This window comes from Dongia sp. (genome assembly GCF_041905885.1).
Classification (GTDB): Bacteria; Pseudomonadota; Alphaproteobacteria; order Dongiales; family Dongiaceae; genus Dongia.
The window spans coordinates 1-225719 of record NZ_JAYRKD010000008.1 but is presented as its reverse complement, the minus strand read 5'-3'; the positions used below and the strand labels follow the sequence as shown (position 1 = coordinate 225719).

The 225719-nt window shown below is 66.1% G+C and carries 217 protein-coding genes, 1 tRNA gene and 2 pseudogenes (1 of these 220 running past the window's edge); 116 read left to right on the top strand and 104 right to left on the bottom strand.

The genetic code is table 11. From position 1 onward, the window contains the following. The 4 genes from ACH2CY_RS11210 to ACH2CY_RS11195 all read right to left on the bottom strand — a co-directional run. Positions 1–114, bottom strand: the start of a protein-coding gene (locus ACH2CY_RS11210; protein ID WP_395019024.1) for a caspase family protein. The gene continues 1176 nt to the left of window position 1, outside the view; 114 of the gene's 1290 nt are visible here — the first part of the coding sequence; it begins with the start codon at positions 112–114; the stop codon falls past the left edge of the window. 229 nt (positions 115–343) lie between these two features. Continuing rightward, positions 344–640 carry an antibiotic biosynthesis monooxygenase family protein gene (locus ACH2CY_RS11205; RefSeq protein WP_395019022.1) on the bottom strand — a complete coding sequence of 99 codons (297 nt, stop codon included), beginning with the start codon at positions 638–640 and terminating at the stop codon, positions 344–346. Between the two features lie 8 nt (positions 641–648). Next, entirely contained in the window at positions 649–1521 is an 873-nt protein-coding gene (locus ACH2CY_RS11200) for a hypothetical protein (RefSeq protein ID WP_395019020.1), read from the bottom strand. After that, the gene (locus tag ACH2CY_RS11195) at positions 1521–2009 is read right to left on the bottom strand and encodes a PAS domain-containing protein (RefSeq protein WP_395019018.1); all 489 of its coding nucleotides are present in this window, start codon (positions 2007–2009) and stop codon (positions 1521–1523) included. The genes ACH2CY_RS11200 and ACH2CY_RS11195 overlap by 1 nt, the downstream gene beginning before the upstream one ends. 277 nt (positions 2010–2286) lie before the next feature. Between ACH2CY_RS11195 and ACH2CY_RS11190 the strand changes: the two genes are divergently transcribed. Genes ACH2CY_RS11190 through ACH2CY_RS11175 form a run of 4 tightly spaced genes read left to right on the top strand, consistent with a single transcriptional unit; the run spans position 2287 to position 5008 of the window. Continuing rightward, positions 2287–3474: an acetyl-CoA C-acetyltransferase gene (locus ACH2CY_RS11190; protein WP_395019016.1), complete on the top strand. Its 1188-nt coding sequence runs from the start codon at positions 2287–2289 to the stop codon at positions 3472–3474. A gap of 34 nt (positions 3475–3508) precedes the next feature. Continuing rightward, the gene (phbB, locus tag ACH2CY_RS11185; RefSeq protein WP_395019015.1) at positions 3509–4231 is read left to right on the top strand and encodes an acetoacetyl-CoA reductase; all 723 of its coding nucleotides are present in this window, start codon (positions 3509–3511) and stop codon (positions 4229–4231) included. Positions 4232–4244: 13 nt separating this feature from the next. Then, positions 4245–4559 carry a hypothetical protein gene (locus tag ACH2CY_RS11180; protein ID WP_395019013.1) on the top strand — a complete coding sequence of 105 codons (315 nt, stop codon included), beginning with the start codon at positions 4245–4247 and terminating at the stop codon, positions 4557–4559. 38 nt (positions 4560–4597) lie between these two features. Further along, positions 4598–5008, top strand: coding sequence for a carboxymuconolactone decarboxylase family protein (locus ACH2CY_RS11175; protein ID WP_395019036.1), 411 nt, complete (start codon positions 4598–4600; stop codon positions 5006–5008). A 16-nt stretch (positions 5009–5024) separates the two neighbouring features. On the opposite strand, the gene ACH2CY_RS11170 is transcribed toward ACH2CY_RS11175, so the two are convergent. Genes ACH2CY_RS11170 through ACH2CY_RS11160 form a run of 3 tightly spaced genes read right to left on the bottom strand, consistent with a single transcriptional unit; the run spans position 5025 to position 8143 of the window. Continuing rightward, positions 5025–6695 carry a methyl-accepting chemotaxis protein gene (locus tag ACH2CY_RS11170; RefSeq protein WP_395019012.1) on the bottom strand — a complete coding sequence of 557 codons (1671 nt, stop codon included), beginning with the start codon at positions 6693–6695 and terminating at the stop codon, positions 5025–5027. Between the two features lie 39 nt (positions 6696–6734). After that, positions 6735–7052, bottom strand: a complete 318-nt coding sequence (locus ACH2CY_RS11165) for a plastocyanin/azurin family copper-binding protein (RefSeq protein ID WP_395019010.1) — start codon at positions 7050–7052, stop codon at positions 6735–6737. Positions 7053–7078: 26 nt separating this feature from the next. Further along, positions 7079–8143: a cytochrome-c peroxidase gene (locus ACH2CY_RS11160; RefSeq protein ID WP_395019008.1), complete on the bottom strand. Its 1065-nt coding sequence runs from the start codon at positions 8141–8143 to the stop codon at positions 7079–7081. A 295-nt stretch (positions 8144–8438) separates the two neighbouring features. Here ACH2CY_RS11160 and ACH2CY_RS11155 point away from each other — a divergent pair, with 295 nt between their 5' ends. Continuing rightward, on the top strand, positions 8439–8939 hold the full coding sequence (locus ACH2CY_RS11155) for a hypothetical protein (protein WP_395019006.1): 501 nt from the start codon (positions 8439–8441) through the stop codon (positions 8937–8939). A 6-nt stretch (positions 8940–8945) separates the two neighbouring features. On the opposite strand, the gene ACH2CY_RS11150 is transcribed toward ACH2CY_RS11155, so the two are convergent. The 18 genes and pseudogenes from ACH2CY_RS11150 to ACH2CY_RS11065 form a co-directional block, all read right to left on the bottom strand. Next, entirely contained in the window at positions 8946–9764 is an 819-nt protein-coding gene (locus ACH2CY_RS11150; protein ID WP_395019004.1) for an ABC transporter permease, read from the bottom strand. Next, positions 9754–10695 carry an ABC transporter permease gene (locus ACH2CY_RS11145; RefSeq protein ID WP_395019002.1) on the bottom strand — a complete coding sequence of 314 codons (942 nt, stop codon included), beginning with the start codon at positions 10693–10695 and terminating at the stop codon, positions 9754–9756. The genes ACH2CY_RS11150 and ACH2CY_RS11145 overlap by 11 nt, the downstream gene beginning before the upstream one ends. A 71-nt stretch (positions 10696–10766) precedes the next feature. Continuing rightward, the gene (locus ACH2CY_RS11140; protein WP_395019000.1) at positions 10767–11675 is read right to left on the bottom strand and encodes a sulfotransferase domain-containing protein; all 909 of its coding nucleotides are present in this window, start codon (positions 11673–11675) and stop codon (positions 10767–10769) included. A gap of 148 nt (positions 11676–11823) precedes the next feature. Next, on the bottom strand, positions 11824–14247 hold the full coding sequence (locus ACH2CY_RS11135) for an EAL domain-containing protein (protein ID WP_395018998.1): 2424 nt from the start codon (positions 14245–14247) through the stop codon (positions 11824–11826). 215 nt (positions 14248–14462) lie between these two features. Continuing rightward, positions 14463–15491 carry an ABC transporter ATP-binding protein gene (locus ACH2CY_RS11130; RefSeq protein ID WP_395018996.1) on the bottom strand — a complete coding sequence of 343 codons (1029 nt, stop codon included), beginning with the start codon at positions 15489–15491 and terminating at the stop codon, positions 14463–14465. Between the two features lie 79 nt (positions 15492–15570). After that, positions 15571–16737 (bottom strand): ABC transporter substrate-binding protein, encoded by a 1167-nt coding sequence (locus tag ACH2CY_RS11125; protein ID WP_395018994.1) that lies wholly within the window; start codon positions 16735–16737, stop codon positions 15571–15573. A gap of 145 nt (positions 16738–16882) precedes the next feature. Further along, the gene (locus ACH2CY_RS11120) at positions 16883–17968 is read right to left on the bottom strand and encodes a CobW family GTP-binding protein (RefSeq protein WP_395018992.1); all 1086 of its coding nucleotides are present in this window, start codon (positions 17966–17968) and stop codon (positions 16883–16885) included. After that, positions 17965–19053 carry a COX15/CtaA family protein gene (locus ACH2CY_RS11115; protein ID WP_395018990.1) on the bottom strand — a complete coding sequence of 363 codons (1089 nt, stop codon included), beginning with the start codon at positions 19051–19053 and terminating at the stop codon, positions 17965–17967. The genes ACH2CY_RS11120 and ACH2CY_RS11115 overlap by 4 nt, the downstream gene beginning before the upstream one ends. 190 nt (positions 19054–19243) lie before the next feature. Next, entirely contained in the window at positions 19244–20014 is a 771-nt protein-coding gene (locus ACH2CY_RS11110) for a class II aldolase/adducin family protein (RefSeq protein ID WP_395018988.1), read from the bottom strand. An 80-nt stretch (positions 20015–20094) separates the two neighbouring features. Continuing rightward, complete coding sequence (locus ACH2CY_RS11105) at positions 20095–20520, bottom strand: cytidine deaminase (RefSeq protein WP_395018986.1); 426 nt, start codon at positions 20518–20520, stop codon at positions 20095–20097. Beyond that, on the bottom strand, positions 20517–21308 hold the full coding sequence (locus ACH2CY_RS11100; RefSeq protein ID WP_395018984.1) for a Crp/Fnr family transcriptional regulator: 792 nt from the start codon (positions 21306–21308) through the stop codon (positions 20517–20519). The genes ACH2CY_RS11105 and ACH2CY_RS11100 overlap by 4 nt, the downstream gene beginning before the upstream one ends. A gap of 104 nt (positions 21309–21412) precedes the next feature. After that, positions 21413–21769 carry a DMT family protein gene (locus tag ACH2CY_RS11095; protein WP_395018982.1) on the bottom strand — a complete coding sequence of 119 codons (357 nt, stop codon included), beginning with the start codon at positions 21767–21769 and terminating at the stop codon, positions 21413–21415. A gap of 185 nt (positions 21770–21954) precedes the next feature. Continuing rightward, a complete protein-coding gene (locus ACH2CY_RS11090; RefSeq protein WP_395018980.1) occupies positions 21955–22593 on the bottom strand; it encodes a methyltransferase family protein in 639 nt (212 codons plus the stop codon). Positions 22594–22611: 18 nt separating this feature from the next. Beyond that, a pseudogene (locus ACH2CY_RS11085) lies at positions 22612–22746 on the bottom strand (DUF2933 domain-containing protein); the annotation flags it as partial. A gap of 33 nt (positions 22747–22779) precedes the next feature. Then, positions 22780–23436 carry a Spy/CpxP family protein refolding chaperone gene (locus tag ACH2CY_RS11080; protein ID WP_395018978.1) on the bottom strand — a complete coding sequence of 219 codons (657 nt, stop codon included), beginning with the start codon at positions 23434–23436 and terminating at the stop codon, positions 22780–22782. Positions 23437–23455: 19 nt separating this feature from the next. Next, positions 23456–24898, bottom strand: coding sequence for a multicopper oxidase family protein (locus tag ACH2CY_RS11075; RefSeq protein WP_395018976.1), 1443 nt, complete (start codon positions 24896–24898; stop codon positions 23456–23458). Positions 24899–24977: 79 nt separating this feature from the next. Next, entirely contained in the window at positions 24978–25337 is a 360-nt protein-coding gene (locus ACH2CY_RS11070; RefSeq protein WP_395018974.1) for a hypothetical protein, read from the bottom strand. Between the two features lie 101 nt (positions 25338–25438). Then, positions 25439–26380, bottom strand: a complete 942-nt coding sequence (locus ACH2CY_RS11065; RefSeq protein ID WP_395019034.1) for a diguanylate cyclase domain-containing protein — start codon at positions 26378–26380, stop codon at positions 25439–25441. A gap of 500 nt (positions 26381–26880) precedes the next feature. On the opposite strand from ACH2CY_RS11065, the gene ACH2CY_RS11060 reads away from it, so the two are divergent. Beyond that, a complete protein-coding gene (locus ACH2CY_RS11060; protein ID WP_395018972.1) occupies positions 26881–27054 on the top strand; it encodes a Flp family type IVb pilin in 174 nt (57 codons plus the stop codon). A gap of 118 nt (positions 27055–27172) precedes the next feature. Here the strand turns inward: ACH2CY_RS11060 and ACH2CY_RS11055 are convergent, their stop codons facing one another. After that, complete coding sequence (locus tag ACH2CY_RS11055) at positions 27173–28102, bottom strand: diguanylate cyclase domain-containing protein (protein ID WP_395018970.1); 930 nt, start codon at positions 28100–28102, stop codon at positions 27173–27175. 169 nt (positions 28103–28271) lie between these two features. Between ACH2CY_RS11055 and ACH2CY_RS11050 the strand changes: the two genes are divergently transcribed. The 11 genes from ACH2CY_RS11050 (at position 28272) to ACH2CY_RS11000 (ending at position 38770) form a co-directional block, all read left to right on the top strand. Further along, positions 28272–29447 carry a phosphatase PAP2 family protein gene (locus tag ACH2CY_RS11050; RefSeq protein WP_395018969.1) on the top strand — a complete coding sequence of 392 codons (1176 nt, stop codon included), beginning with the start codon at positions 28272–28274 and terminating at the stop codon, positions 29445–29447. A 150-nt stretch (positions 29448–29597) separates the two neighbouring features. Continuing rightward, the gene (locus ACH2CY_RS11045) at positions 29598–29771 is read left to right on the top strand and encodes a Flp family type IVb pilin (RefSeq protein WP_395018967.1); all 174 of its coding nucleotides are present in this window, start codon (positions 29598–29600) and stop codon (positions 29769–29771) included. A 7-nt stretch (positions 29772–29778) separates the two neighbouring features. Beyond that, the gene (locus ACH2CY_RS11040; RefSeq protein WP_395018965.1) at positions 29779–29982 is read left to right on the top strand and encodes a Flp family type IVb pilin; all 204 of its coding nucleotides are present in this window, start codon (positions 29779–29781) and stop codon (positions 29980–29982) included. 102 nt (positions 29983–30084) lie between these two features. Then, a complete protein-coding gene (locus ACH2CY_RS11035) occupies positions 30085–30636 on the top strand; it encodes a prepilin peptidase (RefSeq protein ID WP_395018964.1) in 552 nt (183 codons plus the stop codon). Between the two features lie 288 nt (positions 30637–30924). Further along, positions 30925–31881, top strand: a complete 957-nt coding sequence (gene cpaB / locus ACH2CY_RS11030; protein WP_395018962.1) for a Flp pilus assembly protein CpaB — start codon at positions 30925–30927, stop codon at positions 31879–31881. A gap of 1 nt (position 31882) precedes the next feature. Beyond that, positions 31883–33334 (top strand): type II and III secretion system protein family protein, encoded by a 1452-nt coding sequence (locus ACH2CY_RS11025; RefSeq protein ID WP_395018960.1) that lies wholly within the window; start codon positions 31883–31885, stop codon positions 33332–33334. An 11-nt stretch (positions 33335–33345) separates the two neighbouring features. After that, positions 33346–34020 carry a CpaD family pilus assembly lipoprotein gene (locus ACH2CY_RS11020; RefSeq protein WP_395018958.1) on the top strand — a complete coding sequence of 225 codons (675 nt, stop codon included), beginning with the start codon at positions 33346–33348 and terminating at the stop codon, positions 34018–34020. Positions 34021–34038: 18 nt separating this feature from the next. After that, complete coding sequence (locus ACH2CY_RS11015) at positions 34039–35259, top strand: CpaE family protein (protein WP_395018957.1); 1221 nt, start codon at positions 34039–34041, stop codon at positions 35257–35259. A 66-nt stretch (positions 35260–35325) separates the two neighbouring features. Next, on the top strand, positions 35326–36735 hold the full coding sequence (locus ACH2CY_RS11010; protein WP_395018955.1) for a CpaF family protein: 1410 nt from the start codon (positions 35326–35328) through the stop codon (positions 36733–36735). After that, positions 36728–37744, top strand: coding sequence for a type II secretion system F family protein (locus ACH2CY_RS11005; RefSeq protein WP_395018953.1), 1017 nt, complete (start codon positions 36728–36730; stop codon positions 37742–37744). The genes ACH2CY_RS11010 and ACH2CY_RS11005 overlap by 8 nt, the downstream gene beginning before the upstream one ends. Positions 37745–37795: 51 nt before the next feature. Then, the gene (locus ACH2CY_RS11000; RefSeq protein WP_395018952.1) at positions 37796–38770 is read left to right on the top strand and encodes a type II secretion system F family protein; all 975 of its coding nucleotides are present in this window, start codon (positions 37796–37798) and stop codon (positions 38768–38770) included. A 19-nt stretch (positions 38771–38789) separates the two neighbouring features. Here ACH2CY_RS11000 and ACH2CY_RS10995 read toward each other — a convergent pair whose 3' ends face one another. Then, complete coding sequence (locus tag ACH2CY_RS10995; RefSeq protein ID WP_395018950.1) at positions 38790–39611, bottom strand: tetratricopeptide repeat protein; 822 nt, start codon at positions 39609–39611, stop codon at positions 38790–38792. 248 nt (positions 39612–39859) lie between these two features. Here ACH2CY_RS10995 and ACH2CY_RS10990 point away from each other — a divergent pair, with 248 nt between their 5' ends. Both ACH2CY_RS10990 and ACH2CY_RS10985 read left to right on the top strand, forming a co-directional pair. Then, entirely contained in the window at positions 39860–40393 is a 534-nt protein-coding gene (locus tag ACH2CY_RS10990; RefSeq protein WP_395018948.1) for a pilus assembly protein N-terminal domain-containing protein, read from the top strand. A 177-nt stretch (positions 40394–40570) separates the two neighbouring features. After that, positions 40571–42307: a pilus assembly protein TadG-related protein gene (locus ACH2CY_RS10985; protein WP_395018947.1), complete on the top strand. Its 1737-nt coding sequence runs from the start codon at positions 40571–40573 to the stop codon at positions 42305–42307. A gap of 86 nt (positions 42308–42393) precedes the next feature. Here the strand turns inward: ACH2CY_RS10985 and ACH2CY_RS10980 are convergent, their stop codons facing one another. The 4 genes from ACH2CY_RS10980 to ACH2CY_RS10965 form a co-directional block, all read right to left on the bottom strand. After that, on the bottom strand, positions 42394–43020 hold the full coding sequence (locus ACH2CY_RS10980; RefSeq protein WP_395018946.1) for a TadE/TadG family type IV pilus assembly protein: 627 nt from the start codon (positions 43018–43020) through the stop codon (positions 42394–42396). A 2-nt stretch (positions 43021–43022) separates the two neighbouring features. After that, a complete protein-coding gene (locus ACH2CY_RS10975; protein WP_395018944.1) occupies positions 43023–43631 on the bottom strand; it encodes a TadE/TadG family type IV pilus assembly protein in 609 nt (202 codons plus the stop codon). Between the two features lie 239 nt (positions 43632–43870). After that, a complete protein-coding gene (locus tag ACH2CY_RS10970; RefSeq protein ID WP_395018942.1) occupies positions 43871–44335 on the bottom strand; it encodes a DNA polymerase III subunit chi in 465 nt (154 codons plus the stop codon). Further along, positions 44332–45831, bottom strand: coding sequence for a leucyl aminopeptidase (locus ACH2CY_RS10965; protein WP_395018940.1), 1500 nt, complete (start codon positions 45829–45831; stop codon positions 44332–44334). The genes ACH2CY_RS10970 and ACH2CY_RS10965 overlap by 4 nt, the downstream gene beginning before the upstream one ends. Positions 45832–46126: 295 nt before the next feature. Here ACH2CY_RS10965 and ACH2CY_RS10960 point away from each other — a divergent pair, with 295 nt between their 5' ends. From ACH2CY_RS10960 to rsmA, 3 genes are all read left to right on the top strand, one after another. After that, positions 46127–48385, top strand: coding sequence for an LPS-assembly protein LptD (locus ACH2CY_RS10960; RefSeq protein ID WP_395018938.1), 2259 nt, complete (start codon positions 46127–46129; stop codon positions 48383–48385). Positions 48386–48554: 169 nt separating this feature from the next. Continuing rightward, entirely contained in the window at positions 48555–49871 is a 1317-nt protein-coding gene (locus tag ACH2CY_RS10955) for a peptidylprolyl isomerase (RefSeq protein WP_395018936.1), read from the top strand. Then, positions 49868–50743 carry a 16S rRNA (adenine(1518)-N(6)/adenine(1519)-N(6))-dimethyltransferase RsmA gene (rsmA, locus tag ACH2CY_RS10950; RefSeq protein WP_395018935.1) on the top strand — a complete coding sequence of 292 codons (876 nt, stop codon included), beginning with the start codon at positions 49868–49870 and terminating at the stop codon, positions 50741–50743. The genes ACH2CY_RS10955 and rsmA overlap by 4 nt, the downstream gene beginning before the upstream one ends. A gap of 678 nt (positions 50744–51421) precedes the next feature. Here the strand turns inward: rsmA and ettA are convergent. The 4 genes from ettA to ACH2CY_RS10930 all read right to left on the bottom strand — a co-directional run bounded on the left by ettA (position 51422) and on the right by ACH2CY_RS10930 (position 56065). After that, on the bottom strand, positions 51422–53098 hold the full coding sequence (ettA, locus tag ACH2CY_RS10945; RefSeq protein ID WP_395018933.1) for an energy-dependent translational throttle protein EttA: 1677 nt from the start codon (positions 53096–53098) through the stop codon (positions 51422–51424). A 91-nt stretch (positions 53099–53189) separates the two neighbouring features. Next, the gene (locus ACH2CY_RS10940; protein ID WP_395018932.1) at positions 53190–53942 is read right to left on the bottom strand and encodes an alpha/beta fold hydrolase; all 753 of its coding nucleotides are present in this window, start codon (positions 53940–53942) and stop codon (positions 53190–53192) included. 45 nt (positions 53943–53987) lie between these two features. Next, positions 53988–54197 carry a DUF3606 domain-containing protein gene (locus tag ACH2CY_RS10935; RefSeq protein ID WP_395018930.1) on the bottom strand — a complete coding sequence of 70 codons (210 nt, stop codon included), beginning with the start codon at positions 54195–54197 and terminating at the stop codon, positions 53988–53990. A gap of 203 nt (positions 54198–54400) precedes the next feature. Next, positions 54401–56065 carry an MFS transporter gene (locus tag ACH2CY_RS10930; RefSeq protein ID WP_395018928.1) on the bottom strand — a complete coding sequence of 555 codons (1665 nt, stop codon included), beginning with the start codon at positions 56063–56065 and terminating at the stop codon, positions 54401–54403. A 195-nt stretch (positions 56066–56260) separates the two neighbouring features. Here ACH2CY_RS10930 and ACH2CY_RS10925 point away from each other — a divergent pair, with 195 nt between their 5' ends. After that, the gene (locus ACH2CY_RS10925) at positions 56261–60016 is read left to right on the top strand and encodes a PAS domain-containing protein (protein WP_395018927.1); all 3756 of its coding nucleotides are present in this window, start codon (positions 56261–56263) and stop codon (positions 60014–60016) included. A gap of 3 nt (positions 60017–60019) precedes the next feature. Here the strand turns inward: ACH2CY_RS10925 and ACH2CY_RS10920 are convergent, their stop codons facing one another. Then, entirely contained in the window at positions 60020–60706 is a 687-nt protein-coding gene (locus ACH2CY_RS10920; protein WP_395018925.1) for a response regulator, read from the bottom strand. A gap of 176 nt (positions 60707–60882) precedes the next feature. On the opposite strand from ACH2CY_RS10920, the gene ACH2CY_RS10915 reads away from it, so the two are divergent. Genes ACH2CY_RS10915 through ACH2CY_RS10890 form a run of 6 tightly spaced genes read left to right on the top strand, consistent with a single transcriptional unit; the run spans position 60883 to position 66323 of the window. After that, positions 60883–62601: a SpoIIE family protein phosphatase gene (locus ACH2CY_RS10915; RefSeq protein WP_395018923.1), complete on the top strand. Its 1719-nt coding sequence runs from the start codon at positions 60883–60885 to the stop codon at positions 62599–62601. Between the two features lies 1 nt (position 62602). Then, a complete protein-coding gene (locus ACH2CY_RS10910) occupies positions 62603–62953 on the top strand; it encodes an STAS domain-containing protein (protein ID WP_395018921.1) in 351 nt (116 codons plus the stop codon). Positions 62954–62965: 12 nt separating this feature from the next. Next, the gene (locus ACH2CY_RS10905) at positions 62966–63763 is read left to right on the top strand and encodes an MlaE family ABC transporter permease (protein WP_395018920.1); all 798 of its coding nucleotides are present in this window, start codon (positions 62966–62968) and stop codon (positions 63761–63763) included. Between the two features lie 4 nt (positions 63764–63767). Then, positions 63768–64667: an ABC transporter ATP-binding protein gene (locus tag ACH2CY_RS10900; RefSeq protein ID WP_395018918.1), complete on the top strand. Its 900-nt coding sequence runs from the start codon at positions 63768–63770 to the stop codon at positions 64665–64667. A 41-nt stretch (positions 64668–64708) separates the two neighbouring features. Continuing rightward, positions 64709–65728, top strand: a complete 1020-nt coding sequence (locus ACH2CY_RS10895) for an MlaD family protein (protein WP_395018916.1) — start codon at positions 64709–64711, stop codon at positions 65726–65728. A 1-nt stretch (position 65729) separates the two neighbouring features. Then, positions 65730–66323, top strand: coding sequence for an ABC-type transport auxiliary lipoprotein family protein (locus ACH2CY_RS10890; protein ID WP_395018914.1), 594 nt, complete (start codon positions 65730–65732; stop codon positions 66321–66323). Here the strand turns inward: ACH2CY_RS10890 and ACH2CY_RS10885 are convergent. Continuing rightward, positions 66320–67153 (bottom strand): 2-keto-4-pentenoate hydratase, encoded by an 834-nt coding sequence (locus ACH2CY_RS10885; RefSeq protein ID WP_395018913.1) that lies wholly within the window; start codon positions 67151–67153, stop codon positions 66320–66322. The two genes, ACH2CY_RS10890 and ACH2CY_RS10885, sit on opposite strands and share 4 nt — an antisense overlap. Positions 67154–67303: 150 nt before the next feature. Here ACH2CY_RS10885 and pheA point away from each other — a divergent pair, with 150 nt between their 5' ends. From pheA to ACH2CY_RS10860, 5 genes are all read left to right on the top strand, one after another. After that, on the top strand, positions 67304–68272 hold the full coding sequence (gene pheA / locus ACH2CY_RS10880; RefSeq protein WP_395018911.1) for a chorismate mutase: 969 nt from the start codon (positions 67304–67306) through the stop codon (positions 68270–68272). Continuing rightward, positions 68269–69369 carry a histidinol-phosphate transaminase gene (gene hisC / locus ACH2CY_RS10875; RefSeq protein WP_395018909.1) on the top strand — a complete coding sequence of 367 codons (1101 nt, stop codon included), beginning with the start codon at positions 68269–68271 and terminating at the stop codon, positions 69367–69369. Before pheA ends, hisC begins: the two co-directional genes overlap by 4 nt. Next, on the top strand, positions 69366–70247 hold the full coding sequence (locus tag ACH2CY_RS10870) for a prephenate/arogenate dehydrogenase family protein (protein WP_395018907.1): 882 nt from the start codon (positions 69366–69368) through the stop codon (positions 70245–70247). Before hisC ends, ACH2CY_RS10870 begins: the two co-directional genes overlap by 4 nt. Positions 70248–70328: 81 nt before the next feature. Beyond that, positions 70329–70655, top strand: a complete 327-nt coding sequence (locus tag ACH2CY_RS10865) for a chorismate mutase (protein WP_395018905.1) — start codon at positions 70329–70331, stop codon at positions 70653–70655. Between the two features lie 82 nt (positions 70656–70737). Further along, positions 70738–72162, top strand: coding sequence for a homospermidine synthase (locus tag ACH2CY_RS10860; RefSeq protein WP_395018903.1), 1425 nt, complete (start codon positions 70738–70740; stop codon positions 72160–72162). A gap of 6 nt (positions 72163–72168) precedes the next feature. Here the strand turns inward: ACH2CY_RS10860 and ACH2CY_RS10855 are convergent, their stop codons facing one another. Then, complete coding sequence (locus ACH2CY_RS10855; protein WP_395018902.1) at positions 72169–74256, bottom strand: mechanosensitive ion channel family protein; 2088 nt, start codon at positions 74254–74256, stop codon at positions 72169–72171. 272 nt (positions 74257–74528) lie between these two features. Here ACH2CY_RS10855 and ACH2CY_RS10850 point away from each other — a divergent pair. After that, positions 74529–74602: transfer RNA gene (locus tag ACH2CY_RS10850), tRNA-Gln, on the top strand. Positions 74603–75386: 784 nt separating this feature from the next. Here ACH2CY_RS10850 and ACH2CY_RS10845 read toward each other — a convergent pair. Further along, on the bottom strand, positions 75387–75857 hold the full coding sequence (locus ACH2CY_RS10845; RefSeq protein WP_395018900.1) for a hypothetical protein: 471 nt from the start codon (positions 75855–75857) through the stop codon (positions 75387–75389). A 293-nt stretch (positions 75858–76150) separates the two neighbouring features. Between ACH2CY_RS10845 and ACH2CY_RS10840 the strand changes: the two genes are divergently transcribed. Next, entirely contained in the window at positions 76151–77176 is a 1026-nt protein-coding gene (locus ACH2CY_RS10840) for an Ldh family oxidoreductase (protein ID WP_395018898.1), read from the top strand. On the opposite strand, the gene ACH2CY_RS10835 is transcribed toward ACH2CY_RS10840, so the two are convergent. Further along, complete coding sequence (locus ACH2CY_RS10835; protein ID WP_395018896.1) at positions 77173–78696, bottom strand: trimethylamine methyltransferase family protein; 1524 nt, start codon at positions 78694–78696, stop codon at positions 77173–77175. The genes ACH2CY_RS10840 and ACH2CY_RS10835 overlap by 4 nt on opposite strands. Beyond that, positions 78693–79853 carry an aromatic ring-hydroxylating dioxygenase subunit alpha gene (locus tag ACH2CY_RS10830; RefSeq protein WP_395018895.1) on the bottom strand — a complete coding sequence of 387 codons (1161 nt, stop codon included), beginning with the start codon at positions 79851–79853 and terminating at the stop codon, positions 78693–78695. Before ACH2CY_RS10830 ends, ACH2CY_RS10835 begins: the two co-directional genes overlap by 4 nt. A 125-nt stretch (positions 79854–79978) precedes the next feature. On the opposite strand from ACH2CY_RS10830, the gene ACH2CY_RS10825 reads away from it, so the two are divergent. The 18 genes from ACH2CY_RS10825 (at position 79979) to ACH2CY_RS10740 (ending at position 100362) form a co-directional block, all read left to right on the top strand. Beyond that, positions 79979–80881, top strand: coding sequence for a LysR substrate-binding domain-containing protein (locus ACH2CY_RS10825; RefSeq protein ID WP_395018893.1), 903 nt, complete (start codon positions 79979–79981; stop codon positions 80879–80881). A 72-nt stretch (positions 80882–80953) separates the two neighbouring features. Then, positions 80954–81772 carry a hypothetical protein gene (locus tag ACH2CY_RS10820; protein ID WP_395018891.1) on the top strand — a complete coding sequence of 273 codons (819 nt, stop codon included), beginning with the start codon at positions 80954–80956 and terminating at the stop codon, positions 81770–81772. 33 nt (positions 81773–81805) lie between these two features. Beyond that, a complete protein-coding gene (locus ACH2CY_RS10815; RefSeq protein WP_395018890.1) occupies positions 81806–83059 on the top strand; it encodes a M24 family metallopeptidase in 1254 nt (417 codons plus the stop codon). A gap of 69 nt (positions 83060–83128) precedes the next feature. Beyond that, a complete protein-coding gene (locus ACH2CY_RS10810) occupies positions 83129–84790 on the top strand; it encodes an ABC transporter substrate-binding protein (RefSeq protein WP_395018888.1) in 1662 nt (553 codons plus the stop codon). A 69-nt stretch (positions 84791–84859) separates the two neighbouring features. Beyond that, complete coding sequence (locus ACH2CY_RS10805; protein WP_395018886.1) at positions 84860–85816, top strand: ABC transporter permease; 957 nt, start codon at positions 84860–84862, stop codon at positions 85814–85816. Next, positions 85813–86694, top strand: a complete 882-nt coding sequence (locus tag ACH2CY_RS10800; RefSeq protein ID WP_395018884.1) for an ABC transporter permease — start codon at positions 85813–85815, stop codon at positions 86692–86694. The genes ACH2CY_RS10805 and ACH2CY_RS10800 overlap by 4 nt, the downstream gene beginning before the upstream one ends. After that, positions 86687–88723 carry a dipeptide ABC transporter ATP-binding protein gene (locus ACH2CY_RS10795; RefSeq protein WP_395018882.1) on the top strand — a complete coding sequence of 679 codons (2037 nt, stop codon included), beginning with the start codon at positions 86687–86689 and terminating at the stop codon, positions 88721–88723. The genes ACH2CY_RS10800 and ACH2CY_RS10795 overlap by 8 nt, the downstream gene beginning before the upstream one ends. Before the next feature lie 454 nt (positions 88724–89177). Then, a complete protein-coding gene (locus ACH2CY_RS10790) occupies positions 89178–89378 on the top strand; it encodes a hypothetical protein (RefSeq protein WP_395018880.1) in 201 nt (66 codons plus the stop codon). Between the two features lie 242 nt (positions 89379–89620). Beyond that, positions 89621–90577 (top strand): D-ribose ABC transporter substrate-binding protein, encoded by a 957-nt coding sequence (locus tag ACH2CY_RS10785; RefSeq protein WP_395018878.1) that lies wholly within the window; start codon positions 89621–89623, stop codon positions 90575–90577. 62 nt (positions 90578–90639) lie between these two features. After that, positions 90640–91281 carry a DUF2291 family protein gene (locus ACH2CY_RS10780; protein WP_395018877.1) on the top strand — a complete coding sequence of 214 codons (642 nt, stop codon included), beginning with the start codon at positions 90640–90642 and terminating at the stop codon, positions 91279–91281. After that, positions 91281–92810, top strand: a complete 1530-nt coding sequence (locus tag ACH2CY_RS10775; protein WP_395018875.1) for a sugar ABC transporter ATP-binding protein — start codon at positions 91281–91283, stop codon at positions 92808–92810. The genes ACH2CY_RS10780 and ACH2CY_RS10775 overlap by 1 nt, the downstream gene beginning before the upstream one ends. Before the next feature lie 14 nt (positions 92811–92824). Continuing rightward, positions 92825–93874 (top strand): ABC transporter permease, encoded by a 1050-nt coding sequence (locus ACH2CY_RS10770; RefSeq protein WP_395018873.1) that lies wholly within the window; start codon positions 92825–92827, stop codon positions 93872–93874. Between the two features lie 4 nt (positions 93875–93878). Beyond that, entirely contained in the window at positions 93879–94919 is a 1041-nt protein-coding gene (locus tag ACH2CY_RS10765; RefSeq protein WP_395018871.1) for a Gfo/Idh/MocA family protein, read from the top strand. A 51-nt stretch (positions 94920–94970) separates the two neighbouring features. Beyond that, positions 94971–95693, top strand: a complete 723-nt coding sequence (locus ACH2CY_RS10760; protein ID WP_395018869.1) for a transcriptional regulator NanR — start codon at positions 94971–94973, stop codon at positions 95691–95693. A gap of 63 nt (positions 95694–95756) precedes the next feature. Beyond that, entirely contained in the window at positions 95757–97103 is a 1347-nt protein-coding gene (locus ACH2CY_RS10755) for a four-carbon acid sugar kinase family protein (protein ID WP_395018867.1), read from the top strand. A gap of 16 nt (positions 97104–97119) precedes the next feature. Further along, the gene (locus ACH2CY_RS10750; protein ID WP_395018866.1) at positions 97120–97950 is read left to right on the top strand and encodes a phosphogluconate dehydrogenase C-terminal domain-containing protein; all 831 of its coding nucleotides are present in this window, start codon (positions 97120–97122) and stop codon (positions 97948–97950) included. A 9-nt stretch (positions 97951–97959) separates the two neighbouring features. Continuing rightward, positions 97960–99210 (top strand): 3-oxo-isoapionate-4-phosphate decarboxylase OiaX, encoded by a 1251-nt coding sequence (oiaX, locus tag ACH2CY_RS10745; protein WP_395018864.1) that lies wholly within the window; start codon positions 97960–97962, stop codon positions 99208–99210. Positions 99211–99243: 33 nt separating this feature from the next. After that, positions 99244–100362: a class I SAM-dependent RNA methyltransferase gene (locus ACH2CY_RS10740; RefSeq protein ID WP_395018862.1), complete on the top strand. Its 1119-nt coding sequence runs from the start codon at positions 99244–99246 to the stop codon at positions 100360–100362. On the opposite strand, the gene ACH2CY_RS10735 is transcribed toward ACH2CY_RS10740, so the two are convergent. Together ACH2CY_RS10735 and ACH2CY_RS10730 are read right to left on the bottom strand one after the other, a co-directional pair. After that, positions 100247–101137, bottom strand: coding sequence for an HpcH/HpaI aldolase/citrate lyase family protein (locus ACH2CY_RS10735; protein WP_395018860.1), 891 nt, complete (start codon positions 101135–101137; stop codon positions 100247–100249). The two genes, ACH2CY_RS10740 and ACH2CY_RS10735, sit on opposite strands and share 116 nt — an antisense overlap. A gap of 62 nt (positions 101138–101199) precedes the next feature. Further along, on the bottom strand, positions 101200–101427 hold the full coding sequence (locus ACH2CY_RS10730) for a hypothetical protein (RefSeq protein WP_395018859.1): 228 nt from the start codon (positions 101425–101427) through the stop codon (positions 101200–101202). A gap of 158 nt (positions 101428–101585) precedes the next feature. Here ACH2CY_RS10730 and ACH2CY_RS10725 point away from each other — a divergent pair, with 158 nt between their 5' ends. Next, on the top strand, positions 101586–104021 hold the full coding sequence (locus ACH2CY_RS10725) for an FAD-dependent oxidoreductase (RefSeq protein WP_395018857.1): 2436 nt from the start codon (positions 101586–101588) through the stop codon (positions 104019–104021). 58 nt (positions 104022–104079) lie between these two features. Beyond that, positions 104080–104454 carry a lipocalin-like domain-containing protein gene (locus ACH2CY_RS10720; protein WP_395018856.1) on the top strand — a complete coding sequence of 125 codons (375 nt, stop codon included), beginning with the start codon at positions 104080–104082 and terminating at the stop codon, positions 104452–104454. Between the two features lie 240 nt (positions 104455–104694). Here the strand turns inward: ACH2CY_RS10720 and ACH2CY_RS10715 are convergent, their stop codons facing one another. Genes ACH2CY_RS10715 through ACH2CY_RS10700 form a run of 4 tightly spaced genes read right to left on the bottom strand, consistent with a single transcriptional unit; the run spans position 104695 to position 109637 of the window. Beyond that, complete coding sequence (locus ACH2CY_RS10715; RefSeq protein WP_395018855.1) at positions 104695–105222, bottom strand: sarcosine oxidase subunit gamma; 528 nt, start codon at positions 105220–105222, stop codon at positions 104695–104697. After that, entirely contained in the window at positions 105215–108145 is a 2931-nt protein-coding gene (locus ACH2CY_RS10710) for a sarcosine oxidase subunit alpha family protein (protein ID WP_395018853.1), read from the bottom strand. The genes ACH2CY_RS10715 and ACH2CY_RS10710 overlap by 8 nt, the downstream gene beginning before the upstream one ends. Next, positions 108142–108384, bottom strand: coding sequence for a sarcosine oxidase subunit delta (locus tag ACH2CY_RS10705; RefSeq protein WP_395018851.1), 243 nt, complete (start codon positions 108382–108384; stop codon positions 108142–108144). Before ACH2CY_RS10705 ends, ACH2CY_RS10710 begins: the two co-directional genes overlap by 4 nt. Further along, positions 108381–109637: a sarcosine oxidase subunit beta family protein gene (locus ACH2CY_RS10700; protein ID WP_395018849.1), complete on the bottom strand. Its 1257-nt coding sequence runs from the start codon at positions 109635–109637 to the stop codon at positions 108381–108383. Before ACH2CY_RS10700 ends, ACH2CY_RS10705 begins: the two co-directional genes overlap by 4 nt. Positions 109638–109758: 121 nt before the next feature. Between ACH2CY_RS10700 and ACH2CY_RS10695 the strand changes: the two genes are divergently transcribed. From ACH2CY_RS10695 to ACH2CY_RS10680, 4 genes are all read left to right on the top strand, one after another. Then, positions 109759–110892 carry an extracellular solute-binding protein gene (locus ACH2CY_RS10695; protein ID WP_395018847.1) on the top strand — a complete coding sequence of 378 codons (1134 nt, stop codon included), beginning with the start codon at positions 109759–109761 and terminating at the stop codon, positions 110890–110892. Between the two features lie 91 nt (positions 110893–110983). Next, positions 110984–112888 carry an ATP-binding protein gene (locus ACH2CY_RS10690; protein ID WP_395018845.1) on the top strand — a complete coding sequence of 635 codons (1905 nt, stop codon included), beginning with the start codon at positions 110984–110986 and terminating at the stop codon, positions 112886–112888. A 181-nt stretch (positions 112889–113069) separates the two neighbouring features. Then, positions 113070–113714 (top strand): response regulator, encoded by a 645-nt coding sequence (locus ACH2CY_RS10685; protein WP_395018844.1) that lies wholly within the window; start codon positions 113070–113072, stop codon positions 113712–113714. A gap of 126 nt (positions 113715–113840) precedes the next feature. Then, entirely contained in the window at positions 113841–114485 is a 645-nt protein-coding gene (locus ACH2CY_RS10680; protein WP_395018842.1) for a response regulator, read from the top strand. Here the strand turns inward: ACH2CY_RS10680 and ACH2CY_RS10675 are convergent. Genes ACH2CY_RS10675 through ACH2CY_RS10660 form a run of 4 tightly spaced genes read right to left on the bottom strand, consistent with a single transcriptional unit; the run spans position 114482 to position 119512 of the window. After that, a complete protein-coding gene (locus ACH2CY_RS10675; protein ID WP_395018840.1) occupies positions 114482–116686 on the bottom strand; it encodes a molybdopterin cofactor-binding domain-containing protein in 2205 nt (734 codons plus the stop codon). The genes ACH2CY_RS10680 and ACH2CY_RS10675 overlap by 4 nt on opposite strands. Next, positions 116686–117180 carry a (2Fe-2S)-binding protein gene (locus ACH2CY_RS10670; protein ID WP_395018838.1) on the bottom strand — a complete coding sequence of 165 codons (495 nt, stop codon included), beginning with the start codon at positions 117178–117180 and terminating at the stop codon, positions 116686–116688. Before ACH2CY_RS10670 ends, ACH2CY_RS10675 begins: the two co-directional genes overlap by 1 nt. A 19-nt stretch (positions 117181–117199) precedes the next feature. Then, positions 117200–118585, bottom strand: a complete 1386-nt coding sequence (locus ACH2CY_RS10665; RefSeq protein WP_395018836.1) for a c-type cytochrome — start codon at positions 118583–118585, stop codon at positions 117200–117202. 60 nt (positions 118586–118645) lie between these two features. Then, a complete protein-coding gene (locus tag ACH2CY_RS10660) occupies positions 118646–119512 on the bottom strand; it encodes a nitrilase-related carbon-nitrogen hydrolase (protein WP_395018834.1) in 867 nt (288 codons plus the stop codon). Between the two features lie 122 nt (positions 119513–119634). On the opposite strand from ACH2CY_RS10660, the gene ACH2CY_RS10655 reads away from it, so the two are divergent. Continuing rightward, the gene (locus ACH2CY_RS10655; RefSeq protein ID WP_395018832.1) at positions 119635–120597 is read left to right on the top strand and encodes a S1C family serine protease; all 963 of its coding nucleotides are present in this window, start codon (positions 119635–119637) and stop codon (positions 120595–120597) included. On the opposite strand, the gene ACH2CY_RS10650 is transcribed toward ACH2CY_RS10655, so the two are convergent. After that, positions 120560–121498, bottom strand: a complete 939-nt coding sequence (locus tag ACH2CY_RS10650; RefSeq protein WP_395018831.1) for a DUF6328 family protein — start codon at positions 121496–121498, stop codon at positions 120560–120562. The two genes, ACH2CY_RS10655 and ACH2CY_RS10650, sit on opposite strands and share 38 nt — an antisense overlap. Positions 121499–121683: 185 nt before the next feature. Between ACH2CY_RS10650 and ACH2CY_RS10645 the strand changes: the two genes are divergently transcribed. Continuing rightward, positions 121684–121899 (top strand): general stress protein, encoded by a 216-nt coding sequence (locus tag ACH2CY_RS10645; protein ID WP_395018829.1) that lies wholly within the window; start codon positions 121684–121686, stop codon positions 121897–121899. A gap of 118 nt (positions 121900–122017) precedes the next feature. On the opposite strand, the gene ACH2CY_RS10640 is transcribed toward ACH2CY_RS10645, so the two are convergent. The 4 genes from ACH2CY_RS10640 to ACH2CY_RS10625 all read right to left on the bottom strand — a co-directional run bounded on the left by ACH2CY_RS10640 (position 122018) and on the right by ACH2CY_RS10625 (position 126539). Continuing rightward, entirely contained in the window at positions 122018–122707 is a 690-nt protein-coding gene (locus ACH2CY_RS10640; RefSeq protein WP_395018827.1) for a methyltransferase family protein, read from the bottom strand. 41 nt (positions 122708–122748) lie between these two features. Beyond that, positions 122749–123672: a carbohydrate ABC transporter permease gene (locus ACH2CY_RS10635; protein WP_395018825.1), complete on the bottom strand. Its 924-nt coding sequence runs from the start codon at positions 123670–123672 to the stop codon at positions 122749–122751. Beyond that, positions 123672–124778 (bottom strand): carbohydrate ABC transporter permease, encoded by a 1107-nt coding sequence (locus ACH2CY_RS10630; protein WP_395018823.1) that lies wholly within the window; start codon positions 124776–124778, stop codon positions 123672–123674. Before ACH2CY_RS10630 ends, ACH2CY_RS10635 begins: the two co-directional genes overlap by 1 nt. 111 nt (positions 124779–124889) lie before the next feature. Further along, positions 124890–126539, bottom strand: a complete 1650-nt coding sequence (locus ACH2CY_RS10625) for an extracellular solute-binding protein (protein WP_395018822.1) — start codon at positions 126537–126539, stop codon at positions 124890–124892. Positions 126540–126919: 380 nt separating this feature from the next. Between ACH2CY_RS10625 and ACH2CY_RS10620 the strand changes: the two genes are divergently transcribed. The 3 genes from ACH2CY_RS10620 to rbsK are packed head-to-tail and all read left to right on the top strand — an operon-like array spanning position 126920 to position 129390. Further along, on the top strand, positions 126920–127972 hold the full coding sequence (locus ACH2CY_RS10620) for an ABC transporter ATP-binding protein (protein ID WP_395018820.1): 1053 nt from the start codon (positions 126920–126922) through the stop codon (positions 127970–127972). 26 nt (positions 127973–127998) lie between these two features. After that, entirely contained in the window at positions 127999–128457 is a 459-nt protein-coding gene (locus tag ACH2CY_RS10615) for an RbsD/FucU family protein (RefSeq protein WP_395018818.1), read from the top strand. 6 nt (positions 128458–128463) lie between these two features. Further along, positions 128464–129390 carry a ribokinase gene (gene rbsK, locus ACH2CY_RS10610; RefSeq protein ID WP_395018816.1) on the top strand — a complete coding sequence of 309 codons (927 nt, stop codon included), beginning with the start codon at positions 128464–128466 and terminating at the stop codon, positions 129388–129390. A 19-nt stretch (positions 129391–129409) separates the two neighbouring features. Here rbsK and ACH2CY_RS10605 read toward each other — a convergent pair whose 3' ends face one another. Genes ACH2CY_RS10605 through gnd form a run of 3 tightly spaced genes read right to left on the bottom strand, consistent with a single transcriptional unit; the run spans position 129410 to position 132721 of the window. Beyond that, positions 129410–130129, bottom strand: coding sequence for a dienelactone hydrolase family protein (locus ACH2CY_RS10605; protein WP_395018814.1), 720 nt, complete (start codon positions 130127–130129; stop codon positions 129410–129412). A 22-nt stretch (positions 130130–130151) separates the two neighbouring features. Next, the gene (gene zwf / locus ACH2CY_RS10600; RefSeq protein WP_395018813.1) at positions 130152–131729 is read right to left on the bottom strand and encodes a glucose-6-phosphate dehydrogenase; all 1578 of its coding nucleotides are present in this window, start codon (positions 131727–131729) and stop codon (positions 130152–130154) included. Between the two features lie 8 nt (positions 131730–131737). Beyond that, positions 131738–132721, bottom strand: a complete 984-nt coding sequence (gene gnd, locus ACH2CY_RS10595; RefSeq protein WP_395018812.1) for a phosphogluconate dehydrogenase (NAD(+)-dependent, decarboxylating) — start codon at positions 132719–132721, stop codon at positions 131738–131740. Positions 132722–132838: 117 nt separating this feature from the next. On the opposite strand from gnd, the gene ACH2CY_RS10590 reads away from it, so the two are divergent. After that, positions 132839–133726 carry an SMP-30/gluconolactonase/LRE family protein gene (locus ACH2CY_RS10590; RefSeq protein ID WP_395018810.1) on the top strand — a complete coding sequence of 296 codons (888 nt, stop codon included), beginning with the start codon at positions 132839–132841 and terminating at the stop codon, positions 133724–133726. A gap of 7 nt (positions 133727–133733) precedes the next feature. Here the strand turns inward: ACH2CY_RS10590 and ACH2CY_RS10585 are convergent, their stop codons facing one another. The 6 genes from ACH2CY_RS10585 to ACH2CY_RS10560 all read right to left on the bottom strand — a co-directional run bounded on the left by ACH2CY_RS10585 (position 133734) and on the right by ACH2CY_RS10560 (position 138060). After that, complete coding sequence (locus ACH2CY_RS10585; protein ID WP_395018809.1) at positions 133734–133907, bottom strand: hypothetical protein; 174 nt, start codon at positions 133905–133907, stop codon at positions 133734–133736. Positions 133908–134029: 122 nt separating this feature from the next. Beyond that, the gene (locus ACH2CY_RS10580; protein ID WP_395018808.1) at positions 134030–135574 is read right to left on the bottom strand and encodes a tripartite tricarboxylate transporter permease; all 1545 of its coding nucleotides are present in this window, start codon (positions 135572–135574) and stop codon (positions 134030–134032) included. A 1-nt stretch (position 135575) separates the two neighbouring features. Further along, positions 135576–136061 carry a tripartite tricarboxylate transporter TctB family protein gene (locus ACH2CY_RS10575; RefSeq protein WP_395018806.1) on the bottom strand — a complete coding sequence of 162 codons (486 nt, stop codon included), beginning with the start codon at positions 136059–136061 and terminating at the stop codon, positions 135576–135578. Continuing rightward, positions 136058–136735 carry a Bug family tripartite tricarboxylate transporter substrate binding protein gene (locus ACH2CY_RS10570; protein WP_395018805.1) on the bottom strand — a complete coding sequence of 226 codons (678 nt, stop codon included), beginning with the start codon at positions 136733–136735 and terminating at the stop codon, positions 136058–136060. The genes ACH2CY_RS10575 and ACH2CY_RS10570 overlap by 4 nt, the downstream gene beginning before the upstream one ends. Before the next feature lie 21 nt (positions 136736–136756). Then, positions 136757–137005, bottom strand: a complete 249-nt coding sequence (locus ACH2CY_RS10565; RefSeq protein ID WP_395018804.1) for a hypothetical protein — start codon at positions 137003–137005, stop codon at positions 136757–136759. A gap of 158 nt (positions 137006–137163) precedes the next feature. After that, complete coding sequence (locus tag ACH2CY_RS10560) at positions 137164–138060, bottom strand: DMT family transporter (RefSeq protein WP_395018803.1); 897 nt, start codon at positions 138058–138060, stop codon at positions 137164–137166. A 216-nt stretch (positions 138061–138276) separates the two neighbouring features. Between ACH2CY_RS10560 and gcvA the strand changes: the two genes are divergently transcribed. After that, positions 138277–139230: a transcriptional regulator GcvA gene (gene gcvA, locus ACH2CY_RS10555; RefSeq protein ID WP_395018801.1), complete on the top strand. Its 954-nt coding sequence runs from the start codon at positions 138277–138279 to the stop codon at positions 139228–139230. A gap of 128 nt (positions 139231–139358) precedes the next feature. Then, complete coding sequence (locus ACH2CY_RS10550) at positions 139359–139784, top strand: CreA family protein (RefSeq protein ID WP_395019032.1); 426 nt, start codon at positions 139359–139361, stop codon at positions 139782–139784. Here the strand turns inward: ACH2CY_RS10550 and ACH2CY_RS10545 are convergent. The 6 genes from ACH2CY_RS10545 to msrB (ACH2CY_RS10520) all read right to left on the bottom strand — a co-directional run bounded on the left by ACH2CY_RS10545 (position 139774) and on the right by msrB (ACH2CY_RS10520) (position 143693). Then, complete coding sequence (locus tag ACH2CY_RS10545) at positions 139774–140151, bottom strand: response regulator (RefSeq protein WP_395018799.1); 378 nt, start codon at positions 140149–140151, stop codon at positions 139774–139776. The genes ACH2CY_RS10550 and ACH2CY_RS10545 overlap by 11 nt on opposite strands. Positions 140152–140257: 106 nt before the next feature. Next, positions 140258–140800, bottom strand: a complete 543-nt coding sequence (gene msrA / locus ACH2CY_RS10540) for a peptide-methionine (S)-S-oxide reductase MsrA (protein ID WP_395018798.1) — start codon at positions 140798–140800, stop codon at positions 140258–140260. Then, positions 140797–141246, bottom strand: a complete 450-nt coding sequence (gene msrB / locus ACH2CY_RS10535) for a peptide-methionine (R)-S-oxide reductase MsrB (RefSeq protein ID WP_395018796.1) — start codon at positions 141244–141246, stop codon at positions 140797–140799. Before msrB (ACH2CY_RS10535) ends, msrA (ACH2CY_RS10540) begins: the two co-directional genes overlap by 4 nt. A 110-nt stretch (positions 141247–141356) precedes the next feature. Further along, the gene (locus tag ACH2CY_RS10530) at positions 141357–142331 is read right to left on the bottom strand and encodes a S1C family serine protease (RefSeq protein WP_395018795.1); all 975 of its coding nucleotides are present in this window, start codon (positions 142329–142331) and stop codon (positions 141357–141359) included. 123 nt (positions 142332–142454) lie between these two features. Continuing rightward, the gene (gene msrA, locus ACH2CY_RS10525) at positions 142455–143186 is read right to left on the bottom strand and encodes a peptide-methionine (S)-S-oxide reductase MsrA (protein WP_395018794.1); all 732 of its coding nucleotides are present in this window, start codon (positions 143184–143186) and stop codon (positions 142455–142457) included. 12 nt (positions 143187–143198) lie between these two features. Beyond that, positions 143199–143693, bottom strand: a complete 495-nt coding sequence (gene msrB / locus ACH2CY_RS10520; RefSeq protein WP_395018792.1) for a peptide-methionine (R)-S-oxide reductase MsrB — start codon at positions 143691–143693, stop codon at positions 143199–143201. A gap of 268 nt (positions 143694–143961) precedes the next feature. On the opposite strand from msrB (ACH2CY_RS10520), the gene ACH2CY_RS10515 reads away from it, so the two are divergent. Beyond that, positions 143962–144807, top strand: coding sequence for a dienelactone hydrolase family protein (locus tag ACH2CY_RS10515; protein WP_395018791.1), 846 nt, complete (start codon positions 143962–143964; stop codon positions 144805–144807). A gap of 75 nt (positions 144808–144882) precedes the next feature. Here the strand turns inward: ACH2CY_RS10515 and ACH2CY_RS10510 are convergent, their stop codons facing one another. Beyond that, complete coding sequence (locus ACH2CY_RS10510) at positions 144883–145740, bottom strand: Ku protein (protein WP_395018790.1); 858 nt, start codon at positions 145738–145740, stop codon at positions 144883–144885. A 3-nt stretch (positions 145741–145743) separates the two neighbouring features. Continuing rightward, positions 145744–148383: a DNA ligase D gene (ligD, locus tag ACH2CY_RS10505; protein ID WP_395018788.1), complete on the bottom strand. Its 2640-nt coding sequence runs from the start codon at positions 148381–148383 to the stop codon at positions 145744–145746. A 194-nt stretch (positions 148384–148577) separates the two neighbouring features. Here ligD and ACH2CY_RS10500 point away from each other — a divergent pair, with 194 nt between their 5' ends. The 4 genes from ACH2CY_RS10500 to ACH2CY_RS10485 are packed head-to-tail and all read left to right on the top strand — an operon-like array spanning position 148578 to position 152470. Beyond that, positions 148578–149438: an FAD binding domain-containing protein gene (locus ACH2CY_RS10500; protein ID WP_395018786.1), complete on the top strand. Its 861-nt coding sequence runs from the start codon at positions 148578–148580 to the stop codon at positions 149436–149438. A gap of 2 nt (positions 149439–149440) precedes the next feature. Then, positions 149441–149917 carry a (2Fe-2S)-binding protein gene (locus ACH2CY_RS10495; RefSeq protein WP_395018784.1) on the top strand — a complete coding sequence of 159 codons (477 nt, stop codon included), beginning with the start codon at positions 149441–149443 and terminating at the stop codon, positions 149915–149917. 2 nt (positions 149918–149919) lie between these two features. Next, the gene (locus ACH2CY_RS10490; RefSeq protein ID WP_395018782.1) at positions 149920–152202 is read left to right on the top strand and encodes a xanthine dehydrogenase family protein molybdopterin-binding subunit; all 2283 of its coding nucleotides are present in this window, start codon (positions 149920–149922) and stop codon (positions 152200–152202) included. Between the two features lie 22 nt (positions 152203–152224). Then, complete coding sequence (locus tag ACH2CY_RS10485) at positions 152225–152470, top strand: MoaD/ThiS family protein (RefSeq protein ID WP_395018781.1); 246 nt, start codon at positions 152225–152227, stop codon at positions 152468–152470. Between the two features lie 2 nt (positions 152471–152472). On the opposite strand, the gene ACH2CY_RS10480 is transcribed toward ACH2CY_RS10485, so the two are convergent. The 6 genes from ACH2CY_RS10480 to ACH2CY_RS10455 all read right to left on the bottom strand — a co-directional run bounded on the left by ACH2CY_RS10480 (position 152473) and on the right by ACH2CY_RS10455 (position 158614). Next, a complete protein-coding gene (locus tag ACH2CY_RS10480; protein ID WP_395018779.1) occupies positions 152473–153591 on the bottom strand; it encodes an ABC transporter ATP-binding protein in 1119 nt (372 codons plus the stop codon). After that, a complete protein-coding gene (locus tag ACH2CY_RS10475) occupies positions 153584–154261 on the bottom strand; it encodes a GNAT family N-acetyltransferase (protein ID WP_395018778.1) in 678 nt (225 codons plus the stop codon). The genes ACH2CY_RS10480 and ACH2CY_RS10475 overlap by 8 nt, the downstream gene beginning before the upstream one ends. Further along, entirely contained in the window at positions 154251–155612 is a 1362-nt protein-coding gene (locus tag ACH2CY_RS10470; RefSeq protein WP_395018777.1) for a beta-N-acetylglucosaminidase domain-containing protein, read from the bottom strand. The genes ACH2CY_RS10475 and ACH2CY_RS10470 overlap by 11 nt, the downstream gene beginning before the upstream one ends. Beyond that, on the bottom strand, positions 155609–156439 hold the full coding sequence (locus ACH2CY_RS10465; RefSeq protein ID WP_395018775.1) for a carbohydrate ABC transporter permease: 831 nt from the start codon (positions 156437–156439) through the stop codon (positions 155609–155611). Before ACH2CY_RS10465 ends, ACH2CY_RS10470 begins: the two co-directional genes overlap by 4 nt. Further along, a complete protein-coding gene (locus tag ACH2CY_RS10460; protein ID WP_395018773.1) occupies positions 156423–157265 on the bottom strand; it encodes a carbohydrate ABC transporter permease in 843 nt (280 codons plus the stop codon). The genes ACH2CY_RS10465 and ACH2CY_RS10460 overlap by 17 nt, the downstream gene beginning before the upstream one ends. A gap of 83 nt (positions 157266–157348) precedes the next feature. Next, a complete protein-coding gene (locus ACH2CY_RS10455) occupies positions 157349–158614 on the bottom strand; it encodes an ABC transporter substrate-binding protein (protein WP_395018771.1) in 1266 nt (421 codons plus the stop codon). A 183-nt stretch (positions 158615–158797) separates the two neighbouring features. Here ACH2CY_RS10455 and ACH2CY_RS10450 point away from each other — a divergent pair, with 183 nt between their 5' ends. From ACH2CY_RS10450 to ACH2CY_RS10420, 7 genes are all read left to right on the top strand, one after another. Continuing rightward, positions 158798–159532 (top strand): GntR family transcriptional regulator, encoded by a 735-nt coding sequence (locus ACH2CY_RS10450; RefSeq protein WP_395018769.1) that lies wholly within the window; start codon positions 158798–158800, stop codon positions 159530–159532. Further along, the gene (locus tag ACH2CY_RS10445) at positions 159532–160269 is read left to right on the top strand and encodes an SIS domain-containing protein (RefSeq protein ID WP_395018767.1); all 738 of its coding nucleotides are present in this window, start codon (positions 159532–159534) and stop codon (positions 160267–160269) included. The genes ACH2CY_RS10450 and ACH2CY_RS10445 overlap by 1 nt, the downstream gene beginning before the upstream one ends. A gap of 113 nt (positions 160270–160382) precedes the next feature. Then, complete coding sequence (locus ACH2CY_RS10440) at positions 160383–160517, top strand: hypothetical protein (protein WP_395018766.1); 135 nt, start codon at positions 160383–160385, stop codon at positions 160515–160517. A gap of 475 nt (positions 160518–160992) precedes the next feature. Continuing rightward, positions 160993–162192 carry an RtcB family protein gene (locus ACH2CY_RS10435; protein WP_395018764.1) on the top strand — a complete coding sequence of 400 codons (1200 nt, stop codon included), beginning with the start codon at positions 160993–160995 and terminating at the stop codon, positions 162190–162192. 299 nt (positions 162193–162491) lie between these two features. Continuing rightward, positions 162492–163055, top strand: a complete 564-nt coding sequence (gene ahpC / locus ACH2CY_RS10430) for an alkyl hydroperoxide reductase subunit C (protein WP_395018763.1) — start codon at positions 162492–162494, stop codon at positions 163053–163055. Between the two features lie 96 nt (positions 163056–163151). After that, complete coding sequence (gene ahpF, locus ACH2CY_RS10425; protein ID WP_395018761.1) at positions 163152–164735, top strand: alkyl hydroperoxide reductase subunit F; 1584 nt, start codon at positions 163152–163154, stop codon at positions 164733–164735. A gap of 105 nt (positions 164736–164840) precedes the next feature. Further along, complete coding sequence (locus ACH2CY_RS10420) at positions 164841–165965, top strand: enoyl-CoA hydratase/isomerase family protein (RefSeq protein WP_395018759.1); 1125 nt, start codon at positions 164841–164843, stop codon at positions 165963–165965. Here ACH2CY_RS10420 and ACH2CY_RS10415 read toward each other — a convergent pair. From ACH2CY_RS10415 to ACH2CY_RS10405, 3 genes are read right to left on the bottom strand one after another with little or no spacing between them, the layout of a single operon-like run. Continuing rightward, complete coding sequence (locus ACH2CY_RS10415; RefSeq protein ID WP_395018757.1) at positions 165910–166548, bottom strand: isochorismatase family cysteine hydrolase; 639 nt, start codon at positions 166546–166548, stop codon at positions 165910–165912. The genes ACH2CY_RS10420 and ACH2CY_RS10415 overlap by 56 nt on opposite strands. An 8-nt stretch (positions 166549–166556) precedes the next feature. Next, positions 166557–167711, bottom strand: a complete 1155-nt coding sequence (locus ACH2CY_RS10410; RefSeq protein WP_395018756.1) for an amidohydrolase family protein — start codon at positions 167709–167711, stop codon at positions 166557–166559. After that, a complete protein-coding gene (locus ACH2CY_RS10405; RefSeq protein ID WP_395018754.1) occupies positions 167698–169011 on the bottom strand; it encodes a glutamine synthetase in 1314 nt (437 codons plus the stop codon). The genes ACH2CY_RS10410 and ACH2CY_RS10405 overlap by 14 nt, the downstream gene beginning before the upstream one ends. Before the next feature lie 124 nt (positions 169012–169135). On the opposite strand from ACH2CY_RS10405, the gene ACH2CY_RS10400 reads away from it, so the two are divergent. After that, on the top strand, positions 169136–169897 hold the full coding sequence (locus ACH2CY_RS10400) for an N-formylglutamate amidohydrolase (RefSeq protein ID WP_395018752.1): 762 nt from the start codon (positions 169136–169138) through the stop codon (positions 169895–169897). A gap of 109 nt (positions 169898–170006) precedes the next feature. Here ACH2CY_RS10400 and ACH2CY_RS10395 read toward each other — a convergent pair whose 3' ends face one another. Beyond that, positions 170007–170960 carry a dimethylarginine dimethylaminohydrolase family protein gene (locus ACH2CY_RS10395; RefSeq protein ID WP_395018751.1) on the bottom strand — a complete coding sequence of 318 codons (954 nt, stop codon included), beginning with the start codon at positions 170958–170960 and terminating at the stop codon, positions 170007–170009. A gap of 121 nt (positions 170961–171081) precedes the next feature. Here ACH2CY_RS10395 and ACH2CY_RS10390 point away from each other — a divergent pair, with 121 nt between their 5' ends. The 5 genes from ACH2CY_RS10390 to ACH2CY_RS10370 all read left to right on the top strand — a co-directional run bounded on the left by ACH2CY_RS10390 (position 171082) and on the right by ACH2CY_RS10370 (position 176026). Beyond that, positions 171082–172014, top strand: a complete 933-nt coding sequence (locus ACH2CY_RS10390; protein ID WP_395018750.1) for a LysR substrate-binding domain-containing protein — start codon at positions 171082–171084, stop codon at positions 172012–172014. A gap of 126 nt (positions 172015–172140) precedes the next feature. After that, positions 172141–173199 carry an ABC transporter ATP-binding protein gene (locus tag ACH2CY_RS10385; protein ID WP_395018749.1) on the top strand — a complete coding sequence of 353 codons (1059 nt, stop codon included), beginning with the start codon at positions 172141–172143 and terminating at the stop codon, positions 173197–173199. Between the two features lie 29 nt (positions 173200–173228). After that, on the top strand, positions 173229–174356 hold the full coding sequence (locus ACH2CY_RS10380; protein WP_395018748.1) for an ABC transporter substrate-binding protein: 1128 nt from the start codon (positions 173229–173231) through the stop codon (positions 174354–174356). 33 nt (positions 174357–174389) lie between these two features. Next, positions 174390–175223, top strand: a complete 834-nt coding sequence (locus tag ACH2CY_RS10375; protein ID WP_395018746.1) for an ABC transporter permease — start codon at positions 174390–174392, stop codon at positions 175221–175223. Further along, positions 175220–176026, top strand: a complete 807-nt coding sequence (locus ACH2CY_RS10370; RefSeq protein ID WP_395018744.1) for an ABC transporter permease — start codon at positions 175220–175222, stop codon at positions 176024–176026. The genes ACH2CY_RS10375 and ACH2CY_RS10370 overlap by 4 nt, the downstream gene beginning before the upstream one ends. 4 nt (positions 176027–176030) lie before the next feature. Here the strand turns inward: ACH2CY_RS10370 and ACH2CY_RS10365 are convergent, their stop codons facing one another. After that, positions 176031–176426, bottom strand: coding sequence for a hypothetical protein (locus ACH2CY_RS10365; protein WP_395018742.1), 396 nt, complete (start codon positions 176424–176426; stop codon positions 176031–176033). A 580-nt stretch (positions 176427–177006) separates the two neighbouring features. On the opposite strand from ACH2CY_RS10365, the gene ACH2CY_RS10360 reads away from it, so the two are divergent. Then, the gene (locus ACH2CY_RS10360) at positions 177007–177624 is read left to right on the top strand and encodes a PRC-barrel domain-containing protein (RefSeq protein WP_395018740.1); all 618 of its coding nucleotides are present in this window, start codon (positions 177007–177009) and stop codon (positions 177622–177624) included. Between the two features lie 69 nt (positions 177625–177693). On the opposite strand, the gene ACH2CY_RS10355 is transcribed toward ACH2CY_RS10360, so the two are convergent. Then, positions 177694–178221, bottom strand: coding sequence for a hypothetical protein (locus tag ACH2CY_RS10355; RefSeq protein ID WP_395018739.1), 528 nt, complete (start codon positions 178219–178221; stop codon positions 177694–177696). Continuing rightward, positions 178218–178907, bottom strand: coding sequence for a HAMP domain-containing protein (locus ACH2CY_RS10350; RefSeq protein WP_395018737.1), 690 nt, complete (start codon positions 178905–178907; stop codon positions 178218–178220). The genes ACH2CY_RS10355 and ACH2CY_RS10350 overlap by 4 nt, the downstream gene beginning before the upstream one ends. Before the next feature lie 580 nt (positions 178908–179487). Between ACH2CY_RS10350 and ACH2CY_RS10345 the strand changes: the two genes are divergently transcribed. The 5 genes from ACH2CY_RS10345 to ACH2CY_RS10325 all read left to right on the top strand — a co-directional run bounded on the left by ACH2CY_RS10345 (position 179488) and on the right by ACH2CY_RS10325 (position 185669). Further along, the gene (locus tag ACH2CY_RS10345; protein WP_395018735.1) at positions 179488–180015 is read left to right on the top strand and encodes a formate dehydrogenase subunit gamma; all 528 of its coding nucleotides are present in this window, start codon (positions 179488–179490) and stop codon (positions 180013–180015) included. Continuing rightward, entirely contained in the window at positions 180012–181568 is a 1557-nt protein-coding gene (locus ACH2CY_RS10340; RefSeq protein ID WP_395018733.1) for a formate dehydrogenase beta subunit, read from the top strand. The genes ACH2CY_RS10345 and ACH2CY_RS10340 overlap by 4 nt, the downstream gene beginning before the upstream one ends. 81 nt (positions 181569–181649) lie before the next feature. After that, positions 181650–184493 (top strand): formate dehydrogenase subunit alpha, encoded by a 2844-nt coding sequence (gene fdhF / locus ACH2CY_RS10335; RefSeq protein ID WP_395019031.1) that lies wholly within the window; start codon positions 181650–181652, stop codon positions 184491–184493. Further along, positions 184490–185383 (top strand): formate dehydrogenase accessory sulfurtransferase FdhD, encoded by an 894-nt coding sequence (gene fdhD / locus ACH2CY_RS10330; protein ID WP_395018731.1) that lies wholly within the window; start codon positions 184490–184492, stop codon positions 185381–185383. Before fdhF ends, fdhD begins: the two co-directional genes overlap by 4 nt. Before the next feature lie 31 nt (positions 185384–185414). Further along, complete coding sequence (locus ACH2CY_RS10325) at positions 185415–185669, top strand: formate dehydrogenase subunit delta (RefSeq protein ID WP_395018729.1); 255 nt, start codon at positions 185415–185417, stop codon at positions 185667–185669. Between the two features lie 16 nt (positions 185670–185685). Here the strand turns inward: ACH2CY_RS10325 and ACH2CY_RS10320 are convergent, their stop codons facing one another. From ACH2CY_RS10320 to ACH2CY_RS10300, 5 genes are all read right to left on the bottom strand, one after another. Next, the gene (locus ACH2CY_RS10320) at positions 185686–186051 is read right to left on the bottom strand and encodes a cytochrome b5 domain-containing protein (RefSeq protein ID WP_395018727.1); all 366 of its coding nucleotides are present in this window, start codon (positions 186049–186051) and stop codon (positions 185686–185688) included. Further along, a complete protein-coding gene (locus tag ACH2CY_RS10315; protein WP_395018725.1) occupies positions 186048–187361 on the bottom strand; it encodes a ferric reductase-like transmembrane domain-containing protein in 1314 nt (437 codons plus the stop codon). The genes ACH2CY_RS10320 and ACH2CY_RS10315 overlap by 4 nt, the downstream gene beginning before the upstream one ends. 86 nt (positions 187362–187447) lie before the next feature. Beyond that, positions 187448–187807, bottom strand: a complete 360-nt coding sequence (locus ACH2CY_RS10310; RefSeq protein ID WP_395018723.1) for a carboxymuconolactone decarboxylase family protein — start codon at positions 187805–187807, stop codon at positions 187448–187450. Between the two features lie 26 nt (positions 187808–187833). After that, on the bottom strand, positions 187834–188037 hold the full coding sequence (locus ACH2CY_RS10305; protein WP_395018721.1) for a DUF2892 domain-containing protein: 204 nt from the start codon (positions 188035–188037) through the stop codon (positions 187834–187836). 15 nt (positions 188038–188052) lie between these two features. Then, positions 188053–189333: an NAD(P)/FAD-dependent oxidoreductase gene (locus ACH2CY_RS10300; protein WP_395018719.1), complete on the bottom strand. Its 1281-nt coding sequence runs from the start codon at positions 189331–189333 to the stop codon at positions 188053–188055. A gap of 179 nt (positions 189334–189512) precedes the next feature. Here ACH2CY_RS10300 and ACH2CY_RS10295 point away from each other — a divergent pair, with 179 nt between their 5' ends. The 4 genes from ACH2CY_RS10295 to ACH2CY_RS10280 are packed head-to-tail and all read left to right on the top strand — an operon-like array spanning position 189513 to position 194464. After that, positions 189513–189875 (top strand): ArsR/SmtB family transcription factor, encoded by a 363-nt coding sequence (locus tag ACH2CY_RS10295; protein ID WP_395018717.1) that lies wholly within the window; start codon positions 189513–189515, stop codon positions 189873–189875. Further along, the gene (locus tag ACH2CY_RS10290; RefSeq protein WP_395018715.1) at positions 189872–190216 is read left to right on the top strand and encodes a rhodanese-like domain-containing protein; all 345 of its coding nucleotides are present in this window, start codon (positions 189872–189874) and stop codon (positions 190214–190216) included. The genes ACH2CY_RS10295 and ACH2CY_RS10290 overlap by 4 nt, the downstream gene beginning before the upstream one ends. A 10-nt stretch (positions 190217–190226) precedes the next feature. After that, the gene (locus tag ACH2CY_RS10285; RefSeq protein ID WP_395018713.1) at positions 190227–191228 is read left to right on the top strand and encodes an efflux RND transporter periplasmic adaptor subunit; all 1002 of its coding nucleotides are present in this window, start codon (positions 190227–190229) and stop codon (positions 191226–191228) included. Then, entirely contained in the window at positions 191225–194464 is a 3240-nt protein-coding gene (locus ACH2CY_RS10280) for an efflux RND transporter permease subunit (RefSeq protein WP_395018712.1), read from the top strand. Before ACH2CY_RS10285 ends, ACH2CY_RS10280 begins: the two co-directional genes overlap by 4 nt. Here ACH2CY_RS10280 and ACH2CY_RS10275 read toward each other — a convergent pair. From ACH2CY_RS10275 to speB, 3 genes are all read right to left on the bottom strand, one after another. Further along, positions 194461–194937: a hypothetical protein gene (locus tag ACH2CY_RS10275; protein ID WP_395018710.1), complete on the bottom strand. Its 477-nt coding sequence runs from the start codon at positions 194935–194937 to the stop codon at positions 194461–194463. The genes ACH2CY_RS10280 and ACH2CY_RS10275 overlap by 4 nt on opposite strands. 83 nt (positions 194938–195020) lie before the next feature. After that, entirely contained in the window at positions 195021–195881 is an 861-nt protein-coding gene (locus ACH2CY_RS10270; RefSeq protein WP_395018708.1) for a protein phosphatase 2C domain-containing protein, read from the bottom strand. 4 nt (positions 195882–195885) lie between these two features. Continuing rightward, the gene (gene speB, locus ACH2CY_RS10265; RefSeq protein WP_395018707.1) at positions 195886–196857 is read right to left on the bottom strand and encodes an agmatinase; all 972 of its coding nucleotides are present in this window, start codon (positions 196855–196857) and stop codon (positions 195886–195888) included. Positions 196858–196982: 125 nt separating this feature from the next. Between speB and ACH2CY_RS10260 the strand changes: the two genes are divergently transcribed. Together ACH2CY_RS10260 and ACH2CY_RS10255 are read left to right on the top strand one after the other, a co-directional pair. Then, entirely contained in the window at positions 196983–197471 is a 489-nt protein-coding gene (locus ACH2CY_RS10260) for a hypothetical protein (RefSeq protein ID WP_395018705.1), read from the top strand. A 145-nt stretch (positions 197472–197616) separates the two neighbouring features. Then, entirely contained in the window at positions 197617–198141 is a 525-nt protein-coding gene (locus ACH2CY_RS10255) for a PAS domain-containing protein (RefSeq protein ID WP_395018703.1), read from the top strand. Between the two features lie 3 nt (positions 198142–198144). Here the strand turns inward: ACH2CY_RS10255 and ACH2CY_RS10250 are convergent, their stop codons facing one another. Continuing rightward, the gene (locus ACH2CY_RS10250; protein ID WP_395018702.1) at positions 198145–199059 is read right to left on the bottom strand and encodes an oxaloacetate decarboxylase; all 915 of its coding nucleotides are present in this window, start codon (positions 199057–199059) and stop codon (positions 198145–198147) included. Positions 199060–199303: 244 nt separating this feature from the next. Here ACH2CY_RS10250 and ACH2CY_RS10245 point away from each other — a divergent pair, with 244 nt between their 5' ends. Both ACH2CY_RS10245 and ACH2CY_RS10240 read left to right on the top strand, forming a co-directional pair. Next, on the top strand, positions 199304–199663 hold the full coding sequence (locus tag ACH2CY_RS10245) for a hypothetical protein (protein ID WP_395018700.1): 360 nt from the start codon (positions 199304–199306) through the stop codon (positions 199661–199663). 80 nt (positions 199664–199743) lie between these two features. Beyond that, a complete protein-coding gene (locus ACH2CY_RS10240; RefSeq protein WP_395018698.1) occupies positions 199744–200094 on the top strand; it encodes a hypothetical protein in 351 nt (116 codons plus the stop codon). A 6-nt stretch (positions 200095–200100) separates the two neighbouring features. Here the strand turns inward: ACH2CY_RS10240 and ACH2CY_RS10235 are convergent, their stop codons facing one another. The 5 genes from ACH2CY_RS10235 to ACH2CY_RS10215 are packed head-to-tail and all read right to left on the bottom strand — an operon-like array spanning position 200101 to position 207670. Beyond that, positions 200101–200760 carry a hypothetical protein gene (locus tag ACH2CY_RS10235; RefSeq protein WP_395018696.1) on the bottom strand — a complete coding sequence of 220 codons (660 nt, stop codon included), beginning with the start codon at positions 200758–200760 and terminating at the stop codon, positions 200101–200103. A gap of 37 nt (positions 200761–200797) precedes the next feature. Beyond that, a complete protein-coding gene (locus tag ACH2CY_RS10230; RefSeq protein ID WP_395018695.1) occupies positions 200798–202915 on the bottom strand; it encodes a hypothetical protein in 2118 nt (705 codons plus the stop codon). After that, entirely contained in the window at positions 202912–205647 is a 2736-nt protein-coding gene (locus tag ACH2CY_RS10225) for a DUF4159 domain-containing protein (protein WP_395018694.1), read from the bottom strand. Before ACH2CY_RS10225 ends, ACH2CY_RS10230 begins: the two co-directional genes overlap by 4 nt. A 30-nt stretch (positions 205648–205677) precedes the next feature. Then, positions 205678–206601 (bottom strand): DUF58 domain-containing protein, encoded by a 924-nt coding sequence (locus ACH2CY_RS10220; RefSeq protein ID WP_395018693.1) that lies wholly within the window; start codon positions 206599–206601, stop codon positions 205678–205680. A gap of 19 nt (positions 206602–206620) precedes the next feature. Next, entirely contained in the window at positions 206621–207670 is a 1050-nt protein-coding gene (locus ACH2CY_RS10215; protein ID WP_395018692.1) for an AAA family ATPase, read from the bottom strand. 161 nt (positions 207671–207831) lie between these two features. Between ACH2CY_RS10215 and ACH2CY_RS10210 the strand changes: the two genes are divergently transcribed. From ACH2CY_RS10210 to ACH2CY_RS10175, 8 genes and pseudogenes are all read left to right on the top strand, one after another. Beyond that, complete coding sequence (locus tag ACH2CY_RS10210) at positions 207832–208290, top strand: DUF1285 domain-containing protein (protein ID WP_395018690.1); 459 nt, start codon at positions 207832–207834, stop codon at positions 208288–208290. 8 nt (positions 208291–208298) lie between these two features. Further along, entirely contained in the window at positions 208299–208952 is a 654-nt protein-coding gene (locus ACH2CY_RS10205; RefSeq protein ID WP_395018688.1) for a CoA pyrophosphatase, read from the top strand. After that, positions 208949–210169, top strand: a complete 1221-nt coding sequence (locus ACH2CY_RS10200; protein ID WP_395018687.1) for a CCA tRNA nucleotidyltransferase — start codon at positions 208949–208951, stop codon at positions 210167–210169. Before ACH2CY_RS10205 ends, ACH2CY_RS10200 begins: the two co-directional genes overlap by 4 nt. After that, entirely contained in the window at positions 210166–210915 is a 750-nt protein-coding gene (locus ACH2CY_RS10195; RefSeq protein ID WP_395018685.1) for a hypothetical protein, read from the top strand. The genes ACH2CY_RS10200 and ACH2CY_RS10195 overlap by 4 nt, the downstream gene beginning before the upstream one ends. A 22-nt stretch (positions 210916–210937) precedes the next feature. After that, a pseudogene (locus tag ACH2CY_RS10190) lies at positions 210938–213307 on the top strand (transketolase). 236 nt (positions 213308–213543) lie between these two features. Then, positions 213544–215931, top strand: a complete 2388-nt coding sequence (locus ACH2CY_RS10185) for a cadherin-like domain-containing protein (RefSeq protein WP_395018683.1) — start codon at positions 213544–213546, stop codon at positions 215929–215931. A 179-nt stretch (positions 215932–216110) separates the two neighbouring features. Further along, a complete protein-coding gene (locus ACH2CY_RS10180; protein WP_395018681.1) occupies positions 216111–216578 on the top strand; it encodes a hypothetical protein in 468 nt (155 codons plus the stop codon). Positions 216579–216587: 9 nt separating this feature from the next. After that, positions 216588–216920 (top strand): hypothetical protein, encoded by a 333-nt coding sequence (locus tag ACH2CY_RS10175; RefSeq protein WP_395018679.1) that lies wholly within the window; start codon positions 216588–216590, stop codon positions 216918–216920. 9 nt (positions 216921–216929) lie between these two features. On the opposite strand, the gene hemF is transcribed toward ACH2CY_RS10175, so the two are convergent. Together hemF and ACH2CY_RS10165 are read right to left on the bottom strand one after the other, a co-directional pair. Continuing rightward, on the bottom strand, positions 216930–217802 hold the full coding sequence (gene hemF, locus ACH2CY_RS10170) for an oxygen-dependent coproporphyrinogen oxidase (protein WP_395018677.1): 873 nt from the start codon (positions 217800–217802) through the stop codon (positions 216930–216932). Then, a complete protein-coding gene (locus ACH2CY_RS10165) occupies positions 217799–218272 on the bottom strand; it encodes a tRNA (cytidine(34)-2'-O)-methyltransferase (protein ID WP_395018675.1) in 474 nt (157 codons plus the stop codon). Before ACH2CY_RS10165 ends, hemF begins: the two co-directional genes overlap by 4 nt. Positions 218273–218574: 302 nt before the next feature. Between ACH2CY_RS10165 and petA the strand changes: the two genes are divergently transcribed. The 5 genes from petA (at position 218575) to ACH2CY_RS10140 (ending at position 223003) form a co-directional block, all read left to right on the top strand. Beyond that, positions 218575–219162 (top strand): ubiquinol-cytochrome c reductase iron-sulfur subunit, encoded by a 588-nt coding sequence (gene petA, locus ACH2CY_RS10160; RefSeq protein WP_395018673.1) that lies wholly within the window; start codon positions 218575–218577, stop codon positions 219160–219162. A 13-nt stretch (positions 219163–219175) separates the two neighbouring features. Next, positions 219176–220543, top strand: a complete 1368-nt coding sequence (locus ACH2CY_RS10155; protein ID WP_395018672.1) for a cytochrome bc complex cytochrome b subunit — start codon at positions 219176–219178, stop codon at positions 220541–220543. Between the two features lie 4 nt (positions 220544–220547). After that, complete coding sequence (locus ACH2CY_RS10150) at positions 220548–221312, top strand: cytochrome c1 (protein ID WP_395018670.1); 765 nt, start codon at positions 220548–220550, stop codon at positions 221310–221312. A gap of 81 nt (positions 221313–221393) precedes the next feature. After that, a complete protein-coding gene (locus ACH2CY_RS10145) occupies positions 221394–222257 on the top strand; it encodes a VOC family protein (protein ID WP_395018668.1) in 864 nt (287 codons plus the stop codon). Next, positions 222254–223003 (top strand): class I SAM-dependent methyltransferase, encoded by a 750-nt coding sequence (locus ACH2CY_RS10140; protein WP_395018666.1) that lies wholly within the window; start codon positions 222254–222256, stop codon positions 223001–223003. The genes ACH2CY_RS10145 and ACH2CY_RS10140 overlap by 4 nt, the downstream gene beginning before the upstream one ends. Here the strand turns inward: ACH2CY_RS10140 and ACH2CY_RS10135 are convergent. Then, on the bottom strand, positions 223000–223431 hold the full coding sequence (locus tag ACH2CY_RS10135; protein WP_395018665.1) for a hypothetical protein: 432 nt from the start codon (positions 223429–223431) through the stop codon (positions 223000–223002). The genes ACH2CY_RS10140 and ACH2CY_RS10135 overlap by 4 nt on opposite strands. Before the next feature lie 66 nt (positions 223432–223497). Here ACH2CY_RS10135 and ACH2CY_RS10130 point away from each other — a divergent pair, with 66 nt between their 5' ends. Further along, a complete protein-coding gene (locus ACH2CY_RS10130) occupies positions 223498–223938 on the top strand; it encodes a GFA family protein (protein ID WP_395018663.1) in 441 nt (146 codons plus the stop codon). Here ACH2CY_RS10130 and ACH2CY_RS10125 read toward each other — a convergent pair. Then, positions 223935–224528: a LysE family translocator gene (locus tag ACH2CY_RS10125; protein WP_395018662.1), complete on the bottom strand. Its 594-nt coding sequence runs from the start codon at positions 224526–224528 to the stop codon at positions 223935–223937. The genes ACH2CY_RS10130 and ACH2CY_RS10125 overlap by 4 nt on opposite strands. Positions 224529–224621: 93 nt before the next feature. On the opposite strand from ACH2CY_RS10125, the gene ACH2CY_RS10120 reads away from it, so the two are divergent. Beyond that, on the top strand, positions 224622–225488 hold the full coding sequence (locus ACH2CY_RS10120; protein ID WP_395018660.1) for a LysR family transcriptional regulator: 867 nt from the start codon (positions 224622–224624) through the stop codon (positions 225486–225488). A gap of 86 nt (positions 225489–225574) precedes the next feature. Then, on the top strand, positions 225575–225719 hold a 145-nt coding region (locus tag ACH2CY_RS10115; protein WP_395019029.1), incomplete at its 3' end, for a transposase.

Sequence of the window (225719 nt, the reverse complement as noted above, 5' to 3'; positions counted from 1 at the left end):
CTCGCGCGGGACGTAAGGCGGCGGCGCGGCCGGCCTTGCGGCGGCCGGCCCGGCGGCGGCGCAGAGCAGCAGCCAAGCGAAAAGAACGGAAGCGAAGCGCGCGATGGTGTGCATGACCGACCCCAAAATCTGTTGGGATCAAGATTGCGAAATGCATTCTCCTTGACCACTTCGGGTATTCGAGGAGAACTCGACTATAATTTTATCGATCGCGGACGGCGGCTTTCGGCTGGCCGCTATTCAATTGAAATCGCTGACGGATTTCATTCCGCTCCGAGCCGTCTTTCGCCTTTCGGATGCGCTCCAACTCACGATTCAACCAGCCGCTGCACGGGCGTGTGAGTCAGCGAAAGATGCTTTGATCGAAGTGCTCGACCCGCGGGAAGGGGTCATAGAAGTGGTGCAACAGCGCGCGCCACTTCTCATAACGCGCCGATTGCCGGAAGCCGATCGTATGGTCTTCGAGCTTCTCCCATTCGACCAGCAGCAGATAGCGGCTCGGGGTCTCGATCGAGCGCCGCACGGCGATCGAGCGGAAGCCGGGTGTCGCCGCGATCAGCGGCCGCGCTTCCTGCATCGCGGCTTCGAAGGCGGCCTCCTCGCCGGGCCTCACGTCGAGCAGCGCGGATTCCAGGATCATCAGAAGCCTCAGTCGAATGCGGTGGGATCGATCTCGGTCGGGCTGGCGAGCTGCCGCGCGATGAGCGCCGGGAAGCCCAGGATCCAGGCGCCCAGCAGCGTCGCGGCGACGGTCTGGCCGATCAAATACGCATACTTGATCGTGGCGACGTAGATCTGGAGGTCTTCGGTCAGTTCCACGACGGCCATGATGACGCGAAAGAAGATGAAGGACGTAGCGCCGAACAAGAAGAAACCAATGACCACGAAGCAAGCAAAGCCGAGAACCAGTCCGAAATCCCGGCCGCGGCCGAGTTGCCAGGTGCGTTCCGCCGCACCGCGCCAACCTTGCGTGGCCACGATCGCCGGCAGAAAACAGAGCCTGGCGAACAACCATATTCCCGGCAGGGCCAGCACCAGGCTGCCGATCCAGAACCACCACCCGTTGGTCAATGCGGTCAGATTGCCGCCCGCGATGATCAGATAGGCCATGGTGAAAGTCAGCATCCAGACCAGCGTCGGCCCGAGCAGGGCGGCGACCGCCGCAACGGCATAATCCGGGCTGCGCCTGAAACTCCGCACCAGCCAAGGCCAGATCGGCTCATCGGCGCGCTGCCCGACGCAGCGTTGCCAGGCACAGCCCCAGAAGGCCAGGAATGGGATGGCGAGGAGGCCGATTGCCCAGAAGTGGTCCGGGTGCGCGGTCACGCCGAACAGCGGCATGCCGTAGATCGCCTGGCTGGTGGACATTGCGCTGAGCGCGGCCGCCACCGGACCGACCAGCAAGAGGCGGAGCGGGTATTCGACCGGCAGCACGAGCGCGCGGGCGAAAGCTGGCAGCGTAGCCAGGCGCGGCGATGCGGCGAGCTGTGGTCCCGCCGGGAGCGCGGCTTCCTCCGCCATCAGATCACCACCTTGCCCGGTTCCGGGGCGAGGTCGCCGGGGATGACGGCGACCATCAGGTGTTCGACCCGGCCGTCGCGTCCCAGCGGCAGGATCAGGGTCTCCTCGTCGAAGCTCTTGGTGTCGAACGCGCCGTGCTTGCGATAGGCGTAGGGCTGTAGGCGGTCGACCACGCGGTCGTAGCTGGCGGCGACGAAGTCGATGTAGTCGGGCAGGCCGAGCTGATCCAGATAGCGGCCAGTATAATCCATGCCTGAGAGCATGGCGAGGATCGAGCCGTCGAGCTTGAATCGGTAGCGCCGCGGCGTGAGCTCGACCTCGACCAGGGTCACATAACCGAGGATGTAGCGGAAATCGAGCGGATCGACCCCGGTGCGCGCCGGCATCGCGGCATCCGCGCAGCGGCCGCGCCAATAGTCCAGCAGCCGCTTCAGGCGCGGATCGTGCAGGTCGTCCAGGCAGTCGGCAGGCAGGATCGCATCGTTCACCGGCCGCATTCTCCACGCTCGTCGGTGCTTACGCCTCTCATCACTCCGCGCCGGATCGGCGATGTCAAGTCGGGCCGCTGCCGGGGTGCAGGGCGCTCGTTCATAAGATTGAAATTGGCGCCTGATGTAATGCCCCCACCCTTGCGTGACGCCGAATGGCGCGTTCGCGACGGTTTGCCGCTTGCGGCTGGGCCGGATTCTTTTTAGGGTCGATTCCAAGGCCCAGAAACTTCAAATATAGGCCGTTTTCCACCAGCCCCCCGAGGAGTAAAGCGCCATGGCCCAGAATGGACAGGACGTCGTCATCACTTCCGCCGCGCGGACCGCGGTCGGCGCTTTCGGCGGGGCTTTGTCCAAGCTGCCGGCCCATGAGCTCGGCAAGGCGGCGATCGTCGAGGTGCTGAAGCGCGCGAAGATCGCGCCGGGCGAGGTCTCGGAAGTGATCCTCGGCCAGATCCTCGCCGCGGGCGAGGGCCAGAACCCGGCCCGCCAGGCCGCGATCGGCGCCGGCATTCCCTTCGAGAAGACCGCCTATGGTATCAACCAGCTCTGCGGCTCCGGCTTGCGGGCGGTGGCGCTCGGCTTCCAGGCGATCCGCAACGGCGATTCCGAGATCGTGGTCGCCGGCGGTCAGGAGAGCATGAGCATGGCGCCGCATTGCATGCATCTCAGGAACGGCACCAAGATGGGCAATGCCCAGATGATCGACACCATGATCACCGACGGGCTCTGGGATGCCTTCAACGGCTATCACATGGGCAACACCGCCGAGAACGTGGCGAAGGCGTTCCAGATCACCCGCGAGCAGCAGGACCAGTTCGCGGCCGCCTCGCAGCAGAAGGCGGAAGCCGCGCAGAAGGCCGGCAGGTTCAAGGACGAGATCGTCCCGATCGTGGTCAAGGACCGCAAGGGCGACGTCACCATCGACAGCGATGAGTATCCGAAGCACGGCACCACGGTCGACACGCTGGCCAAGCTGCGCCCGGCCTTCCTCAAGGAAGGCGGCACGGTGACCGCCGGCAACGCATCGGGCATCAACGACGGCGCCGCGGCGGTGACCCTGATGTCGGCGGAAATGGCGGCCAAGCGCGGCCTGACACCGCTCGCACGGATCGCATCCTGGGCGACCGCCGGCGTCGATCCGGCGATCATGGGCACCGGCCCGATCCCGTCCTCGCGCCTCGCCTTGCAGAAGGCCGGCTGGAAGATCGACGACCTCGATCTCATCGAGGCGAACGAGGCCTTCGCGGCGCAGGCTTGCGCGGTCAACAAGGACTTGGCCTGGGATCCGGCGAAAGTGAACGTCAACGGCGGCGCCATCGCCATCGGCCATCCGATCGGCGCTTCGGGCGCGCGCGTGCTGGTAACCCTCTTGCACGAGATGCAGAAGCGCAACGCGAAGAAGGGCCTCGCCACGCTCTGCATCGGCGGCGGCATGGGCATTGCGCTGACGGTCGAACGCTAAAACAACAACGAAGACGTCGAACAGGGGAGGAAACATGGCACGGGTGGCAGTGGTGACTGGGGGAACCCGCGGCATCGGCGAGGCGATCTCGGTCGCCTTGAAGAATGCCGGCTACAAGGTCGCGGCGAACTACGCCGGCAACGACGCGGCAGCCAAGGCCTTCCAGGAGAAGACCGGGATCGACGTCTTCAAGTTCGACGTCGCCGACTTCAAGTCCTGCGAAAAGGGCGTCGCCGAGATCACCGCCAAGCTCGGCCCGGTCGAGGTGCTGGTCAACAACGCCGGCATCACCCGCGACACCACCATCGTGAAGATGACGCCCGAGCAGTGGGAGCATGTCATCCACACCAACCTGACCTCCTGCTTCAACATGTGCCGGCTGGTGATCGACGGCATGCGCTCGCGCGGCTTCGGCCGGATCGTCAACATCGGCTCGATCAACGGCCAGGCCGGGCAGTACGGCCAGGTGAACTACGCCGCCGCCAAGTCCGGCATCCACGGCTTCACCAAGGCGCTGGCCCAGGAAGGCGCCTCCAAGGGCATCACCGTCAACGCGATCGCGCCGGGCTATATCAACACCGACATGGTGCGCGCCGTGCCGCAACCGGTGCTCGAGAAGATTGTTGCCAAGATACCGGTCGGCCGTCTCGGCGAAGCCTCGGAGATCGCCCGCGGCGTGCTGTTCCTGGTGGCCGACGAGGGCGGCTTCGTCACCGGCTCGACGCTCTCGATCAACGGCGGCCAGCATATGTATTGAGCAGGAGTGCGCGATGGCCGATACCGTGATGGCGACCTTCCAGGTCAAGGCCGGCATGGTCGATCGGCTCTCTCTCCTGCTCGACAAGCATTTCGCCACAATTTCGCGGCTCGGTTTCGGCGGCGGGCCGAAGCCGGTCCGCGTGGTGCTGGAACAGCCGACCGGTCCGATCCTCTACGACATCTTCGACTGGAACGAGGGCGCGATCGGCAAGGCCCATGACAATATCGAGGTGCAGGCACTCTGGCGCGAGATCGACGCCTGCTGCGAGTCCCGCGGCGGCAAGCCCGGGCTCGATTTTCCGCATGTGAAACGCCTCAGCAGCTGAGGCCTCTCTTCCAATAAGGAGTATTTCCCGTGGCCCTGATGCCGTTCATCGAGGAAGCCGACGCCTCGCCCGAAGTGAAGGCCGTCTACGAGGATATCAAGGCGACCCGCAAGGTCGACTGGATCAACAATTTCTGGAAGGTGCTGGCCAACGATCCCGTTACCTTGAAGCGGACCTGGGAGGATCTGAAGCAGATCATGGGCCCGGGCACGCTCGACCCGGTCACCAAGGAGATGCTCTATCTCGCGGTCAGCATGACCAATTCCTGCGACTACTGCATTGTCAGCCACACCGCGGCCGCGCGCAAAGCCGGGATGAACGACGCGATGTTGGCCGAGCTGGTCTCGATCGTCGGCATGGCCAATGCCACCAACCGCATGGTCGCCGCCTACCGCACCGAGCCTGACGAGCGGCTCATCAAAGCGGCGGCCGGCGGGAAGAAGAACTAACGCTTCCCGCTCACCCTTACAGCGCCCGCATCTGCTTGATGTAGCCGTCCACTTCCTGCTCGATCAGGGTCGCCTGCTTGGCGACTTCGCGGGTGGCGCCGATCACGTGGCCGGAGGCTTCGCCGGTGCGCTCGGAGGCGCCGCCCAGGGTATTGATCTGCCCGGAGAGCTCGACCGCGCCGTTCGCCGTCGCCGAGGCATTGGACGAGATTTCTCGGGTCGCCTGGTTTTGCGCGGCAATCGCGGTCGCGACCTCCTGCGACAGCGTGTTGATGCGCTGGACGATGCCGACGAAGCTTTCGATCGAGGTCGAGGTGCCGTTGGCAGCCGACTGCATGGTGGTGACCTGCGCCTCGATCTCCTCGGTGGCGCGGGCGGTCTGGGTGGCGAGCGCCTTTACTTCCTGGGCGACCACGGCGAAGCCGCGACCCGCCTCGCCGGCGCGCGCTGCCTCGATCGTGGCGTTCAGGGCCAGGAGGTTGGTCTGCTCGGCGATCCCGCGAATGAGGTTCACGATCTCGCCGACCTTGGCGGCGACGTCGTTCAGGGTGCGGACGGTGGTGGACGTCTCGTCCATCTGGCCGACCGCCTGGGTGCTGATCTTCGAGGATTCGTCAACCAGCTGCGAGATCTGCTCGATCGAGCCGGCGAGCTGCTCCGTCGCCGAAGAAATGCGCTCGACATTGCCGGAAGCCGAGTGGGCGTTATCCTTGGCGCCGGCGGCGAGGCTGTTGGTCTGCTTGGCAAGACCTTCCATCTCTTCCGCGGTGTTGCTCAAGGTCGAGCAGGCGCCGTTGACACCCTTCATCAAGTCCTCGATCCGCTGCGAGAAGGCGGCGCTCAGGCGCTCGATCTCCTGCTCGCGCGCGGCGCGGGCCGCGGCCTCCGTGGCCTTGTCGGCGTTGATGCGCTCTTCCTGCTCGCGCTGCTCCTTGAGGGCCGACTGCATGCGGTCGAGGGCGCCCAGCAGCTGGCCCACCTCGTCGCGGCGTTTCGATTTCAACTCGTTGGTGAGGTCGCCCTTGGAGATGCGCTCCGCCGTGCCGACCGCGACCCGCAGCGGCTTCGAGATGTTGCGGGCGAGCAGCAGCGCCGCCATCAGGCCGATCACGAAGATGGCGCCGGTGATGATCAGGTCCTTCTTGTGCTCCTCGGCGACGCGTTCCGCGGCGTTGTCGCGGGACTGGAAGCCGTCGGCGAGGATGGTCTCGGTCAGCCCGTCGAGGGTGGTGCCGACCTTGTCGCGCAGCGCATCGGTCTGGTTGCTGTCGATCACGGTGAGGGCGCCGCCCTCGGTGCCACCGAGCTGGATCAAGGCGGCCTTGCGCCATTCCTCGATCAGCGCGGTCGCGCTCTCGACCGACTGCTTGGAATCCTCGGACGCGGCACGTTCCTTCACGATGGCGAGGTTCTCCAGCAGCGTGTCGATCTGCTTGTCGAACTCGGGAACCGCCTTCTTCCAATCCACCCGGTTGTCGAATTGCAGCGTCCGCGCGAGGAAGGCATTGGCATCGGCGAAGTTCCGCGCCGAGATCTGCACGTAGTTCACCGACATCACCGGACCGTCATACATGTCGGTCGCCAGCGCACCCAGTGCATCGAGGCTCTTCGAGGTGTAGAAGCTCTTCGCGCCGAACACGATCAGCAGCGCGAGGAAGATGGTGATCAGCTTGGTGCGCAACGACATGGCGATACCCGTTTCTCTTTCCCCCAAAGATCCCCGTGACTACTGCACGGTGACCGTCATCTTCATGCCCGGATGAATGGCGCAACGCACGTCGTACACACCGGGCGTGGTGAATGTGGTCTTCCTGTCGTCACCCGGCTTGATGGTGCCGAGGCTGAAGTCCTCCGGCGCGCCCTTGGTGAAGACGTTATGCGCAATCTTGTCGTCGTTAACGAAATCGATGGTGTCGCCGGACTTGATGGTGACGGCGGCTGGGCCGAAGGACTTGTTGGCCTGGCTGACCTTGATCTCGTCGCCGATCGAGAGACCGGCCTTGGCGATGACCATAAGCGCAGCAAGAGCGAGAATCCGGATCACGTGAAATCTCCCCGTCTGTCGATGATTCAAGGCAGGACCGGCATCGTCATCGGCCGGTCCTCGCTGGTGAGGGTCTTCAAGAAGGCAACGACGTCGCCGACATCCTGGTCGGACAGCGGCACCGGCTTGATCGCGGACGAAAGGCTCGGCCGGGAGACGATGCCGTTGACATAGTGCTTCAGGACGTCTTCCAGGGTCGCGACCGAGCCGTCGTGCATGTAGGGCGCGCGCTGGTCGATGTTCCTGAGGCCGGGCGTCTTGAATGAACGCTCGAGCTCGGCGACGCCGGTCACGATCTCGGCGCGGCCGAGATCGGTGGTGGCGGGCAGGCCGATGTCATGGAAGCTGTCGTCGGTGAAGGTCCAGCCGGAATGGCAGGCGGTGCACTGGCCGGTGGTGTTGAACACCACGAAGCCATGCTTGGCCTGGTCGGAGATCGCGGCCTCGTCGCCGGCGATCCAGCGGTCGAAGGGCGCCACGCCGGAAACGATGGTGCGCTCGAAGGTGGCGATCGCCTTGGCGATGTTCTCGGCGGTGATGCCCTGGCCAGGGAAAACGACATCGAAGCGCTGCTGATAGCCGGGGATCGCCTTCAGCCGGTCGAGCAGCACCTCCATCGGCATGTTCATCTCGGCGGTCGAGGTGATCGGGCCGGTGGCCTGCGCTTCCAGGCTGTCGGCGCGGCCGTCCCAGAAGAAGGCCTGGCCCCAGGCGCGGTTGAGGATGCTCGGCGAGTTGCGGCGCAGTGCCACCATGTTGTCGCCGACCGCGGTCTTGCGCCCGTCTTCCCAGCCGAAACTCGGGTTGTGGCAGGAGACGCAGGCCTCGACGGCGACGCGGGAGAGGCGCGGGTCGAAGAACAAGGTCTTGCCGAGCTCCGCCTTCTCCGGCGTATAGGGGTTGGTTTTCGGAAAGGGGATCTCGGTCGGTCGGGCATAGAGCGCCTTCAGCGCCGCGACGTCGGCCGGCGGCTGTGCCGTGCTGGCGGTCTGCGTCGGCGCCGCGGCAGTGCCGTCGGCGCCAGCGGAGAGAGCCGGGCCGACGAGCGACAAGACTGTCGTCACAGCCAGCAGCAGTCGATTGCAATTCATTCCGAAGCCCCCGAGAGAAATCCCAAGACTGTGGGGATTTAAACCCGCGACTTTGAATAAACTGTTAAGTGGAGTTGCCTCTGTGCGAAGTCACGCATACAGGAATACACCTAGTCCCGCTTGCGCGATGGTTGCATACAGTACGATGCATCGCGCCCTATCGCTGCGGTGGTTCTCTTGAAACGCTTGGAAGATCTGTCATCCGGCGCCGATCCGCGGCTTTTTAGGCAAATGCGTGGTCTTCGCACCTTGTTAACCGTTCCGGGGCAAGATTTTTTTGTGGAGGAACGCAACGATGGCGAAACCGGAAACCGAGAAGACCGAGCCTGAGGCCGAAGGCGAAGCCGAAGAGCCTTTGGTGGCGAGCGAGCTCGACGAGCGCACCCATGCCGAGATGCTGATGTTCTACCACGAGGCAGTGAAGACCAGCCGCTTCGGCAAGTTGCAGCAATGGCGCTCGATGGCGATCGGCCTGGTGGCGATTTTCGGATTGGGCGTGCTCGGCGCGCATGTCTCCGAAGATGACTTTCTTTTTCGTCTGGCGCAGTTCCTGGCGGTGGTGATCGCCCTTGCCGCAATCTACCTGATCGTCTTCTATCAGTTCTGGCAGAACACCGAGCGCGAGAAGCTGGTGCGCATCATGGCGCGGTTCTCCAATCTTTCGCGCTCGATCCGCGGCATGTCGTCCGGGCGCGAGGCGAGCCTGCGCCGCTTCGTGGTGCTGGGCTTCATGATCCTGGTGATCGTCGGCGCCGCTGCCCTCACGATCATCTACCTGCAGCAGCTGCCGCGCTGACGCCGGCTACTTGCCGCTGCCGGCCACGTCCTGGGTGTCGCGGGTCAGGTAATAGGCGAGCAGGATCGGGCCGAAGGTGATCACCATGACCATGACCGCCGCGACATTGGTCACCGGGCGGTCATGCGGGCGGGACAATTCCTTCAGGATGAAGATCGGCAGGGTGTTCTGGTTGCCGGCCGTGAACGTGGTCACGATGATCTCGTCGAAGGAGAGGGCGAAGGCCAGCATGCCGCCGGCCAGCAGGGCGGTCGCCAGGTTCGGCAGGATCACGTAGCGGAAGGTCTGGAAGCTGTTGGCGCCCAGGTCCATCGAGGCCTCGACCAGCGCCGGCGAGGAGCGCCGCAGCCGGGCGATCACGTTGTTGTAGACCACCACCACGCAGAAGGTCGCGTGACCGAGCACCAGGGTCCAGAAGCTGAACGGCATTCCGGCGATGTCGAAGGCGGCGCGCAGCGACATGCCGGTCACGATGCCGGGCAGCGCGATCGGCAGCAGGATCAGCAGGGTCACCGTCTCCTTGCCGAAGAACCGGAACCGGTACATCGCCGCCGCCGCCAGCGTGCCGAGGACGAGCGCGATCGTCATCGAGATGAAGGCGACGCGCAGCGACAGGCCGAGCGCCGCCCAGAGGTCCTGGCGGGCAAAGGCCTTGCCGAACCATTCGGTGGTCAGGCCCGGCGGTGGAAAGCCGTAGGACCGGTCGTCGGTGGTGAAGCAGTAGAGGATGATGAACAGGATCGGCACGTTCAGGAACAGGACGCCGAACCAAGCCGCCGCGGTCAGGCCCCAGCCTGCTCCTGCCTTGCCCGTATCAGAGCGCATCGAAGGCACCGAGGCGTTTGGCGGCGGAAAGATAGAGCGCCATGATCACGATCGGTACCACGGCAAACGCCGCCGCGAGCGGCAGGTTCGAGGCGGTGCCTTGATACTGATAGACCAGCTGGCCGATGAAGGGCCGCGACGAGCCGACCATGTTCGGGATGATGTAATCGCCGAGGGTCAGCGAGAAGGTGAAGATCGAGCCGGCGGCGACGCCGGGGATCGAGAGCGGCAGGATCACCCGGCGGAAGGTGTCGCGGGGATGGGCGCCGAGGTCGCTCGAAGCCTCGATCAGCGACCTGGGCACCCGTTCCAGCGCCGCCTGGACCGGCAGCACCATGTAGGGCAGCCAGATATAGACGAAGACGATGGTGGTGCCGATCATCGAGGTGCCGAGCGAGGCGCCGCCGACATCCGGCGTCGCCAGCACCCAGTCGAGCGATCCCTGCAGGCCAAGATGCGCCAGCAGCCAGGTGACCGCGCCTTCCTTGGCCAGGATCAGCTTCCAGGCATAGACCCTGACCAGGTAGTTCGACCAGAGCGGCAGCATGACCGCGATATAGAACACCGCCTTGGCGCGCGGCCCGGCATAGCGCGCCATGTAGTAGGCGAGCGGGAAGGCGATCGCGGCGCAGAACACCGTCACCACCGCCGCGGTCAGCAAGGTCCGGCGGATCACCGAGATGCTGGTGTCGTTGAACAGGCCGGCATAGGTCGCCAGGGTCGGCGTGTAGACCACCTTGCCCGTGAAATCGTCGACCGAGAAGAAGCTCTGCGCCAGCAGCGAGAACAGCGACCCCAGGTAGATGATGCCGAGCCAGAGCAGCGGCGGCAACAGCAGCAGGAGCAGCAGCAGCCGCGGCCGCACGTAAAGCGCGGTGGAAAGGCGGTGCAGCAGCGAAGGCGCGGTGTCGGTGGCCGTGGCGGCGGGCAAGATCAGGTCCCCGGAGTCGAATCCCGTGCTATTGAGCGCGGGCTCGCTCCAGGGGTCAAGCTGTTATCGGCTCAGCGGCCGTCGCCCATGGCCAGCCACCAGGCGCAGTCGGCGCCGAGCTCGGCCAGCGCCTTGGCCTCGTAGGCCTCGACCTCCTCGGCCGAGAGCGTGTCGCGCCAGCGGCCGTTGGTGCCCTTGTTGACGAAGGTCTGGGCGCCGCCCTGCCATAGCACGCCGCCCAGCGGCGCCACCTTCTCGGCATGGGCCTTCATGTAGTCGAAGCTGCAGTGGTGAACGATCTGCGGCATGATCGCCTCGTCGATCCCGATGTCCAGGAAATCGGCGATCCGGCGGATCGCGCCCGGCAGGTCGCGCTTCATGTCGTTGAAATGCAGCATGAGCACGTTGGGCAGGTGGCGGATCTCCCACCAGGAGCGGATGTTCTCCCAGAACGGCCAATACGGCTCGCCGTTCTGCTCGAACCAGCGGGTGAAGAAGGCGTGCGGGTCGTTGGCGCCGCGCTCCAGCCGCGGCCCCTGGCGGCCCGGGCAGTCGTTGAAGGCGGCGAAGAAGGCGTCGGTCGCGTTGACGTGGTGATTGAACAGGCTCCAGATCGCATCGCGCCCGTCGCGGCCGATGTAGATGTATTTGGCCTTCGGCGAGAATACCAGCGCATCGACCGGCAGATGGGTCTTCAGCACCCGGCGATGCTCCTGCAACTCGAGCCCGTCGATCGCCGCCTTCGGCATGATGCGGAGATCGACCCAGGGCGAGAGCGCCGGCACATCGATCCCCTCGGCGCCGTTGAAGATCAGCTGCGACACGATCTGCTGGGTCCAGGTGGTCCCCGACTTGCCGTAAGTCGCGACGATCACGTCGTCGTTGCGGAACTTGAAATTGTTCCAGACCGTGGAGTCCATGTGGTGGTTGTGCATCTCCCGGCGCTTCACCGGCCAGGTGATCGGCGTCATCAAATTCATAGCTGCCCTCGAACTGAGATTTCCGCGTCCCACAACGGCTGGGCGCCTCAATCTCTCTTCTTCGCAGCTCGGGCAAGCCTGGATGCAGCCGGGTGAGATGGGCGTCACACGGTTGGGCGCGGAGTCCTCGCGTTATCGATAGCGGCGGTCAGGCGACCGGCGCGCCGTGGGTCGCCGACGCCACAGTCAGCAAGGTGCCGAGGTCTTCCTTGGCCATCGGCTTGCCGAGCAGGTAGCCCTGCACCAGGTCGCAATTCTCCTGCTGCAGCAGGTTGAGCTGGGCGGCGGATTCCACGCCCTCGGCGGTCACCTTGATCCTGAGCGACTTGCCGAGCGCGATGACGGCGCGGATGATCGACATCGAATCCGCGTTCTTCTCCATCTGCGCGACGAAGGAGCGGTCGATCTTGATCTTGTCGAACGGAAAGCGCTGCAGGTAGCTCAAGCTCGAATAGCCGGTGCCGAAATCGTCGAGCGAGATCCGCACGCCGGCATCCTTCAGGACCATCAGTGTCGCCAGCACCCGGTCCGGGTCGTCGATCAGCAGGCTCTCGGTTACTTCCAGCTCAAGCCGCTCGGCCGGCAGCCCGGTCTCCTTGAGGACCTTCAGGATCTCGTTGGCGAGATCGGCATGGCGGAACTGGGCCGGCGAGAGGTTGACCGCCACCAGCTTGTCCTTGGGCCAGGTCGCGGCGTCGGAGCAGGCGCGGCGCATCACCCAGGCGCCCAGCGGCATGATCAGGCCGCATTCCTCGGCCAGCGGAATGAACTGCGCCGGCGAGATCGGGCCGCGCTCCGGATGGGTCCAGCGCAGCAGCGCCTCGAAGCCGACGATCTTGCCGCCGCCGCAATCGGCCAGCGGCTGGTAGTGGACGCGCAGCTGTTCCTCCGCCAAGGCCTGGCGCAGGTCGCGCTCCAGCAGCCGGCGCTCCTGCAAGCGGACATCCATCTCCGCCTCGAAGAAGCGGAAGGTGCCGCGGCCGGCTTCCTTGGCGCGGTAGAGCGCGGTGTCGGCGGCGCGCACCAGGTCCTCGCCTTCCTCGCCGTCGCCGGGATGGAGCGCGATGCCGATCGAGGTGCCGATCATGGTCTGCTGGCCGCCGAGGTCGAACGACCGCCCGATCGCCTTCACCATGCGCTCGGCCATGATGCCGGGGCCGTCGGGATGGGCGACGCCGACCTGGATCACGGCGAACTCGTCCCCGCCCAGGCGGGCCGCGGTGTCCTCGGTGCGGATGCTGTCGCCGAGGCGCTTGGCCACCTGGCGCAGCAGCTCGTCGCCGGCAGCGTGGCCGCCGAGGTCGTTCACATGCTTGAAGCGGTCGAGGTCGAGGCAGAGCACCGCGACCGTGGTGCCGTCGCGCTTGCTGCGCGCCAGCACCTGGGTCAGGCGGTCCATGAACATGCGCCGGTTGGGCAGGCCGGTCAGCGCGTCGTGATGCGCCATGTGGCGGATCCGCTCTTCCGCCTCCTTGCGCTCGCGGATGTCGCGGACCGCCAGCACCCTGGTGTCGTGCCCGTTGCCGTGCTCGGTGCGGATGGTGCGGGCCAGCACCTCGGCCGGAATCAGCGTCCCGTCGGCATGCTTGAGCTCGATCTCGCAGGCCGCGTCGATGTCGTCGCTGATATATTTCCGGAGCATCGGCCGGCTGGTATCGGCGACGCAGTCCATGATATCGCGGCCGACCAGCGCCTCCTGCGGCACACCCATCAGCTCCGCCATCGATCGGTTGGTATCGACGATGCGGCCGCCCTGATGCATCAGGATGCCTTCGAAGGTCGCCTCGGTGAGCGCGCGGAACCGGGTCTCGCTGGCGGCCAGGCGCTCCGCCTCCTTGGCCGAGCGGCTGACCAGATGCTCGTCGAGGATCGAACCCGCGAGGCTGAAGCAGAGCACCATCAAGGTGACGGCAGTGACCGCGATCGCCAGCGCGATCGGCGAGACTGCCTGCTCCGGCACCGGAACGGTGGGGTCGGGGGTGATCGAGGCGCCGGCCATGCCGGTAAAATGCAGGCCGCAGATCGCCAGGGTCAGCAGGATTGCGGCGCTCAAGCGATGGGTGGTGTCGAACTTGCGCAGGCCGACCACCGCGGCGATGCCGCCGCCGAGGATGCCGATCAGCAGCGAGGCGACGACATAGCTCTTGTCGTAGTCGACGATACCCGGCACCGCCAACGCCGTCATGCCGACGTAGTGCATCGCGCCGATGCCGGCGCCGATGATGGCGCCGCCCAGCAGCGGCATGCCGATCTTGCGCATCATCGAGACCGCCAGGCCCAACCCGGAGACCAGCATCGCGACCAGGATCGAGAGCAGCGTCGGGCCGAGCGTGTAGCCGACCGACATGTTCGGCTGGAACGCGATCATGGCGATGAAATGGGTGGCCCAGACGCCGCTGCCGGTGGCGACCGCGCCGGCGCCGATCCACCAGACCCGCGCCTTCGGCCCGGATTCGATGGCGCGGCCGATCAGGCTGAACGCGGTATACGCCGCCAGGAAACAGATGAACCCCGCGACGATCACCAACCGGAGGTCGTGCTGCTGGGTGATGCTGTTATAGATTTGGAGCATTCCGGACGGTTCCTCCGCCGACTCCGCTCGGCCCCTGGGCGCGGGCGGTCCTCAGGTCCACCCGAGTCCGAAGGGCGCAAAGTCGTTGCCCTTCAACCCGATAGCTGTAATCGCCCCCGTTCTAGGCTTGGAGCCATTATAGGATGGTTAAACCCGGCGGCCTAGCGGCATCGCTCACACGCGAAGTTGGGTTTTCGAGAAAGACTGGTGCCGTGTCAGGACTGAAAGCGCATCAGGTGCCGGGCTTCCCACCACAGCCGGACCGCATCGCCCTGGGCCGGGGCGAAATGCGCATCGCGATTCTGCAGCAGCACGGTCAGTTCGCCGCCGCCCTCCAGCACCACCAGGTAGCGCGTGCTCGCACCGAGATAGAGAATGCCGGAAACCACCCCGGTGACGGTCTGCGCTTCGGCCGGCGCCGCGGCTTGCGCGGATTCCAGGTGGATCTTCTCCGGCCGGACCGAAACCGGCGTCGCGGCGCCGGTCAGCCGCTCGGCCAGCGCGCCGCCGACCAGGTTGGAGATGCCGACGAAGCCGGCGACGAAGGCGGTCCGCGGCTGCTCGTAGAGCTCGGTCGGCGCGGCCATCTGCTCGATCTTGCCGTGGTTGAACACGGCGACCCGATCGCTCATCGAGAGCGCCTCGCCCTGGTCGTGCGTCACGTAGATGAAGGTGATCCCGACCCGGCGCTGGATGGCTTTCAATTCGACCTGCATCTGCTCGCGCAGCTTCAGGTCGAGTGCGCCCAGCGGCTCGTCCAGCAGCAGCACGCTCGGCCGGTTCACCAGCGCGCGCGCCAGGGCGACGCGCTGGCGCTGGCCACCGGAGAGCTGCGAAGGCTTGCGGCCGCCGAAGCCGCTGAGCGCCACCATGCTGAGCATCTCCTCGGCGCGCTGCACCCGCTCCGCCTTCGGCACCTTGCGGATCATCAGGCCGTAGCCGACATTCTCCAGCACGGTCATGTGCGGGAACAGCGCGTAATCCTGGAACACGGTGTTGACATCGCGATCATAGGGCGGGATGCCGGTGACGTCCTGGCCGTGGATCGCGACCGTGCCGCTGGTCGGTTGCTCGAAACCGGCGATCAGCCTGAGGCAGGTGGTCTTGCCGGAGCCGCTCGGGCCCAGCATGGCGAAGAACTCGCCGTCCTTGATCTCGAAGCCGACGTCGTCAACCGCCTTCACCGCGCCGTAGTGGCGCGATACGTTGCGGAACGAGACCGCGACGCTTTGTCCATTCGCCATGATGTCTTTCAGAACCCCCAAAACAGAACGGGCGGGCCCAGCCGAATGATGGGCCCGCCCGCGCTCAGATCATATCAGATTATTGGCCGCTCTGGATGCCGTTGAAGGCCTCGGTCCAGGTCTTGTAGTCGACGCAGGTCCGGCCGCCGCCGCAATCCTTGATCGGCGTCTTCCAGAAGTGGAGCTTGTCGAAGAGATCGGCGCCGTTGGCCGCGCAGCCCCCGTCGCCCAGCAGCTCCTGGCCCTTGCAGGCCGCCGGGACCGCCGGGACGCTGCCGAACCAGGCCGCGACGTCGGCCTGCGTCTTCGGCTGCAACGAATGCTCCAGCCAGAGATAGGAACAATTGGGATGCGGCGCATTGGCCGCCATCATGGTCGTATCCGACCAGCCGGTGGCGCCTTCCTCCGGGACCGTGCCGGCGACCTTGATCTTGGCGTCCTTGTCGCCCGAGAGCAGGTTCACCTGCAGCGGCCAGGAGGTCGCGGCGACGATGCCCTCGTTCTTGAAGTCGTCCATCTGCGCCGTGTAGTCGGTCCAATACTTGGCGACCAGCTGGCGCTGTCCCTTCAGCAGATCGACCGCGGCGGCGAACTGCTTCTCATCGAGATAGTAGGGATCGGTGATGCCGAGATCGGGATTGTGCTTCATGAGATAGAGCGCCGCATCGGCGATGTAGATCGGGCCGCCATAGGCCTCGACCCGGCCCTTGTTGGACTTGCCGTCGGCCAGGGTCATCTCCTTGAAGACGACGTCCCAGGACTTCGGCGCTTCCTTGAAGGCCGCGGTGTTGTACATCAGCACATTCGGCCCCCATTGCCAGGAGGTGCCGTAATGCTTGCCGTCGACCGTGTGCCAGGGCGCGTTCTGCAGCCGCGGGTCGATGGTGGAATAGCCGGGCAGGAGCGCGGTGTTGATCTCCTGGACCGTGCCGCCGCGAATGAGCCGCATGGTGGCGTCGCCCGACGCCGTCAGCAGGTCGTAGCCGCCGCCGTTCATCAGCGTGACCATCTCATCCGAGCTGGCGGCGATCTTCACCGTCACCTTGCAGCCGGTTTCCTTCTCGAAGCCGGTCACCCAGTCATAGGCCTTGTCGCTTTCGCCGCGCTCGATATAGCCCGGCCAGGCCACGATCGCGACCTCGCCTTCGCCGGCGCCGACCTTCTGCAGCATATCAGCCTGTGCGAAAGTCGCGCCGACGGCGATGCCCGCGGCGGTCATCAGTGCAAGTTTGCTGAAACGAGACATTTCCCTCTCCCCGTTCATTGGGTTCGATTATTCGGCTGCCGCCGCGACGTTCTCACTGCGTTCGCGTGCAGCAACCTGACGAAACGGTAGCCCGGCGCCTACGGTCTTGAATAGGGGGCTTTTGTACCCCTTTGCCGGCGCGAAATCAGCCCGCTTTCGGCGCGAAGAAGCTCTTGAACGAGGTCTCGATGGTCCCGCGGGCGATGTCGCGCGTGATGAACACGATGCGCGAATGCCGGTCGGAATCCGGCCAGGCGGGCAGCGCGATCGGCGGGTGGAAAAGATGCTGCACGCCGTGGATCGCAATCGGCGAATCCTCGCCGGCGACGTTCAGGATGCCTTTCAACCGCAGCAGGTTCTCGCCATGGCCGGTGATCAGCATCTCGATCCATTCCACGAAAACCGACCAGTCCAGCGGCTGGTCCCAGTCCAGCGCGAAAGCCGCGATCCGCGAATCGTGGCGGTTGACGTCATGCGGGTCCTGGCCATGGTCGTGCCCGTGACCGTGGGCATGCCCATGGTGATCGTGTCCGTGATGATCTTCCGAATAGGCCTCGGCTTTCAGCCAGCGCCGCACGTCGAGACTCTTGGTCTCCGGGTTATAGAGCCCGGCATTCAGCAGTTCCGCGGCATCGATCCGGCCATCCTGGATCGGGCGGATCGGCGCGGCCGGGTTGAGCTTCCGCAAGCGTTCCTGCAGCGCCTCGACCTTGGCGCCCGGCGCGAGATCGCTCTTGGTGAGCAGCAGCCGGTCGGCGACCGCGGCCTGCTTCACCGATTCCATCTGCTTGTCCAGCTGGTCCATGCCGTTGACCGCATCGACCGTGGTGATCACGCCGTCCAGCCGGTAGCATTCCGAGACCAGCGGGTCCTGCATAAGCGTGTGGAGCACCGGCGCCGGATCGGCGAGACCGGTGGTCTCGATGACCACGCGCTTGAACTGCGGGATCGCCCCCTTGCGCCGGCGCAGGAACAGGCTGCGCAAGGTGTCCACCAGGTCGCCGCGGATGGTGCAACAGAGGCAGCCGCTGGAAAGCACCACTGTGTCGTCGCTGGAGTTCTCGACCAGCAGGTGGTCGAGCCCGATCTCGCCGAACTCGTTGATGACGACGGCGGTGTCGGCCATGGCGGGCTGGGGCAACAGGTGCTTCAGCAGCGTGGTCTTGCCGGAGCCGAGAAAGCCGGTGATCACCGAAACCGGAATCCGCTCCGTCGAGGGCGCGTCGCTCATGCTTCGGCTTCCATCCGCTTCAACCCATGCAGGGCAAAGAGTGTCGCACTCAACAGGATCACGGCGCCACCCTGATGCGCGACCGCGAGCGGCAGCGGCACGACTAGGACCAAGGTGCTGATGCCGAGCCCGACCTGCAGGATCAGCGCCAGCAGCAGCAACAGCATGCGGGTGCGGACGGGGTCCGGCACCGCGATGCGCCAGGCGCGCCAGACCAGGGTCAGCAGCGCGATCGTCACCAGCAGCGCGCCGATCCGGTGCAGGAATTGCGCTCCGCCGGGATTCTCGGTGACATTCGCCCACCAGGGCGAGAGTGCGAAGACATCGGGCGCCACCAGGTCGCCGTTCATCAGCGGGAAGTCGGTGTAGATGAGGCCGCCATGCAGGCCGGCGACCAGGCCGCCCAGCGTGAGCTCGACCGCGACCAGCACCAGCACCAGGATCGCGTGGCGCTTGAGCGGCCGCGCGGTCGCGGCGCTGCCGCCGATCGCCCGCGGCTGCAGGAGATCGAGCGCCGCCCAGAGGATCAGCGCATAGATGACCAGCGCCAGGCCGAGATGCAGCACCAGGCGATACTGGCTGACGGCATCCCGATCCTCGAAGCCGCTCGCCACCATGTACCAGCCGATCCCGCCCTGCAGCGCGCCGAGGAGGAAGATCGCGCCGAGCTTCGGCGCCCAGGCTTTGCGCAGATAACCTTTCGCAAGGAACCAGAGAAAAGGCAGGAAGAAGACCACGCCGATCAAGCGGCCCCAGAGCCGGTGGCTCCATTCCCACCAGAAGATGCCCTGGAACTCGGCGAGGCTCATGCCGTGGTTGACGTTCTTGTATTGCGATATCCCGCGGTAGAGCGCGAAGACCCGCTCCCACTCGGCATGGCTCATCGGCGGCAGGGCGCCCATGATCGGCTTCCATTCCATGATGGAAAGCCCGCTGCCCGAGAGCCGCGTGATGCCGCCCAGCAGCACCATCGCGAAGATCATGGCGGCGCAGGCGAGCAGCCAGAGGCCGACGGCGCGGTCATGGCCTTCGCGCGGCGCCGCGCCGGAGTCAGCCAGTCGGGGCGAGGTGAAAACTTCAGTCATGGCGGCGGAACATAGCCGGATTTGGCTGGATTGCCACCGCTGGCGACGCGGCAAATGGCCCCGCAACGAATTTGTGGCACCCCCACCCCAGCCCTCCCCCGAAGACGGGGGAGGGAGAAGCAAGCGCGGCGCAAAGCCCTCCCCCGTCTTCGGGGGAGGGTTGGGAGGGGGTGCCCCAGAAAGGTTCTATCTAGCCCTCGAAGCTGGGATCGATGCGATGCACCTTGCGCAGCAGGGCGCGGAAGATGTTCTCGCTGACGCTGTTCGGTCCGAAATTGTCGGCGTCTTTCTGGCAGCGCTTCCGCACCTCATCGGAAATGAGGTTGTCCGGACCGGCCATGGATTCGGCCGCCAGCTGCACCTCGGCCGCGCGCTGGAAGCGCCACATGTTCCAGAACGCCTCGCCGATCGAGCGCCCGACGGTCAGGACGCCGTGGTTGCGCATGATCAGCACCGTGTTCTTCGCGCCGAGATTGGCGAGGATGCGCTCCTTCTCGCCTTCGTAAAGCGAGAGCCCCTCGAAATCGTGATAGCCGATGCGGCCGACGAACTGCGAGGCATAGATCGAATTGAGGTTGAGGCCGTTGGCCTTCATCGAGACCGCCTGGGCCGCGGTGGTGTGGGTATGGGCGATGCAGATCGCGTCCTCGCGTCCGGCATGGACCGCGCTGTGGATCACGAAGCCCGCCGGGTTCACCGGCCAGTCGGAATGGCCGACGATCTTGCCCTGGAGATCGATCTTCACCAGGTTCGAGGCGGTGACCTCGTCATAGGTGAGGCCGTAGGGATTGATCAGGAAATGATGCTCCGGCCCGGGCACCCGGACCGTGATGTGATTCATGATCGTCTCGCTCCAGCCGAGATGCTCGAAGATCCGGTAGCAGCCGGCGAGATCGACTCGCAGCCGCCATTCCTCGGCGCTGCATCCGGGATTCTGGGGGGCGGGGGTCTGGACGTTCATGGGCCTGTCCTCGAACTGAAAATTCGAGGGATTCCCGCATATCCAATGCCGGGATGCAACTCCCGGCACGGCGAGGAAATCTAGGGCTTGCGGCGATACTTGTCGGGCAGCAGCGCCTCGACCGGGCGGCGGTGGAGGCCTTCGCCGCCGTCGAGCAGAACGGCGGCGCCGGGCGCGAAGTCGTTCAGCATTTCGCGGCAGATGCCGCAGGGCGAGACCAGCTGCGGCTCGCGGTGCTGCTCGCGCGGCCGCGGATGCCGGACCGAGACGATGGCATCGATCTCGGTCTCGCCGGCGCTCATCGCCTGGCCGAGGGCGACGGCTTCGGCGCAGACCGAGGCACGGCCGACATAGGTGTCGAGATGGATGCCGGTATAGATCCTGCCGCTCTTGCCGCGCACCGCGGCGGCGATGTGGTGCCGGTTCTCGCGATAGCGGGCCGTGATGAGCTCGACCGCGGCGTCGATCAGGGCATGATCGTCGGCGGAGACGCCGGGCTTGCTCATTGAACTCCCTGGGTCGACCGCTGGGTCGGCCGCTCGGCCATTCCCTCGGCGATCTCGATCAATCCGTCGAGGTTGCGGATCGTGATCGCGTTGTTGTGCTCGATCCGGATATGGCCGGAGGATTTCAGCTTGGTGAACTGGCGCGACACCGTCTCCAGCGAGAGCCCGAGATAGTCGGCGATCTCGCTGCGGTTCATCGGCAGGTCGATCGCCCCCCCTCCGATTCCGTTGGCGTCGATGCCCCGCGCCTTTGCCTTCTGGGCCAGCAGCAGCAGGAAGGTCGCGAGCCGCTCCTGGGCGGTCTTGCGGCCGAGCAGCAGCATCCATTCCCGGGCGAGATCGAGATCTTCATTGGCGAGCGTCAGCAGCCGGCGCTCGAGATTGGGCATCTCGTGGATCAGCCGCTGGATCGCCGGAAAAGGGAACAGGCAGAGCTCAACCTTGGTCAGCGCCTCGGCGAAGCCGTGCGTGGTTTCCTGGGTCGGCGAGCCGATGAAGTCGCCGGGAAACAGGAAACCGATGATCTGCTGCCGGCCGTCGGCCAGCAGCTTGAAGCATTTGATGGTGCCCTGGACCACGGTGCCGACCAGGGTCGCGGCCTCGTCCGCCGCGAACAAGGTGCTGCCCGGCTCGAAGAGCTTGGTGACGGCGATTGAGCGCAGCCGCTCCAGCTCCGGCGCGGAGAGCGCCGTGCAAACCGCGATCTCGCGGACCGCGCATTGCGCGCAGTCCTCCGGCACCGCAGCGATCTCATGGCGGGCGCAGCTATTGCCGACGACCAGCTTCATCCATGGCTCCCGGGAGGCTTGCCCCGCATCTTCAGGCCTTTCATCGTCCCTTGATAAGGGTCAAGTCAAGGCAATGGACCTGCGGCAAATCTACCGGGTGGGTCCTACCATCTCTTAAAGATGAAGTAGGCGGCGGCACAAAGGAAAGCAAAACCGACTAAGTGATTCCACCTAATGGTCTCGCCTAGGTACAGCCAGGAGAAGATCGCGAACACCACCAAGGTCACGATCTCCTGGATGGTCTTCAGCTGCGCCGGCGAGTAGATCGCGCTGCCATAGCGGTTGGCGGGAACCGCGAAACAGTATTCGACGAAGGCGATGCCCCAGCTGACCAGGATCACGGTCCAGAGCGGCACTTCCTTGAACTTCAGGTGGCCGTACCAGGCGAAGGTCATGAACACGTTGGAGCAGAGCAGCAGCGCGATCGGCGTCAGCGGCGCGGTCAGGGCATTGGCGAACATGGGGGATCCGGGGCGGTTGGTGCGGCGGGACGGGCGAGTTACCACGTTCCCGCCCTGCCCGGCAGGGGCCGCGGCATCGGGGCACCCATGCTGAAACGCGCGGCTGCCCGCGAACCGTCGGCCGGATCGGCGGGGCGTGGGGTCGCACGGCGTAGTGCGACCCCCGGTCGGCATCCCGGTCCGGGCTACAATCCCTGCATGCCGGGCCACCGGCCAGTGAGCCGCGGGAACCAGGCGGGGACGGCGGCCAGATAGGCGAAGAACGCCGAGCCGAAAGTCCGCGCCGCGTCTTCATCCTCGCGGTGGGCCAGCCGGACATACATCGCGGCCAGCAGGGGGAACATCACCAGGATCAGGACGGTCGGCCACTGGATCAGGAAGCCCAGCATGATCAGGATGAAGCCGGCGTATTGCGGATGCCGGATTCGGCCATAGACCCCGGTGGTCGCCAGTGCATGCTGCTGCTGGGCCCGGTAGAGCACCTTCCAGGCGGCGGAAAGCAGGATGAACCCGCCGGCAATGACCAAGCCCGAGACGATGTGCAGCGGCCCGAAATGCGGGTCGCCCTTGATCCCGAACAGCGTCAGCCAGAGATGCCCGGCGTCGTGCGACAGCAGATCGATGCCGGGATATCGGCTCTGCAGCCGGCCGGAAAGCAGATAGATGGTCAGCGGCACGCCGTATATCTCGGTGAACAGCGCGACGAGGAAGGCGCTGAAGGCGCCGAAAGCACGCCAGTCGCGCGGCGTGCTGGGCCGGGAGAAGCTGAACGCGAAGATGATGAACACCGCCGCGTTCAGCACGACCAGCAGCCAGAGATTCATAGGCCGGTGCTTGCTCAGTCATGGCTCTCCTCCCTGACTGGGTCCGGGCTGGTGCCGGTGCTTGCCATGGCCGTGATGCATGAAGAGATGCATCAACGGACAGGCGAGCAGCAGCAGCCAAGGGAGAGCGCCCACCACATGCGCCCTGTGCTCGCCGCGCGGCCTTCGTGTTGCGATGTCATGGCGTCACATCCTTGCGAGATGATCGGCCATCAGCCGGTCCGCCAGCCGCTTCTGCGCATCGGTGAGGACGGCGTAGAGCGCCGCCGCCACCTCCTGCGCTCCGGCGATCGCCTTGCTCTCCGCAGCCAGCAGTGCCGCCTTGCTCTTCAACTGCTCGGGAGCGGTGGGAAGGCCGGTCATGGCACCGGCCGGCGCGGCATCGCGCATCAGCTTCGCGCCGGCCCGCAGGCTCTCGGCAAAGGCCTGCCATTGCGGCATCTGCGCCTCGGTGATGCCGAGCGCCTGCTTGTAGCCGGCGATCAGCACCTCGACATCCTGGCGCGGCTGCATCGGAGTCGCCTCCGCCAAGCCCGGCCCTGATTGCATCATCTGCATCATCTGCATCATCTGCATCATCTGGGTCATCTGCATCATCTGCGACGACTGCATCATCTGCATCATTTGCATCATCTGCATCATGCCGCCCATGCCTGGGCCCCGTGCGCCGGTGGTTCCGGGGTCCATCATCATCGGCCCGGGGATTCCGGGGGTCGGTGCCGGCAGGGTCTGCGGCGCGGCATCGTCATGATGCTCGTCGGTGCTTTGCGCCGATGCCGGCATGGCGGCGAGCGCGACAAAGGCGATGAGCGGCAACGCCTTCAAGAAAGCAAATCTGGTCATGTTTGTGCTCCTTTCAGGGTTAAGCGTTGGCATAGGCGACTTCGGTCATCATGCCGGTCGCCATGTGGTAGAGGTTGTGGCAGTGGAACAGCCAGCGGCCCGGATTGTCCGCGTCGAAGGCGAGCGTCACGCTTCCCTGCACCGGCACCAGGACCGTGTCCCGGACCGCGCCCGAGAGCGGCTTCCCGTTCAGCGCCGTGACCTGGAAGTGATGGCCGTGCAGATGCATCGGATGCGCCATCATGCTCTGGTTCACCAGCTCGACGGCGACGCGCTGGCCGGGCTTCACCGCGAGCGGCAGGTGATCCTTCCAGGTCCTGCCGTCGAACGACCACTGATAGGGCATCATGCCGCCGGTGAGGTTGAGGCGATGCGTGACATCGACCGGCTTTGCGGCGAGCGGTGACGCCGCGACCAGCCGCGCCTCCAGCAAGTTGTCGATCGGCGCCGCGGCCTGCTCGGCCTGGTCGGCGAGCTTGGCGATCGCCGCGCCCGGCGTCGCCAGGATGAAGCCGGTGCGCGCCGCGTCGCCCTCGCGCTGCGCCAGGATCGGGAAGGCGCCGGCCTCCTTCAGCTCGATCAGCAGGTCCAGGCGCTGGCCTTGCGCCATCGGGAAGCGGCGACCTTCGACCGGCTTGACCGGATTGCCGTCGGTGGCAATCACCGTGCCGCTGAGCGCGCCGAGATCGATCCAAAAAGCGGTCGATGTGGCGCCGTTGATCAGCCGCAGATGCACTCGGCCGGCGCGCTCGACCTGGAAGATTTCCGGATCGGCGAGCGTGCGGTCATTGGCGAGGAAGGCGTCGTAGGCGACGTCATTGAGATCCATGCCCGTCATGCCGCCGCCGCCCATGTCCATGCCCGGCATGCTGGACATGCTGCCGTGATCCATCGTTCCGTGGTCCATCGCCATGCCGGAGCCGCCGGTGAGGCCGGCCAGGATCTCGGCCGGGTCGCGGAAGCTGAAATCGTGCAGCAGCACGACCACCTCCTGCGCGTCGCGCCGGCGGTCGTCCTCGGTTCGGACGATCAGCGGCGCCGCCATCAGGTTCTGCTCCTGCAGCCCGTGGTGCGAATGCATCCAGTGGGTGCCGCTGCGCGGCGCGAAGTCGTAAGCCTGCCGCGCACCCGCGGCGATCGGCTGCACATAGCCGGTGTCGGTGACTCCGTCCTGGTCCGGGCTCGGCGTCTGGCCGTGCCAATGCACGATCAGGGCCTCGTCGATCTCGTTGGCGAGGGCGAGCTTGAAGCGCTGACTGGGATCGAGCGCGAGGCCCGGCCGGCCGTCCGGCCCGACCAGGCCGAAGACCGAAGCCGCCTTGCCGTTGACCTCGATGCTCCGGCGCACGGCGCGCAGCGCTTGTCCCGTCTCGGCGCGCGCGGGGAGTCCCGCCAGGCCGAGGCCGGCAGCCAGCGTCGCGGTCGACGCCAGGAAACGGCGTCGCGAAAAGTTCTGATTCATGAGTTTCATCCAACCGAATGCCTAGGGGTCCGCGTGCGCTCTGCCGCGGATCGAATCGTGCGATGTGTTCGCTATGGATTCAGGCGAAAGGCTTGGGGGGATGAGGCAGCGGGGCGGCGGTGATGCTGGCCGGCTGCAGCAGCGTATGGAGATCGTAGCCCCGCGTTTCCGACGCCGCCTGGGCATTCACGCCGGAGGGCGCCGCGGGCAGTGCCAGTGTCATGGCACAGACATTGACCATGCAGCAGGCGTCGATACCGGGAAGATGCCGGGCCGGCGCTGGACCATGGCGCTCCTGGTTGCAGTCCATGGCGGCATGTTTCGACGCCGGATCGGCGGGCGTCATTGCGAACGAGCCCGGCGCCGCAGCGCCGATCAGGCCGGCCAGCAGGGCCAGGAGCGCGAGACAGCGCGCCAGTTTTCCACGCAGACGTGACACCAAGGAGCGTCCAGGCAGCCGAAGTCCGCCTAGATATGGGCGCTCATCGACGGAAAGGCAAATGACGATCGCGGGGTGCGGTGCTCGATCGCAGTCCGCTCTCAGGCCGCCGGTTCCTCGGGCGTCTCTAGGTTGGCGGTGACGACGCGGTTCCGGCCGCTGTTCTTGGCCTGGTAGAGCATGCGGTCGGCGAGATCCAGCAGCTCGTTGGCGCCGACGTTGCGGCTGGGGCGCGCCGAGGCCAGGCCGACGCTCAGGCTGAGGAACTGCCAGCCGCGCGAATGCTCATGCGGAATGGCGAGGCGCCTGACCGCGAGCAGCAGGCGGTCGGCCACCAGCGCCGCTTCGTTGGCGCCGGTATCGGGCAGCAGGATCACGAATTCCTCGCCGCCGTAGCGCGCGACCAGGTCGTTCGGGCGCAAAGCGGCGCTGGTCAGCGCCTTGGCGACCCGGCGCAAAGCCTCGTCGCCGGCCAGATGGCCGTAGGCGTCGTTGAACTGCTTGAAGTCGTCGACATCGGTCATCAGCAGCGACATCGGCGTGTTACGCCGGATGGCGCTGCGCCATTCCTTCTCCAGCGCCTCGCCGAAGGCCCGGCGGTTGGCGAGCCCGGTCAGGCCGTCCACCGCGGAAAGCCGCCGCAGCTGGTCGCGCTGGCGCTTCAGGTCGATGTGGTTGCGGACCCGGGCTTTCAGGATCGGCGTGCTCAGCGGCTTGGTGATGTAGTCGATCGCGCCCAGCTCCAGGCCCTTGGCCTCCTCGCGCTCCTCGTCCATCGCCGTCACGAAGACGACAGGGATCTCGCGGGTGACCGGATCGGCCTTCAGCTGCTTGCAGAACTCATAGCCATCGACGCCGGGCATGCGGATGTCGAGCAGGATCAGGTCCGGCTCCTCGGCGAGCGCGATCTTCATGCCCGTGGCGGCCTCGGAGGCCGTCAGCACGCGGTGCTCGCCGCCCAGCATGGTCTTGATCAACTCGAGCGTATTGGCGGTGTCGTCCACCACCAGGACCGTGCTCGACTGTTGCGCAACAATATTCATCAACGGCGTCGACTCGACTGCCCCCGCTAGCGTTGTCGGGCGAGGCTACCGGATCGGCCCCCCCGGAACAACGACCAAGGACGGGCCGCCGGGAGCCCGCAACCGCCTCGATTGTCGTCAGCCCGGAAAATCGGACTTTCGAGGGGTCCTTTAGGAAAAATACCCGCGTATTCAGAACGAAGTTCGCCAGTATTCTCGGTGCGATTACTGGTGCGTTTCGCTTCGGAATCTCCGATACGAAACAGCATCTTAACAGGTTTACCCGATATTTACCCGCATTCGATATAAACTTGGCAATTGTTCTTTACTAATTATTCAGCAATGCTCATGCATATCAATACATAAGCATGTGGGCGCTGCCGTCGGATTTACTTGTGGACGCAGGAAGGACGCTTATCCTTTGTGACGTGGGCCGGAGGCGATCTGAAGACGGGAACGTCGCCCGCGACCGACAAAGCGAGACCGCATGGTGCGGGTCGCTGCTTTACGAGGAGAGACCGATGAAGCGCATGAAGAAGTTCTTCAAGTCGGATCTTGGCGCGACCGCCATCGAATATGGTCTGATCGCCGCCCTGATCTCCGTTGTCATCATCGCTGCGCTGCAGCTGACCGGCAACAGCCTGAAGACCGTGTTCAACAACGTCGGTGGCACGCTGAGCTCGGCGGCCAACTAACGGCGTCACGCCGCGGCCTCGCCTGCGGCGCATGAACAGGGCGGCCCTCCTCGCGGAGGGCCGCCTTTTCATTTGCCTGAATTCTTTCCTGAAGAACCGCCGCTCAGGGATTCGCCGCTTAGGCGTTCACTTTTTCCGACTTGAACTCGAGCGACTTGGCCTGGTTGCGGCCCGCGGTCTTGGCCGCGTAGAGCGCGTCGCCGGCCAGCTTGAACAGGCCGGCCCGGTCGTTGTCGCGATGCGGGAAGCAGGAGGCGACGCCGATGCTGATGGTCACGATCGGCGCGGCGTCGGAATGCGCATGCGGCAGCGCCAGCGCGCGGGTCGCGGCCAGCAGCCGGTCGGTCACCACGGTCGAGCCCTTGGCATCGGTGTCCGGCATCAGCCCGACGAACTCCTCGCCGCCGTAGCGCGCGATCACGTCGCCCGGGCGCATCATCGATTTCGCCAGCGCCTGGGCCACCATCTTCAGGCAGTCGTCACCGGCGAGATAGCCGTAGGCGTCGTTATAGGCCCGCAGATGATCGATATCGGCCAGCAGCAAGGTCAGCGGCGCCTGGTGGCGCGCGGCGCGGCGCCATTCCTTGTCGAAATCCTCTTCGAAGCTGCGGCGGTTGGCGACGCCGGTCAGCCCGTCCACTGAGGACAGGCGGCGCAGGAAGTCGCGCTGCTTCTTCAATTCCAATTGATTGCGCACCCGCGCCAGCACGATCGGCGGGGAGACCGGCTTGGCGAGGTAATCGACCGCGCCCATGGCGAGGCCCTTGGCCTCCTGGCGCTCCTGGTCCATCGCGGTCACGAACATGACCGGGATGTCCTTGGTGAACGGGTTCGCCTTGAGGCGGTCGCAGATTTCATACCCGTCCATGCCCGGCATCATGATGTCGAGAATGATCAGGTCGGGTTCTTCCGAGGCGGCGAGGTTGAGGGCGTCCGGTCCATTGGTGGCCGTGACGACGTTATAGACCTCGCGCAGGACGACGTTGAGGATCGCAAGGTTGGTGGGCGAATCGTCGACCACCAAGATCAGTTCCTTTTCCCTGGTCATGCCGAGTGATGCTCTCCCGAACCCCGTTCCGCCCGCGACTTGTATCATCTTCCGGACCGATGCGAAACCGCCGAGCCGCGAAAACAACAGCGCCCCGGCGCCGCCGAATATCGGCTAATCTTCCCGCGATCTGGTGGATTCGCCAAGGCCCGGCAGCAGCAATCTGACGATGTCGCAATCGGTCGACCTGAAATTGGTCTCAAGGTTCGCCGGGACCTTGCCCGCTGCGCTGCTGCGCAGCTTTCTGCCCTCGCTGCGCGAGCATGCCCTGTTGATCGCGATCGTCGCCGTGCATCTGCTGGCCGGTTTGGCCATGCCGAGCCTGCTCGGGCGGCCGCTCGCCTTCCAGCTCGATCTCGGCAAGGTGGCGGGCGTGATCTGGCTGATCGGTTTCTGGAGCGTGCTGGTCGCCGCCCTGGTCGGCTTCGCCGCCGCGGCGATCCGCAGCCGCGGGGTCCGGCCGCTGGCGGCCGCGTTCGCCTGGCTGCGCGACGACTTGCTGCGCGCTGACCGGATCTGGGGCGGCCTCATCGTCTTCGCGCTGCTGCCGGTGTTCGGCTGGAACTTCGCCTACCTGCAGGCGCTGATGCCCTTCCTCCACGATCTCGACTGGGACCCGACCTTCGCCGCCTGGGATGCAACGCTGCATTTCGGTCGGCAACCGTGGGACTGGCTGCAGCCGCTGCTCGGTTATCCGGCGCTCACCTCGCTGCTGAGCCTCATCTACGCGCTCTGGTTCTTCGTGCTCTACGCGGTCAATGCCTGGCAGGCCTTCGCGCGCCAGGATCCCGTGCGGCGCATGCAGTATCTGCTGTGCACAACATTGATCTGGGCGGTGCTGGGCAACGTCTTCTGCACGCTGCTCGCGTCCGGCGGCCCGGTCTATTACGGCCGGCTCACCGGCCTGCCGGATCCCTTCGCGCCGCTGTTCCAGTATCTCGATTCCGCGCATGGCCAGTGGCTGAACTTCTCGCGCGAGATCCAGGAGAAGATGTGGGCGCTTTTTCTGGTGAACGGCGAAGGCGGCCGGATCGCCGGCGCCGTGGCCGCGATGCCGAGCCTGCATGTCGCCTCCGCCTGCGGCTTCTACCTGGGGGCCCGGGCCACCCACCGCTGGCTCGGCTGGGCGTTCCTAGGATTTCTGGCATTGATGCTGCTGGGCTCGGTCCATCTTGGCTGGCATTACGCCATAGATGGCTATGCAGGAATCGGCGGGACCCTGCTGCTCTGGTGGGGCTGCGGGCGCTTGCTGCGCTGGCCGTGGATGCGCCGTCTGCTCTGGGGGGCGCATCCGCTTTCTAAGACCGGTGCCGGTGTCACGCGGCGGAATCAATCCATGCCATGAAACCGGAGGGTTAACCTGCTGACTTGCGGCGGACGGTTAAAACCGGTATCTATTGTACGGATAATCTTCCGCAGGTGGGGCCAGAATCGCCGGGTTCCCGCCAAGCGGCTTTTTGCGTGATTCTGGCGGCGAGCAGAGGAAGAAACATCGATGTCGAAGATTCGCAAATTCTTCAAATCTGATCTCGGCGCCACCGCGATCGAATATGGCCTGATCGCCGCCCTGATCTCGGTCGTGATCATCGCCGCGCTGCAGTTGACCGGTAACAGCCTGAAGACCGTGTTCAACAACGTCGGCGGCACGCTGAGCTCCGCGGCCAACTGATTCTCACGTGTCTAAGCCGCTCGACGGCGCGGCCAAGCCCGTGCGCAATGGGTTCGGCCGCGCCGAGACGGGCGCCACGGCGATCGAATATGCGCTGATCGCCGCCCTCGTCAGCGTTTTCATCGTGACCTCGGTCGCCCTGACGGGAAACGGGCTTACGGCGGTCTACAACGTCCTCAATTCCGCCATGGTCGGGGTTTTCGGCAACTGATGCCGGCGGGCACCCGCGCAGCCTCCATCCTTCCCCCCTGTTGGTCCCCAATCTTTCGATGGGCAGTCCGTCGATGAGCAGTCCGCCGATGAGCGCCTGGCCATGACGCTCGATCTCGCGCTCATCCTGGAACTGGGATTCCTGCTCGCCATGCTGGTCGCGGCCTGCCGCGACCTGGCGGCCTGGTCCCTCCCGAACTGGCTGACCATCTCGGTCGCGCTCGGCTATTTCGCCTGGGCCTGGGCCAGCGGGGCAAGCTGGAGCGCGGTGGGGTTGGCGGTCGCGGCGGGCGCGCTGGTGCTGGCCGCGGGCTACCTGCTGTTCGCGATCCATCTCTGGGGCGCCGGCGACGGCAAGATGGCCGCCGCGGTGGCGCTCTGGATCGGCCTCGGCTTCAACTTCGACCTGTTCCGCTTCTTCCTGGTGGTGTCGCTGGCGGGCGGGGTCCTGGCGATCGCCGCCCTGGCGATCCACTTCGCCACCGGCCAGCCGCAGCTGCCGCCCGGCGACGATGCCGGCCGCGCGGCGGCGCACCGCAACCCGCTGAAGGCCAAGGCGCGCTATGGCGCGGCGATCGCGATCGGCGGCCTCGACTTCTGGCTCTGGCACAGCCAGGCCGGCCTGTTGCTGCGCGGCCTGGTCGGGCTCGGCTAAGCCCGCGGTCCTATCTGAAATGCCCGCCTGCCCAAAGGGTTAACATTTCGACCCCGCGATCGGGCCGCGCGCCCAGGAAACCCAGGGCAACCGCCAATCTGCTTGTTAACCATGCCCGGATATGGTTAAGGCGCGCGAACAACGAGAGCTAGGCCGTTGATTTGGGATACTGAATTGCAATCAAGCCCCTAGCTTATTTGCTAACAATCCGCGATACTGACGTTAGCGTGGCTCGGATCGGGGGTGATTCGGGGCGTCGCCTTGGGCCATGCATGGAGGGGATTGACTATGCGGCCAATTGTTATCGTCTTGATCGTCCTTGCTCTGGGGACAGCGGCTATTGCCGCCTTTCTGGTGAGCCAGTTCCTGGCCTCACAGACCACGACGGCGCCGACCACGCAGACGATGCAGGCCGGCACGCAGAACGTGCTGGTGGCCGCGCGGGACATCGTGCCGGGCACGGTCCTGTCGGCGGACGACATCCGCTGGGAGCCCTGGCCCGAGACCCTGATCGACGATCGTTTTGTCGTGCAACCGGCCCAGGTGGAGAACCAGGCCCCGAGCGCCGACCCGCAACAGGAATTCATTGACCGGATTGCCCGCCGCTCGATCATGGCCGGCGAGCCGATGAGCCGCGAGATGGTGATCAAGCAGGGCGACAGCGGCGTCACCGCCGCCAACATCGCCCCCGGCATGCGCGGCATCACCATCAACGTGACGCCGAACCAGGGCGTCGCCGGCCTGATCCTGCCCAACGACCATGTCGATCTCTTGATGGACGTCTCCGTGCGCGAGCTGGTCGGCCTCAACGGCTGGAAGGACGTGGTGCTGAAGTACGGCGCCGAGACCTTCCTGCGCGACATCCGCGTCGTCGCCATCAACCAGAAGCTTTCGCACGACCCCAAGGAAGGCGTGGCCGAGCCCGGCAACCTGGTGACCCTGGAGGTCACGCCGGACCAGGCTGAGCGCATCCTGATCGCACAGCAGGTCGGCACCGTCAGCCTGACCTTGCGCAGCCTGGTGCCCGGCCTCAACGACAAGGACAAGAGCCAGACCTTCACCATGGACGTGCGCGCCTCGCGGGCGCTCTCGTCGCTGGTCGCCCTCGACCTCGAGCAGGACGAGGCCGATATGCCGAAGACCGCGGCCGACGCGGTCAAGATGGCGAAGGAGCGGGCCAAGCGTAGATCCGATGTCAAAATCAATCGGGGTGGCTCGATCGCCGTCCAGAAGTTCGGTCAATAAGATGCACAAGCATAAACTCGCTGCCATCGTCCTCGCGGTTGCTCCCGCGATGTTGGGCGTGATCCCGGGCGGCTCGGGGGCCTTCGCGCAAACTGTGGTGACGACGCCTTCGGGCGAGGCGGCGGCCGGCCCGTTCCAGGACCTGGTGAAGTCGCTGACCGGCACGCCGAACGAGGTGGTGCCGCTGACCTTGAACAAGACCCTGGAATTGAAGCTGCCGAGCGCGGTGCGCGACGTGATCGTCGGCAGCCCGGCGATCGCCGACGTCGTGGTCCGCTCGCCGACCCAGCTATTCCTGGTCGGCAAGGCAGTCGGCGACACCAACGTCTTCCTGCTCGACGCCGGCGGCAAGATCATCGAGCGGTTCGAAGTGACCGTTCATGCGGACACCGATTCCGTGAAGAGCACCCTGTCCACCCTGTTGCCGGGCGAGCCCATTGAGGTGACCGGCGCCGGCAATTCGATCGTGCTGTCCGGCACGGTGAGCTCCGACGGCGTCGTGACCCGCGCCCAGGAAGTGGCGCGGCGCTTCGTCGATGAGGATCAGAAGATCGTCAACATGCTGCGGGTCGCCAACGAGCAGCAGGTGATGCTGCGGGTCCGCGTCTCGGAAGTCAGCAAGACCGCGATCAAGCAGCTCGGCATCGACTGGAACCTCAGCAACATCGCGCTCGGCGACGGCGTCATCAACGCGGTGCTGCCCGGCGCCACCGCGCTCACCACGCCGGCCACGATTGCGGGTGCCGCCACGGATCTCGGTCCGATCGGCTCGCTCGACGTGACGTTGAGCATGCTTGAGCAACAGAACCTCGCCAAGAACCTGGCCGAGCCGAACCTGGTCACCGTTTCCGGCGAAGTCGCCAACATCCTGGTCGGCGGCGAGACGCCGATCCCGACCGCGCAGGACGGCATCAGCTCGGTCACCGTCGAGTTCAAGCCGTTCGGTGTCGCGCTTTCCTTCCTGCCGGTTGTGCTGGATTCCGGCCGCATCAGCCTGAAGGTCGGCACCGAGGTCAGCGCCCTCGACACCACCAACCAGGTGACGCTCTGCGCCGGCTGCTCGCCGGTGAGCGGCCTCAAGGTGCGGCGCGCCAACAGCGTGGTCGAGCTGCCGAGCGGCGGCAGCCTGATGCTGGGCGGCCTGCTCTCGAACGACATCACCAGCGGCATCGCCGGCATCCCGGGCGCCATGAACCTGCCGATCCTCGGCCAGCTGTTCCGCTCGAACGCCTTCCAGCACAACGAGACCGAGCTGGTCATCACCGTGACCGCCTTGCTGGTGAAGCCGGTTCAGCCCAAGCTGCTCGCCGTGCCGACCGACGGCTTCGCGCCGGCCAGCGACCTCGACAGCTACTTCCTCGGCCATCTGCAGAACATCTACGTCAAGCAGCCTGTGCCGACCGGCCACAACGCCCCGGCGTTGCAGGGGCCGATTGGCTATATCATTCAGTGAGGAACGCGAAGATGGCAGCTTCACGATTGCTGATCCCGTCTGCGCTGCTGCTGGCGGCGCTGCTCGGCGCCTGCAACTCGCCGGATCTCGCGTCCTATGACCCGCACGTCAAGTTCGGCGCGGACGTGGTGCAGAAGACCGCGGTCCTGTTCCTCGAACCGGCGGCGAACGGCGCGGTGCAGAGCGAGGATCGCGCTCGGCTGGCCGAGTTCGGCAAGGACTTCCGCGACCGCAACGCGGGCCCGATCGGCATCGCCATCGGCGCCACCTCGGCGGTCGATCCGGCCGCCGTCGCCTTCGCCGGCCATATCCGCGACGCCTTCGCGGCCCAGGGCATTCCGGCCGCCGCCGTCAACGTGACCTTGCATCCGGAATGGAGCTCGGGCGCCGCGCATCGCGCCACCGTCATGTTCCCGATCTATGTTGCCGAGGTCCCGGATTGCGGCATGACCAACGAGTATCCGGAGATCAACTTCTACAATCAGAATATGGGCAACTTCGGCTGCGCGACCGAGCGCAACGTGGCGCTGATGGCGGTCAACCCGCTCGACCTGGAGCAGATGCAGCCGCCGTCTGGGCGGTGGGGCCAGCGCGGCTATGATGTTATCACCAAGTACTCGACCGGAGAGGTCATCGCCAGCCCGATCGAAGCCGAGCCGAGCTCGACGACGGCCGGCACCCAGTAAAGGAATAGGAGCGCCCGCGTGATTCATCGCTTCAACATCGAAGCGTTTCCGCTGAGCCGGGAGACCGAGGCGGCGCTTGAAGGCCTGCGCGCGGAACGCGAGTTCTCTAAGGTCAAGCTCGCCATCCTGTTCGGCGGCCTGCCGCGGGCGGTGAAGCATTACGCCGACAACCCGAGCCCGCGGGTCATCATCGTCGAGGACCCGAGCGGCATCGACCAGCTCATGAAGAACCTCGAGCAGATGGCCGAGGTGGTGGAGCCGGGCCGCAAGGTCATCGTGATCGGTTCGATCAACGACGTGCAGGTCTACCGGCGGCTGGTCAGCCAGGGAATCTCCGAATATCTGGTCGGCCCGGTCTCGACCCAGGAGATCGTCGAAGCGGTCGTGGAATCGATCCGCGACCCATCGCAGAAGGAACAGGGCCGGCTGATCTCTTTCATCGGCGCCCGCGGCGGCGTCGGCAGCACGACGGTCGCCTGCAACGCGGCCTGGGCGCTGGCCGACACCGCCAAGGACGAGACCATCCTCGTCGATCTCGATCTCAACTTCGGCACCGCGGCGCTGTCGCTCAACCTCGATCCGAAGCAGGCGGCGGGCGATGCGCTCATCGACACCGAGCGGCTGGACGCGACCTTGGTCGAGCGCTTCCTGATGGAGCATGACGAGCATCTGAGCGTCATCTCGACGCAGGGGACGCTGAAGGAGCTCTATCGGCCGACTTCGGAAAGCGTCGAGCGGCTGATCGACATCACGCGCCAGATGGCCTCGACCGTGGTGGTCGATTTGCCTCGGCAATGGACCGACTGGGTCTCGAATCTGCTGGTGCTCTCCGACGAGGTGGTGATCACCGCGGCGCCGGACTTGAGCAACCTTCGGGATGCCAAGATGATGGTCGACTGGATGCGCAGCCGCCGCGGCGAGCAGGCCAACGTCCGACTGGTCCTCAACAAGCTCGATGCCGGCAAGAAGACGCAGCTTTCGGTGAAGGACTTCCAGGAATCTCTGCGCTTGGTCCCGGTCGGCGTGCTCTCCTGGGAGCCGCAGATCTTCGGCCAGCTCTCGAATAACGGTCAGGTATTCGGAGAAGGCGCGCGCTCCCACAAGGCGGCGGCGACCTTCCGGCAAATCGCCACCACCCTCGGCGCCCGGCAGTCTCCTGCCGCAAAGACTGGCGGCGGCGGGGGCGACAACTCACTGCTCGGCTGGCTGAAGAAGAAGCCGAAAAAGCAGGCGAGTTGACAGTCGGCGCTTCCGGCCCGAAGCTTGAGCCTAAATGGCTTTTTGAAGCGAGGAGCCTGAACAGGGATGTTCGGCAAGCGTAGTAATACACCGGCTGCTGGCGGCAATCGCACACCCGCGGTCGCGGAAGCCCCGGCAGCGCCCGCGCCTGCACCGGCGCCCCGTTCTCCGGCGGGCGGCGTCGGTGGTCGCGGCGGCGAGCTCGATTCCCGACTGGCGGAGATCAAGCTCAACGTCTTCAACGACCTGATGGCGACGGTCGATCTCGGCGAGTTCGCCAAGCTCGATCACAAGTCGGTCCGCGACGCGATCAGCGAGATCGTCTCCGAAATCATCAACATGCGGAACCTGACGCTGTCGGCTGCCGAGCAGCAGATGGTGATCACGGAGATTTGCAACGATGTCTTGGGCCTCGGGCCCTTGGAGCCGCTGCTGGCGCGCGACGACATCGCCGACATCATGGTCAACGGCGCCGACAAGGTCTACATCGAGACCAACGGCAAGATCGAGCTGACCGACATCCGGTTCAGAGACAACCAGCAGCTGATGAACATCTGTCAGCGCATCGTCTCGGCGGTCGGCCGGCGCGTCGATGAAGCGAGCCCGATCTGCGACGCGCGCTTGGCCGACGGCAGCCGTGTCAACGTGATCGCGCCGCCGCTCTCGATCGACGGCCCCGCGCTCACCATTCGTAAATTCCGCCGCGACCGCCTGACTCTCGACAAGCTGGTGAAGTTCGGCTCGATCACCCCGGCCGGCGGCCGGCTGCTCGAGATCATCGGCCATTGCCGGATCAACACCATCGTCTCCGGCGGTACCGGTTCGGGCAAGACCACGCTGCTGAACTGTCTCACCAACTACATCGACCGCACCGAGCGGGTCATAACCTGCGAGGACGCCGCCGAGCTGCAGCTGCAGCAGCCGCATGTGGTGCGCCTCGAGACCCGCCCGCCGAACCTGGAAGGCGTCGGCCAGGTCTCCATGCGCGACCTGGTCAGGAACTGCCTGCGTATGCGCCCCGAGCGGATCATCGTCGGCGAGGTCCGCGGACCCGAGGCTTTCGACCTGCTGCAGGCGATGAACACCGGCCATGACGGCTCGATGGGCACCATCCACGCCAACAACCCGCGCGAATGCGTCTCCCGTATGGAGAACATGATCGCGATGGGCGGCTACAACCTGCCGGCCAAGACGGTCCGCGAGCATATCGCGGGCGCCATCCAGGTCGTGGTCCAGGCGGCCCGTCTCAGGGACGGCTCGCGCAAGATCACCCATGTCTCGGAAGTGATGGGCATGGAAGGCGAGGTCGTGACCCTGCAGGATCTCTTCGTCTACGAGATCACCGGCGAGGACGCGCAAGGGCGCATCACCGGCCGTCACCGTTTCACCGGCTTGCGCCCCGGCTTCTGGGACCGCGTCCGCTACTTCGGCAAGGAGCGCGATCTGGCCGAGGCGATGGAGGCCGGCAGTGCCTAACATCGCCGCGAATCCCCAGCTCCTGATCTACGGGATTGCGGGGCTGGCGGCGGTGGCCATGCTTCTGCTCGGCTTCGGCATCTATGCCGCCGTGACCGCGCCGCAGGCGCGGCTGAAGCGCCGTATCAGCACCGTCGTCGGCGACCCCTTGCCGGTGCTGGCCATGCCCGGCGGCGCCCGCAAGGATGTCAACGCCGCCGGCAAGCGCAAGAAACAGATCCAGGAGCGGCTGAAGCAGGCCGAGGAGTCGCGCCAGAAGCGCCGCGGCTCAAGGCTCCGCGAGATGCTGGTCTTCGCCGGCCTCAAGATCACGCCGCAGCAGTTCATCATGTATTCGTTGCTCGGCGGCGCCATCCTGATGGGCATTGCCTATTATTTCGGTGTGCCGCCGATCCTGCTGCCGGCCGTCGGCCTGGTCGCCTTCCTCGGCATCCCGAAATTCGTCATCAATTTCCTGATCAAGAAGCGCCTGAAGAAGTTCATTGCCGCCTTTCCCGATGCGATCGACATCATCGTCCGTGGCGTGCGTTCGGGTCTGACGGTCGGCGAGTGCCTGGCGATCATCGCCCAGGAATCCCCGGATCCGGTCGGCCCGGAATTCCGCCTGGTGAACGAGGCGATCAAGCTGGGCCAGCCGATGGCCGACGCCCTGCAGCGGATGAGCGATCGCCTGCCCAGCCCGGAGTTCCGCTACTTCACCATCGTGCTCGGCACCCAGCAGACCACCGGCGGCAACCTGGCCGAGACCTTGGCCAAGCTCTCCGACGTGCTGCGCCAGCGCAAGAAGATGAAGGACAAGGTGCAGGCCATGTCGAGCGAGGCCAAGGCCTCGGCCGGCATCATCGGCTCGCTGCCGCTGTTCGTCATGGGCGCGCTGACCTTCCTGGCGCCGGACTACGTGGCGCTGCTGTTCACCACCGAGACCGGTAACTTCCTGCTGGCGATCTGCGTCGTCGTCATGGGCACCGGCGTGATGGTGATGCGCAAGATGATCAACTTCGACATGTAGCGACCGCCGCCCCGCGCAGCCAGCGCGCGCCGCGTCGCACGGAGACCTCGGATGCATATCTTCGACAACTGGGAATTCGGTTTCGATCTTGCGACCGTGATCATCATCGTCGCCTTCATCGCCGCCTTCGCGTCGGTGATGGCAGTGGCGACGCCCTTCCTGCAGAACGACAAGTTCGCGGCCCGCCGCAAGGCCGTCGCCTTCAAGCGCGACGAGCTGCAGATCCAGCAGCGCGAGGGCTACAGCAACCGTCGCCGGCTGCAGCCGACGCGCTCGGAAAGCGCCATGCGCGGCGTCATCAAGCAGCTTCGGCTCGAGGACATGCTGGAGCAGAAAGACCTGAAGCGGCGCCTGATCCAGGGCGGCTACCGCACCACCTCGGCGCCGGTCACCTTCACCTTCGTGCGCCTGGCCATGCCGATTGCCCTCGGCGTGCTCGCCTTCTTCTACAGCCTGTCGCTGTTCCCCGACTGGACCTGGCAGGGCAAGACCCTGGCCGCGGCGGTCGGCGCCGCCTTCGGCTGGCTGCTGCCGACGATCTTCCTCACCAACGCGGTCCAGAAGCGCCAGAAGATCCTGATGCGCGCGCTGCCGGACGCGCTCGATCTCATGGTGATCTGTGTCGAATCCGGCATGTCGATCGAGGCCGCCTTCAACAAGGTCTCCGAGGAGATGGCGGAAACCTCGCCGCTGATGGCCGAGGAGATGGGGCTGACGGCGGCGGAACTCGCCTATCTCGGCGATCGCCGCGGCGCCTACGAGAATCTCGCCGATCGCACCGGCCTGGCGACCTTCCGCTCGCTGACCACCACCCTGCTGCAATCGGAGAAATACGGCACCCCGATCGCAACCGGCCTGCGGGTCATCGCCCAGGAAAACCGCGACGCGCGCCTGAACGCGGCGGAGAAGAAGGCGGCGGCGCTGCCCGCACAGCTCACCGTGCCGATGATCATCTTCTTCCTGCCGGTGCTGTTCATCGTGATCGCCGGACCCGCCGGGATCCAGGTCGCCGAGCTGATGAAGTAGGGCGCGCGCGCCTGAAGCGCTACTGAACCGCCGAGCCGCCGGCGGGCGGCGCCGCCGCGGCGGCCTTGGCCGCGTTGGAGATCATCCGGAAATAGGCGTTGTTGTTGTCGGCGACTTCCGGCGGCAGATCCTTGCGCGCCAGCCGCTCGGCCGCATCCGGATCGCCTTTCAGCGCCATCAGCAAGGCCAGGTTCTGCCGGGTCTGGGCCGAGGCGGTCGGCTGGTCGATCGCCTGCTGCAGGGTGGCGATGGCGCCGTCGAGGTCGCCGCTCGAAGCCTGCGACAAGGCGAGGTTGTTGAGCACGGTCGGGTTGCTGGGCGAGGCGATCAGCGCCTGGGCATAGGCTTCGCGCGCATCCGCGTAGTTGCCCTGATAGTCATAGGCGACACCGAGGGTGGACAGGATCTCCCAGTCGTTCGGCAACTGCTCCTTGGCTTCCAACAGGGTGGGCAGCGCCAGGTTGTCCTGGTCGGCCGCCAGATAGGCCTTGCCGAGCTCGGTCAGGAGATGCGGGGTTCGGCCCTGCTTGGCGATCAGCCGGCTGATGACGGCGATGGCGCTCTGCGCCTGGCCGGCGAAACGCATATTCCGCGCGAGATTCATCGCCAGGTCGGGGTCTTCGGGATGCTGCGCCAGCAGGCCCTGGTAGATGCCGACCGCGTCGCTGTAGTTGTAGCTGGCCTCGGCCTGCTGCGCGGCCTTCAGCTGCGCGTCCTGCAGCGCGGCCGCGTCCGGCTGCATCTGGGTGGGACCCGGGGTGCAGCCCGCCAACAGCAGGCCGGCCGCAACCGTGCCCAGCAAGGCATTGCGCCGGCTGTTCCGGCGCGCTCGCCGTGTCATCCCGACCATAGGGTTCTCCCCCGGTGGTGGGTCTGCCGTTTCCCGGACCAGCTCCGGGCCCCGAGGCAGGCCGCAACCAATTGATGATCTTATACATTTTCTGCGGCAGCGCAGCAAGCGGCATCCCAAGGCCGAGGCTTCTCATGCAAACTGCATTGCCGCAGGGCAGCTTCTCGGCTAAGATTAACAAATACCGGTTAGTGGGTTGAGTCCGTTGCCGAACGGACCGGACCGGTGCGGAGGGGAAGATGCGCCGTCTGTTCGTTCTGGTGCCGATGCTGGCGGCATTCGTCATGGCGAGCACCGCGATGGCGGATGGGCTCAACATCAACTGGCGCGAGGCGCGCGTGGTCCGGCTCGCCAAGCCGGCCACCAGTGTCATCATCGGCGACCCGACCGTCGCCGACGTCACCCTCGACACGCCGAACACCGTCATCGTCTTCGGCAAGACGCCGGGCGAGACCAACATTCTCGTCCTCGCCGGCGACCAGGAGCTGCTGCTGGATTGGCCGGTGGTGGTGTCGCCGGTCTCGGCGCGCCATGTCAGCGTGCTCAACGCGGTGGCGCCCGATGCGCCGACCGAGGTGCTCTACGCCTGCGGCACCGAGCGCTGCAGCCGCGTCCTCTCGCCGACCGACGTCGAGTTCTCCTCGTCGTCACGCAGCCAGACCACCAGCGACACCGACGCCAGCAAGTCCGCGACCTCGGCGGAAAGCAGCTACAGCTACGGCGTGGATCTCAATCAGAACGTCAACCAGAGCACCACCACGACCAACCAATAGCCCCTGGTTCGGGTGTGAGGTATTCCTGGCGGCGCCCGGAATCTGTATGGCCGCATACATAGGTGTTGGCGTCTGTTATTAATCCCAGCTAAATCAACGATTTAACCCGATAGGCCCGATTGTCTAACGGGCGCTTCGCTCGTATCATGTCGGGGTGGGGCGAGAGAGGATCGGACCATGTCGCTGCGTCGTGTTGCGTCTGAACTGAAGAACCGCCTGGCCGCTTGGGCCGCCTGGAACCGGGACACCTACCGCCGGTACCGGCGCGACGAGAGCGGCGCGATCGCCATCTATTTCGGGCTCTCCTGCATCGTGTTCATCGGCGTGGCCGGTCTCGCGGTCGATGCCGCGCGCGGCTACCTGGTGAAGGCGCGCCTCTCCGAGGCGATCGACGCCGCGGCCCTGGCCGGCGGCAAGGCGCTGCAGACCGCCGGCGATCCTCTGAACAACAAGGTGAAGGCCGACGCGCTTGCCTTCTTCAACGCGAATTTCCCGAACGGCGCGATGGGCGCCAACGTGGTGACGCCGGTCATCAACGTCATCAACAACAACACCCTGGTCACCGTCTCGTCGACCGCCACGATCCCGACCACGCTGATGCGGGTGCTGGGCTTCCAGCAGATGACCATGGCCGCGGCCGGCACGGTGGCGCGGGCCCAGAGCGGTCTCGACGTGGTGTTCTCCTTCGACGTCTCGGGCTCGATGGGTTCGCCGGCCTCGAAGATGACGGCGCTGAAGAGCAACGCGAAGTCGCTGGTCACTTCGCTGTACAAGCCGTTCACCACCGGCGGCCAGACCCAGATTGTGACGGTCAGCGGCGTCGACTACTCGCTGCTGAACATCGGCGTGGTGCCCTGGAGCTCCAAGGTCAACGTGTTCACCTATCCGGCGACCACCCCGGGCGCCATCACCGGCCCGACCGGTTCCACCTACACCCACCCGATGGGCGGCCGCAAATACGCAGCCCTTACCGCGCCGTTTGCGCTGACGTCGACGCGCCCCGGCGTGTATAAGGCGGCGAATTCCCAGGTTCCGCTGCTGCTCAGCCCGGCCCTCTCGAACGAGATGCCCGGCGGCTGGCGCGGCTGCGTCTACGCCCGCTACTGGGAGGACAGCCTCGAAAGCACCGACGCCGACACCACGCTCGGCGCCACCGCGGCTTGGCCGGGCTGGGAGCCGATCCCGACCAACGAAGGCGAGGACTACAGCAACTTCCGCAACTGCTACGGCGCCTATTGGAACAACAACCAGGATGCCAGCGTCTCCGGGCCGGATATCCCGGCGCCGAATCCCGGCTGGTGGGTCCCGCCCTTCGGCGCGCGGGATGGCGGCGACTGCGCCGACTGCCCGGCGATCGGCATCCTGCCGCTGCAGACCACCGCCACTTCGGTCAACGACATGATCGACGACCTGTCGCCGGGCGGCGCCACCGACGCGCCGCAGGGCCTGTTCTGGGCCTGGGAAGTGCTGATGCCCGGCGCGCCCTTCGATGAAGCCAAGGTCAACCCGCCGTTCCAGCGCGCCCAGGCCATCGTGTTCATGACCGACGGCCAGAATTGCGGCAGCAACGGCGACGCCTATCACGGCTGGTTCGGCGTGTGTGAAGACGCCGGCACCACGACCAGCAAGGGCAACATCACCATGCCCGACGGCACCAGCGTGAAGAACAACCTCGACAACAAGTTGCTGCAGCTGGCGGCGAAGATCAAGGGCACCAACCCGCTGGATCCTTCGGCGGTGAAGATCTACGTGATCCAGTACGTGGAGCCGAACGAGGACCTGAAGACCCTGCTCAAGGCCGTCGCGACCCAGCCGCAGGCGCCTTACTACTACTTCGCGCCGGACAGCGCGTCGCTCGCCACGGTCTTCGACCAGATCGCCGCCAGCCTCTCGGCGCTCCGCATCGTCAAGTAGCGCAGCGCCGGCTGCGAAATGAAAACGCCCGCCGTGCCGGTCAGGCTTGGCGGGCGTTGCTTTTTCCGGCCGGCGTCAGCGCGGCTTCAGCATTGCGTCGCGGGGGGCGTGCAGCTGAGCGGCGGTGGGGTCATCAGGTTCTTATTGCGCGGCCGCGTGTAGGAAACCCGGTACAGCGTCGAGCCCGTGTAGATCAGGGTCGACAACACCGGCTGGTAGGTGAAGTAGACCTCGGCGGCCAGCACTTCTTCGTTGGATGCGGGGGCGAGCGCGGCGGGAATGCTGGCGCCGGTGGTGATCTTGCTGGCGGGCCCGGTGCCGCCGTTGTTCCTCTGCCAGGTCAGCGCGACGCCCGCGCCGCTCGGATTGTTGATCGAACTCACATAGATCTTGCCGTTGGTGACGATGTCATAGGGCTGCATCATCACCTTGCCGGCGTTGAAGATATCCGTCAGCTGGTTCTTCTGCAGCGGCTCGTCCGCCTGGGCCACCAGGTCGGCGACGCCGGACGAGGTCCGCGAGATCTTCTGCACGATCAGCACGTAGCGCGGCACCTCGAAGCAGCCGAGCAGGATCAGCAGCACCACCGGCAGCACCAGCGCGAACTCGATCGCGGTGACGCCGCGCTCGTCCTTGAGGAACTTCTCGCCGGCGGCGAAGCGGCGCAGGCGGGCCGGAAATGCTTGGGCAATGAAGCGGCGCATCAGTCGCATGCTCAGCTCTTGCAGAAGCTGCTGCCGGAAAGATTGGGCTCGTTCTTGACCACGATGCTGGAGCTCATCGGGATCATGTAGCGGCCGGGGTTGCTGGGGTCCGGCTTGCCGAGCCACTGGCCGATGATCGGGGTCAGGATCTTCCAGTTGTAGTTCACGGTGTAGACCACGATGTTGCCGGCCGCGCCCACGCCGCTGCTCGCCGCGCCGGCCCCGTCCCGCACCCCGTTGCAGTTGGTGTCGGAATAGGGCTCGCCAGTGTTGTAGACGCCGTTGCTGTTGAGGTCGCTATAGGGCTCGCCGTCCTTGACCGCGCTGAAGCTGCTGTAGACCTGGGTCGTGATGGTCGCCGCGTTGAGGTCGATCAGGTCGAGGGTGTTCTGGTTGAGGATGTAGCCGATCGTCATCAGGCGGTTGTCGTTGCCGACCTTGAAGGCGGTCGGCACCTTGTTGGTGTCCGGCGGCGCGTCCGACTGCGAGGTGATGCCGTAGCGCGAGGCTTCCTTGAGGCCGCCCTCCAGGGTCACCAGGCTGGCCATGCACAGGCTGATCTCCATGATCCCGAAGGTGATCATCAGGACGATCGGGAAGATCAGCGCGAATTCGATCATGGTCGCGCCCTCGCCGTTTCGGGCGAAGCGCTGGACCCTGGCTGGAGAGAAATGGCCTTGCATGGACCCTTACCCGCGGCGGACGAAGCCGGACCGTTAACCTGCCCAATCTATGGCTGGGCGGGCTTAAAGTCCAGTTAGCACCCTGAATTTCCTAGCAAAAACGCCGAATCTCGCACCGTTATGTGATCTGGGTCGCCCGACTGCGCCCCCCGGTTCAATCCCTGGATCAGCGCCAATCAAGCCCGGGCGGTCTCCTGCCACTTCCCATTGTCGCCCTGCTGGAAATAGACGACCGCATGGCCGGCTTCCTTGCAGGCCTTCCACTGGGTCCGGGCGTCGGCGACCGCGGTTTCGTCATGCCCGTCGAACAGCGCGCAGACCAGCTTGAACTCCCCGACCCGGGGATGCCGGGCGCCGTCCGAGAGAATCAGCACCTGCGCGGCGTTGGGGTTGTCGGACGGGTCCTCGGCGGTGGCCAGGTAGATCGGCTGGCGGGCCGCCTCGCCGTCCCGGGCGGTGCCGTGGGGCAGGAAGCTGTCGGGCCGGTAGGTCCAGAGCAGGGCGGCCAGCGCCTCCACCCGCTCGGTCGAGCCGGCCAGCACCAGGACGCGCTCGGCCCGCTGCTGGCAGCGCTCGAGGATGACCGGCAGGACCTCCTCGAGCCGCGCCCGCTGCAGATGATAGAACCGGACCTCGGTCATTTGTCCTCATAGTGGTCGGCGACCAGCCGGTCGAGCAGCCGCACGCCGTAAGCGGTGGCACCCTTCGGCACGGTCGGCGTGTCCTTGTCCGACCAGGCCATGCCGGCGATGTCGAGATGCGCCCAGGGCGTGCCCTTCTGGATGAAGCGCTGGATGAACTGCGCCGCGGTGATGCTGCCGCCGAAGCGCCCGCCGATGTTCTTCATGTCGGCGGCGGGGCTGTCGATCAGCTTGTCGTAGGCGGCACCCAGCGGCATGCGCCACAGCAGCTCGCCGGTATCCTTGCCGGCCTGGGTCAGGCGATCGCTCAGCGTGTCGTCGTTGCAGAACAGGCCGGCATGCACCTGGCCCAGCGCCACCATGATGGCGCCGGTCAGGGTCGCGAGATCGACGATCGCCACCGGCTTGAAGTTCTCCTGGGTGTACCAGAGCGCGTCGGCCAGCACGAGCCGGCCCTCCGCGTCGGTGTTCAGGACCTCGATGGTCTGGCCGGACATCGAGGTGACGATGTCGCCCGGCCGCTGCGCGTTGCTGCCCGGCATGTTCTCGACCAGGCCGACCACGCCGACCGCGTTGACCTTGGCCTTGCGGGCGGCGAGTGCGCGCATCAGCCCGATCACGGTGCCGGATCCCGCCATGTCCCACTTCATCTCTTCCATGCCGGCGGCCGGCTTGATCGAGATGCCGCCGGTGTCGAAGGTGACGCCCTTGCCGACGAAGGCGATCGGCTTGGCCTTCGAATCGTCGGCGCCGTTCCAGCGCATCACGACCAGCTTCGACTCCCGCTCGCTGCCCTGTCCGACACCGAGCAGCGCGCCCATGCCGAGCTTCTTCATCTCGGGCTCGCCCAGCACCTTCACCTCGACGCCGACCTCGGAGAGGGTCTTCGCCTCGGCGGCGAGCGTTTCCGGGTAGATGATGTTGGCCGGCTCGGAGACCAGGTCGCGGGTCAGGAAGATGCCTTCGCCGATCTTCTCCAGCGGGTCATAGGCCTTCTTCGCCGCGTGCGCTTCGGCGGTGCCGATGGTGAGTTTCTTGAGACTCGGCTTGTGCTCCGGCTTCTCCTTGGTCTTGTACTTGTCGAACCGATAGGAGCGGAGCTGCGCGCCATAGGCGATGTTGGCGGCGAGCTCGGCCTCGGCGAGCGGCGCGCCGGGGATCGCTTCGATCAGCACCGTCGCTTCCTTCTCGCCGGCGGCGTTGAAGGCGGCGACCAGCCGGCCGCCGATCGCCTGCGCGCTCAGGGCATCCAGCTTCTGCGCCGTGCCGAGGCCGATCAGCAGCACGCGGTTGACCGTGATGCCGGCCGGCGCCAGCAAGGTCAGGTGATCCTCGGTGCCACCCTTGAACCGGCTGGCGCCGATCGCGCGGTTGACCGCGCCCTTTGTCAGCTTCTCGACTTGCGCGGCATGGGATCCCAGCTTGCGGCCGTCCATGACGCCAACGGCCAAACTGCCGGTCTCCGGCAGTTCCGGCTTCGCGAATGCGATTTTCATGCTTTCCTCGGCGATTGCGACCGGCGATCTCCGGCCATTTCTTCTGAAAGTCCGTCGATTTGAAATCGGCTCAAGAGTTAGCATGGCGAGGCCGCGTCGCCAACGGCCCCGGCGACGACTCGCAAGTCCATGAAATCAGTGGACGAATGGGCTTAACGTGCTAGTTTACCGGCCAATGAGCGCGGCCGGATTCCGGCCCTTCAAGGCCGCCGGCGAAACGGGGGAAAGCCCGGGGCGAGTCCAAGGGCTGTCGGCCGCCTGAATAAGTCCATGAGGGGATCTTCGGGGTGGCGGCGTGAGGCGGCTCGAGCCTTCCAGCGGGTTTGCAGCGAGTGAGCAACCGACGGCGAGACCGGCGGCCAACCGGCGCGCGCGCCGGCTGCGCCGTTTCCTGCTCGGCGCCACCGCTTTGCTCTGCCTCTGGCGCCTCGATCTCGCTGCGGCGCAGGCCAGCGACAGCCCCGTCAACCTGATCGCCGACGAGGCCGGCTACGACCAGGAGCTCGGCGTCTATGTCGCGCGCGGGCATGTCGAGATGGCGCAGGACGACCGCGTCGTCATGGCCGACACCATCACCTACAACGAGCGCTCGAAGACGATCAGCGCCTCGGGCAACGTCACCTTGCTGATGCCGAGCGGCGACACCGTATTCGCCAACTACGTCGATCTCTCCGACGATTTCCAGAACGGCGTCATCAAGAGCTTCCGCGCGCTCTTGAAGGACAAGTCGCGCCTGGCCGCTTATTCCGCGCACCGCGTCAACGGCACCAAGCAGATCCTGAACAAGGCGGTTTACACGCCTTGCCTACCTTGCAAGACCGATCCCACCCGCCAGCCGGTCTGGCAGATCAAGGCCGACCAGGTGGTGCGCGACGAAGAGGCGCAGACCATCACCTATCACGGCGCCTGGATGGAGATGTGGGGCGTGCCGGTCTTCTACACCCCGTTCTTCCAGCATCCGGACGTGGACGTGAAGCGGCAGAGCGGCCTCTTGAATCCGACCTTCTCGGTCTCGTCCGGCCGTTCCGGCGTCCAGCTGCGCCAGCCCTATTTCGTCACCATGGGCGACGACAAGGACGTGACCATCACGCCGATCGCCCGCGTCATGGGCGAGCCGGATCCGGCGGGCGGCGTGCTGATGGGCGAGTACCGGCAACGGGTGCCGAACGGCGTCTTCACCTTGGCGGCATCCGGCACCTACGAGGCCGAGCCGGAGGATGACGACGAGGACAACCGCAAGCTCCGCGGCCATGTCGCCGGCCAGGGCCTGTTCGACTTGAGTCGGGACTGGCGCTGGGGCTTCAACTTCAAGAACACCACCGACCGCGACTACCTGCGGCAATACCATCTCGGCTCGCGCCGCTGGCTCGAGGACACGCTGTGGAGCGAGGGCTTCTTCGGCCGCAGCTATTTCGAGGCTCGCGGCTACGGCTGGCAGACCACCGACGACGACTTGCGCGACGACACCGCGCCGATCATCGCGCCGCTCCTGAACTACAACTTCACCAGCGAGCCGGGCGCGGGCGGCGGCTACTGGGGCCTCGATGTCGGCATGATGAACCTGGTGCGCCGCGAGGGCCGCGACGCCTTCCGCGTCTCGATGCACCCCAGCTGGAACCTGCCCTATACCAGCTCCTGGGGCGACGTCTGGGAGCTCAACCTCTCGGTCGCGGCGGATCTCTACGCGACCAACCGCACCGATCCCGAGAGCGACAACTTCGACGCCTCGGAGGACACGCCCACCTTCGACGGCGTCACCGGCCGCGTCTTCCCGCAGGGCAGCCTGAAATGGCGCTATCCCTTCGTGAAGCCGGGCGAGACCTTCACCCAGGTCTTGCAGCCGATCGTGCAGCTGGTGATGTCGCCCGATTGCTGCAACACCGGCAAGATCCCGAACGAGGACAGCCGCGCCTTCGAATGGGACGACACCAAGGTGTTCGCGCCCGACCGCTTCACCGGCCTCGACCGCGTCGATGCCGGGTCGCGCGTCAACTACGGCTTCGACTGGAGCGCCTACAACAACAGCGGCGGCCGCGCCGAGGTCTTCCTCGGCCAGAGCTACCAGTTCATCCGCAGCCGCGACGAGCCGGAGAACAGCGGCATCCGCAGCGACCTCACCGACCTGGTCGGCCGGGTCGCACTGCAGCCGAACGAGCTCCTGAACGCCACTTATCGCTTCCGCTTCAACGTCGAGGACGCGAAGATGAAGCGCCAGGAGGTCAGCCTCACCGCCGGCCCGCAGGAATTCTACGGCTCGGTCAACTACATCCACCTCTCCGACAACGACGACTTCGGCAGCCGCGAGCAGATCTATGGTTCGCTGAACACGAAATTCCTCGACTATTGGTCGGCCTCGGCCGGCGCCAGCTACGACCTGGTCGAGAACGAGGTGAACGGCCTTTATGGCGGCTTCGGCTATAATGACGAATGCTTCGGCTTCAACATCAACGCCCAGTACAGCCCGGACGGCGATACCGACATCTCATCGGGCAAGTTCGCCGCTTTCGTGACCTTCACCTTCAAGAATCTCGGCGACATCGGGGCTTCTTTCTGACGATGCCGGCGGATCTTGCGAGTTGGGCGGAATGTCGCGGGCCGCGGTGCCGGATTCGGTCGGGTTCGGCCGGCGGATTGCGTTATCGTGACGGACTTGGTTGACTGCGCCAGCAGGATGGGCCGCAACGACCGGCCGGACGGAGTGGGAGAACGGATTGTTCGCTAGCTTGCAATCGCGAAACGGATCGCGGGGCGCCGCCTGGACGGCGTCGCTGCGGCTCCTTGCCGTCCTCTGCCTGCTGGTCGCGGCCGTGGCCGGCGGCCGGCCCGCCCTGGCCCAGGACGAGCTGAAGATCGCCGCCGTGGTCAACGACGACGTGATCACCCAGCTCGACGTGGTCGCGCGGCTGCGCGCCGCGATGCTCTCGGCCCGGCTGCAGGATACGCCGGAGAGCCGGCAGCAGTTGCTGCCGAGCATTATGCGCCAGCTGATCGACGATCACCTGAAGACCCAGGAGGCGCGGTTCCAGGGCGTCACCGTGGGCGACGGCGAGATCAACAGCCGCATCGCCGGCCTGGCCGCCCGCAACAACATGTCGCGCGACGAGTTCGAAAGCTACCTCAGCAGCAACGGCATCCTGGTCTCGGCGCTGGCCGACCAGATGCGCGCCGACATCGGCTGGAGCCGTCTGGTGCAGCGCAAGCTGAGACCGACCATCCGCGTCAGCGATGCGGAGATCGACGAGGCGCTGGCGCGGGCCAAGGCCGGGCAGGGCAAGCCGGAATACCGCATCTCGCAGATCTTCCAGGCGGTCGACTCGCCCAAGGATGCGCCCGGCGTCCAGCAATCGGTGCAGCGACTGGTGGACCAGCTCAGCGCCGGCGCCGACTTCGCCTCCCTGGCGCAGGAATTCTCGCAGGACACCAGCGCCGCCAACGGCGGTGACATTGGCTGGCGCCGTCCCGATCAGGTCGACCCGGCGATCGCCGCCCAGCTTGCCCCGCTCGGCAGCGGCGACGAGGTGCGCGGCAAGGTGCTTGGCCCGCTCCAAGGGACCGGCGGCTACTACCTGATCCGGATCGAGGACGTGCGCACCGGCAGCGACGCCGCGGTGGCGCCGGGTTCCGTCCACATGGTGCGCCTGCTCTGGCCGCTGACGCCGAACGCCTCGGCGCGTGAGGCGGAAGCGGCGCAGGAGCAGGCCGACGCCTTCTCCCAGAAGGAGGCGCATAGCTGCGAGGAGTTTGAGCGGCTGTCGCAGGACGCGAACCCCGCGCGGTTCCAGGACATGGGGCGGCCGAAGGTCGATGACATGCCGCCGGAGATCCGCGACATGGTGATCAACCAGCCGGTCGGCGAGCCGACCAGCGCCATCAAGGGCGACGGCGGCGTGGCGATCTTCGTGGTCTGCGACCGCGGCGATAGCAACGAGATCTCGCGGGTCGCGCTCGCCGACCGGCTCGCCGCCGAGCGGCTCGAGACGCTGGCGCGCGGCTATCTCAGCGACCTGCGTCGCGCGGCCTATATCGACATCCGGCTATGAGCGGCGAGAACGCTGAGCTGCTGGCCAAGGATGGCCTGCCGCCGCTGCGCGAGGTCCTGCGCCGCCACGGGATCGAGGCCAGGCGCCAGCTCGGCCAGAACTTCCTGTTCGATCTCAATCTGACCCAGAAGATCGCCCGCGCCGCCGGCAAGATCGATGAAGGTACGGTGATCGAGGTCGGCCCCGGGCCCGGCGGGCTGACCCGCGCGCTGATGATGGAAGGCGCGCGCAAGGTGATCGCGATCGAGCGCGACGCCCGCGCGCTGCCGGCTCTGGCGGAGGTCGCCGCGCGCTACCCGGGCCGGCTCGAGGTGGTCGAAGGCGATGCGCTGAAGGTCGACGCCGCCAAGCTCGGCGAGACCCCGCGCCGCATCGTCGCCAACCTGCCCTACAATGTCGCGACACCCTTGCTGCTGAACTGGCTGGAGCAGGCCGAGCAATTCGCCTCGCTGACTCTCATGTTCCAGAAGGAGGTCGCCGACCGCCTGACCGCGCAGCCCCGCAGCAAGGATTACGGCCGGCTCTCGATCGTGACGCAGTGGCGCTGCACCGCCAAGCAGCTGTTCGACATCCCGCCGCGCGCCTTCATCCCGCCGCCGAAGGTGACCTCGACGGTGGTGCAGTTGATTCCGCACCCGCAGCCGCTCTACCCCGCCGACCCCCGCGACCTCGAAGCCGTCGCCGAAGCCGGCTTCGGCCAGCGGAGGAAGATGCTGCGCCAGTCGCTGAAGACGCTCCCGGTCGAAGCGAATGCCTTGCTCGACCGCGCCAACATCCGCGACACCGCCCGTGCCGAAGAGCTCGACATCGAAGAATTCTGCCAGCTCGCCCGCGCCTTCGGCGAGATGCGCAGACGCGGCCGAAGCGGCTAAACCTCTTCTCCTTCCCCTCGGCGTCCGCCGAAGCCTTGGCGAAGGCGGATCAGGGGTAAGGTCGCCTTTCTTCTCCTTCCCCCTTCAGGGAGAAGGTCGGGATGGGGGCACGTGCCGCCGCGATGTCGTAAGCGTTGCGCCCCGGAAGATCCAGCCCTCCGGATTCCTGCTGCATACTCCAGAATTCACCCAATGCAGCGAAGACGCGCGGCGCCGATTGTGGTATGCTTGCCGTGCTGTTTGACATTGTGAATGTAGCATCGGAAGACACGTCCGAAGCGACGTCCCGTGATTGCTGCTCCGCAACCCCCACCCAGCCCCCACCAACAAAACGGCGTGCAAATTCAGCATGACGCGACGCATTCATCATCGGCGCCTGCATGGCTCTTCAGGCTCGGCGTAAACTGTCGCTCCGGCGCCGACGCAGACCGGACGCAGACGGAATCAGCAAGTGAGGCCGGCTGCTGCGTCGGCAACCCGGACCGGACCCGGACAGAATTGAAAGATGCCCGCCGTTTGCGCCGCAACGCAGACCGGACGCAGACAGAATAAGGAATTTGGCGCCTGCGCCGATGGCGAAGCGTGTTCCGGCTCAAGGGGTTGAGCGGATCTTCTGGATTGAAGCTGTCTGTGTGCCGGTGCAGCGGCGGTGGCGCCGCAGCACCACCGCCCCGTCCGTTACTGCCGGACCAGTGGCTTGTACTTGATCCGGTGCGGCTGGTCCGCGTCCGAGCCCAGGCGCTTGTGCCGATCGACCTCATAGTCCTGGTAGTTGCCTTCGAACCATTCCACATGGCTGTCGCCTTCGAAGGCCAGCATGTGGGTGGCGATGCGGTCGAGGAACCAGCGGTCGTGGCTGATCACCACGACGCAGCCGGCGAACTCGGTCAGCGCTTCTTCCAGCGCGCGCAGGGTATCGACGTCGAGATCGTTGGTCGGCTCGTCGAGCAGCAGCACGTTGGCGCCGGACTTCAGCATCTTGGCGAGATGCACGCGGTTGCGCTCGCCGCCGGAGAGCTGGCCGACCTTCTTCTGCTGGTCGGTGCCCTTGAAGTTGAAGCCGGCGACATAGGCCCGGCTCGGCATCTTGCGCTTGCCGAGCTCGATCTCCTCATGGCCGTCGGAGATCTCCTCCCAGACGGTCTTGTCGTCCCGCAGGCTATCGCGCGACTGGTCGATATAGCCGAGCTTCACCGTATCGCCGACCTTGAACGTGCCCTGGTCCGGCGTCTCGCCGCCGGTGATCATGCGGAAGAGCGTGGTCTTGCCGGCGCCGTTCGGGCCGATCACGCCGACGATGCCGCCCGGCGGCAGCTTGAAGGAGAGGTCTTCGATCAGGAGCTTGTCGCCGAAGCCCTTGGTGAGATGCTGCGCCTCGATCACCAGATCGCCGAGACGCGGGCCGGCCGGAATGTAGATCTGCGCCTGCTCGACGCCCTTCTCGTTCTGCTGGGCGAGCAAGGCTTCGTAGGCGTTGATACGCGCCTTGGACTTCGCCTGCCGCGCCTTGGCGCCCTGGCGGATCCATTCCAGCTCGCGGCTGAGGGTACGCTGGCGCGAGCTCTCGCTCTTCTCTTCGATCTCCTCGCGCTTGGCCTTCTGCTCCAGCCAGCCGGAGTAGTTGCCTTCATAGGGAATGCCGCGGCCGCGGTCCAATTCCAGGATCCAGCCCGCGGCATTGTCCAGGAAGTAGCGGTCGTGGGTCACCGCGACCACGGTGCCGGTGTATTCCTGCAGGAACTGCTCCAGCCAGGCGACCGATTCCGCGTCCAGGTGGTTGGTCGGCTCGTCCAGCAGCAGCATGTCGGGATGGGAGAGCAGCAGCCGGCAGAGCGCCACGCGGCGCCGCTCGCCGCCGGAGAGCTTGGTGACATCGGCATCGCCCGGTGGGCAGCGCAGCGCGTCCATCGCGATCTCGACCTTGCGGGTCACGTCCCAGGCATCGGCTGCGTCGATCTTCTCCTGGAGCTCGGCCTGGCGCGCGAGCAGAGTGTCGAAATCCGCGTCCTCCTCGCCCATGGCGTTCGAGACCTCCTCGAACTCCTTCAGGAGCGCCGCGGTCTCGCCGACGCCTTCCATCACGTTGCCGAGCACGTCCTTCTCGGGATCGAGATGCGGCTCCTGCGCGAGATAGCCGACCGAGACGCCCTCGGCCGCCCAGGCCTCGCCGTTGAAGTCCTTCTCGATGCCGGCCATGATCTTGAGCAAGGTCGATTTGCCGGATCCATTGTGACCGAGCACGCCGATCTTTGCGCCGGGCAGGAAGGAGAGCCAGATGTCCTCCAGGACCTTCTTACCGCCGGGATAGGTCTTGCCCAGACCCTTCATGACATAGATGTACTGATAGGCGGCCATTCCGCGCGCTCCGTGATGCAAATTCCAGGATTTGCGCGGTCTTTTAGACCATCGGGCGGGAAAGCAAAAGGGCCCGGCGCGGGCTGCGGCTTCAGGCCAGTTTTTCCAGGAAATCCGCGGCGGTCTCCAGCACCGTGCCGGTGCGCTCGCGATAGGGCGCATGGCCGCAGCCGGCGAGCTCCAGCCGCCGGGTCGCCGGCACGACCCGCGCGATCCGGTCGAGCTGCCCGAGGCTGAAATAGGGATCGTCCTTGCCCTGGATCAACAAGGTCGGCGCGCTCACCCGCGGCAGCAGGTCCTCGATGCTCCAGTCGGCGAAAGCCGGATCGAGCCAGGTCTCGGCCCAGTGGGCGAAGACCCGGTCGGGATCGCGGTGATGCCGCGCGAGCTTGGCCCGGAGTTCGCCACGCGCATAGGCGTCGCGCGCCGCGACAATCGCCGCCGTCGTCTGCGGCTCGACCGTCACATGCGGCGCCTCGAGGATCAGGCTGGCGACGCGGGCTGGCGCGATCGCCGCCGCGATCAGCGCGATGGCGGCGCCGTCACTGTGCCCATAAAGATGCGCCCGCTCTAAGCCTAGGGCGTCCAGCAGCCGCGGGAGGCGCGCCGCTTCTCGATGCAGATAATCGGGGCCGGGCGGCGCGGGCAGGGGATCCGATAGCCCGAAGCCCTGCCGCGACCAGGCGATGACCGGACGTCCGGTCCGCGCCGCGAGCCGGTCCGGATAGTCGCGCCAGGTGGTGGCCGCACCCAGGGCTTCGTGCAGCAGCAGGATCGGCGTCCCGTTGCCGGGCCACCGATGGAGATCCAGATTGATGGAGTCGACTTGAACGCTTTCGCTCATCGCCCCAAGACGTGCCGCAGCACGCCCGGGCTGGCAAGTCCCGGGTCAGATTCGGGCGTTGCTGCCCAGCGCGCGCGCCACGTCCTTGGCCACCGGCCCGACCTTGCGCACCGCGGCCTTCACTTCCCAATGGGTCACGCCGAGCTTGGCCGACCAGTCTTTGAGCGCGTATTCCTCGTTGACGTCGATGCGATCGGCGCCGCTCTTCTCCCAGCTGCGCTGAATGGTCCCGGCAGTCGCGTTTTCTTCCGCCATCGTGCTCAACTCCTCAACTTGCCCCCCATTAAGTGCGGTCGGCTGGAAATGTTCCCGCAACCGCGAGACGGGAAAACCCGCTTGGAGCCAGGGGTATTTGGCGGGCGGCCAAGAAAAGCCCCCGTCCACGCGGGACGGGGGCTCGAGAAACGCCTCGGCTGGCCGAGGAACCGAGGGGACTGGGCCCCCGGTCGGCCAGGCGCCTACCAGACGTCGATCTTGTGGTCCTTGGTCTCGTGGATGAAGATGAAGCCGATCACGGCGGTCATCGCGGCGACCACGATCGGGTACCAGAGGCCGTAGTAGATATCGCCGCTGGCCGCCACCATGGCGAAGCTGACCGTCGGCAGAAAGCCGCCGAACCAGCCGTTGCCGATGTGATAGGGCAGCGACATCGAGGTGTAGCGGATCCGGGTCGGGAACAGCTCCACCAGCATCGCGGCGATCGGTCCGTAGACCATGGTCACCAGGATGACCAGCAGCACCAGGATCAGCAGCACCATGGGCTTGTTCATCTGCGCGGGATCCGCCTTGGGCGGATATCCCGCCGCGGTGACCGCGTCGGTCATCGCCTTGGTGAAGGCCTCGGTCTGCGCCTTCATGTCGTCGGGCGACAGGCCGTGGCCCTCGAAGCCGGGGATCACGGTATCGCCGATCTTGACCGTCGCGACAGTTCCGGCCGGCGCGGCCTCGTTCTCGTAGTTCACCGCGGCTTTCGCCAGGAAGCTCTTGGCGATGTCGCAGGAGGTCAAGAATTTCGCCGTGCCCACCGGGTTGAACTGGAACGAGCAGCGGTCCGGATCCGCCACCACGGTCACCGGTGCCGAGGCCTGTGCGGCATAGAGCGCCGGGTTGGCATAGTAGGCCAAGCCCTTGAACAGCGGGAAGTAAGCGAAGACCGCGATCGCGCAACCGGCCAGGATGATCCGCTTGCGGCCGATCTTGTCGGAGAGCGCGCCGAACACGATGAAGAACGGCGTGCCGATCAGCAGCGATCCGGCGATCAGCAGGTTCGCCGTCGTCGCATCGACCTTGAGCGTTTGGGTCAGGAAGAACAGCGCGTAGAACTGTCCGGTGTACCAGACCACCGCCTGTCCGGCGGTCAAGCCGAGCAACGCCAGGATCACGATCTTCAGGTTCGGCCAGCGCAGGAAGGACTCGGTCAGCGGCGCCTTGGAGCCTTTGCCCTCTTCCTTCATCCGCTTGTAGACCGGGCTCTCGTTCAGCTTCAGCCGGATCCAGACCGAGATGCCCAGCAGCAGGATCGAGATCAGGAACGGAATGCGCCAGCCCCAGTCGCCGAAGGCTTCCTCGCCCATGCTCAAGCGGCAGGCCAGGATCACCAGCAGCGACAGGAACAGGCCGAGCGTCGCCGTAGTCTGGATCCAGCTCGTCATCAGGCCGCGCTTGCCGGCCGGCGCGTGCTCGGCGACATAAGTCGCCGCACCGCCGTACTCGCCGCCGAGCGCCAGGCCCTGCAGCAGGCGAAGCGCGATCAGGATCACCGGCGCCGCGATGCCGATCGAGGCATAGCTCGGCAGCAGGCCGACCACGAAGGTCGAGAGGCCCATGATGGTGATGGTGATGAGGAAGGTGTATTTGCGACCGACCAGGTCGCCGACCCGGCCGAACACCAGCGCGCCGAACGGCCGGACCGCGAAGCCCGCGGCGAAGGCCATCAGCGCGAAGATGAAGCCCGCGGTCGGGTTCACGCCGGAGAAGAACTGCTTGCTGATGATCGCCGCCAGCGATCCATAGAGGTAGAAGTCATACCATTCGAACACGGTGCCGAGCGACGACGCGAAGACGACGGTCTTCATCTCGCCTTTCTCGCTGCTTGCACCGGCGGAACTGGCGTAAGCGGTCATAGCCTGATCTCCCCAAAGATGTTTCATCCCACCGGCGTCCCTGGTTCTTCTTTCGGCGCGCGCAAAGGCGCATTCCGAGGCCGGACGCCAGGTTTTTTGATAGTCCGCGCCCCCGCAAATGGAACCCTAGACATTGGTCGTAGCCTTGCGCCGCCCGATGGACAGGCTCTTAAGCCTATGCATTAATTGGCGGAAATGGCCCTCAGCCACGTCATACTCGCGCTCTCGCTGGTCTATCTCGGCCTGCTGTTCGCGGTCGCGCATTTCGGCGAGCGCCATGCCCTGCGCTGGTCGCGGGGGAGACTCGGGCCGATCATCTATTCGCTGTCGCTGGCGATCTATTGCACCTCCTGGACGTTCTACGGATCGGTCGGCCGCGCGGTCACCAGCGGCTACGACTTCGCCCTCATCTATGTCGGTCCCGCGGTGGTGATGATCGCGGCGCTGCCGCTGATGCGGCGCATCGTGGCCGTCGCCAAGCGCCAGAACGTGACCTCGATCGCCGACTTCCTCGGCGCCCGCTATGGCCGCAGCCGCGGCGTCGCGGTGCTCGCCACCCTGATCGCCGTCATGGGCGCGATGCCCTATCTGGCGCTGCAGCTCCAGGCGGTCTCCTTCAGCTTCGCGGCGCTCTCCGGCAATGCGGATGGGACGGGCCCAATCGGTGCCGGCACGCCGGTCTGGCTCGACACCGCCTTCATCGTCGCGCTGATGATGGCCGCCTTCACCATTCTCTTCGGCGTGCGCCACGTGCAGGCCAGCGAGCAGCACCGCGGCATGATGCTGGCGATCGGCTTTGAATCCCTGATCAAGCTGTTCGCCTTCCTCGCCGCCGGCATCTACATCGTCTGGCATATGTTCGACGGGCCCGCGGACCTGGTAGCGCAGTCGCAGGCGATTTCCGGCGCGGGAAAGCTCGCGACCTCCGGCTTCAACGCCAACTGGCTGGCGATCACCTTGCTCTCCGGCTTCGCCTTCCTCTGCCTCGACCGCCAGTTCCACGCCGCGGTGGTCGAGCACGATCATCCGGCCAGCCTCTCGACCGCGCGCTGGCTGTTCCCGCTCTACCTGCTGCTGATCAACGCCTTCGTGGTGCCGATCGCCATGGCCGGGCAGGTGCTGTTCGGCGCCAGCGGCATCCCCGACACCTATGTCCTCTCCCTGCCCTTGAGCGACGGCGCCAACTGGCTCGCCACCTTCGTCTTCATCGGCGGCCTCTCGGCGGCGACCAGCATGGTCGCGGTCGCCTGCATGGCCCTGAGCGGCATGGTCGGCAACGAGCTGGTGATGCCCTTCCTGCTGCGCGGCCGGCACCAGGATGCCGATCTCGGCCGCCTCGCCTTGCTGGTCCGCCGCATCGCCGTGGTGGTGATCCTGCTGGCCGCCTATGCCTTCTACAAGACCATCGCCGGCCTGCTGCCGCTCGCCACCATAGGCCTGGTCTCCTTCTGCGCCGTCGCCAATCTCGCCCCGGCCTTGATCCTCGGCCTCTATTGGCGCGGCACGCATCGGCATGGCGTGATCCTCGGCCTGTTCGGCGGATTCGTGGTCTGGCTCTGGGCGATCCTCTGGCCGACCATGCAGCCCGGAGAGGCCGCGCCACTGCCGCCCTGGGGCGTACTGGCTTGGTTCGACCCGATGCCGCGCGGCTTCGTGCTGAGCCTCATCGTCAACATGGCGCTCCTGGTCCTGGGCTCGCTGCTGGCGCGCCAGACCGCGCGCGACAAGCAGCAGGCCGCTGCCTTCATCGACGAGGCGACGCCGAAGACGCGCGCTCAACCCACCGCGCCCAAGGACGAGTTGCATCAGCTGCGTGAATTGGCCGCGCGCTTCATCGGGCTCGAGCGGGCGGAGGAAGCCTTCCACGGCTTGAACCTCTCCGGCGCCGCCGCGGCCGAGTTCACCGAGCGCCTGCTCTCCGGCACCATCGGCGCGGCTTCGGCGCGGGTCGTCGTCACCATGTCGCGGCGCAAAGGCGCCTGGCTCCCCGGCTGGCTGCCGGGCTCCGTGCGCGAGATGCTGAACGAGGCGACGGCGGCGATCCGCTACAACGCCGACGTGCTGCGGAAGACTCTCGACCATATGGGCCTCGGCATCGCGGTCTTCGACCCGACCGGCAAGCTCGAGGTCTGGAACGAGCGCTTCGCGGTGCTGACCGGATTGGATCGCGCGACCCTCGCCGCCGGCATCGATGTCGCGACTCTCTCTCGGGCGGCACCCGCGCTCGCCGCCTTGGCGCCACCGGAGCCGAAGCCGGTCAGCGAGATCCGCCTGGCCAGCGGCGCCGTCACCGAGCTCCGCGTCGATCCCCTGTCCGGCGGCGGCATCGTCGTCACCGCCAACGACGTGACCGAGCGCGTGCGCACCGCGGAAGCCCTGCGCGACAGCGAACGGCGGATCCGCATCGTCACCGACAACGTGCCGGTGCTGATCGCCTATGTCGATCGCGACCAGCGCTATCGCTTCACCAACAGGCCCTATCAGGCGGCCTTGCGTCTCCGCCCGCACGAGGCGGAAGGCCAGCGCGTCGCCGACGTGCTGGGGCCGATCCGCTACGGCCGGCTGAAGCCGCATATCGACCAGGTGCTGAACGGCCGGCCGCAGAATTTCGAGATCGACTTCCCGACCAATGACGCGAAGATCGAGGTGGCGCAGGGCAGCTACATCCCGCATTTCGACGACCGCGGCCAGGTCGTCGGCTTCTTCCTGCTCTATGTCGACACCACTGAGCGGCGGCGTGCCGAGACGGTGCTCAGGACCTTGAACGAATCGCTGGAGAAGCGGGTGGTGGAGCGCACCGCCGAGCTCGAGACCGCCCGCGAGCGCGCCGAGGATGCGAATATCGGCAAGACCCGCTTCATCGCCGCCGCCAGCCACGACCTGTTGCAGCCGCTGCATGCGGTGCGGCTGTTCGTGGCCGCCTTGTCCGAGCGCTATCGCGACGAGGAATTGGTGCGCAAGGTCGATCTGGGTCTGGGCGCGGTCGAGGCTTTGCTCGACGCCTTGCTCGACATCGCCAAGCTCGACGCCGGTGCGATCAAGCCGGAGAAGCGGCCGGTGCCGATCGGCCCGCTGCTGCAATCGCTGACCGAGGCCTTCGCCCCGGTGGCGAAACGCAACGGCATCGAGCTCCGGCTGGTCGGCAGCGCCGCCTGGGTCGATACCGACGTGGCGCTGCTCCGCCGCGTGCTGCAGAACTATCTCTCCAACGCGATCCGCTATGGCCGCAGCGGGGGCCCGCGCCCGCGCGTATTGCTCGGTTGCCGGCGCCGCGGCGGTTCGCTGCTGATCGAGGTCTGCGACAACGGCCCCGGCATTCCCGAAGCGCAGCAGGCCACCATCTTTCAGGAGTTCACGCGCCTGCGCCCGACCGATGACGCAGGCGAGCGCGGGCTGGGGCTGGGCCTGGCGATCGCCGACCGCATCGCCCGCATGCTCGGCCACGACCAGCATCTGCGCTCGGCCGCGGGGCAGGGCGCGGCCTTCGGGATCGAGGTGCCGCTGGCCCTGTCCGAGACCCGCGCCCGCCTCGCGGCACCCACGGAAGAGACGCGCGCCGACGCGCTCACCCGCGCGCCTTTCGTCGCCTGCATCGACGACCACGCCCAGGTGCTCGAGGCCATGACGGCCTTGCTGGAGAGCTGGGGTTGCACCACGGCGTCGGCGCATGACGCCGACCAGCTCCTGCAGAAGATCACCGGCGGGGAGCGCCCCGACCTGCTGCTGATCGATCTCCACCTCGGCGACGACCGCCCGGACGGCATCCAGGAACTGACCAAGCTCCGCACCGCCTGGGGCCCCGGCGTACCGGTCGCCCTGATCACCGCCGACCGCGACCCCTCGGTCGCCGCACGGGCGCGCGCGCTGGGCCTGGATGTGCTGCTGAAACCGGTGAAGCCCGCCAAGCTCCGCGCGCTGCTGGCGCACCTCAACGTGAAGTCTGTGGCGTAACGACTATTCCTCCGCCGCCACCACGGCCTTCTGCACCGGTTCCAGCGAGAGGCGTTGCGCAGCGATCACCGCCTGCGTGCGCGAGGTGGCGCCGAGCTTGCGCAGGATCTCGGTGACATGCGCCTTCACCGTGGGCTCGGTGATCTGCATTTCATAGGCAATGAGCTTGTTGGGCTTGCCCTCGGCCATCAGCAGCAGCACACGGTGCTGCTGCGGCGTCAGGCGCGCGGCCTTGGCGGCGATGTCGCGGTCGTTGGCGGCCAACGCCTGGTCGCGGGCTTCGGGCGGCAGCCAGATGACGCCGTCGAGGATGGCGCGGATCACTTCCAGGAACCGCTCCGAGGGTGCCAGCTTGGGGATGAAGCCGGCCGCACCCATCTCGATGGTCTGGCGCATCGCCGCGGGATTGGTGGTGGCCGAGACGATCGCGATCGGGATGGTCGGGAAGGCGCCGCGCAAGGCCGCGAGGCCCGAGAGGCCCTGCATCCCCGGCATGTCCAGGTCCAGGATCAGGAGGTCGGTCTCCGGCGCCGCGCCGAGCGCCGCCTGGGCTTCCGCGAAGCTGCCGGCGAAGGTGATCGCCGGCGCGCCGAAGGCGCTGCGCAACGCCGAGGCGAGCGCATCCCGCACCATCGGATGATCGTCGGCGATGACGAATGACAGTCCGGCACCGACCTGCGTCGGGTCCACGCGGCTCTCCCCTCCCTGGTTGTCCCAAGCTTACACATCCGGGCCCCGCGCGGAAACCGTAACCCGCGATTTTGCGCTGCGGCGTGAATCGGTTAGAGGCGGGATGCGACCAAGGCCGGGGGCTGATATGCTGCCCGGCGGAGTGCCCGAATCATGAACCGGTAAGCAGCCAGCCCTTGCTCCAGAACAGCCCCGGCGAAACCAAGTTGGAAGACGAGGAGCTCCGCCTCGCCGCGGAACTCTCGCGCTCCTTCGCCTCCTCGGACAATGTCGATGCGACGGTCCGGCTGGCACTTGGCAACGTGATGCAGCTCTTGAAGGTGGAGGCGGGCAGCCTCTTCCTGGTCGACGAGGCCAAGGGCGACCTGGTCTGCCGCGCCAGCCTCGGCCCCAACAGCATCGAGGGCCTGCGCGTGCCCGCCGGCCACGGCATCGTCGGCCGTTCGGTGATGGAAGACCGGATCGAGGCTGTCGAGGACGTCTCGCGCGACGCCGGCTTCTTCGCCAACGCCGACGCGACCTCCGGCTTCGTCACCCGCTCGATCCTCTGCGCGCCGATGAAGGTCGGCAAGCGGCCGATCGGCGCGGTCGAGGTCCTGAACAAGCAGAACGGCCAGCCCTTCGACCTGCGCGACCGCGACATGCTGCAGGTCATGGGCAATGCCGCCGCGCTCGCCATCATGAACGCGCGCCTCGCCGACCAGCTGGTCGAGCAGGAGCGCATCAAGCGTGAGCTGGAGCTCGCCTCCGAGATCCAGCGCAGCCTGTTGCCGCCCGCCGATCCCGACCTGCCGATCCAGGGCATCAACCGCCCGATCCGCGAGGTCTCCGGCGACTTCTACGACTTTTTCAGCCTGCCCGACGGTGTCATCGCCTTCTGCCTCGGCGACGTCTCGGGCAAGGGCATGAACGCCGCCCTGCTGATGGCCAAGACCGCGGCCTTGTTCCGCTGCCTGGGCAAGACCATCCGCGCGCCGGCGCGCCTGCTCTCGATCCTCAACCGTGAGATCTGCGAGACCACCAGCCGCGGCATGTTCGTGACCATGCTGGCCGGCCTCTATGATCCGGCCAGCGGGCTGCTGCGCTTTTCCAACGCCGGGCACCTGCCGCCGATCCTGCGCAAGCCGCATGGCGGCTTCAGGAGCTTCGAGGCCTCGGCGCCGCCGCTCGGCATTCTGCGCGACGTCGCCTTCCCTGAAGAGGAGGTGCGGCTTGAGAACGAGATGTTCCTGGTCTTCTCCGATGGTGTCACCGAATACCGCTACGGCGACCGGGAGGAGCTCGGGCCGGAAGGCATCGACATGCTGCTGAGCCTCTCCGAAGGCAAGCCGCTGCAGGACCGCCTGGAAGGCATCCTGACCGAACTGAACAGCGGCGGCTGGCGCGCCAAGGACGACATCACCCTGCTGGCGATCGACGATTCGCTGGCCGGTCAGATCTGGCGGCGGGTGCCCTCGATCGCCAGCGCCGAGAGCCGCTCCGACTTCCTGTTCGGCCTGACCATCCCGGCGGAGGCGGACCGGCTGAAGCTGATGCGCCCGGTCCTGGCGGCGGCCGGTAAGGCCGCGGGCTTCTCCGACGATGAAGTGGCGGATCTGGAGCTGGCCGCCAGCGAGGCCGCGGAGAACATCATTCTACACGCCTATGGCGAGGGCCAACGCGGCGATATCACACTGGCGGTGCATCGCCTGGAAGACGGCTTAATGTTGAGAATCAGGGATTTCGCCCCGAAGGTCGATCAGGCTAAAATAAGGCCGCGGCCGCTGGACGAGGTCCGGCCGGGGGGCCTTGGCACGCATTTCATCCGCGCGGTGATGGACGACGCCAATTTCATTCCCCTGCCGGACGGCGAGGGGAATCTGTTGGAATTGGTCAAGCGCCGGAAGAAGGATTGAAATGGCAGTCGCCGGCATCACCGAGAGCGAAGGACGCCTGATCGTCGCCCTGGAAGGGGAAATTGACCTGGAGCAAGCTGGGGCGGTGCGCCGCGCGCTGCTGGATGCCCTGAAGAAGGGCCGCAACGTGCTCGTGGACCTCTCGCAGGTGACCTATATCGACTCCTCCGGCATCGCCAGCCTAGTCGAAGGCCTGCAGGTCGCGAAGAAGCAGAAGAGCGAACTCGCTCTGGTCGCGGTCAGCCAGCGCGTTCGGCGCGTATTGGAGCTGGCCCGGCTCGACAAGGTCTTCCAGATCCACACCGACCTCGCCGCGGCGACCGCCGCGAACGCGGGCTCGTCCGGCCATTGACGCTGAAATGTCATGAACGCCGCAATCCGGGGTTTTGAATCGGTCGGCCGGCGCTCTGCCGGCTTTTTCGACCAGATCGGCTACGGCGCGATGCTGTTCCTGGAGGCGATCTACTGGCTGCTGGCCGGCTGGCGCCGCCGTCAGCCGGTTCGGATCCGGATGGTCTTCCACGAGATGCAGCAGATCGGCGTCGCCGCTTTGCCGATCGCGACCCTGCTCTCCGGCACGATCGGCCTGATGCTGGCGATCCAGTCGCTCTACTCGTTGGGCCTGTTCGGCGCCGAGGCCTACGCCTATATCGGCATCGCGCTTTCGGTCGCCCGCGAGTTCTCCCCGCTGATCATGGCGATCCTGGTCGCCGGCCGCTCCGGCTCGGCGATCGCGGCACGGCTCGCCACCATGACCATCAACCAGGAAGTCGATGCGCTCCAGGTGATGGGCATCAACCCGGTACGTTACCTGGTTTCGCCGGTGGTCGTGGCCCTGGCCATCATGCTGCCTTGCATCGCCATGTGGGCCAACCTGGTCTCGGAGTTTACGGCGGGCTTCTACGTTTCCGCGGCGCTCAATTCGTCATTCGGCGCCTTCGTGAACGATTCGCTGACGGTCCTGAAGATCGGCGACATCTGGCACGGCATCGGCAAGGCGGCGTTGTTCGGCGTTCTGATCGCCCTGGTCGCCGTGGTCAACGGCTCCAGCGTCTCCGGCGGCGCCGAGGGCGTCGGCAAGGTCACCACCATGTCGGTCGTGCAGTCGATCTGCATGATCGTCGTTGCCGATATGCTGTTCGGCTACATCGCGACGCGGTGACGGCATGGAAACATCCATAGCGACATCGCCCGAAGCCCAGCAGCAGGCGCTGGCGCATATCGCGGCGTTGCGCGCGGAATCGACCGCGCATCGCCCGACCGAGGCCGAGCTGATGGCGCGGCCGAAGGTGGTCGAGGTCAACCATCTCGACTTCTCCTTCGGCGCGCGCCAGGTGCTGTTTGATATCAATCTCGACGTCAGGGCCGGCGAGATCATGGTGATCATGGGCGGCTCGGGCTCGGGCAAGACCACCTTGCTGCGGCACCTGGTCGGCCTGATGCCGCCGCAGCCCAACAAGGTGAAGCTGCTCGACAAGGACCTGGGCGCGCTGAAGCCCAACCAGCTCCTGGACTTGAAGCGCAAGATCGGCGTCGCCTTCCAGTTCGGCGCCCTGTTCAGCTCGATGACCGTCGCCGAGAACGTGAAGCTGCCGCTACGCGAGCTCACCAAGCTCGAAGAGAAGACCATGGACATCATGGCGAACATGAAGCTCGAGGTGGTGAATCTCTCGGGCTTCGGTGCGCTGATGCCCTCGGCGCTCTCCGGCGGCATGGTGAAGCGCGCCTCGATCGCGCGCGCCATCGTCATGGACCCGAAGCTGCTGTTCCTGGACGAGCCGTCGTCGGGCCTCGACCCGGTGGTCTCCTCGGCGCTGGACGATCTCATCCTGAAACTGCGCGAGGCGATGGACATCTCGGTGGTGGTGGTCAGCCACGATATCGACAGCGCCTTCAAGATCGCCGACCGGATCACCGTGCTGGACCACGGGCATATCCTGGCGAGCGCGCGGGTCGAGGAGATTCGCAGCTCGACCAACGAGCGGGTCCAGAATCTTTTGAACCGCCGCTCGGTCGAGAAGGAAGTCGACCCGGCGGAGTATCTGCGGCGCCTGACGGGTGATTAACGGAACCGGCGACTGAGGCGAGACTAGGGGAACAGGGGTCGATGCGGAACTACTCCATCAGCTATGTGACGGTCGGCGTCTTCGTGACGGCGATGATCGCGGCATTGATCGTGACCCTGACCCTGATCGCCGGGCAGACCGGGCCGCGCGACCACTACCGGGTCTTGTTCGACAACGTGACCGACCTCAAATACGGCACCGTCGTGCGCTACGAGGGCTTCCCGATCGGCACCGTCGATAAGATCGTGCCGAGCTATGAGAACGGCAAGTATCGCTTCGGCGTGATGATCGGCGTGCAGAAGGACTGGAAGTTCCCGGCCGATTCCAAGGCCGGCATCCGCGCCTCCAGCTTCCTGGCGGCGAAGACCATCGACATCTCCGGCGGCAAGTCCGCGGACCTGATCGCGGTCGGCGGTGACATCCCCGGCACCGGCGCCGGCGACATGTTCGCGCTGATGTCCGGGCTGGCCGGCCGGGTCGGCGCCCTGCTCGACAGCGGCGTGGTGCCGCTGATCGAGCAGCTGAAGACCTCGATCAAGACCCTGACCGAGACCGCCAACAGCCAGATCGGCGGGGTCGGCGGCGATGTGCGCGGCCTCATTGCCAATGCCAGCGGCCATCTCGACACCATCTCGGCCAACGTCACCGAGTTGACGGCCAGCATGCAGGTCAGTGTCGATCAGCTGCAGAAGGTCCTCTCCGACGGCAATGTGAAGTCGGTCGATCAGATCCTCAGCAACCTCGACAAGGCCAGCCTCAATGCCGACAAGACCCTGGCCCAGCTCAACCAGCTTTCGGTCGAGGTCAACGGCGTCGCGGAATCGATCCACGCCATGGTGAACCGCAACGCCAAGAACGTCGACAAATCGACCGCGGACCTCGAATACATCCTGCGCACGGTCTCGGCGAATATCGATGCGATCACCAACAATCTCGAAGGGACCACGCGGAACATGAACGAGTTCAGCCGTCTGATCCGGCAGAATCCGGGCTTGCTCATCTCCGGCGGCAGCCCCGAGGCCGACAAGGGCCTGACGCCCGTGCCGAACGGAGGGCAGTGAGATGGCGCGCCTCCTGAAGCTCCTGCCGTGCGCCGCCTTGGTCCTGGTTGCCGCCTGCGCGGCGCCGACCGTGCCGAAGGAGCAGTATTTCCGCCTGGTTGCCGCGCCCGCGACCGAAACGCTGGCGCATCCCTTTATCGGCATCGTCGAGGCGGCGCCTTTGGGCGCGGATGGTGTCACCGGCGAGCGCCCACTGCTCTACACCGCCAATGGCGGCACCAAGCTGGAGCAGCGGAACTACGCCTATTGGACCGAGCTGCCGACCGCGATGATCCGCGACCAGCTGGTCGCCTATCTCCGCTCCGCGGGTGCGGCGGAACAGGTGGTGCCGTCGGAACTTCGGATCGGCGCGGGTTACCGCATCCAGGGCGACATCAAGCGCCTGGAGCAGTCGGCCGGCGACAAGGGCGATACCGGCATCATCGAGCTGGAGCTCTCGGTGATCGACCAGAGCACCGACCAGCTGATCATGAGCAAGGTCTACCGCGCCGAGACGCCCGCAGCCGACCACTCGATCGACGGCGCGGTGGCGGCGCTCAACGCCGGCCTGCAGGACGTGCTGAAGCGCTTCGCCGCGGATATCGACGCGCGCTAGCTTCCGGTAAAGCGCAGCGAAATTCCGTCCAGCGGCAGGCCGACAACTTTCGTGGTCCAGGTTTCGCCCGGCGCCACCGGAAAGGCGCGGGTGACGGTGCCGGTGGTGATGATCTCGCCGGCGCGCAGCGGCGGGTTGGTTTTGTCCTTCGCCAGCACATTCAGCAGGTGACTGATGGTCGAGAGCGGGCCGTCCAGCACGTTCAGCGCCTGCCCGCGATCCATCACCACGCCGTCCTTGCTGAGCTCGATCTCGAAGCTCCGGAGTTTCGCCAGCCAGTCGGCGCGGTTCTGCGGCGTGAACTTGTGGCGCGGGCCCAGTCGATAGGCGCCGTGCAGCGCGTAGAAGGCGACCGTGTCGGGCGCCTGGAACTGCCAGCCTGGGAAAGCCGATTGCACGATCTCGAAGCCATGCGCGATCCATTCGGCGCAGCCGAGGATCATGGCCTCGCTCATGCCGGCTTGCGGTGCCGTCCGGAAGCCGAAGGCGATCTCCGGCTCGATCCGCGGCTCCAGCAGGGGCGAGAGGTCGAGCGTCCCATCGGTCGCGGCGAGATCTCGGAGCGTGGTGTCGTACATGTCGCCCCAGATCGGCGCATAGACCCCGTATTCCGGCCAGATGGTTCGGTTGGTGAAGCCGATCTTGCGACCGACCGTGCGCTCGCCGCGGGCGACCCGCGCCCGCCGGAGCGCCGCGGTGACGGCATAGGCGGCCTCGAGGTCGAAGCCGGGCAGGTCCGTGCTGAACGCGGCCATTTGCCGGCGCTCGGCCGAGGCCGCGAGCACCGCAGCGGCGATCCGGTCGGTTTCCCCGGGCGGCAAGTTCGACATTGTTGGTTAAGCCTCTGGTGAATCGGCTGAAATGGTGCCGTGTGCTCAGCCTATGTCAATGTTTTCTTTGCATTTACTGTGCTTGGCCGTTATCTCTGGGGCCGCCCGCGCACCGCCGGAGCTGAAGTTCAGAGCGTAGCCTTAGAGACCATGGCCGAACACGACGACCAACTCGCCGCCCTCCGGCGCCAGATCGACAGTGTCGATACCCAACTGCACGACTTGCTCATGCAGCGGACCGAGCTCGCGGTGCAGGTCGGCGAGGTGAAGGCCAAGGCCCAGCCGATCGGTCGCACGCCGAGCGAGGGTGCAAAATTCGTGCGCCCGGCCCGCGAGGCGAAGATTCTGCGCCGGCTGATCGAGCGGCACAAGGGCAAGCTGCCCAAGGCCGTGATGGTGCGGATGTGGCGCGAGATGATCTCGGCGCTGCTGCAGGTCGAAGGCCCCTTCGTGGTCGCGGTCTACAACCCGCCGGAAGAGCCCGGCTATTGGGACATCGCCCGCGATCACTATGGCTGCCGCGTGCCGATCCTCGGCTTCGACCGCTTGAACCACGCGATCTCCGCGGTGCTGGAAGGCCAAGCGACGGTCGCCGTGCTGCCGCTGCCGCATGAGGGCGACCGCGATCCCTGGTGGCGGCGCATTGCCGTCAAGCAGCCAAAGGTGCCGCATGTGATCGCGCGCCTGCCGTTCGGCGACCCCGGCAACCAGCGCGGCCGCGGGCTGCAGGCGCTGGTGATCGGCACCACGCCGAACGAGCCCACCGACCATGACCGCGGCCTGCTGGTCGCCGAGACCCGCGAGCCGGTCAGCCGCAGCGCGATCCGCGAGGCCCTGAACACGGCGAAACTGAAGCCGGTCTTCATCCAGGCCTTCCAGGAACTGGGCGGGCCGGAGCAGCAGGTGGTGGAGGTCGAAGGCTTCCTGGCGCCGGACGATGCCCGCCTCGCTGCCCTGGCCAAAGCGCTGGGGCCGGATTCCCGGGTGATTGCGATCGGCGGCTATGCCGTGCCGCTGACCGCCGCGGAGCTGGCCGGCGAGCCGGTGAAGGCGCCGGAACCTGCGAAGACGATCGAGCCAACGCCGGCGCCTGAAGCGACGTCGGGAGACGCCGCATGAGCCTCACCGTCCGCCCCGGCATTCTCGACATCGCCGCCTATGTTCCCGGCGAGCACGCGCTCCCCGGCGAAGGTCCGATCTACAAGATGTCCTCCAACGAGAGCCCGCTTGGCGCCAGCCCGGCGGCGATCGCGGCCTATCGCGAGCTCTCCGGCGAGCTGCACCGCTATCCCGACGGCGGCGCCACCGCTTTGCGCGAGGCCCTGGCCGCGACCATCGACGCCGATCCGACGCAGATCGTCTGCGGTGCCGGCTCGGACGAGATCCTGCAGCTCCTGACCCGCGCCTATGCCGGGCCGGGCGACGAGGTGCTCTATTCGCAGCACGGCTTCCTGGTCTATCCGATCGCGGCCCAGTCGGTCGGCGCCAAGCCGGTCGCAGCGCCGGAGAAGAATCTCAAGACCGATGTCGATGCGCTGCTGGCCCATGTGACGCCGCGGACCAAGATCTGCTTCGTCGCCGAGCCCAACAACCCGACCGGCTCCTATATCGGTGCGACCGAGCTGAAGCGGCTGCGCGACGGCCTGCCCGACCATGTGCTGCTGGTGGTCGATGCGGCCTATGCGGAATTTGTCGACAAGCCCGACTACAGCGACGGCACCGCGCTGGTGAAGAGCCATGACAACGTGGTCATGAGCCGCACCTTCTCGAAGATCCACGGCCTGGCGGCCTTGCGCCTCGGCTGGGCCTTCTGCCCGCCCGCGGTGGCCGACGTGCTCAACCGGATCCGCGGGCCCTTCAACACGCCGGCGCCGGCGCTGGCCGCGGGCGTCGCCGCCCTGGCCGACAGCGTTCATGCCGCCAAGGCCAAGGCGCATAACGATCACTGGCTGCCCTGGCTCAGCGCCCGGGTGAACGAGATCGGGCTGAAGGCGCATCCCTCGGTCTGCAACTTCCTGCTGGTGCAGTTTCCGAAGGATCCCAAACTCTCGGCCGACGCGGCCAACGAGTTCCTGAAGTCGCGCCGCATCATCGTGCGCAAGATGGGCGCCTACAGCCTGCCCGATTGCCTGCGCATCACCATCGCCGAGGAACCGGCGGTGAAGGCCTGCGCCCAGGCGCTGGCCGACTTCGTCAACCGGGCGGCCACACAATGAGCGTTCTTTTCGATCGGATCGCCATCGTCGGCATCGGCCTGATCGGCTCCTCCTTCGCCCGTGGGCTGAAGCTGAAGAACCTCGCGCGCGAGATCGCGATCCACGATGCCTCCGCCGATGCGATGCGTGATGCGAAAGAGCTCGGGCTCGGCCACCACTACTGCGCCAGCGCCGGCGAAGCCGTGGCAAATGCCGACCTGGTCGTGCTCGCGGTGCCGCTGGGCGCCTATGCAGACCTGGCGCCGATGGTGGCGGCGAACCTCAAGAAGGGCGCGACCCTCTCCGACGTCGGCTCGGTGAAGCAGGCGGTGATCCGCGACCTCGGTCCCAGCCTGCCCGAGGGCGTGCATTTCATCCCCGGCCATCCGCTCGCCGGCACCGAGCATTCCGGCCCGAAATCCGGTTTCGCGGAGCTGTTCCACGGCCGCTGGTGCGTGTTGACGCCGCCGCCCGGCACCGATGAAGGCGCGATCGCGCGGCTTAAGGCGCTCTGGATCGGATTGGGCAGCCAGGTCGAGATCATGGCCGCCGGGCATCACGACCAGGTGCTGGCGATCACCTCGCATCTGCCGCACCTGATCGCCTACACGATCGTCGATACCGCGACCTTCCTGGAGGATGAGACCAAGCAGGAAGTGATCAAGTTCTCGGCGACCGGCTTCCGCGACTTCACCCGAATCGCCGCCTCCGACCCGATCATGTGGCGCGACATCTTCCTCAATAACCGCGAGGCGGTCCTGGAGATGCTCGGGCGCTTCACCGAGGACCTGACCGCCCTGCAGCGCGCGATCCGCTGGGGCGAGGGCGAGAAGCTGCAGGAAGTTTTCACCCGCACGCGCGCGATCCGCCGCGGCATCATCGACGCCAAGCAGGCGTGAGCCGCGTGGTGAGACGGGCCGCCGCATGGACGCCGCGGCAATTTGACCTTATCTAACCGGGGATCGAAGGAGGAGACCGCGATGAAATCGGCCGCCCTTGCCAACGATGCCTCCGCGCTCCCGCGCTGCGCCGACATGAAAGAAGTCCGCGCCGAGATCGATGCCATCGACCGGCGCATGGTCGCCCTGATCGCCGAGCGGCTCCATTACATCGACGAAGCCGCGCGGATCAAAGCCGACCGCGACACCGTTCGCGACGACGCGCGGGTGGCCGACGTGCTCGCCAAGGTGCGGGCCGAGGCGCTGCGTCTCGGCTGCGATCCGGAAGTCGTCGTCGCCGCCTACCGGGCGCTTGTCGAAGCCTCGATCGCGCACGAGTTCACCGCCTTCGACGCCAAGCGCCGCTAGGGGTTTAGCGTAAAATTCTCTTGCGGGGCGGGTCGATTTCCCGTAACGGGACCCCTTCTGTCTTACTTAGAAGAGGTGGGGGATGACCGCCAAGTTCCCGTACAAGGGCCGCATTCTCATGATCGGCTACGGCTCCGTCGGCCGCTGCACCATGCCGCTGCTCGAGCGGCATTTCGACATGCCGATGAGCCGGATCACGGTCGTTGACGCGGTCGACAATTCCGCCGATGCCGCGCGCTTCATTGCCCAGGGCCTGAACTACGTGGTCAATCCGCTGTTCGACCACAACCTGGCGAAGACGCTGGCGAAGTATGTCGGCAAGGGCGACCTCATCCTCAATCTCTCGGTCGAGGTCTCGTCGCTCGCCCTCATCGAGTGGTGCGCAAAGAACGGCGTGCTCTACCTCGACACCTGCATCGAGCCCTGGGCCGGCTATTACGACAACGCCAAGATCCCGGAAGAGGAGCGCACCAACTATTTCCTGCGCCACTCCGCGCTCGAGCTCGGCAAGAAGTTCAGGAAGGGCAGCGCCTCGGCGCTGCTCACCCACGGCGCCAATCCTGGGCTGATCTCGCATTTCATCAAGCAGGCGGTGCTCGACATCGCGAAGTTCCGCGGCCTCGACGCCAAGAAGCCGACCACGCGCGAAGGCTGGGCCAAGCTGATGCAGAGCTGCGGCGTGAAGGTGATCCATGTCGCCGAGCACGACCTGCAGGTCTCCGCCGTGCCGAAGCGGCCGAACGAGTTCGTCAACACCTGGTCGATCCCCGGCTTCGTCGGCGAGGGCTGCCAGCCGGCCGAATTGGGCTGGGGCACCCATGAGAAGAAGCTCCCGGAGAATGCGGTCGAGCACAAAGTCGGCTGCAAGGCCGGCATCTTCCTGCGCCAGCCCGGCTGCATCACCGAGATGCGCTCCTGGACCCCGCATGGCGGGCCGATGATCGCCTACCTCATCACCCACGGCGAATCGATCAGCACGGCGGATTACTTCACCGTCACCGAGAAGGGCAAGCCGGTCTACCGCCCGACCGTCCATTACGCCTACCACCCGTGCAACGACGCGGTCCTGTCGGTGCGCGAGTTCCAAATGAAGAATTTCAAGATGCAGGACGACGTGCGCCTGCTCGGCGAGGAGATCGAGGACGGCATCGACGAGCTGGGCTGCCTGCTGATGGGCGATTTCGGCGCCTACTGGTACGGCTCGCAGCTCTCGATCCACGAGGCGCGCCGGGTCATGGGGCCGGAGTTCAACGCGACTTCGCCTCAGATCGCCTCTCCGGTGCTGGCCGGTGCGATGTGGCTGATCCAGAATCCGGATCGCGGCCTGGTCGAGCCCGAGGACATCGACCACGACTACATCATGGAGATCTGCCGCCCCTATCTCGGCCCGGTGGTCGGCTGCTGGTCGGACTGGACGCCCCTGAAGGACCGCGATGTGCTCTTCCCCGAGCCCAATCTCGACCGCAAGGATCCCTGGCAGTTCGAAAACTTCCGCGTCCGGCGCTGATCTGAGCTAGGCCGGCGGCGCGTCGGGCTTCGCCAGCGCGACCGCCTGCTGCGCCGCGGCCGCGACGCCGGCGCCTTCCGCGACCCGCACGGTCGGTGACGCGAAGCCGATGCCGTTGGCGTCGAAGGCGGTCTTGATCTCCGCCAGCGCCCGACGGCGGATGGTGAACTGCTCGTTCGGCTTGGTCATCATCTTCATCCGGATCTGGATGCCGTAGTCGCCGAACTGCTCGACGCCCTGCATCTTCAAGGGCTCGAGGATATGCGGCTTGAAGTCGGGATCGGCTGCCAGGTCCTTGCCGATCTGCTTGATCAGCTTCTTTGCCTTGGCGAGGTCGCTGTCATAGGTGATCGTGACCATCATCTTGTCGATCACCCAGTCGCGGCTCATGTTTTGCACCGCGCCGAGCTCGCCGAACGGCACCGTGTAGAGCGGCCCGCGGTGGTGCCGGAGCTTCACCGAGCGCAGCGAGAAGGCCTCGACCGTCCCCTTGTAGCTGCCGCTCTGGATGTACTCGCCGACCCGGAAGGCGTCGTCGAGCAGGTAGAAGATGCCGGAGATGACGTCCTTCACCAGGGTCTGCGCGCCGAAGCCGATCGCGACACCGGCGACGCCGGCGCCGGCCAGCAGCGGCCCGATCTCGATGCCCATCGAGGAAAGCACCATCAGCCCGGCCATGGTGAAAAGCACCACGAACAGCACGTTGCGGAGGATCGGCAGCAGCGTCTTCAACCGCGAGCGCTTGGCCGCGGCCGGCAGCCCCTCGCCGCTTCCTTCCTTGATCGTGTAGTCGATCAGCGCGCGGATGATCCGCCAGGCGATGTCGGCGGCGAGGAACAGGATGATCGCGCTGACGATGCCGCGCAGCAGCCTGGTCCCGAGCGTGTCGTTGGCGGTCAGGCTGGTGAGGTCGAAGTGCCAGGCATTGGCCAGCAGCAGCACCGCGCCGATGATCAGCGCGGCGCGCAGGCCGCGCTCGGCCAGGACGCGATAGGCGGTCGCCGCCTGCGTTTCCGGGCCGGCATTCGCCGCCGGCTCCGTCAGATGCGCCGCCGCCTGCCCGGCGATGCGCAACGCGGTCGGCAGCCCGAAGGCGAAGACCGCCAGCCAGAAGGCCGGCATCGCCCCCACCGCCCAGAGCAGCCAGAGCAGCGCGCCGTAAGCCGAGAGCAACAGATTGCTCACGCGGTGGCTTCTCGATGGCAGATTCGAATCACCGGGCCGCCGCCACACCGCCTCGAGCCAGAGCGCCAGCAGTACCAAGCCCAGTGCATAGGCGACCAGCTGCCGTCCGGGATCGGTGAAGCCAAGCCGCATCAGCAGCGCCGCCGTGACCCAGCCGAAGGCGAACCAGCCGACCAAGATCGCGATCCGGCGCGACCAGTGATGCGCTGCGGCGCTGCTCATCGGGACCAGGCGCAGCGGTTCGTCATCGGGCGCGGCCAGGAAGCGGCAGAGCAGGAGTGCCGCCCGCGCCAGCACGAAGACGATGAGATAGCCGGCCAGGATCTCCTGCATCAGCGGCGGCAGGTCGACCAGCGCGAAGATGAGGAAGCTCCCCACCGCGAAAGCCATGAGCTGCACGATGGCGGCTGCGAGGCGGAGCCCCGCGGCCTTCACCCGCGTCGCGGTCTGGCTCTGGCTCTGCATCCATGGCATCAGCCCGAGCGCGGAAGAGTGCAGCAGCCGCTCCGCCAACAGGCCGAGACCGACCGAGAGGCCGACCAGGATGAGCGCATGCCAGAGCCGGCCGCCCTGCAATTCGCCGCCGAGCGTCGCGGCGGCCATGGCGAACTGGCCGGGCAGCTCAGGCCAGGTGCGGACGAGGTTGTCGAAATGCTGATGCAAAGCGCCGATTCGCCTGGCGACATAGCCGGAGGGTGAAGCGGCGGCCTCGGCGGGCGCGGGTTCGGCCGAGGTTACCGCAACGCCCTGCGCCTTCAGCCAGGCCTTGACCTCAGGGTCCTCGAGCAGGCGGATCAGCTCTCGCACCTGCGGCAGGGCGGCTTCCGCATCCGCTGTCTGCGCCGTCGCGGGCAACGCGGTTGAAACGGCCAGCAGCAGGCCCAGGACCGTGATGAAAATCCGCAGCATTGCCACCCCATCGGCCGGCCGGACGCGCCCATCTCATCCTCGCCGGTTCTGGGCGGCGCCACGATGCTGTTACTGTAACCTACGCCGCGCCGGGGCCAACCGGGCCCAAAGGCCCGATCCGAAGCGCGGCGACTCGGGGATTTTTTCCGGTGGGCGTTGGACTTAGCGTGCTTTTCAGGGAAGTTGCAGAGCGACGGGCCTTTGACTATGGTGCCGCCCGCCGAACGGGCCAGCGATCGACCATGGGCCCCGTTCCGGGCCATCCCAGGCATTGGGGCGTAGCCAAGCGGTAAGGCAGCGGGTTTTGGTCCCGCCATCCCAGGTTCGAATCCTGGCGCCCCAGCCATTCCATGGGCCAATTGAGGAGGACAGAAATGTTTGCGCCCAAAACACGGATGTCTGAATCAAAGCGAGCAATGTCTCAAGCATGGCGTGATCCCGTGTCCGGATACCCGGCTAGAGTATCCCGGGTCGGCAGGAGCACGGCCGCGCCATCCCAATAGCGGACTTCGACAAGCCCGGCGGTCGTCCAGGCTCCCTCACATAAGTGCCGAGCAGTCTTGACCGATCCGCTGGCGCCGATACCGGGCATCTCTCGCCACAATCCACCCATCGGATGAGTCGGGGCGGCGCCGGCCTGCAAACGGGTTGCCGCGACGGCAGGTCACCGCAAGGGCAGGGGCAGGGCATGGATCTTTGGGCTATAGATCTCCGTAATCTCAGCAAGACCTTCACCGGCGGCCGCAAGACCCTGGACGATGTCAGCATGCGCATCGGCTCCGGTGAGATGGCGGCGCTGATCGGCGCATCCGCACAGGTGCCGGCGCGGTCAAGATCGGCGGCGACACTGTCCAGTTCGACGGTCGCCTCAGCGACGAGGTCCGCCCATCCGCGGCCGGGTCGGCTTCGTGTCCCAGCAGTTCAACTTGGTCAACCGCCGCTCGGTCATCACCAACGACGGTGACGCCGTCGTTGCGGTTCAGCTCGCTGAGCGACTCCAAGACGCGCCGCGGCCTCGGGATCGAACGAGGCGATCGGCTCGCCGGCCAGGCCTTAGACCCTGGCGCGCGCGATCGGGAGTGAGGTCTCCACCAGCGACTCTCAGCGATTGGACCAATCCGGAGTGTCTATTAGATCTCGAATGCTATTTTCGATTTGTGCCGTGACTCGCGCAAGGCTCGGAGTCCGAGTTGTAGAAGTTCCGGGTCGGTGGGGACGCTGCTGCAGACGACGCTGCCGGTGCGCTGAAACACCGGCGAGCCCCTGTCTCGGCTGAGCTGGCCGCTGCGAACCATCGTGTTGGTCATGCGCAGAGGCGAGTAGGCGCTCCCGCCGGAACGCAGTGTATAGCTCCGTGCGATGCTGCCCAGGCCTACCGCGATACCGGCTGCGAGGTAAGGAAAGGCCTCGTCGTGCCTGTGCTTGAAGATGTCGCCCCAGTCAACATAGACGTAGCCGCGCATGAACTTGCGCGAGCCTTCGCTGAACCGCCACTTATCCGCATCCTCTCCCGAGTAGAGCGTCGTCGCTTCCTGCCCGCGGCTCGCGGGGGAGTCCAGCTCGAGCGGCCGAATGGAAGCCTGGTGGTAAGGCAGCCCCATATGCGGCCTGCAAAAATGCTAGGGGAGGAAATTGGGGCCCGGAAACGAAAGTTTTCGTTCACCTCGATCGGCTTTGTCGATTGGCTCTCAGTAAATCCATCTTCTTGAAGCTGTAGCATTCGGGCGAGCTCTGGCACGCCGAGCGGGCAGCGGCGGTTAACGGCGCAGAAAAGACGTGAGGCCAACCAGCAAAAGTATCGGGCCTTTAGAAAATCTCGGCTAACGCTGCCTCGACCTGAGCCTGCACCCCATCTATCTTCAACTCTATGAATGAGAAGTCGTGCGGAGGGGGTATGCTGTCGTCCAGCCTGAAGCTTTGTCCGAAGGCAGCGCGCAAGCTGATCTTCGATGCATTGACCGGTGCAGGGACGCGTGCGGAGAACGCCGGGTACTTTGCCGATGCCATTCTCGATACCGAGCTCAGCGGGCTGGAGGGTCATGGATTCTATTGGTTGCAGCACTACTGCGAACATGTGCAGAGCGGAAAAGTAGACGGCAAGGCCGTGCCGAAGGTGGCGCGGATATCACCGGTCGCGTTCCGCGTTGATGCACGACGCGGGTTCGCACACCCCGCGATCGAGAAGGGTTTCGCGAAGCTGATTCCCGCGGCCAAGAGGAACGGCATTGCAGGCGTCGCAATTCACAACTCCTACAATGCCGCAACGCTCGGCTATCACACCGGATACCTCGCGAGGAAAGGACTTCTGGCCTTCGGCTTCACCAATGCGACACCGGCAATCGCGCCGGTCGGCGGCCGCAAGCCGGTGATCGGCACCAACCCGATTTCCTTCGCGGTGCCTGGTCGGGCAGGAAAGATCGCCTTCCTGATCGATCAATCCGCTTCGGCGGTGACCTGGACGGCGGTGAAGCTGGCGTCGGAGGAAGGGCGCGAGATCCCGCTGGGCTGGGCGCTCGACGCCAAGGGCCGGCCGACGACCGATCCGACCAGTGGCCTTGCGGGATCGATGGCGCCTGCCGGCGGCTACAAGGGATTCGGCATCGGACTGATCGTCGAAGTGATGTGCGCGGCACTCGCAGGTGCCAGGCGCGGACCAGAGATGGGCTCGTTCATGGCGAATGACGGCAAGCCGATCGGTTGCGGCCAATTCTTCATCGCCATGGATCCTAAGTCCTTCTCGGGAGGGACGTTCAACAGGCAGGTTGCGGCCCTCGCCCGGTCGATCACCGCGCAGTCCGGCGCGCGTCTGCCGAATGCGCAGCGTGCGGCGAACCAGAAACGGCTGGCGAAGGAGGGCTTGTCGATCGATCGCGCGCTCTACGAACGACTGAGCGGATTCGCTGTGAATAGGCGCCGCTAGAAGTCGGTCGCTTCGCCGCCTTCCGCGGTGCGGCGCGCGACGAATGCGTTGATGGCTTCGGCGGCCAGCGGATCGAGAAGCGGCTCTTGGTACTCGGCGAGGGCGCGCTTCCACAAAGTATTCGCTTTCTGTGCGGCCTCAGGCGAACCAGCCGCCTGCCATTGACTGAAGTTGCGCCAATCGGAAATCAGCGGCTGATAGAAAGCGGTCGCATAGCGCTCAAGGGTATGCTTTGCGCCGAAAAAATGGCCACCCGGTCCGACCTCCAGCATCGCGTCCAAAGCCATGGCGCTTTCGTCCACGACCACCGGCTGCAGGAATTCCTGCACCATCTGCAAGAGATCGATGTCGAGTGCGAATTTCTCGTAGGAGGCCGTGAGCCCACCCTCCATCCAGCCGGCGGCATGCACGATGAGATTGCCGCCGCCCATGATTGCGCCCCAGAGCGAGAACACAGTCTCATAGGCGGCCTGGGCATCGACCGCGTTCGCGGCATTGGTGCTCGAGGTTCGATAGGGTAGCCGGTAGCGTCGCGCCAGCTGTCCCGCCGCGATGCAGGCCTTCATGTATTCCGGCGTGCCGAAGGCCGGCGCGCCGGACTTCATATCGACGTTGGACGTGAACGCACCATAGACGAAGGGAGCTCCCGGCCGTGCGAACTGCGACAACGCCAGGCAGGCGAGGGCCTCGGCATTCTGCTCGACCAGCGCGCCCGCCAGGGTGACCGGCGCCATCGCGCCGGCCAGAGTGAACGGGGTCACGACACAGGCCTGGTTGCGGCGCGCCATCTCGATGATACCCATGCCCATCGGCCCGTCGAGCTTGAAGGGGGAGTTGGTGTTGATGACGGTGTAGGCGAAGGGCTCGCGCTCAAATTCCTGTTCAGAAACGCGACAGGAGAGCCGGACGATCTCCAGGCTGTCGAGCAGCCGGGCGCGGCCGGTCGAGTAGACGAAAGGCACCTTGTCGGAACAGCGCACCTTGTTGCGCATCACCTCGAGGTGCCGAATCGAGGCGTGAATATCAAGCGCGTCGACCGAGCCGTCGCCGACTGTGTGGATGCAGTTGAAGAACTGGCAGAGCTTCATGAAGTTGGCGTTGTCTTCCGCACTGCCGGGACGCCGGCCGCGATCGAGGTCGGAGCAGTTGGGCGGTCCGCCGACCGGCGCGAAGGCGATCCATTTTCCGCCGAGCCGCATATCATGCTCGGGGTTGCGCGACCGGATGGTGAACTCGGCCGGCGGCGTGGTCAGCGCCTGCTCGACGATGTCGCGGCCAATCCGCACCCGCTCGCCTTCAACCAGGGCGCCGGCACCGGCGAGGATGTCGCGCGCCTCGGGATGGAGAATCTCCATGCCGATCTTTTCCAGCACCTGCAGCGATTGCTGGTGAATGGTCTCGATCTGATCGTCGGAGAGAATACGCGCGGGCTCCAGCGTCATCTGCGGCTGCGACCAGGGCAGCTGCCGAATCGGCTGGGCGGAAGCCGCGGCGCGGCGTCCTCTTCTTTCGCTGTTCATCGCGGCGCCCCGACCTCGTCGCTAACGGCGCGCAACGCCGCGCCGAGCCGGCGATTGAGATACTTGTAAAAGTCCCAGGTCGGGCCTTCGAGATCCGCGCGGGCCAACGGTCCGGGGCGCTGATGCCGGGAATTCAGGCCCTGCATCAGTCCGACCAGGACCTCCTTGTCCTCTCCCATCGTGCGCTGAAAGAGATCGACCGCCCAGTCGACGCGTTCCTGCGGCCAGTCGGCGCCGAAGAAGATCAGGCCCATCTTGACCCGCACGTGATCGACGGAGTCCGGTTGTACGCAGAGGAACGAGCTGTAGTCGCCGGCGCAACCGATCACCAGTCCCGGCGGGATTGCGGCCATCACGCAGTTGGCGGCTTCGGCATCGGACAAGTCGGGATGGCCGCCCTGCGAGCGCGGCAGGCTGGGGTCGAAGCCGGCGTTGTAGCCGAAATAGGCATCGCCGGGCGGGAAGTGGCTGCACAACCGGCTGGGATTGACCGGATGCAGCGTCTCGCGATGCAGTGGCGTGAGGTGATAACCCTCCATGAAGTTCTCGACCAGGCATTTCCAGTTCACCGGCCAGACCTCGTCGGCGAGGTAGCGCAGCTTCATCTCTTCCAAGTGATAAGGCCTGACCAGCGTCTCCAACTCGGTCAGCATCGGGGCCAGTGGCTGCGGATTGTCGGCGAGGGAGACGAAGATGAAGCCATGCCAGATCGTGCAGGCGAATTCCGGCAGCCGGCAATCGGCACGATCGAAGTCGTCGCGCGGGTCGATGCCCGGCGTCGCAACGAGCCGGCCGAGCGTGTCGTAGGACCAGTTGTGATAGGGACAGAGCAGCAGATGGCGGTTGCCGCTGCCGCTCGCGATCAGCGCGCCGCGGTGACGGCACACATTGGAGAAGGCGCGCAGCTTGCCGTCCTTGCCGCGCATGATGACCACGGATTCCTTCCAGATGCGGAAGACGAAATAGTCGCCGGGCTTTGCGACTTCCTCTTCGCGTCCGACGCAGATCCACTCGCGCAGGAACAGTGACTCCGCTTCGTGGTTCAGCACCCGCGGGTCGGTGTAGAAGGCGCGCGGCATCGACCAGGCGCGTTCGTAGGGGAGCTGGCTGTAGCGAGCCAGCGTTTCGCCGAGATCCCTGATCGCTGCGTCGTTCATCGCGCACTCCCCGACACGCGGCGCCACTTTGAAGTCTGGCAGAGTACCGTGAGCTTTTCTCTGTGTATACGCGAGCCAAACTTCGATACATTCAGTTTTTCTAGGGGGAGTGGACGAGGGGAGCCATGGCCGCGCGATTGCCGCCGCTCAACGCCGTCAAGGCCTTCGAAGCCAGCGCTCGCCTCGGCGGGTTCAGCCAGGCCGCGCGGGAGCTCGGTGTGACCGCTGGCGCGGTCAGCCAACAGGTGAAGCTGCTGGAGGAATTCTTCGCCAAACAGCTCTTCACCCGCCGCAACAACCAGCTGCAGCTGACCGACGCCGGACTTGCGGTCTATGCCGACAGCGCGCAGGTGATCGAGCGGCTGACCGACATGACGCGCCGCCTGCTCGAGGGCAAGGTGCGGTCTCGCTTCGTGATCAGCACCCACGCCTCGGTGGCGGTGCATTGGCTTAATCGCCGGCTGCCGGATTTCCTCGCCGCGGAACCTGACGTGCGCTGCGTGATCCGGGTCGAGGAGGATCCGGTCGATTTCGCGCAGAATCACATCGATCTCAGGATCTGCTACGGTCAGCATCTCTATCCGGAGATGGTGACGCGGTCACTCATTCGCGATGTGGCGACGCCGCTCTGTGCGCCAAGCTTTCTCGCGCGTCGGCGAACGCCGCTCCGCGATCCGCAGGAGATCCAGGACAGCGAGCTCATCCATATCGATTGGGGCGGCAGCTTCGCGTCCTATCCAAGCTGGGCCGAATGGTTCGCCGCAGCCGGGGTTCCGCGCGCGCCGCAGATCGAGCTCGGCCACACCACGCAGATGTCCAGTCTTGCGGTCGATCTTGCGCTGGCGGGCCGGGGCTTCGCCCTCGGCCAACGCTTGCTTGCCCGCGAGGAATTGGCGGATGGCCGGTTGGCGGCGCCGTTCGAGCTCAGCCTCGCGCTCGGCCACGACTACTGCTCGGTCCATCCGCATTCGCGGACCGACAAACGCGTGGTTCGGGCATTTCTCGACTGGGCAAAACGCAGTCTTTAGAGCGTCACGCGTAGAAAAACTATCGGTCAGATACTTTTTGTCCCATTCCAGCGTAGATTTTCTGGAAGTAGAGTGATCGCATTCAACCCCGAGAGGGATCGAATGCGGCACATTCTCGACCTCGATCGCTACCCGATCGACCGCTTGGGGACGCTGGCGGGCGATGATCTGGTGACGGCCTGCCAGGCGGAGCTCGCGCGCGACGGCATGTTCAATCTGCCCGGCTTTGTGCGCCCGGAAATGATCCAGCTTGCGGCGGAACAGCTCAAGCCGCTGATCGAAACCGTCGCCTTCACCCATCGGCGCAGCCACAACGTCTATTTCCGCCGTGAAGTCCCGGGCCTGTCGCCCGGCCATCCGGCGCTGCGCACCTTCGACACGATCAGCCAGACGCTCTGCGGCGATCAGGTTGCGGCCACCCTTATCGGCCGGATCTACGACTGGACGCCGCTCGCCGATTTCCTGGCCGCGGTGATGGAGAAGCCGAAGCTTTATCTCATGGAGGATCCGCTCGCCCGGGTGAACGTCATGGGCTACCGCGACGGCGAGGCGCTGAACTGGCACTTCGACCGCTCGCAGTTCACCACCACGCTGCTCATTCAGGAGCCAAGGTCGGGCGGAGAATTCCAGTACCGCACCGACCTCCGCTCCGACGACGACCCGAACTATGACGGCGTCGTCAAGTTTATCGACGGCCTGGATCCGCTTGTCAGGACTCTGCCGCAGCGAGCGGGTACGCTCAATGTGTTCAAGGGCAAGAACACCGTCCACCGTGTGACCCCGGTCGAAGGCGACCGCGATCGGATCGTGGCGGTCTTCTCCTACTACGAGCGGCCCGGCGTCCTGTTCAGCGCCGAAGAGCGCATCGGTTTCTACGGTCGTCCCGGATAAGGCCGGAGCGGCGATCGATCTCGGGGGAGGTCTTTGGATCGAGTCTTAGGGTCTGGCATCGCGGAGAAGCGTCGCTTCCTCAACCCGCTCGGGGCGGACAAGCCGCTCAAGAGCCCGTTGCCGCGCGAGACCCTCGACCGCGCCCGCACCTATCGCCTGCAGCGCATCCGCCAGCAGCTGGCGCAGCACGACTGCAGCGCCATCCTGCTCTACAATCCGGTCAACATCCGCTATGCGCTCGACACGCCGAACATGCAGCTCTGGACAATGCATGAGACGGTCCGCTACGCGCTGATCTTCCTCGACGGACCGGCGATCATCTTCGAGTTCAAGGGCTGCGAGCATCTCTGCCGCGACCTCCCCGAGGTCGATGAGATCCGCAATTCCCGCTCCTGGCATTACATGTCGCACGGCTATCGCCTGGACGAGCGGGTCGAGCAATGGGCGGACGAGATCGCGGACCTGGTGAAGACCCATGGCGGCGGCAATGCACGCGTCGCCATGGACCGGATCGAGCCGCCGGCCCTCTGGGCGCTCGAGCGGCGGGGCGTTAATTATGTCGAGGGCCAGGAGCTGACCGAGCGGGCCCGTTCGATCAAGAGCGCCGACGAGATGGAGCTGATGCGCTGGGCGATCCGCGTCGCCGAGGCGGCGATGGCGCGGATGCACGAGAACTCGCTGCCCGGCCGGACCGAGCAGGAGATCTGGGCCGAACTCCATTACGAGAACATCCGCTCCGGCGGCGAGTGGTTCGAGACCCGGCTGCTCTCCTGCGGCCCGCGCACCAATCCCTGGTACCAGGAGGCCTCGGACTATGTGTGCAATGAAGGCGAGATGATCTCCTTCGACATCGACATGATCGGTCCCTATGGCTACTGTACCGACTTGTCGCGCTCCTGGACCTGTGGCCACACACCGATGACGGACACCCAGCGCCGGCTATACGCGACCGCGCGTGAGCAGATCGAGCACAACCTCTCTGTTCTGAAGGCGGGGATGTCCTTCCGTGAGTTCACCGACAAGTCCTGGCGCATCCCGGAGAAGCACCAGCCCTATCGCTACACCCTCGCGCTGCATGGCGTGGGCATGGCGGATGAATGGCCGCTGGTGCCGTTCCACACCGACCCGGAGGCAGCCTATGAGGGTGTCTTCGAGGAGAACATGGTGGTCTGCGTCGAGAGCCTGATCGCGGAACACGGCACGGAATCGATCAAGCTCGAGACCCAGGTCCTGCTGACGGAGAAAGGCGCGGAGCGGCTCGATGCCTTCCCGTGGGAGGAGACCTGAACGCGCCACGATCCCAATTGATCAACCGCTGTAAGCCATAACATACGAAGCCAAACAGGGAGCAAGAACATGGCGATCAACTACAAGTACCTCGACGCGTTGCGGCGCCGCCTGCAAGCGCATGAAACGCATCTGATCGAAGGTTTCGTCGCGGGTCGGGTCAGCCGCCGCGACTTCCTGCGCCACGGCAGCCTGCTCGGTCTTTCCCTGCCGGTGCTCGGCGGGGTCGCCGGCATGATGGGCGTGGGGCTCAGCCCGCGGGCGGCGCAGGCCGCGGCGACGGGCGGCAAGCTCCGGATGGGCCAGATCGTGCCGGCCGGCGCGATCGATCCGGTCACCATCGCCGACAATGGCGGCATCGTGACCTTGTCGCAGGTCGGCGAGTACCTCGTCCTCAGCGACAACGACCTCACCGCCAAGCCGATGCTGGCCGAGAGCTGGTCCTCGGACAAGGAGGGCAAGGTCTGGACCTTCAAGATCCGCAAGGGCGTCAAGTTCCACAACGGCAACGAGATGAAGGCTGACGACGTGGTCGCCAGCATCGAGCGGATCGCCGATCCGAAGAACGGATCGAACGCGCTCTCCGCATTGACCGGCTATCTCGGCGCCGGCGGCACCAAGAAGGTCGACGACTACACCGTCGAGTTCCATCTCGACGCCGCCAACGGCAATTTCCCCTACCTGTTGTCGTCGGACAACTACAACGCGATCATCATACCCGCCGACTACAAGGGCGACTTCGAGAAGAGCATGATCGGCACCGGCGCCTTCAAGCTGGAGAGCTATACGCCGAAGGTCGGCGCGGCCTTCGTGCGCAATCCGGATTACTGGGGCGGGCCGGCGCTGCTGGAGCGGGTCGAGATCACCTATTACACCGACTACCAGCCGCAGATCCTGGCGCTGCAGGCCGGCGAGCTCGACGTGATGGAGCAGGCGCCCGTGCTCCAGGCGGTCGGCATCCTCAACGATCCCAACATCAATGTGATCTCGATTCCCTCGACCGCGCATCAGCAGCTCCATATGCGGACCGACAAGCCGCAATTCACCGACCCCCGGGTGCGCCGCGCGATCGCGCTCTGCCTCGACCGCGAGGCGCTGGTCAAAGGCCTGATGAAGGGCCGCGCCCAGAAGGGCAATGACAGCCCGTTTGCCGCGGCTTATCCCTCCACTGATTCCAGCGTGGCGCAGCGCGAGAAGAACATCGCGGAAGCGAAGCAGCTCATGGAAGCCGCCGGCGTCAAAGGCTTCGACGTGACGCTGACCACCGAGAACTATCTCGAGATCCCGCAATACGCCCAGGTCATTCAGAATGCGGTCAAGGAGATCGGCGGCAACATCACGCTCAACATCCTCGACCAGGGCGCCTATTACGGCGATGCGGTCTACGGCAAGTCGCCCTGGCTCGATTCCGACATGGGCATCACCGACTACGGCCATCGCGGCGTGCCGAACGTGTTCCTTTCGGCGCCGCTGCGCAGCGACGGCACCTGGAACTCGGCGCATTTCAAGAATCCGGATTACGATACGCTGGTTTCGAGCTACATCGCCTCACTCGATCTCGAGGCCCAGCGCGCCACGGCCGGGAAGATCCAGAACCTGCTGCTCGACCAATCGCCGGTCCTGTTCGGCTATTTCTACGACTTCCTGGTGCCGACCTTGAAGTCCGTGACCGGGGTGCATCCGACCGCCATGGGCCATGTATTCCTGAGCAAGGCCTCGATCGGGGCCTGACGGCGGACAGGCGCCGCGGACCGTAAGAGACGGTTCGCGGCGCCGGCCTTCCTGCCGTAAGATCGCCGCATGGCGCAGTTCCTGCTGAAACGTCTGTTCCTGCTGCTGGTCACGATCTGGCTGCTGAGCGTGATCGTCTTCGCGGCGGGCCAGGTGCTGCCCGGCAATCTTGGCCGCGCGATGCTGGGGCCCTTCGCGGATCAACGCGCGGTGGACGCCCTCAATCATGAGATGGGCACCGACCGACCCCTGCTGGTCCAATACGGCGACTGGATCGGCAAGCTGGTCCAGGGCGACATGGGGCAGTCTTATGCGTATCGCGCGCCGGTCGCGGGCTTCGTCGGAACGGCATTGCTGCAATCCGCGAAGCTGGCGCTGGTTGCCTTCCTCCTGGTCGTTCCGCTCAGCCTGCTCGGCGGCGTGATCGCGGCGCTGCATGTGGGGCGTCCGCTCGATCGCGTCATCACCACAGTCGGCATGTCAGCGACGATCGTGCCGGAATTCGTTTCCGGCATCGCCTTCATCCTGATCTTCGGTCTCTGGCTGCGCTGGCTGCCGATCTCCGCGACCGCACCGAAGGATGCCGGCCTGCTCATTCAGTTCAAGCATCTGCTGATGCCGTCGCTGCCGCTGGTGCTGATCCTGTTCGGATATATCGCGCGCATGGCGCGCGCCGGCACCGTCGAGGCACTGGATTCCGATTACGCGCGCACGGCGGTCCTGAAAGGGTTACCGCAGCACCTGGTGATCTGGCGGCATATTCTGCGCAATGCGCTGCTGCCGACGATCAGCGTGATCGCCACCCAGACCGCATATCTCATCGGCGGCCTCGTCGTCATCGAGACGCTGTTCCGCTATCAGGGGATCGGCAGCCTGATCTTCACCGCCGCCAACAAGAAGGACTTTCCGATGCTGGAGGCGGGGATCCTGGTGGTCGGCTGCGTCTTCGCGGTTGCCTCGCTGCTAGCGGATCTGCTGTTTGCCTGGCTCAACCCGCGGATCCGCTTCGGAGCGGCAAAGTCATGACCGACGGGACGCTGTCATCGGGCGATGCGGGCGCAATCGGCGCGGTCGCGAGTGAGCGGCGCCAGCGGCTGCGTCAGATCTTCCGGTCGGGCGCATTCCTGGTCGGCATCGTCATCCTGGCGTTCTGGGTGCTCTGTGCGATCTTCGGCCCTTGGGTCGTTCCACATGATCCCTTCGCCGCCGATCCCCTGAATGCGCTGCTGCCGCCGTCCGCCGACCACTGGTTCGGCACCGAGCAACTCGGCCGTGACGTGTTCTCGCGGGTGATCGTCGGCTCGCGCGACATCCTGACGATCGCGCCGCTGGCAACCTTGCTCGGCACCATCGGTGGAACGATTCTCGGCCTGATCATGGGCTATTTCCAGGGCTGGATCGACGAGGCGATCAGCCGCGTGGTCGATGCGCTGCTGGCCTTGCCGACCGTACTGATTGCACTGCTGGCGCTGGTGGCGCTCGGCCCCTCCAAGGTGACGGTCGTTCTGGTCATCGCCTTCACCTTCGCGCCGATCATCGGGCGGACGGTGCGCGCCGCGGTTTTGGTGGAGCGCGAGCTCGACTATGTCTCGGCGGCGGAGTTGCGCCGCGAAGGTGCCTTCTATGTCATGTTTGTCGAGATCCTGCCGAACATCATGCCGCCGATCCTGGTGGAGACCACCGTGCGGCTGGGTTATGCGATCTTCACGGTCGCGACCTTGAGCTTCATCGGCTTCGGCATCCAGCCGCCCTCGCCGGACTGGGGCCTGTCGATCTCGACCAATTACGGCATGATCAGCGCCGGGGCCTGGTGGGCGGTGGCTTTCGACGGGCTCGCCATCGCCTCGCTGGTGGTTGCGGTCAACCTGGTCGCCGACGGAATCCAGGGTGCGTTCGATGGCTGACGGCAGCGTCCTCAAACCCGCCGCCGCCCTGGCCGAGCATGCGCTGGTGTTCGATGCGGTCGACGTTTCCTATCGGGTGCGCGGGTTGCAGCGCAGCGTGCTGCGCCAAGTCTCGTTCGCGATCGGGCGTGGTGAGGCTTACGGCCTGGTCGGTGAGTCCGGCTGCGGCAAGTCGACGGTGGCACTTTCGGCGGTGCGCTACCTGCCGCGGAACGGCATGGTCTCGGCCGGCACCATCAAGGTCAACGGTCGAGACATCGTCACCATGGGCAAGCGGGAGCTCCGCGATCTCCGCCGCACCAGCGTCTCGATGGTCTATCAGGACCCCGGGCGGGCGCTCAATCCGTCGCTCCGGATCGGCCGCCAGGTGGCCGAGGTCTATGAGATCAACGGCCAGGATGCGACGCGCGCGAAAGCGAGTGCTCTGGAGATCCTGGACCGGGTGCAGATCTCCGATCCGCGCCGCGTGGCGGAGCGCTACCCGCATCAGCTTTCCGGCGGGATGCAGCAGCGGGTCGGCATCGCGATGGCGCTGGCCCGCAATCCGGCGCTGCTGATCCTGGACGAGCCGACCACCGGGCTCGATGTCACGGTCGAAGCCGAGGTGCTCGATCTGGTCGAGAAGCTCAGGCGCGAGTTCTCGACCTCGATCCTGTTCATCAGCCACAACCTGGCGATCGTCGCGCGGGTCTGCGAGCGGGTCGGCGTGCTCTATGCAGGCCGGCTGATCGAGGAGGGGCCGACCCGGGAAATCTTCGACCGGCCACGACACCCCTATACCGTCGGCCTGCTGCGCTGCCTCCCGCAGGGCGGCCGCGTGAAGACCGATGGCCCTCTCGAAACGATCCCGGGCTTCCCGCCGTCGCCCGGCAGCGTCCTGCAGGGCTGCACCTTCGCCGAGCGTTGCCAGCTCGCCGACGTGCATTGCCGCGCGGAAGAGCCGCCGATGACTGATCTCGGCGGCCGGCTGACGCGCTGCTATCACCACGCCCTGGCGCCCGACATGCCGCGGGCCGCCGGCGGCGAAGCCGAGGTCGCACCGCCGGTCATCGACGGTGCACCGCTGCTCATGGTCTCGCGCCTGTCCAAGACCTTCGGGTCCGGCGGCCATCAGCTGAAAGCGCTGCAGGACGTCTCATTCGAGTTGCGCAGCGGAGAGACGCTCGGCCTGGTCGGCGAATCCGGCAGCGGGAAGACCACGCTGGCGCGAACCTTGCTCGGCTTGACCGCAGCGGACGCGCCGAGCCGGATCGACCTCGCGGGGCGAAGCCTGGCGCCGCAGGCCAAGGCTCGCAGCCTGGATCAGGCCAAGGCGCTGCAGATCGTGTTCCAGAATCCGGATTCGGCGCTGAACCGCTCGCACACCGTGCGCCGCTTGATCGGCCGCGCCATCGGTCGTCTCGCCCGGCTGGCCGGCAAGGCGCGGGATGAACGGCTCATAGCCCTCACACGGGCAGTCCGCCTGGCCGACCGGTATCTCGGCGCCCGGCCGCGCCAACTCTCTGGCGGGTTGAAGCAGCGCGTCGCGATCGCCCGTGCCTTCGCCGGTGATCCGCAGGTCGTCATCTGCGACGAGCCGACCTCCGCGCTCGACGTTTCGGTACAGGCGGCGATCCTCAATCTGCTGGCCGGACTGCAGGCCAAGCACCGGGTCAGCTATATACTGATCTCACATGATCTCGGGGTGGTGCGATACCTGTCGGACCGGATTGCCGTGCTCTATCTCGGCCGGCTGATGCAAATCGGGCGCGCCGACCGCGTGTTCGACGGGCCGCATCATCCCTACACCGAGGCGCTGCTCTCCGCCATTCCCGACATCAGCGGCAAACCGAAACCGCGCGTTCAGTTGAAGGGCGAGATCCCGAGTGCCGTCAATCCGCCATCCGGCTGCGTGTTCCAGACCCGCTGCCCACACAAGCTCGGCGCGATCTGCGAGCAGCATGAACCGCCGCTGACTGAGTCCGCACTAGGTGAGTTCATCCGCTGCCACATCCCGCCGGAGAAGCTCAGTCGGAAATCCGACTTGTAGTTCTGCCCCGCTGTCAGCTATTGGGCGCAAGGCGGACGTGAGGCATTCGAGACGATTGGAGAGTGGCATGCGAGTGGCGCACGAAAGACACGGCATCGGAGGCCAGGAAGATCAACACGCCGACGCGTCCTAGCAGGTTCCAGATAGCCGGGATTGAAGGCGTTCACCCGGATGTTGCGAGGCGTCCACTCGACGGAAAGCGTCTTCACGAGCATGTCCACGCCGCCCTCGGAGATCAAAAAAAGTCAGATGAATCAAAGCGGCCTGAGATCAATCGCCGAAGCTACTTACGCCCATATCATAAAATCCATCGCCACACCGAACGACAAAGCAACCGCCAGGCCGGCTGGAGCGTTCAGTCTCGACCGACCGGAGAAGCCGGGAGCGACGTCTTGTCACTTGTCGGCGGATTGGAACTTCCGGAAACTCGGTCGAAACAGGGATGGAGGCTCGGATGTTCAAGGTCTTCAAACTCGAGATCGGCGGCGACCAGACGCTGCTTTCCGGCAGTGTCCCCAGCAAGGCGGAAGCGATCACCCTGGCGGAAGCCGAGATCGCGCCCTTCGAATACCGCGGCTACAACGACGAGCATGGCTTCTTCTGGGGCCGCAACGACGACGACCAGAAGCACGTCCGAGTCTGGCTCGAGCGCTGACCCCGGGCCGAGCCGTCTCCTAAGCCACTCCATTGGCTTCGTGATCTGAGCGTGCCGCGCCGTTGCGCGGCGCGACCCTTTCCGTTTGCACCCCCACCCGGCCTCTGATGCCGCGCGCGCCGATCCTGGCGCTCGGCGTTGACAACCCTCCGGCAGCCATGTTTATCTAAACTGGTACGACAACATAATAAGCGTACCAGTGCCGGAGTGCGTTCCGGCGAAGCAATCAAGCGGGAGGACTTATGCGGATTTCCAAACACGCAGCCGTTTTGCTGGCCGGACTGGCCACGGGCCTTGTGGGTGCGCTTTTCGGTGCGGGGGATGCCCGGGCCGAGGGCAAGCTGATCGTCATCATCACGCCGTCGCACGACAACCCGTTCTTCGCGACCGAGGCGATGGGTGCCGAAGCCAAGGCCAAGGAGCTCGGCTATGAGGTCCTGAGCCTGGTCCACGACGACGATGCCAGCAAGCAGAACGAGCTCTTCGACACTGCGATCGCCCGCAAGGCGGCCGCGATCATCCTCGACAATGCCGGCGCCGATGCCACCGTCGCCGCGGTGGAGAAGGCCAAGGCCGCGGGGATCCCGTCCTTCCTGATCGACCGCGAGATGAACAAGACCGGCGTTGCGGTCGCGCAGATCGTCTCCAACAACTACCAGGGCGCCCAGCTCGGCGCGCAGGAGTTCGTGAAGCTGATGGGCGAGAAGGGCACCTATGTCGAGCTGATCGGCAAGGAATCCGACACCAATGCCGGCATCCGCTCCAAGGGTTATCACGACGTCATCGACCAGTATCCGGACCTGAAGCTGGTCGAGGCGCAGAGCGCCAACTGGAGCCAGACCGAGGCCTTTGCGAAGACCCAGGCGATTCTCCAGGCCCATCCGGACATCAAGGGCCTGATCTCCGGCAACGACACCATGGCGATGGGCGCCGCCGCCGCCCTGCAGGCCGCCGGCAAGACCGACGTGATCGTGGTCGGCTTCGACGGCAGCAACGACGTCCGCGATGCCATCGGCAAGAACCAGATCGCGGCCACGGTGCTGCAGCCGGCCTACCGCATCGCCCAGCTCGCGGTGGAGCAGGCCGACCAGTACCTGAAGACCGGCAAGGCCGACAAGCCGGAGAAGCAGTCGATCGATTGCGTGCTGATCACCAAGGACAACGCCGCGAAGCTCGACAATTTCCAGCTCAAGGAATAATGACTCCTCCGTCGGGTTCGGCTGCCGGCTCGCCGGCAGCCGATTCTTTTTCCGAGCGGCCCATGCAGCGATTCAATCGCCGATCCACGCTGACCTTGCTCGCGGCGCTCACGCTGCTGCCGGCCTGCAAGATCGTTCGCAACAAGGACAAGAAGCAGAACGGCGCCGGCAAGGACGGCTTCGACGCCGATGCCTATGTGAACGCCATTTGGGACGAGAAGGTGATGCCGCTGGTCCGCGACCATGCGACCGAGATCACTGCGGTCCTGGACGCGCTGGCCAAGGATGCGGATGCCGCCGGCAAGCGATACGGCAACCGCGCCGAGGCCGAAGGTGCCGCCTGGAACTTCATCGTTCAGGGCAAAGGCAAGGTCACCAAGGCCGACACCGCCTCGCGGCGCGGCATCCTGGTCGTGGCGCTCGACGGCGATCCGGCCGGGCGATCGGTGAGCCTGCAGGTCGGGCCGGTGGTGTTCGGCTCGGCCTTCCGCGACGCGCTGCCCTTCGTCTCCTTCAACGACTTCGTCAACCAGATCGACTTCGCCCAGGTCTCGCGCAAGCTCAATGACCGCGCGACCGAAACCGCGCGTAAGGGCTTCGATCCCGCGCAGGCCGAAGGCAAGACCATCGCCTTTCGCGGCGCCATGGCGAACCCCGCCGGTGGCGAGATCCAAGTCACCGCCGTCACCCTTGAGGCCCCGTGATGACGGGCGAGGTGATCCTGCGGGCCGAGAAGGTAACCAAGGTCTTCCCCGGCACCGTGGCGCTCCAGGACGTCGACTTCGAGATCCGCGCCGGCGCGGTCAACGTGCTGGTCGGCGAGAACGGCGCTGGCAAGTCGACCTTGATGAAGATCCTGGCCGGTGTGGAGCGGCCGAGCTCCGGCCGCCTGCTGCTGGATGGCCGGGAAGTTTTCTTCCATTCCGTCCGCGATGCGGGGCGCCACGGTATCGGCATCATCTTCCAGGAACTGAACCTCTGCCCGAACCTGAGCGTGGCCGAGAACATCTTCATCTCGCATCCGCCCTTGCGCTTCGGCATCGACATCGATGGCAGGCAGCAGGTCGAGGGCGCCCGCGCGCTATTGCAGCGCCTGGAACAGGAGATCGACCCCGAGACCCTGGTCGCTGACTTGCGCATCGGCCAGCAACAGATCGTCGAGATCGCCAAGACCCTGGCCGAGGAAGTCCGGATCCTGATCATGGACGAGCCGACCTCGGCCTTGAGCGCCAACGAGGTCGATGTCCTGTTCCGCGTCATCAACGAGCTGAAGGCCGCCGGTGTCGCCATCATCTACATCTCGCACCGGCTGGAGGAGCTGGGGCGGATCGGCGACACCGTCACGGTGCTGCGTGACGGCCGCCTCCAGGCAACCGCGCCGATGGCCGAGGCGACCATTCCCTGGATCATCGGCAAGATGGTCGGGCCGATGCTCGACGCCGCCACAACATCCGCCGCGCAAGTGGACCTCGCGCCGATGCTGGAGATCGAGGAACTGCGCCTCCCCCGCGCGAGCGGCGGCTTCACCGTCGACCACGTCTCGCTTGCCGTGGCACCGGGCGAGGTGGTCGGCATCTACGGCCTGCTCGGCGCCGGGCGATCGGAGCTGTTCGAATGCCTGATGGGCCTGCAGCCGATGATGAAGGGCGAGATCCGCCTGGACGGCAAGCCGCTGGGCGCACTGCCGCTGGCTGCGCGGATCCGCGCCGGCCTCGCCTTGGTGCCGGAGGATCGGCAGCGCGAGGGCCTTGTGCAGAGCCTGTCCGTCGGCAAGAACCTCACCTTGGCGAGCCTGTGGCGCTTCCTGCGCGGGCTTTCGATCGCGGAGCGGCGCGAGCGCGATGCCGTCGCAGAAATCGTCAAGTCGCTCTGGATCAAGGTTTCCAGCCCGGAGGTCGAGGTCACCGCGCTGAGCGGCGGCAACCAGCAGAAGGTGGTGATCGGCAAGACCCTACTGACCCGCCCCAAGGTTCTGCTGCTGGACGAGCCCAGTCGCGGCATCGACATCGGCGCCAAGGCCGAAGTGTTCCGCACCATGCGCAAGCTGGCGGACGACGGCCTGGCGGTCCTGTTCTCGACCTCGGACCTGATGGAAGTGATGGCGGTCCCGGACCGCATCCTGGTGATGTCGAACGGCAAGCTGACCGGCAATTTCAACCGCGCGGAAGCGACCGAAGAGGCGCTGGTCGCGGCATCGACCCGCAACCTGCGGCGCGGGTCGGCGGCGGCGTGATGGGGGTGGAGACGATGACGGCCCAGAACAAGCCCGGCCTGCAGAAGATTTCGCTGCTGGTCCTGTTGCTGAACGCGCGGACCTTCATCGCGCTGATTGCGGTCTTCGCCTATTTCAGCGCGACGGCGCCGAACTTCCTCGCGCTCTCGACCCAGATCATCGTGGCGAAGCACGTCGCCATCAACGCCTTCCTGGCGATCGGCATGACCTATGTGATCCTGACCGGCGGCATCGACCTCTCGGTGGGCTCGATCGTCGGCGTCGCCGGCATCGTCGCCGGTGGGTTGCTGCATTACGGCCTGCCGATCGACATGCTCGGCATCACCATCTACCCCAACGTGTTCGAGGTCATCCTGATCACCCTGCTGGTCGGCATGGCGATCGGCGCGGTCAATGGCGTCATGATCACGACGCTCAACGTGGCACCCTTCATCGCGACCCTGGGCACGCTCTACATCGCACGCGGCGCGGCGCTGCTGATTTCCGACGGCCAGACTTTTCCCAACCTGGTTGGCGATGCCGATCTCGGCAATACCGGCTTCCCCTTCTTGGGTTCCGGCACCATCCTCGGTCTGCCGGTCTCGGTGATCGGCATGATCGTCCTGGCGCTGGTGATGATCTATGTCACCAAGCGCACGCCCTTCGGCCGCCAGGTCTACGCGGTCGGCGGCAACGAGCGTGCTTCGGAGCTCTCCGGCATCCGCGTCAACCGGGTGAAGCTCATCGTCTATGTCATCTCCGGCTTCTGCGCGGCGCTGGCCGGCCTGGTGGTTGCCTCGGAACTGGTCGCGGCGCACCCGGCCAGCGGCGAATCCTTCGAGCTCAACGCCATCGCCGCCGCGGTGCTGGGCGGCACGTCGCTGGCCGGCGGCCGCGGCAGCATCGGCGGCACGGTGATCGGCGCCTTCGTGATCGGCGTGTTGAGCGACGGCCTGGTCATGCTGGGGGTGAGCTCCTTCTGGCAGATGGTGATCAAGGGCCTGGTGATCGTCGCCGCGGTCGTGCTCGACCAGCTGCAGCGCAAGCTGCAGCGCCGCATGGCGCTCCAGGCGCAGATGGACTGAGCCTATGACCAAGAAGCTCCGTGCGGGCCTGATCGGTTGCGGCTTCTTCGCCCGCAACCATCTCCAGGCCTGGAAGATGATTCGCGAAGTCGAGCTGGTCGCGGTTTGCGACATCGACCGCGACAAGGCCGAAGCCGCCCGCGCCGAGTTCGGTGCCGGCAAGGCCTACAACGATGCCGCGGCGATGCTGCGCGGCGAGCAGCTCGACTTCGTCGACATCGCCACCACCATGGGCTCGCACCGCGCCCTGGGTGAACGCGCGGCGCAGAGCGGGGTGCATGCCATCATCCAAAAACCGCTGGCGCCGAGCTGGGAAGACTGTGTCGCCATCGCCGATGCCTTCCACCGGGCCGGGCGGCGCCTGATGGTGCACGAGAACTTCCGCTTCCAGACCCCGATCCTCGCCGTGCGCCGGGCGCTGGCGGAGGGGAAGATCGGCAAGCCGCATTTCGCGCAAGTCTCCTTTCGCAGCGGCTTCGACGTCTATGCGGCGCAGCCCTATCTCGCCAAGGAAGACCGCTTCATCCTGCTCGATCTCGGCATCCATCTCCTGGACATCCTGCGCTCCCTGATGGGCGAGGTTGTCGCGGTGCAGTGCCAGACCCAGCGCATCAACCCGAAGATCCAGGGCGAGGATGTTGCGACCGCGCTTTTCCGCCACGAGTCCGGTGCGGTCTCGCTGGTCGATTGCAGCTACGCCTCCAAGGTGGAACCCGATCCTTTTCCGCAGACACTGCTGAAGGTCGAAGGCAACCAGGGCTCGCTCGAACTCCTGGCCGATTATCGCCTGCGCATCGTCTCCGGCGGCAGGGTCAACGAGAGTTCGGAGGAACCGAACCTGCTGCCTTGGGCGGAGAAGCCCTGGCATGGGCTGCAGGAAAGCGTGCTCAACGCCCAGCTTCATTGGGTCGAGTCGCTGCGCGCCGGGCGCGAAGCGGAGACCTCGGGGGCCGATAATCTCAAGACCTATGCCTTGGTGATGGCCTGTTACGACTCGGCGCGGGGCGGCGCCACGGTCCGGCCGCAGGCCTGGACGCCGCTCTAGTCTCAGACCAGTATGGGCCGGCGAAAGGCTCGAGAAAGGTCCCGGCAGACGATGCAGAGCGACGAGAAGATCCAGCGCCGGAAGCTGTCGGACGAGGTGTTCAACCGCCTGTTCCAGGCGATCGAGGAAGGCGAGCTGCCGCCGGGCAGCCAGCTTCCGTCGGAGCGCGACCTGATGGCGCGTTTCGGCGTCGGCCGGCCGGCAGTCCGCGAGGCCATGCAGGCGCTGGGCAACATGGGCCTGATCGAGATCAGCCATGGCGAGCGCGCCCGGGTCACCCGGCCCAGTGCCGATGCCGTCATCGCCCAGATCGACGGTGCCGCGCGGCACCTGCTCTCGACCTCGCCGCAATCGCTGGAGCATCTGAAGGAGGCGCGCGAATTCTTCGAGGTCGGCATGGCCTTCGAGGCGGCCAAGCGTGCGACCCTGGGCGACATCGAGACCTTGAGGGCGGGGCTCGCCTTGCAGCAGTCGCATTACAACAAGGACCTGAAGGCCTTCGTCGCCGCCGACATGGCCTTCCACACCGCGATCGCCGCGATCACCGGCAACCCGGTCTTCGAGGCGGTCAGCCGCGCCATGCTGCAATGGCTGAGCCAGTACCATTCCGGGGTGCTGCGCTGGAAAGGCCACGAGAACATCACCCTCGAAGAGCACCAGATGGTGCTGGACTGCATCGCCGCCCGGGATCCGGAAGGTGCCGCGAACGCCATGCGTTCCCACCTCCGCCGGTCCCGCAAGATCTACCAGCCCGGGAAGCCCGCGGCTTCCTAGGCTTGTGCCGGGGCCTGGTAGTGGTATGATGACATGACCACTTCAGCCCCAGAGACAGATCCCTTGAGTTCAGCGGCCAAAACCAACCGCGCCTACGATCTCGCCTATTACGGCGACGATTTCACCGGGTCGACCGACGTCCTGGACGTGCTGGTGCGCGCCGGGATTCCGACCGTGCTGTTGCTCCGGGACCCGACGCCGGAACTGCTCGACCGATTCCCCGAAGCGCGGGCGGTCGGGGTCGCCGGCATGAGCCGCAGCAAGTCGCCGGACTGGATGGATGAGGCGCTGTCGCCGCTCTTCGCCAAGCTGCGCGATCTCGGCGCGCCCTTCGTTCACTACAAGGTCTGCTCGACCTTCGACTCATCGCCGAGCGTCGGCAGCATCGGCCGCGCCATCGACTGCGCCGCCACGGTCTTCCGGAATCGCGCTGTGCCTCTGGTGGTCGGCGCGCCGGCGCTGAAGCGATACACCACTTTCGGCAATCTCTTCGCGACGGTCGGCGACGTGACCTATCGGATCGACCGGCACCCGACCATGGCCCGCCATCCGGTGACGCCGATGGACGAGGCCGACCTCCGCCTGCATCTCGGGAAGCAGACCGCGCGCAAGATCGGCCTGGTCGATATCCTCGCCGTCAACGCCGGCACTGGCCTGGCAAGTTTCGAGGCCGAGCTCGCGGCGGGCGCCGAGATCGTCCTTATCGACGTGCTCGACGCGGAGTCGTCGCGCGAAGCAGGCCGCGTCATCGCGGCCTCGGCCGAGCCGGTGCAGTTCCTGGCCGGCTCTTCCGGCGTCGAATACGCGCTCTGCGCCTATTGGGAATCGATCGGCCGCATCGTGCGGCCGGCCGCGCTGCCGGAGCTGCGGGCCAACGGACCCCTGCTGGTGGTTTCCGGCAGCTGCTCGCCGGTCACTTCCGGCCAGATCGCCGCGGCGCGGGCGCAAGGCTTTGAAACGATTGCACTCGATCCGGTCAAGTTGCTCGAAGGGCAAGCTGAAACGCATCGCGCCGCTCGGGCTGCCGAGGCGGTTCTCGGTCGTGGCCAGAGTGTGGTCGTTTACAGCGCCGAGGCGCCCGATCCGTCGGCCGTAAAAGCATTGCAGGCCCGCGCCGGCACCGAAGTTTTGAACGAAAAGATCGGGGTGGCGCTGGCAACGGTCGTCTCCAGCGCCCGCGAGCCTGGGCTCATCCGCCGTGCGGTCATCGCCGGCGGCGATACCTCCGGCGCGGTGGCGCAGGCGATGCGGCTTGAAGCCTTGACGATGATCGCCCCCACCGTGCCGGGCGCGCCGCTCTGCCGCGCGACGGCGGAGACGGATGTGGTCGACGGAATCGAAGTCGTGTTCAAGGGCGGCCAGATCGGCGGCCCGGATTACTTCATCGGCCTGCGCGACGGCGCGGCCTGACACGGGAGAGAATAGGATGACTGCCATCGCGATCATGGGTGCCGGCGGGAAGATGGGCTATCGCCTGTCGCGCAACTTGAAGGGCCACGGCCATGACATGCGCTATGTCGAGGTGAGCCCGGCCGGCCAGGAGCGGATGAAGGAGCTCGGCATCTCCGCCTCGCCGCAGGAGGTTGCGCTGAAGGGGGCCGAGGTGGTGATCCTGGCCGTGCCCGACACCTTGATCGGCAAGATCTCACATGCCATCTCGCCGCAACTGGCGAGCGGCACCATGGTGGTGGCGCTGGACCCGGCGGCGCCTTTCGCCGGCGAGCTGCCGAAGCGCGACGACCTGAGCTATTTCGTCACCCATCCCTGCCATCCGCCGATCATCAACGACGAGACCCAGCCCGATGCGAAGAAGGATTTCTTCGGCGGGTTGGCGGCGAAGCAGAGCATCGTCTGCGCGCTGATGCAGGGACCGGAAGCGCATTACGCCAAGGGCGAGACGATCGCCAAGCAGATGTATGCACCGATCCTCCGCTCGCATCGCGTAACCGTCGAGCAGATGGCGATCCTGGAACCGGCCTTGAGCGAGACCATGGCGATCACCTTCATCGCCATGATGCGCGAGGGCATGGAGGAGGCGGTGCGCCGCGGCGTGCCGCGCGAGGCCGCCTTCGATTTCCTGATGGGGCATATCAACATCGGCATGGCGGTGGTGTTCGACCAGTTGCCGGGCGCGGTCTTCTCCGATGCGGCGCAGAAGGCGATCGCCAACGCGCGGGGGCGGATCTTCAAGCCGGACTGGCTCAACGTCTTCGACAAGGGCGAGATTTCCGAGAGCATCCAGCGCATCACCCGCTGAGGTCTTCCATTGTCGCTGATCGTCCTCACCTATCTCCTGGAAACACCCGGCAGCGTCGAGGCGCTGGCCGCCAAGATCGCCAGCGACCAGTCCACCGGCACCTTCGTGCCGGTGCCGGGCGAAACCGAGGAATTGAAGAACCGCGTCGCGGCGCGGGTGCTGGACCTCCGTCCGTTGCCGCCGGTGACAATGCCGTCGCTGCCGCAGCAGGGGTCAGGACCCTATAACCGGGGCGAGGCCGATATCGGCTTTCCCTTCGAGGCGATCGGCACCGATCTTTCGGCGCTGATGACGATTGCGATCGGTGGGGCATTCTCGATCCGTGGCCTGACCGGGATTCGAATCGTCGGCCTGAAGCTTCCTGAGGAGTTCCGCGGCGCCTATCCAGGGCCGCAGTTCGGTGTAGCCGGAACCCGCAGGCTGACCGGGGTCACGGATCGTCCGGTCATCGGCACGATCATCAAGCCGGCTTTGGGCTTGCGTCCGCCGGAGACGGCTGCGCTGGTCGGCGAGCTCATTCGTTCGGGCGTCGATTTCATCAAGGACGACGAGAAGCTGATGAGCCCGGCCTATTCGCCGCTCGAGCAGAGGATCTCGGCGATCATGCCCCTGGTGCTCGATCACGAGCAGAAGACCGGCAAGAAGGTGATGGTCGCCTTCGGGATCTCCCACACGGATCCCGACCAGATGATGCGCAACCACGATCTCGTGGTGGAGGCAGGCGGCAACTGCGCCGTCGTCAACATCAACTCGATCGGAATGGGCGCGATGGCTTTCCTCAGGAAGCGCAGCCAGATCGCCTTGCACGCGCACCGCAACGGCTGGGACATCCTGACCCGCCATCCCGGACTCGGTTTCGATTTCTCGGTCTGGCAGCAGTTCTGGCGGCTGTTGGGTGTCGACCAATTCCAGATCAACGGCATCCAGTCGAAATACTGGGAGCCGGATGATTCATTCGTGCGCTCGTTCAAGGCGGTGAGCACGCCGCTCTTCTCACCGGAGGATTGCCCGATGCCGGTCGCCGGCTCCGGGCAATGGGGCGGCCAGGCGCCGGAGACCTATGCCCGCACCGGCCGCACCGTCGATCTCCTCTATCTCTGCGGCGGCGGGATCGTGAGCCATCCCGGCGGTCCCGCGGCCGGCGTCGTCGCCGTGCAGCAGGCTTGGGCCGCCGCGGTCGAGGGCATCCCGCTGGAGACCTACGCCAAGACCCATCCCGAGCTGCGGCAGGCGATCGAGAAGTTCGGCAAGGACGCGTGATCCGAGCGCCGGGTTTGTGTTAAGACCTCCGGCATGACCGCTGCCCCCGATTTCGAAATCTTCCTGGTGACCGCGCCGGGCCTGGAAACCGCGCTCGCCGCCGAGGCGTGCGAGAAGCGCTTCCGCGATCCCAGGATCATCAAGGGCGGCGTCACCGTGCAGGGCGGCTGGCCCGAAGTCTGGCGCGCCAACCTGGAACTGCGCGGCGCCGCCCGCGTGCTGGCGCGGATCGCCGAGTTTCGGGCAATGCATGTGGCGCAGCTCGACAAGCGATCGCGCAAGGTCGCCTGGGGCGAGATCCTGCGCGCCGACCAGCCGTTCTGGGTCGAGGCTTCATGCAAGGCTTCGCGCATCTATCACCAGGGCGCCGCGGCCCAGCGGGTGACCAAGGCGATCCAGGGCACGCTCGGCGCGTCGGCCTCCGAAGACGCCGAGGTCGTCATCAAGGCGCGGATCGACGACGATCTCTGCACCATCAGCGTCGATACCTCGGGCGAGTCACTGCACAAGCGCGGGCATAAGGAAGCCGTCGCCAAGGCACCGATGCGCGAGAATCTGGCCGCCCTGTTCCTGCGGCAATGCGGCTTCGACGGCAAGGAGCCGGTGGTCGATCCGATGTGCGGCTCCGGCACCTTCGTCATCGAAGCGGCCGAGATCGCCGCCGGGCTGCAGCCAGGCCGATCGCGGCGCTTTGCCTTCGAGCAGTTGAAGACTTTCGACTCCGTTGCCTGGAACCGGATGCGCGCCGGCAAGCCGGCGGCACTTCCCGATGGAATCAAGTTTCACGGCAGCGACCGCGACGCGGGCGCGGTGGCGATGAGCCGGGCCAATGCCGAACGCGCCGGCGTTGCGTCACTGACCGCGTTCAAGCAGCAGGCGATCAGCGACCTGACGCCGCCGGAGGGCAAGCCGGGCCTGGTGATCGCCAACCCGCCCTACGGCGCGCGGATCGGGGATCGTAAGCAGCTGACCGCGCTCTATCGCGCGCTGGGCCAGACCTTGCTCGCCAAGTTCAGCGGCTGGCGCGTCGGCATCATCACCAACGAAACGCCGCTGGCGGAAGCGACCGGCCTGCCGTTCCTGCCGCCGGGCGATCCGGTATCGCATGGCGGCATCCGCGTCCGCCTGTTCCAGACCCAGCCGCTGCCCTAGTAACGCTTCGCCTCGCCGACAGTCTTGCCGGAGGGGCGTGTTCGCGGACGCAGGCCAGAGCCGCGTCGCGCAGCAGGGCGACGTCGACCGCCAGCGGGACCATCTTGTAGCCGGCGGCGAAGAGTTCCTTCGGCGTGGCGCCGGCGCTGGGCACCGTGCCCATGATCTTGCCGGTCTTCTTCAGTGCAGCCTCGGCCTCGGCGACCAGCTTGCGGACGTCGGGATGATCGAGTTGCTCCAGCCGGCCGATCGAGCCGCCGAGGTCGTTGACGCCGATGAAGGCGACATCGACGCCCTCGACGCCGGCGATCTCGGCCGCATGCTTCACCGCCGATTGGGATTCGATCTGCAGGACCAGGAGCAGGTTGTCATTGGCGCGGTGGATGTAGTCCTTGACCTTCCCGTAGGAGGAGGCGCGCACCACCGGGGCCGCATAGCCGCGCGCTCCCTGCGGCGGGTAGCGGCAGGCGTGCACGGCGGCCTTGGCTTCCTCGGCGGTTTCGATCTGCGGGATCATCAGGCTGTCGGCGCCGACTTCCAGGATCCGCTTCAGGAATATGGGATCGTTGGAGGGCACGCGGATGACCGCGGTCATGTCGGTCAATTGCGCGGCGCGGATCATCTCGGTGGCGGTGGCGATGTCGCCCTGGCCGTGCTCCAGGTCGATCACCACGAAATCGAAGCCGGCATGGCCGAGGATCTCGACCACGGTCGAACTGCCGGTATCGACCCAGCAACCGAACACGGACTCGCCCTGGGCGAGCCGCCGCTTCAAAGCATTTTCCCGATACATTGATTTCCGCCGGAGGAGGTTTACGACTCCGGCAGTTCTAGCACCTAACGCGCCTTGGCGGCGAGCCAGAGCCGGTGGCCGTTGCGAAACCAGACCGCGATCAGGCCGAGCAGCAGGGTGCAGGCGAAGACTCCGATCGTGCCGCCGGACGGGCCGGCCGCGACGCCGTCGCGCCACTGGCGCAGCAGCAGGCCGGTCAGGGAGCCCAAAGTCACCATGATGACCAGGGTGCCCAGGGCCCAGAGGCGGAAATGATGCCGGAAGTCGCTCATGGGACGGTTTTATAGGGTGATTCCTAACAATCCGGAAATTCAGGAAAAGCCCTTAGCCGGGAGCCAAAAACGCATTGGCAAGGCGGTTTTCGGCCCATTAGCCTCTGCCGCCAAGGACCGAAAAGGCCGTTTTTCACCAATTCCTTAGGGATCGATCCATGAAGTCTCAAGCCCGTGTAGTCGTCATCGGCGGCGGTGTCGTCGGCTGTTCCGTGCTCTACCACCTGACCAAGGCCGGCTGGAAAGACGTGGTCCTGGTTGAGCGCGACCGGCTGACCTCGGGCTCGACCTGGCACGCGGCGGGCGGCTTCCATACCCTCAACGGCGATCCCAATGTCGCCAAGCTGCAGGGCTACACGATCGGTCTCTACAACGAGCTCGAAAAGATCTCCGGCGAGAGCTGCGGCCTGCACCGCTCCGGCGGCCTCATTCTGGCGGAGACGCCGGAGCGGCTGGAATGGCTGAAGATGGCCCATGCCCGCGCCCGCTATCTTGGCCTCGAGACCGAGATGCTGACCATGGCCGAGGCGAAGAAGATGCATCCGATGCTTGAGGAGCAGTATTTCGTCGGCGCCATGCTGGACGCCGCCGACGGCAACCTCGATCCCAACGGCACCACCAACGCCTATGCCAAGTCGGCGAAGATCGCCGGCGCCGAGATCTACCAGAGCACCCGCGTGACCGACCTGCAGGCGCGCAAGGACGGGAGTTGGGACGTCATCACCGACCAGGGCAACATCCACGCCGAGCATGTCGTCAATTGCGGCGGCCTCTGGGCCCGCGAAGTCGGCCGCATGGTCGGCCTGGAGCTCCCCGTGCTCGCCATGGAGCACATGTATCTGGTGACCGAGGACATGCAGGAGGTGATCTCCTACAACAAGGAGCGCGGCCACGAGCTGCCGCATATCATCGACTTCAAGTCCGAGATCTACATGCGCCAGGAGCGCCAGGGCATGGTGCTCGGCACCTATGAGCAGGCCTGCGTCCCCTGGCAGCCCAGGGAGACGCCCTGGAGCTTCGGCCAGGAGCTGCTGCAGCCGGATCTCGACCGGATCGCGCCCAATCTGGAGCTCGGCTACAAGCATTTTCCGGCGCTGGAGAATGCCGGCATCAAGCGGGTCATCAACGGCCCCTTCACCTTCTCGCCCGATGGCAACCCGCTGGTGGGACCGGTCCAGGGTCTGCGGAACTTCTGGTGCGCCTGCGCGGTCATGGCCGGCTTCAGCCAGGGCGGCGGCGTCGGCCTTGCCTTGTCGCAATGGATGGTGAACGGCGATCCCGGCTTCGACGTCTGGGCCATGGACGTGGCGCGCTTCGGCGAATGGGCGACTCGCTCCTACACCAACGAGAAGGTGCGCGAGAACTATGCCCGCCGCTTCTCGGTCCGCTTCCCGAACGAGGAACTGCCGGCCGCGCGGCCGCAGCAGACCACCGCGCTCTATGACACCATGATCGCGCAGGGCGCGGTCATGGGCGACAGCTGGGGCCTGGAGACGCCGCTCTGGTTCGCGCCGAAGGGCGTCGAGCCCAAGGATATCGTCTCCTTCCACCGCTCCAACGACTTCAAGCATGTGAAAGCCGAGGTGCTCGGCACCCGCAACGGCGTCGGCGTGACGGAGATCGCGAACTTCGCCAAGTATCGCTTCGAGGGATCCGGTGCCGAGGCCTTCCTCTCGCGCCTCATGACCAACAAGATGCCGCGCACCGGCCGCATCATCCTCACCCCCATGCTGAACCCGGGCGGCAAGCTGATCGGCGACTTCACCATCGCCAAGGCGGCGGACGAGCGCTTCTACATGTGGGGCTCCAGCCAAGCGCAGAAATATCACATGCGCTGGTTCGAGCAGCACCTGCCGGCCGACGGCTCGGTCCGGATCCACCGCTACGACATGGGCCTGGTCGGCCTCTCGATCGCAGGCCCGAAGTCGCGCGACGTGCTGCAGGCCATGACCGACGAGGACGTCTCCAACGCCGCCTTCAAGTTCATGGACCATCGGTCGATGGACATCGGCAATGTCCCGGCGCTGATCAACCGGGTCACCTATACCGGCGACCTCGGCTACGAGATCTGGGTGGCACCCGAATACCAGCGCCGGCTCTATCAGGCCATCATGAAGGCGGGCAAGCCGCATGGCATCGTCAATTTCGGCATGCGGGCGCTGCTCTCGATGCGCCTGGAGAAGAACTTCCCGACCTGGTACCGCGAGCTCAGGCCGATCTACGGCGTGTTCGAGGCCGGCCTCGACCGCTTCATCGATCTCGGCAAGAACGACTTCATCGGCCGCGAAGCCGCGACCGAAGAGAAGCGGAGCGGCGGCAAATTGCGCCGCGTCTCGATGATCGTCGAGGCCGGCGATTGTGACGTGCTCGGCGACGAGCCGATCTGGCACAAGGGCAAGGTCGTGGGCTGGGTCACCTCCGGCGGCTATGCGCATTATGTCGACAAGTCGATGGCGCAAGGATATGTGCCGAAGGAGCTGGCCGGCGAAACCGGGCAGGGCGCGTTCGAGATCGAGATCATCGGCGAGAACCGCAAGGCCACGATCCTCATCGACCCGCCGTTCGATCCCGAAGGCAAGCGGATGCGGTCGTAGCAACCAGTCGTCATCCGCGGGCCTGGTCCGCGGATGAAGAGTTGAGAGAGGGCCGAGCATGACCTCAACGAATCCACTCATCGGCACCTGGCGTGTCGTCTCCTTCACGCGCTTCAACAAGGAAGGCGTCGCCGGCCAGCCGCTCGGCGCGCATCCAAGCGGTTACGCGGTGTTCGACGCGACCGGGCATGCTTTCATCCAACTCGGGAGAAGCCCGAATGACGGCGGCTTTCCCGATGAGATCGCGAAATCGCTGATGTGCTATTTCGGTCCCTATTCAATCAGCGGCGATAAGGTCCGCGTCACGGTCGAGGCCAGCAACATGGCCGACTATCTCGGCAGCGTGCAGGAGCGGAACTTCGAGGTCTCAGGCGATGCCATGACCATCGGCACGCCGGGCAAGTATCAGGCGAAGCTGCAGCGGGTCACTTGACGGCGAGCCGCGAACCTTTACGCGATCACCCGTCTAATTCCAATAACCGGCTGATCCATCGAGCAGAATCTCTTTAATGGCCGGCGCCGCATGCTTGCTGGCGTAAAGGCCCTGTAAAGGTTCCGCCTGATTGGTTCGCAGTTTCGCGCGCGATGGTGAGCGCGGCACCGTCGACCAACCGCAGAAGATTATAGCCGATTTATCTCAAGGGCTCCAGCCTGGACGCTTGGCGGATGCGCGTTACTTGAATTCCAGCGCGGCGTCCTCGAGCCATTCCCAGACGTTCAGCGCGAAGGTCCGCATTGCGTAGAGCTCGAAGCGCTGCTCGGCGATGCAATGCAGGAGAACCGGCGTGTGATGGACGCCGGTTTGCGCGAACTTGCCCGGCGTGAAGACGCGCTCGTGCAGATCGATCGGGATGCCTTTGCGCAAGACGTCGCGCGCGGCGCGGCCTTCGATCGAGATCCGACTGCGGCTGGAGGAGAGCGGGGTGACGATCGCCTTGCCTGCGAGGCGAGAAGCGAGATCGTCATTCGCCGGTCCGACGAACCAGAAGCTCTGCGGGCCGGTCCGGAAGACGGTGCGGCCGTTGCTTTCGGCCGCCTGATCGTTGGTCGTCGGCAAGGCGCCGGCGACGGCTGTGACATCAGCCTCGAAGCCGCCGAAGCCCGCGACCTGGGTCAGGGTGAAGTTGCGCACTTCGCCGAGCGTCAAGGCCGCCCAGGCGAAGGGATGCGCGGTGGCGAGGGCGGATCGCTTCTCAAGCATGGAGGCGCTTCCCTTCGGGGTCGATGAAATGCGGGCTGACAATCTTGGCACGGGTCAGCTCGTTCTTCAGCGGGAAGGCGCAGAGGATTTCCTCGCCGACATGCTTCAGGCCGCCGTTATAGAGGGCGAGCGCAATCGTCTTCTGCAATTCGACCGACCAGGTGACCGAGGTGATGTAGCCGCGGCCATGGCCTTTGATCTCGTCGTCCTTGGCGAAGAGGATCGCGCCGCCGCGCAGCCGCTTCTCCGGCTCCAAGAGCTCGAGGCCGACCAGGCTCCAGCGCTCCGGCGCCTGGTAGATCGGGCGCTGGCGGAGCTCCTTGCCGATATAGGGCTTTTCTTTCGCGGCCATCTTGCCGAGGCCGAGATCATCCAAGGTGTTGCGATGGTCGAGCTCGAGGCCAGCAACATGGCCCTTTTCGATGCGGAGACTCGCCAAGGCTTCGAGGCCGTAGGGCTTGATGCCGAGCGGAGCGCCGGTCTTGATGAAGTGTTCCCAGAGCGCGGTGGCGTAATCCGCGGGCAGGTGGACTTCGTAGGCAAGCTCGCCGGAAAAGCTGAGGCGGAGCAGCCGGATCGGGGCGCCTTCGAAATTGATTTCGAGGCAGCCCATGTAAGGCAGCCTCGCGTCCGAGACATCGACGCCGGGGAAGGCGAGTTCGAGCGCTTGGCGCGATTTCGGGCCGGAGATTGCCATGCCGGCCCATTCGTCGGTCAATGAGGCGACATGGACCTTCAAATCGGTCCACTGGGTCTGCAGCAGGAATTCCAGCCAGGACATGACCTCGCCGGCCTGGGCCGTCGTGGTGGTCGTGTAGAACTGAGTCTCGGAGATCCGCGTGGTGGTGCCGTCGTCCAGCACCACGCCGTCGTCGTTCAGCATCACGCCGTAGCGCGCCTTGCCGACGGGGAGCTTGGCGAAGCCGTTGACATAGACCCGGTTCAGAAACTCGGCGGCATCCGGTCCCTGCACGTCGATCTTGCCGAGGGTGGAGACGTCGGAGATGCCGACGCCGCGCCGCACCAGCTCCATCTCCTTGACGTAGGCGGTCTCGGGCGTGTCGCCGGCCCAGGTGTAATACCAGGCGCGCTTCCAGAGTCCCGCATCGATGAAGACGCCGCCATTGGCCGCGTGCCAGTCGTGCAAAGGCGAGCGCCGGGTCGGACGGAAATGGCCACCGATGGTGCGGCCCGCAATCGCGCCCAAGGAGACGCCGGTATAGGGCGGGCGGAAAGTGGTGGTGCCGGCCTGCTCCAAGGGCAGACCGCGCAGCTCGGCCATCTCGGCCAGCGCGATGATGTTCGAGGTCTTGCCCTGGTCGGTGCCCATGCCGAGCGTGGTGTAGCGCTTCAAGTGCTCGACCGAGTGATAGCCCTCTTGATGCGCGTTCTTGATGTCCTTGGCCGTGACATCGTTCTGGAAATCGACAAAAGCTTTGCCCCGGGGATTTCCATGGGGGCGTTTGGGCGGCATCCAGGCCGGCAGGATCGCGTAGGCGCGGTCTTCGCCCGCGGCGGCCGGCAGTGCTTGCGGTGCGGTGCCGGCGGCCTTGGCGCCGGCTTCCGTGCCTTCACGGATCGCGGCGTTGAGGCCGAAGGTGCCGATGCAGGCGCCGGCGCCGGAATGGCTCGGCGCGAAGCCGCCCGGCACGAAGCCGACCACGCGCGCGTCATAGCGCGGCTTGATCCCGCCATGGCTGGTCAGATGCACGACCGGCGACCAGCCGCCGGAAACGCCGACCACATCGCAGGTGACGGTGCGTTCCTCTGCGCCCTGGAGCGCAGCATGCAGGGTGCCTTTGCCCTTCACATCGACCACCGATGTTCCGGTCAGGATCTCGATGCCCTTTCGGGTCTTGAGGTCGGCGGCGATCGTGTCGCGGCTGTCGGCGACGATCACCTCGAGGCCCTGCGCCGCGAGATCGTAGGCGGTGGCATAGGCGGTGTCGTTGTTGGTCGCGATCACCGCGCGGCCCGCGGGGGCCACGCCGAAGCGATTCAGATAGGTCCGCACCGCCGAAGCCAGCATCACGCCCGGCCGGTCGTTGTTGGCGAAGACCAGCGGCCGCTCGATGGCGCCGGTCGCAAACACGATCGCCTTGGCCTGCAGCATGGTCAGGACCTGGCGCGCCTGGCCCTTGGCGGGATCCGGCTGCCGGTGGTCGCGGCGCTCGACCAGCACCACCATGTTGTCGTCATAGAGGCCGATCGCGCTCGTGTGGGTCAGCGCGCGGATGTTGGCGGCTTGGTTTATCTCAGCCAGGCGCGCGTTCAGCCAATCACCTTGCGCGGGATCGGAGAGCAAGCCGCCGCCGAGCTCGGAATCCTGCTCGACCAGCACGACCCGCGCGCCGTCGCGTGCGGCGCTCAAGGCGGCGGCGATGCCGGCGGCACCGGCGCCGATCACCAGCACTTCGCAGAAATCGAAGCGGGTGTCATAGCGGTCGGGATCGGCGGCTTCGGTGGCGGCGCCCAGGCCGGCGGCATTGCGGATGAAGGGCTCGTAGAACATCCAGGCGCCCTTGGTCGGGCCCATGAAGGTCTTGTAGTAGAAGCCCGACTGGAAGAGCGGCGCAGCCAGCTGGTTGATGCCCATCACGTCCAATTCGACGGAGGGCCAGGCATTCTGCGTGCGTGCGGTCAGGCCTTCGGTGAGATCGACGACCGTCCCGGGGATATTCGCTTCGGTGCGGGCACCGCCATGCAAAGTAAAGAGCGCGTTCGGCTCCTCGACACCGGCGGACATGATCCCGCGCGGGCGGTGATACTTGAAGCTACGCCCGACCAGGGTGACGTCGTTCGCCAGCAGCGCCGAAGCCAAGGTGTCGCCGACAAATCCGGAATACGATTTGCCGTCCAACGTGAAGCCGACGGTCTTGCTGCGGTCGAGGCGGCCGCCGGAAGGTAGTCGCCGGAAGGTCACTTGGCTTCCCCAACTTCATTGGTGGCGGTGTTGCGGGAGAGAGTGAACCAGCGCCGGCAACCCAGCACGTGCTGCCAATATTCCTGATGCGGGCCCTTGGGGTTGTCGAACAGGAAGTAGAAATCGTGCCAGGTCTTGAGATCGCCGGTGCCGTGTTTCGGGCGCTGCTTCGAGGCGTCGCCGCCGTAGCGGAACTCCGAATAGTCGCGCGGGCCGCAATGCGGGCAGGGTATCCTCATTGCTTCCAGGTCCAGTTGCCGGTGCCGTATTCGTCGAGCTCGCCGCCCTTCTCGAAACGGTCGAGGGAGAAGTCGCGGACCAGCTCATGCTCGTCGTCATGGGCGATGGTATGGGCGAAGGTCCAGCCCGAGGCCGGCGTCGCCTTGAAGCCCTGGTAGCACCAGCCGCCGTTGAGATAGAGATTCTTGACCGGCGTCTTGCCGATGAACGGGCTGCCGTCCGGGGTCATGTCCTGGATGCCGCCCCAGTGGCGCAGCAGGCGGACGCGGCTGACGAAGGGCATCAGCGAGACGGCGCATTCGGCGACGCCCTGGATCTTTGCGAACTGGCCGCGCTGGGTATAGGTGTTGAAGCCGTCGATATGGCCGCCGAACACCAGCCCGCCCTTGTCCGATTGCGAGAGATAGAAGAGCTCGGCACCCCAGGAGACGACATGATGCACGATCGGCTTCAGGGGCTCGGTGACAAAGGCCTGCAGGATATGGCTCTCGACCGGCAGCCGGAGACCCGCCATCTTCGCCACATGCGAGGTATGGCCGGCGACCGCGATGCCGACCTTGCCGGCATTGATCCGGCCGCGCGAGGTCTCGACGCCGGTCACCTTGCCGCCTTCCATCACGAAGCCGGTGACTTCGCAATTCTCGATGATGTCGATGCCCTGGCTGTCGGCCGAGCGGGCATAGCCCCAGGCGACCGCGTCATGGCGCGCGGTGCCGGCGCGCGGCTGGTGGATGGCGCCATAGACCGGCCAGCGCGCGTCCTTGGAATAGTCGAGATAGGGGAGGAGCTTCATCACCTCGCCGCGGTCGAGCAGCTCGGCGTCGATGCCGTTCAGGCGCATGGTGTTGCCCTTGCGGGCGAAGACGTCCATCTGCACGGGTGAGATCGCGACGATGACCTGGCCGCGCTGCGAGACCATGCAGTTGAAGTTGAGTTCGTGGGAGAGGCCTTCCCAGAGCTTCAGCGAATGCTCGAAGAAGGCGGTGTTGCCGCCCATCTGGTAGTTGGAGCGGATGATGGTGGTATTGCGCCCGACATTGCCGGAACCGATATAGGCCCGCTCCAGGATCGCGACGTTGCGGATGCCGTGATTCTTGGCGAGGTAATGCGCGGTGGCGAGGCCATGCCCGCCGCCGCCGACGATCACGACATCGTAGGAGGATTTCGGCTCGGGCGAGCGCCAGGCCCGCGGCCAGGGCAGGTCGGGATTGAGCGCGTGGCGGACGAGGGAAAAGGCGGAATACTTGGACACGGGCCGGAAGGTATCAGACCGAAACGGTCGCAAACAACAGGGGCCGCGTGGTATTGTCGCCCTCGTTCATTCCTTTTTTTCATGCACCGATTGAACCCCAGATAATCGAGCCATTGGCTGAATGTCCCATCGCGCGCTGATCGTCGCCCTGATCGTCCCATTGGCCGTCCTCATGGCGGCTTTCCAGAACCCGGTCCTGGCCCAGGAGAAACTGGTCAAGCTTTATGCCTGGAACGGCTACTTGAGCCCGACCGTGCTCGAGTCGTTCTCCCGCGCGAGCGGGACCAAGACCCAAGTCGAGACCTATGAGACCCCGGACGAGGCAGCGGCCAAGCTCGCCGGCGGCAATGCCGGCTATGACATCGTCGTGTTGAAAGCCGTGCCGCAGCTTTCACAGGCGATCCAGGCCGGCAAGTTCCAGCCGCTGGATGCCGCCCGGCTCCCGGCGCTGGCCGGGCAGGATCCGGCCCTGACCAAGCTCCTCGCCGGCGCAGACGTTCCGACCGCCTCCACCGGGATCTATCTCTGGGGCACGATCGGCCTCGCGCTCCGGACCGACCTGATCAGGAAGCGGGCGGAGGATGCACCGCTCAATTCCTATGCGCTGATCTTCGACGTGCGCTTCGCCAAGAAGCTGCAGGGTTGCGGCATCGGCCTGATCGACGACCCGATGGTGGTGCTGCCGATGGCGCTGCGCTATCTGGGGCTCGATCCCAACCAGGCCGACGAGCCGGAATGGGAGCGGGCCGCGGCGGTGGTGCAGAAGATCCGCCCCTATGTGAGGACCTTGGACTCGGCCAACCTGGTGAGCGGGCTTACCGGCAAGAAGCTCTGCCTCGCCACCGAATGGAACGGCGATGCGGTGCAGGCTGCGAACAAGCTCAAGGCCTCCGAGCCCGCGCCGAAAGCCGGCCAGGTGGCGGCGGTCATCGACTACGTGGTGCCGCGGGAAGGCGGGCTCGCCTTCATCGACGCCTTCGCCATCCCCAAGGACGCGCCGCATCCCGACGCCGCCTACGCCTTCCTCAACCATCTGCTGCAGCCGAAGATGATCGCCACCACCGCCGGTGAGATGGGCTATGCCAACGGGCAGCCGGGCAGCTATGACCAGGTCTATGCGCCGCTGGCGGCGGATCCGCGGATCTTCCCGACCGACGCGGTGAAGGCGAAGCTGGTCCTGGTCAAGCCGCTGGCCCCCGACCTGCAGCTCCGGGTCGACCAACTCTGGGCGCAGATCAAGGCCGGCGGCCCTTAGCGGCAGCTGCATACCGCGTTAGGATGGCATCCACCCCGCCCTTGGTCTAAAATTACCAAGGTGACCGAGGGAGTGACGGACGCTGGTTGCCTTGCGGGAAAAGAGCGTCGAGCAGGCCGAGCCGCGTCGCGGGCTCGGCAGCCTGGCGTCGCGGCTGTTCCGGCCGCGCCCGGGGATCGGGCTCCGCCTGCTCGCCGTCGTCGTGCTGTTCAGCTCGGCCGTCACCCTGGTGCTGACCTCGATCGAGTTCTACCTGGACTACCGCCGGGGGGTCGATGCGATCGACGCGCGCCTCGACGAGATCGGCGCCGGCTATAGCGGCGCGCTGGCCGAAGGCCTGTGGAACGTCGATGCGCGCCAGATCCAGGCCGAGCTCGACGGCATCCTGCGCCTGCCGACCGTCACCCACGCGGCGGTGGTCGAGAGCGGCGCGACCACGACCCCGGTGCGGATCGAGGCCGGAGAGCACGATCCCGGCGACGTGAAGACGCGGGAATTCCCCATCACTTATCAGGTCGGCGGCACGCAGCGCCAGATCGGCACGCTCACCGTCGAGGCCAGCTTGAGCGAGGTCCGCCACGAGCTGATCCAGCGGCTGCTGGTGGTCGGCGTCGCCCAGGGCGCCAAGACCTTCATCGTCTCCGCCTTCATCCTGTTCATCGTGCATCAGCTGATCACCCGGCATCTGCAGGGGATCGCGGCCTTCCTGCGCGGCTTCCGGGTCGACCAACCGCTGCAGACCCTGCGGCTTCAGCGCGAGGCCCCGCCGGCCCCGGACGAGCTCGACGAGGTGGCCCAGGCGATCAACGCGGCATCGGCCGACCTCGGCAAGGCATATGAGGATCTGCGCAAGGCCAACGCGCAGCTGAAGGCGGACATCGGCGCGCGCCGGGCCGCCGAGGACGCGCTCCTGCTCAGCGAGCAGCGCATGCGCGACTATGCCGAGACCGCCTTCGACTGGTTCTGGGAAACCGACCTCGATCATCGGTTCAGCGTCGTTCCGGACGCGCTTTCGGATTGGGGCGTCAACCCGGCCACGCGGATCGGCCAAGGGCGATGGGACTTCGCCGCCGATATCGAGGAAGAGCCGGAGAAGTGGCGGGACCATTTCGCGATTCTCGCAGCGCATCAGCCGTTCCGCGATTTTCGCTACCGCACGGCCCGCGCCGACGGCACGGATGTCTGGGTGACGACCAGCGGCAAGCCGGTCTTCGACGCCGAGGGCAACTTCCTCGGTTATCGCGGGGTCAGCAGCGATATCACGCCGACGGTGCGCGCCGAGGCGGCGCTGCGGCGCGCCCAGGCTGCACAACTCGCCTTGCAGGCGCAGAAGATCGAGGCCGAGGAGGAGCGCCTGCGCTTGCTGCAGCGGATGATCGCCGCGCAGGAGCAGGAGCGCCTCAGGATCACCCGCGATCTCCACGACCAGACCGGCCAGGACCTGACCGGGCTGTCGCTCGGCCTGAAGAGCCTGGAGCCGGTGCTGGCCGACGCGCGCGGCCATGCGACCTTGCGCTGGCTGCAGGCGCTGACCGCGCAGATCGGCAGCAACCTGCACCGCACCGCCTGGGAGCTCAGGCCGACCGCGCTCAACGATCTCGGCCTGCTGCGCGCGCTCGAGACCTATACCGGCGACTGGAGCGAGCGCTTCGGCATCCGCGTCGACTACCATGCCGGCGATCTCACCCGGCGCTTTGCCGACGACATCGAGACCACGGTCTATCGCGTGGTGCAGGAAAGCCTGACCAACGTGCTGCGACACGCCGCCGCCAGCACGGTCAGCCTGGTGCTGGAGCTGCGTGACGGCACGCTGCGGGTGATCATCGAGGACGACGGCCGCGGCTTCGATGTCGAAGCGGTGGCGGCCCGGGGCCGGCTCGGCCTGCCCGGAATCGCCGAGCGACTCGCGCTGGTCGGCGGCAGCCTGTCGATCGACAGCAGCCCGGGCGCCGGCACGACGCTGTATATTCGCATTCCGATTGCCCAATCCGGCTGAGCGGCGCGTCAGGAATTCCCCTACAGCGGGGCCGGGATTCACCCGTCTATCGCTGCGCGCGCGGCGCTCCGTATCCTCACGCCACGATCCGTCGGAACGACCGACTCCTCGCCTTATGGCCGGAGCGGAACAGCCCCGCGACGGGAGGGTGGGATTTTGAACGCCTGCAACGGCAGCTAGCATGGCCAAGATCCGCGTCGTCTTGGCGGATGATCACCCGGTGGTCCTGGCCGGCATGAAAGCGCTGATCGAGGCGTCCCCGGATATCGAGGTCGCCGGCGAGTCGAGCAACGGGCATGCGGCCCTGCAGGTCCTGGACGCCAAGGCGCCGGATATCGCCATCATCGACATCTCGATGCCGGAAATGGGCGGTATCACCCTCGCCAACCGGATCGCGCAGGATCACGCAGCGACCAAGGTGCTGGTGCTGACCGCCCAGGAGGACCGCGCCTATGTGCAGCAGCTCCTGGGCGCGGGCGCCCGCGGCTATGTGCTGAAGCGCTCAGCCGCCGACGAGCTTATTCGCGCGATCCGCACGGTCCATGCCGGCGGCGTCTATATCGATCCCGCGATCGCCGACAAGGTGCGCGCCAGGAAGAACGCCGCCGAGCCCGCCGCCGCGGGCGTCACGCTCAGCGAGCGCGAGGAAGAGGTGCTGAAGCTCGCCGCTCAGGGCTGGACCAACCGCGAAGCCGCCGAGAAGCTCGGCATCAGCGTGAAGACGGTCGAGACCTACAAGGCCCGCGCGGCGGAGAAGCTCGATCTCCGCACCCGCGCCGAGGTTGTGCGCTACGGCAAGAGCCGCGGCTGGCTCGATGACGCCTAGAACCGGCGCGCTCCAGGCGCCAAGCTCTTGATCGCGCTGGCGATTGCGCTGGCCTTTAGCCTAGGATTGCCTTCGGCTGTGGCTCCGATGTTAAATGATCCGGGCAGCTCTAGGCGGGACAGCAACATGCCGAGAATCCGCGTCGCTCTGGCGGATGATCACCCGGTGGTGCTCGCGGGGGTGAGGGCGCTGATCCAGGCGGCGCCGGAGATGGAGCTGGTCGGCGAGGCCGCCGACGGCCATGCGGCACTGAAGCTGATCCTGGATGCGAAACCGGATGTGGTCGTCATGGACATCTCGATGCCGGGATTGACTGGCCTCGACCTGGTCCAGCGCGTCGGCGGCGAGCGCGACGCGGCCAAGATCCTGGTTCTCACCGTCCACGAGGACCGCGCCTATGTGCAGAAAGTGCTGGGCGCCGGCGCCCGCGGCTACTTGCTGAAGCGCTCCGCCGCGGAGGAGCTGGTGCGGGCGATCCGCGCGGTCCAGGGCGGCGGGCTCTACGTCGATCCGGCGATCGCCGGCAAGTTCGTGCAGGCGGAAGCGGGCGAGGGCGCGGTCGGCGACGGGCTGGCCCTGAGCGAGCGCGAGGAAGAGGTGCTGAAGCTCGCCGCCCAGGGCCATACCAACAAGGAAGCGGCGGCGCGCCTGGGCTTGAGCATCAAGACCATCGAAAGCTACAAGTCGCGCGCGATGGAGAAGCTCGGCCTGAAGACCCGCGCCGAGATCGTCCGCTACGGCCTCGCCCGCGACTGGCTGAGCGAGGCCTAGATGCCAATGGCGGCGCGAACCCGATCGCGGCTGAACGGCAGGTCGTAGAGCCTGACGCCGCTCGCGTCGCGGATCGCGTTGCGGATCGCCGCCGGGGTCGGGCCTTGCGCCGCCTCGCCGGTGCCGAGGAAGGGCTCGTTGGGGCGCGGGATGATATGGACCTCGATCGCGTCCGGCACGCTCCCGAACCTCAAGATCGGGTAGCTCGCCCAGTCGATGCTGGTGATGTGCGTCTGGTCGAAGGTGACCTGCTCGTAGAGCGTCCAGCTCATCGCCTGCAGGATGCCGCCTTCGGTCTGGTTGCGGATGCCGTCGGGATTGACGATCTCGCCGCTGTCGATCGCGGCGACCGCGCGCACCAGCCGGACATGCCCGCTGTCGCGATCGACCGCGACGGTCACCGCGAGTGCCAGATAGGCGGCGTGGTTCTTGTAGCGGGCGAAGGCGAAGCCATGGCCCTGGCCCGGCAGCTTCTGCCGCTGCGCCCAGCCGAATTTCGCGGCGGCTTCCTCGATCACCGCTTTCGCGCGCTGGTCGTCGAGATGCTTCAGGCGGAAGGCGACTGGGTCCGCATTCGCTTGCAGCGCCATGTCGTCCATGAAGCTTTCCAGCGCGAAGACATTGGCGTAGGCGCCGAGCGAACGCAAAGCCGAGACCCGGAGCGGCATCTCCGGCAGGAAATGCCAGAGGATCCGCCGGTTGGCGAAGCTGTAGAGCGGGTTGGCATTGCGGTCGCCGTTGCCGGCGGGCGAGATCTCGAGCTCGGCCGGCTCCGGCGGGAAGGCCTTGGCGATGCTGCGCCCCGCCAGCAGCGCGCCGGCGCCGCCCGGCCGGGTCGAGTGGGTGTTGGTCCAGACGTCGTGGTTCCAGGTGCTGATCGTGCCGTCGGCGGCGAGCGCGGCCTCGACCTCCATCAGCATCGCCGGACCGTAGGGCTCGTTGGCGTGCTCCTGCTCGCGCATCCACTGCACCCGGATCGGCTGGCCGGGCAGGGCATGCCCGATCACCGCCGCATCCGCCGCCGCGTCGTCGGCGCCGTTATGGCCGTAGCAGCCGGCGCCTTGCGCGTGGATGATGCGGACGTTCTCCGGCGGCAGCGCCAGCATCTCGGCGATCGCCTTGCGGTCGGGATAGACGCCCTGGGTATGCGACCAGATGGTCAGCATGTCGCCGTCCATCACCGCGATCGCGCAGCTGGGACCGATCGAGCCATGCATCATGTAGGGCCGGGTGAAGCGCGCCTTGAAGATCCGGTCGCCGGCCGGCGTCACCACCGAGCCTTCCTGGGCGACGGTGCCGACCTCGCGCTCCAGCGACTTGAGGAAGGCCGGGAGGTCGCTCATCGCCGGCAGGCCGGCGGTCTCGTTCCACTGGACCGCGGCGGCGAGCGCGCGCATCGCCTGCACCGCCTGGAACTCGCCTTCCGCAACCACCGCCAGGAAGTTTCCGTCCTGGACCACCGCCTTCACGCCGGGCATCGTCTTGACCTTGGACGCGTCGAGCGAAGCGATCGCCGCGCCGGGGCTGGGGGCGCGCACCACCCGCGCATGCAGCATGCCGCCCGGCCGCAGGTCCTGCACATAGGCGACGCCGCCGGTCACCTTGGCCGGGATGTCGGCCCGCGGGAAGGGCCGGCCCATCACCTTGAAGTCGGCGTTGGATTTCAGCGGCGCATCGGGCTGGGCCGCGACGTGGAGATTGATCGCGGCCGCGAGCTCGCCATAGGTGAAGGGGCCGATCTTCTTCCCGGCAGGCTTCTGTGTCTCCGGGGCCACGTTCTGCCGCCGCGCCGCTTCGGCGACGAGAAGCGCGCGCACCTGCGCCGCGGCGTTGCGGATCGCGGTGCCGCTGTTCGGCATCGACTGGCTGCCGGCGGTGTAGCCTTCGTTGGGCGTGCGGCCGGTATCCGCGGTGACCAGGGTGATCTCCGCCGGCGCCACCTCGAGCTCCTCGGCGGCGACCTGGATCAGCGCCGTCTTCACGCCCTGGCCGAGCTCGGCCTTGCCGGTGAAGACGGTGATCGCGCCGTCGCCGTCGATGCGGATCCAGGAATCAAGCTGCGCGTCGTTGGCGAGGCTGCCCGGCAGCTTCGGCGCCTCCTGCGCCATTCCGCGCCCGACGAGCGAGAAGCTGACGATCACTGCGCCGGTGCCGGCCAGCAGGCTGCGGCGGGACAGTTGATTGACCATTGGGTCGTTCATCAGCCGGCGCTCCCGTTCCGGGCGTTGTTGGCCTGTTGCATGAGGTCGCGGGCACGGTGGATCGCGCGCAGGATCCGCATATGGGTGCCGCAGCGGCAGAGATTGACTTCCAGCGCCTGGCGGATCTCCCGCTCGTCGGCATTCGGGCTCGCTTGCAGCAGCGCCTGCGCCCGCATCATCATGCCGGGAATGCAATAGCCGCACTGCGCCGCCTGCTCCTCGATGAAGGCCTGCTGCATCGGCCCCGGCTGGTCGAGCGTGCCCAGGCCCTCGACGGTGGTGACCCGGCGGCCTTCCATCAGCATGACCGGAGTCACGCAGGAGAGCACCGCCTTGCCGTCCACCATCACCGTGCAGGCGCCGCATTGCCCGAGACCGCAACCGAACTTGGCGCCGTTGAGCTTCAGGTCGTTGCGCAGGACGTAGAGCAGCGGCGTGTCCGGGTCGCTGTCGATCGATTGATCGGCGCCGTTGACGTTGAGCTTGATGGCCATGGCGATCTACTCCCCAAACTTATTCCACGGATCCGACATTGGCGGGGCCGCGTTCGATTCCATCGGAGGGCCGGACCCGCACGGTATGCGCGCCGGAGCGGGTGTTGGCGACCTGGGAGTCGAGTCCGGTCCACTCGGACTGCTTGGTGAAGGTGCGACGCAGGTGGTTGAGCAAGGCGACGATATCGTCATCGCCGAGGGTGTCGCCGAAGGCCGGCATCACCGCGCTCAGCTCGCCGTCGGCCGGCGGCAGCCCGAACATCACCACGTTGATGATGTTCTGCGGATCGGGTGCATTGACCGCGGTGCTCAAGTCGAAGGGCAGGCCGCCGAAGGGCAGCGGTCGCCGGCCCTCGTGGCAGCCGGCGCAGGCCGAGCGGTAGATCGCGGCGCCGCGGTCCTGCTGTTTTTCCGGCAGCGCCTGGCTGTCGCTGGAGATGGCGACTGCGAGCGGCGCGGCGCCGACCTTCTTGCGCAGCTCCTCGGCCTGCAGCATGCGCTCGGGCGAGGTCGGGCCGATCACGCTCGCGACATAGGTCGCGATCGCCGCCACGTCCGGGTCGGGCAGGCCGGCGAGGTTGCCGGTCACTTCCGCCATCGGCCCGCGCGAGACGCCATGCTCCGGGTGGAAGCCGTGGCGCAGATAGAAGGCGAGGCTGTCGCGGTTCCAGGGTATCGGCGCCGGCGACTGCGCATTGATCGCATAGGCGTTCCAGCCCTCGGCGGTGCCGCCGCCGAAGGCCGCGGCGCGGCGCTCGGCGCCCAGGGGATTGCGCGGTGTGTGACAGGCGCCGCAATGGCCCAGGCCCTCCGCGAGGTAGGCGCCGCGGTTCCATTCGTCGCTCTGCGCCGGATCGGGCCGGTAGGGGCCCTGTTTCAGGAACAGCAGATCCCAGGCGGCAACCAGCGGGCGGATGTTCAGGGGAAAGATGAGATCGTTGCGCGGCGCGGCGGCTTCCACCGGCTGGCGCGTCATCAGATAGGCATAGAGCGCGCGGTTGTCCGCGTCGGTGACCAGGGTGAAGTGGTCGTAGGGAAAGGCGGGATAGAGATGCGTGCCGTCGCGGTCGGTGCCTTCGCGCATGGCGCGGCGGAAGGCCTCTTCGCTCCAGTTGCCGATGCCGGTCTTTTCATCCGGCGTGATGTTGGTCGAGTAGATCGTGCCGAACGGCGTCGGCAGCGCGAGCCCGCCGGCAAAGGCCTTGCCGCCTGGGACCGTGTGACAGGCGATGCAGTTGCCGACCGCGGCCAGCGCGGCCCCGCGCTTCACGCTTTCGGGATCGAAGCTGCCGGGGTCGGGCCGCGCGATGCGGGTGATCTCCGACTTCCAGGTCAGCGCGATGAAACCGGCGCAGAAGATGATGAAGAGGACTGCGAGAACCAGCAGAACCCGGACAAGGCGCATGGCAAGTCTCCCGCGACAATAACCCGCGGGGCCCGGCTTTGTTCACCGGATCGGCGTGAATTACTCGACCCGGGTGAGCGGCCCGTAGGTCTCCGGCCGGCGGTCGCGGAAGAACTGCCAGGTGTTCCTGACCTCGCGGATCAGGTCCCAATTCATGTCATGGACGATGAGTTCGTCCTTGTCCCGGCTGGCAATCGCCTCGATCTGGCCGCGCGGGTTGACGAAATAGCTCTGGCCGTAGAACTCGCCGATGTTCCAGGGCGCTTCCTTGCCGACCCGGTTGACCGCGCCGATATAGCAGCCGTTGGCCACCGCCGAGGCCGGCTGCTCCAGCTTCCAGAGATGCTCGGAGAGGCCGGCGACCGTCGCGGACGGATTGACGATGTACTCGGCGCCGTTGAGGGCGAGGGCGCGCCAGCCTTCGGGGAAATGCCGATCGTAGCAGATATAGACACCGAGCTTGCAGTAGCGGGTCTTGTAGACCGGGTATTCGGTGTTGCCGGGCTTGAAGAAGAACTTCTCCCAGAAGCCGGCGACCTGCGGGATATGGGTCTTGCGGGTCTTGCCGAGGTAAGCGCCGTCGGCATCGATCACCGCGGCGGTGTTGTAATAGACGCCGGGCATCGCCTCCTCGTAGATCGGCACCACAATGACCATCCGGTGCTTCTTGGCGAGCTCCTGCATCAGCTGGGTCGTGGGGCCGTCGGGGATCGCCTCGGCCGCGGCATACCATTTGGCGTCCTGGCTCGGGCAGAAATAGGGCTGGGTGAAGACCTCCTGGAAGCAGAGCACCTGCACGCCCTTCTTCCCGGCTTCCTCGATCAGCGGCAGATGCGCGTCCAGCATCGCCTTGCGGATCTCCTCCGGCGATTGGTCGGTGGAGGCCTTGAGGCTCATCTGGATGAGGCCGCCGCGCAAGGTGGTCATGATTTCCCTCCCCAATGGAATGGGGCAAGCTTGGCCCGATCGGGCGGTTGCGGCAAGTGCAGTGCTGGCCCCCGCGCCGGTGCGGGCTTGCGGCGGCCCGTTTCGACGCCCATCTAACCGTCATGCCCTACGATTCATTTGAACATGTCGGGTCCCGTCCTGATGAGGAACTGGACCCCTATTCGGCCCGGGTTTCCAGGACCTTCGAGACGGTCGGGCCCGCGGTCGTTCACATCCTGGCGCATGCCGGCGAGAAGGGCCGGGGCGGCACCGGCTCCGGCGTGCTGTTCGCGCCGGACGGCTACCTGCTGACCAATTCCCATGTGGTGAGCGGGGCCGCGAAGCTTTCCGGCAGCCTGACCGACGGCCGCCAGTTCGACGCCCAGCTGATCGGCGACGATCCGGCGACCGATCTCGCGGTGCTGCGCCTGCAGGGCGCCGGCCTGCCGCATGCGGATTTCGGCAGCTCCGGCCGATTGAAGGTCGGGCAGCTAGTGGTCGCGATCGGCAATCCGCTGGGCTTCCAGGCGACGGTCACCGCCGGCATCGTCAGTGCGCTCGGCCGCACCTTGCGCTCGCCCAGCGGGCGGCTGATCGAGAGCGTGATCCAGACCGACGCGCCGCTCAATCCCGGCAATTCCGGCGGCGCGCTGGCCGACGGCAACGGCCGGGTGGTCGGCATCAACACGGCGATGATCGGCCGCGCCCAGGGCTTGTGCTTCGCAATCGGCATCGACACGGCGATCGACGTGACCACGCGGCTGATGAAGGACGGCCGGGTGCGCCGCAGCCGCTTGGGGCTCGGCGCCCAGACCATCATGCTCGACGCGCGCCTCGCCCGTCGGCTGCGCCGCGCCGAAGGCTCAGGCGTGCAGATCCTGGAAGTCGCGTCGGGCGGTCCCGCGGCGGAAGCGGGGCTGGCGAAGGGCGACGTCATTCTCGATTTCGCCGGCAGCCCGGTCTTCACGGTGGATGACCTGCATCGGCTGCTGACCGCCGAGATCGCCGGAAGTAGTACGCCGCTCACCGTGATCCATGGCGCACAGATCAGGACCGTCGTGCTGAAGCCGGTTCTCGACGCATAGCGGCGGCGCGCAGCCGCAGCAGCAACGGCCAAGCATACCAGATTCCCAACAGCAGGATGAGGATGCCGCCGCCGGCCGCGATGCCGAGCGTGGCATTGCCGAGGCTCTGCCCGACCGCGACCATGATGTCGCCGGCTAATCCTAGGCTGAGCGGCAGCAAGGCCGCGGTCACCAGGCCGGAACCGAAATGCAGCATGCGCGGGTTATCCTCGCCGTCGAAGGAGATGCGATGGATCGCGGCCGGTGCCATCAGCAGGATAATCGCCAGCACGACGCAGAGCAGAGCGCCGACATGGGCCAGCTTCGGCCCGTCGGGTAGCTTGGCGAAGGCCGGGGTTAGCATGACGATCAACTGGAAGCCGAACAGGGCCTGCGCGCCCGGCAGGATCACCCGGGCCTCGGTCAGCATTTGCTCGATCTTGGTGGTAACGCTGAGGGTCTCGCGGTGCAGATCCATGGGCTTCTCCTTGTTGCGTCGGCGCCGCAGCACCCAAGCCAGGGCGAACCAGATGGCCAGCGAGAGCGCCACCATGATCGCGCCCGCGGCGAGTCCGATCGCGGTGCCGAAATCCGCGCTGAGCACGACGACCAGATCGCAGCCGAGGCTGGCCGCGAACAGCAGCAGCGCCAGCGCGGACGAGCGCGTGGTCATCGTCAGCATGGTTGGGCTCGCTTCGCCCTTTTCCAGGAGCCGATGCCGGCAGGAAGGGGCGATCAATACGCCGATCGTCACCGCCATCAACAGGATGCCGATTGCGGTCAGGGTCTTCCTGCCGTCATCCAGCGCGGGGAATCTTTCGTGGAAGACCGCCTGGAGTTGAAAGCCGAACAGGATCTGCGAGCCCATCATCAGCATCCGGGTCTCATCGAGGGCGGTCTTCAGCTTCCGTTGCATGCTCATGCGGCACCAATCACACCCTCGCGGTGGAGTTCCTCACACCGTTAAGGTGCGTCTCGCTGTTACATTATTCAGTGAAATTGCGGCATTTTTTGCCCGAATTTCCGGAACAACGACCGGCGGCCTTCATTGAAAAGGACAGCGGCGGCCAACGTCGCTTGTCAGAACCCGAGTGAAGGAGAGTTTGGATGGCGCAGACAGGAGGACGTGGCTTCGCCTCGATGGATGAAGACAAGCAACGCGCAATAGCAGCGAAGGGCGGACATGAGAGTGGCGGCAACTTCCGCAACGATCCGCAGCGTGCAGCCGAGGCCGGACATAAAGGCGGCCAGGTCAGCGGCGGCAACTTCAAGTTCAACCGCGAGCGGGCCGCAGAGGCCGGGCGGAAGGGCGGATTGCGCTAGGGCGCACGCGTCCGATCAGACGATCTGAGTCCACTCTGTCGTCAACATCAGGAGGCGAATGAAAGCGAGAGCGGAGAGGCCCATCCTCTCCGCTCTTCGTTTTTCATGATGAGGATCGTCACCAGAGTCCGGGGAGGAGGCGGAAGCGCACACGATCGCGATACGCACCATAACCTGCAAGATTACGCATCAGGAACTGTTCTTCATCGCGCAGGCGCGCGATCAGCACCGCCACGGTGGGAATAAAGGCAGCCAGCCCCCACCAGGAGCCGAGGGCGAGCGGCGTGCCGAGAAACATCAACAGGACGCCCGAATACATCGGGTGCCGGACCCGCGCATAAGGCCCGCTCGCGATCACCCGCTGTCCTTCGGTGATGGTGACGGTCGCGGCGGCATAGGAGTTCTCGCGGAACACCCGGTACATGACCGCGAAGCCGAGCACCATCAGCAGGTCGCCGATCAGCACGACGCTCACCGGCACGAAGGACCAGGCCCGGCCCCAATCCAGCCCCGAGACGATATAGAGCGCGCAGAGGCTCAAGCCCGCGAACCACTGGATCCGCTTCTGCGCCGGCTCGCGTTCGGCTTGCGGCCCGACATCGAGGCGCCGCGCCACGAGGGCGGAATCGCGCTTCAGCAGCGAAGCGGTGGTGAGGGCGCAGCAGGCGAAGAACAGCGCGAGATAGAGCCAGCCCTGCCAATAATGAAGCGTGCCGGCGGGTAGGAAGACCAGCACCGCCATGAAGGGTATGAAGCCCAGCAGCCGGCGCCAGGCGCGCACCGCGAGGGTGGGGTCGGAGACCGCCATCGTTCATAAGAAATGGGTGGGCGCGGGGGCGCCGTCCAGTCCTACTTGCCGGCGCCGGCGGTCAGGCCCTTGATGATGTAGCGCTCGAGCACGATGCCGATCACCACCAGCGGCGCGATCGCCGAGGTGGCGAGGGCCGCCATTGCCCACCAGCTGATGCCCTGCGATCCGGTCTGGCTGGCGACCATGACCGGCAGGGTCTTGGCATTGGTGCCGGTCAGCAGGGCTGCGAAGAAATATTCGTTCCAGCAGAGGATCAGCGACAGGATGAAGGCCGCCACCATGCCGGGCAGCGCGATCGGCATCACGATCCGGAAAAACACGCCCCAGACCGAGAGGCCGTCGACCTGCGCCGCTTCGTCGAGCTCGACCGGGATGGTGTCGAACTGGTCGCGCATGATCCAGATGACGATCGGCAGCACGGTCAGCGTGTAAAGCAGGATGATGCCGATCCTGGTGTCGAGCAGCGCCAGCTCCTTGTAGAGGACCAGGAAGGGGAGGGCGAGCACGACCGGCGGCAGGATGAGCTGCGAGAGGAAGAAGAAGGAGATGTCCTTGTTCTTCATCCAGAGGAATTTGTATTGGAAACGGCTCAAGCCATAAGCGGCGAGCGAGCCGATCAGCACCGCCAGCAGCGAGGCGCCGACCGAGGCGATGATGCTGTTCAGGAATCGCCCGAGGAACTCGTCGCGCACGGTCGAGACCTGGTCGATGGTATCCGGCGAGAGGCCGAGCGAGCGCCAGCCGATCCAGGCCGGCTGGAAATCCACCCAGGGCACGATATTGCCCTGGGTCACGTCGCGCGCGGTCTTCAAGGTGGTTGTGATGGTCCAATAGACCGGGAACAGCGAGACGAAGGCCCAGAAGATCAGCGCGGCGTAGATGCCGGTACGGCCCAGCAGCCGCCTGTTGCGTTGGGCCGGGGTCTCGGCGGCGCCCTGATAGGTCATCTCGGCGGCGGTCATCACGTCACCTTCTTCATATGCTTGCTGACGAAGTTCAGCAGCAGGGTCACGAAGATGATGATCAGGACCAGGTAGAACATGGCGAGCATGGTGCCGTAGCCGACATTCGAGCGGTCGCGGTACTGGCGGAAGATGTAGCTGGAGACGGTGTCGGTGGCGCCGCCGGGGCCGCCATAGGTCATGTTGATGACGATGTCGGCCAGCTTCAGCTTGAAGATGATGCGCAGGACCACCGCGGTCGCCGAAACCGGCAGCATCAGCGGGAAGGTGATCTTCCAGAACGACTGCCAGGGCGTCGCGCCGTCGACCCTGGCCGCTTCCTGCACGTCCTTCGGCATCGCCTGCAACCCGGCCAGCAGCAGGATCATGATGAAGGGGATCGAGACCCAGGCATCCAGCGCCTCGATGCTGAAGCTCGCGGCCCAGCCCGAGCCGAAGAAGTTGGGCTGGCTCCAGCCGAGCTCCTTGGCGAGCCGCGCCAGCGGGCCGAAGCGGACTTCCATCAGCGATTTGCCGACCATCCAGGAGACCGCGACCGGGCTCAGCATGAAGGGGATCAGGAAGGCGACGCGCCAGAACTTGCGGGCGCGGATCTCGGCGTTGAGCAGCAAAGCCAGCCCGAAGGCGATCGCGTATTCGACCAGCACCATGGCGACGTAGAAGACCATGTTGCCGAGCGCCTTCCAGTAAAAGGCGTCGTGGAACAGCTCGACCAGGTTGTCGATGCCGTTGAAGCGGCGGCCCTCGAAGGAGGAGAGGTTCCAGTCGGTGAAGGCGATGTAGAGGCCGAAGAAGGTCGGGAAGATCACCACCGCGACGGTGTAGAGTGCCGCCGGCAGCACGAACAGCGCACGCTGCCCGGCCTCGCCGCGGATCATCACCTGCGCTGCCCCGAGTGCCACCGCCCAGACGATGTAGGCGTAGAGGGTGGGGCGCCAGGTCTCGAACTGCAGCGGACCGCTGCCGGCGGCGTCCAGCGCCTGCAGCACCACCACCAGGCCGAGGAGAAGCGTGGCACCCCAGATCAGCGCGCGCCCGGCGGCCTTGCGCCCCCCTCCAATTGGATCGGGCGAAATCGGATCGGTGAAGGTCTCGGCGCTCGCCATCAAGAAAGTCTCATCAGCCGCGAAAGCTCTGGCCTAGATAAACGATCGGCCGGTGACGCCGCAAGCGCCACCGGCCGATACGATCACTCTATCGACAAAGACTGCCGGGAACTAAAGACCAAGCGAGGCCTTGTAGAGCGCCAGCTGCTTGTCGCGGCCGATCTGGTCGGTGATCTTCTCCCAGGCCGCCGCGATGTTGTCGGCGCCCTGCTGGACCGGCACCTGGCCGGCGAAGATCTTCTGCAGCTCGTCCTCGGCGGTCGAGTAGTACTGGAAGATGCCGGGGATGCGCGGCTCGATCGCGGCATTCGGATGGTTGTAGGAGTCCTTCTCCGAATTGAGATAGCTGGTGATGAAGCCTTCGTCGTAGCCGGCCGCCACCCACTCCGCGGTGTTGAAGTGGCTGTTGCGGTAGGGCTGGAAGCCCGACGGATAGGCCGCGCACCACAACGACAAGTCCTTGCCGCCGAGATGGGCCGCCGCCGACCAGGCGGCTTTCTGCTTCTTGGAGTCGCTGTCCACGCGGGCCATGACGTACACGCCCCAGCCGATATAGGCCATGTTGGGGGCGTAGTTCGGACCGCTGGCAAGCGTGTCCCACTTGCCGGTCTTGGAATTGTAGACGTCGTCCGAGCCGGGCAGGATCGAGAAGCCCACCACATCGCCGATGACCGAGGAGTCGTTGGTCTTGGCGTTGGAACCGACGTCGCCCCACCAGGATACCATCGAGCCGACGCCGGCCAGGAACTGCTGGAACGCAGTCGTGCCGGGATCGGCGTTGATCTGGTCGGCCGGCTCATACTGCAGCACATCGACCACGTCCTGGATCGCGCGGACCCAGGCCGGGTTGTTGATCCGGGGCTTCATCGTATCGGCGTCGAACAGCCAGGCCTTGTCCTCCGGGTGCTTCGCGTAAGCCGTGGCGCGCGAGCCGAGGAAGTAGAAGCCGAAACCACCCCAGCCCTTGCAGGGATCGAGATAGCCGAAGGCATCCTGGCCGCCGACCTGCTTGCCCTTGAGGAACTTGGTGACCGCCTGGACCTGCTGCCAGGTCTTCGGCACGCCCCATTCGCCCGCGCCGCCGCCGTCCTTCCAGGCCTTCGCCAGATCCGCGTCGGTGAAGTAGTCGGTGCGGTAGTTGAAGTTGTGACAGTCGCCGTCGCAGGAGATGCGATAGGTCTTGCCGTCCCAGGTGCCGACCGGAGCCTTGAGGTAATCGACATAGTCATCCATGTCGATCTGCTTCTTGACCCAGTCCGGCATGACCGAGGCGAGACCCTTGCCGCAGACGTCGCCCTCGAAGGGTGCGCCCATCTCGATGATGTCGAAATCGACGGTGCCGGTCGCGATCGCCTGCTGCAGGCGCGGGTTGTAATCGGCCTGGGCGAGATCGATCCAGGTGATCTTCGCGCCGGTATAGGCCTCCCAGGGCTTCAGGAAGCCGCGATAGAGGAAGTTGTGCTGGTTCTGGTTGTTCAAGCCCATGAACGTCAGCTCGACGCCCTTGAACTCGCCTTCCTTGACCGAATCCTTGGTGGCCTGCAGGCACATCTCGCCGACTTTCTGCCAGTCGGCATCCGTGGGCGAGCCCTTGCCGACGCCCGGAATCTTCAAGAGATCGGCGCGGAAATCGGCGCGCGCATCCTTCGGGAACGAGCCGAGCGTGGTGGCGCCGGCGGCGAGGGCGCCTGCCCCGGCCATGCCTTTCAGCACCTGCCGGCGGCTCGCCTGCATCGCGAGTTCATAGATATGGCTTTTCATCGACGTCATCCTCCCCGGAAGAAATTCTGTTTTCGTGTTCCGCAGATCGCCGAGCTTTTGGGCGCCCAGTCTTTGTCGCGGGTCGAGACCACACACGGAAATCGAGCGCTTCGGTCGAAACGCTCTGGTTATTCGCGATCCAGCCCTTTTTGGCCCATAAAATCGGTTTAAGCGGCCGAAGGAGTATTGAAGCAGTTGCGCAGAGTGTCAATAAACTCTCTATTCATCGGCAAAGAACGCGGGCGTCTAACGCAGTTGCGAAATGAACCAATTCGGAGGCCGCCACAGTCGCTACGGGCTGGGGCGGTTCCGGATAGACTTCAGCCCAGCGGTCGGGTAGTTCAGGTTTCAAATCAATCGCTAGCGTATGGGGAGCGAGAATGGCCCAGGTTACCATCCGAGGCGTGAAGAAGACCTTCGGTGCCGTCGATGTGATCCACGGCGTGGACCTCGACATCGCCGACGGCGAGTTCGTGGTGCTGGTCGGCCCCTCGGGCTGCGGCAAGTCGACCTTGCTCAGGATGATCGCCGGGCTCGAGACCATCAGCGGCGGCACGATCCAGATCGGCGAGCGGGTGGTGAACCATCTGCCGCCGGCGCAACGCGACATCGCGATGGTGTTTCAGAACTACGCGCTCTACCCGCATATGACGGTCGCCGACAACATGGCCTTCGCGCTGAAGCTCCGGAAGACCGACCAGAAGACGGTCGCTGACCGGGTGCAGAAGGCGGCCGACATCCTCGGCCTGAAGCCCTATCTCGCCCGCTATCCGCGCCAGCTTTCCGGCGGCCAGCGCCAGCGCGTCGCCATGGGCCGCGCCATCGTGCGCGATCCGCAGGTGTTTCTGTTCGACGAGCCGCTCTCCAACCTCGACGCCAAGCTCCGGGTGCAGATGCGCACCGAGATCAAGGAACTGCACCAGCGGCTGAAGACAACCACCATCTTCGTGACCCACGACCAGATCGAGGCCATGACCATGGCCGACCGGATCGTGGTCATGCATGACGGCATCATCGAGCAGATCGGCACGCCGCTCGAGCTCTATGACAGCCCGCGCAATCTCTTCGTCGCCGGCTTCATCGGCTCGCCGGCGATGAATTTCCTGAAAGGTGCCGCGAAGGGCGACGGCTCGATCGATGTCGGCGGCACGCGCCTGCCGGTGGCGGGCAAGCACACGGTCGCCGAGGGCCAGCCGGTGGTCTATGGCATCCGGCCGGAGCATCTCGAGCTCGCGCAGGACGGCTTCCCGGCCAAGATCGCCGTGGTCGAGCCGACCGGCTCGGAGACCATGGTGGTGGTGCGCATGGGCGAGGAGGAGGTGGTCGCTCTGTTCCGCGAGCGCCATCAATTCGCGCCGGGCCAGACCGTGCATCTGCGCCCGCGGGTCGAGCAGGTACATCTGTTCGACAGCCAGTCGGGCCAACGGGTCTAAAAGATCAAACAGGGGAGACTTCTCGAATGCTGAAGGGGATCCATCCGCTTCTGAACGCGGACGTGCTCTATGCCTTGCGTGCGATGGGGCATGGCGACTATCTCGTGCTGTCGGACACCAATTTTCCGTCGGACTCGATCGCGCGCCAGACCACGCTAGGCCAGCTGCTCAGGATCGATGCGCCGACCTCGGCCGAGGCCGCGGCGGCGGTGCTCTCGCTGATGCCGTTGGATACCTTCATCGACGATGCCGCCGGCCGCATGGAAGTCGTCGGCAAGCCGAAGGAAGTCCCGGCGGTCCAGAAGGAAGTGCAGAAGGCCATCGACAAGGCCGAGGGCAAATCCTGGCCGCTGGTCGGGATCGAGCGCTTCGCCTTCTATGAGAAGGCCAAGGGCGCCTATGCCGTGATCCAGACCGGCGAGCGCCGCTTCTACGGCTGCTTCATCCTGACCAAGGGTGTGATCTCGCCGGACGTGAAGTACTAGTCCGACATGTCCGACTCCATCGTCATCCTCGGCGTCTTCGTCGCCGATACCGCCTATCGCGCGCCGCGGGCGCCGCGCATGGGCGAGACCATCCTGGGGACCAGCTTCGCGCTGGGGCCGGGCGGCAAGGGCTCGAACCAGGCGGTGGCCGCGGCCAAGGTCGGCGGCAATGTCAGCTTCATCACCAAGCTCGGCAAGGATCCCTTCGCCGATATGGCGCTCGCCACCTGGAAGGCGGCCGGCGTCACCCCGGCGGTGACGCAGATGGACGACAACTACACCGGTGCGGCCTATATCTTCATCGAGGAATCGACCGGCAACAACGCGATCATCGTCTGCCCGGGTGCGGCGACCACGATCAGCGAACGGGACATCGAGGCGCGGTCCGACCTCATCAAGTCCGCCGCGGTGTTCGTGACCCAGCTGGAGCAGCCGCTGCCGGCGGCGTTGCGCGCGCTGGAAATCGCCAAGGCGGCGGGGGTCACCACGATCCTCAACCCCGCGCCCGCGGCGCCGCTCGACGACCGGGTCTTTTCACTGTGTGACTACGTGACGCCGAACGAGACCGAGACCGAAGCGCTGACCGGCATGAAGGTGGATTCCGTGGACAACGCCCGCAAGGCCGCGGATGTCCTGCTGCGCAAAGGGGCCGGCGCCGCGATCATCACGCTCGGCGAGGCCGGGGCCCTGCTGCACAGCGAGCGCCGTTCCGAACTGGTGCCGGCTTACAAGGTGGCGCCCGTGGTCGAGACCACCGGCGCCGGCGACGCCTTCAACGGCGGTTTCGCCGCCGCTCTCGCGCGCGGCAAGAAGCCGATGGAAGCGGTGCGCTTCGGCTGCGCGGTCGCCGGCATCTCGGTGACCCGCCCCGGCACGGCACCCTCGATGCCGAGCCTGGCGGAAGTGGAAGCGGTGCTCGCCGCCGGAAAATAGCCGCTCAGGCGATCAACACTCAGGCGATCAGGGTCGCGGTGAACAGTTCCTGCATCGAAGCCCAGCTCGCCTTGTCGGCGGCTTCGGAGTAGCGCATCGCCGGATTGTTGCGCTTGTCGGCTTCGACATTGGTGAAGCTGTGCACCACGCCGCCATAGAGATGCATCTGCCAATCGACGCCGGCATTGCGCATCTCGTCCTCGAAGGCGTTGCGTTCCTCGGGTTTGATGAAGGGATCGTCGGCGCCGATGCAGACCAGCACCCGGCCGCGATAGGCCTTGGCGTCGCTCTTCGGCGCGGTGGTCGATAGCCCGCTGTGGAAGCCGACCACGGCCATGAGGTCGGCGCCGGAGCGCGCGAGCTCCAGCGACATGGTGCCGCCGAAGCAGAAGCCGATCGACGCGGTGCGCTCCTTGGCGACCTCTTCGCGGCCTTTCAGCAGCTTCAAGGCGGCGAGGCCGCGCGCCCGCATCCGCCTGGTGTCGGCGTAAAGCGGCTTCAGGAGGCCGAGCGCCTCGCCGAGATCCTGGACCAGCCGGCCATTGCCGTGGATGTCGCAGGCCAGCGCCGCATAGCCGAGCTTGGCCAAGCCTTCGGCGCGATGCCGGGCATGGTCGCCGAGCCCGAAGGCCTCCGGGAAGACCAGCACGCCGGGCTTCGGCTCGGTGCCGGCCTCGACGAAGAGCTCGCTTTTGAAATGAAGGCCGTCGGCCTCATAGGTCACGGTCTCGGTTCGCATCTTCTCTCTCCAGCGGGAATCATCAGTCGCGCAACTCCGGCGGCAGCTCGACCGGTCGCCAGGCATGGCCGTTGCGCTCGAGCAGTTCATCGGCGGCGGCCGGCCCCTGGCTGCCGGAGGGATAGGTCGGGATCGGCCCCTCATCCGTCGCCCAGGCGTCGAGCAGCGGCTGCACGATGCGCCAGGCCTGCTCCACGGTGTCGGCGCGCATGAACAGGGTCGGGTCGCCGATCATCACGTCGTAGAGCAGGGTCTCGTAGCCGACATTGGGCTCGCGCGGGAACCAGTCGTTGTAGTGGAAGTCCATCTTCACCGCGGCCAGCTCCACCACCGGCCCCGGACGCTTCACCTCGAATTGCAGCGAGATGCCTTCGTCCGGCTGAATCCTGAGCACCAGCCAGTTCGGTCGGAGCCCGCAATGCGGCATGTCGACGAAGGGGGCCGCCGGCGCCTGCTTGAAGCGGATCGCGATCTCGGTCTTGCGGTCGGAGAGATGCTTGCCGGTGCGGATGTAGAAGGGCACGCCAGCCCAGCGCCAGTTGTCGACCTCGAGCTCAAGCGCCACATAGGTCTCGACCGTCGAGTTGGGCGCGACATCGGGCTCGCGGCGATAGGCGACCGCCTTCTCGCCGTTGACCGTGCCGCCAGCATATTGGGCGCGGACCGCGTGTTCCGGGGTCACCGGCCGGATCGCGTTCAGGACCTCGGTCTTCTTGTTGCGGATCGAGCCGGCATCGAATCGCGCCGGCGGTTCCATCGCCACCAGGGAAAGCAGCGAGAGTACGTGGTTCGGCACCATGTCGCGCAAGGCGCCGGTCGATTCGTAGAACTTGCCGCGCTTCTCGACTCCCACGGTCTCCGCCGCGGTGATCTGCACGTGATCGACCCGGTCGCGATTCCAGATCGGCTCGAACAACCCGTTGGCGAAGCGGAACGCCATGATGTTCTGCACCGTCTCCTTGCCGAGATAGTGGTCGATGCGGAAGACCTGGTTCTCGCGCAAGGTGTTGAGGATGTGGTCGTTGAGCACGCGGGCGGATTCGACGCTGTTGCCGAACGGCTTTTCGATGACGACGCGGCGCCAGAAGCGCTTGCCGTCGCCGTCGAGGTTCTGGTGGACCAGGCCCGCCTCGCCCAGCCGGTCGACGATGGTCGCGAAGAACCGGTCGGCGACCGCGAGATAGAAGATCGCGTTGCCGCCGGTCTGGTAGCGGCGGTCGGTCTCCTCGAGCGCGGCACTGATCTTCTGATAGAGCGCCAAGTCGTTGAGATCGCCGCGGAGATACTGCATGCGTGGCGCGATCTCGTGCCAGACCGCGTCGTCGATCTCGCCGATCCGACTCTGGGCACGCTCCAATCCGGCGCGGAGATCGTCGCGCCAGCTCTCGGTCGAGCGGTCGCCGGTGCCGAGGCCGATCAGCGCGAAGTTCTGCGGCAGCAGCTTGGTCTGCGCGAGGTTGTAGAGCGCCGGCATCAGCAGGCGATGGGTGAGATCGCCGCCGGCGCCGAAGATCACCATGGTGCAGGGGTCGGCGGGATCGGGGACGCGGCGGGGCGGCGCATCGACCCGGGCGGCGGGCTTGCGGTGCATCTCGTTCATGCCGGCGCCTATTTCTTCGGCCGTTCGAGATGCCCGCCGAAGCCGAAGCGCATCGCCGAGAGCAGCTTCTCGCCGAAGGTATGCTCCTGGCGCGAGCGGAAGCGGGCGAACAGCGAAGCCGCCAGCACCTCGGCCGGGACGGCCTCCTCGATCGCCGCCTCGATGGTCCAGCGCCCTTCGCCGGAATCCTGGACGAAGCCGGAGAAGCCGTCGAGCGCCGGGTCCTTCAGCAAGGCCGCGGCGCTCAAGTCCAGCAGCCAGGACGTCACCACGCTGCCGCGCCGCCAGACCTCGGAAATGTCGGCCAGGTTCAGCTCCATCCGCTCGGCTTCGGGCAGGTCCTTGGAATTCTTGTTGCGCAAGATGTCGAAGCCCTCGGCGAAGGCCTGCATCATCCCGTATTCGATGCCGTTGTGGATCATCTTCACGAAATGCCCGGCGCCGGCGGGACCGGCATGGATATAGCCGCGCTCGGCCTGGCTCGGCTCGCCCTCGCGGCCGAGCGTGCGCGGCACCTCGCCGATACCCGGCGCCAGCGCCGACCAGATCGGGTCGAGATGCTGAACCACGTCCTTCTCGCCGCCGATCATCATGCAATAGCCGCGCTCCAGCCCCCAGACGCCGCCGGAGGTGCCGCAGTCGATGTAGCGGATGCCCTTCTCGGCCAGGGCCGTGGCGCGGCGGAGATCGTCTTTGTAATAGGAATTGCCGCCGTCGATGATGATGTCGCCGGATTGCATCAGCGCGGCCAGGCGATTGACGGTGTCCTCGGTGATCTGGCCGGCCGGCAACATGACCCAGACCGCGCGCGGCTTCTGCCTCAGGCCCTTGACCAGGGCCTCCAGCGAATCGGTGCCGACGGCGCCTTCCTTGGCCAGTGCGTCGAGGGTTTCCGCCTTGGTGTCGAACACCACGCATTGGTGTCCGGCGCGCATCAGGCGGCGGGCGATATTGCCGCCCATATTGCCGAGGCCGATCAAGCCGAGTTCCATGGAGGATCCTTATTGCAGGGGGATGAGTGCCACGTTAGCCCGATGCGATCGGCGCTGGCAATTTTTCCGCCGCGCCCTAAGGTGTCGGCGCTCCCTCAAATCCGTCAGGAACAAAAGATGACAGCCTCGGTCGTGACCAGCGCCCCCGTCTTGTTCGGCTCGCACAAGAATTCGCTGGGCGAAAGCCCTGTTTGGGACGCGGATAAGGGGCGGCTGCTGTGGTGCGACATCACCGAGGGCCTCATTCTCGCGGCCGACCCGAAAGGCGCCGTCACCGAACGCTGGACCTTTCCCGGCAAAGTCGGGTCGTTCGGCCTCTGCGCCAGCGGGCGGCTGGTGGTCGGCGTGGCGCGCAGCGTCTATTTCTTCAATACGGCCGACGGCAAGCTCACGCCGCTCGTCGCGCTCGACCATGAGCCGGCGGTCAATCGCCTGAACGACGGCAAGATCGGGCCGGACGGCGCCTATTGGGTCGGCACTATGGACGACCGGCCGGTGCGCGAGGCGCAGGGCACGCTCTATCGCGTCACCGCCGACGGCAAGGCGGAGGTCAAGCTCAGCGGCATGACCGTCCCCAACGGCATCGCCTGGGGACCGGGCGGCACGGTGATGTATCATTCGGATTCGCGCGGGCGCTGGATCGACGCTTATGACTTCGAGACTTCGACCGGCGCCTGGTCGAACCGCCGCCGTATCGTTGCCGAGATCGCTGAGGAAGCCGGCCGTCCCGATGGCGGCGCCTGCGACGTCGAAGGCTGCTATTGGAGCGCCGGCGTCTCGGCGGGCGTGCTCAACCGCTTCAGCCCGGAGGGCAAGCTGCTCGCGACCGTCAAGCTGCCGTTCCCGGCCGCGACCATGCCCTGTTTCGGCGGCGAGGACATGAAGACCATGTTCGTGACCAGCCATGCTGACGGCAACGCGGCGTCGCATCCGCAATCCGGACGCCTCGCCGTGCTGCGCCTCGCGGTCGCCGGCGTGCCGGTCGGCAAATTCGCCGACCGCTAGTCAGGGATTAGCGGAAGCGCCAGACCCGGGTCGTGGTCCGGGAATTGGCCGGGCGCACGACCCAATGGCCGAGGTTGGCGATGCCCGGTGCCGTGGCCAGCCCTGTCGCCGGACGGGATTGCGACAGGTAATGCGCCTCCAGCCCCGGTTTGGAGGCTTTGAGGCGTTTGATGAACCGCATGGAATGCTCCGTGAACGGCCACCGGAATCGGCGGCCACCCCCATAAGCTGGGATGTCGCACCCTCAAGGTTCAAGGTGGATCAGGGAGCTGTCTTGTAAAGACGGCGTGAGGATTGCGGCCTTCAATCCTCGTCGGTCGCGATCTGCTCCAGCAGCCTGGCCTTGCCGCGCGCCCTTAGCCAGAGCGGCACCAGCACCGCCGCAATGGCGAGGAGCCAGAGCAGGATCGCGATCCAGGAATGGAACAGGGCCAGCCAGTCGCCCTGGCTGATTTGCAAGGCCTGGCGCAGGCTCTTCTCCGCCATCGGCCCGAGGATCAGGCCGACCACCACCGGCGCGATCGGGTAGTGGAAGCGCCGCAGCACATAGCCGAGAATCCCGAAGGCGAGCAGCAGGCCGAGGCCGAACGAGACCGGCACCGGGCCGAGCATCGCCGTCGAGCCATCGGCGCCGATCGTGCCCAGGGTCGCGAACAGCAGGATGCCGGCATAGAGCCAGGGCTGCGGGATGGTGAGCAGCTTCACCCAGAGCCCGATCAGCGGCAGGTTCAGCACCAGCAGCATCAGGTTCGCGACCAGCAGGCTGGAGATCAGGCCCCAGACCAGCGGCGCATTGGTGGCGAAGAGCAGCGGCCCCGGCTGCAGCCCGAACTGCTGGAACCCCGCCAGCATGATCGCCGCCGTCGCCGTGGTCGGCAGGCCGAGGGTCAGCAGCGGCACCAGGGTACCGGCGGCCGAGGCGTTGTTGGCGGCTTCCGGACCGGCCACGCCTTCGATCGCGCCCTCGCCGAATTCCTGCGGGTCCTTGGCGAAGTGCTTCTCGACCGAATAGGAGAGGAAGCTCGAGACATCGGCGCCGCCCGCCGGCATGGCACCGATCGGAAAGCCGATCGCGGTGCCGCGCAGCCAGGATTTCCAGGACCGCTTCCAGTCGGTTCGATTCATCCAGGCCGAGCCCTTGATCGCCTCGATCTTGCCGTCGCTCATGCGGTGCTGCGACACCACGGCCAGCGCCTCGCCGACCGCGAAGAGGGCCACGGCCAGGGTCGTCACCGAGATGCCGTCGAACAGGTTCTGCACGCCCATAGTGAGTCGCGCCTGGCCGGTCAATTGGTCGATGCCGATCAGGCCCAAGGTCAACCCGATCACCAGCGAGGTCAGGCCGCGCAAGGTGGATTCGCCGAACGCCGCCGAGACGGTCATGAAGGCCAGCAGCATCAGCGCGAAATATTCCGACGGGCCGAACTTCAGCGCGAAGGCCACCACCGACGGCGCGATGAACGCCAAAGCCAAGGTCGCGAGCAGTCCGGCGATGAACGATCCGATCGCCGCCGTGGCCAGCGCCGGCCCGCCGCGGCCCTGCTTGGCCATCTGGTTGCCGTCGATCGCGGTGATGATCGAGGCGCTCTCGCCCGGCGTGTTCAGCAGGATCGAGGTGGTCGAGCCGCCATACATGCCGCCGTAGTAGATGCCGGCGAACATGATCAGCGAGCCGGCCGGATCGAGCTTGTAGGTCACGGGCAGCAGCAGCGCCACGGTCAGCGCCGGGCCGATGCCCGGCAGCACGCCGACCGCGGTGCCGAGCGTGACGCCGATCAGCGCGAACAGCAGGTGCGAAGGCTGGAGCGCCGTCTGCAAGCCCTGCCAGAGCAGCTCGAAGGTTTCCATCTCAGAACAGCTTCTCGAGCGGGCCGGCGGGGAGGGACAATTGCAGTCCCTTGGCGAAGATCAGCCAGACGACGAAGGAGAAGACGATGCCGATCGGGATCGTCATCCAGAGCGGCCCCTTGCCGAAGCCGCGCGCCGCGGCGGCGAACAGCAGCCCGGTCGCGATCGAGAAGCCGACGGTCTTCATGGTGAGGAGCTGCACCGCGAGGCCGCCGACCAGCCAGAGCATCGGCGGAATGTCCTGCTTCTGCCGCTTCGGGAAGGTCCCGCGGAATCCGGCAACCGCCGTGAAGGCGCCCAGCACCACCAGCGCACCCGCCATGATGAAGGGCACCGCGCGGGCGCCCACCGGCGAATAGCCCATGGTGGTCGGCTGGTGCAGCGTCGCCCAGCCGACCGCCGCGCCGACCAGCACCAGAATCGCCGCGATGACGAGCACCGCCCGGTCCGGTCCGGACCGGGCGGTCTCCTTGCTATCCGCGCTCACTTGACGAGGCCGATATCCTTCAGGATCGCGCCGGTCGCCTCGACGTCCTTCTTCAACTGGGCCGAGAAGGCATCGCCGGCGAGATAGGTGTTGGCCCAGCCCTTGTCGGCCAAGGTCTTCTGCCAGGCGGGCGAGTCCACCATCTTCTCGATATCCGCGGTGATCGCCGCCTTCTGCTCGGCGCTGATGCCGGGCGCCGCCGCGACCATGCGCCAGTTCTGGATCGAGACATCGACGCCGGATTCCTTGAAGGTCGGGGCGTCGATGCCGGCGACCCGCTGGTCCGAGGAGATGCCGATGAGCCTGAGCGCGCCGGCCTTGATCTGCTCGGCGAACTCGCCGTAGCCAGAGATACCGACCGTCACCTGGTTGCCGAGGATCGCCGCCAGGGCTTCGCCGCCGCCGGAGAAGGCGACGTAATTGACCTTGGTCGGATCGACGCCGACCGCCTTTGCAATGAGGCCCGCGGTGATGTGGTCGGTGCCGCCGGCCGAGCCGCCGCCCCAGGAGACGGAGCCGGGATCGGCCTTCAGCTTCTCGACCAGGCCCTTCATGTCCTTGATCTCGGAAGCGGCCGGCACCACGATCGCCTCATACTCGCCGGTCAGGCGCGCGATCGGCGTCACCTGGTCGAGCGTCACCGGCGAATTGTTGGTGAGGATGGCGCCCACCATCACGTAGCCACCGACGATCAGCTACGAAGGATCGCCGCTGGTCTGGTTGACGAATTGCGCGAGGCCGATCGTGCCGCCCGCGCCGGGGACATTGGTCACCTGGACGCTGGGCGAGATGCCGCCGTCCTGCAACGCCGCCTGCATGGAGCGTGCAGTCTGGTCCCAGCCGCCGCCCGGCGCCGCCGGGGCCATGATCTTGTAGTCTTCAGCGTGAGCCGGCAGGGCGAACACCCCGGCGACCAGAGCAGCAGCGACGAAAAGATTTCTCACGGAGATCCTCCCAACTGACGCCCGCTCATGACGCGGCGGGTCTGCTTGCGCGCACGGCGGACCCGTTGCGCTGTCAGCATTTTGTCAACTCGCGGATGGGGTCGCAAGCCTTGGGGCCGCGCGGCAGCCGATGAGAACTACGACTTTCGTCGGTGTCGTCAGACCTTCTCGGCGCTGAGCGCGGCCTGGGGCAGCTTCTCGCCGCGGGCGAGCCAGACGCCGGCGAGGCAGAGGAGCAAACCGGCCCAGGTATAGAGCGACATCGGCTCGCTGAACATCGCCCAGGCCCAGACCAGGGTGACCGGCGGAGTCAGATAGATGAGGCTGCTGGTCCGCACTGTCCCTGAGCGCATCAGGCAGAGATAGTAGAAGCCGTAGCCGCCCAGGGTGGAGAAGACGATCGCCCAGCCGACCGCGCCGGCGAAGTGCCAGCTCGGCTCGGGCCAGAACACGCCCTGGTAAAGCGCCACGGGAACGAACAGCACCGCCGTGACGGTGGTCTGCAGGGCGAGCGCGGGGCCGAGATCCGATCCGTCCCACTTGGCTTTGGCAATGAGGGTCGTCACCACCATCGCCGCCATCGAGGCGAAGCTGCAGAGATAGCCGAGCAGCTGGTCGCTGCCGGTCAGGCCGCCGACCGAGAACAGGACGCCGACGAAACCGATGGCGAGGCCGATCCACTGGCTCCTGATGACGCGCTCGCCGAGCAGCGGCCCGGCCAGCACCGCCGCGGCCAGCGGCTGCAGCGCGGAGATGAGCGCGCCGGTTCCGGCGGGGAGGCCGAGGTTGATCGCCTGGATGCCGAGCCCGACGCAGGCGAACATGCCGATCACGCCGAGCAGGCTGTGCAGCACGACCCAGCGCCAGGTGACGCCGCGGCGAAACGCGACGATGAGGAAGGGCGAGAACAGCAAGGCCACGCCGACGAAGCGCCAGAGCAGCACGCGGATGATCGATCCGGTATCCGCGGCGATGATCGCGCCGACATAGCCGGAGCTCCAGGCCAGGATCAGTCCGACCTGGAACACCGGCAATGGAGTGCGTGAAAACGGCATCGGGGATTTCAAGACGCAAAAAAGGAGAGCGACCGCGCCAGGACCCGATCGCTCTCCCAAGAGGTTGAGCGGAGAGAAGACTGCGATGCCGCGCCTGCGACTGCAAACGAATCCTTTTTGCAGGTCCCATGAATGCGATTTGGGCTCGGCGGCGCCGCTCTTCTGCGCCGGAAACATTGCTGCTAGGTTTCGTCCGCGCGGCAAAACGGTGAGAGCATGAGTCGGCCGATACGGGGATTTGGCGCGCTGCCTTCATTCGCGGCGGCGGCGCGCTGGCAGAGCTTCACGGCGGCGGCCGACGAGCTCGGGGTGACGCAGGCCGCGGTCAGCCATCAGATCCGCGAACTCGAGGAGCAGCTCGGCGTGAAGCTGTTCCAGCGCACCGCCCGCGCGGTCCGGCTCACCGCCTCGGGCGAGATCCTGAAGAAGGCGGTCGACGGCGCCTTCGAGGACATCGCCGAGGCGATGGCGCAGCTGAAACCCACCAAGCCCAGCCTCCGGGTCAGCGTGGCACCCTCCTTCGCCTCGAAGTGGCTGGTGCCGCGGCTGGACCGCTTCCTCGCCCAGGTGCCGGAGATCGACGTCTTCATCGACGTCCAGAACCGCATCGTCGAGTTGCTCGGCCGCGAGCATCATGTCGCGATCCAGTTCGGCGTCGGCACCTTTCCGGACTATCAGGTCGACCGGCTCGGCGACGAATATATCATGCCGGTCTGCAGCCCGGCCTTGCTGCAGGGCCCGCGGCGCAAACCGGACCCGCGCGATCTGTTGCGCCACACCTTGCTGGAGGTGGACTGGCATTCCCAGGGCGCCAACTGGCCGAACTGGGAGACCTGGCTCGATGCCGCGAACCTGAAAGGCGTGCGGCGCGGCCGCACCGTGCGCTTCGTCCATTCCGCGCTGGCGATCCAGGCGGCGATCGAGGGCCAGGGCATTGCGCTCGGCGATTCGACCCTGATCGGCGACGACCTCGCGGCCGGGCGGCTGATCAAGCCGTTCGACCTGGCGCTGCGCGGGCCGAAGCAGTTCGCCTATTTCCTGGTGAGCCGCCGCGGCCTCGCCAAGGGCTCGATCGAGGCGCAGTTCCGGGACTGGCTGTTGCGCGAGATCGCCGCGCCGCCGGCGGTGAAGCGCGGGCCTGTTTCCCGGACGCGGAAACCGCGGCGATGATCTCGGCCTCTGGTCAGGACGCCGGCGGCACCTATCTATGTCGGCGACCGCCCGACGCCATTTCGCCAAGGAGTTCCCGCGTGACCTTACGCCGCCTGTCGTTCCTCTTCGCCATCCTCGCCCTGCTGATGGGTGCCGGCGCAGCCGCTGCGCAGGAACGGATCGGCGCGACCTCGACCACCTTCCGCTGGGTCGGCCCGAACGACAAGGTGGTGGTGGACCGCTACGACGATCCCAAGGTGGAGAATGCCGCCTGCTACATCAGCCGCGCCGAGACCGGCGGCATCAGCGGCGCGGTGGGGCTGGCCGAGGACCCGAGCCGCTTCTCGATCGCCTGCCGCGCGGTCGGGCCGCTCAAGATCACCGGCAAGATCGACGAGAGCGAGGACGGCGAGGTGGTGTTCTCCGAGCGCACCTCGGCGGTCTTCAAGTCGCTGCAGGTGACGCGCTTCCACGACAAGACCAAGAACGTCCTGGTCTATCTGGTCACCTCGACCAAGATCGTCGAAGGCTCGCCCTTCAACTCGATCTCGGTGGTGCCGCTCAATCAGTAGCGCGCAAGGGTGCTGCTTCCAGGCAGCGGTCGATGGTGTCGACCAGGTAGGCGGCACTGAACGGCTTCTCGATCGTCGCGTTGGCGCCGAGCTTCGCCGCCTGGGCCAGCACGTCGAAGCCGGCCCGCCCGCCGGAGATGGCGATGATCGGCAGGTCGGAATCCCGGGCGCGCACCTGCTCGATCAGGGCAAAGCCGTCACCGCCGCCGGCGAAGAAGATGTCGGTAACGATGATGTCGGGCCGCGATTCGGAGAAGAACCGCAGGGCCGCCGCGACGCTTTCGACCGGCTCGACCGCATAGCCGGATGCGCCGAGATAGCGGACCATCACGCTCATGATGGCCTTGTCGTCCTCGACGAAAAGCACGCGCGGATTCGGGTCGGGTCTTGGATTCATCGCTGCGAACAGGCTCCACGGCTTGCGCCACTATAGAGGAGGGCGCGGAAGCCGTGGAACCACTTTTGGCGGCCGCCTACTGCGCAGCCTGGGTCTTCTTCCGCTCCGGCAGCTTCCAGTCGGGGCGGATGAAGTGGCAGGTATAGCCGCTGGGATAGCGCTCCAGGTAATCCTGGTGCTCTGGCTCGGCCTCCCAGAACGGTCCCACCGGGGCGACCTCGGTCACCACCTTGCCGGGCCAGAGCCCTGAGGCATTGACGTCGGCGATGGTGTTCTCGGCGACCTGCTTCTGCTCGGGGCTGGTGTAGTAGATCGCGGAGCGATAGCCGGTGCCCCGGTCGTTGCCCTGGCGGTTCAAGGTCGTCGGATCGTGGATCTGGAAGAAGAATTCCAGCAGCCGCCGGAAGCTGGTCTTCGCCGGGTCGAAGATGATCTCGATGCCCTCCGCGTGGGTCCCGTGGTTGCGGTAGGTGGCATTGGCCACGTCACCGCCGGTATAGCCCACCCGCGTGCCGATGATGCCTTCCTGGCGACGGATGAGATCCTGCATGCCCCAGAAGCAGCCGCCGGCCAGCACCGCGCGTTCAGTCTTTCCAAGGTCGGTCCCAAGGTTGGTCATCGCACTTCCTCCACCTGGTTGAGATAGGCCCCGTAGCCCTCCGCCTCCATCCGGTCGCGATGGACGAAGCGCAGCGAAGCCGAATTGATGCAGTAGCGCAAGCCGCCGCGATCCCGCGGCCCGTCGTTGAAGACATGGCCGAGATGGCTGTCGCCATGCTTGGAGCGGACCTCGGTCCGCACCATGCCATGGGTGGTGTCGTTGAGCTCCTCGACATTGGCGGGCTCGATCGGCTTGGTGAAGCTCGGCCAGCCGCAATGGGAGTCGAACTTGTCCGCCGAGGCGAACAGCGGTTCGCCCGAGACGATATCCACATAGATTCCGGGTTCTTTATTGTGGAGCAGGGGGCCGGTCCCGGGATATTCGGTCCCGCTCTGCTGGGTCACCCGGTACTGCTCCGGGGTCAGTTTCGCAACGGCTTCCGCCGTCTTCCGGTATTCGGGCATGGATGGCTCCGAAGATTGGGGTTTGATGATCATATGGCGCGCACCCGACTGGGGCGCAATGACCGAAAGGTAGTACGCCGGGGGACGGGGAAAGGTTACAGCGCGCCGTCCTAGTGCAGCTTCGGCGCCCGCATCATCTTCGCGCGATCGACCGATTTCAGCGTCACGTCGAAGGTGACGCCGCGGCTCTTCAGGGTCAGCGGCACGTCCACCCCGGCGGTGCCGAGCGCCCAGAGCTTGTGGTAGAGCTCGAACAGCGTGGTCACCGCATCGCCGCCGACCGCGAGGATGACGTCGCCGACCTTCAGCTCGGCCTTGGCGGCCGGCGCCTTCGAGGCCAGGCCGGCCACGACCACGTTGCCGTCGATCTCGGTCGCGTAGAGCCCGAGCCAGGGCCGGGCCGGCTTGTTGACGCGGCCATAGGCGGTCAGGTCCGGCAGCGCCGGCTTCAGCAGGTCGATCGGCACCATCATGTTGAGATGCCGGGCCTTGCTGGTCGCGGAGCTGCTTTCGACCTGCAGCGAGCCGATGCCGATCAGGTCGCCCTGCTCGGATATGAGCGCGGTGCCGCCCCAGTTCGGATGCGCCGGCGCGATGAAGAAGGCCTCGTCCAGCGCGTATTCCCAATAGCCGGCGAAGGGCTCGCGCGCGATCACGTTGCCAGCCAGCGAATGGGCGCGGCCGCCGGCCCCGCCGATGACGACGCGGCTGCCGAGCTCGGTCGTGCCCGAGCTGCCGAGCTGGAGCGCCGGCAGGTCGAGCCGGCCGAGCGGCTGCACCAGGCCGAAGCCGGTCTCGAAATCGACGCCGAGCACATGGCCCTCGACCGCGCTGCCGCCGTTGCGGTGGATCCAGACCGTCTCGGCCTCCATGACCAAGTAGCCGATGGTCAGCACCAGGCCGTTCTCGATCACCACGCCGTTGCCGGCGCGCTCGGTGCCGAGCGGCTCCGCCGTGAAGGCGTTGGCCGGCACCAGCGAATGCAGGCCGACCACGGCGTCGAGCGTGCGGTCGAGGTCGAAGCCGTAGTCGGCTTGCTGGGGCTGCGCCGCGGCCGGGATCTTGTGTTCACTCACGGGTGCCATGGGGCCATCCAGCTGGTCGAACGGAAGCGCCGGCCGCCAGTCTAGCACTTAGTCGGCGTCAGGCGTCTCGCCCCAAGATATGGTCAGTGGACGGTAGCGGTACAAGAAGCGGGAGCTGGTCCCTCAGTTCGCTCCCGCCATCACCAGCACCGGCTCAGCGCGCCAGTGATCCGGATAGAGCCGTTCGAGGTCGCGGACCTTCGGCAGGTCGTTGATCACGATATAGGGCTGGTTCGGGTGCAGGGTCAGGTAGTCCTGGTGGTAGTCCTCGGCCGGATAGAACGCCTTGCCTTCCTCGATCGTGGTGACGATGTCGTTGCCGAAGACCTTGGCGTCGTTGAGCTGCTTGATATAGGCGGCCGCGACCTTCGCCTGGTCGCGGCTGGTCGGGAAGATGGTCGAGCGGTATTGCGGCCCCATATCCGGGCCCTGGTAGTTGAGCTCGGTCGGGTCATGCGCCACCGAGAAATAGATCTGCAGCAGCTGCCCATAGCTGATCTGGTGCGGGTCATAAGTCACCTGCACCGATTCCGCATGGCCGGTCTCGCCGGAGCCGACCATCTCGTATTGCGCGGTCTCCGCGGCACCGCCGGCATAGCCCGAGACCGCCTTGGTCACGCCTTCGACATGCTGGAACACGCCCTGCACGCCCCAGAAGCAGCCGCCGGCGAAGACCGCGGTCTCGCTCTCGGCCGGCGACGCGCTGCGGTCCAGGTCGGTGACCGGGGCGGGGATCACTTTCGCATCCTCGGCGATCGAGGGCGTCCCTTTGAGGCCGAAGGCCGCGGCGGCGATCACGCCCGCCAGCAGCAACACGGCGCCGCTCCGCGGCAGCAGCTTCTTCGAATGGGGCATTTGCGGGTCCTCCTAGGCGGCAGTTGGCGTGAAGGTCATTGCGACACCGTTCATGCAGTAGCGCAAGCCGGTGGGCGGCGGCCCGTCGTCGAAGACATGGCCGAGATGGCCGCCGCATTGCGCGCAACGCACGGCCGTCCGCACCATCATGAAGCTGGTATCGCTGATCTCACTGACCGCCTTGTCGAGCGGCTTCCAGAAGCTCGGCCAGCCGGTGCCGCTGTCGAACTTGGTCTCCGAGGCGAACAGGGCGAGGCCGCAGCCGGCACAACCGAACACGCCCTGGCGGTGCTCGTCGAGCAGCGGGCTGGTGAAGGGCCGCTCGGTGCCTTCCTGGCGCAGGACCGCGTATTGATCTGCCGTCAACTGCGCTCGCCATTCCGCATCGCTGTGCATCACCGCGAAGACCTCCTCGGCCTGCGGTACGCCGGGCTGCAGGAAGCGGTGCGCCGCCAGAGCCGCGGCGCCGAACACGCCGCCCGTCAGAAGCCATCGCCGGCTGAGCATGGAATTCTCCGATCCGTTTGGTGACGGGAGACAGTTCGCTTCCTGCCGCCATTTGGTTTCGCGGTCCGATCGAGTGGATCGCAGCGACGACGTTTGGAAACGTCCGGTCCTAACCGCATGTTTCTGAAAGCCGATGCCGTTACCGAACCAATCCGTCGATCGATTTCACGGAAATGTCGAATTTCTCCATCACGCCAATGTGTTCCGTGGCTTCCCGTCCGCCTTGGCAAGATACCTGTCTTCACAAATCCATGAGGGAGTGCCGAGGATGAACCAGACCATCATCGACCTCTATGACCGCTATACCCACGGTCACATCACCCGCCGCAGCTTTCTCGACCGGCTGGCGGTGCTGGCCGGCGGCAGCACGGCGGCAACCGCGATCCTGCCGCTGCTGCAGAACAATTACGCGCTGGCGGAGACGGTCCCGGAGGGCGACAGCCGTATCAAGACCGAGACCGTCACCACGGCCGGCATCGCCACCTATGTGGCGAAGCCCGCGAATGGTGACAAGTTTCCGACCGTGGTGGTGATCCACGAGAACCGCGGCCTCAACCCGCATATCAAGGACGTGACCCGCCGCCTCGCCACCGAAGGCTATCTCGCGGTCGGTGTCGATATGCTGACCCCGCTGGGCGGCACTCCGGCGGATGAAGAGAAAGCGCGCGAGATGATCGGCCAGTTGAAGCCCGAGGATGTCGCCACGCAGTTGACCGCGGTGGTCGCGGCGGTGCGGGCGCGCCCGGATTCCAACGGCAAGGTCGGCGCGGTCGGTTTCTGCTGGGGTGGCGCCGCCACCAACAATCTCGCGGTCGCCGATCCGACGCTCAACGCCGCCGTCGCCTATTACGGCCGCCAGCCGAGCGATGACAAGGTCACGGCGATCAAGGCGCCGCTGCTGCTGCATTATGCCGGGATCGACGAGAACGTGAACAAGGGCATCCAGGGCTATGAAGCGGCGCTGAAGGCCAACGGCAAGAGCTACGAGCTGCATATGTACGAAGGCGCCAACCACGCCTTCAACAACGACACCAATGAAGCCCGCTATAACAAGGAAGCCGCCGACCTCGCCTGGGGAAGGACCTTGGAATTTTTCAAGAAGAACTTGGGATGAGCTTCGGTTAGTACTCGTTTGTCATCCCGGGACCAAGCCCCCGGGATGACGGTAGAGTAAGCGGCTACAAAGAGCTCAAGCCCGTTTGCGCTGCGCCGTCTTCTTCGCCGCGGCCTTGGGCGCCGCTTTCTTGGCCGCCGCCTTGCCGCCGCCCTTCTCGGCGGCGACGCTGGCTTTGAGCGCCTCGAACAGGTTGACCACGTTGGAGGGCCGCTCGACCTCGGTCGGCGCCGAGATCTTTTTGCCCTTCATCTTGGCTTCGACCATGTCGCGGAGCGCCGCCTGGTAGCGGTCCTCGAACATCTTCAGGTCGAACTCTCCCTCCATCCGTTCGACCAGGGTCTCGGCCAGGGCGAGGTTCTGCTTGTCGACCTTGACGTCCTTGATATCGTCGAAGATCTCTTCCGGCAGGCGCACCTCGTCCGGGTCGTGCAGGGTCACCAACATGAATCCCTTGCCGCGCGGCTGCACCATCACCGGATGCTCGCGCCGCGCCAGGACCAGCCGGCCGATCCCGACCACCTCTTTCGATTTCAGCGCCTCGCGGATGGTGGCGAAGATGTCGAGCCCGCTCTTGTCGTCCGGCTCGACGATATAGGGATTCTCCAAGAACAAGGGATCGACGTCGGCCGCCGGCACCACCCGCTCGATGGTGATGATCTCGGAGCTTTCGATCTTCAGCGCCTCGATCTCTTCGGGCTCGACCTTGACGTATTTCCCCTTCTCGAACTCGTAGCCCATGATGGTCTCGTCGCGCTCGACCACCTTGCCGGTCTCGGCGTCGATCATCTGCTGCCGCAGCCGGTTGCCGGTCTTCTTGTTCAGCTTGTGGAAACGGATGTTTGAGCTGCCGGTGGTGGCCGGCGTCAATCGCACCGGGCAGCTCACCAAAGCGAGCCGCAGATGCCCCCGCCAGGTCGGTCGCAGCGCCATGGTCTATCTCCCTCGACTCTTTGCCATGCGTTCAAGTGCCACCTGCAGCGGCTTCGCCGACTTGGCGTAATCGCTCCAGGCTTTCGATTTCTTCAAGGCGGCCCAGGCCGTGTCGATCGTGTATCTCTTCGGGTCGAGCCCAGTCTTCACCTGCGGCCAATTGAGCGGCATGGCGACGGTCGCACCTTCGCGCGCCCGTGTCGACAAGGGCGCGACCGCGGTCGACATCCGGTCGTTGCGCAGATAGTCCAGGAAGATCCGGCCTTTCCGCTTCGCCTTCGCCATGTTGACCACGTATTTGTCCGGGGCGTCGTCGGCGATCCGCTCGCAGAGCTCGCGGCAGAATTCCTTTGCCTCCGGCCAGCTGACCTTGGTCTTGCCCGGTGCCAGCGGCACCACGACATGCAGGCCCTTGCCGCCGGTGGTCTTACAGAAGGGCACCAGCCCCAGGGCCTCCAGCCAGTCCTTGAACACCTTGGTGGCGGCGATGACGTCGCCGAAATCGACGTCCGGCCCCGGATCGAGGTCGAAAACCAGCCGCCCCGGCCGGTCCGGCTGGTCGGGCAGGCAGTTCCAGGGATGGAGCTCCAGCCCGCCGATCTGCGCGGCGGCGACCAGGCCCTCGACCCGGTTGATCACCACATAGGGCTTGCGGTCGCCGGAGACCTTCACCTCGTCCAGCATCTTCGACTGGCCCATCATGGAATGGCGCTGGAAGAACTGCTCCTTCTTGAAGCCGTCCGGCGCCCGGACGATGGAGCAGGGGATGCCCTTGATATGCGGCAGCAGCCAGGCGCCCACCTCCTCATAATAATGTGCCAGGTCCAGCTTGGTGACCCCGGGCCACATCTCCTTGTTCGGATTGCTGATATTGACGCCCAACACTTCCGGCTTACCCGTGGATTTGCCTGCGCTTCTCTTGGACGTCGAACGGGGCTCTGGCATTTCGACATCCACCTCCTCAGGATCGGCGGGTTTTTCGGCCTTCACCTCGGCGGCGGGCTTGTCGGTCCGGAGGTCCTTGAAGGCGGCCTGGCGGACCATGCCGTCGGCTGTCCAGTTGGCGAACTCGATCTCGGCCACCAGCTCCGGCTCCACCCAGTTGATGCCGCTGGCGTAGCGCGGCGCATTGGGTCCGGTGAAGGGGCTCTGGTCGGTCTTCAGCGGCCGCAGTTTCGGGAGGACGCGCTTCACCTTGGCGGCGCTGTAGCCGGTCCCGACCTTGCCGACATAGACCAGCTTCCCGCCCTTGCGCACGCCGACCAGCAGGGAGCGGAGATGGGTCTGGTCGCCCCACCAGGCGCCGATCACCACCTCATGCCCCGGCCGCGCCTTGGATTTCTCCCAGCCATGGCCGCGGCCGCCGCGATAGGGCGCGTTGGCCCGTTTCGAGATGATGCCTTCGAGGCCCAGCTGCACGACCTGGTCCCAGACCGCCTTGCCGTTTCCCTCGACATGATCGACGTATTTGATCACGGATGCCGCGCTTCCCTTCAGCCCCTCCAGCTCCTTCTGCAGCCGCGCCTTGCGCTCGATCTGCTCTTCAAGGCGCAGGTCCTCGCCGGCGAGGAACAGGGCATCGAAGGCGAAGAAGATCAGCCGGTCGGTCTTTCCATCGGACAAGGCCGCCTGCAGGGCGGAGAAGTTGGTGGCGCCGCTTTCCTCGATTGCGCAGACCTCGCCGTCATAGATGCCGTCGCTCAGGCCCTGACCGGCGGCCGCGGCGATCTCCGGGAACTTCTCGGTCCAGTCGAGGCCCTTGCGGGTCCGCAGCCGTGCCTCGCCGTCCTCGACGCGAAGCTGCATGCGGTAGCCGTCGAATTTCAGCTCATGGATCCAGCCTTCGCCGCCCGGCGGGTGGTCGATGACCTGCGCCAGCTGCGGCTCGACGAAATCCGGCATGCTCGAAGACTTCCGCGCCCTGGGTGCGGCTTTCGCGATTTTCTTGCGCAGCGCCTTCTCTTCTTTCTGGTGCGAGCTGTCCCAGACCGCGTCGGCGGTGATTTCCAGCGCCTTGGTCTTCTTCAGCATGAAGGGCTTCGGGGCCTTGCCCTTGCCGGCGGCGATCTGCGCCAGGTTGCGGCCGGAGGCGATCGACTTGTCCTGGGATATCAGCTCCTCCGCGCCACCATCCTTGGCATACTTGTCGCGGTGCTTGATCAGCAGCCAGTTGGTGCGCTTGCCGCCGTTCCGATCGAACTTCATCCGCACCAGGACCCAGGAGCCCTTCAGCCGCTCGCCATCCAGGGTGAACTTGAAGTCGCCTTTCTTCAGCATCGCCTCGGGCGACTTCTCGCCTTCCGGCTCCCAATAGCCGCGGTCCCAGAGCTGGACCGTGCCGCCGCCATACTGGCCCTTCGGGATGATCCCCTCGAAATCGCCGTATTCCAGCGGATGGTCCTCGGTCTCGACCGCGAGGCGCTTATCCGCCGGGTCGTTCGAGGGGCCGCGGGTCACCGCCCAGGATTTGAACACCCCGTCCAATTCCAGGCGGAAGTCATAATGGAGCCGGGTCGCCGCATGCTTCTGGATGACGTAGCGCAGCCGGTTGGATTTCGCGACCAGGGCCTCCGCACCACTGGGTTCCGCGGTCTGCTCGAAGTCCCGCATCTGGCGGTATTTCGTGAGCTTTTTCTGGGCCATGGGCTGGATTTTGCGTGTCGAAACTGGAAATCAACCGGCTAAGCAAGCCTCGGTTGCCGCGACTTGTCCACAGGCTGCGGCCGAACCACTGAGAATGGGACGCTCTTTCATGGTGCCACAATAGGTTGGGGCCTTGTGCTTCGGCTGCGGGAAGGTTTAGATCGGGACCGTTCCAAGGGAGTGGGAATGAAAAAATGAGATACGAGCGTCCGACAACACTGCAGGCCGCGTCGCAGCTGCTTGCCAAAGAAAAGGGCTTAGCCTACGTGCTGGCCGGCGGCACCGACCTCTTGGTCCGCCTTCGCACCGGTTTCATCGAGCCGGACCTGATCGTCGATATCAAGCGCATCGCCAGCACCCGGACCATCGCCAAGACGGCGACCGGCTTCAAGATCGGCGCGGCGGTGACCGGCGCCGAATTGGGCGAGAACGCCGCCTTGAAGAAGGCTTGGCCCGGCGTGGTCGAGGCCGCGAACCTGATCGGCTCCAAGCAGGTCCAGGGACGCGCCACCATGACCGGCAACCTCTGCAACGCCTCGCCGGCCGCCGACAGCGTTCCGGCCCTGGTCGCGGCGGGTGCGAAAGTCGTGATCGCCGGCCCCAAGGGCAAGCGCACGATCCCGGTCGAGCAGGTCCCGGTCGGGCCCGGCAAGACCTCGCTGAAGAAGGGCGAGATCATCGAAGCGATCCTGCTGCCCAAGCGTCCTGCGAAGTCGGGTGACGCCTATCTCCGCTTCATCCCGCGCACCGAGATGGACATCGCCGTGGTCGGCGTCGGCGTCAGCCTGACGCTCGATGCCAAGGGCGTGGTCAAGGATGCCCGCGTCTCGCTCGGCGCGGTGGCGCCGACCGTGCTGCTGGTTCCGGCCGCCGCCAAGGCGATCATCGGGACCAAATTGGACGCGAAAGCAATGGACGCACTCGCGGCCGCTTGCTCGGCGGCCTGCAAACCGATCGACGACAAGCGCGGCACCAAGGACTATCGCATCAAGGTGGCCGGCGTGCTGGCGAAGCGCGCGGCCAAGATCGCGCAGCAACGCGCGGGAGGGAAGTAAGAATGTCTGCCGTCAAAGTCTCAACCACGATCAACGGCGATCCGGTCGAATACGTCTGCGAGGCCGATGAGACCTTGCTCGACGTGCTCCGGAACCGCCTCGGCCTCACCGGCGCCAAGGAAGGCTGTGGCACCGGCGATTGCGGCGCCTGCAGCGTCACCATCGACGGGCGCCTGACCTGCTCCTGCCTGGTGCTCGGCGCCGAGGTCGATGGCGCCAAGATCGGCACCATCGAGGGCATGGCCAACGGCGAGAAGCTGCATCCGTTGCAGAAGAAGTTCATCGAGCATGCGGCACTCCAATGCGGCATCTGCACGCCGGGCTTCCTGGTCGCCGCCAAGTCGCTGCTCGACCACAACCCGAAGCCGACCGAGACCGAGGTGCGTTTCGCACTCGCCGGCAACCTCTGTCGCTGCACCGGCTATGACAAGATCGTGCGCGCCGTCATGGATACGGCCGCTGAAATGCGGAGGGCCTGAACATGCCGCTCGACCACGCTGAATCCCAGACCCGCAAATACAAAGTCGTCGGCACGCGGCCGAACCGCCCCGACGGCGTCGACAAGGTCACCGGCCGCGCCCGTTTCGGCGCCGATGCGGTGGCACCCGGCCAGCTCGTCGGCCTGATCCTGCGCTCGCCCTATGCGCATGCCAAGATCAAGAACATCGACGCCTCCAAGGCGCTGAAGGTCGCCGGCGTGAAAGCGGTCGTCACCAGCGCCGACCTGCCGGACAAGACCGACGGCGACGCGTTGCTCTATGACGTGCTGGTCAACGTCATGGCCCGCGAGAAGGCCCTCTACGAAGGCCATGCCGTGGCCGCGGTTGCCGCGACCAGCGCCTCGATCGCCCGCAAGGCGATGAAGCTCATCAAGATCGACTACGAGGTGCTGCCGCACGTCACCGACGTCGATGAGGCGATGAAGCCGAACGCGCCGCTGCTCTACCCGAAGATGATCACTGACGGCATGGATCCGAAGCCGAAGAAGCCCTCCAACATCGTCCGCCGCTACGAGTTCGGCCATGGCGATGTCGAGGCCGGCTTCAAGAAGGCCGACATCATCGTCGAGCAGAGCTTCAAGACCGAGGCGACGCACCAGGGCTATATCGAGCCGCATGCCTGCCTGGCCAACGTCGGTCCCGACGGCCAGGGCGAGCTCTGGGTCTGCACCCAGGGCCATTTCATGGTGCGCGACACCTGCGCCCGCCTGCTCGGCATGGACTTCTCCAAGCTCCGCGTCACGGCCTCCGAGATCGGCGGCGGCTTCGGCGGCAAGACCACGGTCTTCATCGAGCCGATCGCGTTGGCGTTGTCACGCAAAGCGAACCGGCCGGTCAAGGTCGTGATGAGCCGCGACGAGGTGTTCAAGGCGACCGGCCCGACCTCGTCCTCCTCGATCGACGTGAAGATCGGTGTCACCAAGGACGGCCGCATCGTCGCCGGCGATGCCACCTTGCGCTACCAGGGCGGCGCCTTCGCCGGCTCGCCGGTCGAGTTCGGCGCGATGACCGCTTTCGCGCAATACGACCTCGAGAATGTCCGCGCGGTCGGCTTCGACGTGGTCTGCAACCGGCCGAAACAGGCGGCCTACCGGGCCCCCGGTGCACCGATGGCCAACTTCGCGATCGAAAGCGTGATCGAGGAGCTGGCGCACAAGCTGAAGATGGAGCCGATCGACTTCCGCATCAAGAATGCGGCGCGCGAAGGCACCAAGTCGTCCTACGGCCCGACCTACGGCCCGATCGGACTGCTGGCGACCCTGCAGAAGGCACGCGAGCATCCGCATTTCAAGGCGCCCCTGGGCAAGAACCAGGGACGCGGCATGGCCTGCGGCTTCTGGTTCAACTTCGGCGGCCAGTCCTGCGTCACCATGAACATCGGAGTCGACGGGACCGTGGGCGTCACCGTGGGTTCGCCGGATATCGGCGGCTCGCGTGCGTCGATGTGCCTGATGACCGCGGAAGAGCTGGGCATCCCCTATGACAAGGTGCGCGCGGTGGTCGCCGACACCAGCACGCTCGGTTACAACGACGTGACCGACGGCAGCCGCACCACCTTCGCCACCGGCATGGCCTGCATCCTGGCCGCGCGCGATGCGATCAAGAAGCTCTGCGCCCGCGCGGCGCAGATCTGGGGCATCCCGGAGGACGCCGTCACCTGGGAGAACGGGCATGCCAAGCCCGCCGGCGCCAATGCCGGCAACCATCCGCCGATGTCCCTCAGGGAGATCGCGGCCCAGGCGCCCTCCACGGGTGGCCCGATCGCCGGCCATCACGAGTACAGCGCCGATGGTGCGGGCGTCAGCTTCGCCACGCATATCTGCGACAGCGAAGTCGATCCGGAGACCGGCTTCACCAAGATCCTGCGCTACACCGTGCTGCAGGACGCGGGCAAGGCGGTGCATCCCTCCTACGTCGAAGGCCAGTTCCAGGGCGGTGCCGTGCAGGGCATCGGCTGGGCCCTGAACGAGGAATATATCTACGGCAAGGACGGGCGGCTGCAGAATGCGGGTTTCCTCGACTACCGCATCCCGGTCTGTTCGGACCTGCCGATGATCGACACCGTCATCCTCGAAATCCCGAACCCGGGCCACCCGTATGGTGTTCGCGGCGTCGGCGAGACCTCGATCGTCCCGCCGCTCGCCGCCGTCGCCAACTCGGTCTCGGCCGCGGTCGGGGTGCGGATGTGCGAAACCCCGATCTCGCCGCCGAAGCTGCTCGCGGCTTTGGAGAAGCAGGCGGGCATGAAGAAGGCGGCGGAGTAACTCGCTCCGCATGAAGGACTGAATGGCCAAGGTCATCGTCTGGAGTTCGCTGAAATTCCATACGGGCGGCGAATCCAACCTCGAGATCGAGGCCGTGAACGTGAAGGACCTGCTGGCCCGGCTAGGCGAGACCTATCCGGGCCTGCAGCCCCAATTGAAGCGCGGCGTCTCGGTCTCGGTTGACGGCATCATCTTCCGCGACGGCTGGCTCACCCCCCTGAATCCCGACAGCGAAGTCATCCTGCTCCCGAAGATGCAGGGCGGCTGAGGCTATTCTGCGAGCGGGTCGACCGAGCGCGTCAGCGCGCGTTCTACTGAATCGAACACATGCACATGCTGCTCGGGCCAGGCGAGCGAGACCGTGCCGCCGCGCCTCAGGCGCGTGGCGCCATCGGTGCGCATGACGATCGGCTCTTTGGTCTCGGCGCTTTCCAGATAGAGCAAGGCCGAATCGCCGAAGCGTTCGACATTGAGCACATGGGCGGAGAGCATGTCCCCGAAGCCCACATGCTCCGGCCGGATGCCGAGGGTCACGGCATCGCCGGCCTTGATCCCGTCGGCGCAGACCGACGCGGCGACGCGCAAGCCGGATCCCGTCGCCGCCACCAGGCGGTCGAAGAAAACCTCGACCACGCGCGCGGGAATGAAATTCATCCGCGGCGCCCCGACGAAACCGGCGACGAACAGCGTCTTCGGGTGGTGGTAGAGCTGCATCGGCGTGCCGACCTGGGCGAGGCTGCCTTCGCGCGCGATTCGCTCGCCGGCGTTCAAGAGCACGATCTTGTCGGCCAGCGTCATCGCCTCGACCTGGTCATGGGTCACGTAGATCATGCTGCGGCCGGTCTCCTGGTGCAGCCTGGCGATCTGCAGCCGGGTGTGGACCCGAAGCGCCGCGTCGAGGTTGGAGAGCGGCTCGTCGAACAGGAAGACCTGGGGATCGCGCAGCATGGCGCGGCCGATCGCGACCCGCTGGCGCTGGCCGCCGGAGAGTTCGCGCGGGTGGCGATCCAGCAGCGCGTCGAGCTCCAGATCCCTGGCGACCGCGACCACCTTGGCGTCGCGCTCGGCGTTGGCCGCGCCGCGGACCTTGAGGCCGAAGCCGAGGTTTTCCCGGACGGTCATATGCGGGAAAAGTGCATAGGTCTGGAACACCAGCGCCGCACCGCGCTTGGCCGGGGGCACGTCGTTGGCGCGCCGGCCGCCGATCCGGATCTCGCCCTCGGTGATGCTCTCGAGCCCAGCGACCATGCGGAGCAAGGTGGACTTGCCGCAGCCGGAGGGGCCGACGAAGACGCAGAACTCGCCCTCCGCGATGGCGAGCGACACGTCCCGCACCACCGGGCCATTGCCGAAGTCCTTGGTTACCTTGTCGAACACGATCTCAGCCATGCAGCACCATGCCGGCGAGCGAATCATTGGGCTCGATATCGGCCAAGCTCCGCGCCATGAAATAGGTGTGCCGCGGCAGCTCGGGCGCGGCGACGTGGTGAAAGCCGAGCTTTTCATAGAAGGCCTGGCCGCCGGCATTGCTGGGCGCCACGGAAAGGTGCAGCCCCTTGGCGCCGCGCGCCGCCATCCGCGCCATCAGGAAGCGCATCATCCGCCGGCCGAAGCCATGGCCGCGCGCTTCCGGCAGCAGATCGATATGGGCATGGGCCGGAAAGGCCTGCAGCACCGGCGGAAAGACGAAATCCGGCACATGGATCAGCCGCCGCACCCAGTCGCTGTCGCGCCAGGTGGTGAGATCGTTGCCCGGGTTGTGCACGCTGCTGCGCAAAGGCTTCAGCCACTCGTCTTCACAGCGCCGGTTGAAGCCCGGCGTGTCGAGTGTCCCCAGCAGATAGCCGACCGGCCCCGCCGGACCTTCGAGGGTGAAGGCGAGATCGGGCTCCAGCACCACATAGGGCCCGACGTAATACTTGCCGAGCAGGCTCGGGTCGTCGTGGAGCTTGGTGCCGTCCTTGCCGGAATCCCCGGTCTTCAAGCAGACCGCGTAGAGGCCGGGCAGGTCGGCGCGCCGGGCCGGGCGCAGGCGATACGCGTTCCGATCAGATGGCATGATTGAGATTGCCGTCGCGGTCGCGGGGCAGCAAGGCCTGCAGCTCAGCGGCGAGGCCCTGGCGATAGGTGTTGGGCAGGCGGCCCGCCTCCGGGAAGACGCTGTTCGCCGAAGGGCCGCTCGCCAGCCAGTCGAGATATTGCGTGAGGGTGTGCAGCTCGTCCCGCACTTCCCAGAGATGCGGCTGGAAAGTGTAGAAGAGATCGCGATTCTCCAACTCGGTCATGCGGTCGAACAGGCTGACGACCCGCTCATGATAGGCCCGGATCCGCGCTTGTCCCTCGCGCCAGGCGCGGACCTCGGTGTTGGGCCAGGCCTCGGTCAGCAGTGCGCGGGCGGTCGCGACGATCGCGGCGGATTGCGGCCCGGCCCGGAACGGCTGATAGAGCAGGTCGATCAGCAGCGCCACTTCATCGAGCTTCAGCGTTTCGCCATCCGGGCTGTAGGCGAGGCGGAACCGATCCTGCCAGGCGCGCGCCGCGGCATCGGTCTCCGTGTTCTCGTCATAGGCCGCGTTCTTGAGGAAGGCGCCGGTCGTCGCCACCGGCACGAAATTGGCTTCGAGCTCGTTGTTGGGATTGGTGATGAAGCCGGCGATCTCGTCGCGGATCGCGGATTCGCGCCCGCCCAGCGGCCCGGTATGGGTGCGGCGGATGTCGTAGTCGTTGGCGTGGAAGTTCTCCCAGATCACCGGCTTGCGGCGCAGCACCTTGGTGAGGTTCTGTAGCGAATCCGCGGTGATCTCGGGCGAGATGATCTCCGGCCCGGTCCAGCAGATGTCGATGTTGTCGCAAAGCTCGGCGCCCAGGGTCTGCAGATAGGCGGACCGCTCCGGGTCGCCGCCCGCCATGCGGCCGCAATATTCGGTCGGGCAGAAGAACAGCCGCGTGCCGTTCTTGGCGCAGAGATAGGCCCAGGCGGCATTGGCGATATGGCATTGCGCCGACGCGAACGAGGGGAATTGCGCCGCGTCCTCGGGCTTCAGCCGGCTCGGGATGTCGTCATAGAGAATCGCGAAATGGGTGAGCCCGAGGCTGACGAACTGGTCGAGCCGCCGCATGAGATGCGCGAGCTCGGCGGGGTCGCTGTAGGTGATGTCGAGGCAGGGGGCGAGCGCCGCCATCATGGCGAGGCCGCGTTGCTTTGCTGCTGCGACCAGGCGGGCCAGTGCCGCCATCTCGGCATCGGTATAGGGCTCGCGCCAGCGGGCCCGCAGCTTCACGTCGTCCTTCGGGGCATAGACATAGAGATTCATGCCCGCGGCCTTGATCCAGTCCATCATCTCGATGCGCTGGGCCTCGCTCCAGGGCCGGCCGTAGAAGCCTTCGATGACGCCGCTGATCATGGTCATTCAGCCCGGGCGGCGGTGAGGCCGCGGATCACATGCCGCTGGCTGACGAAGTAGAAGATCATGATCGGAACCGTGGTGATGGTGAGGGCGGCGAAGACCAGCGCATAGTTGGTGGAATGAAACCCGCTGAAGCGCACGATCCCGGCGGGCAGGGTGCGGCTGGCATCGTCGCTGATGAACAGCAGCGCGAACATCAACTCGTTCCAGATGTTGATGGTGTTGAGGATGGCGGTGGTGATCACCGCCGGCTTCACCATCGGCAGGATCACCGACCAGAACACTTGGAAGGCATTGGCGCCTTCGAGGCGCGCCGCTTCTTCCATCTCGCGCTTCACGGTCCGGAAATAGCCGGTCATCAGGTAGAGCGTGATCGAGAGCGCCCAGGCGGCATTGGCGAAGATCAGCGCCCAGAGCGTGTTCAAGAGCCCCATGTCGCGGAGCTGGGTGAACAGCGCGATCGCGACCGCGGGCGGCGGCAGCAGCAGGCCGATCAGGAACAGGCGATAGAGCGCGCGGCGGCCGGGAAATTCCAGTCGCGCGAAGGCATAGGCGGCCAGCGTCGCGGTGCAGGCGCAGAGCGTTACCGCGCCGACGGTGACGATGATGCTGTTGAGATAGAGTCCGCCGAGCCCACCGTCGGTCCAGGCCTTGGCGAGATTCTCCCATTGCCAGATCTCGGGCAGCGCATAGGGCTTGCGGAAGATTTCGCGATTCGTCTTCAGCGCCGAATAGGTCATCCAGACCGCGGGAAAGCACATCCCGGCGACGACCACGGCGCCGATCCCGAACTGCAGCCATGCGCGCGGCGCGTCAATACTCGACCGCATGGCTCCGCTCGGCAAAACGCAAATAGAGGAGGGAGACCGCAGACACGACGACCGTCAGGATCACGGTGAGCGCGATGCCGTAGCCGAGCTGGTCGCTGTCGAAGCCCATCTTCACGATCCAGGTGACCGGCACCTCGGTCGAATTGTAGGGCTGGCCGTTGGTCATGGTGAAGAAGAGGTCGAAGCCGGCGAAACCGCCCGTCACCGCCAGCAACACGCAGATCAGCACGTTCTGCTTCAGGAGCGGCAGGGTGATGCTGAAGAACTGGCGGATCGGCCCGGCGCCCTCCAGGGTCGCGGCCTCATAGAGGCTGCGCGGGATCCGCCGGAGCGCGGCGAAGAACAGGATCATGTAGAAGCCGGCGAATTTCCAGCCCGAGACCAGCATGACGCAAAGCAGGGCGGTCGCCGGTTGCGACAGCCAGGGCTGCGTAAGGTCGCCGAGGCCCATGCCCTTCAGCATCGCGTTGACGAGACCGGTGCGGTAGTCGAAGACGAAGGTCCAGAGCACGCCCGCCGCCGACATCGACAGCACCACCGGCGAGAAGAACAGCCCGCGCAGCAAGGCGAAGCCCGGCCGGTCGCTGTTCAGCAGCACCGCCATGACCAGGCCGAAGCTCACCTCGAAGACCAGGGTGCCGACGATGTAGAGCGTCACATGCAGGTAGGAGGCGAGGTGGATGTCGTCCTGGAAGGCGCGGGCGAAGTTCGCCAGCCCGACCCAGCGCGGGGCGCCGATTCCGTCCCAATCGGTCAGCGAATAGTAAAGCGACGAGACCAGCGGCAGCAGCACGAAGATCGCATAAAGCGTGAGCGCCGGGATCACGAAGAGGATATTCGCGATCCCGGCGCCCTCCCCCGGTCTTCCCCCACCGAGTCCGTTCGTTTGCGCGGCAAGTCCTGCCACGGTTACTTCATGCTCTTCACATGGTCGTCGAGCCAGGCCAGCGCTTCCTTGGGCGACTTCTCGCCGCCGGCCACGTAGGCGGCCGCCTGGTAGTAGGATTCCGCCACGGCGACCGGATAGGTCGTGTCCGGCGGCGGCACCAGGCTCCCGGCGGAGGCCAGCATGTCGGCCATCTGCTTGGTCTTGTCGTCGAGCTTGGCCTGCTCCATCGCGCCCTTGACGGGGGAGAAGCTGCCGGCCTCGGCCCATTTCACCTGGTTCTCGAGGCTGGTGAAGAACTTCAGGAAGGCGATCGCTTCCTTGGGATGCGCGCTCTTTGCATGGACCGCGAAGCCGGTGGCGGTCCCGATCACGCTGTCCTTGGTCGGGTTGGCGGGATCGATCAGCGGCGTGTTGAAGGCGCCGTAGTCGAAGTCCTTCTCCGCCATCTCATTGGCCGACGGAACCAGCCATGAGCCGATCGGATGCATGGCCGCGGCTTCCTGGAAGAAGGTGCTCATGGCGGGATCGGCGCCGAGGCCGGCGATGTCCTTGTTGAAGGCGCCGGCCTTCCTGAGGTCGTCGATCAGGTTCAGCGCCTTTTCGAAGCCCGGCTGGCTGAACGGCTCCTTCAACTCGAAGGCGGCGGTGTAGTGCGCCGGCTCGACCACGCGGGAGGCGATATGCGAGGCCCAGTTGCCGAGCGGCCAGAGCTCCTGGTTGCCGACCACGATCGGCGTCTCGCCCTTGTCGGCCACCGCCTTGATGACGGCCATGAACTCGTCCCAGGTCGCGGGCGCCTTCACACCGTCCTCGGCGAAGATCTTCTTGTTGAACCAGATGACATTGGTGACATCGAGGGTCATCGGCACCAGATAGGCCTTGCCCTCATAGAGCATGCCCATCGACGGCGACCAGACCGAGGGCAGGAAAGAGTCCTTCCAGCCGCCCTCGTTCATCTCGGCGGTGATGTCCTTGGCGAAGCCTTCCTTGGCGTCGCGCTGCATCGGGAAGCCGGCCCATTGGAAATAGATGTCGGGCGGGGAGTCGCTCTTCAGTTGGGTGATCAGGCCGGTGTCGGAATACTGGTCGTCGTCGAAGACGACCTGCTTCACCTTGATCTCGGGATTGGCCTGCTCGAAATCGGCGATGATTCCGTCCAGCACCTCTTTCTGCGAGCCGCCGGTGATCGAATGGGTGATGCGGATCTCGACCGGTTCCGCGAAAGCCGCAGACGCATAGGCCACGGCCGCGATGAGACCGCCCAGCAATCCTGTCCGCAAAACCATGGCCCAGCCTCCTCGCCGTTCCGGTGTTTGGAATTGGTATGTTTTGGGTATGTTATTGGAGTTTCCGGGGCCCGTCCAGCCGCTAAAATAGCGGTAAATGTGCGTTAGACCGGAACCATACCAGGGTTGCGCCAAATTAACCCCCGGCTTATGCTCGACGACCAGGGAGTTTCGAAGAATCGCATGAGTCTGGTCACTGAATTGCGGCAGCGTCTCAATCGCCAGCGCGGGCCCCTGGGCCTGCGGCTGACCAATGCGCTGACCTCCGCGATCGAGGACGAGCTGATCGCGGCCGGCGAGGCCCTTCCCCCTGAAAGAGAACTGGCCGACGACCTCGGCGTCTCGCGTTCGACGCTGCGGCTGTGTCTGGAACAGCTGGCCGAGGGCGGCCTGATCGAGACGCGGCGCGGGGCCGGGCATTTCGTATCGCGGCGGATCCTGAAACCGGTGACAAGGCTGACCGGCTTCACCGACGACATGGTGAGCCGCGGCATCCAGCCGATCTCCAGGATCCTGGAGAAGACCATCATGCCGGTGCCACCGGACACCGCCTTCCGCACCGCCTTGCCCCTGGGCACGCCGGTCTTCGTGCTGGTGCGGCTGCGGCTCGCCGGCGACGAGATCCTGGCCTATGAGCGCTCGATCGTGCCGGTGACCTCGGTCGGCGAGGATTATGACGGCACTGGGTCGCTCTATGGCCGCATGGACCGGCATGGCGGAAGGCCGAAGCGGATCCTGCAGAGCATGCGCGCGGTCGAAGCCGGGCCGGAAATCGCCGATCATTTGAAGGTGAAGCCCTCGACCGCGGTGCTGATGATCCGCCGCATCGGCTATGGCGGCCACGGCGTCGCGGTCGAGGACGCGATCTCCTGGTATCGCGGCGACCGCTACGACTATGTCGCGGAGATCAACGGCTGATGAGCCTGATTGAGACCTATCGCGACAAGGTGGTGGGCGTGCTCGACCGGCTGGTGGTGGAGCAGCGCGGCGCGCTCGAGACCGCGCAGGCCTGGGTCGCCGAGACCCTGCGCGCCGACGGCCTGGTCTACGCCACGGGGAGCGGCCACTCGCATCTGATCGCCGCCGAGGTGTTCTACCGCGCCGGTGGCATCGCGCCGCTGCAGGCGATCTTCGACCCACCGCTGATGCTGCACGAGGGCGCCCAGCGCTCGACCCAGCTGGAGCGGATCGAGGGCTACGCAGCCAGCGTGCTGGCCGCCTATCACATGGGCCCGAAGGACATCCTCTTCATCATCTCCAATTCCGGCCGCAATGCCTTTCCGGTCGAGGCCGCCTTGCATGCCAAGTCGCGCGGCACCCGGACGGTGGCGATCACCTCGATGGACCATGCCGGCAAGGTCGCCTCCCGCCACAGCAGCGGCCGCAGCCTGCATGACGTCGCCGATCTGGTGATCGATAATGCGGTGGCGCAGGGCGATGCCAGCCTGGAGATCGCGGGTACCGATCTCAGGATGGGCCCGGTCTCTACCATCGCCGGCGCCTTCATCATCAACGTGATCATGGCCGGCGCGGTCGAGCAGCTGGCGGCGCAAGGCGTCGCGGTCGATGTCTACAAGAGCGCCAATCTCGACAACGGCGACAGCGGCGCCGGCGCGATCGTCGAACGCTGGCGCGGCCGCATCAAGGGCCTCTGAAGCCCATTCCTCCGCCATGAACCGCATTGCCGCTTGACGCGACGCAACGACAGGCGTACATGAGCGCCCTCCCGCGACGGTTGCGGGAAGAAGCTTCGAGAGAGAACCAGAAAATGAACTTCGTGCAGGAACATGCAGAGCAGAGGATGGCGCCGGCGCAAGCCGCGGTCGCCGGCGCTCGCATATTGCGCGCGGTGAAGCTGGATAATCCCGCAGTTGCGGGCTGGGAGGGTGCGATGACGCGCTGACGCGTCGCCGCATAAGGTCCATCAGGACCCCGCCGAGCCCGCGAGAGCGGAAAGTTCGGCGGGGTTTTTCTTTGGCATGAAACGCAACCACGAGCTGTGCGGTTGCGACATGAATGCGCGCGTGCCCTTCGCACCGGCCCGCGTGTGCAGCCGCACCCGGCTCGTCGCCCTCAGGACGAGCCGGGCGGGGAGGTCGGTACAGAGCAGCGAATGGAGGCGACGATGAAACGGATGAAAGACGCGGTTCAACTGGAGCCGATGAACAAGCGCCGGAGGGGGTTTTAACTCCGAGACCCAGGTCAAACGCGGGGACCGGATCGTCCACGGCGACAAGGAGCTCATGGAGAAGCTCGGCCGCAACGATCCTTGTTCCTGCGGCTCCGGCCGCCGGTTTCAAGGCCTGCTGCCTGAAATCGCGCCGGTTTCATCGAACGTGACTATTATGTCCGGTAAGTGTTCCCGGAAGGAGGGGACCATGACTGCCCAGTACGACTACCTGAAGACCGACGGCAAGCCGATCAAGGCTTGGACCAAGGGCGTGCCGATCGAGGACGCGGCCCGGCGCCAGGTCGAGAACGTGGCGCGGCTGCCGTTCATCTATAAGCACGTGGCGGTGATGCCCGACGTCCATTTCGGGCGCGGCGCCACGGTCGGCAGCGTGATCCCGACCAAGGGTGCCATTATCCCGGCCGCGGTCGGGGTCGATATCGGCTGCGGCATGTGCGCGGTGAAGACCAGCCTCACCAGCCATGATTTGCCGGAGACGTTGAAGCCGCTGCGTTCCGCCATCGAGAAGGCGGTGCCGGTCGGGTTCGGCGACTATGGCGACCATGTGCCGAAGGCGTCGGAGAAGGCCTGGTTTCAGCGGCTGAAGCAGCGCTACGACCTGCTGCAGCAGAAGTACCCGGCGGTCTCGACCAAGAACAGCCCGGCGCGCCAGCTCGGCACGCTCGGCGGCGGAAACCATTTCATCGAGGTCTGCCTCGACGAGACGGATGCCGTCTGGGTGATGCTGCATTCCGGTTCGCGCGGTGTCGGGAACCGGATCGGCCAGCATTTCATCGCCGCGGCCAAGGCCGAGATGGAGCGACTGTTCATCTCGCTGCCGGATCGCGACCTTGCGTATCTGGTGGAGGGATCGGTCCTGTTCGATGACTATGTCGACGCGGTTTCCTGGGCGCAGGGCTACGCGCACCTGAACCGCGCCGTCATGCTGGAGCGGGTCCTGGACGTGATGAAGACGTCGTTCAAGGACTTCACCACCAGCGACGTTGCGGTGAACTGCCACCACAACTACATCGCCCAGGAGGTCCATTTCGGCGACAAGGTCTGGGTGACGCGCAAGGGTGCGGTATCGGCGCAGGCCGGCGAGCTCGGGATCATCCCGGGCTCGATGGGGGCGAAGAGCTTCATCGTGCGCGGCAAGGGCAACGCCGAGAGCTTCTGCTCCTGCTCGCACGGGGCGGGACGGAAGATGTCGCGGGGTGCGGCCAAGGAGCACTTTTCCCTGGCCGACCACGCGGAGGCCACCGCGCATGTCGAGTGCCGGAAGGACGAAGGCGTCATCGACGAGACGCCGGGCGCCTACAAGGACATCGACGCCGTGATGGCGGCGCAGAGCGACCTGGTCGAGATCGTCGCCACGCTCCGCCAGGTGGTCTGCGTGAAGGGGTGAGACCGCGGCCGGTCCGGGGACGAGCCGGGCCGGCTGTCTCTCCATCTGCCGTCACGCGCGGGCTCGACCTGCGCATCTCTCGACATAGGCGCATCGGCCAAAGACCCGCGGACCCGTCGGCGAACGCAGACATTCGTCCGCTGGGTCGCGGGTGACGGCTAAGAGAGCGTGATCGATTTTGTCGATCGCGATATCCGGATTTATCCATTTTACTAATGATGAAATAATTCTAATTTGCACATGCGAAGGCGCTTTGCCTTCGAACCTGCCTATCATTTCAGCCCTAGGGAAATTGCCAAATGTCTCTTGTGAATACCAAGGTTAAGCCGTTCAAGGCGCAGGCTTTCAAGTCCGGTAGGTTCGTCGAAGTTTCCGACGCCAGCCTGGCCGGCAAGTGGGCCGTGTTCTTCTTCTATCCGGCCGATTTCACCTTCGTCTGCCCGACCGAGCTGGGCGACGTGGCCGACCATTACGCGGAGCTGCAGAAGCTCGGCGTCGAGGTCTACTCGGTCTCGACCGACACCCATTTCACCCACAAGGCCTGGCACGACGCCTCGGACACCATCGCCAAGGTCCAGTATTTCATGATCGGCGACCCGACCCATGAGATCAGCACCAATTTCGAGGTGCTGCGCCCGGGCCAGGGCCTGGCCGACCGTGCGACCTTCATCGTCGATCCCAATGGCGTCATCCAGACCGTCGAAGTGACCGCCGAGGGCATCGGCCGCGACGCCAGCGATCTGCTCCGCAAGATCAAGGCCGCGCAGTATGTCGCCGCGCACCCGGGCGAGGTCTGCCCGGCGAAGTGGAAGGAAGGCGCCAAGACACTCGCGCCGTCGCTCGAGCTGGTCGGCAAGATCTAAGCCGACGCTCTCTCAAGGAACCGGCCTTCCCCTCGCGGGGAAGGCCGCGTGCCCCGCAACTGCTGAATTGAGATTACCCACTCGGAGGGGATGATCATGCTCGACGACACGATGAAGAGACAGCTGAAGGGCTATCTGGAGCGGGTGACGCGCCCGATTGAGATCGCCGCCCGCGTCGATGGCAGCGACAACGCCCGCGAGATGCTGGCGCTGCTGAACGACATCGTTCCGCTCTCCGACAAGATCACCCTGACCGAGCATCGCGCGGCGGATAACGAGCGCGCGCCTTCCTTCTCGCTCTCCAGCCCGGGCGAGAAGATTCACCTCACCTTTGCCGGCCTGCCGATGGGCCATGAATTCACCTCACTGGTGCTGGCCCTGCTGCAGGTCGGCGGCTATCCGCCGAAGATCGAGCAGGCGCTGATCGAGCAGATCAAGGGCCTCGACGGTGATTTCACCTTCGAGACCTATTTCTCGCAGTCCTGCCAGAACTGCCCGGACGTGGTGCAGGCGCTGAACTTGATGGCCGTGCTCAACCCGAAGATCAAACACGTCGCCATCGACGGCGCGCTGTTCGAATCCGAGGTCGAGTCCCGCCAGATCATGTCGGTGCCGACCGTCTATTTGAACGGCGAAGTCTTCGGCCAGGGCCGGATGGAAGCCGAGCAGATCGTCGCCAAGCTCGACACCGGCGCCAACGACCGCGCCGCCGATCGCATCAAATCGATGGAGGCCTTCGACGTCCTGGTCGTGGGCGGCGGCCCGGCCGGTGCCGCGGCGGCCGTCTATGCCGCGCGCAAGGGCATCCGCACCGGCGTCGCGGCCGAGCGTTTCGGCGGCCAGGTGCTGGACACGATGGGCATCGAGAACTTCATCTCCGTTCCCTACACCGAAGGCCCGAAGCTGGCGGCGGCGCTAGAGCAGCATGTGAAGGGCTACGAGGTGGAGGTGATGAATCTCCAGCGCGCGGTGAAGCTCGTTCCCGGTGACCTGGTGGAGGTGCAGCTCGCAAACGGCGCCTCCCTGCGCTCGAAGACCGTGATCCTCTCCACCGGCGCCCGCTGGCGGCAGATGGGCGTGCCCGGCGAGGACACCTATCGCAACAAGGGCGTCGCCTATTGCCCGCATTGCGACGGTCCCCTGTTCAAGGGCAAGCGCGTGGCGGTGATCGGCGGCGGCAATTCCGGCGTCGAGGCGGCGATCGATCTCGCCGGCATCGTCACCCATGTCACCCTGATCGAGTTCGACGCGAAGCTCCGCGCCGACGACGTGCTGCAGCGGAAGCTCCGCAGCCTGCCGAATGTCACCGTCATCGTCTCGGCCAAGACCACGGAAGTGCTGGGCGACGGCCAGAGGGTGACCGGCCTCACCTACGAGGACCGGGCCGGCGGCGAGGTGCACAAGATTGCCCTGGAAGGAATCTTCGTGCAGATCGGCCTGCTGCCCAACACCGAATGGCTGAAGGGCACGGTCGAACTCTCGCCGCGCGGCGAGATCATCGTCGATGACCGCGGCCAGACCTCGGTCAAGGGCGTGTTCGCCGCCGGCGACTGCACCACGGTGCCCTACAAGCAGATCGTCATTGCCATGGGCCAGGGCTCGACGGCGGCCCTGGCGGCCTTCGATCACCTGATCCGCAGCTCTGCGCCCGCCGAGAGGGCGGAAGCCAAGGTGGCCTGAGGACCAGAAGCCGGGGCGTAACACGCGCCCCGGCGTCCTCCTTTCCCCTTTGCGCGTCTTCCGCTATGACCCAGCCCGGGCATGACTGAAGCGAGTGCGAATCCGATGACGGCTCCACCGACCACCAGCGATCTCATCGCCACGATCGAAGGCCGCTTGGGCGTGATCACCCTCGACCGGCCGAAGGCGCTCAACGCGCTCAGCCTCGCGATGGTGGAGGCGCTGGAGACTGTGCTGGACGATTGGGCCCGGAACCCGGCGGTGGATGCCGTGCTGATCCGGAGCAGTTCCGAGCGCGCCTTCTGCTCCGGCGGCGACGTCCGCGCGATCGGCATTCTGCCCGATCCCGCGGCGCGGACGGCCCTCGGACGGTCGTTCTTCGCGACCGAATATCGCGTCAACCACCGCATCAACACCTTCAACAAGCCGTTCATTGCCCTGTTGAGCGGCGTCGCCATGGGCGGCGGGCTCGGGCTTTCGGTGCATGGCTCGCACCGCGTCGCCAGCGAGACCCTGCGCATGGCGATGCCGGAGACCGTGCTCGGCCTGTTTCCCGATGTCGGCGGCGCCTGGTTCCTCAACCGCTGTCCCGGGGCGATCGGCCGCTATTTGGCGCTGACCGGCCAGCATGTCGGCACGGCCGATGCCCTCACCGCCGGCGTTGCCACCCATCACGTTCCGGCGGCGCGCTTCGCCGCGCTGATCGGCGCTCTGGTCGCGGCCCCGAAGCTTGACCGCGCGGCGGTCGATGCGATCATCGCCGCGCATGAAGCGGATGCCGGGACCGGCCCGCTGGCCGAGCGCCGGGCGGAGATCGACCGGCTCTTCTCCGGCGTGGATCTCGATGCCGTGGTCGCCGCCGTCGACCAAGCCGCATCCGGCGCGGACTGGATCGCCGAGGCGAAAGCCGTGCTGCACCACGCCTCGCCTACGAGCCTGCGCGCCACCTGGCGCCGCATGATCGATTCGCGTGGCCAGGACACCGCGCGCGTGCTCAAGGACGACTACCGGATGGCGGTGCGGATCGTCGCCGGGCACGACTTCCCCGAGGGCGTGCGCGCGATCTTCGTGGACAAGGATCGCAATCCGCGTTGGCAGCCGGCGACTTTGAGCGAAGTGACCGCGGCCGAGATCGACGCACTGCTGGCGCCGCTGCCAGGCGGCGAGCTCGAACTCAGCCGAGCTCTGCGATCACCTGGTCCGTCGTGCGCTGGCGGCAATAGCCTTTGATCGCCCGGAGCGAGAAGTCGTGGCGCTCCTGCGTGTAGGTCGCGCAGGCATCGGTCACTTGCGTCACCAGATAGCCGAGGTCGCAGGCATCGCGGATGGCGCTCTCGACGCATTGGTCGGTGACGATGCCGGAGAGGATCAGCTGCTTCACGCCCATCTGCCGCAGGATGTAGTCGATATGCGTCGAGACGAAGACGCTGCTCGAGGTCTTCGGCAGCCAGATCTCGTCGCCCTGCGGCGCCAGCTCATCGATCACCTTGCCGTCCCAGGAACCCTTCGGCACGTGGAAGCCGGTGATCTTGTAGTCGAGGCTGCGGTCGCGGCCGTCCAGGGTCAGGCTCTCGATCGTGGTATACATGACCTCGACCTTGGCGGCGCGGGCGGCTTTCTGCAGCCGCTGCATGTTGGGCACCACGCGGGTTTCCAACTGCTGGAAATACCAGCCGCATTTCTTCTCGAACTCGTCCTTCGACATCTCCTTGAACTCGGCGCCGTTGCGCCGGGCGGCGAAGTTCTGGACGTCGATGAAGAGCAGAGCCGCCTGCTTGGCGACGATCGGGACTTCGCGGGAGAGGGTCGTCATGTTCATGCTCATGTGTTCAAGGGATAGATGCGCCGCGCATTCTCGTAGGCCACCAAGCGGATGAGCTCCTCGGCGTCCTTGAGCGAGCAGAAATCCTCCTCCAGCCAGCGGTCGAGCACCTGCTGCAGGCCGCGGCGGAACAGCAGGGCACCCAGGTAGTAGAGCTCGCTCAGGCCGAAGGCGTCGCTGCTGTAGAGAAATTTCGAGAACTTCCCCATCTCCAGCGCTTCGCCCAGAATATCGCGCGACATCGGCGCCGCGTAGTTCAGGATCACGCCGACGTCGTAATAGACGTTCTGGAACACTTCCGAGAGCCAGGCCGCCTCGCGCTGGAACGGGTAGTTGTGGAGGAGGGTGATCGCCACCTCCCACTTCTCCATCGCGGCGATGAAATCGGTGAAATGGGTCGGGTCGCAGGCATGCATGTAGACGTCGGGATCGCCGAAGCCGACATGGACCTGCATCGGGAATTTGCGCTGCCGGCAGAGCTCGCCGCCGAGCCACAGCCCATGCCGCACGATGGTCGGGTCTTCCAGCCGCCACTTGCCGGCGAAGGAAGCAGCCGCGAACCAGCGGTCGGCGGCCTCCACGACCTCGGCCTCGGAGGGCGCGGTCTGGTCGATCTTGAAGGTGCAGCGATAGGCGACGATGGTCTTCAACCCGACCGCGCCTTGCGCGCGCTCGGCCAGGCGATCGGCGAAGGCTCGCGGGAAGGCGGCGCCGGAGCCGCAGCTCTGCGCGACTTCCTCGGCGACCGCCTCGATCCGCACCACTTCGCGCGCCGGGCGGCCGGCGGATTCCGCCATCCCCGGCACGTCCAGGATCTCGCTGCTGCGCAAGCCGGTATCGACCAGCAGCGAGTCCAGGCCGCTGCCGCGCAGGAAGCGCCGGTTGACCTCGGCGGCGCCGAGCGCGAGGCGGCGCTCGACATAGGCCTCGGCCGGGCAGGAGGGTTCGAGATCCAGCACCGGCGCGCAGAAGCGGCGGATCGCCAGGCCGAGCGGTTTCTGGAACTCGGTCGTGCCCGGCGCCGGCGGGCGGTAGCTCTCCGAGAACAGCGCCTGGAAGCGCTTGAAGTCGAGATCCGCCGGCGAGACGCCGTGGCAGTGATGGTCGATCAGCGGCGTCGCGATGGCGCCGGCGAGTGCATCAGTATGCGTCATGATAGCGCCTGCAAATTTCTGCGGGATCCAAGCCGGAGAACATCTCGATCTCCTTGCGCTTGACCAGGGTGTAGGACTCGTACATCACCGGCGGCAGCCAGGCCTTGGCGACCGGATCGGCCTCGAGCGCATCCAAGGCTTCCGAGAGGCTCGACGGCAACGGCACCACGCCGAGCGCCGCGCGTTCCGCATCGGTGAGCTCGGCCGGGTCCTTGTCCAGGGCGGCGGGAAGCGGCAGTTGCGCGCGGATGCCTTCGAGCCCGGCCCGGACCAGCCCGCCGATCACCATATAAGGACTGGCCGTGCCGTCGGGTGCCCTGAGCTCCATGTTGAAGGCGCGACCCTTCTTCTTCGGATCCCTTTCAGGGGAAGGACAGATCCGCACCGCGGCCTCGCGGTTCTGGATGCCGAAGCTGGCATAGCCGCAGCTCCAATGATGCGGCCCGAGCCGGTAATAGGAGACCGGGCTCGGCGCCACCAGGGCGCAGAGTGCGGGCATATGCTTCACCACCCCGGCGATGAAATGCTGCGCCACCCTTGAAGCGCCGCCGGTGCCGTTCGGGTCATAGGCGGCGTTGGCGCCCTGGCTGTCGAGGAAGCTGAAATGCACATGGGCGCCGTTGCCGACGGCGTTCGGCATCGGCTTCGGCGTGAAGCTGGCGCGATAGCCGCGGCGGCGCGCGGCTTCGCGGATCACCTCGCGGGTGATGATGGCGCGGTCGCCGGCCTGGGCGCCGACCCCCGGCGCGCAGGAGACCTCGAACTGGCGCGAGCCGTATTCCGGCTCGACCGTCTCGACGCCGCTGTCGGCCTGCTGCAACGCATGGGTCAATTCCTTGACGAAGGGCGCCACCATGCGGACCGCCTCGAGCGAGAAGGGCGTCATCTCCGGCAGACCGGCGCCGCTCAGCAGGAATTCATGCTCGAAGGAGGCGATGAACTTGAAGCCGGTCTCACGCTCGAAATCGGCCAGCGCCTTCAGCATGAAGCCGCGGGTGCAGCAATCCCAGTTGCTGCCGTCGGGCATCTTCGAATCGCAGAGGAAGAAGTGGAAGGCGGGGGCGTCGTCCCAGACGTCGACCCGGGTCTCGGTTTCCTTGACCGGGGTCTGGCGCACTTCCAGCATCGGGCCCCAGGGATTGGGCGCGATGTCGTCGAAAGGCGTCAGCGCCTGGCCGGCGACCGCCCAGCCGAGACCGTATTCCATGCGCTTGGCGACGTCGGTCGCCGGCACGCCCCGGCAGCGTGTGACACCGACATAGTCGTTCCAGGCCAGATAGACGACCTCGCCTTCACCCATGCTTCCCCCGGCGGTCCCAATTCTTCCGGGCCGCATGATTGCCGAACGGGGGATTCAATCAAAGCAGAATCCTGTAAGCTCCCCCCGAACCAATTGCAGCCGAGCCAAGGATTCCAAGCGCATCATGTCCCATCCTGCTTCCGCCCCGGTGCCGTTCCCGCCCTTCATCGCCAAGCCGGGCGATTTCAACCGCGGCCTGGTCGTGATCTGCGACCATGCCAGCTTCGCGATCCCGCCCGAGCTCAAGGGTCTCGGGCTGTCCGCGGCGGATCAGAAGCGCCACATCGCCTGGGATATCGGCGCGGCCGAAGTGGCGATGATCCTGGCCGCGCGATTCCGGTTGCCGGCGGTGTTCGGCGGCGTCTCGCGGCTGGTGATCGACTGCAACCGCGATCCCGCCGACAAGGCCTCGATCCCCGCCAAGGTCGACGGCACGCCGATCCCGGGGAATGCGAACCTCAAGCTCTGGGACCGGGCCGAGCGGATGTCGCGCTGGTTCCAGCCCTACCACAACGCGGTCGAGGAGATGATGACCGCGGCGCTGGCGAGCCGGAAGGATCCGGTCCTGCTCTCAGTGCATTCGATGACGCCGCAGCTCGACGGCCAATCCCGGCCCTGGCCGATCGCGCTATCGTCGCATGAGGACCGGCGGCTCACGACCCCGATGCTCGCGGCCTTGCAGAAGCGGACCCAGGAGCCGATCGGCGACAACCAGCCCTATGCGCTGGACCCGGCGGAGGATTACAGCGTGCCGCAACACGCCATGCGCCGCGCGGTGCGGCACCTGCAGGTCGAATTCCGCCAGGACCTGATCGCGGAGACCCCCGGCGCGATGCAATGGGCGAAGGTGTTCGGCGATGCGCTGGCCGAGGTGCTGGAGCTGTAACGTCCCCCCACCCCTACCCTCCCCCTGAAGGGGGAGGGGGCAAAGCGAGACCGCCTTCTTCTCCCTCCCCCTTCAGGGGGAGGGCCGGGGTGGGGGTGGGGGTGCGAAACTACGCCGGCACGCGCTTAAGCGACTGCGCCATGCAGTGAATGCCGCCGCCGGTCTTGGAGATCTCGCTCATATCGACTTCGGCGACCTCGAAGCCGCGGGCCTTCAGCTGCTTGATCAGCGTCTGGCTGATCTTCGGCGCGATCACCCGGTCCTTGCCGAGCGACATGAAGTTGCACCCCAGGTTCATCGTGTCCTGGAACGGCACGTCGATGATCTCGTGGCCCTTGGCCTTCAGCCAATCGACGATGCCGGGCTCGGTGCAGGCGAGGCAGACCGCGGTCAGCTTGGGGGCGATAGGCACCACCATCAGGTCGATGTGCACGTAGTATTCGTCGAAGAAGGCGAGGCGGGTTTCCCAGCCTTCCTTCTTGAACCAGCTCTCGACCTGGCGCGCACCTTCCTCCTGCGTGCGGGCGCCGCCGCAGCCGATCAGGACCACGCCTTCCTCGATCACGTTGAAGTCGCCGCCCTCGAAGGTGCCCGCGGTCACCATGTCGTAGATCGGAATGCCGAGCTCTTCATAGGTGCGGATTGCGGCATAGTTCTCGCCGCGTCTCCACCAGTTGGCCATCGCGGTGATGATTGCGCCATAGGGCGTCATCACGCTGGAATCCCGGGAATAGACCTGCATCGGCAGTTCCGGCGTCGGGGTGTGCCAATGCACCTTCACGCCGAAGTTCTCATAGGCCGCCACCAGGTCCTTGTGCTGCGCCTGGGCGGTCTGAATGTTGGAGGGATTCTTCCGGAGATGCTTCTTCGAGAGCGAGCTGGTCGCGAGATGGCGCAGGAAGGCGGGCGAGCCCAGCAGCACGTCGGTCAGCGGATCGGTCTCGTTGCGTAAGCCCCAGATCTGCAGCGGCTTGGTGCCGCCGTCGGGATTGCGCCGCCGCAGCGAGAAGGCGTCGGAACCCAGGAGATTGGTCTCGGTCTTGGCACGCTGCTGCACGGTCATGGCGCTGGTCTCCCCAATGGATGGCGGCGGTGAAAAACAATAATCGGTGAATCCGGCGCGCCAAAAGTGATAGTTTCTACCCGCTATCGTCAAATTCTGTTCACCAATTGGGTGGATTTGCATGCGCACACCCTCGACCCAGGCCCTGCGGGCGCTCGATGCCTTCGCCCGGCATGGCAGCGTCTGGAAGGCTGCCGACGAGCTCCGCCTGACCCGGAGCGCGGTCAGCCACCAGCTCCGCCTGCTTGAGCAGGAGCTCGGCTTCACCCTGTTTCATCGGATCGGCAAGGGCATCGGCTTGACCGCACGCGGCCGGCGCTATGCGACCGACATCCGCAAGGCGCTGGCGATGATCGGCGAGGCGGGGCAGAGCCATGACGATCGCGGCATCGGGGGCGCCTGCGTGGTCAGCTGCACGCCGGGCTTCGCCTCGCTCTGGCTCTGCACCCATATCGCCGAGTTCGTCGAACGCTATCCCGACGTCGCGTTGAAGATCCGCACACCGCGCCGCCTGGACGAGGTGGTGAGCCCGGAGGTCGATGTCTTCATCGCCTTCGGCGACGGCAACTGGCCGAACCGCTCGGTCGAGCTCCTGAGCGAGGTCGAGTTCACGCCGCTCTGCAGCCCGGTCCTGCTGAACAAGGCGGGTGGGCTCAACGAGCCGGCCGACCTCCTGAAGGTGCCGATCCTGCATTTGACCGATGCCGAGGACTGGACCCGCTGGTTCTCGCAGGCCGGCGTCGAGGTGCCAGACCCGGAAGCCGGCATCGTCTTCTCCGATATGAACCTGCTGCTGGCCGCGACCACGGCGGGGCAGGGCGTCGCGATGGGCGACGAACTCACCTGCGGCCCGGCGATGGCGGCGGGCACCCTGATCCGGCCCTTCGAGATGACGGTGAAATCGCCGCGCGCCTATTACCTCGTAGTCGAGCCGCAGAAGAGCGCCAACCCGACGATCCGCGCCTTCACCGACTGGCTGCGCCGGCGGCTAGCGGAGACAGCCACGGATCAGCGCAGCCTGCGGCGCCAGCTCCCGAGTGAACCATTCAGGTGAATTGGATTCGCCGTTGACTGGAATATTATTTGTTTGTCGTGAGGGAAATTGACGCCTAGCATTTTGACAAAATGATGAACAGGTGAAGGTGGAATGTCGCAACGCGGAGCTGCCGCGAGTCTGACGGTGCGCGGAATCAGCAAGCGCTTCGGCGTCTTCACTGCGCTCTCCGACATCTCCCTCGACATCGCCAAGGGCGAGTTCCTGACCCTGCTCGGGCCCTCGGGTTCCGGCAAGACCACCTTGCTCCTTATATTGGCGGGTTTCGAGGCGCCGAGCGACGGGCGGTTGCTCAGCGACGGTGCCGACATCACCGAGGTGCCGGCGGAGACTCGCTCCTACGGCATGGTGTTCCAGGGCTACGCGCTCTTCCCGCATATGAGCGTCGAAGCCAACATCGCCTTTCCGCTCCAGGTGCGTCGCACCGATCCCGCCGCGATTAAGCGCCGGGTCGGCGAGATGATCGAACGCGTGGGGCTGCGCGGCCATGAGAAGAAGCTGCCGGCGAAACTCTCCGGCGGCCAGCAGCAGCGCGTCGCCCTGGCCCGGGCGCTGGTCTTCGAGCCCGGCGTGCTGCTGCTCGACGAGCCGTTCTCGGCCCTGGATAAGAATCTCCGCGAGCAGATGCAGGCCGAGGTGAAGCGCCTGCACCAGGAGACCGGCACCACTTTCGTCTTCGTGACCCACGACCAGAGCGAGGCGCTGGCGCTCTCGACCCGGGTCGCGATCTTCGACCACGGCCGCCTGCAGCAGATCGGCCGCCCCGACGAAGTCTACGAGCAGCCAGCCAACCGCTTCGTCGCCGAGTTCCTGGGCGAGATCAATTTGCTGCCGCTGCAGGACCTCAAAGTCGAAGGCGGCGTCGCCTCGGGTCAGTTCGAGGATCGCCGGCTGACGGTCCGGGCCAGCGGCGCGAACGGCGCGGGGGCCATCCTCGCGATCCGGCCAGAGCATCTCGGCATCAGCGCCGGTGCCGAGGCGCCGCGCGCCGGCAACGCGATCCGCGCGGCCTTGGACGACGTCGTCTATCAGGGTGGCGCGACAAGGCTGAAGCTGAAGACGCCGGGTGGCGTCCCGATCACCCTTTCGCTCGCAAGCCAGCAGGCGGCGCCGCTGCTGGGATCCGGCGGGCCGTTCTGGATCAACTGGCCGGCCGAACAGGGCCGGCTCTTGCCCACGACTTGAAGCAACAATCACAAGCAGGGAGAACCACGATGACCAACATCAACAACCGGGCGTTCCAGAAGGATTGTCTGGAGATCCTGTCCATGAAAGTGGCCCGCGGCGAGATCAGCCGCCGGCGCTTCACCCAGATCGCGGCGATGCTGGTGGCCGGCGCACCGCTCGCGCTGAAGGCCGGCGATGCCGAGGCCGCGGCTAACGAGCTGGTGCTGGTGAACTGGGGCGGCGACGCGATCAAGGCCTATGACGAGGCCTACGGCAAGCCGTTCCTGGCCGAGACCGGCATCACCGTGAAGGAGGACGGCACCGGCCCGACCGAAGGCGCCATCGCCGCCCAGGTGAAGAGCGGCAAGCCGACCTGGGACCTGGTCGATGCTGATCCCTTCTCGGCGATAACGCTGGGCAAGCAAGATATGATGGAGCTGATCGACTACAACGTGGTCGACAAGAAGAAGATGCGCGAGGGCTTCGGCTGGGATTATGCCGCTTCGACCTATTTCTACAGCTACGTGATCGCCTATGATGCGAAGAAATACGGCGACAACGCGCCGACCGGCATGAAGGATTTCTTCGACGTCGAGAAATTCCCCGGCAAGCGCTCACTCTACAAGTGGGGCTCGGCGATGTGGGAAGCCGCCTTGCTGGCCGATGGCGTCGCGCCCGACAAGCTTTATCCGCTCGACCTCGACCGCGCGCACGCGAAAATCAAGGCCTTCAAGGACAACATCGTCTCCTTCTGGGGCGGCGGCGCCGACAGCCAGTCGGTGCTGATGAACGGCGACGCCTCGATGGCGATCGTCTGGTCGACCCGCGCGGGCCTGATGGAGCAGGATAGCGGCGGGCAGATCAAGTTCGTCTGGGACCAGGGCCTGCTCTCGCCGGGCGCTCTCGCGGTGATCAAGGGCAATCCGGGCGGCAAGGACAATGCGATGAAGTTCATCGCCAGCGCCCAGGACCCGAAGAAGCAGCTGGTGATCTTCGACATGCTGGGCCAGGGTCCGGCCAATCCAGCCGCCGACGCGCTGATCCCGGCCGAGAAGCAGAAGTTCAACTGCGTCGATCCGGCCAACATGGCAAAGCAGATCAGCCTCGATATGCCCTGGTATTCAGAGCATTACTCGGCGGCGCTCGACGCCTACACGGCGATCATCTCCGCCTGAGGCGGGCTTGACCTCGTCTGAAGGTCCTTCAGCATGAGCCGGCGCGCATCCATGCGCGCCGGCCTCGTGCTGCTGGTGCCGCTGCTGCTGTTCGTGCTGCTGGCCTACGGCATTCCGTTCTTCGGCGTGGTCGAGTGGAGCGTCACCGAGCCCTCCTTCGGCTTCACCCAATATGTCCGGCTGACCCAGGACCCGCTGGTCCTCGCGGTCTTCGTCCGCACCTTCCGGATCTGCGCCGTGGTCACCGTCTGCTCGGTGGTCGGTGCCTATGCGATTTCCTATCTCTGGGTCCGCGGCACGCCGCTGCAGCGGAACCTCGCCGAGTTCTGCATCCTGGTGCCGTTCTGGATCTCGGTCCTGACCCGGGCCTTCGGCTGGCTGGCCTTGCTCTCCAACCGCGGCCTCATCAACACCTGGCTGCAGTCGATCGGCTTCATCTCCGAGCCGCTCGCCCTGGTCCGCAACGAGTTCGGCGTCATCGTCGGCATGACCCACTTCCTGCTGCCCTACGCGGTCTTCCCGATCGCCTCAGCGATGCGGCAGCTCGACGACCGGGTGCTGATGGCGGCGCGCGGTTTGGGCGCGAAAAGGACCCGGGTGTTCTGGACTGTGTTCGTGCCGATGACGGCTTCCGGCGTGCTCGGCGCGGCGTTGATCGTCTTCGTCTTCGCCTTGGGCTTCTTCGTGACCCCGGCGATCCTCGGCGGCGGCCGCAGCGTGATGGTGGCTGAGCTCGTCTATCTGCGCATGTTCCAGAGCATCGACTGGGGCCTGGGTGCCGCGATCAGCGTGGCGTTGCTGCTGATCGTCGGGGCGCTGGCCAGCCTGCTGTTCCGCTTCCTGAAACCGGCTGGATTCATGCGATGACCGGCTACCGGCCCGGACCCGTCGCCATCCTGGCCGCCGTGCTGGCGGCGGTCTTTCTGCTGATGCCGCTGCTGGCCGTCGTGCCGGTCTCCTTCACCCCGGCGCGATTCCTCTCGATGCCCGAAGGCGAGCTTTCGCTCCGTCACTACCGGGCGCTGTTCGAGAACCCGGCCTGGGGCGAGGGGCTGCTCTTGAGCCTGCGGATCGGGATCGTCAGCAGCGCCGTCGCGACCACGCTGGCGGTCATGTTCGGGCTCGGTATCTGGATGCTACGGCCGCTCTTGGCCGGCCTGCTGGTCGGCTTCGTGCTGCTGCCGATGGTGGTCCCGCCGGTGGTCTCGGCGATGACCCTCTATTTCCTGCTGACCGGGCTTTCCAAGATGAACGACCTCGTCGGCTACGACACCTGGCTCGGGGTGGCGCTGGCCCATGTGGTGATGATCGCGCCTTTCGCCGTGGTGCTGATCCTGGTGGCGCTCTCCCAGGTGGACCGGCGGATCGACCTCGTCGCCCGGGGCCTTGGCGCTTCGGTGGCGCAGCGGGCCTTCAGGGTCATCTTGCCGAACATCAAGTTCGGCATCGTAACCGCGGCCTTGCTCTCCTTCGTCCTCTCCTGGGAGGAGATCGGCGTCACCCTGTTCGTGACCAGCGTCAACGCCATCACCCTGCCTCGGCTGATGTGGATGGGGCTGCGGGACAATATCGACCCGGCGATCGCTGCGATCTCGGTGCTGCTGATCCTGCTGACGATGACGATCCTGCTCGCCCGGCTGGCGGTCCGCCGGATGCTCTCCCGCGGTTAGCTGCTTAGCGGCGGAAGGCCAGGATCTGGGCAGGCTGACGCGGCGCCGGCAGGGCCGGTCCCAGATCCTCCGCCGTGACCGTGATCCGCATCCCCGGCAAGGTCAGCGTCAGCGCCGGCGTGGCGCCAGAGCGCAGCGCCTCGACTGCCGCCGAGTCGAGATGGAGCGGGTCGCCCTGGCCCGGCAGGTCGGTCACCGCCAATGCGCCATTGCCCTGCAGTGTCGCGGTCACCGGCATGCAGGCTGTGCGGCGGATTTCGAGCTCGCCGCGGCGCCAGCTCTCGCGCGCCGGGGCAATCCACTCGACCAGCGCGTAGATCTCGGCGCCGAGCGGAGCGCGCTGCGGCAACTGCGCCCGGTGGGCCGCCAGGCTGGCGACGCCGAGCGGGAGAGCTTCCACGACGGCAAGCTTCGGCGCGGCCTTCTTGGCCGGGCTTTTCTTTGCCGCGGGCTTCCTAGCGGTTCGCTTTTGGGGGAGTCGTGCGCGGGTAGCGTGCATCGGTTCCCGTCTCTCCTCGAGTCTCTCAGGCGCGGACGGGAAGCGAGTTGGGCGCCGCGCCGCGCACCATCTCGCAATCGCTATATGCGGCCATGCTTCCCGCGCTGCAAGAGTTTTTTTGCCACTGCAGCGTCCTCAAGTGTGCGTGATCGCACAATCTTGCCCCGAGCGCTTCGCTGCCGCGGAATGTGACGACAATGCGGCGATCCTTCCGGCATCGGAACCCGAACGGAGAGCGCCGGTTGACCTCTGGTAACGGCCGCGGCGAAGCGGGGCGTGCTCGCGACGCGGACATGGTCGTTGCATGTTCCATCGCGGCTTCGTGAGCGCCGGCGCTGATCCCCAAGCTCGGAACAGTTTCAACCGGCGAGCCTTGTTCCAACAGCGCGGCCTCCTGGGGCGAGCCCTCTGCGGCGGGTTCCGGGAGCAAGCCCCGAAGGTCTTCTCTCGGGGCGCCGCAACGCCATAAAGGAGACAGGAAATGATGAAGCGCCTGTTAATGACGACTGCAGCGGCATCGCTTCTGGCGATCGGCGCCAGCGCCTATGCGCAGGACAACACCGGCGCCACCGGCCAGAGCCAGCAGCCGCCCGTGGTGACCCCGGCGCCGGCCACGAATGAGAGTGGCGGCACCACCGACATGAACAACCCGGCCTCGCCGCCGGCAGCCGCCCCGGCCCCGGCCGCCGAAGCAGCGCCCGCCAACCCGCCGCCGAGTGACGCGGTGATCTCGGCCCAGAGCGACGGCGAGGTCACGGCCGACCAGATCATCGGCATGACCGTCTACAACGCCGAGGGCGAGAAGGTCGGCACCGTGCACGACATCCTGCTGGACAAGGAAGGGAAGGCGACCGGCGTCGTCCTCTCGGTCGGCGGCGTGCTCGGCGTCGGCGCTAAGTCGGTCGGCCTGACCTGGAAGGAGATCGACGTGAAGCCGGACCAGCAGCAGGTCCAAATCTCCTACACCAAGGACCAGCTCGAGGCGGCGCCGGACTTCAAGACCACGGAGCAGATCAACTCCGAGATGAACGCCCAGCAGCCGGCCGCGGCCCCGCCGCCGGCCCCGGCTCCGGCGGGCGGTACCTCGACCAACCCGTAAACGCGGTCGAGTTCAAAAGCAAAACCGGCGGCGAGGCGACTCGCCGCCGGTTTCTTTTTGCCCCGGTTGCTAGGCGGCGCGCACCACCTCGATGAAGCGGCTGAGTTCGCCGCGCAACAGCTCGGCCTGGTGCGACAGCTCCTCGGCGGAGCCCAGCACCTGGCTGGCGGCGGCGCCGGTGTCGTTGGCGGCCTGACCGACACTGACGATATTCTCGGTGACCTCGGAGGTGCCGGCAGCCGCCTGCTGGACATTGCGGGCGATCTCTCTGGTGGCGGCGGTTTGCTCCTCGACCGCGGCGGCGATCGTGCCCGAGACGGTGCTGATCGAGCGGATGGTCTCGCCGATGCCGTTGATGGCCGTGACCGAGTGCTGGGTGGCGCTCTGGACCGCCCCGATCTGACCGCTGATCTCCTCGGTTGCCTTGGCAAGGCGAGCAGGTTGGTCTGGCTGGCGATCTCCTCGATGAGGCGCACCACGTCGCCGATCTTCTGGGTGGCGCTGGCCAGCCTCGCAACTTCGCTGTTGGTGGTCTCGGCCTGTTGGACGGCCTTCGAGGCCACGGCATTGGACGTGTGATTTGGCGGGAGATCTCATCGACCGACAGCGACAATTCCTCCGCGGCGGCGGCCACGGTCTGGACGCTGGTGGTCGCCTCGTTGGAGGCGGAGGCCACGGCCTGGGCCTGCTTGTTGGTTTCCTCCGCGGTTGAAGACATGGATTGGGCGGAGGCGCGCAGCTCGGTCGAACGCCTTGGCCACCGTCTTCACCATGCCACCGACGGCCGCCTCGAACTGGTCCGCAAGGCCCGCCATATCGGCCTTGCGCTGGGCGGCGGCTTCCACCTTTCGCCGCTCCTGTTCCTGCCGCAGGCATTCCGCCTCGACCATGCTGTCCTTGAAGACCCGGACCGACTGGCTCATCTCGCCGATCTCGTCCTTGCGCTCGATGCCGGGAATCTCGGCGCTCATGTCGCCGCGCGAAAGCCGGCCCATGGTCGCGGTCATCGCCTTCACCGGCCGCACGATGGCGCGGGTTAGCAGGAAGGCGATCGCCAGGCCGAGCACGATGGCCATGCCGCTCAGCATTTCGCTTTCGAAGGTGGCGACCAGCTGGTCGTGGGCGGTCTTGGCCTCGGCCATCGCCGCCTTCTCAGCCTCGGTGTTGGCGGTCGCGCCGACCTTGGCCAGATCCGGGTCGGCCTCGGCCTTCTTGTCGGCCCAGTCCCTGGCCGTCTGGTCGAGGGCACGGTTGATCTCGGCGTCGGCGATGATCTGGTACATCTCCGCCCCAGCGCCGCGGCTTCGGTGGCGTCGACTGCGTTCTGATAGCTGATCGCGCCCTCGTCCTGCATGCGCCGCATATCGTCGATGGTCCAGAGCGCCGCGCCCGCCAGCAGGAGAATGAGGGCGACGTTTGCGATGGAGCCGCCGGTGAGTTTTGCGGAAATTGGCGAGCTTCGTGATCGGTCCTTTCCTGAGGCGGCCGACCCTACTCGAGGAGCTGTTGATATAAGTTAACGGGAATTGATGTTGCGCATGACTTTTCCGGCCTCATCCTTGAGTTTGATTCGGGGCTATAACCGGAAATTCCGGGGCTTCCGGATGGCGCGGAGGCCCGGAAATTCCTATTTGTTAACCACCCGCGGCGCAGATTGGCCAACGGAAGAGGCTGCGAGACGTGGCTTGGCGGGACCGGCGGCGTTCATGTCGCGCTCGGCCAAGTGCCGGAACGAAGGCGTCGGTTACAGTGGTTGCGACGCACTTTGATAAATTTCATTTATCAAGCGATCGATGGGAGAATCTTGACCGCAAGCCTTTGCAGGTTCACGATTTTTCAGCGGAATACGGGAGTATCGGACGGATGACCACTGCCGGTCAAAGCGACGCCACAGCGGCCCAGCGGGATTCAACCTGGGATGCTGGCGAGGCCCGCCAGATCATCGAAACCTATCGCGGCCTCGACGGCGCCTTGATGCCGATCCTGCATGCCCTGCAGGAGCGCTTCGGCTATGTCGATGACGCCGCGGTGCCGGATCTTTCCGACCTGCTGAATTTGAGCCGCGCCGAAGTGCACGGCGTCATCACCTTCTACCATGACTTCCGCCGCGTGCCGCCGGCGCGCCATGCGCTGCACATCTGCCGCGCCGAGGCCTGCCAGTCGGTCGGCGCCCGCGAGCTGGAAGCCCATGTGAAGAAGAAGCTCGGCGTCGATTACCACCACCAGACTCCCGACGGCCGCTGGTCGCTCGGTGCCATCTACTGCCTCGGCAACTGCGCCTGCGGACCCTCGGCGCTGATCGACGGCGAGACGGTCGGCCGCCTCACCCCGGAAAAGCTCGACGCGCTGATGCGCGAGGCCGAAGCCGGTCGCCGGGAGGCCGCGGAATGAGCGCGGTGAAGGTATACATCCCGGGCGATTCCTCGGCCGTCGCCGTCGGCGCCAACAAGGTCGCCCAGGCCATCGAGCGCCTGGCCCGCGAGAAGGGCCGGGAAATCCAGATCGTGCGCAACGGTTCGCGCGGCCTTTACTGGCTGGAGCCGATGGTCGAGGTGGCGACGCCCAATGGCCGCATCGCCTATGGTCCGGTCGCGCCCGGCGATCTTGCCGGCCTGTTCGACGCCGATTTCCTGAGCGGCGGCGCGCATGGCCTCTGTCTCGGCAAGCCGGAGGAGATCCCGTTCCTGAAGCAGCAGGAGCGGCTGATGTTCGCCCGCTGCGGCATCATCGACCCGCTCTCGATCGAGGAATACCGCGCCAACAACGGCTATCGCGGTCTCGCCAAGGCGCTGCAGATGCAGCCGGCCGAGATCGTCGCCGAGGTGACGGAATCCGGCCTGCGCGGCCGCGGCGGCGCCGGCTTCCCGACCGGCATCAAGTGGAACACCGTCCTGAAGGCCGAAGCGGATCGGAAATACATCGTCTGCAATGCCGACGAGGGCGACAGCGGCACCTTCGCCGATCGCATGATCATGGAAGGCGATCCCTTCCTCCTCATCGAAGGAATGACCATCGCCGGGATCGCCACCGGTGCGACCAAAGGCTTCATCTACATCCGCTCGGAATATCCCGACGCCTTCCGGCAGATGGGCCGGGCGATCGAGATCGCGCGCAACTCCGGCTATCTCGGCCCGAACGTGCTCGGCTCCGGCAAGAGCTTCGACCTCGAGACGCGGCTCGGCGCCGGCGCCTATATCTGCGGCGAGGAGACTTCGCTGCTGGAGAGCCTGGAAGGCAAGCGCGGCGTCATCCGCCCAAAGCCGCCGCTCCCGGCCCTGAAGGGCCTGTTCGGCAAGCCGACCGTCATCAACAACGTGCTCTCCTTCACCTCCGTGCCGGTGATCATCGACGACGGCGCCGCCTTCTATAAGAACTACGGCATGGGCCGCTCGCGCGGCACCCAGCCGTTCCAGCTCGCCGGCAACATCCGCCAGGGCGGTCTGGTCGAGAAGGCCTTTGGCGTGACCTTGAAGGAACTGGTCTATGACTTCGGCGGCGGCACCTTGAGCGGCCGCCCGGTTCGTGCGGTGCAGGTCGGCGGCCCCTTGGGCGCTTATCTGCGCGGCGACCAGCTCGATATCCCGATGGACTACGAAGCCTTCGCCGCCGTGAAGGCGATGCTGGGCCATGGCGGCCTGGTCGTGTTCGACGACACGGTCGACATGGCGCAGCAGGCCCGCTTCGCGATGGAATTCTGCGCGGCGGAATCCTGCGGCAAGTGCACGCCCTGCCGCATCGGCTCGACCCGCGGCGTCGAGGTAATCGATCGGATCATCGCCGGCACCCAGCGCGAGAAGAATCTCAGGCTGCTCGACGACCTCTGCGAGACCATGGTCGACGGCTCGCTCTGCGCCCTGGGCGGCCTGACGCCGTTCCCGGTCCAGAGCGCCATTCGCCATTTCCCCGAAGATTTCGACAAACCCAGCCGCAAGGCCGCCGAGTAACGGCTTAAGGCAAGGAAAGCCCCCATGAACGCACCCGTCGCCAACCCGATCGTCGCTCCCCAGGCTTCCCAGAATGGGCCGCTGACGCTCATCAAGGAACCGGATTACGGCACGCCCGGGCGCGTCTCCGAGAGGACGGTGACCTTGGAGATCGACGGCATCGCGGTCTCGGTGCCGGAAGGCACCTCGGTGATGCGCGCCGCCGCCGAGATGGGCTTCCAGATCCCGAAGCTCTGCGCGACGGATTCGGTCGAGCCTTTCGGTTCCTGCCGCCTCTGCCTGGTCGAGATCGAAGGGCGCCGCGGCACGCCGGCCTCCTGCACCACGCCGGCCGAGAACGGCATGAAGGTGAAGACCCAGACGCCGAAGCTGGCGAAGCTCCGCCGCAACGTCATGGAACTCTACATCTCCGACCATCCGCTGGACTGCCTCACGTGCGCCGCCAATGGCGATTGCGAGCTGCAGGACATGGCAGGTGCCGTGGGCCTGCGAGAAGTGCGCTACGGCTACGAGGGCGACAACCATCTCGATGCGGTGAAGGACGAGAGCAATCCCTATTTCACCTTCGATCCCTCGAAATGCATCGTCTGCTCGCGTTGTGTTCGCGCCTGCGAGGAAGTGCAAGGCACCTTCGCGCTGACCATTGACGGCCGTGGCTTCGCCAGCCACGTTGCGGCCAGCCAGGACGAGGATTTCCTCGCCTCCGAATGTGTTTCCTGCGGCGCTTGCGTGCAGGCCTGCCCGACCGCGACCTTGATGGAGAAGAGCGTTATCGAGGCCGGCCAGCCGGAGCACAGCGTGGTCACCACCTGCGCCTATTGCGGTGTCGGCTGCTCGTTCAAGGCCGAGATGCGCGGCACCGAGGTGGTGCGCATGATGCCCTACAAGGACGGCGGTGCGAACCACGGCCATTCCTGCGTCAAGGGCCGGTTCGCCTGGGGCTATGCGACACATAAGGACCGCATCACCAAGCCGATGATCCGCTCCAAGATTACCGATCCCTGGCAGGAAGTCTCCTGGGAGCAGGCGATCAGCCACGCCGCCTCGGAGTTCAAGCGCATCCAGGCGAAATTCGGCCGCGGCTCAGTCGGCGGCATCACCTCGTCCCGCTGCACCAATGAAGAGACCTATCTGGTCCAGAAGCTGGTTCGCGCCGCCTTCGGCAACAACAACGTCGATACCTGCGCCCGGGTCTGCCATTCGCCGACCGGCTATGGCCTCGGCACCACGCTCGGCACCTCGGCCGGCACCCAGACCTTCGACAGCGTCATGGAAGCCGACGTCATCCTGGTGATGGGCGCCAACCCGACCGACGCGCATCCGGTGTTCGGCAGCCGCATGAAGAAGCGGATTCGCGAGGGCGCTCGGCTGATCGTCATCGATCCCCGGCGCATCGATCTGGTGAACGACGCGCATGTGAAGGCCGACTATCACCTCGCTCTGCGTCCCGGCACCAATGTCGCCATCATCAACGCGCTGGCGCATGTGATCGCGACCGAAGGCCTGATCAACGAAGCCTATGTGAAGGAGCGCTGCGAGCCGGCCGATTTCGAGCTCTGGCGCAACTTCGTCTCGGAAGAGCGCAACTCGCCGGAAGCGACCGAGCATCTGACCGGCGTGCCCGCGGCCGACGTCCGTGCGGCGGCGCGGCTCTATGCCACCGGCGGCAACGCGGCGATCTATTACGGCCTCGGCGTCACCGAGCACAGCCAGGGGTCGACCACGGTCATCGGCATTGCCAACCTCGCCATGGCGACCGGCAATATCGGCCGCATGGGCGTCGGCGTGAACCCGCTCCGTGGCCAGAACAACGTGCAGGGCTCCTGCGACATGGGCTCCTTCCCGCACGAATTCTCCGGCTATCGCCACGTCTCTAACGACGCGGTGCGGGAGTCGTTCGAATCGCTCTGGGGCGTGAAGCTCGAGAGCGAGCCGGGCCTGCGCATTCCCAACATGCTGGACGCCGCGATCGACGGCAGCTTCAAGGGCATCTACATCCAGGGCGAGGACATCGCCCAGTCCGACCCGGACATCAAGCACGTGACCGGCGGCCTCGAGGCCATGGAATGCGTGGTCGTGCAGGATCTGTTCCTGAACGAGACCGCGAACTTCGCTCATGTCTTCCTCCCAGGCACCACCTTCCTCGAGAAGGACGGCACCTTTACCAACGCCGAGCGCCGCATCAACCTGGTGCGCAAGGCGACCCCGCCGGTGCCGGGCTACGCCGATTGGGAAGTGACCATGCTGCTCAGCAACGCGCTGGGCTACAAGATGGACTACAAGCACCCCTCCGAGATCATGGACGAGATTGCGGCCATGACCCCGACCTTCAAGGGCGTCTCCTTCAGGAAGATCGAGGAGCAGGGCTCGGTGCAGTGGCCCTGCAACGACGCGGCGCCGGACGGCACGCCGATCATGCATATCGGCAAGTTCGTGCGCGGCAAGGGCCGCTTCGTGCTGACCGAATACGTCCCGACCGACGAGAAGAGCACGGCGAAGTTCCCGCTGCTCCTGACCACCGGCCGCATCCTCTCGCAGTACAATGTCGGTGCTCAGACCCGGCGCACCGGCAACATCGCCTGGCATGACGAGGACGTGCTGGAGATCCACCCGCACGACGCCGAGCAGCGCGGCATCCATGACGGCGACATCGTCTCGGTGATGAGCCGGGCCGGCGAGACCGCGCTGGCGGCGTTGATCTCCGACCGCATGCAGCCCGGCGTGGTCTACACCACCTTCCACCACTTCGGCAGCGGCGTGAACGTGGTCACCACCGACTTCTCCGACTGGGCCACCAACTGCCCCGAATACAAGGTGACCGCGGTCGAGGTGCGTCCCACCAACCGGCCGTCGGAATGGCAGCTGAAATACGCCAAGCTGCGCGACGACACCCGCCAGATCGCGGGCAAGACCGCGGCGGAATGACCGCCACCCAGTCATTGAAGAGCGGGCCTCTGGAAGCAAGCGCGACCGCCTCGCCTTCTCCTTGTGGGGAGAGCGAGGCGGCGAAGCTGCAGAAGCCGATCGCCGAGGCCGCCTATCAACTGCTGCGCCGCGATGCGGCGGGCACTGAATCCCATGCCGAGCCGGTGGCCGAGGAAGTCCCGGTGGCCATGGTTTATAACGGCCTCAGCCACGTCGTCATGATGGCGAGCCCGACCGACCTCGAGGATTTCGCGCTCGGCTTCTCGCTGACCGAGGGGATCATCGAATCCAAGTCCGAGTTCGGCGGCTGCGAGGTCGCCCGCGCCGGCGAAGGCATCGAGGCCAGGATCGAGATCAGCTCCCGCGCTTTCTTCCGCCTGAAGGAACATCGCCGCGCCCTTCAGGGCCGCACCGGCTGCGGCCTCTGCGGCGTCGAGAGCCTGGACCAGGCCTTGCGCGATCTGCCGAAGCTCAATTCCGAGCTTCGTGTCAGCCCGCAGGCGATCCACCACGCGCTCGACGCGCTGCCCGCCCTGCAGGGCTTGAACCGCATCACCCATGCGTTGCACGCCGCCGCCTTCTGCCAGCCGGACGGCAGGATCGTCGGCGTGCGCGAGGATGTCGGCCGGCACAATGCCTTCGACAAGCTGATCGGCGCGCTGGCCAAGGACGGAGCCGATTGCGGCCGGGGCTTCGCCCTGATCACCAGCCGCTGCTCCTTCGAGATGGCGCAGAAGGCGATCTCGGCGGGCATCCCGGTGCTGGCCGCGGTCTCCGCGCCGACCCATCTTGCCATCAAGCTCGCCGGGAGCTACGACCTCACGCTGCTGGCGCTCGCGCGTTCGGACAGCATGAAGCTGTTCACCGGCGCCCGAAGAATTCAAAGCTGACGCATCCAACCCTGAACCGACGGTCAAACAAATGAAATCCACCGGCGAGAAGCTGGTCTACATGGCCAACCAGATCGGCGACTTCTTCAACAGCTATCCGCACGACCAGGCGGTGAAGGGCATCAAGGAGCATATCGAGAAATTCTGGGATCCCCGGATGCTGCACCAGATCTACGCGATCATGAAGAAGCCGGATCACGGCTTGAAGCCGAACTCGCTCGAGGCGCTGCAGGTCCTGGAGCAGGAAGAGACGCACGCCCATTCCGACGTCGAGGCCAGTGGCTGAGCCGCTCGATAGGCTCTCAGTCGCCGGAAAGCGCCCCGATGCGCAAGCGATCGAGCAGCCGCGCGGCTGCGTCGGAATGCGGCCGATCGCGGTCCTTGGTGTCGAAGCCGCGCGTGGCTTCCTTTCCGCAATAATCCAGGATCGTCCGCGGATTGGCCGGGTGCTCGTCAATGTAGGCGGTCACGTCGTAGACTTGGCCGTTGATGATCAGCCAGCAGCTCGCGGCATCGCCATGCGCGGCGACCTCGGCGGCGGTGTATTCCGCTTTCGCCGCATCCGCGGTCGCGGGTTGCGTGACGGGCGGCGCCCAGGCGGCGAAGATCCAGATCGCCGCCATCGCGATCCAGAAGGAGAGGCCGGCGCCGAGGACGAGGTTTTTCATCGGAAATCGAGCCTCTCGATGTGAATGTCGGCCTCCGCCACGCCGCCGGCCTGCAGGTCACGGCTCACGGCTGTGACCATGGCGGCCGGTCCGCAGATGAAGTACTCCGCGCCGGTGAGCGATCCGGTCTCCGCGGCGATGCGGTCGACGCCCGGTAGCTCTCCGCGATCGGCGAACATCGGCACCAGCGTCAGCCGCGAACGCCGTGCCGCGATGCGCTCCAGCTCAGGAAGGCCCGTGGCCTCGCGGCGGCTCGCCGCGCCGTAGTAGAGCGACACTGGCGGTCCTTCCTCCGCCAGCGCCGCAGCCATCGAGAGGAAGGGGGCGATGCCGATGCCGCCCGCGATCCAGACCTGCGGACGATCGACGATTTCCGGCCAGAACGCGCCGAACGGGCCATGCACGCGCACCGGGACGCCCGGCCGCATCCGTTGCATGCGACTGGTGCAGTCGCCCAGCGCCTTGACCACCAGCCGCAGGGCGGGATCGCCGGCGGCCGAAGCGATGGTGAAAGGATGATATTCGGCGCAGCCACGATAGCCTTCCGTATCGTAGAATGCGGCGAACACGAACTGCCCCGGCCGGAAGGCGAGGGGCCGGCCCAAGGGCCGCAGGGTGAGCTCAACGACGCCTTCGCCGAGGTCACGTGCGCCTTCCACGACAAAGCGGCGCCCGGCGACGACGCCGCGGTCGATCAGCAACCGCCAGACCAGCGCGCCCAACCCCGCCAGGATCCAGAGCGCGAGCAGCGGCATGGCCCAATCGCTGGTTCGCTGCACCAGCAGCAGATGACCGGTCCCGAACAGGAACGCGATCCCGGCCGAGGCATGCAGCCACTTCCATCCGACATAGGACAGCCGGGCTTGAAAAGTCGCGAGCATCATCGCCATGAGCCAGATCAGCGTCACCCAGCCCAGGAATTCCCCGGCATGCGCCGGGTTCGGAAAGGTCGTGTCGAACACGCGCGCCGCGCCATTCTCGATCAAGACCCGCAGCGCGAGAGTCACGGGATGGAGCAGCAGAACGAGAAAAGCGAGGGCGCCAGCAAGGTGATGGGCGAGATAGAGGCTGTCGAGGCCGCCGAGCAGCCGCTCGAGCCAGCCGACGCGCAGCATCAGCACCAGGCTCGCGGCGAAGAGGCTCATGCCGAGGATGGCGGCGGCGTCGCCGAGGCCGTGCAGCACCGCCGACCAAGACGTGCCCGGTGCGAGCAGCAGGCGCTCCACCGCGGCAATCCAGCCAGGCAGGCCGCCGATCAGGATGGCCGCCAACGGCGCAGCCTTCAGCTTGTTCTGTGCGTCGACCGACACGGCGCTCCACCCAGACGATGCGACGGAAGAATCGCATGAACCGGCGGCGGTGGGATTGACCGAAGTCAATCGCGCCGCCGGAGGGGCTACTCGGCCGCCTGCTTCCTCGCGCTGAACTGGTCGTAGGCCTCGACCGCCTGGGCCGCGTACATGACGCTCGGACCGGCGCCCATATAGACCGCCATCCCCATCGTCTCCATCACCTCGTCGCGTGAGGCGCCCTGCTTGACCGCGGCCTCGGCGTGAAAGGCGACGCAGCCGTCGCAGCGGATCGCGACCGCGATGCCGAGGGCGATCAGCTCTTTGGTCTTCGTGTCGAGCGCCTTCGGCTGCAGCGCCGCCTTGGCCAGCGCCGAAAAGGCCTTCATCGGCTCCGGCGCGCCGGTCCGAAGCTCGCGGATCGCCTGCGAGAGGTCGGTCGTCGTTTTCGGCCAGTCGTGATTCATGATCGGGCTCCTGCCTGGGCGCGGGATCAGCGGAAGGCCTGGCCCGGCTTCACCCCCAGCGCCTTGAAGATCTTGGCCGCGGGGCAGAAGCCGGTGAAGCCGGCCTGCAGCATGTTGGCGCCGACGAAGGCGGTCAGCCAGAACCACAGCGGGCTCACCCACAGCCCGAGGGCGAGGCTCGCCAGCACCATGACGCCGGCGAACGAGAGAACAGCATTGTCGATCTTCATGTCAAAGCTCCTTTGTTACTCAGCAGGTTCTTTCAGCTTGCGGATGTTGAGCGTGTCCAGGAGGAAGCGCTCGTAGAACGGATCGCTCTCGCCGCGGCGGATCTTGCGGAGGAAGTATTTCTCGAAGCCGACCTTGGCGAGATGCACCCAGTCGCCTTTTGCCGACCAGTTGAGGTTCCTGGGCGGGATCTGCGGCTGGGCGACGAACACCACGCCGCCGTCGCCGAAGTCGGCGAGGCAGAAGGCGTTCCAGGTGGCCTGCGACTTCGGCTCGTTCCCACGCAGAAGCGCGCTTATGTTATGCGCCGTCGCGGTCACCATGGATTCGATCATGAAGCCGGTCTTCGGCACGCCGACCGGGACCGGGGTCGGCCCGATCGGCGGGATGGCGACGCAGACGCCGATCGAGAAGATGTTGCGGAAGGTCGGGTTGCGCTGGTGCTTGTCCACCAGGATGAAGCCGCGCGGGTTGGTGAGGCCCTCGACACCGCGCACCGCCGCGACGCCGCGGAAGGCGGGCAGCATCATGGAATAGGCGAACGGCAGCTCGTGGGTCTTCTTGAGCGCGCCGTCCTCGCTGAGTTCCTCGACCATCATCTTGCCTTCGGCGACTGCCTTCACCTTGGCATTGGTGACCCATTTGATGTGGCGCTCGCGGAACTCGCTCTCCAGCAGGCCCTTGGTGTCGCCGACCCCGTCCAGGCCGAGATGGCCGATATAGGGCTCCGAGGTCACGAAGGTCATGGGCACGCGGTCGCGCAGCTTCCGCTTCCGGAGCTCGGTCTCCAGGATCAGGATGAACTCATAGGCCGGGCCGAAGCAGGAGGCGCTCTGCACCGCGCCGACCACGATCGGCCCGGGATTGGCCGCCAGCTTGTCGAAGGCGGCCCGGGCATGGACCGCGTGATCGACATGGCAGACGGATTGCGTGAAGCCCTTGGGACCGAGGCCGGGAATCTCGTCGAAGGCGAGATCGGGACCGGTCGCGATAATGAGATAGTCGTAAGCGATGGACTCTCCGTCCATCAGCTCGACGCGGTTCTCCGCCGGATGCACCTTCTTCGCGCCGGTGCCGAGATAGCGGATCTTCTTCTTCGCCATCACCTCCGGCAGCGCGACCTCGATCGATTCCCGGTCGCGCCAGCCGACCGCGACCCAGGGGTTCGAGGGCACGAAGTGATAGGTGTCGCCCTGGCCGATCAGGGTCAGGCGATCCTCCTTCCTGAGCTTCGCATTCATCTCGAAGGCCATCAGCGTCCCGCTGAGGCCGGCCCCGAGCACCACAATCTCCGCCATTGGCATTCCCTCCGGGTTCCCGGCGGCGTCGCGGCCGCCTTTGACTTCTAGCAATGATGGGACGCGCGGATCCTGCGACCCTGCGCGTCGTTGCAGCCGACTGCGTCGATCCTGCGCAAAACCGCGCAGGGTGCATTCGGTGCTTGACTATATATACGTACTATCGTAGATACGTAAATATGAAAGTAGACGTCGAGACGATGCGAAATGCCGCAGGGGCGGCGAGCGAGCTGCTGAAGGCGCTGGCCAACCCGCACCGGCTGATGATCGTCTGCCAGCTGATCGAGGGCCCGCGGTCGGTGGGACAGTTGGCGGAGTTCCTAGGCATCCGCGATTCGACGGTGTCCCAGCACCTGGCGCTGCTCCGCCGCGACGGTCTGCTCTCCGCGACGCGGGACGGGCAGACCATCTGGTACGCGATCAGCAGTCCGGAGGCCAAGGCACTTCTGGAAACGCTGTATCGGCTCTATTGCGCCCCTTCGCCGCTCTGCGCGCCGGAGGGAAAACTGACCCCGAAGACCAACAGGAGCACCCGGAAATGAGCAAGATCCATGACCTCACCCCGGTCGAAGTCGCGGCCCGCATGAAAATCGGCGGCGTCGAGGTGATCGATGTGCGCGAGCCCGGCGAGTATGCCGCCGAGCGCATCCACGGCGCGCTGCTGTTCCCGCTTTCCAGTTTCGACCCGCATGCCTTGCCGAAGAACGTCGATCTCATCTTCCAATGCGGCACCGGCAAGCGCTCCGCCATGGCGGTCGCGCGCTGCCAGGCCGCGGGCCTGAAGCACACCGCGCACCTCGCCGGCGGCCTGCAGGCCTGGAAGGCCGAGGGCCTGCCGACCATCGCCATCGACCCCGCGACCGGCAAGCCGCGGGAGAAATAGAGGCATCCCAATGCGTCCGCTCCACATCGCCGCGCTGACCGCTTTTGCGCTGGGGTTCAGCCTCACCGGCCGCGCCTTCGCCGCGGAGACCTTCACCGTTGCCCCGGTGACCTTGACCGACGAAAAGGCGGTCTTTGCCACGGTCGAGAGCGTCAACGTCGTGCCGGCGCGCGCCCGGATCGGCGGCACCATCGCCGAGCTGACCGTGAAGCAGGGCGACCGCGTGGAGCGCGGCCAGGTGATCGGCAGCGTCGGCGACGAGAAGCTGGTCTTGCAGCTGCGCGCCCTCGATGCGCAGATCGCCGGGCTGAAGGCGCAGCTCGCCCAGGCGCAGATCGACTTCGAGCGGGCGCAGCGAATCTACAAGACGGGAGCGATCCCGAAGCAGCAGCTCGACCAGGCGCAGACCAATGTCGACGTCGCCAGCAACAGCCTGAAGGCACAGACCGGCCAGCGGGCGGTGGTCGAGCAGCAGCTCACCGAAGGCCAGGTGCTGGCGCCTTCCGCCGGGCGCGTGCTGACCGTGCCGGTGACGGCGGGCAGCGTGGTTCTCGCGGGCGAGCCGCTCGCCACCATCGCCGAGCAGGACTTCGTGCTGCGGATCCGCGTGCCGGAGCGCCACGCGCGGTTCCTCAAAGCCGGCGATCCGATCCGGCTCGACGGCGAGGCCGCCGGCCTGGCGCAATCCGACCAGGGGACGATCAGCCTGGTCTATCCCGAGATCGAGGACGGCCGTGTGGTCGCCGACGCGAAGGTGCAGGGCCTCAGCGACTATTTCGTCGGCGAGCGCATCCGCGTCTGGATCTCCGGCGGCGAGCGGAAGAGCTTCGTCGTGCCGGCGAGCTTCATCACCACCCGCTTCGGCACCGATTACGTCAGTCTGCGGCAGCCTGACGGCAAGACCATCGACGTGCCGGTGCAACGTGGCCGCGCGACCGCGTTGCCCGACATGCCCGTGGGCATCGAGATTCTCTCCGGCATCGCCGCGGGTGACGTGCTGGTGCGGCCGTGAAGCTCGGGCTTTCCGGCCTGCTCACCCGGGCCTCGATCCGCTCGCCGCTGACGCCGCTCTTCCTGCTGGCCGCACTGGCGGCGGGCCTGATCGCGCTGCTAACCATCCCACGCGAGGAAGAGCCGCAGATCAGCGTGCCGATGGTCGATATCCTGGTGCAGGCCGACGGGCTCAAGGGTCCCGACGCCGTCGAGCTCGTCACCAAGCCGCTGGAAGAGATCGTCAAGAGCATCAACGGCGTCGAGCACGTCTACAGCCAGACCGTGGACGACCGGGTGATGGTGACCGCGCGCTTCCTGGTCGGCACCAGCGAGGACGACGCAATCCTCAGGGTGCATGAGAAGATCCGCGCCAACTACGACAAGATCCCGAACGGCATCCCCGAGCCGCTCATCGTCGGTCACGGCATCAACGATGTCGCGATCGTCGTGCTGACACTCGCGCCGAAGCCGGAAGCGGCGGCGCGCTGGACCGCCAAGGATCTCTACGAGGTCGCTGACCAGCTCCGCGCCGAGCTGGTCAAGACCGACAATGTCGGCCTCACCTATATCGTCGGCGGCGATGCGCAGCAGATCCGGGTCGAGCCCGATCCGGAGAGACTGGCGCTGTACGGCGTCACCCTGCAGCAGCTTATCGCCAAGGTGCAGGGCGCCAACCGCTCGTTCCTCGCGGGCGGGGTGCGCGAGGCGGGGACCACCTTCTCGGTTGCCGCCGGGCAGACCCTCGGCGGCGTGCCGGATATCGGCCTGCTGCTGGTCACCACCCGCGACGGCCGCCCGGTTTACGTGCGCGATCTTGCCGCCGTGGTGGTGGGGCCGAGCCCGCAAGAACACCGGGTCTGGAACCTCGCGCCCGGCGCCGCGGGAAGCGACTGGGCGCCGGTGCCGGCGGTCAGCCTCGCGATCGCCAAGCGCGCCGGCGCCAATGCGGTCGTGGTGGCACGCGACATCCTCGCCCGCGCCGAGACCCTGCAGGGCCGCCTGATCCCGACCGATCTCAATCTCGAGGTCACGCGCGACTACGGCAAGACCGCCGACGACAAGGCCAACGAGCTGCTGTTCCACCTCGGCCTCGCCACGGTCTCGATCGTGGTGCTGATCGCACTCGCGATCGGCTGGCGGGAAGCGCTGGTGACGCTGATTGTCATCCCGACCACCATCCTGCTGACTTTGTTCGCCGCGAACCTGATGGGCTACACCATCAACCGGGTCAGCCTGTTCGCCCTCATCTTCTCGATCGGCATCCTGGTCGATGACGCGATCGTCGTGGTCGAGAACATCGCCCGGCATTGGGCGATGGGCGACGGCCGCAACCGCCTGCAGGCCGCGATCGAGGCGGTGGCCGAGGTCGGCAACCCGACCATCGTCGCGACGCTGACGGTGATCGCGGCACTGCTGCCGATGCTCTTTGTCTCCGGCCTGATGGGCCCCTATATGGCGCCGATCCCCGCCAACGCCTCGGCCGCCATGCTGTTCTCCTTCGTGGTCGCCATGGTGGTGGCGCCCTGGCTGATGCTGAAGCTGGCGCCGGCGAAGGCCGAGAACGCGGCCGCGGCCAATGCCAAGCACCATCATGCCGTCGGGCGCCTCGGCCGGCTCTATCTCAAGGTGGCGCGGCCGATCGTGCGCTCGCGGGTGACTGCCTGGGCCTTCCTGCTCTCGGTGGGGCTCGCGACCTTGGCGGTCTGCGTGCTGTTCGCCACCAAGGACGTGACGGTGAAGCTGCTGCCCTTCGACAACAAGTCGGAGCTCTCGGTGGTGCTCGACCTGCCGGAAGGCGCCAGCCTGGAGGATGCCGAGCGCCTGCTACTGCAGGCCGCGCGCGTCGTCCAGACCACGCCCGAGGTGCGCTCGATCCAGGCCTATGCCGGGACGGCGGCGCCGTTCAACTTCAACGGCCTGGTGCGGCACAGCTACTTTCGTCGTCTGCCGGAGCTGGGCGAGCTGCAGATCAACCTCGCCGACAAGGCGGAGCGCGCCCGCACCAGCCACGCGATCGCCCTCGACATCCGCAAGCAGCTGCAGGCGCTGAAACTCCCGGCGGGCACCGCGCTCAAGGTAGTCGAGGTGCCGCCGGGACCGCCGGTGCTGGCGACGCTGCTGGCCGAGGTGTATGGGCCCGACGCCGCGACCCGCCGGGCCGTGACGGCGAAGCTCAAAGCGATCTTCGCCTCGGTCCCCTACATCGTCGACATCGACGATTCCGTCGGCGCGGCCCGGCCTCGGCTGCGGATCGCGATCGACCAGGACCAGCTCGAGTTCTACGGAGTCGAGCAGAGCGACGTCTATGACACGATCCGGGCGTTGCTGGGCGGCGTCACGGTCGGCTACTCGCACCGTGGCGAAGGCCGCAACCCGATCGAGATTGCGGTGCGCCTGCCGAAGAGCGCGCTCACCTGGGATGCGCAATTGGCCTCGACCCCGGTTCCCGCCAATGCCCAGCCCGGCAACAAGGCGGTGGTGGAGCTGGGTGACGTGGTGCATGTAACGGAAGAGCAGGGCTCGCCGGCCGTCTTCCGCCGCGACGGCCATTTCGCCGATATGGTGCAGGCCGAGCTCGCTGGCCAGTTTGAAGCGCCGATCTACGGCATGCTCGCGGTCAACCAGCTGGTCGACCAGGCCGACTGGGGTGACCTGCCGAAGCCCACGATCTCGATCCACGGCCAGCCCCTCGATGAATCGAAACCGAGCCTGCTCTGGGACGGCGAATGGGAGATCACCTATGTCACCTTCCGGGACATGGGCGCGGCCTTCGGCGTCGCCATCCTCGGCATCTACATCCTGGTGGTGGCCCAGTTCCGGAGCTTCCGCCTGCCGCTGGTGATCCTGACCCCGATCCCGCTGACCCTGATCGGCATCCTGCTTGGCCACTGGCTGCTGGGCGCCGCCTTCACCGCAACCTCGATGATCGGCTTCATCGCCTTGGCCGGCATCATCGTGCGCAACTCGATCCTGCTGGTCGATTTCATCCGCCATGGGGCGAGCGCGGGCAAGACCCTCCGCGAAGTGATCCTCGAGGCGGGCGCGGTCCGCTTCAAGCCGATCCTGCTGACCGCCTTGGCGGCGATGATCGGCGCCGCGACGATCCTCTTGGACCCGATCTTCCAGGGCCTGGCGATCTCGCTGCTGTTCGGCCTCGCCTCATCGACTTTGCTCACCGTGCTGGTGATCCCGGCGATCTACGTCGTGCTACGCGATGCCGATAAGCCGATGGCGAAGCCAGCCGAACCAGCCTAGCAGGGCAGCAGCACGCGGGTGCCGTGGATCTGGCAGTACCAGAGGTCACCCGGGCGGACGATCACCATATATTGCGCCACCGCCTTGAAGTCGTTGACCAGCCCGGCCTTGGCGTCGGCGCTCAGCCGGTCGCCGATATTCTGCTCCATCGTCGCGGCCAGCTGCGCGATCCGCGGCGCCACCGCGTCGGCATTGCCGCGCTGCGCCGGGTCGCGGGCCAGCGCGATGCCGTTAGGGTCCTGGAGCGCGGCGCGGACCTCGGCGGCCTTGGCCTTGTCCTGGTCTGGCGACGCAGAGGGCGGGGCGATGTTGGTGGTCGCGGAGGCGAGCTCGTTGAAGCCGGCCAGCAGCTCGCCGCTGGGATCGGCCTTCGCCAAGGCCCGATCCAGCTCGCTCAGGCCCTGGGCCAGGACACCCTGCGCGACCAGAACCGCGGCCACCGCCGAAACACCCAGAAACACCCGCTTGCGCATTCTCTCCTCCATCAGGATCGCCGGCCGTTAAGATTTCGACCGCGCTGCAGTTTAGAACACCGAGGCGGGCAATTGGATGCGCGCTATCCGCTCACCCGCACCAGAACCGCGGAAGCATCGTCGCTGCGCTTGTAGCGTGGGAATTGCAGGCCGTTGGGGTCGATGTCGCGCTCGATGCGGCGGATCTCGGCCAGCAGCGGCGCCAGGCCGTTCCGTTCCGCCCGGTCCATCAGGCCTGCGGTCGTGTGCAGCGCGTAATTGTCCAGGATATCCGCGAAGCCGTCGCTGCAGAGCAGGCCGAGCGCCGGCATAGGCGCCTCGGGCATCTCGATCCGGACATGCTCGCCGGCCTCCGGATGGATGCCGAGGGTCCAGACGCCGCCGGCGGTGTTGTGCCTGGCACGCGAGGCGCGCAAGGCGGCCAGCGTCTCCGCGTCGCGAAAGCCCTCGCCCGCGGCATTAAGTCCGCCCATGCGGTTCAGCGCCATCCGCGCGCCGCTCTGCTCACCCGAACGGCCGGCGCGCAGACCGCTGTAGCGGGTGAGCGACCCGGCGCCGTCGCGCAGGAACAAGGTGCAATCGCCCAGGCCCGCGATCTCCAGCCCGGCTTCGGTCAGGCGCAGCGATTGGAAGCTGGCGCTCGGGTGTCGATAGCGCTCGACGTCCGGCGCGGCGCTGGCGAAGAACTGCGCCCGCGCCGCGGCGCTGAGGTCGCGCACGATCTCGCGCAGCGATCGATCCGGCGCGAGCCCGGCCGCCATGCGCTCGCGCGCCCATTCGGCGATCCAGGCGGCGTCGCTGGCGGGCGGTGCGACCACCGGGTCGCCGAGGCTGGTCGCGCCGTCGATCACGAAGGCGGCACTCGCATTCCAGCCGATGCGGTCTTCGTTCTCGCCGCCGGGCTTGGCCGGATCGCTCAGCGAGTCGAGGACTTCGAGCCGCACCGAACTAGCGCGTCAGCTTCCCGGCGACCTTGCGGTTGCGCATCAGGCAGATCATGTCCACGGCGATATGGGCCGCGGCCAGAGCGGTGATCTCGGCATGGTCGAAGGGCGGCGAGACCTCGACCACGTCCATGCCGCAGATGTCGATCTCGCCGAAGCCGCGCAGGATCGCCAGCGCCTGGGCGCTGGAGAGGCCGCCCGAGACCGGCGTGCCGGTGCCGGGCGCGAAGGCGGGGTCCAGACAGTCGATGTCGAAGGTGAGATAAGCGGTGTGATCGCCGACCACGCGCATGACCTCCTCGACCACCGCCTTGGTGCCATGGTCATGCACCCATTGCGCGTCGAGGATGCGGATCCCCATATAGTCGTCGTTCCAGGTGCGGATGCCGATCTGCACCGAGCGCTTGGGGTCGATCAGCCCGTCCTTCACCGCCTTGTAGAACATGGTGCCGTGGTTAAGCGTGCCCGGCGTGTCGTCGGCCCAGGTGTCGCAATGGGCGTCGAAATGGATGAGCGAGAGCGGCTTGCCGAATTTCTCGACATGCGCCGTCAAGAGCGGATAGGTGATGAAATGGTCGCCGCCGAGCGTCAGCATCCGCGCGCCGCTGGCCAGGATCTTGCGCGCATGGTTGGTGATGGCGTCCTGGATGGTCAGCGGGTTGTGCACGTCGAGGAAGCAGTCGCCGTAATCGCTGACCGCGAGATCCTGGAACGGATCGAAGCCCCAGGGATAGGGAAACAGCGAGGCGACCTCGGCTGATGCTGCGCGGATGCCGTTCGGCCCGAGCCTGGCGCCCGGCCGGTCGGTGACCGCGAGATCGAAAGGCACCCCGCTCACCACCAGGTCGGCGCCGGCGAGGTCTTTGGTGAAGGTGCGGCGCATGAAGGAGAGAATGCCGCCGAAGGTCATCTCGTAATTGGAGCCCAGCAGGCCCTTGCGCTGGATCGCGCCATCGCCTTGGAAATCGTTGCTCATGATCCTCGATCCGCAGCTGTTGATCCGCCAGTTGATCCGTTGGGTGGGCAGCCCGGAATATCCGGGACGATCGAGGCCGGATGCTATAGTTTTGCGCAGGCTTTTGCCACGGAATAGACGGAACCATGCAACGCCGCAGCCGCATCGCGGGCAGTATCCTGATCGCCCTGCTGATCCTGGTCGGCAGTGCATTTGCGACCATGCAGCTGTTGGCGCCGCCGGTGATTGCCGAGTTTGTCGACTTTACCGAACTGAAGCGCAGTGGCAGCGATGCGCTCGCTTGCGCGCCGGGGCTCTGTTCCACCAGGGTCGATCTCATGCTGGCGCCGCTGCCGCTCTCCGCCGCCGAGGTGGTCGCCCGGATCAAGGCGCTGCCGCGCCTCGAGCCGCGCACGGAAATCGTCGCCGCGGACGAGGCCAGTCTCCGCTACGTGCTGGTGCAGCGCTCGGCTTTGTTCAACGTCCCGGATATGATCAACATCGCGCTGCAGCCGCTCGATGCCAGCCACACGGCGCTGGTCCTCTACAGCCGCGCGGCGCAAGGTCCGGCCGACCTCCAGATGAAACGGCTGCAGCGCTGGCTCGACCTGCTGGGCGTCGCCGCCGTTGGTTAGGCTGATAGATTTGACGGAGTGGGACGCCACGTCTCATCCCCTGGCATTTCGGCCGGATTCTATCACCAGTTGTTAACAAAGTTGGCAGAGACTCCGGATCCGAGCCATCTTGAGGCCCCAACACCCGAGTAAACGACGTCGAGCCATGGCCGACCGTCCCTACCGCGATTTCGAACGCGCCGATCAAGCCCAGACCGACAAGGCGCGGCTGCTGTTCGAGTATTGGCTGCGGCTGAAGCGCAACGGCCGGCCCGGTCCCCGCACCGCCTTCGATCCCACCGAGGTGCCGGCGCTGCTCTCCTCGCTGCTGCTGGGCGACATCGAGGCCGATCCTTTTCGCGTCTTCTTCCGGCTGGTCGGCACCAAGGTCGCCGCCTTCTCGCGGCTCGATTTCTCCGGCCGCTATCTCGACGCCTTGGACTACAAGGGCCGCGATTCGATCGAATGGCTGGAATGCTATCGCACCCTCCACGCGACCCAGATCGGCATCATCGGCGTCAACCGGGTCACCTGGCCGGATGAAGCGCCGATGGAATACGAGTTCGCGCTGCTGCCGCTGGAGCGCGACGGCGATCCCGCCGGCAGCTTCATCGCGATCGAAGTCTACGACCAGCTCGATCCGCACCTGATCGAGGAGATGCCCGAAGTGCGGGTATTCCCCAACGGCTGAGTTCTATTCCGGCCGCGCGTCGGGCTCCGCCACGCGCTCCAGCAGATCGCGGGCGAAGGATTCGCACCCGCGCTCGAACTCGCGGAGCCCCGCGAGGCCGACGATGTCGTGGAAGGCCGAGAAGCTCGACATCTCCTTCTGCAGGCTGCTCGACTCGCCGGTCGATTTGAGCACGCCGTAGAACCTGGCCAGCGCATGGGCGATCACATAGGTCGCGGCGACCGGAAAGGCGACCACGGCATAGCCGATCTCCTGCAGCGCCTCGGCCGAGAGCAGCGGTGTCTTGCCGCCCTCGACATTGTTGGCCATGCAGGGCGCCGGCACCTCGGAGCAGACCCGCGACATCTCATCGACCGTCAGCGGCGCCTCGACGAATATGAGATCGGCGCCGGCCGCGCGGTAGATCTGCGCCCGCTCGATCGCGGCTTCCAGTCCCTCGGTGGCGCGGGCATCGGTGCGGGCCATGATGACCAGGTCCGGGTCGGTCCGCGCGTCGAGCGCGGCTTTCAGCTTCGCCACCATCTCCGCGACCGGGATGACCCGCTTCCCATCCATGTGGCCGCAGCGTTTCGGCGCCACTTGGTCCTCGATGAACAGTGCCGCGACTCCGGCGCGCTCGAAGGCGCGCACGGTCCGGGCGACATTGATCGCATTGCCATAACCGGTATCGGCATCGGCCAGGATCGGCAGCTTGGTCGCATCGGCCAGCCGGGCGTACATGTCGGCCATCTCGGTCATGGAAAGCTGGGCGATGTCCGGCGCCCCCAGGAGGCTCGCCGTGGCCGCATAGCCGCCGCAGGTCACGGCCGAAAAGCCGGCGGCCTCGGCCAGCCGGGCGGAGAGCGCGTCGTGGACGCCCGGCAGGACCAGAATCTCGTCGGCTTCAACCAGTTGCCGGAACAGGGTGGTGCGGCGCATCGGGGACCTCGCCCAGCATGAAAGAAGGGGGCTGTTTTTAACCGATACCCCAAGGCGTTCCGCGATGGAACGTCTTCGGGTTTGGTCCGTTAATGTATCGCGCCCGGGGTTGGGGGTGGGGCTTGGTGTGACGAAGGGCTTAGTTGCTTTGCGCAGCGAAATCCTGTTGAATTGTGGTATCGCTTGGCTCTCGGTCCCCACCCGGCGAGGTCATTTGGGGAACATCCATAAAAGAGGCACAAAAATGCTGAAATCGAGCTTTATCGCCCTGTCCGCTGCCGGAATGCTGACCGGCATCACCCTTGGCATGAGCGGTACCGCGTCGGCCCAAGACATGGCGGCCACCTGGACCAAGTATCAGGAAGCCGTGCGCGTCGCGGAGCTCTGCCGTTATATGAAGCATGATGCTTCGCAGTGGGCGAAGATGGGCCCCTACATCGACGCCAAGGTCAACCACGAGATCGGCGGCGGCCAGCGCCTGACCCTGATCGAAGAGGCCAAGAGCGGCGCCTGGAAGGCGGCCCGGGTCGAGGGCTGCGAGAGCGAAGGCACCAAGACCCTGCTGTCGCTCTATGACGCGGAGCTCGCGCCGCTGGCGCAGTAGTCGCTTTTCGCGACGCCGGATTGAATTGGTTTGAGCGCCGGTCCCGGCAACGGGACCGGCGCTGCCTTTTGGGGAGCAGCATGCGGCTCTTTGCCCGCGCCGGACTCGGCATCCTGTCCATGATCTCGCCGGCCGCGGCGGCGTCGATGACCAACGACATGGACCTGGTCTATGGCCGTTACCAGATGGCGATCTACGCCGCCCAGCTCTGCCGCGGTGCCCCGGACGACGACGCGGCCTGGCGCAAATGGTCCAGCTTTCTCGACGCCCAGACCAACCACGAGCTCGGCGCCGGCGAGCGCCTCTCCCTGATCGAAGGCGTGAAGCGCGACGTCATCTACCTGGTGCGCCGCCAGGGCTGCGACAGCCCCTCGGTCCAGGACCTGCTCGCGCTCTACGATAGCGAACTGGGGCCACTGCTGAAGAAGTAGGCCGGGCTATTCGTCCCAGCGGACCGGCACTTCGACAAAGAGTGTGTCATTCCAGGCATCGACGGTCGCAGCGACGTGCTTGCCGTCGGCGTCATATCTAACGTCCAGCCCGGACAGATGGTAGTTGACGCCCGGTCCGAACTTCAGGCTGGCAAGTTGCAGGCCCTTCGCCCCGGTTTCGCCATAGCCCATGGGGAGGACAACCGCCCCGATGGCCAGAGCAAAGGCAATGCCACCGATGAAAGCCCATCGCGTCGGAATTGCGCTGAACGAACCGGTCGCAGCGTCTGTGATCCCGGGCACTCGGCTGAGCTCCCGCACCGCCCAGGCGATGATCGCAGCAAGGAGAGTCGCGTAGGCGAGGCTGCCGATCGTTTGTTCTGTGTCGAGACGAAACCGAGCCCACAGCAGTGCCATCGGCTGATTGAAAACCCAATAGACAGCCAGGGCTCCAGCGCCACCGAGGGAGAAGGCGCCAAGACGGCGCGTCCAATTGGCGACGGTCAGACTGCCGCGGAGAATCGCGATCGCGGCGACCAGGAGGGACACGTCGGTCGAGAAATCATAATGATGCGTATTCCGCCCGGACCATATCGTCCAGGCGAACGAGGCCAAGGATGTCGCGAGCAGGATCAATCCGACCCGGCGCAGGATGGGCTTTTCCATGCCTGCAACTTAAGCGTTCAGTCAGGATATTTAAAGGCTACCGCCCCTCGCGCTTCCAGGCCAGCAGCACCGCGCCCAGCGACAGCACCAGCGCCGCCCAGGCCGGAATCAGCGGCGACTGGTCGATGCCGGTCACCACATAATCCTGGTTCTGCTTCAGCCCGAACCAGCCGCGGCCCGCCCGCTCGGACTTGGCCGAGACCTGGCGCAGGGTCGGCCAGCCGGCTTCCTCGTAGATCTGCACGCCGCCGCCGGTCGCCGAGATGAGCTGCGCCATTGGCTCGGCGCTGGCGCGCGGGTCGCGGTATTCCAGCGAGTTCAAGGCGCCCGAAGCGGCGAACGCCTCCTTCTGTCCGTCGGTCACGCGGTAGAGGCCCTGGTCCGGCGCCGGCATTTCGGCGGTGGCCTTGCCATGGCCGATATCGCCGAGCTTCAGCTTGGTCACCTTGCCGTCCGGCGCGGTCGCGTCCACCGTCGCCGGCTGCGCGCCCAGGCTGCGGCGCTGCACCTCGAGCTTGCCGTCGATCACCGTGGCGCGGAGATCCTCTTCCTCCAGATCCGGCTCCTGCATCAGCCAGTGGCCGATGCGGCGGATCAGTTCCGCCTGCGGCCCGCCGCCCTCGAAGCCTTTGGACCAGAGCCAGAGCTGGTCGGAGAAGAGCTCGGCGACCCGGCCCTTGCCGATCCGGTCCAGCACCAGCAGCGGCAATCCATCGGCGCCGTTCATCAGCGTGTTGCCGCCGCGGGTGGTGGCCACGATCTGGCGGAACCAGCGACCCCATTTCTCCTGGTCGGCATCGTTCTTGACGAGATCCGCCGTGACGGGATGGCGCTTGCCGAGCTCGGTCAGGCTCGGCTTGTAGCCGCGGGTGATGACGTCGCCGGTCGGTGCCGCGGAGAAGATCTCCTGCAGCGGCGTCCGGTAAAGGCTGAACTGGCCGGCCGAGCTGGGGCCGGCGGATTCCAGCACCGCGCCGCCGTTCTTCACATAATCGACGATGTGGAAGAAATACTCCTCCGGCAGGATCCCGAGATGCTGGAAGCGGTCGAAGATGATCAGGTCGAACTGCTTCAGCTTGGTGTCGAACAGCTCGTCGATCGGGAAGGAGATCAGCGCCAGCTCGTTGATCGGCGTCGCGTCCTGCTTGTTGGGCGGCCGCAGGATGGTGAAGTGGATGAGATCGACCGAAGGATCCGACTTCAGCAAATTGCGCCAGACCCGCTCGCCGGGATAGGGCTCGCCGGAGATCAGCAGCACTTTCAGGCGATCGCGCACGCCGTTGACCGAGAGCACGGCGGTGTTGTTGATCTTGGTGATCTCCTCGGTCCCGTCCTCGGCGGTGATCTCGAACACCGTCTGGCCGCCATGCTCGAGCGGGAGCTGCAGGGTCTGCTCCTGGCCGACCGGCACCGAGACCGGCGGCAGCGCCTGGCCGTCGCGCCGGATCGTGACCTCCGCCGTGCCGCCGCTGTCGCTGCCGAGATCGTCGACCTTGAACTTCATCTCGACCGGCTTGCCGACCAGGCCGAAGCTCGGCGCCTCGGTCAGCATCAGGCGGCGGTCGCCCTGTTTCGGATTGCCGGTCATCAAGAGATGGATCGGCGCGTCGAAGCCGAGCGCACTCTTGGCGCCCCCCTGGCCATTGGCATCGTTGGCGGCAATCGCCGGCAGGTCATGCACCTGGCCGTCGCTGATGGTGATGACGCCGGCCAGGCGCCGCAGCGGCACGTCGGCGAGGCCGCGCTGCAGCACCCCCATCAGCTCGGTGCCCTTCTCGGCGGTGTCCGGGCCGCTGCCGCCCTCGATTACCCGCACCTCGAGATTGGGCAGCAGTGCCAGCTGGCGCTTCACCTCGGCCAGCGCGTCGTTGGTCTCGCGGGCCCGGTTGCCGAGATTCTGGCTGGGCGAGCGATCGACCAGCACCACCGCGATATCCTTCTGGTAATTGCGCTGCTCCTCGACCAGCGAGGGATCGAGCAAGGCGAACACCAGCAGCAGCCCGGCGACCACGCGCCAGGTGGTGCCGCGCGCCTGCCGGGCCAGCGCGAACAGGATCAGCCCGCCATAGAGAACACCCAGCGCGATCAAGAGCGCCCAGGGCAGGATCGGGTTCAGCGCGATCGAATAGGCGCCGATGGTGATCAATCCGTTCATTGGCCTAACCGCTCGAGAATCGCCGGCACGTGGACCTGGTCCGACTTGTAGTTGCCGGTCATCGCGTACATCACGATGTTGACGCCGAAGCGATAGGCCATCTCGCGCTGCCGTTCGCCGCCGGGCGTCACCGCATAGAGCGCCTGGCCGTAATCATCCACCGCCCAGGCGCTGGCGTAATCGTTGCTGCCGACCACCACGGTGGAAACGCCGTCGTTGATCCGGCTGTTGGCCGATTCGACCCAGAGCGAGCCGCCGATCCAGCGGCCGGGGAAATCCTTCAACAGATAGAAGGCGCGGGTCAGCACATGGTCGGCCGGCACCGGGACCAGCGGCGGGATGTCCATGCCCTGGGTCAACTCCTGCAGGCGCATGGCGCCCGGCCCGACGCTGCCGCCCAGGCCCGAGACATTCTGGTCGGCGGTGTCGAAGAAGATCAGGCCGCCGCCCGCGAGATACTTGTTCAGCCGGTCGATCGCGGCGGCTGAGGGCTGGCGCTGGCTGCCGCTGATCGGCCAGTAGAGCATCGGATAGAAGGTGAGGTCGTCGGTCTCGAGATCGACGCCGACCGGATCGCCGACGTCGGCCGAGGTCCGCTGCAACAGCACCTCGGTCAAGCCCTTCAACCCGGCGCGGCTGGTGGCATCGACCTCGGGCGCGCCGGTGCGCACATAGGCGAGATGCGCGGCGTCGGTCGCCGCGATGATCTGCTCGTCGCTCTCTTTCGACTGCGCCCGGGCGTCCGGCGACGCGGCGAGCATCACCGCGAGCAGCACGACGGCGGCGCCGGCGGCGCCGCGCACCGTCGGCCGGATCAGCAGCCCGCGCAAGGCCAGCGCGATCAGCAGGTCGCCGATCAGCAGCAGGAAGGCGGCGGCCAGCAGCCAGGGCTTGAAGTCGATGCTATGCGCGCGGGTCAGCGGCTGCGCGGCGAGACCGAGCGGCTTGAGCGCCTTCACCGATCCGCTCAAGTTGAGTGCCAGCCGCGCCTTGCTCTCGCCGTAGAAGCCCGGCGGATGCTGCGGCCCGATCTTGGAATCGTTGAGGTCCTTGCCGGAGATCGGCAGCACACCCGCCGGCACGCCGGCGAGACGCCCGAAGCCGTCGAGCATGGCGACCGGCGGCAGCGGCTTCTGCGCATCGACATCGGCGGCGGGGGCGCCGGCGGCGAGATCGATCAGCCGCTCCAGCATCTGCACGAAGAGGCCCGAGAGCGCCAGGTCCGACCATTCCGCGTTGGCGCTGACATGGAAGAGGACGAGATAGCCCTGGCCGGTCTTGGCGCCGGTGACGAGCGGCGTGCCGTCGGCGAGCCGGGCCCAGGTCTTGGAGCCGAGATCGATCGCCGGCTCGGCCAGCACTTGGCGCTGCACGTGGATGTCCTTCGGCACGGCGAGGCCGGCGAAGGGCGAGCTCGACGGGAAGTTATCGAGCGTGGTCGGCTGCGACCAGGAGAGCGCGCCGCCGAGGATGCGGTCGCCCTGGCGCAGCCGCGCCGGGACCAAGGTGTCGTCCGGCGTCGACGAGAGCCGCTCTCCCGCGAAGCGTACCAGCATGCCGCCGCGCTCGACCCATTTCTGCAGGCTGGCGCGGTTCTCCGGCGAGAGCGCGGTCTGGTCAGGCAGGATGATCATCGAGATCGGCTGCGCGGTCAGTGTGGCGAGATCGCCGACCCGGACCTCGTTGTTCGGGGCAAGCGCGCGCTGAAGGTAATAGAGCTCGCCCAGCAGCGGCTGGCTGCCGAGCGTCGCGTTGTCGGTGACGACGCCGATCGGCTTGCGTCCGCCGGCATCGTCCAGCAGCGCGACCGAACCCGCCGACTGCCCGCCTTCCAAGGTCAGCTGGCTGGCGCGGCTCCGGAGCTCGATCGGCAGGTCGACATTCGCGGTGGCGACGAGATCGGCCGGTTTGAAGTCCACCGTCACCAGACCGAGGCTGTGGTTCTCGCGGTCGAGCACCCGCACGTTGACCCGCTGCGGGGCACCGGCGACCGTGCGCGCGGCGCGGAGCGTGATACCCTGCGGCCGCAGCTCGGGTTCCTGCAGCAGGATCGGCACCGCGCCCGGCCCGTCGTTCATCACCTGCACCTGGCCGCGCTGCGCCAACCCGTCCTGCAGCGCGCGGTCGTTCGCCGGATTCGCATCGGCGAGCCCGTCGCTCAGCCAGACGGTGTTGAGGTCCTTGGCGAAATCGGCGGCTTGCAACAGCTCCAGCGCCTTGGCGCGATCGACCGGCCAGGGCGAGGGCTGCAAAGCCGCCAGCTGCGCCGCCGCCTGGTCCGCCGAAAGCAGCGAGATCGGCCGCATCTGGCCGTTGGGCTGCGGTGCGGTGGTGAGCAGGATGACGCCGCGCTTCTCGCGCTCGGCTTCGGCGATGAGCTCCTGGCCGAAGGCCTGGCGCTCGCCCCAGCCCGGGCCCGAGGCCCAGCCGTCATCCAGCACCAGCATGAGCGGGCCGGAACGCGGAAAAGGCTGCGCCGCATTCCAGAGCGGATGCGAGAGACCGACAATCAGCAAGGCCGCGATGGCGAGGCGCAGCAGGATCAGCCACCAGGGCGTCCGGTGCGGCGTCTCTTCCTTCGGCAGTAGCCCGAACAGCAGGCGGATGGCGGGGAAGGGGATGCGCTTCGGCGCCGGCGGCGTCAGGCGCAGCAGCCACCACAGCACCGGCAGCGCGGCCAAGCCCACCAGCAGCCAGGGCGAGACGAAGGCGAGACCGCCCAGACCTAGCATGATTGGAGGCCTAACATGATTGGGTCCCCATCATGCCCGGAACCTCTTGTCGGCGGCGAGCCATTGATAGAGCGCCAGCAAGGCCGGCGCGCCCGGCGCATCGGTCACGTGGGTCGAGAAGCTCCACCCGGCATGGCGCGCCAGGGTGCGCAGCTCTTCGCGATGCGCGTCGAGCTTGTTGAGATACTGGTCGCGGATCGATTCGACCCGGCTCATCAGCAACTCGCCCTCGCGCTCCAGCCCCTTGAAGCGCACCCGGCCGAGGAACGGCATCGCCACCTCGGCGGGATCCAGCACCTGCAGCAGATGGCCGCGCACGTCGCGCGCCGCGAACCGCTCGATCAGCGCCCGGAATTCCTCGATCGGCTGCAGGAAGTCGCTGATCATCACCGCATGCGCATGCGCGGGCAGCAGCACCGGCGGCGGCAGGCTGCGCTCGGCATCGCTGTCGTTGGCATGGCTTTGCGCCACTTGCGTGCGGTGCTGCAGCCGGTCGGCGAGGCGCTCTGCGACGGCGCGGCCGGAGATCGGCGGCTCGGGATCGCCCAGCAGCGCGACGCGCTCGCCGGCACGCGCCAGCACGTTCGAAAGCGCCAGCAGCAATACCAGCGAACGCTCGGCCTTGGTCGGCAGGTCTTTCTTGCTGCCGTAGTCCATCGAGGGCGAGAGATCGCACCAGAGATAGACGGTCTGCGCCGCCGACCATTCCATCTGGCGGAGATAGATCTTGTCGGACTTCGCGGACTGCCGCCAATCGAGCCGCTTCAGCTCGTCGCCCGGGTAATAGGGACGGTGCTGCCAGAACACATCGCCGCTGCCGACCCGCCGCCGCCCGTGCACGCCCTGCGTGACGGTGGCGGCGATGCGTTCGGCCGCGATCAGGAGCGGCGGCAGCCGGCCGGCGATGGCCGCCGACTCCGCCTTTGCCCGATCTGCCGTGATCGCCACTGACATTGCTTCGAACCGGGCTGGCTCAGCCGAGCAGGGCGACGAGCTTGTCGATGACCGCCGCCAAGGTGACGCCTTCCGCGCGCGCGCTGTAGGTGAGCGCGATGCGATGTCTCAGCACGGGGTGGGCCAGCGCCACCACGTCGTCGATCGACGGGCTGAGGCGCCCCTGCAGCAGCGCGCGGGCGCGGGTCGCCAGCATCAGCGCCTGGCCGGCGCGCGGTCCCGGGCCCCAGGCGAGATGCTTGGTGACATCGGTCAACTCGCCTTCGCCGGAACGCCCGGCGCGCACCATCTTCAGGATCGCGTCCAGCACCTTATCGCCGACGGGAATGCGCCGGACGATGCGCTGCGCCTTCATGAGCTCGTCGCCGTTCATCACCGCCTGCGGCTCCTGGTCCATCGAGCCGGTGGTGACGATGAGCATCTGCCGCTCGGCCGCGAGCGCCGGATAGTCGACGTCGATCTGCAGCAGGAAGCGGTCGAGCTGCGCCTCGGGCAGCGGATAGGTGCCTTCCTGCTCCAGCGGGTTCTGGGTCGCGAGCACATGGAAAGGCTGCGGCAGCTGATGCGTCTGCCCGGCGACCGAGACCCGATGCTCCTGCATCGCCTGCAACAGCGCCGACTGGGTGCGCGGGCTGGCGCGGTTGATTTCGTCGGCCATCAGCAGCTGGCAGAAGACCGGGCCCGGAATGAAGCGGAAGGAACGGCGGCCGGATTCACCCTCTTCCAGCACTTCCGAGCCGATGATGTCTGCCGGCATCAGGTCGGGGGTGCATTGCACCCGGCGGGTGTCGAGGCCGAGCACGCGGCCGAGGCAATCCACCAGCTTGGTCTTGGCCAGGCCGGGGACGCCGATCAGCAGCACATGGCCGCCGGCCAGGATCGAGATCAGCGATTGCTCGACCGTCTGCTCTTGTCCGAAAATGACCTGGCCGATGTTGCGGCGCACCGCCTCCAGGCGTTTATGGATCTGCTCCATTTCGCCGGCGAGGTCGGGGCTCGGCTGCCCTGCGGCGCCGGATGCTAACGGGGTCGCGCCGATGCTATTCTCCGTGATCGCCACCTGGGACATCCTTGGCTGTTGAAGCTTTGATAATGCAGCGTAATCCTACATCCGGCGGCCTGTCCAATTGGTTATGCCGGGCCGCACACACGGACGGGTCGTCAGCCGGCGCGGGACGTTCCACCAACGCGCCGGATTTCTCCCAGTTGCCAAGCTGTGGGGACTTCGACATGCGAATCGCCCGCGACGGGACCTGGTTCTATCGGGGCTCGCCGATCGGCCGCAAACCGCTGGTGAAGCTATTCTCCACGGTATTGCGGCGGGAAAATGGCGAGTTCTGGCTGGTGACGCCGGTCGAACGCGGCCGCATCCTGGTTGATGACGCGCCCTTCGTCGCCGTCGAAGTCGACGCATCGGGTGAGGGACCGGAGCGCCGGCTCACCTTCCGGACGAATGTCGATGACATTGTGACAGCCGACGAGTCGCACCCGATTCGCGTCGATCACGATCCGGCGAGCGGCGGGCCGCGGCCTTATATTACGGTGCGCGACGGGCTGGAGGCACGGATCCTGCGCCCGGTCTATTATCACTTGGTCGAATGGGGGGAATTCCGCACCAGCGACGGCGCCGAGCAGCTCGGCGTCTGGAGCTGCGGTCGCTTCTTCCCGCTGGGGCGGATCGACGCCTAATATCCGTCATGCAACGCAGCGAAGTGATCCAGCGCCTCGGCCAGGCGGCCCCCGGCATCCGTTCCGCACCCGGCACCACGCCGCCGGCCCCGCGCGTCTTCGATCTCAAGGCAGAGGCGCAGCGCGGCGACCATGACCTCAACCCCGGCATGCACCCGGACCGCGCGCTGACCGCGGCGGCCGTTCTCGTTCCTTTGATCGATCGCCCGGACGGGCTGACGGTGCTGCTGACCAAGCGCACCGACCATCTCCACGACCATGCCGGCCAGGTGAGCTTCCCGGGCGGCCGGGTCGACCCGGAAGACCGCGACGCCGCCGCCGCCGCCTTGCGCGAGGCCAAGGAGGAGGTCGGCCTCGACCCACAGCGCGTCGATCTGGTGGGCCGGCTCGACACCTACGTGACCCGGACCGGATTCGCGGTCATCCCCTGGGTCGGCCTGGTGATGCCGCCGATCGCCCTGGTGCCCGATCCCTTCGAGGTCGCCGAGGTCTTCGAGGTGCCGCTGGGCTTCTTCCTCGACGCCGGCAACCGCCGCACCGAGAGCCGGGTCTGGCAGGGCGCCGAGCGCTTCTTCTACGTCTATCCCTGGCCCGGCTATTACATCTGGGGCGCGACCGCCGGAATGCTCAGCAACCTTGCCGAGGTGCTGCGCGCATCATGACCGCCACGCTCGGCACTTTCCCGCAGGACTGGATGACGACCGGCGCCGCGCGCCAGGTCTACCGGGCGCTGGAGCGCGCGGGCGGAACCCCGCGATTCGTCGGCGGCTGTGTGCGCGATGGATTGCTCGGTCGCAGGATCCGCGACATCGACATCGCAACGCCGCTGGAACCCGCCGCCGTCATCAAAGCCGCCGAAGCCGCGGGCCTCAAGCACGCGCCGACCGGCATCGACCACGGCACCGTCACGGTGATCGCCGAGCATACCGGCATCGAGGTCACCACCTTGCGCCGCGACGTCGAGACCTTCGGCCGCCATGCCACCGTCGCCTTCACCGACGACTGGCGCGAGGACGCAGGCCGGCGCGACCTCACCATGAACGCGCTCTCCGCCGATGCCGACGGCAAGGTCTACGACTACTTCGACGGCATCGCCGACCTGAAGGCCGGCCGCGTGCGTTTCGTCGGCGCGCCCGAGGACCGCATGCGCGAGGACTATCTGCGCATCCTGCGCTATTTCCGCTTCCACGCCGACTATGCTTCCGGCGATTTCGATCCGCCCGCGCTCGACGCGGCGCGCGCGTTGAAGGCGGAGCTCAAATCCCTCTCCGGCGAACGCCTGCGCCAGGAAACCCTGAAGCTGCTGGTGGCGCGGCGCGGTGTCGAGACCTGGCGCGCCATGCTGGCCGAGGGCATTGTCGCCGCCTTCCTGCCGCCGGGGACCACGATCGACCGCATGGCCAAGGTGGCGGCACTCGAATCCCGCTTGAAGGTGCCGCAGGATCCGGTGCGCCGGCTGGCGGCGCTCACCGTGACCGGCGCCGGCCCCGCGGTCGCCGAAACGCTGAAGCTCTCGAATGCCGAGCGTGATCGGGTGATCGCCGTCAGCGCCGCGCGCCCGGAATTCGCCATGGGCGATGCGCACCTGGTGCGGCGAGAGATCTACGACCTCGGCAACGCCCTGGCGCTCGACCTGCTGCTCACCGATTGGGCCGAGCCGGAAGTCGACGCCCGGCGCGCCTTCGAGATCGTGCGCGACTGGCCGCGCCCGGAACTGCCGGCGAAGGGCCGCGACGTCTCGGCACTCGGCGTGCCCGCCGGACCGGAGATCGGCCGCATCCTGAAGGAGCTGGAAGACTGGTGGATCGCCGGCGACTTCGCCCCCGATCGCGCGCAATGCATCGCGGAGCTGAAGCGCCGCATCGGGGGGAAGAGATGAAGAGGTTTCATTGGCTCGGCGTGCTTCTGCTGCTGATGCTGCCGGGCGTGGCGCTGGCGGAGGACAGCGTCATGAATCTCGGCGAAGCGAAGAGCCTGGTGGCCGCCGAATACCGACTCACGAAGGACGTGGTCTTCGACCCGGCGATCCAGAAGATCACCCTCATCACCGACAAGCGCCTCGCGCGCGCGCCGAAGCTCCCGCCGGATGAGGAGAAGTACAAGAAGTTCTACGAAGAGGCCGGCGTCTATATGGCCTATCCGCTGGATGTGAAGCTCAGCGCCGAGGACAAGGACTACCTGGTTCTGCGTTGCGATTCCGGCGGCAGCAACGATCCGCAATGCGTGCTCTCGGCCTCGCAGGATCCCGACACGCCGGGCACGGCGATCCCCGGCACCCTGTTCGTCATTCCGGGCGACGGTTGCGTCTACAGCGCCGGCCATACCAACAACCTGTTCTACGCCCGCGCGCTCACCTGCCGGAAGGACGGCAAACTGCAGCTGGTCGCCCAGCCCTTCGCCTATGCCGGCTTCCGATCGGCGGCGCTCCGTCCTTTGACGCTCTATGCGGACAAGCAGAAATCGGGCATCGTCGCCACGATCGACCAGGGCGGCTTCGTCGAGGTGCTGCTGCAGGACGGCGACTTCTTCCTGCTGCGCAACCGCTTCGGTCTCGTCGGCTGGGCGGCGCTGGAGCAGAGCCAGCAGGCGACCGACATCGAGGGCTTCTTCTACAACGGCGATTGAGGGAACGGTCTTGGCACACGATCTGCTGGGCGAACTCGAGAAGAAGATCCTCTGGCTCGCCGCCTGGACCATCCACAACGCCAACCACATCCGCGAGAACGAGGATGGGATGAAGGTCGGCGGGCATCAGGCCTCCTCGGCCTCGCTCGCGACCATCATGGCGGCGCTCTATTTCGAGGTGCTGCGCCCGGAGGACCGGGTCGCGGTGAAGCCGCATGCCTCGCCGATCTTCCACGCGATCCAGTACCTGCTCGGCAAACAGAGCCGCGAGAAGCTCGAGCACTTCCGCGGCTACAAGGGCGCGCAGAGCTATCCCTCGCGCACCAAGGACAGCGACGACGTCGACTTCTCCACCGGCTCGGTGGGCCTCGGCGTCGCGCAGACTCTCTTCTCCTCGATCGTGCAGGACTATGTGAAGGCCAAGGGCTGGGCAAAAGGCCGCCGCGAGGGCCGCATGATCGCGCTGGTCGGCGATGCCGAGCTCGACGAGGGCAATATCTTTGAGGCTTTGCTCGAAGGCTGGAAGCAGGGCCTCCGCAACACCTGGTGGATCGTCGATTACAATCGCCAGTCCCTCGATGCCAACGTGCGCGAGGGTCTCTGGCAGCGCTTCGAGGAGATCTTCAAGACCTTCGGCTGGGACGTCGTTATTCTCAAATACGGCACGCTGCTCGAAGCCGCTTTCCAGGAGCCCGGCGGCGAGCGCCTGCGCGAATGGATCGACCGCTGTCCGAACCAGCTCTATTCGGCGCTGACCTTCTAGGGCGGCGCCGGCTGGCGCAAACGCCTGGAGGACGAGCTCGGCGACCAGGGCGAGGTCACGCGCCTGATCGCCAAACGCTCCGACGCGGAGCTCGCGGCTTTGATGACCAATCTCGCCGGCCATGACCGGCCGAGCCTGCTCAGAGCCTTCGCCGAAGCCTCCAAGCATGATCGACCGACCTGCTTCATCGCCTACACCATCAAGGGCTTCGGCCTGCCCTTGGCCGGGCACAAGGACAACCATTCGGGCCTGATGACGCCGGCGCAGATGGAAAACTTCCGCACCGCCATGAACGTGCGCGAAGGCCATGAATGGGAGCGCTTCGAAGGCCTCACCGCCTCGCATGCGGCGTTGCAGGCCTATCTCGACCGCACGCCCTTCGCGCAGGGCGGCAACCGCCGGCTCAGCAGCGCCGCCGTGCCGGTGCCGGAATTCGCCATCGCCGCGCAGCCGGTGACCTCGACGCAGATGGGCTTCGGCCAGATCCTGAACGAGATCGGCCGCGCCGATTCCGCACTGGCGCAGCGCATCGTGACGACCTCGCCGGACGTGACCGTCTCGACCAATCTCGGTCCTTGGGTCAACCGCCGCGGCCTGTTCGCCCGAGCCAGCATGGCCGACACCTTCCGCGAGGAGCGCATCGCCTCGGCGCAGAAATGGGAGTTCGGGCCGTCGGGCCAGCATCTCGAGCTCGGCATCGCCGAGATGAATCTCTTCATCATGCTCTCGGCGCTCGGCCTCTCGCACAGCATCAACGGCGAGCGACTGATCCCGATCGGCACGCTTTACGATCCCTTCATCAGCCGCGGCCTCGATGCCTTGAACTATGCCTGCTACCAGGATGCGCGCTTCATCCTGGTGGCGACACCGTCCGGCGTCACCTTGGCGCCGGAAGGCGGCGCGCATCAGTCGATTGCAACGCCGCTGATCGGCTTGGCGCAGGATGGGCTCGCTGCCTTCGAGCCCGCCTTCGTCGATGAGCTCGCGGTCATCCTGAAATGGGCCTTCGCCTATATCCAGCGCGGCGGCGAGGGCGATCCCAACGAGCGCAACTGGCTGCGCGACGAGACCGGCGGCTCCATCTATCTCAGGCTGTCGACCCGCCAGATCGAGCAGCCCGCGCGCAAGATGACGCCGGAACTCGAGCGCGCGATCATCGACGGCGGCTACTGGCTGCGCGAGCCCGGGCCAAACTGCAGCGCGGTCATCGCCTATACCGGCGCGGTCGCGCCCGAAGCGATCGAAGCGGTCGGGTTGATGGGCGAGGCCTGGCGCGACATCGGCTTGCTCGCCATCACCTCCACCGATCGCCTGAACGCCGGCTGGTCGGCCGCGGTGCGGGCGCGCCAGCGTGGGCTCCGCCACGCCGAATCGCATATCGAGCGCCTGCTGAGGGGCGTGCCCTCCTACGCGGCCTTCGTCACCGTGATGGACGGACATCCGGCCACGCTCTCCTGGCTCGGCGGCGTCTATGGCCATCGCGTGCATCCGCTGGGCGTCGAGCATTTCGGCCAGACCGGAACCGTGGCCGATCTCTACCGTCATTTCGGCATCGATTCGGGCTCAATCCGAACCGCTGCGGAGCGGATTTCGAGCGATCAGAAGGCCCCGTTCAAGCTGGTTCGGTGACCCGATGCGGCAAAATCGCCGCAAAACTTCCTAAAATGCAAACGCTCACACCAAAATGTGAACAAGCCCATCGGGGAAGCGGAGTCAAGCCCTCCAATTCGCTTCTGGTGTAAGCCCGACGCGCTTTAAATTGACCTTCGTCAGGGGCGCGATCGATTCATCGATAAGGCGCTCTCATCTAAGGGTGAGTGGTGCGCCGCCCGCGTTCGGCCGCCGGTTTCAGCTGGAGACTGAGCATGGACAACGATCTGATTTTCGAAACCGAGACGAGCGATATGATGGCCGGCTCGGCCACCGGCGACAACCAGATCGCAGCCGTCCCATCCAGCGGGACTGAGCAGGGCGATGTCCTGACTCGTCCCTTCGACGCCGCCCAGGTTCTGATCCCCCAGGGCGAGAACATCGTCCGCGTCCCGGTGGCGCCGGGCGAGGTGGTGGAACTCCCGTTCCCGCCCGATGCGCAGTTCCTGGCCCGGATCGACAACGGCAATCTCGCGATCAAGGTCGGCGACGTCACCGTCATCCTGCAGGGCTATGTCGAAGCCGCCGGCCAGGCCGCGCCGGTGATCGAGGCCAATAACGGCCAGCCGCTCGACATCGCGACCATCCTCGCCTCGACCGATCCCAACATCGACATTCAGACCGCGGCCGGTCCGGCTGCCGGCCCGCAAGGGCAGGGCGCCGACAACACGGGCGGCATCCTCACGCAATTCGGCGAGGCCGGCGGCCTCGGCGGCTTCCAGGGCGCCGGCGCCCAGGACGGCACGGATGGGCTGGGCGGCGGCACGGTCGATCAGACCGGCACGCTGTTCAAGCTGTTCGGCCTCGCCGAGATCAATGCCACGCCGATCACCACCGACGACGCCTACAGCACCGACGAGGATGTGAAGCTGGTCGTGGCGGCCGGCACCGGCGTTCTGAGCAACGACAGCGACCCGGACGGCGACCCGCTGACGGTCACGGCCTTCACCCAGGGCGCGCATGGCAGTGTCGTCGTCAATGCCGACGGCAGCTTCACCTACACGCCGGACAAGGACTACAACGGCCCCGACAGCTTCACCTACGACGCCAGCGACGGCAAAGGCGGCACCACCACCGCGACCGTCAGCATCACCGTCAACCCGGTGAACGACGACCCGGTCGCCAATCCCGACAGCTATCTCGCGATCAAGGACACCAAGCTGGTCGTCACCGCTGCTGACGGGTTCACGAAAAACGACACGGATGTCGACGGCGATACCATCATCGCGACAACGATCACCCAGTCGCCCGCCCACGGCACGCTGAACGCCTACAGCGACGGCAGCTTCGACTACACGCCGAACGCCGGCTACTTCGGCCCCGACACCTTCAAGTACACGATCAGCGACGGCAACGGCGGCTTCAGCGAGGGGACAGTGACCCTCTATGTCGATGCCCCGCCGGAATGGACCACCGGCTTCTTCAAGACCAACTTCAACGAGGACACCCCCAACCACGGGGCGGAGCTGAACTGGGTCATCGCCGATCCCGATGACACCAAGTTCACGATCACGGTGGACCCGAACACGCTGCCCGAGGGCGTGAGCTATGACCCGGTCCTCAAGAAGCTGCAGTTCGACACCCTCGGCAAGTACGACTATCTCGCTCCCGGCGAGACGGCGAGCTTCACCATCAAGTTCACCATCACCGACGAGCATGGCGGCACCAGCGGCAAGGACGTGGTCCTGGAGATCACCGGCAAGGCCGATGCGGTGGATGCGGTCAATGACGTCATCCTCACCAATGTCGGCGCCAGCGCTGCCTTCAGCGTCCCGGAATGGGCGGTGCTGGCCAACGACAAGGATTCCAGCACCGAGGATGTGACGGACGCCACCACCGGCACCGGATACTCAACGCTTACCCATTTTTTCGGTGCGGGCCAAAACGGCAGCATCGAATTCTTGGACAATGCCACGCTTGGCGGCAGCTTCAACTACACCGTCAACGACGGCAGCAAGGCGGTCGCCACCGTCAACAACCAGGACGGCGGTGACCTCACCGGCACCGCGGCGCACGAGATCATCGTCAGCGGCGCCGCCGGCGACAAGATCGACGGCAAGGGCGGCAAGGACTTGATCTTCGGCGGCGACGGCGACGACACCGTGGTCTACCACAACGGCGACGTCGTGCAGGGCGGCGACGATTCGATCGTCAACAGCAACGACCTCGCCACCGCCGCCACCCGCGGTGACGTCCTCGTCAGCGACCACAACGTCAACTTCATCACCACCGACATCAAGCATTTCGACAGCATCGAGACCATCTCGGTCGCGGCGGCCGACGGCGGTGCGGGTGCGCAGAGCCTGACCATCGGCGCGGCGACGGTGATCGGGCTTTCCGACCACACCATCACGCCGGGCGGCCTGTTCACCAACGAGAAGGACGCGGTCCGCATCGACGGCGACGCCGTGGATCAACTCTATCTCTCGATCAGCAAGGACGGCGTGGGTACCGGCTGGGTCGATACCGGCCTCGACGTGAACGGCTACAGCGTTTACGCCCACGAGACGACCAACGGCAACGCCGGCACGGCCGATGCCTATGTGATGGTCTCGAACGCCATCCCGACGGCCAACGTCCACCTGAACGCGGACGCGCCGTAAGGCACGCGTCATCGGTCGATCGATTGCAGATCCCCGCGCCCCGGCGCGGGGATTTTGCTTTGCGTGCGGTCGCGCATTTCGCCGCGCGCTGACCTTCCAGCATTAACTACGATGCGACGATGATCTCTGCCGGCGCGGGCGTATCCTCGTGCTGGCAGGAGAGGGATCGGGAGGCGTCAATGAGCGACCGGGTCGCAAAACCCTCGAGCGAACAACCGATCGCGGTGGTCTTCCCGCCCGACGAAACGGTCGTCCGCGTGCCGGTCGAGGCCGGCGACACCGTGATCCTGCCGTTCGGTCCCGAGGTTATGCTGGAAGCGAAGGAAGGCTCCGGCAACCTGGCCTTCCGGGGTCATGGCGACACCGTCATCCTCCAGGGCTTCGCCAAGGCCGTGGAAGATCTCGACCATCCGGTCATCGTCGAGACCAGCGACGGCAAGCCGCTCGACGTCGCCCTGGTGCTGGCAATGACCGACCCGAACCTCGGCGTGCAAGTTTGCGGATACGTTCCCGAGCCACCGGTTTTCTACGGCGGCGGCGGAATCTACCAGCCGTTCGAAGGCGGCGTGACCTTACATGAGCTGGCTGCAATCGGCCGTCAGGACGATACAGCTGGGCTGCTCGCGGCAGCGGGCACGGGGCAATAGGGGGCGCCGATGGAATGTAACCACTACAACTTGGCCGAACACTCAGCGGATCACGTCATTCGCATTCCCCTTCCGGAGCAGCCGCCAATAGCCTGTGTCCCGGTCGAGGCCGGCGATACCGTCATTCTGCCTTTCGACGATACCGAAGAGATGTGGATGGTGGATGTCGGCGGCTACCTCGTCATCGTTGAGGATGGCGCCACAATATTCCTTAAAGGATTTTTTCAGGTGCTTGATGATGCCGGGAATCTGACCGTCCATGTGGCCGAGCGGGACGGAACGCCGATCGACGTGCCGGTCCGGCTGGCTGCGACCGACCCGAACATCGACATCACCCCTTAATCGCAGGGGCTAGGGCCAGATCACCTCGGGTGGCAGCGACATCAGGATCGCTTCCGTGTTGCCGCCGGTCTTCAGGCCGAACAACGTGCCGCGGTCGTAGATCAGGTTGAACTCGACATAGCGGCCGCGCTTGACCAGGAGCGCGCGGCGCTGCTCCGGCGTCCAGCGCTCGTGCATATGCCGGCGGACGATCTTCGGATAGATATCGAGGAAGGCCTCGCCGACCGCCCCGGTCAGGCCCATGTCGGCTTTCCAGTCACCGGTGTTGATGTTGTCGTAGAAGATCCCGCCGACCCCGCGCGCCTCCTCGCGATGCGGCAGGTAGAAATACTCGTCGCACCATTTCTTGAAGCGCGGATAGTCGCCGGCCGGACTTTGCCTGCAGGCAGCCTCCAGCGCTGCATGAAAAGCCGCGGTGTCTTCCGCGTCGGGAAAGGTCGGCGTCAGATCGGCGCCGCCGCCGAACCAGGCGGTCGAGGTCACGATGTGCCGCGTGTTCATATGCACCGCCGGCACCAGCGGCGAATGCATATGCGCAACCAGGCTGATGCCGCTCGCCCAGAACTTCCCGTCGCCGGCGGCGCCCCGGATCGACTTCCGGAACTCCGGGCTGAAGGTGCCGTGCACGGTCGAGATGTTGACGCCGACCTTCTCGAACACCCGGCCGCGCATGATCGACATCTCGCCGCCACCGCCGTCCCCAGGGCCTTCGCCCGCTTCCGGGTCGGGCCGCGTCCATTCCTTGCGCTCGAACCGCCCCGCCGGGCGATCGCTCCCGATGAGCTCGTCCTCGACCTGCTCGAACGCTGCGCAGATGCCGTCCCGCAGCGCGCGAAACCAAGCCGCCGCCTGTTCGCGGTGATCCGTCGGGTAATCGCTCATGATGCCCTGCGCGCGGTCTTCGATTCGCTCAATTGCCGCACCGCTTCGCCGGTGACGATCGCCGCCGCCATGGCGACGTTGAGGCTGCGCAGGCCCGGCCGCATCGGGATGACCAGCCTTGCGTCGGCGGCCGCGGCCACCTCGGCGGGGACGCCGCTGCTCTCCCGGCCGACCAGCAGCGTATCCTCGGGGCCGAAGGCGAAATCGGTATAGGCGCGCTCGCCCTTGGTGGTCAGCAGCACCAGCTTTCCGCGCGGATCGTTTCGCGACTCGAGATAGGCCCCCCAGGAGGCATGCCGGGCGATCTCCACCTGGTCGATATAGTCCATGCCCGCCCTCCGCATCCGCTTGTCGTCGAAGACGAAGCCGGCCGGCAGGATGACATCGACGCCAAGCCCGAAACAGGCGGCCAGCCGCAGTATGGCGCCGGTGTTTTGTGGGATATCCGGCTGGTAGAGGGCGAGCCGCATCGGGGGTCCTTGTTGGGCGTTTCGGGGCTGCGACACCCGGCGTAAGGGGGAGAATGCCGTGCTTTGCAACCCGTCGGATTTCCTTTATACCCATGCCCGGGATCGGCGGGGAAGCGACCGGTTCCGCCTGCCTGAGTGGTTGATTTTGCTAGTGAATTATGCGGCGCTTTGTCGCAATTCCCGCGGCCATCCGGCGGTCGGACCGATGTTATAACCCTTGTAGATCTTTGGGTTTTACAAGCCCGCACCGGTCGGCGTTCCGCCGTCATCGGCGAAGCGGGTTCGGGACGAGGGCAGTGCATATGGCGGATCACGCGCAATCGGCGCAAGGCGCGGGTGGTACGCGCCGCGACTTCCTCTATCTGATGTCGGCATCGGCGGCGGCCTTCGGTGGCCTTGCGGTCGCCTGGCCATTCATCAGCAGCTTGAACCCGTCCGGCGACGTGCTGGCCCTCAGCTCGATCGAGGTCGATATCTCCGGCGTCCAGCTCGGCCAGGCGATCACCGTGAAGTGGCGCGGCAAGCCGGTCTTCATCCGCCACCGCACCCCGGAAGAAATCGAAGCCGCGAAGAAGGACGACCCCGAGGTCGACCCCGCCAACCCGAAGACCATCCTTTCCAACCCGGCCGGCCTCAAGGATCCGCAGACCGATGCCAGCCGCGTCCAGAAGCCGGAATGGCTGATCCTGGTCGGCGTCTGCACCCACCTCGGCTGCGTGCCGCTCGGGCAGAAGCCTTCGGACCCGAAGGGCGAGTTCGGCGGCTGGTACTGCCCCTGCCACGGCTCGCAATACGACACCTCGGGCCGCATCCGGAAGGGCCCCGCGCCGCTCGACCTCGAGGTGCCGCTCTACGCGTTCACCAACGACACCAACGTGAAGATCGGCTGAGGGGACAGCGAACATGGCCGCCGTTTTCAAGAACCCCGTCATTCGCTGGATCGACCATCGCCTGCCGGTCTTCTCCTACCTGCAGCACGAGGCGAACGACTACCCGACCCCGAAGAACCTCAGCTACTGGTGGAATTTCGGCTCGATCGCCGGCTTCATGCTGATGGTGATGATCGCCACCGGCATCTTCCTCGCCATGCAGTACACGCCGCATGTTGACCATGCCTTCAACTCGGTCGAGCGCATCATGCGCGACGTCAACTATGGATGGATGCTGCGCTACCTCCATATGAACGGCGCCTCGATGTTCTTCATCGCGGTCTATATCCACATCTTCCGCGGCCTCTACTACGGATCCTTCAAGGCGCCGCGCGAACTCTTGTGGATCATCGGCGTGCTGATCCTGCTCTTGATGATGGCGACCGCCTTCATGGGCTACGTGCTGCCCTGGGGCCAGATGAGCTTCTGGGGCGCCACCGTCATCACCAACCTGTTCTCGGCGCTGCCCGTGGTCGGCGGCAAGATCGTGACGCTGCTCTGGGGCGGCTTCTCGGTCGATAACCCGACCTTGAACCGCTTCTTCTCGCTGCACTACCTGCTGCCCTTCGTGATCCTGGGCGTGGTGGTGATCCACATCATCGCGCTGCACCGCTTCGGCTCGAACAACCCGACCGGCATCGACATGAAGGGTCCGCAGGACTCGATCCCGTTCCACCCGTACTACACGGTGAAGGACATGTACGGGCTCGGCATCTTCATGCTGTTCTATGCCTTCTGGGTGTTCTTCGCGCCGGTGGCGCTCGGCGATCCCGACAACTTCATCCCGGCCAATCCGCTGTCGACGCCGGAGCACATCGTGCCGGAATGGTACTTCCTGCCGTTCTACGCGATCCTGCGCTCGATCCCGGACAAGCTCACCGGCGTGCTCGCCATGGGTGCCTCGATCGCCGTGCTGTTCATCCTGCCTTGGCTCGACCGCTCGCCGGTCCGATCGGGCGCCTACCGCCCGGCCTTCAAGCGCTTCTTCTGGACCCTGGTCTTCGTCTGCGCGATCCTGATGTTCTGCGGCAAGTACGCGCCCGCCAACTATTGGCTGCCGTTCGAGTTCACGATCGTTCCGCCGGAAGAGCTGATCAAGGGCACCGGCCTCGAATCGGTCGATGCGCTCTGGCCGGTCAACTTCGCCGGCGGGCATTTCGGCATCCAGATCATCTTCCTGGGCCAGCTCGGCACGCTCTACTACTTCGGCTTCTTCCTGGTGATCCTGCCGCTGCTCTCGATCTTCGAGCGGACGCTGCCGCTGCCGCTCTCGATCAGCAAGGCGGTGCTGGAAGGCGACAGCAAGGGCGCGATGCAGAAGCCGGCGACGGAGAAGGCCTAAGACCATGAAAAAGCGTTCCATCCTTCTCAACGGCATGGCCATCGTCAGCGCGGTGGTCGCCGTCCTCTTCATCGCCGCGGCGCCGCATGAGGAAGTCCACATCCCGAAAGAGGAGTGGTCGTTCCAGGGCTTCTTCGGCAAGTTCAAGCAGGACGAGCTGAAGGCCGGCTTCCAGGTCTACAAGGACGTCTGCTCGGCCTGCCATTCGATGAACCTGATGTCCTACCGCAACCTGGAGCAGATCGGCTTCACCGCGGACGAGGTGAAGGAGATCGCCGCCTCGGTCCAGGTGACCGACGGCCCGAACGAGGCGGGCGAGATGTTCGAACGCGCGGGCAAGGCCAGCGACGCCTTCAAGGCGCCGTTCCCGAACGAGCAGGCGGCCCGCGCGGCCAACAACGGCGCGCTGCCGCCGGATCTCTCGCTGATCGCGCGCTCGCGCGGCGGCAAGGGCTTCCTCGGCTATGAAGGCGCGGACTACATCCACGCCATCCTGACCGGCTACGTCGAGCCGCCCGCCGGCTTCAAGCTCGGCGAGGGCATGAACTACAACGAATACTTCCGCGGCCACCAGATCGCGATGCCGCAGCCCTTGAGCGGCGACGAGCTGGAGAAGCAGTCCCACGACGTCGCCGTCTTCCTGACCTGGGCCGGCGAGCCCAATCTGGAATCGCGGCACCTCACCGGCTTGAAGGCGGTGTTGTTCCTGGTCGTGTTCACGCTGCTGTTCTACGCGGTGAAGCGCAAGGTCTGGTCGAAAATCCACTGACCGGCCGGCGTGGTCCGTGCCCATGATCCAACCGCCCCCGATGCCTCATAGCACCGGGGGCGGTTCCATTTCGGGGGAAGCATGAAGTTCGATCATGCCGCTGAAGCCATCACCGGTATCGATCACACGCTGGTCGGCGTGCGCGATCTCGAGGCGGCCCGCGGCGTCTGGGAGACGCTCGGCTTCACGTGCACCCCGCGCGGCCGCCATATCGGCTGGGGCACCGGCAACTACTGCATCATGCTGGAGAGCGGCTATATCGAGCTCCTCGGCGTCGTCGATCCCAGCCAGTTCCTGAACAACCTCGACGTCTTCCTGAAGAAGCGCGAAGGCCTGATGGGCCTTGCCTTCGGCACCGACAACCCGCGACAATGCGCCGAGGCGCTGAAGGATTCCGGCGTCGTGTTCGAGGGCCCGAAGGGCCTGAAACGCAAGCTGGAGCTGCCCGAGGGCGAGGTCCTGCCGGAATTCGAGCTGCTCTACCTCGACCGCGAGGCAACGCCCAGCCTCAACGCCTTCGTCACCCATCACCTGACGCCGGAGCTGATCCGCCGCCCGGAATGGCTGCGCCACGCCAACCGCGCGCGGCGGCTGATCTCGGTCACCATCGTGACCGAGGATCCGGTCCGCACTGTGATCGGCTACCTGCCGCTGTTCGGCCCGGACCGGATCCAGGTCTCCGACGCGATGACCGTGGTCGATACCGGCGCCGGCGCCTTGCGCTTCGTGACGCCGAAGTCGCTGAAGACGCTCTACGACGCGCTGCTGCCGCTGCCCGAGCATGCGACGCCCTGGGTCGCCGCGATGAAGATCGAGGTCGCCGACAAGGCCCGCTGCCGCGACTTCCTCAAGGACCGCCACGTCCCGGTCGAGAAGACCGGCAAGGGCTGCCTGGTTCCCCCGGAAGTCGCCAACGGCTGCATCATCGAGTTCGTGCAGTTGTGAGCGACCACTACAACCAGCCGGAGCTCGCCGCCCTCTACGACGACGAGAATGTCTGGGACGCGAGCTCGGACTTCTACCGCGACCTCGCCTTGCGCAGCGGCGCGAAGACTCTGCTGGACCTCGGCTGCGGCACCGGCCTGCTCACGCGCGGCATCGTTGAGGCGATCGACGGCAGCGGGGTCGGCATCGATCCGGCGACACCCATGCTCGAGGTCGCGCGCCGCAAGACCCGCGGCGAACGCGTCGAATGGCTGGAGGGCGACGCGCGCAGCGTCAGGCTCGACCGGGAATTCGACCTCATCATCATGACCGGGAATGCCTTCCAGGCCTTCCTCACCGAGGCCGACCAGGTCGCCTTGTTCCGCACCGCCGCCGCGCATCTCGCACCCGGCGGCCGCTTCGCCTTCGAGAGCCGCAACCCGGCCAAGCAGGAATGGCGGGAATGGGTGCCGGGTCCGGCCTCCTTCCGCGTGCAGGAAACCGTCGCCTACGGTCCGGTCGAGATCTGGAACGATGCCCGGATGAATGCCGATCGCATCCTCGATGTCGAAGAGCACTACCGCATCCTCGGCAGCGGCAAGAGCCTGCGCTCGGACTTCCGCCTGCGCTTCTCCTCGCCCGAGGAAATCTGGGACGCGATGATGCCGGCCGGCCTCGCGGTCGAGCATTGCTATGGCGACTACGATTGCCAGCCCTTCACCCCGGCGGCGCGCGAGATCGTCATCGTCGCGCGACTCATCGCCTAGATCGGGTCGAACTGCGAGACCGAGGAGCTGGTGATCCGGCAGCGTGACGCCGCAACGGTCTTTTCGACCGCCGCCTGGACCTCGCGCACCGTCTCGTCCTCGACGGCGTCATTGGCCTTGTGCACCGCGATGAAGAGTTCCTGGCCGTATGTCGACATCCGGACGTCCACCGGTTGGGGGCCGTACCAGAAGGAAGACGGCGCCTTGTTGGGCACGCGGATGTTGAGGATGAGGCTCTCTGCGTCGTCCTGGAAGGACTGGACCGGCTGGCCGACCAGCCGGGAAATGCCTTCGGCGTCCCGTTGCAGCTCGGCCCGGAGTTCCAGGTCGGTCATCGGCGGACAGGCGATGTGGTTCTGGACGCTGTAGACGTTGCCGAGAACGCTGCAACCGGGGAGCGGGCCGGCGCAAAGCGCCAGCATCATCATCGTTCTGCAGATCCGGCCTATCATGCGCACCAGGGGAAAAGACTGTGGCCCATCGGCGAAGCGAGTATGCTGGACCAAGCGCCGCGAACCAAGGACCAAGCCATGATCACCGGCCGCTGCCAATGCGGCGCAGTCCGCTATGAGCACAGCGGCACGCCGACCGCCGTCTATGTCTGCCACTGCCGGGAATGCCGCCGGCAATCCGCCTCAGCCTTCGGCATATCGGTCGAGCTGCCGCGGGTCGGACTGAACGTGATCCAGGGCGTGCCGAGGTTCTGGACTCGCGACACCGACAGCGGCAAGCGGCTGGTCTGCGCCTTCTGCCCCGACTGTGGTTCCCGGCTCTGGCACCGGCCGGAGAGCGGCGCCGACTGGCTGACCCTGAAGGGCGGTTCGCTCGATACGCCGCCCGACCTCTCCCAGGCGATCCACATCTGGACCTCGCGCAAGCTTCCCGGCGTAGTCATCCCGGAAGGCGCCCAGCAGTTTCCGGAAGAGCCGGTCTAGAACAGCGCCGGCAAGGCCGCGACCAGGATCGAGGCGCCGAAGGCGATGTTCATTCCTCGCTCGATCCGCGGCGGCAGGGTGGCGCGGTGCAGCAGCGCCCCCAGCAGCACCCAGGCCATGTCGACCACCAGGATCACGCCGACGACGATGGCCCATTTCAGTGCCGCGTCGGCTGAGGCGCCGCCGCCGATCAGGGTGGTCGAGGCCATCAGCGAGGCGAAGGCGAGATAGGCCTTGGGATTGGTGATGCCGAGGAAGAAGCCGCCGGCCGCGGAGGCGGAGATGCCGGCATTTCCCGCCGCGGCGACCGGCGCCGTGCCGATCTTCCAGGCGAGCCAGACCAGGTAGAGCACCGCCGCGATCGACGCCGCCTTCAGCAGCACGGGGAAGGCGGCCAGCAGCGAGAACAAGCCGGCGGCGCTCAATCCCGCCGCCAAGGCCAAGCCGACCTGCAGCCCGGCGTAATAGCGCAGCCCCGCGCGCAAGCCGCCGCCGCGCGTCACCGCGAGCAAAGCCGCGATGCCGGGACCCGGCGAGCCCAGCAAGGCCACCGCCGCCAGCAGGAAAAGACCGATCGCCGTCCAGTTCATCGCAAGCCCCCTATGAAATGCCGGGCTTGAATAGCGCCGCGATCTCCATTAGAAAATCGAATTGTTCTGAACGATCCCATTATGGATCCTAATATGGAAACCTTGCGCGACATCGACGTGCGGCTGCTGCGCGCCTTCGTGGCGGTGGCCGATACCGGGCGCATGACCACCGCCGCCCGGGTGGTGAACCTGAGCCAGGGCGCGGTCAGCCAGCAGATCAAGCGGCTGGAGACCCTGTTCGACTGCCTCCTGTTCCGGCGCGACGCTGACCTCATGCGTCTCACGCGAGAAGGGGAACGCCTGATGGTGCGGGCTCAGCGCCTGATTGCGCTCAACGACGAGATCGTCAACGAGATGCGCGCTGCGGAATTCTCCGGCGAGGTGCGCCTCGGCGTGCCGCATGACCTGGTCGCCATGCTGATGCCGCCGATCCTGCGGGTCTTCCGCCAGGCCAACCCCAATGTGCTGGTCACCCTGGTCAGCGACACCAGCAAGAGCCTCGCCGCCCAACTGCTCGACGGCGAGATCGACCTGACGCTGCTCACGGAATCGAAGCTCGGCGCCCGCGATCACCGGCTACTGACCGATCGCCTGGTCTGGGTCGGCGCCAAGGGCGGCGACGCGCAGAGCCGGCGCCCGCTCCCGGTGGCACTCGGCAACGAGACCTGCGCCTTTCGCACCTCGGCGGTGCAGGCGCTGACCAAGGCCGGGATCGAATGGCGGGCGATCTGCCAGGTCGGCAGTTTGGAGCCGGTCTTCGCCACGCTCGAAGCCGACATGGCGATCGCCGCCTTCCTCTCGCGCACCGTGCCGGAGCGGCTCGACGTGATCGACGACGGCAGCTTGCCCAAGCTCTCGCAGCACCTGATCAGCCTCAGGACCTCGCCCAGCGGCATGAGCCCTGTGGCCCAGGAACTGGCCCGCCACATCCGCGAAGGCTTCGAGCGGCGGTATACTTAGACAAGACTAGGTTCTGTACTCATAAAGGGGATTCCCGCGAAGTCGGGATTGTGATTCAAACTCCCTAGACGAAAGGGAGTTTGGTCATGGCTCGCTTTGATTTGTCAGACCGGGAGTGGTCGATCATCGCGCCGTTGCTGCCGAACAAGCCGCGCGGCGTGCCACGGCAGGACGATCGCCGGATCCTGAATGGCATCTTCTACATCTTGCGGACCGGTTCACCGTGGCGGG

Coding starts and splice junctions, on each gene's coding strand:
- pheA (WP_395018911.1), top strand. CDS start 67,304: ATGGCCGAACACGACGACCAACTCGCCGCCCTCCGGCGCCAGATCGAC.
- ACH2CY_RS10215 (WP_395018692.1), bottom strand. CDS start 207,670: ATGTCCCAGGTGGCGATCACGGAGAATAGCATCGGCGCGACCCCGTTA.
- ACH2CY_RS10475 (WP_395018778.1), bottom strand. CDS start 154,261: ATGCCATCTGATCGGAACGCGTATCGCCTGCGCCCGGCCCGGCGCGCC.
- ACH2CY_RS10670 (WP_395018838.1), bottom strand. CDS start 117,180: ATGGCCATCAAGCTCAACGTCAACGGCGCCGATCAATCGATCGACAGC.
- msrA (WP_395018794.1), bottom strand. CDS start 143,186: ATGCCCCATTCGAAGAAGCTGCTGCCGCGGAGCGGCGCCGTGTTGCTG.
- ACH2CY_RS11050 (WP_395018969.1), top strand. CDS start 28,272: ATGTCGCAATCGGTCGACCTGAAATTGGTCTCAAGGTTCGCCGGGACC.
- ACH2CY_RS10760 (WP_395018869.1), top strand. CDS start 94,971: ATGCAGAGCGACGAGAAGATCCAGCGCCGGAAGCTGTCGGACGAGGTG.
- ACH2CY_RS10360 (WP_395018740.1), top strand. CDS start 177,007: ATGATGAAGCGCCTGTTAATGACGACTGCAGCGGCATCGCTTCTGGCG.
- ACH2CY_RS10200 (WP_395018687.1), top strand. CDS start 208,949: ATGACCGCCACGCTCGGCACTTTCCCGCAGGACTGGATGACGACCGGC.
- ACH2CY_RS10390 (WP_395018750.1), top strand. CDS start 171,082: ATGCGCACACCCTCGACCCAGGCCCTGCGGGCGCTCGATGCCTTCGCC.
- ACH2CY_RS10895 (WP_395018916.1), top strand. CDS start 64,709: ATGCGGAACTACTCCATCAGCTATGTGACGGTCGGCGTCTTCGTGACG.
- ACH2CY_RS11065 (WP_395019034.1), bottom strand. CDS start 26,380: ATGAATATTGTTGCGCAACAGTCGAGCACGGTCCTGGTGGTGGACGAC.
- ACH2CY_RS10655 (WP_395018832.1), top strand. CDS start 119,635: ATGCCCTACGATTCATTTGAACATGTCGGGTCCCGTCCTGATGAGGAA.
- ACH2CY_RS10145 (WP_395018668.1), top strand. CDS start 221,394: ATGAAGTTCGATCATGCCGCTGAAGCCATCACCGGTATCGATCACACG.
- ACH2CY_RS10790 (WP_395018880.1), top strand. CDS start 89,178: ATGTTCAAGGTCTTCAAACTCGAGATCGGCGGCGACCAGACGCTGCTT.
- ACH2CY_RS10865 (WP_395018905.1), top strand. CDS start 70,329: ATGAAATCGGCCGCCCTTGCCAACGATGCCTCCGCGCTCCCGCGCTGC.
- ACH2CY_RS10355 (WP_395018739.1), bottom strand. CDS start 178,221: ATGAGATCTCCCGCCAAATCACACGTCCAATGCCGTGGCCTCGAAGGC.
- ACH2CY_RS10410 (WP_395018756.1), bottom strand. CDS start 167,711: ATGACGCATACTGATGCACTCGCCGGCGCCATCGCGACGCCGCTGATC.
- ACH2CY_RS10445 (WP_395018767.1), top strand. CDS start 159,532: ATGAGCCTGATTGAGACCTATCGCGACAAGGTGGTGGGCGTGCTCGAC.
- ACH2CY_RS11115 (WP_395018990.1), bottom strand. CDS start 19,053: ATGACTGAAGTTTTCACCTCGCCCCGACTGGCTGACTCCGGCGCGGCG.
- ACH2CY_RS10910 (WP_395018921.1), top strand. CDS start 62,603: ATGGCAGTCGCCGGCATCACCGAGAGCGAAGGACGCCTGATCGTCGCC.
- ACH2CY_RS10515 (WP_395018791.1), top strand. CDS start 143,962: ATGAACCAGACCATCATCGACCTCTATGACCGCTATACCCACGGTCAC.
- ACH2CY_RS10155 (WP_395018672.1), top strand. CDS start 219,176: ATGGCCGCCGTTTTCAAGAACCCCGTCATTCGCTGGATCGACCATCGC.
- ACH2CY_RS10785 (WP_395018878.1), top strand. CDS start 89,621: ATGCGGATTTCCAAACACGCAGCCGTTTTGCTGGCCGGACTGGCCACG.
- ACH2CY_RS10935 (WP_395018930.1), bottom strand. CDS start 54,197: ATGGCGGAAGAAAACGCGACTGCCGGGACCATTCAGCGCAGCTGGGAG.
- ACH2CY_RS10395 (WP_395018751.1), bottom strand. CDS start 170,960: ATGACCGTGCAGCAGCGTGCCAAGACCGAGACCAATCTCCTGGGTTCC.
- ACH2CY_RS10420 (WP_395018759.1), top strand. CDS start 164,841: ATGACGGCTCCACCGACCACCAGCGATCTCATCGCCACGATCGAAGGC.
- ACH2CY_RS10195 (WP_395018685.1), top strand. CDS start 210,166: ATGAAGAGGTTTCATTGGCTCGGCGTGCTTCTGCTGCTGATGCTGCCG.
- ACH2CY_RS11130 (WP_395018996.1), bottom strand. CDS start 15,491: ATGGCGAATGGACAAAGCGTCGCGGTCTCGTTCCGCAACGTATCGCGC.
- ACH2CY_RS10185 (WP_395018683.1), top strand. CDS start 213,544: ATGGACAACGATCTGATTTTCGAAACCGAGACGAGCGATATGATGGCC.
- ACH2CY_RS10220 (WP_395018693.1), bottom strand. CDS start 206,601: ATGTCAGTGGCGATCACGGCAGATCGGGCAAAGGCGGAGTCGGCGGCC.
- ACH2CY_RS10720 (WP_395018856.1), top strand. CDS start 104,080: ATGACCTCAACGAATCCACTCATCGGCACCTGGCGTGTCGTCTCCTTC.
- ACH2CY_RS11135 (WP_395018998.1), bottom strand. CDS start 14,247: ATGCTCCAAATCTATAACAGCATCACCCAGCAGCACGACCTCCGGTTG.
- ACH2CY_RS10805 (WP_395018886.1), top strand. CDS start 84,860: ATGGCGCAGTTCCTGCTGAAACGTCTGTTCCTGCTGCTGGTCACGATC.
- ahpF (WP_395018761.1), top strand. CDS start 163,152: ATGCTCGACGACACGATGAAGAGACAGCTGAAGGGCTATCTGGAGCGG.
- ACH2CY_RS10375 (WP_395018746.1), top strand. CDS start 174,390: ATGAGCCGGCGCGCATCCATGCGCGCCGGCCTCGTGCTGCTGGTGCCG.
- ACH2CY_RS10685 (WP_395018844.1), top strand. CDS start 113,070: ATGGCCAAGATCCGCGTCGTCTTGGCGGATGATCACCCGGTGGTCCTG.
- ACH2CY_RS11010 (WP_395018955.1), top strand. CDS start 35,326: ATGTTCGGCAAGCGTAGTAATACACCGGCTGCTGGCGGCAATCGCACA.
- ACH2CY_RS10825 (WP_395018893.1), top strand. CDS start 79,979: ATGGCCGCGCGATTGCCGCCGCTCAACGCCGTCAAGGCCTTCGAAGCC.
- ACH2CY_RS10990 (WP_395018948.1), top strand. CDS start 39,860: ATGCGCCGTCTGTTCGTTCTGGTGCCGATGCTGGCGGCATTCGTCATG.
- ACH2CY_RS11000 (WP_395018952.1), top strand. CDS start 37,796: ATGCATATCTTCGACAACTGGGAATTCGGTTTCGATCTTGCGACCGTG.
- fdhD (WP_395018731.1), top strand. CDS start 184,490: ATGACCGCCACCCAGTCATTGAAGAGCGGGCCTCTGGAAGCAAGCGCG.
- rsmA (WP_395018935.1), top strand. CDS start 49,868: ATGAGCGGCGAGAACGCTGAGCTGCTGGCCAAGGATGGCCTGCCGCCG.
- ACH2CY_RS10450 (WP_395018769.1), top strand. CDS start 158,798: ATGAGTCTGGTCACTGAATTGCGGCAGCGTCTCAATCGCCAGCGCGGG.
- ACH2CY_RS11140 (WP_395019000.1), bottom strand. CDS start 11,675: ATGAATTTGATGACGCCGATCACCTGGCCGGTGAAGCGCCGGGAGATG.
- ACH2CY_RS10510 (WP_395018790.1), bottom strand. CDS start 145,740: ATGGCGCTGCGACCGACCTGGCGGGGGCATCTGCGGCTCGCTTTGGTG.
- ACH2CY_RS10860 (WP_395018903.1), top strand. CDS start 70,738: ATGACCGCCAAGTTCCCGTACAAGGGCCGCATTCTCATGATCGGCTAC.
- ACH2CY_RS10715 (WP_395018855.1), bottom strand. CDS start 105,222: ATGCTTGAGAAGCGATCCGCCCTCGCCACCGCGCATCCCTTCGCCTGG.
- ACH2CY_RS11025 (WP_395018960.1), top strand. CDS start 31,883: ATGCACAAGCATAAACTCGCTGCCATCGTCCTCGCGGTTGCTCCCGCG.
- msrB (WP_395018796.1), bottom strand. CDS start 141,246: ATGCCCGAATACCGGAAGACGGCGGAAGCCGTTGCGAAACTGACCCCG.
- gcvA (WP_395018801.1), top strand. CDS start 138,277: ATGAGTCGGCCGATACGGGGATTTGGCGCGCTGCCTTCATTCGCGGCG.
- ACH2CY_RS10835 (WP_395018896.1), bottom strand. CDS start 78,696: ATGAACAGCGAAAGAAGAGGACGCCGCGCCGCGGCTTCCGCCCAGCCG.
- ACH2CY_RS11205 (WP_395019022.1), bottom strand. CDS start 640: ATGATCCTGGAATCCGCGCTGCTCGACGTGAGGCCCGGCGAGGAGGCC.
- ACH2CY_RS10740 (WP_395018862.1), top strand. CDS start 99,244: ATGACCGCTGCCCCCGATTTCGAAATCTTCCTGGTGACCGCGCCGGGC.
- ACH2CY_RS10615 (WP_395018818.1), top strand. CDS start 127,999: ATGCTGAAGGGGATCCATCCGCTTCTGAACGCGGACGTGCTCTATGCC.
- ACH2CY_RS11060 (WP_395018972.1), top strand. CDS start 26,881: ATGAAGCGCATGAAGAAGTTCTTCAAGTCGGATCTTGGCGCGACCGCC.
- ACH2CY_RS10620 (WP_395018820.1), top strand. CDS start 126,920: ATGGCCCAGGTTACCATCCGAGGCGTGAAGAAGACCTTCGGTGCCGTC.
- ACH2CY_RS11180 (WP_395019013.1), top strand. CDS start 4,245: ATGGCCGATACCGTGATGGCGACCTTCCAGGTCAAGGCCGGCATGGTC.
- ACH2CY_RS11055 (WP_395018970.1), bottom strand. CDS start 28,102: ATGACCAGGGAAAAGGAACTGATCTTGGTGGTCGACGATTCGCCCACC.
- ACH2CY_RS10725 (WP_395018857.1), top strand. CDS start 101,586: ATGAAGTCTCAAGCCCGTGTAGTCGTCATCGGCGGCGGTGTCGTCGGC.
- ACH2CY_RS10645 (WP_395018829.1), top strand. CDS start 121,684: ATGGCGCAGACAGGAGGACGTGGCTTCGCCTCGATGGATGAAGACAAG.
- ahpC (WP_395018763.1), top strand. CDS start 162,492: ATGTCTCTTGTGAATACCAAGGTTAAGCCGTTCAAGGCGCAGGCTTTC.
- ACH2CY_RS10290 (WP_395018715.1), top strand. CDS start 189,872: ATGAGCAAGATCCATGACCTCACCCCGGTCGAAGTCGCGGCCCGCATG.
- ACH2CY_RS10485 (WP_395018781.1), top strand. CDS start 152,225: ATGGCCAAGGTCATCGTCTGGAGTTCGCTGAAATTCCATACGGGCGGC.
- ACH2CY_RS10255 (WP_395018703.1), top strand. CDS start 197,617: ATGGCCGACCGTCCCTACCGCGATTTCGAACGCGCCGATCAAGCCCAG.
- ACH2CY_RS11175 (WP_395019036.1), top strand. CDS start 4,598: ATGCCGTTCATCGAGGAAGCCGACGCCTCGCCCGAAGTGAAGGCCGTC.
- ACH2CY_RS10650 (WP_395018831.1), bottom strand. CDS start 121,498: ATGAGCATGCAACGGAAGCTGAAGACCGCCCTCGATGAGACCCGGATG.
- ACH2CY_RS10795 (WP_395018882.1), top strand. CDS start 86,687: ATGGCTGACGGCAGCGTCCTCAAACCCGCCGCCGCCCTGGCCGAGCAT.
- ACH2CY_RS10900 (WP_395018918.1), top strand. CDS start 63,768: ATGGAAACATCCATAGCGACATCGCCCGAAGCCCAGCAGCAGGCGCTG.
- ACH2CY_RS10560 (WP_395018803.1), bottom strand. CDS start 138,060: ATGCCGTTTTCACGCACTCCATTGCCGGTGTTCCAGGTCGGACTGATC.
- phbB (WP_395019015.1), top strand. CDS start 3,509: ATGGCACGGGTGGCAGTGGTGACTGGGGGAACCCGCGGCATCGGCGAG.
- ACH2CY_RS10415 (WP_395018757.1), bottom strand. CDS start 166,548: ATGACGACCCTCTCCCGCGAAGTCCCGATCGTCGCCAAGCAGGCGGCT.
- ACH2CY_RS10855 (WP_395018902.1), bottom strand. CDS start 74,256: ATGCTGCGGATTTTCATCACGGTCCTGGGCCTGCTGCTGGCCGTTTCA.
- ACH2CY_RS10640 (WP_395018827.1), bottom strand. CDS start 122,707: ATGGCGGTCTCCGACCCCACCCTCGCGGTGCGCGCCTGGCGCCGGCTG.
- ACH2CY_RS10380 (WP_395018748.1), top strand. CDS start 173,229: ATGACCAACATCAACAACCGGGCGTTCCAGAAGGATTGTCTGGAGATC.
- ACH2CY_RS11110 (WP_395018988.1), bottom strand. CDS start 20,014: ATGAACGTCCAGACCCCCGCCCCCCAGAATCCCGGATGCAGCGCCGAG.
- ACH2CY_RS10295 (WP_395018717.1), top strand. CDS start 189,513: ATGAAAGTAGACGTCGAGACGATGCGAAATGCCGCAGGGGCGGCGAGC.
- ACH2CY_RS10570 (WP_395018805.1), bottom strand. CDS start 136,735: ATGGTGGGCGCCATCCTCACCAACAATTCGCCGGTGACGCTCGACCAG.
- ACH2CY_RS10345 (WP_395018735.1), top strand. CDS start 179,488: ATGACCACTGCCGGTCAAAGCGACGCCACAGCGGCCCAGCGGGATTCA.
- ACH2CY_RS10625 (WP_395018822.1), bottom strand. CDS start 126,539: ATGAAAAGCCATATCTATGAACTCGCGATGCAGGCGAGCCGCCGGCAG.
- ACH2CY_RS10940 (WP_395018932.1), bottom strand. CDS start 53,942: ATGAGCGAAAGCGTTCAAGTCGACTCCATCAATCTGGATCTCCATCGG.
- ACH2CY_RS10840 (WP_395018898.1), top strand. CDS start 76,151: ATGCTGTCGTCCAGCCTGAAGCTTTGTCCGAAGGCAGCGCGCAAGCTG.
- ACH2CY_RS10495 (WP_395018784.1), top strand. CDS start 149,441: ATGTCTGCCGTCAAAGTCTCAACCACGATCAACGGCGATCCGGTCGAA.
- ACH2CY_RS10680 (WP_395018842.1), top strand. CDS start 113,841: ATGCCGAGAATCCGCGTCGCTCTGGCGGATGATCACCCGGTGGTGCTC.
- ACH2CY_RS10435 (WP_395018764.1), top strand. CDS start 160,993: ATGACTGCCCAGTACGACTACCTGAAGACCGACGGCAAGCCGATCAAG.
- ACH2CY_RS10975 (WP_395018944.1), bottom strand. CDS start 43,631: ATGATCGAATTCGCGCTGATCTTCCCGATCGTCCTGATGATCACCTTC.
- ACH2CY_RS10305 (WP_395018721.1), bottom strand. CDS start 188,037: ATGAAGATCGACAATGCTGTTCTCTCGTTCGCCGGCGTCATGGTGCTG.
- ACH2CY_RS10970 (WP_395018942.1), bottom strand. CDS start 44,335: ATGACCGAGGTCCGGTTCTATCATCTGCAGCGGGCGCGGCTCGAGGAG.
- ligD (WP_395018788.1), bottom strand. CDS start 148,383: ATGGCCCAGAAAAAGCTCACGAAATACCGCCAGATGCGGGACTTCGAG.
- ACH2CY_RS10455 (WP_395018771.1), bottom strand. CDS start 158,614: ATGGTTTTGCGGACAGGATTGCTGGGCGGTCTCATCGCGGCCGTGGCC.
- ACH2CY_RS10695 (WP_395018847.1), top strand. CDS start 109,759: ATGTCCCATCGCGCGCTGATCGTCGCCCTGATCGTCCCATTGGCCGTC.
- ACH2CY_RS10635 (WP_395018825.1), bottom strand. CDS start 123,672: ATGACCGCCGCCGAGATGACCTATCAGGGCGCCGCCGAGACCCCGGCC.
- ACH2CY_RS10400 (WP_395018752.1), top strand. CDS start 169,136: ATGTCCCATCCTGCTTCCGCCCCGGTGCCGTTCCCGCCCTTCATCGCC.
- ACH2CY_RS10765 (WP_395018871.1), top strand. CDS start 93,879: ATGACCAAGAAGCTCCGTGCGGGCCTGATCGGTTGCGGCTTCTTCGCC.
- ACH2CY_RS10285 (WP_395018713.1), top strand. CDS start 190,227: ATGCGTCCGCTCCACATCGCCGCGCTGACCGCTTTTGCGCTGGGGTTC.
- ACH2CY_RS11035 (WP_395018964.1), top strand. CDS start 30,085: ATGACGCTCGATCTCGCGCTCATCCTGGAACTGGGATTCCTGCTCGCC.
- ACH2CY_RS10730 (WP_395018859.1), bottom strand. CDS start 101,427: ATGAGCGACTTCCGGCATCATTTCCGCCTCTGGGCCCTGGGCACCCTG.
- ACH2CY_RS10120 (WP_395018660.1), top strand. CDS start 224,622: ATGGAAACCTTGCGCGACATCGACGTGCGGCTGCTGCGCGCCTTCGTG.
- zwf (WP_395018813.1), bottom strand. CDS start 131,729: ATGAACGAGATGCACCGCAAGCCCGCCGCCCGGGTCGATGCGCCGCCC.
- ACH2CY_RS10440 (WP_395018766.1), top strand. CDS start 160,383: ATGAACTTCGTGCAGGAACATGCAGAGCAGAGGATGGCGCCGGCGCAA.
- hemF (WP_395018677.1), bottom strand. CDS start 217,802: ATGAGCGATTACCCGACGGATCACCGCGAACAGGCGGCGGCTTGGTTT.
- ACH2CY_RS11120 (WP_395018992.1), bottom strand. CDS start 17,968: ATGAGCGACGCGCCCTCGACGGAGCGGATTCCGGTTTCGGTGATCACC.
- ACH2CY_RS10665 (WP_395018836.1), bottom strand. CDS start 118,585: ATGCGCCTTGTCCGGGTTCTGCTGGTTCTCGCAGTCCTCTTCATCATC.
- ACH2CY_RS10590 (WP_395018810.1), top strand. CDS start 132,839: ATGACAGCCTCGGTCGTGACCAGCGCCCCCGTCTTGTTCGGCTCGCAC.
- ACH2CY_RS10210 (WP_395018690.1), top strand. CDS start 207,832: ATGCGAATCGCCCGCGACGGGACCTGGTTCTATCGGGGCTCGCCGATC.
- ACH2CY_RS10490 (WP_395018782.1), top strand. CDS start 149,920: ATGCCGCTCGACCACGCTGAATCCCAGACCCGCAAATACAAAGTCGTC.
- ACH2CY_RS10130 (WP_395018663.1), top strand. CDS start 223,498: ATGCTGGACCAAGCGCCGCGAACCAAGGACCAAGCCATGATCACCGGC.
- ACH2CY_RS10150 (WP_395018670.1), top strand. CDS start 220,548: ATGAAAAAGCGTTCCATCCTTCTCAACGGCATGGCCATCGTCAGCGCG.
- ettA (WP_395018933.1), bottom strand. CDS start 53,098: ATGGCCGCCTATCAGTACATCTATGTCATGAAGGGTCTGGGCAAGACC.
- ACH2CY_RS11100 (WP_395018984.1), bottom strand. CDS start 21,308: ATGAAGCTGGTCGTCGGCAATAGCTGCGCCCGCCATGAGATCGCTGCG.
- ACH2CY_RS10500 (WP_395018786.1), top strand. CDS start 148,578: ATGAGATACGAGCGTCCGACAACACTGCAGGCCGCGTCGCAGCTGCTT.
- ACH2CY_RS11170 (WP_395019012.1), bottom strand. CDS start 6,695: ATGTCGTTGCGCACCAAGCTGATCACCATCTTCCTCGCGCTGCTGATC.
- ACH2CY_RS11020 (WP_395018958.1), top strand. CDS start 33,346: ATGGCAGCTTCACGATTGCTGATCCCGTCTGCGCTGCTGCTGGCGGCG.
- ACH2CY_RS10550 (WP_395019032.1), top strand. CDS start 139,359: ATGGGTGCCGGCGCAGCCGCTGCGCAGGAACGGATCGGCGCGACCTCG.
- ACH2CY_RS11045 (WP_395018967.1), top strand. CDS start 29,598: ATGTCGAAGATTCGCAAATTCTTCAAATCTGATCTCGGCGCCACCGCG.
- ACH2CY_RS10585 (WP_395018809.1), bottom strand. CDS start 133,907: ATGCGGTTCATCAAACGCCTCAAAGCCTCCAAACCGGGGCTGGAGGCG.
- ACH2CY_RS10830 (WP_395018895.1), bottom strand. CDS start 79,853: ATGAACGACGCAGCGATCAGGGATCTCGGCGAAACGCTGGCTCGCTAC.
- ACH2CY_RS10660 (WP_395018834.1), bottom strand. CDS start 119,512: ATGACCACCTTGCGCGGCGGCCTCATCCAGATGAGCCTCAAGGCCTCC.
- ACH2CY_RS10985 (WP_395018947.1), top strand. CDS start 40,571: ATGTCGCTGCGTCGTGTTGCGTCTGAACTGAAGAACCGCCTGGCCGCT.
- ACH2CY_RS10250 (WP_395018702.1), bottom strand. CDS start 199,059: ATGCGCCGCACCACCCTGTTCCGGCAACTGGTTGAAGCCGACGAGATT.
- ACH2CY_RS10325 (WP_395018729.1), top strand. CDS start 185,415: ATGAAATCCACCGGCGAGAAGCTGGTCTACATGGCCAACCAGATCGGC.
- ACH2CY_RS10300 (WP_395018719.1), bottom strand. CDS start 189,333: ATGGCGGAGATTGTGGTGCTCGGGGCCGGCCTCAGCGGGACGCTGATG.
- ACH2CY_RS10800 (WP_395018884.1), top strand. CDS start 85,813: ATGACCGACGGGACGCTGTCATCGGGCGATGCGGGCGCAATCGGCGCG.
- ACH2CY_RS10995 (WP_395018950.1), bottom strand. CDS start 39,611: ATGACACGGCGAGCGCGCCGGAACAGCCGGCGCAATGCCTTGCTGGGC.
- ACH2CY_RS10750 (WP_395018866.1), top strand. CDS start 97,120: ATGACTGCCATCGCGATCATGGGTGCCGGCGGGAAGATGGGCTATCGC.
- ACH2CY_RS10370 (WP_395018744.1), top strand. CDS start 175,220: ATGACCGGCTACCGGCCCGGACCCGTCGCCATCCTGGCCGCCGTGCTG.
- ACH2CY_RS10350 (WP_395018737.1), bottom strand. CDS start 178,907: ATGTACCAGATCATCGCCGACGCCGAGATCAACCGTGCCCTCGACCAG.
- ACH2CY_RS10775 (WP_395018875.1), top strand. CDS start 91,281: ATGACGGGCGAGGTGATCCTGCGGGCCGAGAAGGTAACCAAGGTCTTC.
- ACH2CY_RS11090 (WP_395018980.1), bottom strand. CDS start 22,593: ATGAATCTCTGGCTGCTGGTCGTGCTGAACGCGGCGGTGTTCATCATC.
- ACH2CY_RS10205 (WP_395018688.1), top strand. CDS start 208,299: ATGCAACGCAGCGAAGTGATCCAGCGCCTCGGCCAGGCGGCCCCCGGC.
- ACH2CY_RS10320 (WP_395018727.1), bottom strand. CDS start 186,051: ATGAAAAACCTCGTCCTCGGCGCCGGCCTCTCCTTCTGGATCGCGATG.
- ACH2CY_RS10845 (WP_395018900.1), bottom strand. CDS start 75,857: ATGGGGCTGCCTTACCACCAGGCTTCCATTCGGCCGCTCGAGCTGGAC.
- ACH2CY_RS10225 (WP_395018694.1), bottom strand. CDS start 205,647: ATGCTAGGTCTGGGCGGTCTCGCCTTCGTCTCGCCCTGGCTGCTGGTG.
- ACH2CY_RS10245 (WP_395018700.1), top strand. CDS start 199,304: ATGCTGAAATCGAGCTTTATCGCCCTGTCCGCTGCCGGAATGCTGACC.
- ACH2CY_RS10260 (WP_395018705.1), top strand. CDS start 196,983: ATGCAACGCCGCAGCCGCATCGCGGGCAGTATCCTGATCGCCCTGCTG.
- ACH2CY_RS11080 (WP_395018978.1), bottom strand. CDS start 23,436: ATGACCAGATTTGCTTTCTTGAAGGCGTTGCCGCTCATCGCCTTTGTC.
- ACH2CY_RS10965 (WP_395018940.1), bottom strand. CDS start 45,831: ATGAAAATCGCATTCGCGAAGCCGGAACTGCCGGAGACCGGCAGTTTG.
- cpaB (WP_395018962.1), top strand. CDS start 30,925: ATGCGGCCAATTGTTATCGTCTTGATCGTCCTTGCTCTGGGGACAGCG.
- ACH2CY_RS10275 (WP_395018710.1), bottom strand. CDS start 194,937: ATGCGCAAGCGGGTGTTTCTGGGTGTTTCGGCGGTGGCCGCGGTTCTG.
- ACH2CY_RS10135 (WP_395018665.1), bottom strand. CDS start 223,431: ATGATGATGCTGGCGCTTTGCGCCGGCCCGCTCCCCGGTTGCAGCGTT.
- ACH2CY_RS10885 (WP_395018913.1), bottom strand. CDS start 67,153: ATGTCGAACTTGCCGCCCGGGGAAACCGACCGGATCGCCGCTGCGGTG.
- gnd (WP_395018812.1), bottom strand. CDS start 132,721: ATGGAACTCGGCTTGATCGGCCTCGGCAATATGGGCGGCAATATCGCC.
- ACH2CY_RS10480 (WP_395018779.1), bottom strand. CDS start 153,591: ATGGCTGAGATCGTGTTCGACAAGGTAACCAAGGACTTCGGCAATGGC.
- ACH2CY_RS10980 (WP_395018946.1), bottom strand. CDS start 43,020: ATGCGACTGATGCGCCGCTTCATTGCCCAAGCATTTCCGGCCCGCCTG.
- ACH2CY_RS10905 (WP_395018920.1), top strand. CDS start 62,966: ATGAACGCCGCAATCCGGGGTTTTGAATCGGTCGGCCGGCGCTCTGCC.
- msrA (WP_395018798.1), bottom strand. CDS start 140,800: ATGACCAACCTTGGGACCGACCTTGGAAAGACTGAACGCGCGGTGCTG.
- ACH2CY_RS10310 (WP_395018723.1), bottom strand. CDS start 187,807: ATGAATCACGACTGGCCGAAAACGACGACCGACCTCTCGCAGGCGATC.
- ACH2CY_RS10675 (WP_395018840.1), bottom strand. CDS start 116,686: ATGAACGACCCAATGGTCAATCAACTGTCCCGCCGCAGCCTGCTGGCC.
- ACH2CY_RS10405 (WP_395018754.1), bottom strand. CDS start 169,011: ATGGGTGAAGGCGAGGTCGTCTATCTGGCCTGGAACGACTATGTCGGT.
- ACH2CY_RS11190 (WP_395019016.1), top strand. CDS start 2,287: ATGGCCCAGAATGGACAGGACGTCGTCATCACTTCCGCCGCGCGGACC.
- ACH2CY_RS10465 (WP_395018775.1), bottom strand. CDS start 156,439: ATGCGGTCGAGTATTGACGCGCCGCGCGCATGGCTGCAGTTCGGGATC.
- ACH2CY_RS10605 (WP_395018814.1), bottom strand. CDS start 130,129: ATGCGAACCGAGACCGTGACCTATGAGGCCGACGGCCTTCATTTCAAA.
- ACH2CY_RS10235 (WP_395018696.1), bottom strand. CDS start 200,760: ATGGAAAAGCCCATCCTGCGCCGGGTCGGATTGATCCTGCTCGCGACA.
- ACH2CY_RS11095 (WP_395018982.1), bottom strand. CDS start 21,769: ATGTTCGCCAATGCCCTGACCGCGCCGCTGACGCCGATCGCGCTGCTG.
- ACH2CY_RS10630 (WP_395018823.1), bottom strand. CDS start 124,778: ATGGCGAGCGCCGAGACCTTCACCGATCCGATTTCGCCCGATCCAATT.
- ACH2CY_RS10180 (WP_395018681.1), top strand. CDS start 216,111: ATGAGCGACCGGGTCGCAAAACCCTCGAGCGAACAACCGATCGCGGTG.
- ACH2CY_RS10340 (WP_395018733.1), top strand. CDS start 180,012: ATGAGCGCGGTGAAGGTATACATCCCGGGCGATTCCTCGGCCGTCGCC.
- rbsK (WP_395018816.1), top strand. CDS start 128,464: ATGTCCGACTCCATCGTCATCCTCGGCGTCTTCGTCGCCGATACCGCC.
- msrB (WP_395018792.1), bottom strand. CDS start 143,693: ATGCTCAGCCGGCGATGGCTTCTGACGGGCGGCGTGTTCGGCGCCGCG.
- ACH2CY_RS11125 (WP_395018994.1), bottom strand. CDS start 16,737: ATGTCTCGTTTCAGCAAACTTGCACTGATGACCGCCGCGGGCATCGCC.
- speB (WP_395018707.1), bottom strand. CDS start 196,857: ATGAGCAACGATTTCCAAGGCGATGGCGCGATCCAGCGCAAGGGCCTG.
- ACH2CY_RS10810 (WP_395018888.1), top strand. CDS start 83,129: ATGGCGATCAACTACAAGTACCTCGACGCGTTGCGGCGCCGCCTGCAA.
- ACH2CY_RS10230 (WP_395018695.1), bottom strand. CDS start 202,915: ATGAACGGATTGATCACCATCGGCGCCTATTCGATCGCGCTGAACCCG.
- ACH2CY_RS10890 (WP_395018914.1), top strand. CDS start 65,730: ATGGCGCGCCTCCTGAAGCTCCTGCCGTGCGCCGCCTTGGTCCTGGTT.
- ACH2CY_RS10165 (WP_395018675.1), bottom strand. CDS start 218,272: ATGCGGCTCGCCCTCTACCAGCCGGATATCCCACAAAACACCGGCGCC.
- petA (WP_395018673.1), top strand. CDS start 218,575: ATGGCGGATCACGCGCAATCGGCGCAAGGCGCGGGTGGTACGCGCCGC.
- ACH2CY_RS11200 (WP_395019020.1), bottom strand. CDS start 1,521: ATGGCGGAGGAAGCCGCGCTCCCGGCGGGACCACAGCTCGCCGCATCG.
- ACH2CY_RS11075 (WP_395018976.1), bottom strand. CDS start 24,898: ATGAATCAGAACTTTTCGCGACGCCGTTTCCTGGCGTCGACCGCGACG.
- ACH2CY_RS10705 (WP_395018851.1), bottom strand. CDS start 108,384: ATGAGGATACCCTGCCCGCATTGCGGCCCGCGCGACTATTCGGAGTTC.
- ACH2CY_RS11160 (WP_395019008.1), bottom strand. CDS start 8,143: ATGAATTGCAATCGACTGCTGCTGGCTGTGACGACAGTCTTGTCGCTC.
- ACH2CY_RS10925 (WP_395018927.1), top strand. CDS start 56,261: ATGGCCCTCAGCCACGTCATACTCGCGCTCTCGCTGGTCTATCTCGGC.
- ACH2CY_RS10175 (WP_395018679.1), top strand. CDS start 216,588: ATGGAATGTAACCACTACAACTTGGCCGAACACTCAGCGGATCACGTC.
- ACH2CY_RS10530 (WP_395018795.1), bottom strand. CDS start 142,331: ATGGCACCCGTGAGTGAACACAAGATCCCGGCCGCGGCGCAGCCCCAG.
- ACH2CY_RS10580 (WP_395018808.1), bottom strand. CDS start 135,574: ATGGAAACCTTCGAGCTGCTCTGGCAGGGCTTGCAGACGGCGCTCCAG.
- ACH2CY_RS10780 (WP_395018877.1), top strand. CDS start 90,640: ATGCAGCGATTCAATCGCCGATCCACGCTGACCTTGCTCGCGGCGCTC.
- ACH2CY_RS11105 (WP_395018986.1), bottom strand. CDS start 20,520: ATGAGCAAGCCCGGCGTCTCCGCCGACGATCATGCCCTGATCGACGCC.
- ACH2CY_RS10930 (WP_395018928.1), bottom strand. CDS start 56,065: ATGACCGCTTACGCCAGTTCCGCCGGTGCAAGCAGCGAGAAAGGCGAG.
- ACH2CY_RS10770 (WP_395018873.1), top strand. CDS start 92,825: ATGACGGCCCAGAACAAGCCCGGCCTGCAGAAGATTTCGCTGCTGGTC.
- ACH2CY_RS10240 (WP_395018698.1), top strand. CDS start 199,744: ATGCGGCTCTTTGCCCGCGCCGGACTCGGCATCCTGTCCATGATCTCG.
- ACH2CY_RS11150 (WP_395019004.1), bottom strand. CDS start 9,764: ATGCGCTCTGATACGGGCAAGGCAGGAGCAGGCTGGGGCCTGACCGCG.
- ACH2CY_RS10870 (WP_395018907.1), top strand. CDS start 69,366: ATGAGCGTTCTTTTCGATCGGATCGCCATCGTCGGCATCGGCCTGATC.
- ACH2CY_RS10125 (WP_395018662.1), bottom strand. CDS start 224,528: ATGAACTGGACGGCGATCGGTCTTTTCCTGCTGGCGGCGGTGGCCTTG.
- ACH2CY_RS11155 (WP_395019006.1), top strand. CDS start 8,439: ATGGCGAAACCGGAAACCGAGAAGACCGAGCCTGAGGCCGAAGGCGAA.
- hisC (WP_395018909.1), top strand. CDS start 68,269: ATGAGCCTCACCGTCCGCCCCGGCATTCTCGACATCGCCGCCTATGTT.
- ACH2CY_RS10470 (WP_395018777.1), bottom strand. CDS start 155,612: ATGACCATGATCAGCGGCGTCATCGAAGGCTTCTACGGCCGGCCCTGG.